Here is a 230,686-nt window from a genome sequence, read left to right as displayed (position 1 = left end):
CCATTTAGACAAATGGTGCTTTTTCATAAGAGGTCCTAGTATTGGGGCTAACAAAGATGAAGGAAGAACGGTTACTGCTAGGAGAAGTCCTGTACCGAGTGCTCCATCCCCTCTCAAAATCAATAGCCAAAGGACGGATGTAAAAGCAAAACTTTCTCCTGTGTTTTTAATCAGTCTTGATATGAATAATGAGGTGAAGCGTTTATTCCAAACACTTTCACTGAGATTCGTCTTTTCCATCACACAAATCCTTTCAACAATATATTCCAATTACATATTTTACCTTAAATTCTCTTTTTTTCATACTATTTTTTGAAAATTGGAACTTAATTGATTTTTATTATAAAGAAAAAAGAGGCATGACACATGCCTCTAAAGACTTATTCCTTCTGACTCTTAGTCAATTGCTTATGGCTTTCTTTGGTAGGTCCAAACACGATTATGGTTCGAGTTATCCGGAAAGACGTCGCCTGCTTGAAGCTTAATCTTTAAAGGATCTTTCACCATACTGCCGGTTTCACCGATCTCGATATACACACCATTATTCGGTGCTTTATTCCCTGATTTAAATTGATGCTTCTGACCCATTCCCATCCTCCTTTCTCGATGATGTTATTATGTCCCGTCACTTGCCTCTCCAATCCTTTATGCAAAAAGTCCCTGCTCCTACGAGTCAGGGACACTTTTCATTTAATTGGTTTGTTGATACATGAGCTCTTTGATTAACGCTTTTTGTACATGCAAACGGTTTTCTGCCTGCTGAAAAACTTTTGAGTGCGGCCCGTCAATAATGTCTGCTGTCACTTCTTCTCCGCGGTGTGCCGGGAGACAATGAAGGAAAATATAATCCTTTGCTGCATAACTCATTAGTTCGTCATTGACTTGATATTCTTTAAATTCAGCAAGGCGTTTCTCTGTTTCTGCTTCCTGCCCCATGCTTGTAAACACATCGGAATAAATGGCATCTGCATCTTGGACAGCAGCGACAGGGTCTGTCGTAACGATGACTTCTGCGCCTGATTGTTTTGCAAACTCACGTGCCGTGTCTGTTACTTCTTGGAGCGGTTCATAGCCTTCTGGTGATGCAACAGCAATGTCACAGCCTAGCTGCGCACAGCCGACCATCAAGGAGTGAGCCACGTTATTTCCGTCACCAATATAGGCTACTTTGATTCCTTTTAATGTTCCTTTTACTTCTTTGATTGTCAATAAATCAGCAAGTGCCTGACATGGATGGGAGTAGTCAGTCAGTCCATTGATGACAGGAATAGACGCGTATTGTGCTAGCTCCTCGACCTTCTCATGTTCAAAGGTCCGAATCATAATGCCATCTACATAGCCAGACAGCACTTGTGCCGTATCACTGATCGTTTCTCCTCTGCCAATTTGCAAATCATTTGAGCTGAGGAAGAGCGCATGTCCTCCTAGCTGCGTCATTCCCGCTTCAAACGATACACGGGTTCTAGTTGACGATTTTTCAAAGATCATCGCTAACGTTTTCCCTTTGAATAAATCCTGATAGGGATTTTGTTTCATTTCTTCCGCTTTTTCAATTAAATAAGCAATGTCATTGATTGAGAAATCTTTTAACGATAAAAAGTCTTTTCCGTATAATGCCGGTTGCACGTCGACTTGACTCATGCCGTCACTTCCTTTTTATATAATTCTTTGAGCGATACTGGTGATACATCTCCATTTTTCCCTTGCAGGAATGCTTGAGCTGTTTCATCTTCGGTTAGAACTTGGACGCCATGTGTGAGTGCTTTTACACGCTGCTCTTTTGCCTCTTCATCTTCCCCTAAATGGATATGAAGCGACTTATCTTCGTTTTGCAGCCAAGTTTCAAAGCTGTCCGTCCAGACGTCAAAGCCTGCATGTTTCGCTTTATCTACCAATTGTTCACTGCCTTTTATAAAGAGGCTGCCTTTCTGATGCCAGATTGACGCAAACACTTTTTTCAAGGCGCTTTCGGCGTTCTTGCCTACACACATTCCTTCTCCTGTCGCTTTCATTTCAGGTGTCAGCTTTAAGTCAATATCTTGAATGGCATGTGATGAGAAGACTGGGAATTTGACCGCTGTTCCCCCTTTGTTTTTCGTTGCAGGGTTCAGTTCTTCAAGCGTCGCACCCGCTAATAATTGAGTCGCAAGCGGAATCATGTCAATGCCCATTACTTTGCTGACGACTGGAACCGTCCGGCTTGCCCGCGGATTTACCTCTAGTACAAGCGCCTGATCCCCTTTGATCACAAATTGGATATTCATAATGCCCTTAAACGCTAATTTCTTCGCTATTTGTTCGGACGCAGTATGCACCTGCTGTTTGATATCTTCGCTGATGGAGACACTTGGTAAAATGGCAAAGCTGTCACCTGAGTGGACGCCCGCTTTCTCTATATGCTCCACGATCGTTGGAATGAAGGTCGTTTTTCCGTCAGAAATCAGATCCACTTCAACTTCTTTTCCAGTGACATACTCATCAATTAAGATCGGGTACGGCAAATGATCTGGCTGATCAAGCAATGATGTCAAATGTGCTTCTGACTGGACAACGATCATCCCCATTCCGCCAATGACATACGATGGGCGAATTAACACAGGGTAACCAATGATTCTGGCATGTGCGAGTGCTTCTTCTTTTGAGTCAGCCGTATTTCCTTCTGCATGAGGAAGATTCAGTTCATCAAGAAGCTGATAGAACAAATCACGATCTTCGAGCGCATCTAGCGTGTCAAAGGATGTACCTAACAACGTGACGCCGGCTTTTTCTAAGCCTTCTGCTACATTGATGGCAGTCTGTCCGCCAAATTGGACGATGACGAAATCAATTTTTTCTGCTTCGACAACGTTTAAGATGTGCTCTAATGTAATGGGTTCAAAATATAAACGATCTGCGATCTCATAATCCGTACTGACCGTCTCTGGATTGTTGTTCATCATGATGGTTTCAAAGCCAAGCTTTTGCAGGGTAAGAACGCCATGAACTGCACTATAGTCAAACTCGACTCCCTGCCCAATTCGAATCGGACCAGAGCCAATGATGAGTGCACGCTGCTTTGTTTTCTCCTGATGCTCTCCATCACTTTTGCCAAAGTATGTGGAATAGAAGTAGTTCGTTTTTGCATCAAATTCTGCCGCACATGTGTCGACAATTTTAAATGAAGCCGTAATGTCATATTCTTGACGAAGCTGCCTAATAGCCTCTTCACTGTGGCCTGTAAGAAAAGCAATCGTTTCATCAAGGAAGCCCTTTTCCTTTACCTTTTTCAAGGTGTCTTTTGAGAGCGTTCCCTCATGGTTCTTCAATTCCTGTTCGAGAATGATCATATTCTTGAACACATGTAAGAAGAATAGATCAATTTTCGTCGCTTGATGAATCGTTTCGACCGTTTCTTGTCTTGAAAGAAGCTCCATGACAGCGAAGAAACGTCGATCGTCTGGTGTTTTGATCAGTTCAAATAGTTGTTCAGTCGATTGGTCTTTCAATTCTGGCAGATGGAAGCCCTTTGTTTTGATTTCAAGGGAGGCGACGGCTTTTTGAATGGCTGACTCTAAATTACGGTCAATCGCCATGACTTCGCCAGTCGCCTTCATTTTTGTTCCTAATTGACGATCTGCCTGTTTAAATTTATCAAACGGCCAGCGTGGGAATTTCACGACGACATAATCGAGTGCCGGCTCGAAACTAGCATAAGTTGTGCCTGTGAGCGGGTTTTTGAGTTCGTCTAGTGTATAGCCTACCGCAAGCTTTGCCGCCATTTTAGCAATTGGATAGCCTGTTGCTTTTGAGGCAAGAGCAGATGAACGGCTGACCCGTGGATTCACCTCAATGACAAAGTATTCTTTACTGAGTGGATCAAGGGCGAATTGGATGTTGCATCCGCCGACTACATCCAGTGCTGAAATGATTTTCAAGCTCGCTGAACGAAGCATTTGATAATCCTGGTCTGTTAATGTTTGGGAAGGTGCAACGACAATCGAGTCTCCTGTATGCACACCAACTGGATCGATATTTTCCATATTACAAACCGTAATACACGTATTTTGACGGTCTCTCATGACCTCATATTCGACTTCTTTAAAGCCAGCGATGCTTTTTTCAACTAAACACTGATGAATCGGGCTCGCTAAAAGGGCTCCTTCAATGAGCGGTTTAAACGCTTCTTCTGTTAAAGCAATTCCGCCGCCCTTTCCGCCAAGTGTGTATGCTGGTCTTAGGATGACTGGGAAGCCTACTTCTTTTGCAAATTGAAGGGCATCTTTCGCATTATCCACAATTTCACTATCTGGCACAGGTTCGTTCAACTGCTTCATGAGAGCACGGAATTTCTCTCGATCTTCACCGTTTTCAATTGTTTCAACTGACGTTCCGAGCAGGGTTACCCCATGCTTCTTCAGCACACCGGCTTTTTCTAGCTCGACAGCAAGGTTTAAAGCGGTCTGTCCGCCAAGGTTGGCTAAAAGACCATCTGGTTTTTCCTTTTCGATGATTCTTGTCACTGAATCAACTGAAAGCGGTTCAAAATAGATTTCATCAGCAAATGATTCGTCTGTCATAATGGTTGCTGGGTTGTTATTCACTAAAATGACTTTGTAGCCCTCTTCTTTTAAGGCCATACATCCTTGTGTTCCTGAGTAATCAAATTCTGCTGCCTGACCAATGATGATTGGACCAGACCCGATGACTAGAATGGTTTGTATGTTTTGATCTTTAGGCATGTGCAACTTCTCTCCTTGCTTGTTTCACTTTCTCAATAAAATCATCGAATACCCATTCACTTTCAGCAGGACCTGGGTGTGCTTCTGGATGAAATTGAACTGACATAATTAGCTTCTCTTTATGAATGAAACCTTCTACAGATCCATCATTGACATGAAGGAATTTCACGTCCACTTCTTTGTCATTCATGCTTTTTTCATTCACCACATAGCTGTGATTCTGACTTGTCATGAAAACACGTTTGGATTCTGTATCTTGTACAGGGTGATTCGCCCCGCGGTGGCCAAATGGAAGCTTATACGTATCCCCGCCAAGTGCGAGAGCGATTAATTGATGACCTAAGCAGATTCCAAGTGTCGGGAAGGTCATCATGATGTCATGAATGGTTTTTAAATATGGCTTCATTGTTTTGGGATCACCAGGTCCATTTGACAGCAGAATCGCATCTGGCTTGATCTCAAACACCTTTTCCAGCTGTTTGTACGGAATGACGGTTACTTTACAGCCGCGCGCTTCAAGCGAATCTGCAATTGATTTTTTAAAGCCAAAATCAATGAGCGCTACATGTTCCTCGCCGCTGCCTTGTGTGTAGATCTCGTCCTCTGTCACCTGTGCGACCACATTGTCTTGTTTCATGGCCGGCGGTGTTTCGTTTTCGTCTACACTGATCACAGCGTTCATCGTCCCATTTGCCCGGATGTTTTGCACGACTGCACGTGTATCTGTATGCGTCAGAAGCGGAATGTTCCACTTCTGTAAATAATCTTTTAAGCTAACCGCTGCAAGATGATGAGAGAAATGATCAGCTGCTTCATACACAACGACAGCTTTCACTTGTGGTTTTTTGCTCTCAAAGTCTTCATGATTAATACCGTAATTTCCGATGAGTGGATATGTGAAAACAATGATTTGTCCCTTATAAGAAGGATCTGTGAGCACCTCTTGGTAACCTGTCATCCCTGTAAAGAAAACCACTTCACCTTTCATGCCAGCTTCTCCTGTCAGATCTCCTTCAAAAGAGGCTCCATCTTCTAAATTTAAATAACCTTTCATGCTTGTGTCACCCCAAATTGAATAATTAGTAATATAAATGCATTTTTATGCGTTTTGGTGTAAAAAAATTTATACCGTCACTGCTTCATTTGCTAAAACCTGAGTAATCGCTTCTATTGCATGATCTATTTCTGCTTTTTCTACATTCAGCGGAGGTAATAACCGAATCACATTTGGACCAGCTGGAAGTACCAGCAACCCTTGTTCTCTAAGAGCTGTGATATAATCACCGACTGGCTGATGACATTCAATCCCTGCCATCAATCCTTTTCCGCGTACTTCTTTTACAATATTCAGTTGTTTCAGATCTTGCAGCTTTTCTAACAGATAAGCGCCTTTTTCTTTGACTTCTGAAAGAAACTCTTCTTTGAAAATGACATCGAGTGTTGCATTCACTGCGGCCATGGCAAGCATGTTGCCACCAAAGGTTGTTCCGTGTGAACCTGGTGAGAATGCATCTCCTAAAGCCTTTTTCCCTATGACCGCACCGACTGGGAAGCCGTTTCCTAAGCCTTTAGCAGAAGAGATAATATCAGGATCAAGTCCCGTTTGTTCGTATGCAAACGCTGTTCCTGTACGTCCAATACCCGTTTGAATTTCGTCTACGATCAGCAGTGCTTCATGCTTTTGGCAAAACGCTTGAACGGCTTCTAGAAATTCTGCTGTCGCTGGATTTACTCCACCTTCTCCTTGCACAACCTCAAGCATCACCGCTGCCACATCATCGACTTCACACGCCGCAATAGCGTCTGGGTCATTAAACGGTACATAATGAAAGCCTTCCAGCATAGGGCCAAAGCCAGTTTTAATTTTATCTTGACCTGTAGCAGCCATACCAGCATACGTGCGCCCATGAAAAGAGTGCAAAAATGTCACGATATTTGTTTTCCCTGTTGCTTTACGCGCTAATTTGATCGCGCCTTCATTTGCCTCAGCTCCGCTATTGCAGAAAAACACGAGGTCTCCTGAACTGTTTGCCGCAAGCTTTTCTGCTGCTTTTTCCTGCAGTCCATTTTCAAATAGATTCGATACATGCCAGACGTGATCAAGCTGCTTCTTGATGGCTTGATTGACCTTTGGGTGATTGTGGCCTAGATTTGTAACCGCAATGCCTTGTATAAAGTCTAAGTATTTTTTTCCATTTGTATCGACTGCCCAAGAACCTGCTGCCTCTTTAATTTCAACATTCCACCGTCCATACGTTTGAAAGAGATGACTCACAGGACCGCCTCCTTTTGTTTCACAATTCTTGTTCCTTTAAAGGTTTCCCCTGTAAAGATACTGCCTTTGCCATTCACGATCATGACTTCATCCACATCTCCTGATAAAGCACTTAAAGCGGATTGCACTTTTGGAATCATTCCCCCGGAAATAATGCCTTCATCAATGAGTGAAAGAGCTTCTTGTTCGGTGACGACATCTAATAATTCACCATTTTTTAAAATGCCTTCCACATCTGTAACAAACATGAGCTTATCAGCTTTCATCGCTCCTGCGACAGCTGATGCTGCTAAATCAGCATTTACGTTTAACGTTTGGCATTCTTCTGTCATAGACAGCGGTGCAATAACAGGAATAAATTGTTTTTCCATTAATGCTTCTGCCATCTCTGGATGGACTTCTTTGATTTCGCCAACGTATCCGTACACGTCTTGATCGAGGAAATCGGCGACAAGCATCTGCCCATCTTTTCCAGATACGCCGACAGATGAAATATCATGCTTTGCGAGCTCTGACACAAAGTATTTATTCACCGTTCCCGAGAGGACCATTTCAGCTACTTCTAATACAGGCTTCGTTGTTTTACGCTGCCCGTCAACAAATTCTGTTTTCACTTCTAATTTTTGCAGCATGCTAGTGATTTCAGGACCTCCACCATGGACGATAGCCAGCTTAAATCCAGCAGCTTGAAGTGAGCGGACATTTTCATAAAAGGTATCTGAAAGTTCTCGAATGACACTGCCTCCACACTTAAATACGATCGTTTTATCCATGTCTATCTCCTTCATTATGTGCGATAGCTCGCGTTAATTTTCACATAATCATAGGTAAGGTCACAGCCCCATGCTGCTGCTTTACCATTTCCCTCATTCATTTGAATCAAAATCGTGATCTCATCCTGCTCTAGATACGCTTTTGCTTCCTCTTCTGAGAATGGCTGCGGTTCATTATGTTTAAACAGACATTGTCCGCCTAAATAAACTTCTACCTCTTCCGGTGTGACGGAAGCTGCGCTATGGCCAATGGCTCCGACGATACGCCCCCAGTTGGCGTCAGTGCCGTATACGGCTGTTTTCACTAGACTTGAACCGACGATTTTCTTCGCTATGATGCCGGCTTCTAAATTATTTTTGGCGCCAGCAACTTGCGCTTCAATTAATTTCGTTGCACCTTCTCCGTCTCTTGCAATCTCTTTGGCAAGATCCTCACAAGCTAGCTTTAATCCTTCTTTGAACAATGGCCATTCTGGATGCTTTTCATTGAGTGCTTCATTTTCTGCCATGCCATTTGCCATTACGAGTACCATATCGTTTGTCGATGTTTCCCCATCGACGGTAATTTGATTAAAGGTCACATCGGTAATGTCACGAAGTGCGTTTTTCAGTGCTTCCTGCTCGACATTTGCATCCGTTGTCAAGAAGCCAAGCATCGTTGCCATGTTCGGATGGATCATGCCAGAGCCCTTTGCTGCACCTGAAATCAGAATCTCTTTGCCGTCTATCGTCAGGGTGTATGTTGTATTTTTAATGACTGTATCTGTCGTTAAGATCGCCTCTTCAAAATGACCATTTCCTGCTTTTGCTTCTTTCAGCTGAGTGATGCCTTTTTTGATTTTATCCATATCGAGACACTCTCCAATGACACCCGTAGAAGAAACAGCAATGTAATCAGGTTCTACCCCTAACATATCTGCGCAGGCTGCCTGCATTTCGAATGCGTCCTTCAAACCTTGTTCACCGGTACATGCATTGGCGATGGCACTATTGACAATGACACCTTTTAATTGCCCTGTTTTTTTTAAGCTTTTCTGAGTGACTTGTAGAGGCGCAGCTTGAAAGTGACTTTGTGTATATACCGCTGCACTCGCTGCCGGCACCTCACTGATGATTAGTCCAAGGTCTTTTTTTGAATAGCGTAATCCAATATGAATCCCCTTCGCTTCAAAGCCTTTTGGTGATGATACGTCACCGTCTATTTTAACAATGCTTTTTTCATTCAATTCGATCATGTTTGTTGTCTCCCCTGTTCTTATGGATAGAGAGGTGTCATTGTGAGGCCCGCCTCTTCATCTAAGCCTTTGATGATATTGAAGTTTTGAACCGCTTGGCCGGCTGCGCCTTTCATGAGATTGTCGATCACAGACACAATCGTGAGTCTGCCTGTACGTTCATCTAAATGAAAGCCAATGTCACAGAAATTACTGCCGTATACTTCTCTTGTTTGCGGATACACCCCGTGATCTCTCACTCTGACAAAATAGGAATCTTCGTAAAAGCCCTTCATCTGCTTCATCAATTCCTCTTTTGTGACATCTGATTTCAGCTGTGTATACATCGTCGCCATAATCCCTCTTGTCATCGGGACAAGGTGCGTTGAAAATGTGATGTTCGCCGTTTGCGGATTCCATTCTCTTAATATTTGCTCTATTTCAGGTGTATGTTGATGTTCATTTACCTTATAAATTTTAAAATTGTCGTTTAGCTCTGAAAAATGCGTTCCAAGTGAGGCAGATCGTCCTGCACCGGACACGCCTGTTTTTGCATCTATTATGATCATAGATTCATCGATTAGATTCTGTTTCATCAGCGGTGCTAAACCGAGAAGAACTGCGGTAGGAAAGCACCCTGGGTTTGCAATAACTTCAGCCTGCTCAATTGTTTCACGATTTAATTCAGATAATCCGTACACAGCTTGTTGAACAGATGCTTGATCAGCTGCCCTTCGTTTATACCAAGCTTCATAGGTTTCGCCATCTTGAATGCGCAAATCACCTGATAAATCAATAATGGGCACTCCTTGATTCATGAGCTTCGGCGAAAGTTCACTTGATACGCCTGCTGGTGTCGCTAAAAACACAGCATCTGTTTCTCGCACAATGGAAGCTGGATCAATGGCTTTTAATGTTTGATCAGTAATAGTTGTTAGATGCGGATAAGATTGACTGTATAATTGCCCATCACCACTTGATGAATACAATATACATTCCTCCACATGTGGATGATGCTTGAAGATACGAACCAATTCCGCACCACCGTACCCTGTAGCACCTATAATACCTATTTTCAACGTCAATACACCCTCTTGATCTTTGTGAAATTATTTAACATTATAACATGTATAAAAATTAATTCAATTGTATATTTAATATTTGTTTTCATTTTTTTTCAACAAAAAATCCGCATATCTTCATGAGACATGCGGATTTATCTTTCGTTTTTGATATAGATGACCATGAGCGCACTGCATAAATATAATATGGAGCTTGCATAAAAAATGAAATGAACGGTAAAGAAATCAGCAAACAGGCCGCCAAGCATAATCGCGATGGATGAAAAAAGAGCTGTCCAAAAATGATAGTGGCCAACCTCCTTCATTCTTTTATTACCTGTTGTCAGTTCCGTGACGAGCAGTTTCTCCCCGTGTTTTTGAAAGCCGCCTAACGCACCAAGTGCAAGCTGAATCATATACACTTGCTCCACTTCTGTTATATGCGGAAATAGCAGTAAAAGAAACGCCATACCGAACGAATGAATGATTAAAAAGAGACGCCTGTCAGTAGTTTCGGGTAGTTTCCCTAAGAGTAAATGAATAAACGCTCCGCTTAAACCAAACAAGCCATAGGCAAGACCAAACTGTGAATAGCTTGAACCAACATTTTTAATAAAAAGAATGTAAAAAGGGAAAATCAAACTGCTGGCGAAAAACAGCAGGCTTTGTGAGTAGACGAACCATTTCATTGCTTTTGCATTCATTGTGTATTGTACCTTTCATAAAAGTAATTGATAAACCTGCCATCTGGATCTGCTTTCTTTTTCTTTTGGAAGAATACATCGGTTTTAGGATACGCCCGCTTCATTTGTGCCTTCGTTTGATAAGGCATGTACGGTAAGTAATAGCTTCCATGGTGCCGCAGCGTGATATCTGTCATTTGCCGGATGATCCGCTCTGCTTCTGCCTTCTCTTCTTTCTCAAAACCATAATTCACTAAAAGAACAAGAGCAAACATATCTTCTTTCGCATATGAGAGATCCGCTTTTTCATTTTTTTGTACGTAGCGTATCGTGATGTTCATTAAATTCAATTCTTCCTGTTGTAAAAAGTCTCTCATTTCATCGATATACGCACGAAAGCGGTCAACTGGGACGAAATATTCCTGAAGCACATCTGTGTCTGACTCATTTTCATATTCTAAAAAAGCAGAATCTGAACGCATCACATTGTTTCTTGTGATCAGCTGATCATTTTGACTTTGGAAATACTTTTTTTGCAAATTCCAGAGCAGATCTTTCCCCATATCAAATCTTCTTGAAAGGCCGAGCATAAATTTCAATGGCATGACGAGCTGATCTTCCTTTAGCTCTCGGTATGGTTCGAGCTCTTGATGAGTTGAGAGGGAATAGTTCGTTACATACATCTCCTTCAAAAAGTTTGTTTTTGCTGTTGAGATTCTTGCGAGATGCATGCGTACTTCTTTATTGTGTTTGACATGCTTTTGAAAATAATCGGTGTATTCACGATAATCAAGAGAGGTTGTCTCCATTTTGTATAATTCATCTCTCGTTAGCGAAAGCTCAACATCTAAAATCACACCGAACAAACCATATCCTCCAATAACGGCTGTAAACAAATCATCGCCTGGCTTCACTGTAACGATCTCCCCATCTGCCTTTAGCAGCCTAAAGGAACGAACCGTGTCAATGAGTGATCCGTAGCGAATGTCACGTCCATGTGCGTTTGCACTGAGAGAACCGCCAATCGTGAAGATATTCTGTGATTGCATGACCTTCACGGCAAGACCGTAGGGGTTCACATATGTTTGTATATCATCCCATGTAGCGCCGCTTTGGACACGGATGGTTTTCTTTTTTTCATCAAATGCTAAAATCTGACGGAATTCTGTCATATCGAGCACGATGCCATTTTCATAATACGTGTGGCCTCCCATGCTATGCTGTTTGCCGGCAATTGATATCGGCAGGTTTTTTGCTTTCGCTTCTTCTAATACTTCTTTTAAAGTGTCTATTTCTTTTCCTTGAACGACTTTTTTTATTTTGACAGGCATGAGATGACTGACATCTGTAAAGGCCTCAAGATCTTGTCTTTTGTGTGCTTGCTCCTCGCGAATGGTGATTGATGCAAAAAATGCAGCAGCATATCCCATCAAAAGTACGATCCATAACCATTTTCGTTTCATTATTAGGTACTCCGTTCTATAAAATTACATTCATTATATCAATCCATTCTCTCCTCCCACCTTAATTTTTCATAAAAAAACCTGGCATGAGTTCAACTCATACCAGGCATTTTTCATATGTGCTTATTGAATACCGAGCGCAATTTTTGCGTATCTTGACATTTTGTCTCGTGTCCAAGGCGGATTCCATACGATGTGAACTTCTGTTTCTTTCACTTCTGGAAGATCACTTAATGCTTTTTTGACTTCATCCACGATAATTGGTGCAAGAGGACAACCCATTGATGTTAAGGTCATGGTGACATCCGCTTTTCCATTCTCATCAAGATCGACATCATAGACAAGTCCAAGGTTGACGATGTCGACATTTAGCTCAGGGTCAATCACCTGTTCTAGGGCGCCTAAAATATTTTCTTTCAATGCTTCATCCATGATATCCACTCCTTTTCCATTAGTATAACGTACTTTTTCCTTTGACTAAACGTTTGTGCTTTTCAGATGTGTCACAAACCAGTCAATCGTTTCAAACATTGCTTGTCTTGAAACCTTATGGCCAGCTTGTCCGTCTGTGATAAAACGAATCAGGTGCGGGTCTTCGTTATATTGGGTTGCGGCTAACTCGTCATAAAGAGCCTTTGCATGCCGGTAAGGGACAACAGGATCGTTTTCTGCATGCCAGAATAACAGCGGTCTTTTGTTTAATCGATCTGTTTGCAGCGTTAAATCATAAGGGCGCAGGGCGTCTAACTGCTGATGAACCTCTTCGTCTGTAATCTCTTTCATCAACCCTTTGTGCCGCATGTCCATGATTTGTGCTTGTAGGAATGTCGTATATTTCGGACTGCCCATCAAGCTGACTGCTGCTTTAACCCAATCATGCTTGGCGAGTGCACCAAAGGTCGTGATGCCGCCCATGGAAGTACCTGCAACACCAATCAGATCGGCTTCAATCAATTGTTTTTCTTGAAAGTATGTTTTGAGTATATCGATTTCACGTATTTCGTTCAGGACAATTTCCCAGAACTTTGATGCCAGTTCCTCTAAGCTGAGGTTTTCTGATCTTACACCATGATAAGCACAGTCAGGCAAAATCACTCTCATGCCTTTTTCCGCCAAATGAAAGGCGAAGTGTAAGTTGTGCTCACGTGCACTTGTAAATCCGTGTATGAAAAATACAAGCGGCAGCGGTTTGTCTTTATTTTCAGCTTTTACGATATGTAAAAATGGAATATCGTGTTCAGTTTGCTCATCAATGGTGATCACAGCCTATGAATCCTCCTTTATCATTCCCGTCTTTGTTTATTTTAACATGTAGACAACAAAGATGTGATAAAGATACACTATAGGTAGAGGCGCCGCACGAACTGCCTCCTATCACTTACAGATCAAAGGAGATTTTATGGAGACTAAACCTTACCTAATCGCACTTGACCTGGATGGCACGTTATTAAAAGATGATAAAACCATCTCTACACACACGCTTGACGTCATTCAAAAAGTGAAAGACAGCGGGCATCATGTCTGTATTTCAACCGGCCGGCCATTTCGTTCCAGCTCTCCTTATTATCAGCAATTACAGCTTGATTCACCCATTGTGAATTTTAATGGCGCGTTTGTCCATCATCCTCTTGATGAAAAATGGGGCAGATTTCATACGTCACTTGATCTCCAAGTCGTTAAACAGCTTGTAGACATTAGTGAGGAGTACAAAGTGCACAATGTGCTAGCTGAAGTGTTAGACGATTTGTATTTCCATTACCATGATGAGAAGCTCATTGATATATTTAATATGAATGCAAATAAAGTCACCGTGGGAGACCTTCGGGACAACCTTGGAGAAAATGTGACGAGCGTGTTAATCCATGCAAAAGAAGAGGACGTTGGAGCCATTCGAAGCTATTTATCAGATGTTCATGCAGAAGTGATTGATCACCGGCGATGGGCTGCACCGTGGCACGTGATTGAAATCATTAAAACAGGCATGAACAAGGCCGTTGGACTGCAAAAGATCAGTGATTATTACGGCGTTCCACAGGAGCGGATTGTGGCATTCGGAGATGAAGACAATGATTTAGAAATGCTTGAATTTGCTGGATGCGGCGTGGCAATGGGCAATGGAATCGATGCGGTGAAACGTGTTTCAAATGAAGTCACTGATACGAACGAACAAGATGGGATTGCAAAGTTTCTAACGAATTACTTCTCGCTTTAATTTTTCCATTCATACATAACCGAAGGAAGCGGGCATACTACCGTTAGACAGGTTGTCCTGTCAGCTTGTGTAAAGGGGCGGATTCCGAATGGGTAAAAGAAGCAAATCGAAACGCTTTATACAACAAGGTAAAGATTCAGTCAGTCTGCATGACGCACGTTTTCCTTATCGTTCGACACTTGAAGAAGCGGCGGCGGACAGGGGAAATATGAAGACTGATGCTTCTGGAGGTTCATTGTGAGAAACGAACTTTTTGATCAAGCCAAATCATTTACTGAAGAAGCCCTTACTTCTTCATTTTCATCTGGGTTAGAGCGTCAACAGGCGGTCAAACGAGCCAAAAATGCCGTATCTTCTGCATTTGCCAATTCGACAGATGCAGAAAGAAACCAACTGCATACCTTCCAAGACTTGCTCGATGATCTCTAACATAAAAAAAGCTGTCCACCATTGGACAGCTTTTTCTGATTCTCATGAAGCAGGAAGCACTTATTTCACTTGGAACGTTTTCTTTTCCGTGATTTGCTTCAGCCCTTCTGCTTTTCCTTTAAATGTGACGACCGCTTCATACGTTCCCGGCTTGACACCGTTTGACCACGTATCTTGAAAATCATAGGCTTCGCCTTTCTTCAGCACAAATGATTGGATGGCCTGTGTGAACATACGGTCTTTCGAATAGCGGTATTGTTCATTTCCGTTTTCGTCATACACACTGAGCTCGAATTTCTGGCTTGTGTTAAAAGTAAATTCAATATCTCGATCTGATTCATTTTTCAGCGACATGTTAAATTGAACCGAAGAACCTTTCTGGACGGGGTCTACTGTGAGTACAACCGTTTTTTCTCCCATTTGACCGGATACCTCCTTGTCTGGTTCATCCTTTTTTTGTTGTCCACAAGCGGCTAAAATCAATAAAACGAGAAGAAGCACCAACCCTTTTTTCATTTACTACCCACCTTTTAATCTCGTCTGAAAAATCCAAGAATATTGGTTGTTTGCACAATATTTGTAAAGGCTTTTGGATCGACTTCTTTAATAATTTGTTCAAGTTCATACAGCTCATACCTTGTAATGACGATCACCATCATTTCTTTTTGCTCGTTGGTAAAAGCTCCTTTTGCAGGTACAGTCGTAATGCCCCTAACCATTTTTCCATAAATGGCTTCTTTGATTTCATCAGCTTTCTTCGTCACAATCATCGCGGTCAGCTTCTCATGTCTTGTATGGATGGCATCAATGACCCTTGTGGTCACATATAATGTGACAAGGGTATATAATGCTTTCTCCCAACCTTGTAATAATCCTGCTGTAAAGATGATGATTCCATTTAAAATGAAGAAATATGTGCCGACTGGTTTATCCTTCCACTTCGCTAAGATCATGGCAAGGATGTCGAGCCCGCCTGTTGATGCCCCGTATTTGAGGGTGATCCCAATCCCGAGTGCAGATATGACGCCGCCAAACACAGCATTTAGTAATATATCCTGTGAAACACTCGTTTCCGGTAAGATGCCGAGGAAAATGGTCGTCAGTGCAACACTGATGATGCTGTATAACGTAAAGGAACGGCCAACTTTCATCCAGCCTAAAATGCCGACTGGAATATTTAAAATAAATAATAGGATCCCTGTTGATATATAAAATGGCGCATATTGATCCATTAAGCTGGATAACAGCTGGGCCACCCCTGTAAACCCGCTCGCGTATACATCAGCTGGGATTAAGAATAAGTTCAGTCCAATCGCATTGAGCAGTGCACCAATGACGACGACAATGAGTTTTTTTGCTTCTCCAATGAACATATTGTCATTCCTCCACTTACCATTCTCTCTCTATGGTTTTCCCTAAAATTTAGAATTTGAACACGAAAAGATGATTTCTGTGATATAGTTAGGCTAAAAAGATGTAAAATATGGCTGATATTTTTAGAAAGAAGGGATTTTGATGACTGTTCATATCATAGCAGACAGTGCTGCTGATCTGCCTCTTTCTTATTATGATGAACATAACATGACGCTCATTCCGCTGCGTGTGTTACTTGGCGAGCAGGAATTTGAAGATTTGATCACCATTGAACCAAAACAAGTATTTGATGCGATGAGACAAGGTGCCAGCCCAAAGACGTCACAAGCTTCCCCAAACCGAATCAAAGAAGCCTTTGTTTCTGTCGCACAAACCCATACATCTGCAATCTATGTTGCCTTTTCATCAGAGCTTTCCGGTACATACCAAACAGCTGTGATGATGGCAAACGAAGTGAAGGAAGAATACCCTGATTTTGATTTGCGAATCATTGATTCTAAATGTGCTTCACTCGGCTATGGGCTTGCTGTCAAACACGCTCAATCACTTGCGATTGACGGAAATACAATACAAGAAATTGAAACGTCTGTAAAGCATTTTTGCGAATCTTTACAACATATTTTTACTGTAGACGATTTATCGTATTTAGCAAGAGGCGGAAGAATCAGTAAAGCGTCCGCATTTGTTGGCGGTTTATTAAGCATTAAGCCCATTTTACACGTCGAGGATGGAAAGCTCATACCACTTGAGAAAATCCGCGGACGTAAAAAGCTGTTGAAACGCATTATTGAACTGATGAAAGAACGTGGAACGGATTGGCCAAATCAAACTGTGGGCATTAGTCATGGTGATGATCCTCCACTTGCTGAAGACATGAGACAATTGATTGAAGCCGAATTTCATCCAAAAGAAATTGATATTCAGATTGTCGGCGCGGCTGTTGGGTCCCATTCAGGCCCAGGCACGCTTGCCATCTTCTTTACAGGCAAACCATCATAAAAAGCACCCTTCCCTGACACATCACGGGAAGGGTGCTTTTCTTATGACTTATGATAGTTTAAAACGGTGGACGGTTTCATTTAACCTTGCCGTCATACTCATCAGTTCTTCTACTTGTTTGTTCATTTGATGGAATGATTGCAGCTGTTCATTGGCAGAGGCAGAAATTTCTTCACTGCCAGCTGCTGTTTCTTCTACAACCGCACTAATATTTTCAATCGAGTTGAGCACTTGTCCGCCAAGCTCTGTTGATTGAACAATTTTGTCATTTAAGACAGCCATTTCTTGTTTAATGTGCTGCGCTTTTGTTTCTATATCTTCAAAGGAGTGTGAGGTTTTGTCCATCGCATCCTGCTGTTGAAGTGAAAGCTTGACTCCTTCTTTGACAGTCTGACTAATGGATTGAATGCCTCTTTCAATATGACTGACCATATCAAAGATTTGTCTTGTAGCGTTAGATGATTCATCGGCAAGCTTGCGAATTTCATCTGCTACAACGGCAAAGCCTTTTCCAGCTTCACCTGCTCTTGCTGCTTCAATCGCCGCGTTTAAGGAAAGCAGGTTTGTTTGGTCCGCAATGTCAGAAACCGTTTTGGCCATCGCCGAGATTCCGCTGGCGTATTGCGTGAACTCTCCTGCTGACTCTTCGATTTGTCTCGTTGCATGTGTGTTTTTTTCAATCGCCGTTTTGGTTTCTGTTAACGTGTGCTTTCCACTTTCCACTGCTTCTATCGCATCCTCTGTACTTTGGATGACTGTTTGTGAGCGTTCGGAATTTTTACGTCCATGCTGATCCATCTTTTCAATCAAGCTGACGCCATGCTGAAGATCCTCTGAAATGGCTTGTGACCCATTTGCCATTTCGTCTGTCGAGACAGATACTTGATTTGCAGATTCCATCAGCTTTTTGTTTTCATCATCTAACTGGATCGAGAATGTCTCTACTTGACTTGAGACATTACTGATTTCTTTAATCAAACTAATCAGCTGATCTGTCATTTGATTAAAGGATTCATTCAAGCCGCCGATTTCATCCTTGCGCTGAATGTCCATCCGCTCGACAGCAAGGTTGCCTTCTGCGATCTGCTTCGCTCGGTAGGAAAGTGATTTAATCGGTGTCACGATGGATCTTGTTAATCCAATATTTAAAAAGACAGCAATGACAATCAGTGTGAGAGCTGCGACGAGTGCACTTGTGATGATCCATTGCACATTATCAGCTGTATTCTCTAGATTTTGTTTATACGCTTCTTCAGCTCTTTTATTCATTGTATGCACGTCGTTTAAGACGCCATCAATTCTTGCAGCGACCCGTCTTGCATCTGATGCATTTTTTTCACCAATGGCACCATTCGCTTCCTTGGTCCACGTGTCATATTTTGCACCTAACCTTGTTAATGCATCTTTGTTGATATTTCCTGCATGTTTGTTTAACGTTTGCAGCTGTTTTTTTGCTGTAGAAATATCGGTTTGAACAACTTCTAGCTGTTCATCAGAAAGTGTCATGGAGTAATTGGTCATGGCTTGTTCAACACTTTCAAAGCTTGCTTTTGTTTTTTGAACGTTTAATAAGGTTTGAACTTCTGTTTCATTTGATGATTGGATCTTTGTCATACTGACAATGATAAAGGCAATGACGCCAACTGCTAAAAGAAGTGAGACGAGTGAGTTGAGTAAAATTTTGATGCGCAAGCTCATGATGCGTCCCCCTCTTCTTTTAGAAGTTTCTGCTTCAGTTCATTTACTTTTTTGGTCAATGTTTCAGCATTCTTCAGCACCCGAATTCTTGCCATATCGATTCCGTCATTGCTTAAGTCGTAAATAACATGCCCATTTTTGATTTGATTGCTCTTGACGAGCTGTTCGCTGAATTGATAGACCACTACATCGACTTTTTTCACCATAGAGGAAATCACCGCTTTTTCAGCGGTATAGTACTGATCACTATCTACACCAATGGCATATTTGCCCTGGGCTTGCGCTTCTTTTAAAACACCGACACCTGTATAGCCAGCTGCGGCATATAAAACGTCTGCTTTCTTTTTGATCATGCCTTTGGCTATTTTACTGCCTTTGCCCGCATCACTAAACGTATTAGCATAGGTCGATAAAATCTTGATGTTCGGATTCACTGATTTGGCGCCTTTTTGGAACCCTTTTTCAAAACGATGGATCAAATCCGCATCGACACCGCCAACAAATCCAATGACATCACTTTTCGTTGTCATGGCAGCAAGTGCGCCCGCTAAATAGCTGCCTTGCTCTTCTTTAAACGTCACGGAGGTCACATTTTTCAGCTCAGATACGGCATCGATGAGAAGGAAGTGCTTCTTCGGATATTTCTTTGCGACTTTTTCTAAATCTTCTTGCATACTAAAGCCTACCCCGATAATAAGGTCATTGCCAGCTTTTACGAGCTCTATCAGTCCTTTTTCATATGTATCGGTTTCTGCAATTTCTCTATAATCAAATTCAATCCCTAGGTCATCACGTGCTTTTTCTAATCCTTTAAATGATGAATCATTAAATGATTGATCACCAAGACCATCATCTGTGAGCATAACGCCAATATGCTTCGCATTTGATGCCGGTGGTTTCACTTGTTGATTGCTGCATGCGGCGAGCATCATAAGCAGGGCTGCCACCAGAAGCAATGAAATTTTCACTTTCATCCAAACACACACTCCTTTTATCATCCTTACTCCTTTCTTATCGGATTTGAGAGGCGTTGTTTCAATGATTAAGTGAAGGTTTTTCAGCTTTTTCATGACTTTTTTCACTGAAAAAACCCATTATTTATAACAAATATAAAAAAAGGGATAAAATCATGATGATTTTATCCCTTTTTCTTCTTTTCAGTGAGATATGAAAACCCTTGAAGTCAGGGTTTGTATTCACGCTGCTCATTTTTTCTCGTATGTCCAGCCCTCTTTTTGGTAGATTAAGTCATTTTTCATCAAATGACCTAATGCTCGTTTAAAGGCTGCCTTGCTCATTTGGAATCGTTCGCGGATGTCTTCTGGATCACTTTTGTCCCCATAAGGCATGGCGCCATTTCTCGTTCTCATATAGGTTAAGATTTCTTCTGCATCGACAGATAACGCTTCCTGTTTTCTAGGAAGCAGAGAAACGTTCACGGTTCCATCCTCTTTCACGGCAATGACGCGTCCTGTCACGGTCGATCCTAATCTTGGTTCTTCCTTTCGTTCCGTGCGGTGGATAAACCCTCGCACGCCTGTATCTGTCAGCATAAAAGAGCCTGTCGCAATTAAGCGATAAATGGTTCCAGTGATTTCTTTGTTCATTAAGGTTTCAGGTGCCTCAGTAAACAATTCACTGATCACATCTTCAGTGGCTGGCTTTGCGAACATTCTGCCGTAGCTTGTGACTTTCAGCATACAGTAGAGTTTGTCTCCTTTATTTGGCCATGCTTCCTCAAAAGGCGGGAGGTGTTCTGTTGCAACAAGTGCATCCTTTGACAGCCCGACATCGACAAATGCGCCCATGTCTTCTACCACGTCTACGACTTCTACCCAGCCATATGTATGCGCATTGATTGTAGGTATTTTCATCGTGGCAGCCAGTCTTTCTTCATGATCTACATATAAGTAGACCTCTACTTCATCTCGGTCACCAATATCCTCTGTCATCTCACTGCGGTGCAAGAGGACCGAATCTTCACCATCTGTCAAAAAGTAGCCGTATTCCATCTCGTTCTCTATTTGCAAGGTCAGTTGCTCACCTGGTCTCATGTTCTCTTCCTTCCTATCTGCCCATAAAAGAGCGTTCGTTCATCTTTTGATTCACTTTATTCTACTATACTTCTCCTCACATGAACATCTCTAGTTCTGTTAGCTAAAGTGGACAAACTGGACACGATTTATACCGCTGCCGGCTGAACTCTTTGACTCGTCTCTTCGATAAAGTTTCTTCTTCTCCTATTTGCATGATAAAATAGACGCAATATCTATACATGGAGGTCATGTGTTATGGCAAAAGAAAGCTCATTTGACATTGTATCGAAGGTTGAACTGCCAGAGGTGCAAAACGCTGTTCAAGCAGCGCTGAAAGAAATTAAAAACCGTTATGATTTTAAAGGAAGTAAAAGTGATATTTCTCTTGAAAAAGAAGAGCTCGTTCTCATCTCTGATGATGACTTCAAGCTGGAGCAGCTAAAAGATGTGCTTGTGACAAAGCTGATCAAACGAGATGTTCCAACTAAAAACATCGACTACGGAAAAACCGAGCATGCCCTTGGCGGAACAGTACGCCAGCGCGCGAAGCTGATCAGCGGGATTGATCAAGACAACGCCAAAAAGATCAATGCACTCATTAAGCAATCCGGCATCAAAGTGAAGTCACAGTTTCAAGATGACCAAGTGCGTGTAACAGGGAAAAATAAAGATGATTTACAAGAGGTTATTTCTCTTATGCGCAAGGCAGATTTGCCAATTGATGTTCAATTTATAAATTTTCGATAAATTTCAAATTTTCCATTGATTATTTCCGATTTTTTCGATACAGTGGATGGAAGTTCAATTCATTGACATGTTCATATCGCTTTCTTATCAAGAGAGGCAGAGGGACTGGCCCTGTGAAGCCTCAGCAACCGGTGTAGTAGAAATATATTTTCTATGACCAAGGTGCTAAATCCAGCAAGCAACTGCTTGGAAGATAAGGAGAAGAATTACGATACAGCCAAAAAGTCTTCTTCTTATCAGAAGGCTTTTTTTGTTACATAGAAATAAGGAGGAAACCAATGGGCCTATTACAAGACTTACAAAACCGCGTACTGATTGCTGACGGTGCAATGGGAACACTTTTATACTCTTACGGCATTGACCGCTGCTTTGAAGAATTAAATTTATCGAAAGAAGAGGAAGTAAAGCGCGTGCATGAGGCATATGTGCAGGCTGGTGCTGACATCATCCAAACAAATACGTACGGTGCGAATTATATTAAACTATCCCGCTACGGCTTAGAGGAAGAAACGAAGCGCATCAATACAAAGGCCGTACAAATCGCAAAAGCAGCCGCAGGCTCCGCTTATGTACTCGGAACGATCGGCGGCATTCGAACATTTAACAAAAATGCCTACTCTATTGAAGAAATTAAACGAAGCTTTAGAGAGCAGTTGTACATTCTACTAAATGAACAGCCTGACGGATTATTGCTAGAAACGTACTATGACATGGAAGAAGCGAAGGCCGTTCTCCAAATTGCACGCAAAGAAACGACTCTCCCGATTGTCATGAACGTCTCCATGCATGAACAAGGTGTTTTGCAGGATGGAACTCCGCTCAAGGATGGTTTATCTGAATTGTCCTCTCTTGGCGCAGATGTCGTCGGCATCAACTGCAGGCTGGGCCCTTATCATATGATTCAGGCACTCGAAGGCGTACCGATTTTAGAAAATTCCCATTTGTCAGTCTATCCTAACAGCAGTCTTCCCTCTCTTGAAGAAGGCAGACTCGTCTATGATACAGATAACGATTATTTTCGAAAAAGTGCACTTGAGTTTAGAAATCAAGGCGCACGGATTATCGGCGGCTGCTGCGGAACAACACCTCAGCATATTCACGCAATGGCTGAAGCGGTCAAGGATTTAGCGCCGATCACTGAAAAAGAAGTGAAAGTATTAAAAGAAGAAATCATTTCGATCCAAGATCAGCGCACTGAACCAGGTCTTGATGAGCTGGCTGCGGAAAAACGGACGATTATTGTAGAACTTGATCCGCCGAAGAAGCTGAACTTCGAAAAATTTCTTGTCGCTGCAAATGAATTAAAGAATGCAGGCATTGATGCCTTGACATTAGCTGATAATTCTCTTGCGACCCCGCGCATTAGCAATGTGGCTTGCGGCGCCTTATTGAAACAGCAGCTTGATATGCGTTCACTTGTCCATATTACGTGCCGTGATCGTAATTTGATTGGGCTTCAATCCCATTTGATGGGTCTCGACACCCTTGGTTTAACTGATATTTTAGCCATTACAGGCGATCCTTCTAAGATTGGAGATTTCCCAGGTGCAACGTCGGTTTATGATTTAACCTCCTTTGATTTGATCCGGCTGATCAAGCAGTTTAACGAAGGCCTTTCTTTCTCAGGGAAGCCGCTTGGCAAAAAGACCAATTTTTCAGTAGCTGGCGCGTTTAATCCGAATGTTCGTCACATTGATAAAGCGGTCAAACGTCTTGAGAAAAAAATCGAATACGGCGCTGATTATTTTATTTCACAGCCTGTTTATTCTGAGGAACAGCTTGTGAAAATTCATGAGGAGAGCCGTCATTTGGATAAACCGATTTATATTGGCATTATGCCGTTAACAAGCAGCCGAAATGCAGAGTTTATTCATCATGAAATTCCAGGCATTAAATTATCTGATTCCATTCGTGACATTATGGCCAAGGCTGGCGAGGATAAGGAAAAGCAGCGAGCAGAAGGCTTAGCGATTGCCCGCTCTTTATTAGATACAGCCTGTGAATTGTTTAATGGCATTTATTTAATTACCCCTTTCCTTCGATCAGATTTAACAGCAGAACTGACCACCTACATTCATCAGAAAGAAAAGGAGTCAAACATCCATGTCAACTATCACTGAACAGCTAAAGAAACGCATCCTCGTCCTTGATGGTGCAATGGGGACCATGATTCAAAATGCCAATCTCACAGCAGAAGACTTTGGCGGAGAAGAGTATGAGGGCTGTAACGAGTATTTGAATGTAACAGCCCCTCACATCATCTCTACGATTCATAGGGAATACCTTGAAGCAAGTGCCGATCTCATTGAAACAAATACATTCGGGGCTACAAAGCTCGTCCTTGATGAATACGGGCTTGGCCACCTTGCCTATGAACTCAATGTACGGGCTGCCCAGCTGGCAAAGGACGAAGCTGACCGTTACTCCACGCCGGAGCAGCCTCGATTTGTTGTAGGCGCAATGGGACCCACAACAAAAACATTATCTGTGACAGGCGGCTCAACCTTCGATGAACTCGTCGCAAACTACAAAGAGCAGGCCCGCGCCCTGATTGATGGCAAATGTGATGCCCTTCTTTTAGAAACAAGCCAAGACATGCTGAATGTAAAAGCTGGATTCAAAGGCATTCAGGAAGCCTTTCAGCAGGCAGGCATTCAATTACCACTCATGGTATCAGGTACAATTGAACCAATGGGCACTACCCTAGCTGGTCAAGACATTGAAGCCTTTTATATCTCTCTTGAGCATATGAAACCAATTAGTGTCGGCCTTAACTGTGCAACTGGTCCTGAATTTATGACAGACCATATCCGCACGCTCTCCTCCATCGCCAAGTCAGCGGTTAGCTGCTATCCAAATGCTGGTCTTCCAGATGAAGAAGGTCAATATCACGAATCCCCTGTTTCTCTTGCTAAAAAAATCGCCGCTTTTGCGAAGGAGGGCTGGTTAAATATTGTTGGCGGCTGCTGCGGAACAACACCTGCACATATTCAAGCTTTGTCAGATGAAGTACGCACGATTCAGCCGCGTCACATCGCGCATGAATCGTCTCAGCATACCGTATCAGGAATTGAGTCCCTTATGTATGAGGAATCAATGCGTCCTCTTTTTGTAGGAGAACGGACCAATGTTATTGGTTCACGCAAGTTCAAACGACTCATTGCGGAACAAAAATTTGAAGAAGCGTCAGAAATTGCTCGCGCACAGGTAAAAAACGGCGCTCACGTGATTGATGTGTGTCTCGCTGATCCAGACCGTGACGAGGCAGCTGACATGGAAGGCTTTTTACAAGAGGCCATGAAAATAGTCAAAGCCCCTTTTGTCATTGATTCAACAGATAAACACGTGATTGAAAAGGCGCTCACGTATTCCCAAGGGAAAGCCATCATCAATTCCATTAACCTTGAGGATGGCGAAGAACGGTTTGAAGAAATTCTCCCTCTTGTGAAGCTGTACGGCGGTGCACTTGTTGTCGGCACGATCGATGAAACAGGGATGGCCGTAACAGCAGAACGAAAGCTCGAGATTGCCGTACGCTCTCATGATCTATTAACGAAGAAATATGGAATTCCCGCAAGTGACATCATTTTTGATCCACTTGTCTTTCCAGTAGGCACTGGAGATGAGCAGTATATTGGGGCTGCCGAAGAAACGATCAAAGGCATCAAAATGATCAAGGAAAATCTGCCTGAGTGCCTGACGATTTTAGGCATCAGCAACGTGTCTTTCGGACTCCCGCCTCTTGGCAGAGAAATCTTGAATGCCGTCTACTTGTACCACTGCGTCCAAGCAGGACTTGACTACGCCATTGTGAATACGGAAAAGCTTGAACGCTTCGCTTCCATTCCAAAGGAAGAAATCAAGCTGGCTGAAACGCTGCTCTATGAAACAAATGATCAAACACTTGCTGAATTCACCCAATTTTACCGAGGCAAAAAGAAAACGGAGAAAAAACCAAAGGTCTCCTTATCACTTGATGAAAGACTGGCACTCTACGTCGTCGAAGGAACAAAAGAAGGACTTATCGATGATTTATCTCTTGCTCTAGAGCAATTTGAATCACCACTTCATATCATCAATGGTCCGTTAATGCAGGGAATGGCTGAGGTTGGACGTCTTTTTAATCAAAACGAGCTGATTGTGGCGGAAGTGCTTCAATCGGCAGAGGTCATGAAGGCATCTGTATCGTATCTCGAGCAATATATGGAAAAGCAGCATGCAAGCGGGAAAGGTAAGATTCTACTTGCAACTGTAAAAGGAGATGTCCATGATATCGGGAAAAACCTTGTCGACATCATTTTGAGCAATAATGGCTTTCAAGTGGTCGATCTCGGCATCAAGGTGACACCTCAAACATTGATCGAAGCTGTGCAAAAGGAAAAACCAGATATGATTGGATTATCAGGATTGCTTGTGAAATCAGCTCAGCAAATGGTACTCACCGCTCAGGATTTACAAAAAGCGAATATTTCCGTTCCCATTTTGGTCGGCGGAGCTGCACTTTCTCGGAAATTTACGAGAATGAAGATTTCGCCTCATTATGACGGACCGGTTCTTTATGCAAAAGATGCCATGGACGGCTTATCTTTAGCCAATGAGTTAAAAGCGAATCCTCTTCAGTTTCAAACAAAGTCCGGAGAAGAGCCAGCGGCACCTTTTAAAGAGAAAGAAGCAAAGCAGCCACAAGCTGTCATTGAATTACTAGAAAAACGTGCGGCACTCCCGCAGGCACCTATTCTTACACCAGAGAATACGGCACGTCATTATGTGCGGGACATCGATTTGCATCACATTATGCCTTATGTGAATGAACAAATGCTCATTGGTCACCACCTTGGATTAAAAGGAAAGGTCAAAACATTGTTAGCTAACCAGCATCCAAAAGCATTGGAATTAAAGCAGCTTGTCACAGACCTTCTAAACGAAGGCAGAGAGAAAAACTGGTTTGCGCCTGCATTTGTTTATCAATTTTTCCCTGCCAGTTCAAACGGAAATGATCTGCGTATTTATGATCCCGCAGCGCCTGACCGCATCCTTGAAACGTTCCAATTCCCAAGACAGGAGAAGCTTCCGTACCGCTCTATTTCTGATTATGTGCGGAAAAGCGGCGAAAACGAGAAGGATTATATTGCCTTATTTGCCGTCACAGCTGGTGCGCGTATACGTGAAGTTGCGCAGCAATTTAAGCAAGAAGGAGATTATTTAAAAATGCATGCGGTCCAAGCTCTGGCGCTTGAGCTTGCAGAAGGATTAGCCGAAAGAACCCACCAAGTGATTCGTGACAAATGGGGCTTCCCTGACCCAGTCGATTTCACAATGGAAAAACGATTTCAGGCAAAATATCAAGGGCAACGCTATTCCTTTGGTTATCCCGCTTGTCCAAATCTTGAAGACCAAGAAAAGCTGTTCAAGCTGCTTCAGCCTGAAAAAATTGGCATCCATCTGACAGAAGGGTTCATGATGGAACCTGAAGCATCTGTTTCAGCGATCGTCGTTTCTCATCCTGAAGCTCGATATTTTAATGTTCATTAATGCAGGACCTCCGGAATTGGAGGTTCTTTTTTGATTGAAAACACCAATTTTTACACTATGCTTCTTATGGTACGATACATATAAATGAATTCAGCTAAGAAGGAGTTGCGTGTCATGACAAACGTTGTTCAACGAGCATTAACAATTGATGACATACCAGATCTCATCGCATTGTCCCAAGAGGTAGAATGGCCTGATTACAATGCGGAAGAACTCACATCTCTTTTAACAAATGGATATTTTACAGGTTTTTCAACAATTGATGGACGAGTCATCTCATGTGCGGGACTTTTCCAATATGATCAAGCGGCGTCAATTGGGGCAGTCATTGTATCTGAGACACATCGCGGATTAGGTCTTGCACGGAAAATGATTGACACCCTGCTAGATCAAAGCCAAAGCATTCCTGTCGTTTTAACCGCTACTGTCCAAGGGCGGCCTGTTTACGAAAAAATCGGGTTTCACACGGCTGGTTACATTCATACTTACAAAGCGCAAAAACCGAACCCAGAGGCTCTTCGTGTGTCAGATGACATTCACCTGTCTCCTGCCGATGAAACGCACCTTCCGTCCATTGAAGCACTTGATGAAAAAGGCGCAGGTACAAATCGATCAAGCTTTTTAAAAAACCGGATGAACCGGGCAGCACGGCGTATCATTGCAAAGAATGAACATCACGAAACAACTGGCTTTGCATTTGGCGTTGAAACGCCTGTCAATTTAATGATTGGACCGCTTACAGCAAATGATGAACTTACAGCTCTCTCTATGATCCGTTCGCTCATCTCGTCTTATTCTGGTGCGATTCGTTTAGATATGCAGAAGGAAACAGCTGAGCGCCTCCATGAATCACTTGTTGAAGCAGGTTTTACGAAAACAAACAAAGCGCATTTTATGATGATTCGCGGAAAAGAAAAGCAGAATGATCCCGCACTTCTTTATTTCCTTGCCTCTCAAGCATTTTCGTAAAAAAATAAAAAGCTGTAGACAGTTGATGTCTACAGCTTTTCTATTACTTCTCACAGGCGGACGAAAGAACATGAGCGAGTGCATTTTTGACCTTCCCATGCTCTGACGCATGCGGGCGGTCATCTCCATCTCCGTACCCATAATCAATCATTCGATTACGATTTAAGCACAGCTTTGTCAGCTTCGGCTGGAATAAATCAAATAGTTCAAAACGGTCCTTCAGCTGCGGGAATTGTTTTTGATAATGCTGAATTTCTTCTGCAAGCAAGCGCCAAAGAGTCGTTTCATCTAACAATTGATGATTGTCTAACACGTTTGATACGTAACGCAGGTTGCAAATAAACAGTCCTGTAAAGATAAACTGCACTAACCCTTCCGGCGGCTCACTCCGCAGCACTTCTTTTAAATCTTCTCCTAGTGAAGCCAATTCAGGCAGCGGCTGATCACTAATATTCACATCATCAACGAAATCTTTGATCGCCAAACGATGCGGCTGATGATCTTTTAACACAAGAATCGTATTTTGCCCGTGCGGTGAAAAGACGGTGCCATATTGATACATAAAGTGCAGCAGCGGCGGCATCACCACATGGAAAAATTTCGCCATCCATTCCTTTGCTGAGAGACCAGATTTTTCAATCAGCTGTTTCACATATGGCTCACCTTCATGATCCTCATAAGTGAGTGCTGCAAGTGTAACAGGGCTCTCTCCTTCATCTAAATACGTGTAAATGCTTTCTCTAAAAATCACACCGAGCATCTCAAGATATTGATACGGCGCACCAGGCAGTTTGCTGTAGTAAGGATGATCGACATTGATACTTGCGTTCTCACCAGGTAAAATCACGCGGCAGACATCCGATAAAAATGAGTCTTGATCCGCAATCCCTTTAATATGCGCTGTAATACGAGGGGCAATGACTGTCCGTTCTGACGGAAGTCCCCGGTACACGAGTGTATTTAAAATACTCATTGGCAGTTTAATATGATGCTTGCCTTTATTTGAGATGTTTGTAAAGGTTCTGATGGACTGCTGCGGGATATATTGATCCAGTCCCTTCCCTACATACACAATCCGGCGCAAGGCCAAATCTTCCGGGAAATGCTGAATAATCATATGCGTCCACTGCCACTTATGAACAGGCATCAAATAATAATCAGCTGCATTCAACCCTTCATCCTTTAACACGCGGTGAAATTGACGGATCGTGACTTCATCTAATTCTTTGGCGATCACCTGCTCATAATTTTCATGATCGACCGCATGGAATGTCGCAAGGTCCCTGTGAACAGCAATCCAAGACAGCTGCACACTTTCTTGCCTTTCAGGTGCATAGGCTAGGTAGTCATCGTAACTGAACCCAATGCGTCCTTTGTTGTACACAATCCAAGGATGGCCTGTCATTTCTCCTTCAATCCACGCGTAATCTGTATCTGTCAGTTCATCCGCACGAAGTGCTTTTTTCGACAGCAAATGTACATCTGCTAACAGGGTATGATGAAGCTCTTTGATAAGATGGCCTGTTGTATCAGAAGACATTGGAATGAGCGGCTGAATGTCTAGTAAAAACACAATCGCACTGACATCCTTTGACCATTTTCCGTCTTGACAGCACTCGATTGATTCAGCGATTGTATCAAAACTATCAAACAAACGAGGTTTTGCGAGATAGCGATATTTCTTATGTTCGTGAATGATTAATTCATACTGAGCGATGCCATCCTTACGATCTAGCTGCACGGGATGAAGCATGTCCTCATACATGTATTCAGACAGCATTTTTGCCACCATTCGCTGATTTGCCTTTTTCCAAGCAGCAGGATTCACCGCTTTTTTCAATTCATCTTGTACACTCATCGCTTCATCCTCCTTAACCTTTGATTTCTTCAAATGTGTTGACGTTCTTGTGTGTACCAAATGTCTGGAAGACGTGCTTTTGATAAAGTGGATACACGGTTTGACGAGCAAGTTCATTGATAATTACACTGTTTCGGTAAGCGCCAAGCCCTAAATCCGGAGCGCCAACCCCATGTGTATGAAGCTCAGCATTTTGCACAAAAATATCATTTTCACCCATTGTATTTGTTTTTAAACGATATTCACGTTCGACCTGGAATCGTCCTTGATCGTCCCATTGAATATGATGAGAAATTGGGTTGATAAACGGCGGCAGTACCGATTGATAGCCAGTCGCCAGTACGACGATATCTGTCTCATGGGTAAAGGTGTCCTCTTTGACCCATTGCGTGCATGAAAGGGACAAGCCGCCCGCTGTTTCCTCAATCAAGTTGACCTCTGTCATCGCTTGAAGCACTGTGTTCAACTGCTCTCCGCAGGCAGAACGTTCATAAAGCAAATGGTAAATATCACGGATCATTGCAGAGCTAATGCCTTTATACAGCAAGTCTTGCTGCTTTAACAAAGCATCCTTTTTTGTTTGGGGAAGCTCATAAAAGAAATCAATATAATCTGGAGAGAAATATTCAAGACCAAGGTTTGAATATTCCATTGGGAAAAATCCTTTAGAGCGTGTGAACCAGTGAATATCCTTTGCCTCATCATCTGATAAAATATCATAAAACACTTCTGCCGCACTTTGGCCAGAGCCGATAACTGTCACAGATTTCCCTTTAAAACAGCCTTCTTTCTTTCGTTTTAAATAGTCAGCAGAGTGAAAAACTTTCTCTCCTAAAGCTGGCTGGAGCGATGCTGGTATCGCCGGCTGTGTACCAATTCCTAAGACGAGATGCTTACTTTCAAATACCTCTACGGTTTGATCATTCACATGACGGACATGCACTTCATATCGCTTTTCTCCTGCTTTCTCAATCAATGAGACAGATTCGACGTTCATGCCAAATCGGCAAGAGTCTAACTGATCTGCGACCCAGCGGCAATAATGACTATATTCCTTGCGCGGGATATGAAAATCCTCTAGAAAGTAAAATGAATACAAACGGTTTTGCTCCTGCAAATAGTTAAGAAAGCTATATTTGCTTTTCACATCTGCCATGCTGACAAGGTCCGCTAAAAAGGGGACTTGCAGTGTCGTCCCTTCAATGAGCATACCTGGGTGCCAATGAAAGGCTTCACTTCTTTCAAAAAACAAAGCGTCGATTTCATTTACCTCTTCAGATAATGCGGCAAGTCCCAGGTTAAACGGACCAATGCCGATTCCAATTACATCCACTACATTATTTTGCTTGTTGAACCGCGTCATGGTTATACTTCCTTTCGAATCGTTCTCGATCACAAAACATCAAAAGACCTGTTTTATCGGGTAAATTGACTGGTTTTACACGTTCAAATCCGCATTTTTCAAATACATGGATCATTTTTTCATTGCGAATATCCGGCTCAGCGACGATTTTTTCTGTTCGTTTGTTCTGCTCAAATTGAAAGGCTGTCATTGCCTGAAGCAGCGGGGCCGCAAATCCTTTTCCCACATAATCCGGCTCCCCTATTAATAGATGGATTCCTTGATCATGCGGAGAAGGCTGATAGTAGGATTCAATGACGTCACCTTTGACGTTGTATGCCTCAAAATAACTCATTGGCGTCCCATCAATTGTTCCTAAATAAAGGGTTTGATGTGGATCATGAATCGCCTGATAAAAATGCTTTTCAAAAGCAGGAAACGGAATATTCAAATGCCAAAATGGGTGAACATACTCTTCTTGCATCCACTTGTGGACAAGCCGGACATCCCTTTCATATTCAGCGCGAATAAACCTAATACGATGCCTCATCCAATCAGCGCCTCCTTATGTAAAAAGAGCGGATTCAAGACAGCTGTGTAACGAGACTGTGTTTCCAGAGATCCAGTCAGCTCATCCATATCTTCAAACCGTGTCAGCAAATTCGCTTTTGAAGGCAGTTCCTTTGAGCGGAGAAGGCTGTTTGTCAGTTCAGATGCCCCGTATGTTTCCTCATGAGCGAGCAATGTGTCTCTCACGAGTGCCAGCAAGTCTTCTTCCTTTGCCAGTCCTTCTGTGCCAAAGCCGTTAATGAGACCAAATAAATGATTAAAGAAGAAATAATAACGCAGTCTCTCAACGGCTACATCATCTGCACAAATGGTTTCACTTCTCACGCTCAAGTTTTGGACAAGGTTTGCGAGTTTATCCTTTTTCGATTCACTATAATAGTAGCCTTGGTTGTCACGATAATAGAAGGTGTCCGGGTAACCAGCCTTCATTTGCACAACAGCATTTTGCTGATGGGCTTCCAGTGCAAGACCATATGTTTCAAACAGCCAGAGCATCGGTTCTAACGAAATGGTTAAATATTGTTTAAACCAATCTTGGCTCACAGCATCTGTTGATCGGCCTTCTGCGTCTGCAAGGTCATGAATGATCCCTGCTAATCGCGATTTTCCACCATACGCATGATCCTGACATAATCCAGCAATTAAGCTTGCCCCTTTTTCACGATGCAAAAATGGATTTTGACGAATGACTACTTCAAAGCCAGATTCCGCCTCTTCTCCTTGAATGGATAAATAGGCAGGATCTTCAATGACCCGGAATCCAGAGAATTTATCGTATAAAGAAATGCCTAATTCTGTTTTTAAAATGCGAGACATCTCAACTCCGCGATCCAGTTCCTTTTGTTTATTGACACGTAAGGAGTTTGTAATTTTCACAGGAACAGAGAATTTGAGCATGTAAGCAGAATCTTTTTGATAGACAGTTCTAAAGGATGAGGTCGCTGTGTATTCAGACCCCAGCGGTCCTAAATAAGTCAGTTTCCCTTCCTCTATATAACGCTGGACGAACGCTTTCTCCATGACCACTTTGACTTGCAGCGGGTGAATCGGAATGAGCACATATTCTCCGTTTTCTGTTAACGTATTCAGTCTCTCTGTTTCTTCTGGTACCTGGCGCAAGAGCTCTTCTAACATGAGGCTTGCCGCAGACTGTGCAATAGACGAATCCTGAAGCACAATCGAATGGTGCGCTTTAAAGTAATGAAGCTGGAAAGCCCCTTTCAGCTCAGGAGAATAGACCGCTTCTTCCTCCTCCGTCATCCCTTGTCTGCTTTTTGGAGTGGGATGCGTTAAATGTCCAAGAAGAAGTGACTGCTCAGCCTCGATATACTCAAAATCGGCTTCAGAAAGAGCTGCTCGATCACTTTCTCGCTCCTTTAAGAATCGTTCAATATTTCGGCAGCTTAAAATGATGCGAAGCATGAATTCATCCTCTGCATCTGTGCGGCCATATTCAATGAGAAGCTCCTTTGAACATAGAGCAACAAGTGTCGTGTAATCGGCGATTGCGCCCTCTTGTTCACTGCCTTGCGGACGGAAGCGAATCGGAAAATCAAAGAGATGGCGGCCAACAGATGAAACATATCGGATCGGAATCACAAGCTCTAGATCTTGCTTTGCTAGTTTTGCGATGAATACAAGCGAGCCATCTGCTCTCGTCTCTTTTTTTGCAGATCGATCGATTCCTGTTTCACGTAAAAAACAGTTTAAAAAGCTTTGCATAGTTGCATTTTCAGCCATTTGTTTATATTGACTCAACGTAGTACCCTCCCGGATTGAATATGAGCGATCCCGATATCAACGATGTCAGAAAGGATTTCCTCAATATGTGTGATTGTCGTTCTCGGATTTAACAAAGTGAATTTTAAGCATGTTCGGCCATCAACCACTGTTTTCGCAATGACAGCAGTTCCCGTTTTGAACAATGTCCGATGAATGATTTTATTGATGTCATCTGTTCGGTGCTCATCCTTAAATCGGAACACAATCGCATTGATTTCTGGCTCAGGATTGATTACTTCAAGGTGATCATTTCTCTCAATAAGCGCGGCCACATCCTTCGCAAAATGAATGGTATGGTCAATGATGTCACCAAATCCTTCTTCTCCAATTAGACGAAGAGAGAGAAGTAACTTCAGAGCATCAAACCGGCGCGTCGTTTGGATAGATTTATTGACGAGATGTAGAATACCATCTAGTTCATCTTCCTTTGGATTAAGATAATCTGCATGATAATCGATCAAACCAAAATGTCTTTTATCCTTCAGCAAAAATGCCCCGCAGGAAATCGGCTGATAAAATTGCTTATGAAAGTCGATCGTGATTGAATCAGCAAGCTCCATACCGGCTAATTTACTTCGGTAGGTTTTGCTTAATACAAGTGCTCCGCCGTAGGCAGCATCTGCGTGAATCCACAGACCGTCTGGTTTGACAATGTCATACACATCTCGAACCGGGTCAATACTTCCAAAATCAGTTGTCCCGCAAGTCGCTACTACCGCAAAAGGAAGCAGGTTCTGATCCTTTAATTCAACCATCTTCTTCTTCAAATCATTGAGGTCCATTCGATGATGCTCATCCGTCTCGACCAGTACAACAGCCTGCTCCCCTAAACCGAGCTGGGATGCAGATTTTTTCACCGTAAAATGAGCATTTTTAGAGCAAAGAATTCTCATGCGGTGAGCTTCACTTGGTAAGCCTTTCTGCTGAACATTCCACTGCCATGTGTTTTCACAAAAGGCATCTCTCGCCAGAAGCAGCCCCATATAGTTAGATTGGGTTCCACCGCTTGTAAATGTCCCATCTGCTAAGCCGCCATAAGAAAACTTTGCACATAGCCACTTGAGGATTTTCTCCTCAACCAAAGAAGCAATACCGCTTTGATCAAAGGAATCCATTGATTGGTTAAAGGAACTCACCATCACCTCTGCGGCAAGTGCAGGAATGAGCGGAGGACAATGCAGATGTGCCAAGCATTTAGGATGCGATACATCAATCAAATGCGGCAAAAGATGTTCTTTTATATCTTGAAAGACAGATTCAATGGATTCTCCAGACGGTTGAAATCGGAATAACGATTCGACACTAGCCGCTAATTTCCCAGGCAATATTCCGCTGTATGGTCCTGTGTCTTTTTGCCACTGCTCCAGTAAGCTGTCGATAGATGTATGAAGAGCCGCTTGGAAGGACTCTCTTCCAAGCTGGCTTTGACTCATAAATAATGAATCCACAGAAGCTTTAGTTGATTGCATCGTACACGGCCTCTTTAAAAATAGCGATGACTTTTTCAAGCTGTTCTTCTGTCATAATGAGTGGCGGCAGGAATCGAATCACACTTCCGAAACGGCCTCCTGTCTCCACAATTAAGCCTTTATCGAAGCAATTCTTTTGAATAAGACTGGCCAGCTCTGGATTCGCTGGATAGCTTCCGTCCACATCCTGTTTCTCATTTGGATTGACTACTTCAACGCCAATCATTAAACCTCTTCCTCGAACATCACCGAGAGCAGGTACTTGTTTTTGGATGTCTTTTAGGTGAGCCTGCATACGATTTCCTAACTGTTCTACATGATCAAGCAGGTTGGTTTCTTTTATAAATTTAAGCGTAGCGGTTCCTGCAGCCATCGCCATTTGATTCCCTCTAAATGTCCCGATGTGTGCACCTGGATTCCATTGATCTAAATCTTTATCATAAATCACAACTGAAAGCGGCAGGCTTCCACCAATGGCTTTTGACAGCACAATGACGTCAGGTACAATTCCTGCATGTTCAAAGGCAAACATCTTACCTGTTCGGCCGATGCCTGATTGAACCTCATCAATAATGAGCGGAATCCCTTTTTCTTTTGTGATTCTTCTCATTTCCTTCATCCATTCAATAGATGCTGGAATGGAGCCTCCCTCGCCCTGCACTGCTTCAAAGATCATACCTGCTGGCGGAAGAATACCACTTTCAGGATCATTTAATACGCGCTCAATATACGAACTTGAAATGCGGTGCGAATCCTTCCCTCCAATTCCAAATGGGCAGCGATATTCATATGGGTAAGGCATAAAATGAACATCAGGTATTAACCCTTGCACTCTTTCCTTTGGAGATAAATTCCCGCTTAATGACATCGTGCCATGTGTCGCACCGTGATACGCACCGTGGAATGAAAGAATGGAACGATTACCTGTCGCTGTCTTGACTAATTTAATAGCTGCTTCTATGGCGTCACCACCAGTTGGCCCACAAAATTGAATTTTGGCTCTTTTTGCAAACTCTTCTGGCAAGTGAGAAAAAATTTCATTCACAAATTCTTCTTTAATTTCTGAGGTTATGTCCAGCGTATGCAACGGTCTTTTTTCATGAAGCATACGTTCAATAGCTTCTATAACAACTGGATGATTGTGACCAAGTGCAAGTGTTCCTGCGCCTGCCAGGCAGTCATAAAACTCTCTGCCATCCGCATCTGTCACGATCATACCCTCGGCTTTTTGCATGGCTAATGGGAACCGTCTCGGGTAAGACCTTGCATTAGATTCTCTTTGACTTTGCTGCTCTAAAAATTGCTGATTTTTAGAAACGGTTTTGATGGACATAATAAAACACTCCTCCAATTGATAAAGATTATCATTTTCATTTACTAGCCTAGAGGATGTGAGATATGAAAGTCAATTGTATTCAAAAAGATGATTCGAAAAGCATATGAATGCTATATTCTCTTTTTAGCGAGTATTTTCGTGTAATTTTTACAAACCTCTACTGCCATAAGGAGATCAAACGGATGAGACGGAATGATGTAGAAAAAAATTACAAATCATTCTTCCTGGTTCTTTTGTTCTACTCATGACGAAGCTCTTATTTTATACAGGAAACTGGATGAAAGTGATGTAGAAAAAGAAAGAAATAAACGCCTTTCTATATTGATATAAATGGTTATAATGGTATAATTTCTCTGAAACAAAAGGGAATGGAGAGGGATCTGATGATTTTAACGAAGCACGATCTTCACCACTACTTGGCACAGGATAAGAAAGCATTAGCCATTAAGCGCAAAAGACCTAAGTGGTTTGGGGATGATATATGGAAATATCAAAGGATTTTACGAAAATATGAATACTATTCTAATAGCGGCGCTACACTTCGCAAATGGTTTTATCGCTATTTACATAAAAAGAAAGGCATGCAGCTTGGCTTTGATATTCCGATTGGTGTCTTCGGCCCTGGCCTTAGAATCAATCATACGGGTCTCTTAATTGTGAACAAGCATGCAAAAATTGGGGCATTTTGTGATATTCATCAAGGGGTGAATATTGGTCAGAACCATCATGAAAAGGATGTGCCAACCATTGGGGATCATGTATGGATTGGCCCTGGTGCTAAGCTGTTTGGGGACATCTATATTGCAAATCATATTTCAATCGGAGCAAATGCTGTGGTAAACCGTTCTTTTCACGAGGAGAAGATTGTTATTGCAGGTGTGCCTGCGCAAAAGGTAAAAGAAAAAAGCCCTTCTTCATGAAGGACTCACCTGATAAAAAAGAATGATACCGATCAAAACAGAGATGAGCAGCATGAGATAAAACAAGATCGTTAAAATGAGAATTGTCCAGCCAAGTCCCTTCCTCTCTGTCTTGATCAAATAAATACCGAGAACGATGGTACTAAATAGGACACCTAAAATGGCCCACAGCCATTTGTCTTTATCATGCTTTGGCGCATCAAACCATAAATAAATGGCAACAGCAAGTGAAACGAATAACCCCGTAATTCTCACGTTCAAACTCCTCCTTATGTAAATTACATGTTCTCTATTATGCTTTTTAGCCCCCCTTCTTCTTCAGTTTATTCAAACATTCGATCCTTTTGTCCTAAAATGATTCATCATTGTTAAGTAGCATGTCGCGGGAGGCTTTTCCATTCCTCTCTCAGCATCCCATAGCGCATCGAATCATAATATTCTCCTTGATAGTAACGAACCTTTCTCAGTCTCCCCTCAAGGACAAATCCGCATTTCTCTGCGCACCGCATCATCCGTGCATTTCCCGACCATGTGGTAAGACCAATTCGAGGGATATCAATATGGGCAAATAACTCATCAGTCCATAGACTTAACGCCTTTGTCCCAACGCCACCGCTCCAAAAGCGCGAGTCATAAATGAGAATGCCGCATTCAAGCCACCGTGTACGTTCATTCTCCCAATAATATGACACGGTGCCTTTGATTTCGCCGTCTATTTCAATGCCATATAGCTTTGGCGGAATGGATGTATCCTGTAAGTATCGTTTTTTAAATGCAGCAAGCGGGATTTCGTGTTCATAAAAATATGGGGCATTCCACTTTCGATAGGACTGATCTGGTGCTTTGAATTTTAAATGCCATACCATCTCTAAATCGGCTTCGTTTAATGCTTGTATGCTCACATGCTCTTCCTTTTCCCTTTTCATCTGTTCACGTTCCTTTACTTTGTCGTTCTTTTTGCTAGATGACGGTACTCGATAGGCGTCATACCTTCGTTTTGCCGAAACAGTTTAGAAAAATAAGTAGGGTCGTCAATGCCTACGTGATCAGCAATAGCTGCGATTTTATCATTCGTTGAGGCAAGCATGCTTTTGGCTTTTTCGACCTTGAGACGATTGATGTATTGGTTTGGCGTCAGTCCATATACAGTCTGCATGCACCTTGTCATGTAATCAGGATGATAATGCAGCTTCTCTGCAAGCTCCTCCATTTGCAGTTTCTTCATAAAGTGACGCTCAAGATAATGAACCACTTCTGAGGCGACATTCTCCTTTGCACTTGGAATATGAAATGCTTCTTTTTGTAAATGAATGAGCATTTCCTCAAACTGAAGCTGTTTTTTCAGCGGCAGTTCAGACGCGTCATCATTTAGTGCCCGCATTGCTGAAAGATGTTTTTCGAACACATTTCTTCCTTTCACTTTTCCTATACGAGGCAGGCTAAATTCATATGTTGCCGGCTTTTCAAAGGTGGCTTGATTTTGTTTCATATCAAACCAGTGTTCTCTCAGCCGACTCGTCAACTCAAATGGATCAATTGAAAAATGCAGCCACTCATAGTGAGTTTCTTCTTCGCATGGCAGGTGTCCCCCATGAGACAAGCCAGGTGAGAGAATGATATATTCTCCTTCTTTTACGTGATGAGCCTCTCTGTCTTCTGTGATCCATAGTTCCCCCTTTGTGACATAAAGAAGATCAAACACAGTGAAGGTTCTAGAGATATGTCTTTCTCCTTGATGAAATACACCTTTGCCTGAAGCAATATAAACCGGGAACGGCGGTACAGTAAATGTAATAAATCGATTCATATTCATCCCCTTATGAAGTCGGATTTCTCCAATAAGTTTCGGTTTCATCTCTTCTTATTATAGTCGATGCAAGGTACACTATAAATCGGATTTATACGAAAGGAGGTTGATTGATGAAACCTCAATCACTGCCAATTCAAAAGATTCAAGCTAGGGGGAAGAAAACCCATCCTTCATTATTTGCATTAACTTGGCCTATTTTTATTGAAATCTCTTTATATATGCTCATGGGAAGCGCGGATACCCTCATGCTCAGCCAATATTCCGATAATAGTGTTGCCGCAGTTGGTGTAAGCAACCAGCTCCTGAATTTATTGATTGTCATGTTCAGTTTCATTACAACTGGAACGACGATTGTGATTGCGCAGCTTTTAGGAGCAAGCCGCAGACAGGAAGCGACTCAAGTCGCCTATGTCTCACTAGGAACCAACTTCTTGATTAGCTTTGTCATTAGTCTTCTCATGTTTGTATTAGCTGTTCCCATTTTACATCTGATGGGCCTATCAAGTGAGCTCATGCCGGATGCGGCGGTATTTTTACAAATTGTCGGACTGCTTTCTTTTATTCAAGCGCTCATTATGACGTATAGTGCTATTTTAAAAAGCTACGGATATACAAGAGATACGATGTATGTCACCATCGGAATGAACTTGCTAAATGTTGCCGGTAACTATCTGGTCATTTTCGGTCCGTTTGGCTTCCCCGTATTAGGTGTGATGGGGGTCGCTTTTTCTACCTCACTTGCTCGTTTGATCGGATTAATGGCAATGATCCTCATTGTACGCCGCCGAATTGGATTACGCTTTTCACTGAAGAAGATGTTTCACATCCAGCGGACACATTTAAAAAAGCTTCTGAAAATCGGGATTCCTTCTGCTGGAGAGCAGCTTTCTTATAACGGCTCTCAAATGATCATTACACTGTTTATTACGTTTATGGGGACGCAGGCATTAGCAGCAAAGGTCTATACTCAAAATTTAATGATGTTCATTATGCTATTTGGTGCAGCCATTAGCCAAGGGACACAAATTTTAATCGGGCGCCATATTGGGGCGAAAGAATTCGATGCTGCCTATCACAGATGCATGAAAAGCTTATACTGGGCCATTGGCATCTCCCTTCTTTCTTCCACTGCTTTATCTTTATCATCGACGCATTTGCTTGCTTTCTTTACTAGCAACAGCGAGATTATCCAAATTGCCGCCACACTCCTCCTATTGACAATTATTTTGGAACCTGGCCGTTCTTTTAATATGGTCATTATTAATTCCTTGCGGGCTGCTGGTGACGCGAAGTTTCCAGTGTATATGGCGATGATTTCAATGTGGGGCATCGGGCTTCCGATCGCCTACTTGTTAGGCATTCAGCTTGAGATGGGTCTCATTGGGGTTTGGATTTCTTTTATCGTGGATGAATGGGTAAGAGGCATCTTTATGTATAGGCGGTGGCGTTCAAGGGTATGGACAGAGTATCGCTTTTCTTCCACATAAAAAGGACTGCGGGTGCAGTCCTTTTTTACGTAATATCTTCTAAAATAAGTGCTTTTTCCTGATTTGAAATAAATAATCGCTGTGTAAACACGCGGTATTCATTTTCTCTTGTTTTATCTAAAATGGCTTTATAAAAGTGAGCAGCTGCTTTCACCGATATACGTGAATAAAGCGGGAATTCATGAAGATGGTCAAAAAACTCCTCGTAGTATGCCTCTGCCTCAAAGGCAATGTACTCCCATACGTGCTGAAATGCTTGATTGACAATGCCTTCTTGCAATTCTTGCTCTGTATATCCGAATTGATCCATGACTTGCTTTGGCAAATAAATGCGGTCTCTTTCAGCCTTATCCTCGCCGATGTCACGAAGGATGTTGGTCAGCTGCAAGCCAATACCTAATGAAATGGCTGCTTCTTTCAGCTGTTCTTTTTTACGCGGTGCAATAATGGGAAGCAGCATAAGCCCAACGGTACTAGCCACATGGTAGGAATAGATGAGCAGTTCATCTAACGTTTCATACCGGTGCTGCTCTAAATCCATCTCCTGACCTTGGAGCAAGTCACGGAACGGGGCTTCATCCATACGAAACTCTTGAAATGTATGTTCTAGCGCTACCCACATCGGATCATTCCGATCTACCTCACCATGTAAAAATCGATCAAACGTCTCTCGAAAGGAGGCAAGCTCCTCTTTTGGTGAGGGGGACTCATCTACAATATCATCTGCTCTCCGGCAAAAGGAATACACAGCCCAGACGGCCTGTCTTTTCTTTTTAGGCAGCATGGAAAAGGCACGGTAAAATGTTTTGGAATGGGTTTGAATGGTCTCCTCACACAATTTCAATGCTGTTTGTACATCAACCACTTAGTTTCACTTCCTTTCTGTCATTCAAATCTTTTAACAGCACAGAAGCCATCAGCTTTGCACTTTGCATGACGATCGGCACCCCGCCGCCAGGATGGATGGAAGCACCTACCGCATAAAGATTGCCCGTCTCAGCAACCTTCACTTGCGGGCGGGACACACCTGATTGAAACAAGTTAGGCGCAAGTCCAAAGCTGCCGCCTTCAAACAATCCTTCTCGCAAGGAATCATTTGGTGTTCTGATTTTTTCCCAGACAATCGACTCTCGCAATCTTGGAAAGCCTCTTTTCTCAAGACGATCGACCATTTTCTCTACAAAATCCGTCTCCTCTTCCCAGTTGATATGATCTCCTGAGGGAACGGGAATCAGCATATATAAAACACTACAGCCTGCCGGGGCAAGAGATGGATCAATGATCGATGGATTAAATGTATAAAACGACGGATCTTGAGGGATTGTCTTCGTTTGAAAAACCTCTTTCATATGCTGATCAAAGTGTTCGCCCATAAAAAATTGGTGAACAGGCGCATCATGGTACATCTTGTTTAACCCTAGATACCATCACACAGCCAGAAGACGGCACGTATTTACGCCGATCTTGTTCGTCTAAACCAAGCTGTTTTAACGCAGCTGGATAATCTCCGTTGATCACAAATGCATCAGCTGCTATACGGTCGTCACTGACTTTTGCTCTAACCACGCATTTCCCCTCAAACTCTAGCTCCGTGACTTCTTCATTTTTTCTTACATGCACACCCATTTTTATGAGCTGCCTCTCCAGTATATCTACTAAGCTCGCATAGCCGCCTTTTAAATAGTAGATTCCATGTGCGTGCTTATATGAAACGAGCGGATAAATAGCAGATGCTTCATACGGGTTCCCTCCGACATAGAGGGTTTGCAGTGCGTATGCATCTCGCAGGCGTTCGTCTGAGAAATACTTTTTCAGAGCACTTTGAACCGTTCGATACGCCTTTAATTTCATTAAAATCTTCATGTTTGCTTTTGTAAAAAATGTACGTTTTTCATGAAATGATTTCTCTAGAAAGGCTTGCTGCCCTTCTTGAAAACGGTCTGTCATTTCTTCCATAAACCTTAGAAATCCTTGATCTTCCTTTGGAAATACACGTCTGTTTTCCTCTAGCTGACGAAATGCATCAGAGTACTTCGTGTAGGAGATTCCATCTTGATATTGAATCGTATACAGCGGATCAAGCTGCAAAAGATCAAGAGATGCTTCGTCCATTCCAACCTCATGTAAAATACCTTTTAACATATCAGGAAATAGGACAATGGTCGGACCTTCATCTCCTTTATATCCTTTCTCACGTACAAAAGCAAGTCTTCCGCCAAGTCGCTCATTTTTTTCGACAAGCGTGACATCATGTCCAGCTTTTTTTTAAATAAAGTGCTGAGATTATCCCGCCAATCCCGCCACCTGCAATCAATATATGTTTTTTCATGAGGCGCTCCCCTTTTCTTGGTGCGGCAATGTTTTGTGCGTATGTTTCTCTTTTGAAAGAATCGCATTTGTCGTGATACGTGCTGATTCTAAAATGGTCGGCAGCCCGCTTCCTGGGTGCGTCCCTCCTCCTACGAGCCAGCAATGGTCCAATTCATCAAATTCATTGTGCGGCCTTAGGGCTGTTTTTCGTATACCTGAACATCATGTCCTTTGCTTTGAAGCATCATAGCTACCGCAAGTCCCCCTGGTCCTGCTCCGATCACAATGATTTTCATTATCCTTTTTCCTCCAAATTAATTCACTTTAAGTTAATTATACAAATTAGAAAGATTAGATCAACTTTTGATGTGCTCTATTCGTCTCATGTTATGTATTAAAAAAGCCGGCTTCCCTTCAACAAATGTAAGAAAGCCGACCCTTTATTACGCTTCTATATCAATTCGATACGTTTCAAACCAATGATGAATCTGCGCCAGATGAGCGATTAACTGCGGGCCCTTCATGAGCTGGCCATACCAAGGCACTTGAAAGGAGGCTCCTTCCGTTTCAATCAGCTGGTTTAATTGATGTGCATCTAGAAATTCGTGAAGGACAGAATCTTTTTGCGCAAGGCAATCTGTTAACATCTCTTTCACAGCCTGAGTATAGGCTGGATGATGTGTTTTCGGATAAGGACTCTTCTTGCGATAAAGCACTTCATTCGGTAAAATTCCCTCTAATGCTTTTCGTAAAACCCCTTTTTCACGATTTCCATGCATTTTCATTTCCCAAGGAATATTCCACACATATTCGACAAGGCGATGGTCTGCAAATGGCACACGTACCTCAAGACTCGCCCCCATACTCATTCGGTCTTTTCGATCTAGCAGCGTTGTCATAAACCAGACCATATTTAAGTAAAAAAGTTCTCTCCGGGCTTTATCCACTCCAGTTTCTCCATCTAAAAGAGGCGTTTCAGCCACGGTTTCTTCATATTTGCTTTGTGCATATTCTCTTAGTGACAGCTTCTTTTGCCACGAATCTTGTAAGAGCTGCGTTCTGGCTTCCGTCGATCTCATCCAAGGAAAACCATTCGTTTCATTTGCCGCATGGAACCAAGGATAACCTCCAAAAATTTCATCCGCACATTCACCTGACAAACCGACAACAAAGTCCTTTTTAATTTCTCGGCAGAACCAAAGCAAAGAAGAATCAATATCTGCCATACCCGGTAAGTCTCGGACCTCAACCGCTTCCTTCAAATAAGCAGCCAGCTCCTTTTGTCCAATGACGCAGCTGTGATGATTCGTTTGAAACGCCTTGGTCATGCGGTCAATCCATGGACCGTCAGCATTCGGCTGGAATTGACTTGCTTCAAAGAATTGATCATTTCCTTCGTAGTCAACCGAATACGTATGAAGCGGTGCTTTCCCTATTTTCTCAAAGTGCTTAGCGGCAATGGCGGTAATGGCACTCGAATCGACGCCACCCGATAAAAATGTACAAACAGGCACATCAGAAACGAGCTGTCTTGTGACGGCATCTGTAAAGAGATGCTTGACGTGCTGGGCGGTGTCATCAAGTGAGTCCGTATGCGCCTTGCTTTTGACATTCCAGTATCTCCACACACGCAGTCCGTCTTTTGAAAAAGTCAAAGCATGAGCAGGTCTCAGCTCTTTTACCCCTTTAAACACTCCTTGCCCTGGTGTTCTAGACGGTCCTAAACCAAAGATCTCCGATAATCCTTCATGATCGACTTTTGCTTTCATATCAGGGTGAGCAAGTAGCGCTTTGATTTCCGAACCAAATAAAAAGGAATGATGACGTTCTGTATAGAAAAATGGCTTGACGCCGAGCCGGTCTCTCCCTGCAAATAATAATTCACGCTCACTATCCCAGATCACAAATGCAAAAATACCATTAAAATGGGTCACACACTCTTCCTTCCATTCTGTGTAGGCGTGAAGAAGAACCTCTGTATCAGAATGTCCAAGAAAGCGATGGCCCCTTTTTAACAATTCTTTTCTTATATCTTCTGTGTTATAGAGCTCTCCATTGTATACAACGGTATAAGCATGGTTTTGATGTGTATATGTCATCGGCTGTTTTCCGCCTTCTACATCTACAACCGCTAACCTTTTATGCCCAAATAGAACGTGCTCACTTTTCCACGTATTTGTATCGTCTGGCCCTCTTTTAGATAATGTATCTGTCATTTGATTGATTACATGATCCTGTTGGATGAGCTGCTTTTTAAAGTCTGCCCAGCCTGTTATTCCACACATCATCATCAGCTCCCATCCGTTTTTCCTCAAGTGTTCTCATTCAGCCTTTCTTAGTTTATGCATCGTCTCCTTGATAGTTGATTTGTCCTTTTTTTCTCGGGCGTATAGGACAAGCATGATTTGGTAAGAAAAGAAAGAGGAAAGGAGCTTTTGCAAATGGAAAAACGAATGAAGCAGCTTGAACGCTGCACCCGAAGATGGTGTAACGGGTATTTACTAATTGAAAACGGGCATTGCCTGATTGAAGATGAAGAAGGAGACATCATGCTGCCAGAAAGTCTTCAAAGCACGATGATCTGTTTGAAGGAAAATGGCAGGTGGACCAAAGGGGAACTGCTCGGGTCCATGATACTTCATGAAAGTGGGCAGCTAGTAGAAGTACAAGGCGGTGAAGTGATTCAATATACTGCATCACTTGCCAAAGGATGGCTTGACCTACTGATGTTCGTTCCTGAAAACGTTTTTTATGAAATCATTGCACAGGTAGAGCAGCTTGGTTTTTCCGTCTACGATTGTGTTTTCTCCTCCTTTCATTCTTTTCAACGAGTTTCTTTCTTTCAGTTTTCGACAGATTCACAATCACTTGCCCTTCAATGTCACCATGACTCCGCCGCAGGTCAAATTCGTTTTGAATGGACCACTTCTGACGGTCACCGGTCGGTTTCACAGTTTGATGGCATATAAAAAGGACACTGCTTCGTATAAGCAATGCCCTTTTTATGTTAAAAGATATGGAAACCGATCGGCAGACGTAAACCGAGAAGAATGGTCACAATCGCGAGTACGATAAAACCAATCAATACACCAGTCACCGATTTTCCTTTTTTCTTGCGTACAAGAACCATTTCCATGAAGCCGATCACAAGGATACCGAGAATCATTTTACCGATATACTCGCCACCGAAACCTGGAATTTTCATTCCTGTGCGAACATACAGCTCTACGCCTGTTGCGATAATGATCAAGTACAATAGTCTGACAATCATGTGCACAATTTTAGCACCTTTGTCATTTTTACCTGCTAGAGCAAAGGCAACGAAGAATAAAATAATCCCTAGCACCCATGCTGTAATATGTAAATGCGTTCCCATCTGTTATTTCCCCCTTTATCAGAACAATTACCTTCTCATCGTACCACGAAATAAGTCGAACACAAAGCGACAATCCTGTGTCATCGCACTCTTTATTTGACGCGATTCGATAGCGTTCCAATCGGCTCAATCGTGATGTCAATTCGATCCCCTGAAGCTAAGAACTTAGGCGGTTCAAAGCCTTTGCCAACCCCAGAAGGTGTTCCCGTTGCAATGATGTCACCAGCTTCTAGTGTCATCCCTTTTGAAAGAGTAGAAACAATATTCTCGATGGAGAAAATCATTAATTCTGTACTGGCAGACTGGCGAACCTCTCCGTTTACCTTTGTTTCCACATGGAGCGCACCATGATCCTCGACCACTGACTTATGCACAATATAAGGTCCTATCGGGCAGGTTGTATCTAAGCTTTTACCTATGAAAAATTGTTTGTGTTTTTTCTGCAAATCTCTTGCCGTTACGTCATTTAAAATGGTGTAACCGAATAGATAATCACGGACCTCTTCAGGTGCAATATTCTTCCCTGATTTGCCCATCACGATCGCAAGCTCCCCTTCATAGTCCAGCTCACTGGTCACATCTTCATGAAGGAGAATATCCGCTTCATGTCCAACGACTGAAGTAGGTGCCTTTGTAAAGATCATCACATCTTTAGGAATATCCGCTGCACTTCCCATCTCCATGACATGATCTTGATAATTCTTTCCAACACACATGATGTTTTTAGCTGGCTTTGGAATCGGCGCATGGAGTTTCACTTCCGAAAGCGGATATACATAAGAACCGCGGTCTTCTTCTTTTTTCTCAGCCCAGTCAAGGAGCTGTTTGACATGCTCAACAAACTTGTCCCCCATATGAATACATTCAGCTAAAGAGTTTGGCAGTGTCTCAAGCTCAAATAATTTGGCTTCTGCCTTTTTGACGTCCATGACCCATTCATCATCAATCACTACCCCAATAAACATTCTGCTATGTATCTCACCTGTAAAAAACTTCATGTCTTCCCCTCACAATCTTCATTTCGCTAAGTGATGATGTCTCATTTTATTTCTCTATGAAATAAAAAAAACCCTTTTTTATCATACTCTCTTTTAAAAAGGGTTTCAAAAAAGATGATCTGATGTTTAGCGGTAGCGGCGATACTCCCACATGTTCCCTTGGTCCCATTTGCGATCAACATTTCCTCTGCTGTGGGAATGATGCTTTTTCTTTCCACATCTTTTGCAAGAGCGGCTGCGTCTATGGTGATGAGAACGTTTAGATCGATGGCAGCTTCTGTGGTGATGAGATCTTTTAGAACGATGGCTGCGATGTGACTTGCGGCAGCTTTTCTTATGATGGGATCTGTGTTTGCTGCGGCATGATTTTTTCGGCTCACTCTTTTTGCTTCTGCAAGATTTCTTGCTTTTACACGACTTTTTGCTTTTGCATGGTTTCTCACTTTTCACGCTTTTCTTTGAACAGCGACTTTTTTTCGAACGATAGCTCTTACAGCTTTTTTTACTGCGATGTGATTTACGGCATCCGCCTCCACCAAAGAACCAATGACGGCGATTTGAATGGCGAGAACGAGCTGACTTGTGCGAGCGTCTCGATTCTGGTTCACGATCTAAGTGATGATCACGTCCTTCACTTCGAAGTGAATCCACTGCATGTTCAATATGTGAATGATCAAATGTGCTCACGAACGATTCCCCTCCCAGTCTATACTTTGACAAAACAAACAGATCAAACTGTTTATCTTCTCTGCTTTATGTTACGAGACTTGGTAGACAAGTGTTCTTGGCGGATGCCCCTTTCTTTTAAAACTCCATAAATACCTAACAAGCGGGTACAGGACATTCCTCCATTTTCATATCGTAAAGAAGAGCATAGGAGGCTGATGAACGCATGACCACAGAACCTTTAAAGCAAATGGATGTTTGGATTCATCCAAAGGACCTGATTGAATTAAGAAAAGACATATGGAACGACGAACCTGTTGAGGCCATTTTGAAAACCGGCCAGATCAAATCACACATTTATGTTTCATACCGGGGGTCTCACATTAGAAAGCTGAAAAAAAAGTCCTATCAAATTGAATATCGAAAGCCAAAGCAAAGACAAGGCGAATCTATCTTTCATTTAAATGCAGAATACAATGACCCCTCGTTTATCCGAAACAGACTGTCCTTTTATTTCTTCGAGCAGATAGGGGTGCTAAGCCCGGCTGCGTCTCATGTGTTTCTCACTATAAACGGAAGAAAAGAAGGCATTTATTTAAAAATAGAATCTGTTGATGAGCACTTTTTTCAGAAAAGGCAGCTTTCAGGAGGCGGCATTTATTATGCAGTCGATGACGATGCCAACTTCTCCCTTTTGAGTTCGTTTGATAAAAAGCCCAAAAAACACCTCCTCCTCGGGTACGAGAAAAAAACGGGGACTTCACAACACGATCAGCAGCTGAGTGAATTTATTTATTTTCTCAACACAGCGAAAGATGACATATTTGCAGAAAAAATTGAGCAATACCTAGATGTAACACAGTATTTCCGCTGGCTCATTGGTGTCGTGTGCACACAAAACTTTGACGGCTTTGTCCATAACTACGCTCTTTATGTGAATGAACAAGGAAAATTTCAAGTACTTCCTTGGGATTATGATGCGACATGGGGCCGTGACATTCATGGAGAAGAAATGGCATTTGATTATATTCCAGTAAACGGCTTTAATACTTTAACTGCTAGGTTACTAGATATCCCTTCTTTTAAGAGATCCTATTACACGCTTTTTCAGCATGTACTCGATACACATTTTTTAGAAGACCAGCTTTGTCCAATCATCGAGAAATGGCATGCCTCTATCGAGAACCGAATTGGAGATGATCCTTATACGAGAGATCGAAAAGACATCCTACAATCAGAACGAGGGGTCATCCGGCAGTATATCAACAAAAGACGACGTTATTTACAGGCTGAATTAAGAAAAGAGATATATGGCACGTAAGGACGCTTTCGAATTTTGTCACTTTATTACTCATATTGACGAAACAGCTTTTTTTATAGAAAAATAGGGTATACTAACCATATCCTTCTATTATATAAAAAATGTGAGAGTTGGCGTCCGTTATGATCAATTATGAAATTGAACAAAAAAGATTACATTTAATTGAGACAGCAAAAAAATTCGGGATGAATGCCGAAGAAACCATCAGGTGCAGTCAAGAGCTTGATACACTCTTAAATAAAGGCATCAAATACACCTCGAATGAATGCTCTAAAAAAGGGTAAACCATACACCTAATTCCTCTCATCAAAAGCTTTCAAAAAGACAATCACACATTAAAAGACCCATCATAAGCTATGGTGAAACGCCCAAAAACAAAGTGCCTTATTTTTATAAAGGATGTGCACCGCTATGCCGGCTATTGTTGGAGCCTTTAAAGTAAATGCCGTCGGAACGAGCGGAGTCGTTCATGTTGGAGACTGCATCACCATTTCTCCAAATAGTCAGGTTAAAACGTTTGCTGGCGCAGGCAGTTTTAACACTGGTGATCAATTGCGCATTAGCAACTATAAAAGTGTGACAAATACGTACGACAGTGATGTCATTGATCAACCGCTTGTTGGTAACTTGTAAGGAGTGAGAATCCGTTGAACTTCTATATTAATCAAGCGATACAAATTAATTATTTGCGTGTAGAGTCTGTCAGTAACTCCTCTGTGCTGCAAATTGGGAGCGCTGGTTCAATTAAAGCTCTTTCTAATCTGTATAACACGGGCAGCTACGTAGAAGCAGCACCTGCCGCAGCAGGTACACAAGGAATTGAAGAATCCCAAGGCGCAATCACAACACCTTTTGTACCGCTTCAGTCACCAACAACTTAAGTTCATCTGCTATCCCCGGAGGTGTATGTCAATGTATGATTATCAAAGCAACGCTTCACAGGTGCATGGCATCATTCAAAAGCAAACACAACAAATTATGATGCTTGAAAAAAGGCTTAACGAACTTCAGCAGGAAATGCAAATGATCAAAGATAAACCGACAACGACGATTGAACGGATTGATTATCAATTTGATCAACTGAAAATCGAGCGGCTTGAAGGCACACTGAACATCGGCCTCAATCCATCTGATCCAAACAGTGTTCAAAACTTTGAAGTGGGCCAAACAACAACCCCGGGCATTGGAATGATGCAGCAAGAAATGGCTGATCAATTTTTCAATCAAACACGCCAGCTTGTCGACGCATTCTTAAACGAAGAAGCGCCAGAACTTCTTGAAGAGCTAGAGCAGCGATATGAAGGGTCTCTTGATGAGAGCAACAAACACCACATCATTGAGGACATTCGCAAGCAAATTGACAGCAGAATCAAATACTATGCAGGACAGCTCCCGCACCGGGAAGATATGACCCCGCTGCAGCGTTCAGAGCAAATTGCTGAATATGTAAAGCATGATGTCAAACGGGCGATTGAGCACTTCTTAGCCCATATTCCAAATGAAACGAAAGGAGAGGAAAACGGATGAATTTCACAGTCGTCAACCGCAACATCGAGACCGGAAGCATTAAAGTAGTTGGGGTTTCGTCCTCTTCCCTATTTATCATCGGGGACACAGATCATGTACAATTATCTTCCATTTTTGATACACCGCCAGAATCTCTTATCATTGGCCCGTTTGTTCCTCTGGCACCTCGATAATGATAAAGCGCACATCTCAAGTGAAGTTCACGAAGGTGAATTCTGTCGGGATTTCAAGTGTTGTTCAAATCGGTGATACACAGGAGCTATGCCCGAAGGTCAAGGTGTTAGCTGTTCAACGAACCATTAGTTTGTTTTATGGCAATGAAGCAGAAAACTTAGATGCGAAAGAATTTGAAGTGTATTATGAGCCTATTCCATTGATGCTGCCGGAACGATTCGTCAGAACAGCTTTTTACCATGAAAAGCCTGTGATTAAAGTGTCTTCCGTCATTGTCGAAGGGGTTTCGTCCTCTTCTATTTATCAAATTGGCTCTACGTGTGGAGTGAATGGCGTTGCAAGAGTGAAGCATATTCGAGAGTTATTTAGCAACGACGAAAGTCCGCCAAACTCACAAATGGACCTACCTACGCATATGATGGTGATATGACTTCGAATAAAGGATGTCGATTATGCCAGCAATTGTCGGACCCATTTACATTAACTCTATTTCTGGAGGCGTCGTAAACGTCGGTGACTCATTCTACCTGTCACCTAAAAGTTCGTCAAAATCTGCTTTAGGCTCTGGAGCGGGAAATACCGGAGATTTCTTGATATTAAATAATGGCATTAGCGCCACCAACTATGTGGATCCTGACTTAAATGATCAGAATATGGTAGGCAATGCATAAAGCAGCTCCTCTACAGTCATTTCATTTAGAGGAGCGCTTTTTATGCTTATTTTTTTCTGCGTTGTCTCGATTTTTTTGTTTTAACCAGCTTGCTTGCCGGCTGTTTTCGAATCCATTTGATGTACGAAGCAAGCTTTTCATCCTGCCTTAGTGCATCAAGTGTGTTCAAGCGTGCGGCAAGCTCCTGGTTTGTAAAGAGTGCATGCACTTGTTTATGGCAGGGGATACACAGGAAGGCAGTCGGTAAAAAAGCCCCACCTTCTTCTCTTGGTGTTAAGTGGTGTTCTGTGAGCAGGACATTTTGTCTTCCGCACAGCTCACATAATCCAATGGTTTGCTTTGCCACCCTGTCATCACCTCAACATTTACATTAATTCCATTGAGACCGTTGTCCCTTTCCCGCTTGGATCTGCTGGATGGACAATCAGTTTCTTCGGCAGTCTCATTTTCAATTCTTCCACGTGGCTAATCACACCAACTGCTAAATTGTGAGACTGCAGTTTCTCTAATGCGGTAATGACCGTATCAAGCAAGTCTTGATCGAGCGTACCGAATCCTTCATCAAGGAAAAAGAATTGCAGCGGGAATTCACCTCTCAGCTGAATTTGTGCAGAAAGAGCAAGGGCAAGCGCCAGCGATGTCAGGAAGGTTTCCCCGCCGGACAAGCTGGACACAGGACGCCTGACACCACCATTTGCATCATCACGCATAACAAAGCCGCCTTCTGAGTCGACCTCAATCGCATATCTTTGTCTCGTCAACATACCCAAGCGGGCGGATGCATCACGACTGACACTTTCCAGCTGTTCTTCTGCTAAAAATTCAACAAACGTATTCCCTTTAAAAACGGTTTGCAGTTTATCGAGGCGATCAATTTCTCGCTGCAGTGCTTCCAAGCGTTCGTGAATACTTGCAAAGCGCTGATGATTTTCTTCAATCACACGAAGGTGTTCATGTGCGGACCCACTCATTGCTGTCGCTTCTTCCAATGCTTTTTCAGCTGCCTCTTTTCTGTGCTGAATGTCAGTCCACTGCTTTTCATCCAGTGACTCTTCTTTCAGTAATTCAGAAATTCGCTTTAAGTTTGCGGCACATTCCTTTCTTTTATCCTCAAATTTCTCCATTTCCTGTTTGACCGATTGACGTACTGCCTGTTCCATTGAAGCAGACTCAATTTCCTGCGGCATATGAAAAGGAGAGGATTCTGTTTCTTTTTCCCATGCTGCTTCTGCTTCTTGTTTTCGCCGGTTCGCCTCTTGAAGCTGACGCTCACTGCTTGAAAAATGGCTTTGCGCCTCACTAAACAACTGCTGCGCGTGCTGCAATTGCTTGTACGATTGCTGTTCTTTTTCATTAAGAAGAGCAAGAGAATGTTCAACCTCAATAAGTTCATCAGAAATAGAGGCAGCTTTTAATGGATATCGGCCTAAATCTGTTTCATATTGATGGATAAGCTGATGCTGACTTTCTAGCTGATGCGTTAGTTTATCAAGTTCTTTCTCGACATTGTATATCGCTGTCTGCAGCTGCTCTTTTGCTAGCTGTTTTTCTTCCAAAAACGAAATGCTTTTCTCAATACGTTCTTTATAGCCTTCCGCTTGTTGGTCCTTTTCATCGATTTGCTTTTGCAGCTCTTGTACTTGATTCAATGTAAAATGAGGGAAGGCCTGTTCAAATTGAGTCGTTTGCACTGAAAGCTCAGATTGAAGCTCTTTGATCAGTACCTCTAATTCTTCGATGCGCTGCTGTTCAAAAGTCATTTGCTCTTTCATCTTGCTCATCTCTGCTGCTTGATTATGCGTTTCATCCATTAAACGAGCTCGTTTACGTTCAACTTCTTGAATATCCTGCTTTATGCCTTTCCATTCTTGCATCAGATCCTGCAAAGACTGCGGATTTTGTACGGTTTCTACTGCTGCAGCTACTTCCGCTCCCGGGGCTTTCTGAGATAAGAAAGCAAATTGTTTCACTAATTGATTGGCATTCGTTTCGAGGAGCTGCTTTGCGGCATACATGTCTCTCGCATACTCCTCTGCCTGCTTGAGCTCTTTGTCCATCCGTTGAATGACTTCATCGACTTGTGCCACGGTTTCTTCATGGTCATTGTATTCCAAAGCCTTTGGATCATGATGAATTGATCCACAAACCGGACATGGTTCACCATCTACTAGCTCTGCCGCTAATTCTTTTCTTAATTCAGCCGCCCTTACAACATCACGCTGTTTTAATTTTTCGAGCTTCTGATGTTGTTCTTTTTTACTCCATTCTGTTAGAGCTCGTTCGAATTCACATACATAAAAATAGAGGTGTTCAATTGCTTGAAACGATTGGTCTATTTTTTCATGATGGTCGTTTTGCTGTGTTTGAAGCTTTTCATATGCTTCTGAAGTCTGTGAGGCTCGCTTTTTGACCTCCTCCAGCTTTTGCTTTTCTTTTTGAATGCTGCGGTTTATTCTTTCAATATTTTCACTTAAACGTAAAGCATCCTGTACACTTTTCCGTTCTTTTACTGAAACTTGTAACTGCTCCAGCTCATGCTTCAGCTGTGTTTGTTTCGTCAGTGCACGCTCTAATAGAGATTGAAGAATGTCCGCTTCTTTTTTCTTTTGTATGAATTGCTGCATTTTTTCATTTTTTTGCTGTTCTATTCCTGTCTTTTCCTGAAGAGCTGTCTCTTTTTTTCGTTCAATTTCCTTTAGATGAATCAGCTGCTCTTTCTTTTGGAGAAGTTCTGGCTCAGTCTCTATTTTCTTTTGCCGGGCTTGCTCATACTCCTGCGTCATTTGATCATAGCTCGTTCGTTGATTCAGCAGCTGCTTTTCTGCTTCCTGCTTCTCCTTTGATGCTTGTGAAAGCTGTTTTTCAGCCTTTGTTAATGCATCCGCATAGGGCTTTAGCGCCTCTGCCTGCTCTGCGATATTGAGCTTGGCCTTTTTCTCTTCCATTGATGGTGCCAGTAGATTCAGTTTGTTTTGTTCAGTCTCATAAGCTTCTTGTTCCTTTTGATACTGCCAGATCGCTTGCGCCTTTGTAAAAGCAGTGAACGCTTCGTCCCGCGCTTGTTTTTTCTCATGAAAAATGGCTTTTGCCTGCTCTGCTGCTTCCTTTGCTTTTGCCAGCGCCTCTGGGCCAGCTTCCCCTAAACCATTCAGTTCAGCCAGCAGTTCATTTTTTTGCCCATATTGATTCTGAGCTTTTGCACGCAAACGCTTGACGAGCTGATCCCCATACTTTTCCAAGTTAAACAACCGCTGAAGCATTTGACGTCTGTCTGCCCCTTTTAGGGAGAGAAATTCTGCAAATTTCCCTTGAGGTAAGACAACCGCTCGCGTAAAATCATCAATGGTTAATCCGAGTAATTCTTCTACTTTACGATTGACCTCACTCGCTTTATCTGCGAGAACGGTTTGCGTATCACCGATTTCAATCAGGCGGCATAATGTCGTTCTGACTTTCATTTCATCCGCTCGTTTGAAAGCACGTTCAACTTTATAAGAAATATGGTGTTCCTTTTGCAAAGCAAATGTAAAGGAAACCGACAGCTTTTCTTCCGCTTGGTTCAAAATACCATGTGTATTATTTAACGCACGTTCCACTTTGCCATAGAGTGCCAGGGTCATGGCGTCTAATATGGACGACTTTCCACTTCCTGTCGGTCCAAATATGCCAAACACACCTGCATCACATAATGAGCTAAAGTCAATTGTTTGTTCTTCTCTGAAGCTATGAAGTCCTTTAATGGTCAGCGTAATCGGCTTCAAGTCGCTTCCTCCTCTTGCATTTCATTGGCTAGCTCTAAAAACAGTTTGACTGTTTTTTCATCGGGTAGACCGCCACCTGTCTGGCGCTCATAAAATTTCACGAACCGCTCTTCGATCGAGAGCTTTTCCACTTGCTTTTGCTCTTCTATTTGCTGTAGTTCTTTGAACTTTGGTCGAATGTGAACAAACCCACTATGCTGCTTACGGAGCTGATGAATCTCTTCAATAGAGAGCTGGTCTGTTAAATGAATCTCTAAATCAATCCACGCCTGAAGATCACGTTTTTCATCCAGCCACTCGTGCACTTGACTCAGTCCCTCAGTCGCCTTCCATTTCACAAGTGGTTTTCCGCTTGATAAAAACACTTCTTTCCAGCTTGCCTTTTCATTAGGTTTTGCCTCTACAATTGTGACTGATTTGGCATAGCCTGATTCAGAAAAGCTATAAGCAAGAGGTGATCCAGAATACCGGGCAATCGTTTTGGCACGTTTGATCGTTTGCGGGCGGTGCAAATGACCAAGTGCAACATAGCAAGCTGCTTCTGGCAGGCTTTCAGCCGCAACGGTATATGCGCCGCCTACTTCAATCGGTCTTTCTGAATCTGTTTGACTTCCTCCTGCCACATAAATGTGGCTTGTTGCAATATTAACTGTATCCGGCTGGAATTGAGTACTTAAATGTTGAAACGCTTGTTGAATTTTTAAATTGTAATGATCACGAAGCACTTTCTCTTCAAATGTTTCAGCCAGCACCTCATTTAGTCTCGCCTCAGACGGATAAGCGAGTGCTGCAATGGATAAACGTTCACTCGAAGAAGGAACATCGACACGGATGATGTCATTTGTCGGATATCCAATTAAATGAATCCCCTGATCATTTGTTAAAGGAGATGCGGCTGATAAGCGATCCGGATTATCGTGGTTGCCTGAGATGACCACTACCTGCCGTTTTCCTTTATCAGATAAGGCAGATAGACTTTCATAAAAAAGCTGCTCTGCTCTAGCAGGCGGATTCACTGTATCAAAGGCATCACCGGCCATCACAATGACATCAATGTGTTCGTCTTTCACGATTTGATACAGTTCATCTAAAAACTGTGCTTGCTCATCAAGCCGGCTTCGACCTTCAAGGGTTTTCCCTAAATGCCAATCCGCTGTATGCAGAATCCTCATGTGATTCACCTCTCATTCCGATACATTTATAAAGAGATTTCTAAATTCCCATCGAAGAAATAGAGAATTTTCTCCTCTAATGTTCTGTTTGTCAAACGCTCTACTGCTTTTGCATATAACGCTATTTGGGTTTCATAGCGCTTTTTCAAGATAGGTTCAGCAGCGTCAAGTCCACCTGTATATCTGCCTTGCACTCTATCCGTTTTATAATCTAGTAAATATAGCTTTCCATCTGTTTCAAATAAACAGTCAATCATTCCTTGAATCAGAACAGGCTCTCCCTCAGTATCAATATGACTGTATACCTCTTTAACAGGTAACACCATACTAAATGATACCTCTCGTTTTACCCAGTCCGCTTTCAGCAGTTTTTGACCAATTGAAGTAGAGAAGAAAGCAGCAATTCCTTCTTGATCAATTGACTGGACTTGCTCATCTGTTAGCAAGTCTCGCTGCTGTAAGGATTCGAGCAGGTGCCTTATACGTGATTCATCATAGGGCTCCTCAGAAGGAAGCGTGATATGCTGCATGACTGTATGCATTGCGGTGCCTTGTTCTGCGGCAGTGAGTGTTTTTTTCTTCATGAAAGCCGGCCGGTCATACAATGTTGCACGAGCTTTTCGAATAGAAGAAGGAACACTGTACTCATCCTGTATTTCTTTCATCCTTTTTATCTCGGAAACAGACTGCTTTGTGCCGACTTGCGAGGCCGCTAAATATGGATATTTCCATGAAAGTCTCTCTGCCACCTTCTCATCAGCATCACCATATCCTTCAACAGGCAGACCATCCATCAATGCTTGTACTACCTCGTCTTGCTGCTTCTTTTCAAGTGACATATCTTCCTTTAGAAGATCAGAAGCTTGCGTAAACGAGATAGTGAATGTAGACGGATGCGAAAGAACAACATCGCCTGTTTCTTCTAAAACAGATGACATCGCTTGATGACGGATGAGGGCAGGGCCAATAAAATCTAAGTATGTTTTCGATTGATAACGTTCAAAATCAGGGAGCAGCCACTCTTCTCCAGTCGCGGCATTTTGCCATTTGCTTAATGCTTTCACCTGATTTTTGACAGAGCCGACCAGAAATAATTTTTCCTTAGCCCTTGTGAGCGCCACATATAGGACCCTCAGTTCTTCAGATAATAACTCTTTTCTCATCTTTTTTTTCATCGCCACAAGCGGTAATGTCGCATAACTAATTCTCAGCTCAGGATGGATATACTTACTTCCAAAGCCTAGCTCTTTATCAAGTAAGTAGGACTGGTTTAAGTCCATCATATTAAAGTTCCTGCCGAGTCCTGCAGTAAAGACGACTGGAAATTCTAATCCTTTACTGCTGTGGATCGTCATCATGCGCACAACGTCCTCTGTTTCACTGAACGTTTTTGCCGCACCAAGATCATCTCCACGCTCCTGCATTCTTTCAATAAAACGAAGGAATCGAAATAGCCCTCTAAAGGCAGCTTTTTCATATTGCTTGGCTCGATCATAAAGGGCACGAAGATTCGCCTGCCGCTGCTTACCTCCAGGCATCCCGCCAACATAATCAAGATACTGCGTATCTCGGTAGACTTCCCAAATTAATTCTGCCACCGAATGATTGATGGAGAAATCACGCCACTTACGCAGCAATTGGAAAAATCGCTCTAATTTTTTGCATGTAGGGTGATCAGAATGCGTCACACTCATGAATGCCTTTACAGCATCATAATAAGTGCCTTTTTTATCATTCGTTCGAATAAGTGCCATTTCATTTTCATCTAAATGAACAATAGGTGATCTTAAAACAGCTGCAAGCGGAATATCCTGATACGGATTATCGATGACTTTTAACAAAGAAAGAATGACAGACACCTCTGTTGCTTCAAAATAACCAGAGGAAAGATTCGCATATACAGGGATTCCCTGCTTCTTTAATTCTTCCATCATTTGCGGGGCCCACGGCATAGACCGAAGCAAAATGACAATGTCACGATACTGCAAGTTACGGGTCATTTGCTGTTTTGCATCGTACACTTGAAATGGCTGCTCCACCAATTCTCTTATTTTTTTAGCAATGATTCTCGCTTCAAATTGGACGGTCTCAAGTTCTTCTCGCTCTTCGTCGCTTTCCGCTTCCTGCTGATCTAAGTGGACAAGGAGCATTTCTGTCGTTGTATCTTTGCTTTCTGGATAACTCGCTCCAAGCTTTAATTCAGCTTGTTCATCATATTCAATTTCTCCAACTGTTTCCCCCATCAGCTGCTTGAACAAAAAGTTCGTACTATCTAAAACATCTGAACGGCTTCGGAAGTTTTTATTTAAATCAATTCTCTTCCCTGTTTCTTTGCCGTCTGGTTGAAAGTGTTTATATTTGTTTAAAAAGAGCATGGGCTCAGCCAGTCTAAAACGATAAATGGACTGCTTTACATCACCAACCATAAACAGATTGCCCTCTGCAGAATGTTCCCCTTTAGACACAAGCTTTAAAATCGTTTCTTGTACGAGGTTTGTATCCTGGTATTCATCAACGAGCACTTCTTCAAACTGCTGTTGATAGTACTTAGCAGCTTCTGTTTCGATCAAATGTCCTTCTGCATCCTGCTCCGCTAAAATGCGTAAGCAATAGTGCTCTAAATCCGAAAAGTCGACGATTGACTTTTCCTGCTTCGCTCTTTCGAAACGCTCACCAAATTGGATCACAAGCTCTACAAGCGTCTCCACAACTGGCTTCATTTCAGCTAAGCTTTTTAAATGCTGGGCAGGACTGCGCATAAAGTATTCATCTTTTAGCTTTTCTAGTTGTTTTTTTGCTTGATTACGTGCATCTGTGGCCTTTTCTAACAAAACAGGGTCATATTCATCCCCTTTGCACGTTTTGAGCCTTTTAAAATTGACGTTCGGCAAAAGCTCGTAAAGCTCCTCAAAATCATCTTGATGACAGATTAATTCATTGACTTGCTCTAAATCATCTATAAAATTCTCTGCTCTCGGTGCTGGGCCGCCCGGCTCTTTTGATAGCGAAAGAGCTCGTTCAAGCAGCTCCTGGCAGCTCCGGAGAACGAGAGAAAGATCTTCTTTGATATATGGATAAAACGGTAATTCTTCTACTTTTGTTTGAGCATCTACATCATAAAGTGAAAGGAATGCCCTCATCCATTGCTCAGGTGAAGGATGAGACCTAGAAAACTCATAAATTCTCTTCACAAGCCATTGCAAATCTAAGTCATGGCGGTCAGAAGTGTAACGATCAACCAGTTCAAAGAATGATGGCTTTCCAGCCTTATATTCATCCTCGAACAGTTCATCTAACACTTCATCTCCTAATAATTCTCCTTCTGTTTGATCGGCCAAACGAAATCCTGGATCAAGATCAATTTCATAGTAAAAGGTGCGCAAAACCTGCAAGCAAAAGGAGTGCAAGGTAGAAATATTGGCACGATTCATGAGGGACAGCTGCCTTCTCATATGAAGGGACCCAGGGTTTTTGGCTAATTCTTTTTCAAGTGCTTCTGTAATCCGATGCTTCATCTCTGCCGCAGATGCATTTGTGAAAGTCACAACGAGCAGACGGTCCACATCAACTGGATGTTCAGGCCGGGTCATTTTTCGAATCAGCCGTTCAACCAAAACAGCTGTTTTTCCTGACCCTGCCGCCGCCGCAACCAAGATATCTTGTCCTTCTGAAACGATGGCTTCCCATTGGTCATCCGTCCACGTACTGTTATTCGGTTTTGGTATTTGCATACTGATCCCCTTCTTTTTTGATCCGGTCTATCACAACATCATCTTTCTCAGAGGTGAGCACCCTAAAATCATTATCCTCTATTGATTCATCGAATTGGCAAATAGACTTGAATGAACAAAAGCGGCAAGGTGTTTGATCCTTCAATTTATATGGATTAATTGCGACCTCTCCATTTGTAATTCTTTCGCCTGCTTCTTCAAATGTGCGCCGAACGTGTTGTGTGAGTATATGGAAATGATCTTCACTTAAAACTGCAGAGTCAGAACGGAAAGACCCATCCTTTTTCAAGCCGGCTTGAATGACTTGTGATCTACCTGAATCAAGCGTTTGATCCATGAGCTTTACAGCTTCTACATCTTCAAGCAATAAACCCTTCATTTTAAATTTCTTGAATATTTCCTGCTCAATGTCATCCTCTGCAAGCGGAATAGGAGCTTGAATGAGCGGATCATGGATATGGAAATATAAAATGCCAGCAGGCGTCGCTTCAACCCCGAGCCACTCTTTCGAATACGTAATGGTCAGGTCTAAGTAAGTGAGCATTTGCAAGGCCAGCCCATAGTATACTTCTGCTAAGTCAAGACCTTTCTCACTGGATTTGTAGTCGACTATTCTCAAGAGCAGCCCTTTTGAACCTTCTGCTTTATCTACCCGGTCAATTCTTCCGACAAGCTCCATCGTACAGCCATTCTTTAATTGAAAAGTAAACGGCGGCAATGGCCCTTGCCCCCCAAAACCTAACTCTAGCCCTACTGGAGAAAATCCACTCACTTTGGCATGTTCACTTAATATAGAAGAGACTCGAATCAAGATTTTCTGGAGCTTTTCTTTAATATAAGCATGCCGATTAGAGCTTAATAGAATTTCCTTTTGAAGACGCGGAGCAAGCTGTTCGATTGCATGTCTTGAATAGGTGACACAATCTTCCTTCGTTAGGTTTTTCCAATCCTTTTTTTGTTCAACAAGCGTATCTGAAATATGTTTTAAAGCCGAGTGAAACAACTGGCCGATATCAGGTGCTTCCAATTTGTAAAATTGTCGATCCTTTAGTTTTAACCCATGGGAAGCAAAGTGAGAAAATGCACACGCATTGAATTTCTCCATTCTTGAAACACTGCCCTGAATATGATCACCATAAAGCTCTTTTGTGACATTAGGCTTTAATGGCTTCGCTCGATTTGTAAAAAACAAACTTGACATGATGTTTTTTGATACATCCCGATTAGGAGATGTCATTAAGTAGTTATAGACACTCCACCATACACCACTAATGGGATATTGATTGAGCCATTGCTGCAGCTGTGAGACGGTATACGATAACGAAACATGCTCATTCGCTACAAATTTTAATTGCTCCTCGTCATCCAGTTGTTCTGGATCTAACACATAAAGAGCCTGCTGATGATTTGGCATAAGCTCTTGACAATACTTGATGAGTGTCGAAGGCAAAAGAGAACGTCCTTCTGCATCAGCAGCCGAATAGGATAGATACAAATGACGTGATGGACTCGATAACGCTTGGTAAATTAAAAATTGCTCATCTAGCAGCCGTTCCTTTCCTGTCTCTGCCAGCTCTGCTCCTGCTCGTTTTAACCATTCACGGTCATCCTCAGACAATACACTCTCATCAGAGGGGCGTGCGGGAATAACGCCATCATTTACACCAACGATAAACGTACACTTCACTTGATACATTCTCGATAAATCCATACTTCCAATAAATACTTGGTCGAGTGAAGGCGGAATCAAAGCGAATTTTAGAGAAGCTAATCCTGTATCCATCATTTGTTGGAATAAAGGAAATGAGAGCTCTTCTTCACCTAGCATTTCAACAAATTCATCCATTAATTGAATAACCGCATCCCATACTTGTCCGTGCTGCATTGCTTCAGCTAATCTACCTGCTTCTTCAGCCTCAAGCCTCGCTTTTTCAAGCTTATCTGGTACTTGTATCTCTTCTAAAAAGACATAGACAGCCTCTACCATGTCTCTTACCTTTTGCGCTTTTTTGAGCCTAATCTGCAACTGGTAAAGCGGGGGCACGATCCATTCTTTGACGTCATTTAGCATTTGTTCCATTTCAATTTCTTGATCTGTTTGTCCAAAATCCTCATCTAATGATTGGAAGCGCCTGTAATGAAACCGGGAACCGTTTGTCCAGCGTTCTCCTTTTACACCATAAGCAATACAATAGTTTTCGAGCTGATCTGCCTGCTCTCTCGCTTTGTTCTTAGCGAGTTCAAGCGGAAATAAGAACTCTGTTTTCACGCAGCGAAATACCGCTTCATACCGCCAGTTTCCCTTTATGACATCCAAGCTCGAACGAATCAATTCAATGAGCGGATGATACTGCATCGATTCATTTCCATCAATAAAAAAAGGAATATCGTAATCTCGAAAAACCTCTTTTAACGTATCTTTATAGTCGTCTACATGCCGTGCAACAATCGAGATATCTCTCAATCTAAGTCCTTTTTCTCTCACTAAATCAAGTATATCTCTCGCTACCCCCTCAATTTCAGCTCGTTTATTTGCACTTTTAGACACTGTGAGATGAGGGGTGTTTTCCTGATATGGCTGCACTGGTCTCTGCTCATATTGGTGTTCTAAATAAGCAAGATCTGGTGTATAAATGTGCCGTTTATTTCTTTCCAAAACGTTTTCAGAAATGTCAGCTCCGCACTCTCTAGCAAGCTGATAGAGCTGGAAATACGTTTTCCCTGTCATGCGAAATAAATCAAGTTCATTTGGCTGCCTATCATGATAGGAGCGATCCACTGTGAAAGCAGCAGTTATTTTTGCTGCATGCAGCAGGAGCTGTTCAATGACAAGAAGCTGCTGCGGTGTAAATTGATAAAAACCATCTATATAAATGTGTGCTCCTTTTATTTCTTCAGATGAAGGAATTTGCTGCGAGAGAAGTGTCAAATAGTCTTCTGAGTGCACATATTCATCTTGTAAATGCTGCTCCATCTGCTGATAAAGAACATGCAGATCATGCAATTTTTCGGCTGCCCGTCTTTCTTCTGTATACTCTGAATACATGCTCGACATTGAAATTTTTTCAATATCCTCCGGCAACATACAATACCTTTTGAATTCAGCCATCGTCTTTTCAATTTGCTCCACAAATCCCGGCTTATCACTCGCTTTTTTGAATACTTTAAACTTTTCTTTCTGCTCTTCAATCACTTTTCTTAAAAGCATTTGAATTCCTGTGCTTGTCACAAATTGCCGGTTCGCTCCGCCAGTCTGCTGTAAAATAGACCAAGCAAGACGTGTGAAACTAAATACTTTGGCCCTGATCATTCCGCCAGCTTCAGACGTTTTTGCAAGCTCATATTCCATTAAAAATGTCATTTGATCCGGGACTAAAAAAATGATTGGCGGACCCAACGGATCAAGCCGAAGCTGTTCTTTGATTTCCTTTAAGATTGCAGTCGTTTTTCCACTCCCCGATCTGCCTGCTAAAAACTGAATCTCCACGTTCCACAACACCTTTCTTATGTACTCATATTCTAGCGAAAATAAAGGGAAATAGCTATTTTCCTATCACGTTCCCGTTCTCCTATCTGATTGAAATAACATAGGCACCTTTCCTCACTCTTTTCATATCATAAACCATCATGAACAAAAAGGAGGCTGGCAATATCATGTATTACGATTACTATGACTACTCGCCATATGACATGCGCCAAAACACAAGGATCATTTCAGACCTTGAGAAGGCGATCAATGGTGAATATTCTGCGATCCAATGCTACGAAAAACTTGCCCAAAAAGCAAAAAACCCTGAGGCGAAAAAGGTCATTCAAGAAATACGTCAGGATGAAGTCAGACACTATCAACTATTTTCAAAGCTATATTATTCTTTAACAGGTAGAAACCACAAACCAAGCGTAACAGAACCTTGTCCAGAACAATTCAGAGAAGGACTTATGTTTGCCTTTAAAGATGAACAAAAAACGGTCGATTTTTACTTAAGCGTATCAGACTATGTCCGTGACCAAGGAACAAAAGAGCTAATGAAACGTATCGCTCAAGATGAACAGCAGCATGCTGTATGGTTTTTATACCTTTTAACGCACCATGTGTCTTAGATAGTCCTATTTTAATAGGAGATCGTATGTTCCGTCAAAAAATGAAATCGATTTTTCGTTCCTTCAATATGTCAAAGTTAGCGCTAAATGCAGCAAAGTCTCACATCCCTTCCTCATTTTCAAACGAGAAAATGAGAATTTGACCATTAAAAAAACTCCTCTGCCACAAATGCAGAAGGAGTTTTTTCATGATCTTTTAATGAAATTTTGCTTCATTGCTTTGCTGCTGATGCTTGAGAACCCCATCAATTGACAGCAGCTTACTGCCGCTAAGTGTTAAATAAAGCGCCATGACGAGCAGCGAAAGTTCAAATTCATAACCGCCAACAAATCCTTTAGAAAAACCAACAGTAATAATCGCTACAGCCATAATTGGTACAAATAATGCTGCGAAAATACGTGTTCCTAGACCTAAAATCAAAGCGATACCCCCGACTAGCTCAATTGTCTTGACAATATAGGCCATAAATTCGGGTAAACCGATTTGCCCAAAGAATGCTGCTGTTCCTCCCAGTCCTCCTTGATATGCCTGAAGTCCATGTAAAAAGAAAATAATACCTAAAATAACGCGTACAAAAAGTGTTCCTATTTCTTGATTCGTTTTCATATAGTGAATTCCTCCTGTTTTTACACTACATAATGTAATGTTAATAAGTAAAAAAAATTAGTAATTTAAGTTGAGCATAATCATTAAGACCACCATCAGAATGGCTGATGTGACAATTGGAATAATTGGTACATTAAAAGGAATATTGTAAGTTGGATTTAAGATTTTTTGTATTCTTAAATTCAATGCCCGATCTCCAAAGGACACCGCAAACTTTGTTTGTTTTTGAAACTGGGTTTTCTTTTTAATCAGTTTCAAAAGGGCCTGCCCTACTCCAAGCTCTGTACCTGTCTGCTGAATGGCATAGTCATCTGCAATCACTTCGCGAAAAACAGAGTAGCTTTGTCTCATATGCTTTAACACTGGAATGTACCAAATGACTTTTGTGAGCATTGAGAACATGAAAGCTTTTAAGGGATCATAGCTGTATTTGTGATGCAATTCATGATGAACAACAGCGTCAATCTCCTCTTTATCCAGCATGTCCATGAGAGCTGTTGATAAATAAACCTTTGGGTGAAGCATCCCCATTGCAAAGGCAAGCGGTTCTTGACAGTGAAACACAATGATATCGTTTTGATATTTCTCTGACAGAAATTCGGTTGACTGTTGTTCGACTGCCAACATCATATGTCGTTTGAATTGAATGTACTTGCTGATTTGCTTTGCCATATAGAAAATTGCAAATCCCAATGTGTAGAGGACTAAGGCATCTAGAAAATACTTTAAAGGAGTGAATCCATAAAATTCGAGCACGGACTGGCATACATGGATCAGGTTATATGCTTGGTTCCAGCCAAAAAAGCTTGAAAGCACGTAATACCCCATCTGATAAAAAATGGCTAAACCAATCAATATACCGCCTAAAAACAGCAGACTCGACTTCATTTTATTCATTTTGCTGCTCCTCTTTTTTAGATGCTAGCCTTGCTTCTAGAACTTTGAGTAATTCAGGATCAGCACTTTCAATCGCATCCACCATATGATTCACTGCCAATGGACCAAAATCGTCCATCAATCCTTGCGTAATCCATTTTGTTTGCTCATTTAGAAATTCTTCTTTTGTTAAAATGGGATTATAAATAGATGAGCGCCCTTTTGTTTTCTTCTCCACAATTCCTTTTTCGGTTAAGCGGTTCAGCACAGTCATCACCGTGTTGAAATTAATCGGCTTTTCATCTGACAGCTTCTGCTGCACCTCTTTAATCGGCATATCCTCACCTTGATAAAGGATCTCCATAATTCTTCCCTCTAAAGGACCAAAAAAACGATTCAATCCCTTTTCATTATATTTAAAAGAAGGAATTTTCATGTTATCACCCCACACTAAGCATTGTAGTGTAATTGAAAATGATAGTCAACTGATAAGATAAATAGGGGAAAATCGTTGTATATTGACTTTGCTTTTGGTAAAAATTATTTCTTTCTTTATAAGAATTTGCTAACCATTTATTGATAAGATAATCTTATGAAAATGGTAAAAAAAATCGTATTTTATTTATAGAGACTTTTGTATTATAGTGAAGATAACAACATTTCACTTACTGAACAAACATAGAGGAAGAAGGTTTACATGTGATGAAACAAGGAAACAGCCTTCGAACCGATCTCATTCTGATTGCGATAAGCGGTTTAGGTGGATTTCTTTTGTCTTTAACAGGAATGTCTATTGGCTGGATGGTTGGTACATTAATCACAGCAGCTTTTATTGCCATGCGCCGCCCCACCCTATTTCAGCGTAAAGGATCCAGCACCTTACGTATTCACAGCAGATGGCTGCTCCTTGGTCAATTCATTCTCGGAATCGAACTCGGACAGAAAATGAATATGAAGGTCCTTCACATTTTCGCTGAAAATTGGCTCCCTGTGAGTTTCATGCTCGTCTTTTCTATTCTACTGGCGATGCTCTCAGGCTTTGTCTTATGGAAGCTGAGCAAAACAGATATGCTGACAAGCTTTGTCGGAACTGCCCCCGGCGGTTTATCCGCTATGCCGGGGATTGCCCAAGAGGTGGGAGCAAATACAGCTGTTGTGAGTCTCGTGCAAACGATACGTGTATTAATGGTTGTACTCACTATCCCTTTTACAGTGTTTTATTTAAATACAAAAAACGAAGCGGATGCGGCTGTAGCTACGCAAGGAAGTGCCTTCTCTTCGGGCGTTTTCACCCTGTCAAACATCTCTTGGACCGCTGCACTTATTTTAGGTGCCTGGCTCATGTCACGCCTGGCAGTTCGTCTTCATTTCCCTGCCCCTTGGCTGATCGGCAGCATGCTAGGCGTCGCAGCTCTTCAAGTTGGTGCGGGCGCACTCATAGGTTATGATTTGATTCCTTATTGGCCGGCACAAGCGAACATTGCGTCTCAAGTATTTCTAGGTGCAACCATCGGATCAAAAATGAATAAACAGATGTTTGTTGGACTAAAAAACACTCTCATTGTGGCTGTCGTCAGCTCAGCCGGGCTCATTGCTGCGACTGTCCTCAGCTCTATTGCCATTGCTGAGATCACAGGCATTTCTGTCATTACAGCCATTCTTGCCTTTTCGCCTGGCGGTATTGCAGAGATGGCAACAACAGCGGTCACACTTCACGAGGATTCTACCTTTGTTGTGGCTGTACAAGTCGTCAGAATTATTCTCGTCATTGCAATGCTGCCACCGTTTTTCCGGTTCTTACATCATGTCTGGGCAAAAAGGCAGCCTGATTATAAAGCCGCAAAATAAAAAAGAGACGCTTTGCATATGCAGAGCGCCTTTTTTATTCGCTGGTATTCCTTTTGACACCGACGACTTGATCCTTTGAAATGGTGCCAAAATGCCGGCTGTCAAAGCTATGTATTCGGTTATCTCCAACCACAAAGTAATGATTGTTTTTGATTTTATCGTCTCCTGTGATGGCTTTCAGCTGAAAATCTCCTGTCAGGACGTTCCCCATTTTATGTTTTTTCTGCTCTTTTAAATAAGGTTCCTTCTTTTTTTCACCATCGACAAATAACTGATCATCTTCATACTTGATCGTTTCTCCTGGGAGTCCAATGACCCGTTTGATCAAGATTTGATTTTTAGGTCCGTGAAATAACACATAATCAAACCGGCTAATTTTCGTGAGTTTTGGCGAGAACTTATTGATTAATAATTCTGTTCCATCTGTAAAAGTTGGGTCCATACTAACCCCTTCTACTTTGTACGTGACAAACATGAAATTCTTTACTTGGAACAATAAGACGATGCCTGTAATAATCATCAACCATAGCAATGGCTTCTTTTTCATTAAGAGCCTCCTTTGTCCTCACGCTTGCTCATTCGAATGTTCAACCTATTTTCTACTCTCTTTCCAACATACCATAATAACGCGATAACTAGAACCGCAAAAACACTTCTTAACGGATTCTTAACTAAAGCAGAAAGATCATAGCCAATAAAACTAATGATAAAGAGCATGACACACTTGCCAGATAAAGCAGCTAATGAGAATTGCCAAAAGCTAATTCTTGATAAACCCGCTACAACATTGACGGCAGCAGAGGGCGTGAAAGGAAAGCAAAGTAAAATAAATAACGGACCAAACCCTCGCTTCTCCACCCAAAGCATCAATTTTTTAATGGAAGGATGCCTACTGATAAAGTTGAGCATTCTCATCTGTCCAAATTTTCTGATCAGCAAAAAGACAAGAATAGACCCTGCACTTGCGCCAATCCAGGTCAATAAAAAGCCTTCCCAAAGGCCAAATGCATTTGCATTCGCTACAGCAAACGCAACGAGTGGTAAAAACGGAAGAAATGCTTCTATTAAGGGTAGCAATATCGCCACAATCGGTCCAAAGGCCTTGTAGCTTTCAAAAAATGATGTGATATTTTCATGAGTAAATAGGGAAAGAAATGATGTCAACTTCTTTGACTCCTTCAAGGTTTGTCTACTTTTCATTTTACATGGAAAACATAAAAATATACAAATGAATCCCCCCTGCCCCCTTGAGATTGGTTGACTCATCCGATATAATAAATAAGAACAGGTGTTCCATAAATAAAGAAAGCAGGCTTGGACATGACGAGACTATCAAGAATACAGCTTCAGATGATGGAACAGGCCATCTTTCTTCCAATGGTCATCTCCATCCTCAATCGTGATTTGACTCACTTAAAACAACATCAAACATTTAAACTAAATGAACCATACATTCAGCTTGTGACCTCTGCCTTAAAGGAAGCACAGAAAGCACTTTATGAACTGAAGCAGCATTTACGTAAAGAAAAAATGAAGGTACAGCAAATTGAACACGATGAAGGATTTACAACTTATCTATTTATCATGGATGGCTATGAAGAAAAGCATAAATACTTTAATCCACGTATACGCCACCGGGTAGAGGAACTGCTGACTCAGTATTTTCTTCATCAAGCGAACTGAATTTGCTTCATTGTCGCGCTTACCCATTCAAAGCAAAAAGCCTGCCACAGCGGCAGGCTCCTACTTATTTATGATAATTCAAGCTGTTCTCTCAGCTCTGTTCTCACTTCTTCTAATCCAGCGCCATCTAACTCAAAGTAATACACATTCCCAGGCTGATAATCATGGCCCTTCAGCTGAATGGTATCCACTGATTTCAATGAGCTCAATAACGGGAAAAGACCGATAAACTGCTTCATGGACAGATTGGTTGAAACATTATCACCAAGTGTATCAATGATGTTGTCATATGACGGGATCGAAGAAATGGATTTAGATTTTTCAAAGATGGCTTGAAGTGCTTCCATTTGGCGCTTTCCGCGCATGAGGTCACTGTCTGCCTTTCTCGTTCTCACAAAGGCTAATGCTTCTTCACCATTTAATGTATGAGCGCCTGTCTGCACATGAACTTTTCCCTTTGAATCCTTTTCCATTTGTTTTGCGATACCTTCATCTTCAATCGTGACGTCAATTCCATTTAACTCATCCACAATGTCTTGAAACGCCTTAAAGTTCCCTGAAATCACATAATCTACAGGAATGTTCAGCAAGTTTTCGACCGTTTTGACTGACAAATCTGCACTCCCAAACGCATGGGCGTGGGCGATTTTATCATATCCTCTTCCCGGTATATCAACATAAGAATCACGAGGAATACTGAGGAGCTTGATGGTTTTCTCTGTTCGGTTCACCGCCGCCAGTAAGACCGCATCACTTCTTGCTTCGTCTACCGTTTCACCTGGACGGCTGTCAATTCCAAGCAAGAGCACCGAGAAGCTGTCTTTTCCTGGATCAAAAGCTTTCACACGCTTTTGCGAGGTGTCTCCTCTTTCTAATGACACTTGCGCCTTATCCGACGCTTTTGAAATTTTATAGTAAGCATATCCTGTCACGGACACTGCCATCACCATGACAAAAGCCATGATAAACAGCACGGCTTTCACCCAAGGTCTCAGCCTTCTTTTTGATCTTGTTTTTTCCTTCATCCTTTCCGAACCCTCACTCTATCTTAGTCTATCAATGTAGGTTCCACTATAACATATTTTGATGAAAGTTTCCTGCACGCAACATATTTTTATGAATACAATAAAAAAGCCGCTCAGTATGAGCAGCTTTTCTTCCATTATTTTTGGTCAATTCCTTGTTTTACTTCATCAATCATGGCAGTCAATGATTCAAGGCCGCCGCCAGATAAATACCACATGTCAGAGTTCAAATACACCACATGGTTGTTTTTGACCGCTTTGACTGATTTCACATAATCATTTTCAACAAGCTGTTTCGCAGAAGTTTCTTCTCCGATCGCTGCGCCTCGATCAATGACAAATAAGTAATCCGGATTCGTTTTGACCATGTACTCATATGAAATGCTTTGTCCGTGTTTGTCAGATGGCTCAAGCTTTTGATCTGCCGGCGTGATACCAAACACATCATGGATGAGTCCGTATCTTGACTTAGCACCAAAGGCTGTCATTTTACTGTCGTTGGCCATGATCATTAAACCATTCTGTTTCAACTCTTTTGCCTGTTTCTTTAATGCATCTACTTTTTGATCAATGGCTGCTAGTTCTTTTTTGACTTCGTCTTCCTTATCAAAAATTTCCCCTAACGTCGTGGCATTCTTTTTAAATGATTCCATATAGTTGGCAGTGTCTACATCCATCAAAATCGTAGGAGCAATTTCAGAAAATTCATCGAATGCATCTGATTGACGAGACTGAATAATAATCAAATCGGGCTTAATCTCTGCAATTTTTTCGAAGTTCGGCTCTTTTAAACCGCCGACATTCTCATATTTGTCACCTTCATATTTGGATAAATATTTAGGCACGACTTGTTTTGGTAAAGCTGTCACATCCACACCTAGTTTGTCCAGCGTATCAAGACTTCCCATATCAAACACGACGACTTTTTTCGGGTTTTTCTTGATCTTCACACCATCTTTATTCAGCATGTCTTTTACCGTGACGGTTTCCTCTTTTGTTCCTTCTGTTTTTCCTTGGTTCCCGCAGGCAGCGAGTACAACAATCGCTGTTAATACAGTCATCATCCAAATCCATTTTTTCATACTTGATCACCTCTTCATTTTTTTAAGAAAAATATAAGCAAATACGCTCACCGTGAATGACTTCAATCGGTATGCGCATGTCATAAATTTGTTCAAGTGCATCTGTTTGAATCACTTCTTCTACTCCGCCTTCTTTGATCACCTGTCCATCTTTTAAAGCGACGATATGATCGGAATACACAGATGCAAAGTTAATATCATGGAGAACCACAACAATTGTTTTCCCAAGATCTTTGACGAGCTGCTGAAAGAGCTTCATCATCTCAACAGAATGATTCATATCCAAATTGTTTAAAGGCTCATCTAAGAAAATATAATCCGTATCCTGAGCCAGCACCATCGCAATAAAGGCTCTTTGCCTTTGTCCGCCGCTCAGTTCATCTACATATTGATGCTGGATATCGGCAAGCCTCATGTATTGAAGAGACACATCGATCATCTTCTCATCTTCTTTTGTCAGATGACCCTGTGAGTAAGGAAAACGGCCAAAGCTGACAAGCTCCCGTACGGTCAGGCGCACACTCATGTGATTGGCCTGCTTTAAAATGCTCATCTTTTTCGCTAGCTCCTGCGGAGGATACGCGCTATATGGTTTGTCCTGTAAATAAGCTGCACCTGTGTCTGGCTGAATCAGGCGGCTCATGATGGACAAAAGCGTGCTCTTCCCCGCACCATTTGGACCAATGAGAGAGGTCAGCTGTCCTTTTTTCACACTGACAGTTGTTTCGTGAAGCACTGTTTTTCCGTTATATGTCTTACTGACTCCCTTCATCACGACCATGAACGACTCTCCTTTAAAAGTAAGTAAATAAAATACAATCCGCCTACTAAATCAATCAGGACACTCAGCGGCGTTTGAAAAGTAAATACCTTTTCGACAAGAAACTCCCCGCCTACAAGGGCAATCACACTGATGAAAAAAGAGCCTAGCAGCAAGTACGTATGCCGGTATGTACGAAATAGCTCTCTTGCCACGTTCACGACGAGTAAGCCAAGGAACGTAATCGGTCCGACAAGTGCTGTTGCGATGGACACAAGAACGGCTATCACGATCAGCATCTTTTTTGTGATGCTGTCATAGTCAATTCCCAGATTCACCGCATGCTCCTTCCCAAGTGACATGACATCTAATTTGGAGCGGAATGTCCAAATGTAAAGGCACAGCGCCGCAAATAAAACAGAAGCAATGAGTAAGATATCTGTGTTCATGTGATTAAAGCTTGCATAGGATTTATCTTGTACGACCTGGAATTCATTTGGATCAATCAGCATTTCCATAAAAGAAGAAAGGCTTTTGAACAATGTCCCAAAGACAATACCAACAAGCAGAAGCAAGAAAATGTGTTTATTTTTGCGTTTGAACATCACCGTATATAACAGCACAGAAAATAGAATCATCAGCCCAACGCAAAGGAAAAAATTCAGGTTTTTATTGACGATCATAAAATTGGCCGAGCCAAACAGATAAATAATCGCTGTCTGCAAAAACAAGTACAGTGCGTCTAAACCCAGTATGCTCGGCGTTAAGATTCGATTGTTGGTCAAGGTTTGGAAGACAACAGCTGAAAAGGCAATCGCGCCTCCCGTCAATGTCATCGCCAGCACTTTCTTTAAACGACTTGGCACTGTGTACGGCCAGTACCCCATTTGAAAGGTAATGAAAATCACGATCAGCACGGCTGCAATGGCTGCAATCAGGCATAATGTACGTTTCTTATGCATAGCGTTTCCTCCTTAATAACATGTACAGGAAGATCGCACTTCCGACGATGCCTACCATGAGCCCAACTGAAATTTCATATGGATAAATGATCACCCTTCCGAGCACATCACAAATCAGAACAAAAATGGCTCCTAGTAAGGCTGTATGCGGAAGGCTCTTTTTCAAGTGATCGCCGCGGTAGATCGATACAATATTCGGAATGATTAAGCCTAGGAATGGCAACATTCCGACAGTTAATATGGTGACAGATGTAATCATCGAAACGATCACCAAACCAACCGCCATCACACGTTTATACGTTAAACCTAAGTTGATGGCAAAGCTCTCACCCATACCCGCCACTGTAAAGCGGTCAGCATATAAATACGCGATGATCAATAGTGGAACACTCACATAGAGCAGTTCATAACGCCCCTGAACAATAAGAGAAAAATCCCCTTGAAGCCATGCAGATACGTTTTGGATCAGATCATATTTATAGGCTATAAACGTAGATATTGAACTGACAATCCCGCCAAACATTAAGCCGACTAACGGTACATAGATCGTATCGTTCACCTTAATATGCCGCAGGATTTTTAAGAAAAGAAGATTCCCAGCTAAAGTAAATAGAAACGCGATTCCCATTTTCATGAGCGGGCTCGCATGTGTAAAAACAAGCATTGCTGCTAAAATACCAAGCTTCGCCCAATCCATCGTTCCTGCAGTGGTTGGTGAAACAAATTTATTCCTCGTCATGCTTTGCATAATAAAGCCGCATAAACTAAGGCTCATGCCAGCAAGCACAATACTCATGAGACGCGGGATGCGACTTGAAACTAACGTATGTAATTGTTCATCTGTTAAATGAAACATCTGTAAAATGGACAGATCCTGTACACCGACAAACAGTGATACACATGCCAAACATACAAATAATAAACTTAATTGATACAACTTCATACTGGTTTCTCTCTTTCTATCAAGCTCTTTCCGCTAAAAATGATTATCATTATCAATTAAGCGACAGTTCATATATTATCACATCTAGTAAAATATTCAATAGCAGATTGAGAAAGACGGAAACTCATAAAAAAACAGCCTGCGGCAGCGGCTGCTTTTTCACCATTATTGAATGCTCACTTGAAATTGTCCTTTCAATTCCTCTTCTGCTTCTTGAAATAACTGCCTTACGCTTTCTGCATACTCGCCAAGAGCGTCTTTGCTCGTTTCAAAATTTACCCATGTCAGCTCTATTGGAAGATTTACTTCTCCTGTCAAACAGTCCCATAGGGCATCAAGATTTTCCCCGTAATAGTCAGGAAGGTGTAAAACTGTTTTTAGTTGGTCATGAAGTTCTTCTTGCGACCTGCACGATGCGCCGTCCAGCTGCACTTTTTTCATGTCATCTTCCCCTCTCATGCCTTTATTTTAAACGAACAGAAGGAAAAAGAGAAAGCGGGACTCCTCACTTTTGTTTCTGTCTGACACTTGAGATCAAAAGGATGAGACAAGCAGCCAAAACGACCAAGAAAAAGACGGTTAACACCATCTGGGTCCCGTACAGATCAGCAAAAAGACCGATAAAAACACTCGGAATACCCAGACCTAAATAGGCAAACAAGTAAAACCCTGCAACGGCTCTAGCTGACTCCTTTTTCCCCCGTTCGACAATAAGCTGAAGACCACCTAAATAAGTAAATCCATAGCAGGCAGTACCCGCAAGCATCGTTCCGGCAAGCACAAGAAGGATGGACCCGCTATTTGCTCCAAATAGCAAAAGGCCGTATCCGCATGGAAGACAGATAAACCCGGCAAAGAGCGCTACTGTGCTATTCATCTTGCGAACAAAAGGCTGCATCAGGACACCTGCCATATTAATCAAAAAGAGTGCCGGCCCTACCCATAATTCATATCCATTCAATTTAAGCTGTGCTGGCAAAACCGAAATGACGAGGCCGCACACCGACCACGCGATGGCAATCGCTGCATTCGCCGGCATTGTTCCTTTTGGAAATGTTGGCATGTTCATCATCGGTTTACCTGAATCTCCTTGTACAGGCGGAACGAAAAAGAAGACACCCACGATGGTTAGGATTAAAAGGCCCAGCACAATCCAATAGCTAAGAGGCGCAAGCGACATACGCTGAAAAGAAAGCAGTGCCGTAAAAAGAGCACCGCCCCCAAAGCCAACCGAACTGCATAACGCAATAAAAGTTGGAATCCAGCTTGATTTTTCTGGATATAAAGCAATCAAATAAGCGGTGCATGTGCCAACACTCAGACCAAGCCCCACCCCTTGCAGCAGCCGGGCTGCAAAGAGCATTTGTATGGTAGGGTGCACGATCATCAATAGGGTAGCACATAACGAAAAGCTTAGCGCGACCAATAAAACCGGTTTGCGTCCAGCCCGATCAGATATGCCGCCAAGAAAAAGCAAGACTGGAATGAGTCCGAAGACATATGCAGCAAATACAAGTGCTGTAGCCGCCTTTCCGTACCCTGCTTGTTCGGCATACAACGTATAAAGGGGCACTTGCAGATTCACTGCGGTCGTAATCATAAAAAGACCAAATAAAACGAATATAAATGGAATGATGGATAGGTGTGCTGTTTCTTCTTTAGATGCAGGGATCATTTGACTCTCTCCTCTATGTCATAAGCATATGAGAACAGTGTACACACCTTTTGGCTTACTTCCTATATCCAAAAATGATGCTATTGACCACTCCATAATTCCGTGTCATCATCAAGTTATATGTGACAATGAGAGAAGGTGTCCAATGTATATTTATTTAGACCGCTCAAGTACAACCCCGCTCTGGCAGCAAATCGTGACTGGGGTCATTCAACAAATTCATTCACAAAAACTGAATCCTGACGATCAGTTAACACCAACACGGGTATTAGCACAGGAGCTCAATGTATCAAGATCAACTATACAGCTTGCCTATGATGAACTGCTGGCAAGAGGATATGTCAGCACATCTAGAAGAGGCGGTACAAAGGTCATTTCGAGTGACCACTATGCAGCCTCCACTCCCCATCAAAGTGAGCCGCCTTTCCCTCTTCCGGTAAGACCACACTTTCAAGAGGCGGAGAAACAAATGGACCACTGGCTGTCGGCCAATCAATTTCATGAGAAACTCGATATTGATTTTCGACATCAGGAGCCAGCCATCGATGAACATTTTCAAAATATATGGAAACGGTCGCTCACGAAAGCATTACAGCGATTAGATATGAAAGATTGGGGCTATTCCTCCCCGCACGGATTATGGGAAGTACGTTCAGAAATACGCCAATACTTATCTGTAGAACGCGGAATCGATGTAGAAGAAGATCAAATGGTGTTAACAGGTGGCACGCAGCAAGCCATTGATTTGATTTCACAGGTATTGCTTAAAAAAGGCGATACAGTAGCTGTTGAAGATCCAGGCTTTCCTGGGGCAAGGCTTTCATTTATGTATCGTGAAATGAACATTTATCCCGCACCCGTCGATGAAGAAGGAATCATGGTGAATACAGTGCCACGGCAAACAAAGCTGATTGCGGTGACGCCCTCCCATCAGCGTCCAACCGGTGTATGTATGAGTGTCAACAGAAGGCAGCAGCTGCTGAAATTTGCTGTCAGCCATCAGTCTTATATACTAGAGGATGATTTTGATGGAGATTATCGTTATCATGGCGGACCGCTTCCTTCATTATTTTCAGAAGCACCCGACCATGTGATTTACATCTTAAGCTTCTCCAAGGTGCTGACACCCGGCATCCGCCTTGCTGCCATTATCGGCTCCAAAGCGGTCATAAAAGAAATCGCTTCCCTGCAATCACTCATTCAAAGACAGCTGCCCATTATGGAACAGATCACGCTCGCTTCTTTTTTCAGAGAAGGAGAATTCACGCGATATGTCAGGCGAATGAGACAGCTGTATAAAAAAAGACAGGCTGCCATGATGGATGCCCTTTTGACACAACACTTTGACAAGCACTTTCATATCTATGGAACCGATACGGGTCTTCATGTCTTTTTAGAAGGAGCGCCAGACTTTGACGAAAAAGGCAGTATTGAAGCAGCCAAAGCAGCGGGCGTTGGCATTTATCCATTAAGTCCTTATTGTTTTGAGAGCAATCGAAAGGGATTACTGCTAGGCTTCGCCTGTACGGACGAAAACATGATTCAAGAGGGTGTCCGCCGCTTAAAGCAAATACTTTATATGTAAAAAAAGCCTGGAAGTCCGCCTTCCAAGCTTTTTTACGTTGATTGCTGAATGCGGCCTACTTCTTCAATAAATGCAGCTGTCTGCTGCAATCCATCTTGCAGATGATGGGTAGCGGAAATAAACAGCTTTTCTTGACCTGGGTGCTTTAATAGCTGCTCCACCTGACCGATTCCTTTTTCAAATGAATGAAGACCTGTCTTTAATTGTTGATCCGCCTTTTGATAAGCGGCTGGAACTTCTTGATGAGCAAGCCCCTTTTGAATCACACGATCAAAGGCTTTCGTCGCTTTTTTCAATTTTTTATTTACTTGGATCTTTCCATGTCCATCTGAAATAAATTGGTCGGTCATGTTTTCATAAGCTTCATTTAACTCATCCATATAACGCTGAACCCATTGTTCATACGCAGCTTCTTTTGTGTCTTGTTTTGAAGGCGATTGACCTGCTTGCTGACAGGCTGCTAGTAATGTCACTGTCAATGTGAATAGCAACATCAATTGCGATTGTTTTTTCATACAGAGCCTCCATTTCTTATTCCCATTCGTTCATATCGGTCAAAATAGGAGTATCCTTTACCACATACGAACACTTTGCAAGAAATGATTTCTTTTAATTGTAACAGACGGCTCGTGTCACTTCTGCGATTTATGAGTAAATGGATGAAAATACGTCTAAGGATCCACATTTTCCTGTCATTTGGTTGACAGTCTACCGATACACTTAATAGACGACTGGATATATGGATTTGGTTTCAATAAGTTCATGGTGGATATTTTCTAATGAAAAGAAATACTTCGTTCGTGTCATCATGATGATGCCAAACGAAGTCGCCTTGTATTTTCCAAGTCTTAAATTATACATCCTGTTGATTTATTGAAGTTTACCTTTACAAGCAATCTCAAGCTCTTCGACTACTTCACCATCCTGAATGAGATATGCTTTTTCATGGAGATTGACAGCGGGACAAATATGATTTGGAATGATTTGCACCTTCTCACCGATCTGGACAGTCTGACGGAAGCCTTCGTGATAGATGATGGCATGCTCATCAAATACACTTGAAACAAATACATCATCATAGTCTTTTACTTTGCCTAGTCCTTTTGTTTTCGTCAGCCCTTTTGTACGGGTTTGAGCCGTGAGCCCTTTGGCTCCAACATCTGTAATGACACGAGCCTTTGTTGGCTTACTGATCACCGTCGTCAGCACAGCTGCCGCACAATGTGAAAAAGTGCCGATCACATTGGATTGAGAGGCATCCATGAAGATGTAAGTGCCTGGTCTGATTTCGGTGACTCCCTTTGGAATATCAAATTGAAATAAGAACGGCGGTGTTGATCCAATGCTCACCACCTCTAGCAGCATGCCTGCTTCTTTCGCAATCTGTGCAAACTGAAGCGTGCGATTCACAGCGTCTTCGTATAATGTCTGACAATGCGCTTTACTTTCCGCCTTATATGTATGTCCATCATGAGAAAAAATCCCCTTTAAATGAACGAAGTCACATGTTTGAATCGCCTGCAAGATTTGACGGAAATCACTCTCTTCAATGACACCAGATCTTTCTTCTCCAACTTCTATCTCAATTAGAACTTCCGCTTTTTTCTCTGCTCCACGAAAGACATGTTCAATTTGATGCACATGCTCTACACAATCTATTCCAAATGAAATTTGTATCGACTCTGCCAGCTTTCGAATTCGCTTGAGCTTTGTCTCGCCTACAATTTGATTGGCGATAAAGATATCTGTCAGCCCATGCGCCGCCATTACTTCCGCTTCTCCTACTTTCGCTACAGTTAAGCCAGATGCGCCCATCTCCTCCTGCACCTTCGCAAGACTAGGTGTTTTATGTGTTTTCGTATGAGGACGCAGTTTGACTTGCTGACGATCCGCATATTGCTGCATAGCAGCTAGATTCTCCATCATTACCCGTTTATCAATTAATAGCGCCGGTGTATCTAGTTCATCATAAGTCATCATCATATCCCCTTTCACTGCTGCTCGTTATATAAAATTTTATACGTTATAGTTAAATTATATAATTTTTTATATAATTATCAATGTTTTTTTCTTCGAGAAAGAAAGACGATATGCTAAACCCTCGCTTCATAAGGAGTCCAGCGGCTGTCCTGCCGCTGGTTTTAGTTAATATCTGTTCCGAAGCTCCCTTAATATAAAATCGTATACAAGGTTGAGCTGTTGTTCCTTTGGATACAGCATAAATTCTTGTTTTTTAGGAAGACCTCCATCAAGGCGATCTTGAAATTTCGTTCGGAGATACGCTGTTCTGTGCACCTGACTCTCAAATGATTTATATGAGACATCGAGTTTGACGGTTTGCTCATTTGTAAAGATGACCACCGTGTCTCCGAGGGATGATTCCTGGAAGGTATGAATGTATTTGTGGGAGATCCAGCCGCACTGAGGACGGTTGGATGAATAGGTTGGGAAGAAATACAGATGATTGGATGAGTCAATCACAATTGGAGGCTTGTGAGAAATTCCTATTACTTCATATGTTCCCGCTTTTCTGCCCGCATAGCTTGAGCCGAAGAATCTGCAGCTCCGTTCAATAATTTGCAGGGGCTTTAATTCAACGTAAAAGCTTGTCTCTCTTTCTATGACTTTTGAATATACTCTTTTTCCTTCTTCAACCGGAAGGACCGCCATTGTTGTTTGATTAATGACGTATGAATCTAAAGGTGTTTCACTAATTCCTGACACTTCATTTCCTCCTGTGTTAATTTTTGGTTATTTTAGATACTATTAATCTATCACCAACATATAAGAAACGACAGGATTTTTTAAAAATTTATTAAAAATCATCTTTTTATCGTATTTTTTAGTCCATTCGATCTATCGAAAAGCCTTTTTTAATGATATATCACATCCTGTCGATCGGACAAGAGATGTCGATTTCGCTCAAAAATAAATTGTCTAAAAATTATAAATTCTTGTTGATTTTTTCTCCGCCAATCCATATACTATAAAAAAGGCATCGGGGGGATTCTTTATGAAAGAGAAAAAAACGTATGCTGAGCTCATGAAGTCCCGCAACACCCAAAAAACCGAAGAAAACGGCGTCACTATTTTAGACATCTATATTCAAATGGTTTTAGATGAGGCGCTTTATAAACAGCGCTTAACCTTCCTTAGAGAAGAGATTGATAAGGCACTGGATCAGCGTGATGAAAAGCGATTCAACGACCTGTCAGCTCAATATGCAGAACACTGCTTACATCAATCATGATGATTTTACTTGCGGCAAAGAGACAGCAACTCGTCTCTTTACCGCAAGTTTTTTGTTTATCCATTTAAAATGGTTCCGCCATTTACATGCAGGATTTGTCCATTCATATAAGAGGAGTCTTCGCTCGCTAAAAATAAATAGCTCGGCGCAAGCTCTACTGGCTCACCAGGACGTTCCATTGGAACATCTCCGCCAAATTCTGAGACTTCCTTTTCCGTAAAGGTCGATGGAATGAGCGGTGTCCAAATAGGCCCTGGGGCTACCCCATTCACTCTAATCCCCTGTTTAATGAGCGATAAAGATAATGATCTCGTAAATGTCACGACTGCCCCTTTTGTAGATGAATAGTCGATCAAGGTTTCATGCCCTTTATAGGCTGTAACAGATGTGGTATTAATGATACTGCTTCCTTTCTTTAAATGAGGAAGAACCGCTTTTGTTAAATAAAACATGGCAAAAATATTCGTTTGAAATGTTCGAAGAAGCTGATGCGAGGTAATCTGTTCAATGCTTTTTTGCGGATGCTGTTCCCCGGCGTTGTTCACCAAAATATCGATGGAACCGAAAGCATCCTTCGTTTTTTTGACGACCTCGTTTGAAAACGCCTCATCTCCTAAATCACCTGCAATTAAAATGGCGCGGCCTCCCGCCTTTTCAATATAGTCCTTCGTTTCCTCTGCATCGCGGTGTTCACTCAAGTAAACAATGGCGACATTGGCTCCTTCCTTCGCAAATAAGACCGAGACTGCTCTTCCGATCCCGCTGTCTCCACCTGTCACAATGGCTGTTTTCCCTGCTAACTTTTTATCCGGCACCTCTCGATCAAAAACAGGTCTAGGGTTCATTTTATATTCCAGACCTGGACGTTCATTTTGATGCTGAGGCGGCAATGTTTTCTTCGGCTGCTTTGTTGACACGTCTGTCCACTCCTTCCTTTTATCTTGTTTATTTTTATGTGTTGGTTATTTTTTTATGTATGTCGAACTTGTTTCCTTTCAAATGTATGATTTTCATTATTGTGGAAAAATTATACACAACAAGTCACTAACTGGAGGCGACAACATGAAACAAGAACATAAAGGATCGGAACAGGCAAAATCGTTATGGATAGCAGAAAGTCAGAAGCATTCTTTTCCTGCTGTACATGAGGATCTCACAGCAGATGTCATCATTGTTGGCGGCGGTATTACCGGTATCGCTACTGCGTTTGAAATGACAGAGCGCGGGCTGGATGTCATCCTCATTGATGCCGATCAACTGCTGCAAGGTACGACCGGACATACGACAGCTAAGATTACCTCACAGCACGATGTGTACTACCATGAGCTGATTCAGCAAATTGGCATGCCCAAAGCTCGATTGTATGTAGAAGCAAACGAGAAAGCAAAAGAGTTGATTCAAACTCGTGTCAAAGAGTACGACATCGATTGTCAGCTAGAGATAAAAGATGCTTATCTTTATACAAAGGAAGAAAGCGGTGTAAAAAAGTTAAAGAAGGAATTAGATGCCTACAAACAGCTTGGAATTGACCGAGAATGGAAAACAGCGCTTCCTTTTGATGCTGACATCAAAGCTGCCCTAGCAATGACGCAGCAGGCACAGTTTCATCCCCTTCATTATCTAAATGCACTAATCGACAAGCTCCTAGAGCGAGGTGTACGTATTTTTGAACAGACTACCGCTGTTGACGTGAAAGAAGGAAACCGCCCTGCTGTCGTCACAAAAGACGGCCATCACCTGACAGGACGCTATATCATTTCCTGTTCGCACTTTCCTTTTTATGATGGGAAAGGACTTTATTTCACGCGAATTCACCCAGAGCAATCTTATGTGGTAGCAGCCAAAACAACGAAGCCGCTTCCAGACGGGATGTATTTAGGAATCGACCAGCCTGCTCATTCTTTAAGAACCGCAGAATGGCATGGTGAGGAAGTAGTTCTCATCGGGGGAGAAGGCCATAAAACTGGACAAGGCGGGGATGAATCTGCTCACTATGAAGGATTAGAAAGGTTTGGAGACGCCACCCTTGGAATTGAAGAGGTGCTGTATCGCTGGTCGACACACGATATGGTCACAATGGATCAAATCCCTTACATTGGCCGCCTGACCAAACACCACCAAAATATCTTCGTTGCGACCGGTTTTAGAAAATGGGGCATGACGACAAGCCATGTCGCAGCCACTCTTATCGGTGATTTAATTGAGGGAAAATCGAATCCATACGAATCGATTTTTACGCCATCAAGACCTGTTTCTGACTCTTTCGTCAAAGATTTTATTAAAGAAAACAGCAATGTCGCTGCCAAGCTGATCAGTGGTAAATTAAAACGAACCGATCAAACAATTGATGATTTAAAGCCAGGTGAAGGCGGCATTGTATCTTACGAACATAAAAAATGCGGCGCCTTTAAATCAGAGGACGGGAATATCTTTCTTGTGGATACAACGTGTACTCACCTAGGCTGTGAAGTCGCTTGGAATAATAGCGACCGCACTTGGGATTGCCCGTGTCACGGCTCACGTTTTTCCATTACTGGAGAGGTAGTAGAAGGCCCAGCAAAGAAACCACTAAAAAGGTCTTATAAAGAACAGTAAAATTTTACTGATTCCCTTTAAAAAATCCAATATTATCCGATAAATAATATAAAGTCTGATAATTTGTGATGATTATGGGGGGACCAAAACATTGTTATTTAAAAAAGAGACAAAAAGAAAAAACACTGCTTTTTTCACACAGCAGGATGATGGGATAAAACGAATCAACTTTTTAAACAATACGGATATCGCGAAACAAATCAAAATGATAGACCTGACGCAGCATGACCTCTTTATTCTAAAACAGCTCAATCCAATTGTTCAGGAGGATATTGCACATATCGTTGATAAATTTTATAAAAATTTAGAAGTCGAATCTTCCTTGATGCATATCATTCAAGATAATAGTTCTGTCGAACGTTTGAAAAAAACACTCCGCATTCATATTAGTGAAATGTTTGCAGGTGTGGTTGATGAAGCCTATGTGGCAAAACGAATTAAAATTGCGCAAGTTCATTTACGGATTGGCCTCCAGCCTAAATGGTATATGGCAGCATTCCAGGATCTTCTGCTATCGATTATGGATTTATTTGCTCAGCATATCCAAGATTTCAAAGAATATCAGACAGCAGTCAAAGCGACGACGAAAATCTTAAATTTAGAGCAGCAGCTTGTCCTGGATACATTCCAAAATGAATATTCTAAAATTCGTGATGAAGCAGAACAGCAGCAGCAGGAGCTTCATACAAAAATCACAGAAACATCAAATTCGCTTGCTTCTCTCTTCTCAAACACAACAAATGCAGTGGACAAGCTTGTATCAAAATCTGATGAGATGGCGGACATGTCGCAAGCTGGAACGCAAATTTCAGCACAGGTCGAGGAAAAATCGATCGGCGGTAAAAAAGAATTAGAAATTCAACAAACACAAATGAACCAAATTGATGGCAGCATGACAAAGATTGAAACAGAAATTAAGCGTTTAGAAGAAATCGCCAAACAGATTGAACAAATCTTTGGGATTGTCACAGGCATTGCAGAGCAGACGAATTTGTTATCTTTAAATGCCTCAATCGAATCTGCACGAGCTGGTGAACATGGTAAAGGCTTTGCTGTCGTCGCAAACGAGGTTCGTAAATTGTCAGAGGACACAAAGAAAACGGTTTCAACCGTGTCTGAACTCGTCAACAATACCAATTCACAAATCTCCATTGTGTCTCAGCACATTGGCGACGTGAATTTACTCGTGACAGACAGTAAAGAAAAAATGACTCAAATCAATTCGCTCTTCGATGATATCGTCAGCAGCATGAACTTAAGTAAAAACCAAAATGGAAAAATTGAAATCGACCTTCAAACCTTCCTTAACGAATTGAAGGAAGTCAAACAAACGGTGTCCCAAGTTGCCAGCTCAGTCGAATCCTTAACAAGTCTCACAAATCGCTGATCCAGTCTTTTTTCTTCTGCTTTAGTATAATAGAAGAAAAGATAGAAAAGGCGGGATTTGCTTGACAACAATTTGCCTAGTCAGACACGGGGAAACAGATTGGAATGCAGCGAAACGAATTCAAGGACGAACAGATATCCCTTTAAACGACACTGGTAAATGGCAGGCTGAACAAACGGGACTTTACTTAAAGAATGTCCATTGGGATGTTGTCATTTCCAGTCCACTCACAAGGGCAAAAGAAACGGCTCACTTGATTTTAAAACATGTAGATGCGCCTCTTGTCATCATGGATGATTTCATTGAACGTGATTATGGTGACGCTGAAGGCATGTCGTTTGAGGAGCGCCAAAAGCTGTTTCCAGATAAACAGTATCCAAACATGGAGCCGCTTGAGGCGATTCAAGATCGAATGGTAGAAGGCATTGAGAAAGTCAGAGCAGCCTATCCAAATCAACAAGTCCTGATCGTGGCACACGGCGCTGCTATCCATGCTTTACTTACCACCTTAGCGGATGAACATCTGGGTCTAGAGAACACGAGACTTGTCAATGCTTGCTTAAATTATGTGGAATGGAAAGATGGTGAATGGAAGGTCCTTGATTACAACGTGGTCAGCCATTTAACTCAATCCTCCCCTTCTTAAAGAACCTGTTATTGTAACAGGTTCTTTTTAAACGACAAAAACAAAATAAAATAATATTTTTTTATATCGAAATTCGAAATAGATGTTAGACGTTTCTACCTATTTTAAGGCTTTTCGGGTATCGAATATTTGTCCGAAAATGGATCATAAGAAAAAAAGCACACTTCCTTTTTAATAGATAACCGCTGAAACAGTAGAACAAACATATTTTCCCAACGTTTCCAAGTGACTTAATTCCCCAATTTTCGCTAGGACTTTCACAAAAATTCGGGTCTACTCTTATTTGCCTACTTCCCTTAAACTGAATATACAGAATAATCAAACGAATCATTCTTATAGACTACGAATGATTATTCTGAAATAAGAAAAAAGGGATGTGGATTGTGCGTGAAAAAGAAAAATGTAATGACAAGTGTTTTATTGGCTGTCCCTCTTCTGTTTTCAGCAGGGTTTGGAGGCTCCATGGCAAATGCCGAGACGGTCTCAAAGTCAGATAGTGAAAAGAGCTATATTGTTGGCTTTAAAGCCTCTGCCACCACAAACAGCTCTAAGAAACAAGCCGTCACTCAAAATGGCGGAAAACTAGAAAAGCAATATCGTCTTATTAATGCCGCACAAGTAAAGATGTCCGAACAAGCCGCAAAAAAACTTGAACATGACCCTAGCATTGCTTACGTAGAAGAAGACCACAAAGCAGAAGCATATGCACAAACCGTCCCTTATGGAATCCCTCAAATCAAAGCTCCAGCTGTACACGCTCAAGGTTATAAAGGTGCTAATGTCAAAGTAGCTGTCCTTGATACTGGAATCCACGCTGCACATCCTGACTTAAATGTTGCAGGCGGTGCCAGCTTCGTCCCTTCAGAGCCAAATGCCACCCAAGACTTTCAATCACATGGAACTCACGTAGCCGGAACCATTGCTGCCCTTGATAACACAATTGGTGTTCTTGGGGTCGCTCCAAGTGCTTCCCTATATGCTGTTAAAGTATTAGACCGCAATGGCGACGGACAATACAGCTGGATCATTAGCGGTATTGAATGGGCTGTAGCCAATAACATGGATGTCATCAATATGAGCTTAGGTGGACCAAACGGTTCAACAGCGCTTAAAAATGCCGTTGATACAGCAAATAACCGCGGAGTCGTTGTTGTGGCGGCCGCAGGTAATTCAGGTTCCACTGGCTCTACAAGTACAGTTGGCTATCCAGCAAAATATGATTCTACAATTGCCGTTGCCAATGTAAACAGCAGCAATGTCAGAAACTCGTCTTCCAGCGCAGGTCCTGAATTAGATGTTTCTGCACCTGGTACTTCTATTTTAAGTACAGTACCAAGCAGTGGATACACATCTTATACCGGAACTTCTATGGCGTCTCCTCATGTAGCAGGAGCAGCAACGCTTATTCTTTCTAAAAATCCGAACCTATCAAATTCACAGGTTCGCCAGCGCTTAGAAAACACGGCAACACCGCTTGGTAACTCCTTCTATTACGGAAAAGGGTTAATCAACGCTCAAGCGGCTTCTAACTAAACAAGCGCGAAAAAAATCCGGCTGATCCAGCCGGGTTTTTTTATTTATTGCTTCCTCGACGCTTCCTCTTTTTCCGCTGCATTTTCCATCTCCATGATTCTCTCCATCATGGTTGGGTGTCCATAGCGGAAGACCTTCACTAAAAGCGGTGGATTCACCTGAGACAGCCCTGATTTTGCAAGCTTTTGAAAAGATGTCACCCCTGCCTCTCCGTCTTTTGTCAGGTTTACCGCATATTCGTCAGCTGCTCGTTCTTGATGTCTTGAAACTGCATTTGTAAAAGGTGAAATTGCAAATGACAGCATCGATACGATAATGAGAAGAAGCGGAAGAGCAGCGATGTCGTTTGACACCCTCAGCCGAAATGGAACTGCTCCCTTTTGATAAAAATAAAAATAGAGACGGTCAATCGCAAAAAATCCGGCAAGTGACAGCACTAGATATCCTGCTAATCCTATATAGACATGCTTCATGACGTAATGTCCCATTTCATGTGCCATAATAAATAAAATTTCGCGATCTTTCAGCTTTTGCAGTGTCGTATCCCATAACACAATACGCTTATTTTCACCAATCCCTGTGACATAAGCATTCATTGTATTCGTTTTCTCAGACATATTGACCTCATATACATGATCTGCCGGGATATGTGCTTTGTCTGCAAGCGTTAAGATCTTGTTCTCAAGAGCTTGATCCTTTAGTGGATAAAAATTGTTATATAACGGATCAATGACGACCGGCTGTATAAAGAAGAGAAATAGCGTGAAGGGGACTGTCAAACACCAAGCATACAGCCACCAACGCTTTCTTCTTTTTTGAATGAGCCAAAAGAATACAATAGCACATAGAGCAAGAAGTGGATATTGAATCCAGAAATCCAGTATTTGATCTTTAAACCAGCTTGCCGTACTTTGAGCAGATACTCCGTAGTGCAAAGACAGCTGATAGCCAATCCACTTAATGGGCAATGAAATCAGCATTGTCAAAAGCGACAGCACAAACACATATACAAGTTTGCTTAAAAATGTGAAACGGGCTGCTGCCAGGCTCCAGTCTGCTATTTTTCGTGAAAACCCTGAAATGAGCAGAAGAAAAAAAACATACCAATCTAATGGAATTGTCATGAAATACAGCAGATTACGTATGTTCGAGAAATTCTCGCTGATGACAAGTTCATGGCTTGTCATAAAGGTATGCGGATCTGCACTTGTTCCTTTTACACTTTCAGGAACCGATGAATCCCCAAATAGAAACAAATAAGAATAAATAAAAAGACCGTACAATATGTAAGCTACCGTTGCAAGAGCTACCCATTTACGTACTCGCACTGGTCAGCCTCCTTTCCATCCCTCTCTCTATTCTAATCAACCATTTTTTTGTTTAGAACCTGTCTCATGTGGCTCCATCATAGCATGCCCCATCTGAAAAAGCTTTCGCGAAAAAAATGATTATGCTACTCGAAAATCGGAGATGCTACATATAAAACAGAGAGTTGGAGGATTAAAATGAAGAAAATCCTTGCAGGAGTTGTGATCTTTGGACTTTTACTCATTACCTTCTTTTATGTGTTCAGCCGGACGAGCGAAATCTTTGATGAGAATCGAGCAGAAAAATTGCTGCTTTCACCTGCAAACGAGTCCATATCTTATGAAATAGATGATAAGGACACAGCAGAAGATTTAATAGAAGAATTAAACAAAGGCAAACAAACAAGCAATCATCTTAAGAAAAATTTAAAGGAACCAGATTATATCGCCAAGGTGATGTACGGCCGAACAAACGGCACCACCTTTCAGCTCTGGACGAGCCGTTCACAGGTCGTTTTTTTAGTAGATGGCACGTATTATGAACTGAATCAAAAACAGTCTAATTCTTTTCAGAAACAGTTAAAAGAAGCGATTCAAAAGGGCTAAAATGATCTTTATTTTAGCCCTTTGTCTTCTTTTCAGCGCGATAGAAAACCTTTTCAGACCTGAATGCGAGGGTTTGTCTACATGCTGAGGGAGCCTCCTCATAAGAGACTCCCTTTTTTTATTTACTTTCCTCTGCTTGATACTTTTCCTTTAGTGCTCTTCTTAAAATTTTACCTGTTGTGTTCTTTGGAATATCATCTATGAAATGGATCGTTTGGGGCTGCTTATATTTCGCTAAAAAGCGTGAACAATGTGTGATGATGTCTTCTTGATCGATGTGAGCATGTTTCTTAGGGGAAATGTAACAGACGACAGCTTCTCCGGTGTTCGGATCTGGCACACCGATGACGACGGCTTCTGCTACAGCTTCATGTTGATAAAGCACTTCTTCTACTTCTCTTGGATAAACATTATACCCGCCAACGAGAATCATATCCTTTTTCCGGTCGACAATATAAATGTATCCTTCTTCATCTCTTCTCGCTAAATCACCGGTATACAGCCAGCCGCCTCTTAGTGCAGCTTCAGTATCTTCTGGCATTTGATAATAGCCTTTCATAATGTTTGGACCTTTTGCTATCAGCTCTCCGACTTCATTTGGACCGACTTCTTCTCCCAGTTCATTCACGATCTTATTCTTCACATTCATAATGTCGGTCCCAACTGAACCGGGTTTTCTTTTTCCATCAAGAGGATTGAATGCAGTTACTGGGGAAGCCTCTGATAATCCATAGCCCTCCAGCACCGTGACACCAAATTTTTTCTCAAAACCGTGAAGTAAGGCAACAGGCATTGAGGCACCGCCAGATATACAAATCCTCACTGAGGACATCGCTTCCTCGTGCCCTTCCTGGCGGTACAAATAGTTATACATAGTCGGAACACCAACAAATAACGTTGGCTTCTCTTTTTCCATCATACGCAAAAGCTCCGATGGGCTGAAATGCGGCATGACATAAATGGTCGCGCCATGAATCAATGGTGCATTCATACAAACCGTTAAACAAAATACGTGGAACATCGGCAAAGCGGCGATGACCTTGTCCTTTTCATCAATGGATAGGTACTCAGCGACGTCTCTGGCATTTGAATAAAGGTTGAAATGAGTCAGCATCGCACCCTTTGGTTTTCCTGTCGTGCCAGATGTAAATAGAATAACTGCCGTATCGTCCTGATGAATAGAAGGATGCACGTTCTCTTTCGCATGACCAGACACAAGCTTTCCAAAGAAGACAAGACGATCAGATACTTCCTTAAAACTTGATCTGCATGCAGATTCATTTTCTGCACAAATAATCACTCGTTCAATAGACGGAAGCTGTTCGTACACCTGCTCGTACACTGGCAGTAGCTGTTCAGGGGCAACAATGCCTTTTACATCACCTGTAATCAGCATATAGCCAATTTCACTAGGCGTGTATGTTGGATTGACTGGTACTACGACAAGTCCTGCCTTTAAGGCACCAAAAAAAGAAATGACAAAATGCGGTGAATTTCCTAAAATAAGCGCGATATGATCCCCAGCTTGAAACCCTTCGTTGACTATTCCATCTGCAAATCGCTCGATACTTGTCATCAGCTCTCGATAGGTCCACTTATTTCCTTCAAAGATCAGTGCGATATTTTCTCCTTTCGTCATCGCCGTCTGCTCTAGATTTTTGATCAAATCCATTCTCCCACCCCTTACATGTCATCAATGAATGAATAGCCATTCATTTTATGGCCAAACATTCCTCCTTTCTATTATAATAGACAATCGAAAAAATCCACAAGATCAAATGTGAATCGCTTTCATTTCTTTCAATCAAAAAAGCACCGCTATCTCTAGCCGTGCTTGTCCCTTTTAATAAATCAAATCAAGAAAATCCTCTTTTGATACGTTGCCGAAGTAGTGGCGCATATCCATATCTTCTAATACGTCGCTGATCGTTTTGCGATCATATTGCTGCCCAATGAGTCTTTTTTCAATATCAGCAATATCCCCTACACCAAAGAAATCACCAAAGATTTTGCAGTCTTGGATGATGCCTTTTTTCACTTCTAATCGAAGATCAATGGAGCCTGCTGGGAATCTTTTAGAATGCTGTAAATTAAATTTCGGTGAACGGCCGTAGTTCCATTCCCATTTTTGATATCGATCCCGAGAAATCTCGTGAATCTTTTCCCAATCCTTCTCAGTCAACTGATATTGAGGGACATCCCCATTCGTATCGAAAATGTAGCTTAAAAGAATTTTTCTAAATTCTTCTGTTGTCATCTTTTGATCCATCAATTCACTAATATTGGCAACCCTGCTTCTAATGGATTTAATGCCTTTTGATTCAATCTTTTCTTTTTTCACATTTAAAGCCGAAACGACATGTTCGATTTCTGAATCAAATAGCAGTGTGCCATGGCTGAAAATACGTCCTCTTGTAGCGAACTGGGCATTTCCAGAAATTTTTCGCCCATCTGCCATAATGTCATTTCTCCCGCTTAATTCCGCTTTGACACCAAGCTTTTCAAGCGCTTTGATGACTGGCTCGGTGAACTTTTTGAAGTTATGGAAGCTGTCCCCATCGTCTTTTGTGATAAAGCTGAAGTTTAAGTTTCCTTTGTCATGATAAACTGCGCCACCACCAGACAGGCGGCGGACAACTTTGATGCCGTTGTCTTCCACATACTTCGTATTGATTTCTTCTATTGTATTTTGGTTCTTTCCAATGATAATCGACGGCTGGTTAATATAGAACAGCAAATACGTTTCTTCTGGGTCTAAATATTTTAAGCAATACTCTTCTATTGCCAAATTAATCATTGGATCATAATGTTGTTCGTTATCGATAAACAGCATTTCTATCTTCCTTCCTTGTTCCATCTAAGCCCTGAATGGGCAAGCTGTATATTGCCAGTATATAACGCCTGTGCTTCATTGACTAGGTCTTTATGACGGCCAAAATGGGGCAAATGCGTGATGATGAGTTCCCCAACATTTGCTTCCTTTGCAAGCTTGCCCGCCTCTGTACTGTTCATATGTCCTGCACTCGATCCGTCCTGTCCAGCATAAAAATTGCTTTCAGCAATCAGTAGATCTGCATCCTTGCTAAATGGGATAAATGCGTCCTGATAACTTGAGTCTGCTGTATACACCACCACAGCATCCCCTGCCTGAATTCTCATAGCATAGCATTCTGCCGGATGAACCGTTTTCAAAAAATCAATTTGAAATGGACCAATTTGAATACCCTCTTCTGACTGATAAGCCTCTGCCTTAGTATGTACATCATCCGCAAGCCGCCCAAATGCTTTTTGATCACCCGTATGTCCATAGATCGGAAGCGGACCGCTGCTTTTTCCTAAATGATATCCCACTAGCTTCGCATATTGGAGTGGTCCGATATCCGCAATATGATCGTGGTGATAATGAGAAAGGAGAACAGCATCTAGTTCTTCTATATCAATGTATTGCTGCAGTTTGGAAAGAACACCGCTCCCGCAGTCTACAAGCAGACGAAAGCCATCTGATTCAAAAAGGTACCCTGACGTCGCTTCACCAGCGGCCGGAAACCCTCCGCAGCATCCAATGACAGTTAATTTCATCGTCATTTTTCCCTCCTTTTCTAAAAATCCCCTTCTTACAATATACCCATTTTTCATGAAAAAAGCATTCTTCTTGCTTATTGTTACAAAACAGATTGACAATTATCAATCTGTTATAATACAATAATAGCAACAAAACGTATTGGAGGATGACAAATGCTAGGAAAAATCACTGAGTTTTTTAGAAATTTGCCCTCAAAGAAATGCACAAAATGTGGAAATGATTTAATGGAACAACACGAGTGTTACGGTAATGAATGTGAGGAATGCTCACAAGTAAGTTATCTTAAATAAGGTAAAAAATTGAATTAAAAAGCACTTTTTTCCTCCATCGTCAGTTGGAGTCAAAAGTGCTTTTTATTTTTTCTGAAAAATAGGTAAAAAGGTAAAACCCTTGTCCTAAAAGGGTTTTTTAGTAATTTCATATGATGAGTTTTAGTTCTGAAGACACTTTTTATTGACTTGAATCAATAAAGGAGGTTCTAAATGTTCATTTTTTCAAACAATTTTGTATTTTCTTAATATAATTTAATCGTGGACGAGCCTCTTTAATTTTAGTTATACTTTAATTCATATATTAAAACTTAATATGATGGGAATATTCCTTTAATGAATATGTTAGGGAGGAAATCTATGAAAAAATTAAAATTTGGATTAGCTACACAAATCCTAATCGGTCTTATTCTCGGTGTCGTTGTTGGGGCAATCTTTTTCGGTAACCCAGGCGTTGAGACTTATTTAAAACCAATTGGAGACTTCTTCTTAAGACTCATTAAGATGATTGTTATACCAATTGTCGTATCTAGCTTAATTTTAGGTGTTGCAGGTGCCGGTGATGGTAAAAAAGTAGGGAAACTTGGTTTTAGAACTATTCTTTATTTTGAAATTATCACAACATTTGCGATTATTCTTGGTCTTGCGCTTGCAAACTTTGTTCAACCTGGTGCAGGCGTTGACTTTGGAAATACGGAAAAACAAGATATTAGCCAGTATGTTGAAACGGAAAAAGAGCAAAGCAGCAAATCAGTTGCTGATACGTTCCTTCATATCGTTCCAACGAACTTCTTCCAATCATTGGCGGAAGGTGATTTGCTTGCGATTATTTTCTTCACTGTGTTATTTGCTCTTGGCGTTTCAGCCATTGGTGAACGCGGCAAACCAGTGCTCGCCTTCTTCGAAGGTGTATCACACGCCATGTTCCATGTCGTCAATGTTGTGATGAAAGCTGCACCATTTGGTGTCTTCGCACTCATTGGTGTGACTGTATCAAAATTTGGTCTTGAATCTCTTATTTCATTAGGTAAGCTTGTAGGTCTTGTTTATTTTGCGCTCGCTCTCTTCCTTATCGTTGTATTCGGAATTATTGGAAAGATGATTGGCGTCAATATTTTCAGATTTCTTGCTTACATGAAAGACGAAATGCTTCTTGCCTTTAGTACATCCAGCTCTGAAACAGTTTTACCAAGAGTCATGGATAAAATGGAGCGCATTGGATGTCCGAAGGGAATTGTTTCTTTCGTTATCCCAATCGGTTATACGTTTAACCTAGACGGCTCCGTACTGTATCAAGCTATTGCTGCGCTTTTCCTTGCACAGGTATATGGCATTGACCTCACGATCGTCCAGCAGCTCACACTTGTTCTTGTACTGATGGTGACATCTAAAGGAATGGCTGCCGTTCCTGGCACTTCCTTTGTTGTATTACTCGCAACATTAGGAACGATCGGTGTACCTGCTGAAGGTCTTGCATTTATTGCAGGTGTGGATCGTATCATGGATATGGCGCGAACAGTTGTTAACTTAACAGGAAATGCACTTGCAGCTGTTGTGATGTCTAAATGGGAAGGACAATATGACCCTGAAAAAGGACATCGCGTGATGACTGGACAAGAAGTACCTGAACCGACACAGCTTTCAAGCTAACGAAAAAGAACCCCATCTATCGGGGTTCTTTTTTTATGCCGTGATTAATTCTGATTGAACATAGTGATAAAGGAGATTCGCTGTATGGACGAGAGAATCTTCATGTGTTCGTTCAAATGCATGCGAGGAATCTATGCCAGGACCAATCAGTCCATGAATGATATCATACCCTGCTCTAATGGCTGCTGATGCATCAGAGCCGTAATAAGGGTAAATATCTAGACGGTAATCAATATTGTTCTCCTCTGCTAATGCGGCTAAATGCTTGCGTAATCCATAATGATAAGGACCGCTTGAGTCCTTCACACAAATAGACACACTGTATTCATCTGTTGATTGACCATCGCCGATAGCTCCCATATCGACAGCGAGGTATTCCACCGTTTCTTCTGGAATATTGGAATTTCCACCGTAGCCAATCTCTTCATTATTGGAAATTAAGAAGTGCGTCGTATGCGGCAATGTGATGTTTTCCTTTTGAATGCGGTGGATGAGTCGCAGCAAGAGCGCCACACTTGCCTTGTCATCAAGGTGTCTTGATTTAATAAAACCTGAAGACGTCACTTCCACTCTAGGATCAAATGAGATAAAGTCCCCTACTTGAATGCCAAGTGCTTTGACATCGTCTGCATTTTGCACCTTTTCATCGAGTCGGATCTCCATATTCTCTTGGTTTCGTTTTGCTTTTCCCGCATCCGCATAGACATGAACTGACGTTTGATGCATGAGAATGGTTCCTGTGTATGTATGGCCTGAAGCGGTTTCAATTTCACAATATTCACCTTCGATTGAGTTATACTGAAAGCCTCCAATGAGTGCAAGACGAAGCCGTCCATTTGATTTAATCTCCTTTACCATCGCACCAAGCGTATCGACATGTGCTGTCAGCATGCGGTGTTCCTTATCATCGGTTCCTTTAATAGTGGCAATTAAGCCACCCTTTCGATTTCGTTTTGTCTCAATATTTACATCCTGTAAAAAGCGTTCAACAAAGCCAATCACCTTTTCTGTATTCCCTGACGGACTTGGGATCGATACGAGCTTTTGAATCAGCTGAACGGTTTCGTTTACTTCAGTTGTCATTCGGCATTTCCTCCTTTGTCTGAAAGCAATTCCTTCCATGTATGCCTTTTATAGCATCTCTTCTTAAAATATATCGCTTCGGGTTCAAGATGTCTAATTTCAAATCAAAAATCCTTCCTCTATCAAGAGAAAGGATTCATTGATTAAGCTTCGTCTTGTTTCATTTTTCTTACGTTCCAAGCAAAGTATGCGGTTGTTGCCGCCATCATGATGATCGCAACTGTTCCAAGAATCGCTGCTTGGTGCCATAAATAGCTGTCATCACCGCTTGCAATGATCGTTCTAAATCCATTGATTGTATACGTCATTGGAAGCAGACTATGAATGACTTGGAAGAATTTAGGAACAAGCTCAAGCGGGAATGTACCAGCACTTGCTGCGAGCTGAAGAACTAAGATAATGACGGCAATGAAGCGTCCTGGGTTCCCCATTGTTGTCGCTAGCAGCTGAATGATCGCTAAGAATGTCAGACTGACGATGATCGCAAAGAGATAGAAGCGCCAGAGGCTTTCCACCTCAAGACCAAGCCCAAAGATGAGCATAGTACTAGCAATGACTGCTTGCAGGATACCGACAAGCAGAAGCACGCTATATTTGCTGACAAACCATTCAAACGCATTTCTAGGGCGTCCAGCAGGGTCTTTCATTGGGAATACAACGGTGAGCATCAGAGCCCCAACAAAGAGTCCCATGGATAAAATATAAGGCGTGAGCCCTGTTCCATAATTATCAATCTTTTTCGCTGTATCATTCTCTGTTTTAACAGGGCTTGCAATCATATTGTAATTGTCTTGATTTGCATCAATTTCACCTGTTTCATCAGCGGCGCTTTTCAATTTATTGGACAGCTTACCTGTACCGCTCTTTAAATCTCCCAATCCTTTATCAAGCGATTTTGAGCCTTCGGCAAGCTTAGATGTATTGCTTTGGATATTTGTTGAACCACTTTCCAGCTTATTTAACGCTGCGCTAAGCTGGCTTGATCCATTTGCAAGCTTATCCGCTCCGCTTTTCGCCGTATCAAGCTTTCCATTTGCTGTTTGCAGGCCATCTTGTAATTGGCCTTGACCTGTTTGAAGCTTCAATGCACCTTGATACAATTTATTCGTACCAGATGTCATTTGGTCGATCGCATTTTGTATCGCGACGGTAGACGTGTACAGCTGTTCTGTTTTCTTTGGCAGCTGTTTGACTTGCTGCAGCTGCGCTTTTGCAGATGCAACTGCTGATTGAACCTCACTTGCATCAGGCAGTTCCTGCAAGGCCGCTAAGCTTTGTTCGAGTCCAGACAGATCAGGCAGTTCGATTTTAGGCAGACTGTTCAGCTGATCCATTGCCGCCTTTTTCTCTTCATCTGTCATAGAGCTGTTTTGGATAATGCTTTTTACTTTAGCATCTCGATTTGATAGTGCTTCTTTTAATGAAGCAAGTTTTGTACTGAACGTTTTTGCGTCTTTTTTCACCTGATCGAGTTTAGGCGCCATCTTTTCAAGATTCGCTAATTCTGGTGACGATAAGACTTTTTCTACTGCTGCAATTTTTTCTGAAAAGGATTGTGCTTTATTGTTTAGCTGCTCAATGCCCGCTGTGAATTGCGGCATTTTAGAAGCGAGCTGCTGATGTCCTTCACGGCTTGTGTTTAATCCTTCGGTTAATGTATCAATTCCTGTACCAAGATCTCCAAATTTCTGATCAATGGTTTGATAGCCTGTTAAGAGCTGACCGAGCCCACTGTCTAGAGACTGTATGCCTGTGTTTAGTTCACCCATTTTCCCTGCGAACTGATGAACACCTTCGCTATAGGTTAACGTACCTTCAGCCAATTTGGCTAAGTTGTCTTTTAACTTTGTACTGCCATCTTTTGCGCTTTTTGTTCCGTCATCAATTTTCTTCGCGCCATCGCTTGCTTGATCTAATCCTTTTGCAATCGTTTTGAAGTTATCAAAGATGACCTCGGCGTAATTTTTTGTGACTTCCTTTGAAACCGAATCTTTTAATTTGATAATGGCATTATTCGCAATTTGTGACGCCGCATAGTTTGCGCCTGGATTCGTATAATATTTCAGATTCGATTTTTTCGGATGTTTATCTAACACTGTACTTGCATTTTTCGAGAAGTCTTTTGGTATTTCCACAACGAGATAATAATCCTCGTTATTTAATCCCTTTACGGCCTTTTCTTCACTATCGACAAAATTCCATTTGAAATTATCGTTTTTCTTTAATTCCTTCACTAAATCATCGCCGACATGAAGGGTTTTCCCGTCATAATGACTGCCTTCATCCAAGTTGACAACCGCTACAGGCAGTTGATCAACTGTACCATATGGATCCCAATATGCTTTTAAAAATACACCACTGTAAATCAGCGGAATAAATAAGACAGCTAAAATCGGGATCAGTAGTTTTTTGCTCGTTACAATGTCTTTCCATTGATTCCGAATTAAATTCATTGCTGTTTTCCTCCCATAGATGAATGACTAAATATAAAATTTGGTCATATGAACTCAAAAAAAATTATGTTGTTGCAGATAGTCCTTTTAAGACATAAAGCTCCAGCGATTCGGCTACCTCTTCTTTTGTTAAAGGCTCGTATCGCTTTTCCCAATCAAAAATCAGTGCAATATATAGTTTCACCATCACAAATGCAGTCAATTCAGGATCACAAGGCTTAATGTCGCCTTTATCCATCGCTTCTTGTACTTTCATTTTGATATAGCGAATGATCATCTGCTCCATCTTTTCGATCATTTCCTTGACCGCTGACGTGCCAAGCTCCGCATTTTCCTGAAAAATCTTAATTGTGAGCTGGTGGTTTTTTCGAAATTCTAAAATTGCAAAGAGTGCTAAGTGAAGGTTTTCAGAGAAACTATTCTTCTCATCAATCGCCTCATCCGCAATTTTCCTCATCTCTAGTAAAAGGGATGTGAAAATTTCATCGAACAACTCTTCTTTGTTTTTGAAAAATGTATAAATGGTACCTTTCCCGACGTTGGCAAGCTTCGCCACGAGGTCCATTGTGGTCGCTTTATACCCGAATTGAGTAAATGCCTTCGTCGCACCATCTAAAATCATTTGTCTCCTATCAACACTCATGATCTCACTCCCGAAATGACTATTTGAACGTTTTGGTCATTAAGTACAGAAAGTAATATACCATATCCTTTTCCCCGGATGCAACAACTTTGTTCACATTTATGATTCCCAACTCTTTTCGAATGATTCGAACATGAAAAACTCCCTTTCCATGACAGAAAAGGGAGTTGTTTTTTATGAAAATAGATACGATACAGCTTCTGAGATGGCGGCTTTTCCTTGATCAATACAATCAGGGATTCCAACACCTTCAAAAGCAGCACCTGTGATATAAACACCAGGATATGATTGCTTAAACGTTTCTCGCATGTTCGAAATAGCTTTTTGATGACCGACGTGATATTGCGGCATACTGGTCTTCCAGCGAGTCACTGTCGTCAATTCTGGATCTGCTTTAATATCCATGATTCTCTTTAAATCTTCAAGCACGATGCTGACGATTTGACTGTCTGACTGCTCGACAATCGATTCGTCGCCAGCTTTTCCGACGTACGCACGCAATAGCGTTTTTCCTTTCGGAGCTGTATGCGGCCATTTTTTGTTTGTCCATGTACAGGCCGTAATAGAGAAATCACTGTTTCTTGAGATGACAAAACCAGTGCCGTCATATTCATTATGAATATCCTCTTCTTTAAAACCGAGTGCTACCGTTGCAACAGAAGTAGAGGTCATGTCATGCAAATACTCAAGCCCTGCTTCTTTAGGAAACATGGAATAGATCGATTGATGCGGAGTCGTGACAATGGCTGAATCGGCAAAAAGCGTTTGACCGCTGTCTAATTGCACACCATAGCCTCCCTCTGTTTTTTCAATCTGCTTCACTTTTGTCCCTTTATACACCGTTGTCAGCTTGAGCTTACTTTCTACTGCTTCCACAAGCGACTGCAGTCCTTGATTGATCGTTTGGAACTGTCCTTGTTTTTTCGCAGTCACTTGCTGTGCTTTCGCATGCTGCTGTGATTTTTTCATCCCAAGAATCAAACTGCGATGCTGCTGTTCTGTTTGATAAAATTGCGGGAAGGTGGACATTAAGCTCAGGCGGTCAATATCGCCTGCGTAAATGCCTGATAGAAGCGGCTCGATTAAATTCTCAACGACCTCATCACCCACACGTCTTCTAAAAAATTCACCAAGCGACTGATCTTCGGTCTGCTTGCTTTTTGGCAACACGAAATCCATCGCCGCTCTCGCTTTTCCCGCAACTGAAAAAAGACCAGTTGTAATAAATGGGCTGATTTGAGTTGGAATACCCATCACAGCACCCTTTGGCATCGGATGAAGGGTTTCGTTGACTAGTACATACGCTTGCCCAGTTTCATTATTGACGAGCTGATCGGACAGACCGACATCCTTAGCCAGCTGCGGTCCACTGACTTTTCTTTCTAAAAATGAATCAGGTCCACGTTCGATGATGTAGCCGTCTTTATATAATGTTTGTATTTTTCCACCTAGCCTAGGGCTCGCTTCAATAAGAGATATTTGAATCGGAAGACCTTTTTCTTCGACTTCCTTTTCCAAATAGAAGGCGGCGGCTAAACCAGTGATGCCACCGCCAATGATGACAAGGTGTTTTTGATTGTCATACATAGGATCGCCTTCTTTTATATGATTACTTGCTTTCGTCAAGCTTCTTTAATACGACTGTTGCCAGAGCATCAATAAATGCTGGTTTCGCATTTGGCATTTCTGGACGATAGTAGGCTGCACCAATTTCATCTGTCACGACTTTACATTCATAATCGTTGTCGTATAACACTTCAAGATGATCAGCGACAAAACCAACAGGCACATACACGAATGTTTGATAGCGTTTTTGTTCAAATAAATCCCGCGTTAAGTCTTGCACGTCTGGTCCAAGCCATGGATCCGGCGTGTTGCCTTCACTTTGCCAGCCAATTTCATAGTGTTCAATTCCCGCACCTTCCGCAATCATTTTGGCCGATTGTGCGAGCTGATCAGGATATGGATCTCCTGCTGCAATAATTTTTTCAGGCAGACTGTGTGCAGACACAATAAGTACCGCGGAATCTCGTTCCTCTTGACTCATTGATGCATACGTATCCTTCACTTGTTTCACCCAATAGTCCACAAACTTCGGCTCATCGTACCAGCTTTCAACAGACGTAATCTGTAAATTGCCCAGCTTGTCTGCCTCATCTTGTGCACGTTTGTTATACGATTTCACACTAAAGGTTGAGAAATGCGGCGCAAGAACGATACTCACAGCTTCTGTAATGCCGTCCTTGTGCATTTCAGCAACTGCATCCTCAATGAAAGGCTCGATATGTTTTAAGCCAATGTAGACATGAAATTCAATGTCGTCTTGAATGTCATTCAAGTGCTCACACAAACCATTTGCCTGCTGCTCTGTAATTTTTGATAAAGGAGAAATACCGCCGATTGCCTTGTAGCGATCCTTTAAATCTTGCAGCATTTCTGGCTCCGGCTTTCTGCCTCTACGAATATGTGTATAATAACGCTCAATGTCTTCTTCTTTATATGGGGTGCCATATGCCATGACAAGAAGCCCCATTTTCTTTTTCTCCACAACCAACACTCCTTCAGATCATTTGAAATAGTTTAGATGGATGTTTTTTTATGTTTAGCTGAATAGTCGTGAATAAAATCGGTCAGCTTCTTTAACGTATCTGGTGAAACATCTGGAAATACCCCATGACCTAAGTTAAAGATGAAGTGATCTGATTTCATCCCTTGATCTAAAATATCTTTTGCTCTCTCTTCAATGACTTCCCAAGGAGAAAGTAAGATCGTTGGATCAAGATTCCCTTGTAACGTTTTTGTGAGCCCTTCTTTTCGAGCCTCGTCTACACTCATACGCCAATCCAGTCCAACGACATCTAGCGGCAGGTCATGCCAATCTTTCACCAGATGGCTTGCCCCAACTCCGTACATGATCATTGGTACATTTTCACTCTTCAACTCTGTGAAAATTCGCTGCATGACAGGTTTAATGAATGTCCGGTAATCTGCTGCATTTAAAGCACCAACCCATGAGTCAAAGATTTGAAACGCACTGATCCCTGCTTTTACCTGCGCACGTATGTACGTGATCGTCATATCAGCTAATTTGTTCATGAGCAGCATCCATGTCTCAGGCTCACTGTACATCAGCGCTTTTGTTTTATGATAGTTTTTAGATGGGCCGCCTTCAATCATATAGCTTGCCATCGTAAATGGTGCACCGGCAAAACCAATGAGCGGTACATTCAGCTGCTCCTTCGTTAAAAGCTGAATGGTATCAAGCACATATGGCAGGTCTTCTTCAGGATGAAGCTCCCCAAGACGTTCAATATCTGCTTTTGTCCGAATCGGTGAATCAATCACAGGTCCAATTCCATTTTTAATTTCAACGTCCACTCCAATAGCCGGAAGCGGGGTCATAATATCTTTATATAAAATAGCGGCATCTACACCATATTGTTCTACAGGAAGTCTTGTTACATAAGCACATAACTCTGGCTGATGCGTAATTTCAAATAGCCCGTATTTTTCTTTAAGGGCACGATATTCAGGCTGTGAGCGTCCTGCCTGTCTCATATACCAAACTGGTACATGGTCTGTTTTTTCCCCTTTGCACGCCTTTAAGAACGTGTCATTAAAAGCCTTCGTTTTTCCCATTACCTTTCATTCCACCTTTCGCCTTACACGCTCTTTGTATAAGGCTCAAACACTGCTTTTACTATACCGCTTTTTCAAGGCACGGTATACTAAAGCGGCTCAATGTTCAAAAATTCGCCGAATATTAACGTCCAAAAGCCTCTGGCTTGACATACGGACTGCCTTCTCCTTCTTCTTGCGTTTGGGTATTATATGGAACAACCTTATACTCCGCATCTGAAAACACGTTGGCATACGGCATTGTGTAGCTGCCCACGCCTGTCACTGAATCGATCAGCGTCTCGTTTCCATTTCTCTTCTCATAAATACGGTATTCAACCCGTTTATCCTCCTGCTTGTCCCAAGAAAGCTCTAATGTAAACAATCCTTTGATTTTAAACGCATAGCGGGCTTCAAATCCTGAAAGTCCCTCTAAATGGATTGGCGATTGAAGTTCTTTAATTCCCTCTGGTTTTTCAAACGTTTCATTGGTGATTTGGGCTGTCGTTAAAATATCTTTAAACAGCTGCACTGGGTATTGACTGCCGCCAGTTAAATAGTGACTGTTATCGGTTGTGTCATACCCCATCCAGATCGCACCCGTTGTACTAGGCGTATAGCCGGCAAACCAAGCATCTTTTGTTGCACCTTTCACACCTGAATATGTGGTCGTGCCTGTTTTACCTGCTAAATCTCCAGCATATGAACCGCTCTGGGCTGTTCCGCCTTTGACGACTTGCTGCAGCATTCTTGTCATATTCCAAGCATTCTGCACGCTAAACACTCGTTCTGGCTTACTGCGATTCTTCTCTACCGTTTCTCCTTCATCATTGGTGATTTTTTGAATGAAGAAAGGCTTTTTATATACGCCTTCATTTGCAAATGTGTGGAAAGCTCCAGCGATTTGAAGTGGAGAAACCCCTTTTTCTAAGCCGCCAAGTGCCATGGCAAGTCCTTTATCCGAAATCTCCATTCCCATTTTCTCGAGATATGATTTCGAGGTATCAATACCAAGCTCGCTTAATGTCCACACCGCAGCTGTATTCTTACTTTTCATGAGCGCATCCACCATTGTGACCTTGCCTTCATACTGCCCATCGTAATTCTTTGGTGAATAGCCGTCATAGCTTTTTTCTTTGTCTTCAAGCAGGGAATAAGGTCGGAATTTTTTCTCCTGCATTGCCGGACCATATACCGCGATCGGCTTGAAAACAGATCCAGGCTGTCTAACAGCGGTAACCCTGTTATAGCCCCTTGCTTGATATTCTCGTCCTCCAATCGCTGCTTTTACTCCGCCAGACTCATTATCAATAAAGATGGCACTGCTTTCAGGAGAACCGCTTTTTCCCGGGAAATAACGGTTGTTTTTCATCGCATCGTAAGCGACCTTTTGCAGATTCATATCGATCGGAACTGTAATGGTATAACCACCTTGAAGCAATTGCTCATGTGAAATGGCATACTCTGATTCTGCCTCCTTAATGATGAGATCGACATAGCTGTCGACCCAAGGCGTTTCTGATTTCTTTTTCAAATGAATGCCTAGTGTTCTCCCTTTTGCTTCTACTGTTTCTGTTGATGATAAATATCCTTGCTCATTCATTAAATTAAGGATGGTGTCCCGCCTTTGTTTATTTTTATCAGGGTGTAAAACAGGCGAGTAAGTAGACGGCGCTTTTGGCATCGCAGCGAGTGTAGCCCCTTCGCTGACAGTTAAATCTTTCACATCTTTACTAAAGTAATAATTGGCTGCTGCCTGAATACCGTAGACGCCATGACCGAAGTAAAGCTGATTCAGATACATCTCGAGCAGTTTATCCTTTGAATAATCTCTTTCTAAATTAATGGCAATAATGACTTCTTTTGTTTTTCGAAGAAAGGTTTTGTCATTTGTGAGAAAAATATTTTTTGCGAGCTGCTGAGTGATTGTACTGCCGCCCTCTACCTTTCCTCCTGCTAATATATCTCGATAAACCGCCCTTGAAATTGACTGTGCATCAATACCATGATGCTCATAAAATCGTTTGTCCTCGACAGCCACAAAAGCTTTCGCTACTTTATCAGGTACCTCCTTTAATGAGACAGGGTCCCGATTTTCTGAATACATACTTGTAAGTTCTTTTCCATTCTGATCAATGATTTGGGATGAAGCGTGAAAAACAAGCTTCTTTTCATCTATGACATAATGTCCTAAAAATAAAATGGTCAGATAGCCAATAAATGAAAGTACGATGGTACTTCCTGCAATGACTAATGGAATGATTATCTTCTTTTTCTTCAAATTAGGTCACCTCATTCCTTTATACGGATAGTATGGGATGTATTGCTTCATAATATGTTTTATGGATTGACTACCAAAGAATTATATATCATTCTTTTGTTATACTATCAAGCAGGAGGCGGTTTAGATGAATGTCTATATCACATATGGAACAGCAGATTTCTTGCATAAAATCACAAAGAAACACGATCAGGAAAATCTGCTTTATATGGTCGGAAAAGAACAAGCAGCTCTTTTCCATGAGACGGAGGGCGAGACTGTTTTTAAAGCCCCTCATGCCTATGATGTGATTTATGCGAAAGGTGAGCTAGTCCAATCTGGCTTCGTCACCTTGAATCATATCCCTGTGAAGCTTGAAAGCAGAGCACTTTTTGAATCTACTTTTCAGAAGAAGACGAACATCTCAGAACATCAGCGGGGCTTCCAGGCTCTTCGAGTGTTAAGACCGAAAAAAGATGAAGAAGTGTATCTGATTATGACACTTTGGGAATCAGAGGACTTATTTGAAGACTTTCAAGAATCAGAAGCGTTCTTTCAGCCAAACGAGGATACTGGCTCCATCTTCTCTCGTCCTGCTTTTCTCACATCCTATCATGCCGTTACAGACAATTAAGGAAGTGCTGAAAGCAGCACTTCTTTTTTTCATGAAAAAAAGCCCAATAGCTGGGCTTTTCATTTTATCGTCGTGATGTCAGCTCGTACCGATGAATGATCGGCTGAAGCACATAGAAATTCAATAGTATCCATCCTAATAAGATCGGCCACTTCAACATAGGTGAAGCACCTTTCAATTGAATGAGCATCACCAATAGCGGAATCAAGCAGATCATGAAAAAACTCATCTTGGAGACAAAGGTTTCTTTGACTTGATGACGACAGCTTGGACACATCATCATTTTCGTATGTGATAATTGAAACTTTTCAACGAAAGAAAATGCTTTTGAACAATTTGGACAGCTTCCCAACACGATTCCTCCCTTTCCCCGCTTCATATCAACTTCGACTTTTATGTAAAATGACCTTTTGATGCAGCATGCGAAATCCTCTTCTGTTGAAAGATTCTAACAATTACCATACAATCAGTAAAAGAGCATGAAGGAGGTTTTCGACTCAATGACAATATCCACTTTACAAAAAAGCATTAATGAACGTCTTGATGAACATTATGAGGAAATGGTTGAAATTAGACGCCATCTCCACATGAATCCTGAACTTTCTTTCCAGGAAGAAGAAACAGCCGCTTTCATCGCCAACTACTATGACACATTACATATACCAACACGTACACAGGTGGGCGGCCATGGTGTACTCGCCTTTATCGAAGGAGCTTCTCCCGGGCCGACGATTGCCCTCAGGGCTGATTTTGATGCACTTCCCATCCATGATGAAAAGGAAGTGCCTTACAAATCAACAAAGCCAGGTGTGATGCATGCATGCGGGCACGATGGGCACACAGCGACACTACTTGTCTTAGCGAAAATCTTGAATGAGCACCGCGATCAATTAAAAGGGAAAATCGTCCTCATTCATCAGCACGCAGAAGAATATGCGCCAGGCGGTGCAAAACCAATGATTGAAGACGGCTGCTTAGACGGTGTCGATGTCATATTCGGTACGCACCTTTGGTCTCCAGAGCCTTGTGGCACCGTTCTTTATAAAAGCGGGAACTTTATGGCAGCCGCCGACCGCTTCTCTATTCGAGTTCAGGGGAAAGGCGGACACGGCGCCCAGCCTCACTTAACGAAAGATGCTGTACTCATCGGTTCACAAATCGTCGCAAACCTGCAGCAAGTCGTTGCCCGTAAAGTCAATCCAGTTGATTCTGCTGTTGTATCTGTTGGAGGTTTTGTGGCAGAGAATGCTTTTAACGTCATTGCAGATTCAGCTGTTTTAACTGGTACTGCACGATCCTTTGAAGAAAGTGCACGACACACCATCGAACGAGAAATTGAACAGGTCGTGAAAGGGGTGTGCAACATGCATGATGCCGACTACACATATGAATATGTGAGAGGATATCCTGCTGTCAAAAATCATCCAAAGCCGACTGAATATATTGCTGACATCGCAAAACAGACAGAAGGTGTCACAGAAGTAAAAGAAGCGGAAACCCAAATGGGTGGAGAAGATTTTGCTTACTACCTTCAGCATGTCCCTGGTACCTTCTTTTACACAGGCGCCATGCCTGAAAACAGCCAAGACGTGTATCCCCATCATCACCCAAAATTTGATATCAACGAAAAAGCAATGCCTGTCGCAGCAAAGGTACTCGCCCGTGCCGTCCTTTCCTACGATGAATGAAAAAAAGCCGCTGTCGCCAGCGGCTTTAGATTATTGACAAAGGGCTAAAATGATTTTTATTTTAGCCCTTTGTCTTCTTTTCAGTGTGATAGAAAACCTTTGAAGTCTAGGAAGGACGAGTACCGGAGCGGAGCGAATTGAACATTCGTGAGCACCGGAACGCAGACCTGACAACGAATGCGAGGGTTTGTCTACACGCTGATGCCGCTGTCGCCAGCGGCTTTTCTATTTCATTTCTTTCAACACTCGTAAGTGAAACACATGACGAGCGACATCTCCAAGCTGTCCTGTCAGCTGATGATTTGCCACACCGCCAACAGCGGCTCCGACGATCGGCATTAATTGAAATAGCTTCACTAGGTCAATGTAATCTCGATACTCCTGCTGAAAGCTGTACCAATCCATTTCCTCGCGGCTCGTTTCCCAATCATCTATGATGTTCATCATTTTTTGACGATGTGCACTGCCGGAAAAGGCGAGTTGAAATATACAGAGCAAAAAGAGTCTTTCTTCTTTTTTAGACAAATCAAAGCCATAAATACATGCCAGCTCATAAAGACATTTCATCTTAATGCTAAGCAGCAGCGGAAAGTCTGCCATACCAAGCAATATACCACCAGCGCCTGTTCCAATTCCTTCGATCGCAGCTGCCTTTTGATAGTACTTCACTTTCTCCTTTGCCAGTTCATTTCGCTCGATGATAGATAATTGCTCATCAATCACCGAAAATGAAGTGAAGTGCGATCCTGATACGGTGGATGCAACCATTGTTTTGACCGCACTTGTGATGACTTGATGAAATCGAGCAGGGATTTTGCAGTTCACCTGCTGCTGAACTCCTTTTGAAAACCGTTCGATCTTCGAAGGTTTTCTTAAAAAACGCGTTTGAAAAAGAATGGCTTCTTCATATAACTCCCGTTCAGCTGCATTCATCCGGTCCCCTCCTTGATGTCATCATACGCTCGCTGTCAGAAACATATCTCCGCTTATCTCATCTTTTTTAATCGACTGAGTACGTAAGGCTTGAAGAGGACAAGCACAAATGCCAGCGAAATCAGAAGGGCAAGTCCACTTCCCTGCCATCCTCCTGCCGGGAGTACTGCACAGCTCAGCAATATCGATTGAATAATGAGCACGTTACGAACGAGAACAAAAAAGCTCCGATCCTTTTCTTGATGAGCAACTGGATAAAGTGCCTGTAATGAAAGATGGGCAAAGTGCTTCGTTAACGGCACAAGCTGGACACCTGTGATAAACACGGTGAACAAGACAAGCAGCGCACCCACCCAGCCTGCTGCACCTGTATACAAAATAATCAGCACAAACACGGCGGTTAGCCTAAACACGAGACCAAAATAGTCATTTGAACGTAAAAACGCCCTCACATACATGTAAGAAAAAGTTTTACGCTGGTCATACGGAACAAACTGCAAAAGCCAGTCCATGTATGCTCTTCTTTTCACCTGTTTCTTTAAATGAGGCACATCTGTAAATAAATTGGCCAAACGATAAAAGCGCTGTTTTCGTTTTAATTCGTCAGAAATATGCAATTCCCATTGAAAAGGCTGTTTTTTTACTGCATTGGTTAAGTAAACGAGATAGACACCATAGATCAGATAAAAAACGATTGCGATTGCATAGGATGCCTGTAAAACGGTATAGACCAAAATCATATTCAATAGAAAACGAAGGACTGCATCAAGCCATCTGATCTGTTTTCCTTGAAAATAAGTGATCCTCCATTGAATTGCTGTATTCAAACCCTTGATCAAAATCATTTGCGCCAATATCAGCACATACATCTTGAGGCCGCCTGAAGACACCGCAGAATAAAGCGGAAGTGCAACAATGGATACGGCAATAAGAGGAAACAGCTGAGAAATGAAGCTAAAATTAAAAGCTTGTTTTAAATAAGGCTCCATCTTCCCTTCCAAGGGAAGCAAAAACACGAGATCTGCTTCTTTGATCAACGTACGCACGTAAGAGCTTGTCAGCACCAATGAAAAAACAACTGCCATGACCCAGTAGGATGGGAAGTGAGCCGGAATCTGTTTGAGCCAGTTACTATACCAGCTCGCTCCGCCTGCAAGGAAAAAAATGAGCACAATGACAAGATGATCATTGAACATGTATTTTAAATATTTTCTTGTATCTTGCATGTGTTCCTCTAATCGGGATTTCCAAATGGTTTGCGTCATTTTACTCATAGCTTTCTTCCTTTGTTAATTCCAAATAAAGATCATCGAGTGTCGCATCTCTCATATTGAACTGTTCTCTCAGCTCTGTCAGTGTTCCTTTCGCTCTGATTTCCCCTTCGTGCAAAATAATAAAGGAATCACAATAGCGCTCAGCTGTCGCCAAAATATGCGTCGACATCAGGACACTTGCGCCGTTTTTCTTCGCAGCATTCATCCGTTCAAGAAGTGCATTAATCGCAAGAGGATCAAGCCCTAAAAACGGTTCATCGATGATATACAGTTCTGGTTCAACAAGGAATGCACACATAATCATGACCTTCTGCTTCATTCCTTTTGAAAAATGAGCAGGGAACCATTTCAAACGTTTCTCCATTCGAAATTCTTTCAGCAATGACGGCAGACGTTCATCTAATTGTTCCTTTGACAGACCGTAAGCCATCGCTGTCAGCTCTAAATGCTCTTTTAAGGTTAATTCTTCATATAATACAGGTGTTTCTGGAATAAACGTAAATTGCGAACGATACGCCTCTTGATCGTCTTGAAGAGTTCGTCCATTCAATTCAATGACACCTTTATGCGGTTTCATGAGCCCGATGATATGGCGAATGGTTGTGCTTTTCCCCGCCCCGTTTAAGCCGATGAGACCGACGATTTGATTTCTTTCTAATTCAAATGAGATATTTTTTAGAACGGGATTCTTCGTATATCCACCCGTTACATCTTTTACAGTGAGAAGGGACATGAATTCGTTCCTTTCTTTCTTTTTTCCTTTATAGTAACAAAAACGAAAGGTAATTTGAAATGTTTACCTATAACCGGGCATGAATAAAAAATAGGCGCTTTGGTCATCATAATGTATGTAGAAGAAATGAACTTGATGACCAATAAGTAAATGAGGTGTTTGTTAAAGGCAAAGAACCGCATGACAAGTTGGTTTTTCATCTAAAAACCTTAGCTTCTGTTTTGCTTCACTGATTCTTGATTTTTGTGTCCTATACAATATGTATACGACAAACCAAAACGTCAAATGAGGTGTTTACAGCAGAAATAGCAGGCATATGAATTCTTTATTTCAGTAAATAGAGAATTCAAAAGGCATATCGAATGAAAGCATCAGCATTTCTTCTGCAGGAGCAGGATGAGCGACCAAAGGAGTTCGCTTGTCCTGTTTTCTTTTTTGCTTCTTTTTGTGATACGATGAAGGAAAATGAATAAGGAGTGACATGATGTGAGCAATTGTATTTTTTGCAAGATCATTGATGGAGACATTCCATGTGCAAAAGTATATGAAGACGAGCATGTATTGGCTTTTCTAGATATTAGCCAAGTAACAAAAGGACATACCCTTGTAATCCCGAAAATACATAAAGAAAATATCTACGAGATGACACCAGAAGTGTCTAATCACTACTTCCAAGCGATTCCGAAAATTGCAAGAGCAATCAAACAGGAATTTGAACCAATTGGGTTAAACCTTCTGAACAACAACGGCGAAAAAGCCGGACAATCTGTGTTCCATTACCATATGCATATCATTCCGCGCTACGGAAAAGGCGATGGCTTTGGTGCCGTATGGAAATCACATCAAGAGCAATACACGTCAGAGGATTTAAAAGATATTTCTTCTGCCATCCACACGCGGCTTACCTCATCTTAATAGATGAGGTTTTTCTTATTTCTACCCCCTTTTTATCCCCTCCATCTCTTAATAGTAAGATATTTAGAACGATTCAAATTTTTTGTCCAATTGCTTCAAATTTGTGATAGGATGGTTTTATCTTTTGATCCATTAACGCGAGAAATAGGGAGAGATTGTGATGAAGCGAACGACGAATTTTAATGCTGGTCCGGCGGCACTGCCGCTAGAAGTGCTTCAAAAAGCACAGGAAGAACTTGTTGATTTTAAACAAACTGGGATGTCTGTGATGGAGCTGTCTCATCGCAGCGGTGAATATGAAGAAGTCCACAATAAGGCAAAAGCACTGTTGGTGGAACTGATGGACATTCCTGAAGATTACGAAGTCCTCTTTTTACAGGGCGGAGCTAGTCTTCAATTTGCGATGATTCCTATGAACTTCTTACATGAAGGCGAAACGGCTCATTTCATTCAAACAGGCGCTTGGTCAGAAAAAGCATTATCAGAAGCAAAAGGGTTTGGTGAAACATCTGTGTTTGCTTCAAGTGAAGACGACAACTACTCGTATATTCCAGAAGTAGATGCCTCCGGTTTAACAGATGGCGCTTACTTACACATCACATCAAACAATACGATCTTCGGCACTCAGTGGAAAACGTTCCCAGACACGTCATTGCCGCTCATTGCAGATATGTCCAGTGATATTCTCAGCAAAAAAATCGATGTTTCTCAATTTGATTTCATTTATGCTGGGGCACAAAAAAACTTAGGGCCTTCTGGTATCACGATTGTGATCGCGCGCAAACGTTTATTAGAGAAAGAGAAAAGCAGCACACCGAAAATATTAAAATATTCAACACACGCAAAAGCCAACTCTCTTTATCACACACCACCGACTTTTGCGATTTATATGCTGTCTCTTGTCCTTGAGCATGTCAAACAGGCTGGCGGCGTAGAAGCAGCGGAAAAACGCAATGAACAAAAAGCAGGCATTCTCTACGACACAATTGATCAAAGCGGCGGTTTTTACAAAGGACACGCACGCACTGACAGCCGTTCGCATATGAATGTCACGCTTACCCTTCGTGATGATTCGCTCACTGCTTCCTTTGTAGAGAAAGCAAAGCAGGAACAAATGGTTGGACTTGCCGGCCACCGTTCTGTCGGTGGATGCAGAGCATCTATTTACAATGCGGTATCGATTGAAGACTGCCAAAAGCTTGCGGACTTTATGAAAAAGTTCCAGCAAGAAAATGAGTAAAAAAGCTTTTCTATAGAGAAATAAATTTGTTATAATAACGAGAAATATAAAGTGATGACTCTTGCAATAAATGATGAGCCATATTATTGGAGAGTCCTAAGAGCTTAGCAGAGGAGAGCATAGAAATGAAAACAAAAGAATTAGTGATTATGTCATTGCTTGCAGCAATGGGAGCTGTTTTGCATACGATTTTCCCGCCCATCTTTTTCGGAATGAAACCTGATATGATGCTGGTCATGATGTTTTTAAGCATCATCCTTTTCCCAAAGGTACAGCATGTAGTGGTTATTGCCCTAGTAACTGGCGTCATTTCTGCATTAACAACGGGTTTCCCAGGCGGACAAATTCCAAATATGATTGATAAACCAGTGACAGCCTTTATCTTCCTAGCCCTTTTCTTATCTTGCTTGAAGATAAAGAACAAAGTGGTGCTGACCGCTGTGTTAACTGCGATTGGAACCATCGTATCCGGCGTGATTTTCCTATCTGCCGCTTTACTGATTACTGGACTGCCAGCTGCATTACCGGCACTTCTTGTGGGGGTTGTCCTTCCAGCAGCCGTGATTAATACCATTGCCATGGTATTTGTCTTCCCAATTGCTCAGTCCATTCTAAGGCGTGCAAGAATGATAGAAGTTGCTTAACGAATAATCGAACCTCTTCATAATAGATGAAGAGGTTTTTTTCATGCTTTTATAAAAGAAAAAGGGTCAGCAGCAAAATGAGGAGCGAAATTCCTGCACCTGCCGCACACACAAGTGCTTTTTGCTTTAATACATGTTTTGGCGGATAAGACCCTGCATACCCCAGCTGTCTTGCATAATGAATAGAACCACCTGTAAAAACGACACCGATACACGTAAAAACGAACAGAAAGACAGACAACCTTCTCCCCTCCCTTTTCTTCAAAAGTATGCTAAAATAAAGCAAGCTATGTATGGAAGTTCAATGAAGCTGATCGTCAGCTCAGAGAGAACATGCGAATGTGTAAAATTTGACTAGAGGTGATTTGAATGGCTAGTGGACGTTCTTTATTAACAGGATTATTTGTAGGCGGTCTCCTCGGAGGTGCGGCAGTGCTCCTGACGACTCCCTCTTCTGGCAGAGATGTGCGCGGAAAGATGAAAGACGGCTATGACAAATTCGAAGATACGCTGACAAGATTAAAAAGAGATGGACAAGCTTTAAAAGAGCAGATTGTTGAAACAGCAAAAGAAAGCGCAGAGGTCATTAAAGAAGTCGGAACTGAATTACAAGCATCGATTCAGCAATGGCGCGAAGAAATCAAACCTCACCAGCAGGACTTGCAAAAGGAAATTCAGGAAATTGAAGAAAAGCTTAAACAACTGGAGAAAACCTTACAAAACTAATATACTCACGAAAAAATATTCGTTTACAAAAGTGTGCGGGGTGCGTATCCCGCACTTTTTTTGTTGAAAAAAGGTTATTTTGTCAATGTTTTTCATGAGTTTTAAAAATTCTTGAATTTTCAGCTTTATTAATCTTTATTTTATTGGCATAATAGAATTACAAGAAAAAGAGAAGTAGGTGAAATGGATGAATCATTCGGAACAGCCTTTCGATGTAAAAGAAGCACTTTTATTCAGTCAAAGAATGGCCCAATTGAGCAAAGCTCTTTGGAAATCCATTGAAAAGGACTGGCAGCAGTGGATCAAACCGTATAACCTAAATATCAATGAACATCATATTTTGTGGATTGCGTATCAATTAAAAGGAGCTTCAATATCAGAAATTGCAAAGTTTGGCGTCATGCATGTATCAACGGCGTTTAACTTCTCCAAGAAACTGGAGGAACGAGGATTTTTAAAATTTTCTAAAAAGTTAAACGATAAACGCAATACGTATATTGAGCTAACGCCAAAAGGCGAAGAGACATTCCATAAACTACTTGAAGATTATGACCCGGCACGAACTGGTATTGTCAAAGGCGCACAGCCGCTTCATGACATTTACGGAAAGTTCCCTGAGATTTTAGAAATGATGTGTATTATCCGAAACATCTATGGTGAGGATTTCATGGAGATTTTTGAGAAATCGTTTTCAAACATTGAGAAGGACTTTTTGAATGAGCGAGGAAAAGTCACGAAAAAGCCTGAGGAACTTGAAGACTCAGCTGATGCAGCAGAAAAAGCGGCTAAAGCAAATCAAATTGTTTAATGATCTTTATAAATTCATTCATTAACGGCTGAAACAGCCCTTGATCATGCAATGCAAATATCGTCTCATGCACATCCAGCTTTTCAATTAACTGTCCTGCAAAAAGCGCAAGCATATCGTCAAACATGACGTAGCCTTGTGCTTTTTGCTTGTCCATTTCCTCTGAAAGCTCAGCACAAATACGCTCAATTTCCTTCGCCTCTTCTTTCGATACCCGCTGCCTGATCAATAATGCATAATATGGATAACGGCTCATATCGGTCGCCGTCAGCAAAAGTTCCATATAATATTCGAGCTGGCTCATTCGTTCCTCAATACTCATGTACGTTCCCTCTTTCTCTTAGTCTTTCTATTTTAGCCGAAATTACTCATTGACGAAAGAGACGAACCTCCCTCTTCTGTCTTTTTTTCTTGAAAAACCCAAAGTTTCCTCTCTTTATTCCATATGAAGGCAACATTTTATTTTTTTTCAACAAAACCATTGATTTTTATCCTCAGGAAGAGTAAATTATCTTGAGATATTCAATTAGTTTTTTAAGATTGGAAGGATGAAAAATGAATTGTTGGAAAACCATTAATCTTGAAAAGGATTATGGTTATACGAGACTGCTGATTTCAGCCATAAGTCTTGCTATACTTTTTTTCATTATGGCTTTTTTATGTTTTCAACTGACTCATCCTGAAACGAGACTAAGCAGCCACAACGCACCGCTTTTTGCTGTACTTTTACTTGTGACATTGCTTGTCCACCGTGTGGTTCACTTGATCCCAGTGATGAAAAACAAGAAAAAAATGACGCTATTTAAACGAAATTGCTGGAAGCGTGTGCCAAAGAAAGTAATGCTTTATTCACTTCTCAGTCCATTTTGTGTGATTTCACCGCTTTACTTTGTGTTAGGCGTGGCGTTTCCAATGTATGCACACTATTTTATCATCATCGCAAGTATTCATGCAGGCTATTGTTTGCCTGACTTTTTATTTGCATGGAAACTGCTCAAAGCACCTAAATCCTGCATCATCGATCAAGCCCAAGACGAGTTTGATATTTTAGTTGACCAAACTTCCTCATCATGAGGTTTTTAAAGCCAACTTCTATCTTTTTCATAAAAAATTTGGTAATGTAGTATGGGAATAGCATAGAGAGGGGGGATCTCCGATAGTTTTATTTTACTTCATCGTCTTTGCCGCGTTTATTGTGTATTCAATAAACAGGCTTACTAATACATTATGCCTTGTCAGAGAGATTCCTGAAGAACGGCAAGATAAGGTGTTTCGCTTTATCAATGTATCGATACTGATCTTACTGATCTCATCATTTGTTGAAATTACCATTTCTATTTAAGATCAAAGCAAAAGCTGCCAGTTTGAGGGCAGCTTTTTGTGTATATTGATTGATTAGCAAATCCAAGATGCACCGATAATGATCAATAAGATGAATAACACGACGACTAGTGCAAAACCGCCAGCAAAGACTTCTCCTCCCATGTAAAAACACCTCCTGCCAGTTCTTGCTCTGTTCTAAGCTCAGTGTATGCAAAAGAAATGAAAACGTTTAGGCACCTGTCATCGTTTGAAAAAAGAACCGCCCGCACGCATGGCAGGACGGCTCCTTTCTGTCACAGCGATTTAATTAGTAAAGATATGCTGCACCAACGATGATCAGCAAAATGAATAGCACGACCAATAAAGCAAACCCATTAGAATATCCTGCTCCCATATAATTCAGCCTCCTTTTTGTGATCACTATATGTGTATGTCGCGCGCAAATTTTTGACTAGACGAATGCCCTCCCATTTGCATTTCTTTTTACAGCGTGTCACAATATGTTATGATACAAGCAATGATAAATAAATTGGAAAGATTAGGAGTGTTTTTTGAATGAAAAAAATGGCTTTAGCAGCTGTAACAGCAGTTAGTGTTTTAACTCTTGGCGCATGCAGTAGCGGTGATAAAGATGTCATCGCAACAACAAAATCAGGAGATGTCACAAAAGAAGAGCTTTATACAACTCTTAAGAAACAAGCAGGTGGAGATGCTTTAAATCTACTTGTTCAACAAAAGGTTCTTGCTGACAAATACAAAGTATCTGATAAAGAAATTGATAAGAAAATGGAAGAATATAAAAAGACACTTGGTGAAGATCGTTTAAAACAACTTCAAGATGAATTCGGAAAAGATTACATCAAAGATCAAGTGAAATATGAGCTGCTGACTCAAAAGGCTGCCAAAGCTAACATCAAAATCACTGATAAAGAAGTAAAAGCGTATTACGATGACCTAAAAGGGAAAATCCGCGCAAGCCACATTTTAGTAGCTGATAAGAAAACAGCTGACGAAGTGGAAAAGAAATTAGATAAAGGTGAAAAATGGGATGCCGTTGTGTCTGAATATTCAACTGATACCGCTTCAGCAGCACAAGGCGGCGATGTAGGCTGGTTCGCAAAAGAAGGCCAAATGGACGAGAACTTCAGTAAAGCTGCTTTCAAACTAAAAGTGAATGAAATCAGCAAACCAGTGAAATCACAATTCGGCTACCATATCATTAAAAAGACCGAAGAACGCGGTAAATACGATGACATGAAAGCAGACTTGAAAAAAGAACTGCTTAATCAAAAACAAGCAGACACAAATGAAATCCAAACGATCTTAAACAAATTGGTGAAAGATGCCGATGTGAAAGTAAAAGATAAAGAACTTGAAAACACATTCAAAGAAAAGTCTCAACAACCCGCACAAAATCAACAACCTCAACAAAACCAGTAATCACAAAAAACCCCTCTGCCGTGATCGTGCAGAGGGGTTTTTATATGACCTGATTAAGCAATCGAGTCTTCATGTGCCGCCGTATCATGTGATCTTTTCACTTGCTGATCCTGACGTCTACGCTCTCTTTCTTGTTCCATTCGCTCAATAAAAATTTCTCCTTCCTTTTCAATAAAGGATTGATCAATCTCTTGCTCCTCTTTGGCCGTTGTCATTAATTTATACGCACAGAAAATAATGCCAATGATACATGCATACACCCACCATGGAAAAAACAACATTTTTTCATCGCCTCCTTTTTTCAGAACAGCTCTCTCTTCCTTTGTGTTACATGCTTATGCGAAAAGAAGACAAGTTATGAAAAAAACGCCCGCAATAAACGGACGTTTTGACATGGTTATTCGTGATGAAAGGTTGGTTTATAAAATGAACGATTCTCTAGCGCAAAAATACGTTCTGTATATTCTCCTGGCTTCACATGCTCAAGTGCACGATCCATCATATTCATCTTCGCATCTAAATTATCAATATAGTGGAGTATTTCGGCTTCCTTCACCATTGGTGGTTTCGGGCTGCCCCACTCTCCTTTCCCGTGATGACTCAGTACTAAGTGCTGTAAAATCAGAATTTCTTCTGTATCAATGCCAAGCTCTTCTGCAGCTTTCGCAATTTCTGTCACCATAATCGAAATATGACCAATTAAATTCCCTTCCACCGTATAGGTGGTTGAGACTGGGCCCGAAAGCTCTTTGACTTTTCCTAAATCATGAAGAATGATGCCTGAATATAAAAGATCTCGATCTAATGATGGATATAGGTCAACAATTGATTTAGCCAAATGCAGCATGGACACCACGTGATAAGCAAGACCAGAGACAAATTCGTGATGGTTTTTTGTCGCTGCTGGATAGTCAGCGAATTCCTGTCCATATTTTTTCAGCAAATGCCTTGTAACACGCTGTATATTAGGGTTTTTCATATCAAAGATATATTGCATAATCGTATCCATCATATCATGTTTTGGAATAGGAGCTGTTTCGAGAAAATCATCAATTCGAATTTGCTCATTTTCAGCAACAGGGCGTATATTCCTAAGTTTCAGCTGATTCCTCCCGCGATAATGATGAATATCGCCTACTACCTTCACAATGGTTTGCGCGGCATAGGTTTGTTCATCATTCTGCTTTGCATCCCATAGTTTCGCCTCAATATCTCCACTTTGATCTTGAAGAATTAACGTTAAAAATGGTTTGCCATTACTCGCAATCCCTTTAGTAGATGATTTAATTAATAAATGCAGGTCAACTTGTTCGCCGACATCATAGGTCATGATCCCTTTAGCCATTCAATAAAAGCTCCTTCCATGTTTCTGCTCATATAAGTATAACATAAGTCATTATTTGTCAATCATTCAACTGCTAAACTCGTAATCTGTCCATCTTCTGCTGCTTGCTTCATATGCTCATGACAGGTGAAATAAAACAGCTGTGTTTCAAAACGTGTGAGCTCGTTCATCATCTCCAGCACTCTTCCTAGACGAACGTGATCGAAATGAACGAAGCTGTCATCCATCATAAACGGAAGCTGACAATCTTGCTGATGAGACAAAGCGAGCGCAAAACGAATCGCCAGATAGATCTGTTCACACGTTGCCTGTGAAAGCTCCTCTGGACGGAATATTATTCCATCCATTCTTTTCACCATCAGTAAGTCATCTTCAGGTGAAAATAAAATCGCTTCATAACGATCATTTGTTAACGGCTGAATAAAACTTGAGGCTGTTTGAAGCAATGCAGGCAGCCTTGTTTCTTTATGCTCATTCAATTTTTCTCGTATGACGGAGCGGACAAGCTGAATTGCCGCCCATTTTTTTGCGAGGTGCTTCGCATGCTCCTGCTCTGCGGCAAGCTGATGAGTCAAATCAGACACCGTTCCAGAAGCTTCTATTTGCCGGATTTCCACCGCTAGTTCTGCTAAACGTTTTTCCATATTCTCCGCATTCAATTGAACGTCATGAAGGTGCTGCTTTGCTTCTGCACACTCCTCTTCAAGGAGAGGTAATCCTTTGCGAACAATCCATTCCTCCTCATCAAAACAACCGCTTCTATGAAGCTCTTGATTTAGCTGCTGCAAATGGGAAAGCCGTTCCCGGTATTCTTTAGATAGATGAGAAAGCACTTGGTAATCTTCTTTGGACTCTGCTTCTACTTGACGAAAAAGCTCGTCAGTTTGTTTTTCGTAATATTGAATTTCCCCTTCTAGTGTCGTGAGCTGCTGGATCGCATGTTGAATAGATACGTGCAATGTCTGGCGTTCTTTTTCTCTTCTCGCCTCATCTTTCAATATCTCTTGAAAAGCTGAGATATTCTCCTGAATGGTTCCTTCCTTTTTTTGAAGGATACTGCTTAACGCTGAAACCCTGCGCTCATAAATCGATTGCTGATCGGAAAGCATGCCTATTTCACGATGAAGCTCCTCATATGCCGCTGTATTCATTTTTAATTGTTTTAGGATATGGAAGGCCTCTACTAGGAAAGAAAGCTCAGACGACAAGCCAAGCTGTCTCTTCTTTTCCTCTACTTGCTGCTGGACAGGTTCCAGCTCTAGCTCCCAGTCTTCATATTGCCGAATGATTCTTTCGTACAGAAGCTCCTTCTGCCTCATAAGTGTTTCAGCTGAAGCTGCCTGCACTTGAAATGAATCAAAGGCCCCTTCGCCGCTTCTTTGTTTCATAGGGCTCATTTGACTTATTGGGTAAATGAGAAAGAAGAGAAAAACAGAAAATCCCGCAAACAAGAGCGTGATCCACCACTCTGTTAAAAAGAATAGAACAAGCAGAAGCACCACATCAAATGCGATCAAGCCTCGGAATAACGACGCCCGGGAATGAATCGGTTTCTTTTTCGATCTTGTCCCCTTCGCATCATCTTCTGCTCCGTGCTGTCTGACTTGCTGTTCCTTTAATCCTTTTAGAGCGGCTTCTGCTTCGTCCAGCTCATGTCTTGCGTGATCAAATCGTTCATCTAACTGCGCTTTTCTATCCATGAGACGAACGTATTGAGTGACAGTCTCTTTTAATTCCCACTCAAATTCAAGCGAATCGTCGATTTGTTCGAACTTTATCGGGTACTCCCACTTTAGCTTTGCTACCGCTTCGTCTATTTTTTGTTTCAATGAATCACGGTTTGCTCGACACTCTGCTATGTGCTTTTTCACAAGCTCAGCATTAGATGCTTCATCTACGACTCGTTTCATCTCCATTATGGTATCCTTGTCATAGAGCGGTTGAACTTGTACGAGTGAGGTTTGCAAATGGTCTAACTTCTGCTTCAGTGCAGTCAATTGAGCCTTTTTCGGGTGAAGGTGTGATTCTAGTTTATCCAGCTCATGCTCTGTTTCTGCTCTAAAACGTTTGACTCGGTCTGGATAGCGGGCTAATTCCTTTTTTAATTCCACTTTTTTCTCGATCATGGGATAAACTTGAATGGATTCAGCCAGTTTCTGAATGTGTTCCTCAGCTTGCTTCATTTCATTTTGAAGCTTTTCGATCGTCTCTGTTAATTCAGATTGCTCCCGTTTCTTTTCGGTATAGCTGCCTTCTACCAATCTCGCTTGTTTCAGCTGACCTGTCAGCTCTTTTAAACGATCAAGCTGCTGGTTTAATTCAGGCTTGCGTCCATTTGGTTTAAACAGCTGCTCCTGCTGCTTTAGCAGCCTGCTATCCATCTTGGTGGCTGCATCCGAGCCAAATAAACTTGAGAAAAGTAGAAATTCGCCTATTTGGTCCTGGTTTAAGGCTTGGACATTTTGCAGTCCAAACACATCAAATGAATAGATTGATTGATATAATCTGCGATCCGTTCCCTTTAAAAGTGTCTGTAGAAAAGCTTCGTCTTTCACTTCACCATTCGGTAAAAATACCTGTGCTTGCCCACCGCGATCGGACGTTCTCTCAATATGAATAACGCCTAACTCATCATCTTGGCAAGTAAGGGAACCACCATAAAAAGAACCCTGTTTCGTCTTGTACATCTTGTTTTTCGGAAAACCAAATAACATCGATTCAATAAACGTTTTCAATGTCGTTTTCCCCGATTCATTCAGGCCGTAAACTAGCTGAAAACCGTCATCAGAAAAGTGAAAGGTCCGATTTGAAAATTTCCCGAAATGGGCGATATGGAGTGAACGTATTTTCATTGTGCCTCTCCTTTTCTCATAATTGCTTTAGCTGTTCTGTCAGCAGCCTTTGTGCTTCTTCTTTTATATCCACTTCATCCTCTTTTGTGAGAGTTTTTCCTGACTTTCTATAGGTTGGGTGACGCTTGATCGGTGATAGAAGCTCTTCATATGCCTCAAACTGTGAAATTTCAGCAGTGAGTTCCTTCAAAAAAGAATCTTCTGGATAGACGACATCCTCGTTTGTTCGGCAGTCAATCGATATCACCCAAACGAACACCTCTTCATCTTCTTCCTGTTCATGAAGCACAGTCAACAGCTCCTCAAGTACCTCAAGCTGAGTACGCTCAAAGTAAGGAGGAGCATCACCCGTCAATTCAATTTTCACAAAATGAGGGACGCCCTCCTCTTTCAGCTCACTGATTTTGCTATCCAAAAGTGTCACAAGATCCGTCATATGAACCGTTTCTGTCATGTCTATTGCAAGTGTCTCAAACATCACATCCGCACAGCTAATAAATTCCGCTGTCTCAGAATCCTCGGAGAGTTGAATAACGTAACAGCCTTTCTCTCCTGTTTCTTTTATATGTCTGCCCTGCATGTTACCAGGGTAAATAATCAACGGGTCTTCATGCAGAAGGGCTCTCTTATGTATATGTCCAAGCGCCCAATAATCGAAATCCCGTGAAAGAAGCTGCTCAAGCTGAAATGGTGCATACGCATCATGCCCTTCTTGTCCGGCTAATGTACCGTGAAGCATCGCAATGTGATAGGCAGCATCTGTCGTTTTGACATAATGAGATGTCATATTTTCATAGACAGCCCGCTCTTTGTAGCTAAACCCATAAATACTTGCAACAAGCTGCCCCCCTCTATAGTAGGATTGCTCACTTGGTGTACTGCTTGAAAAAACGTGCACATTCTCAGGCCACTCAATCGGTGTCCATTCACCGCCTAAATGATCATGATTACCATAAATAATAAAGACGTCAATCCCTTGAGTTTGCAGTCTTAGAAACTGATTTCTTAAAAACAGCTGTGCTTTCAGACTGCGATTTGATTCGTCAAATAAATCTCCGCTCAGCAGCACAAAGTCTACTGCCCGTGCAATGGCGAGATCAAACATATTCTTCGCACTTTGAAATGTACTTTCTTTGAGCCGCTTAAATGGTAAGCTAGGGATATTCGACATTCCTGCAAATGGACTGTCTAAATGTAAATCTGCGGCATGAATAAAGGTGAGCTTAGTCAAACGTCTATCTCCTTGTCCGATACTGTCATTGTCCATATTTTATCATGCCATTTTTACGAATGCACGTTCTATCGCTCTCATTCTAAAAAACACATTTTTAAGAGCTAAAAAAGAGGTTTTGCCTTATTCATTGTTTAATTACATAGAAAAGCAGAGGAAAGGGAGATGAGGAATGGAGAAGACATACTTTTTAACTGTATTTGACCGGTCGGGTGAGACCTTATTAAATGAAAAAATCACAACGGATAGTGATGAAAAGGCAATGGAATTAGGGCGCCATCGCTTAATCGAACAGCAATACACGAAGCATTCCCACCGGCTCGTTGATGATGCAGGCAAGCTTCTTTTATTTGAACGTTAAAAAAACCGGCATTCGCCGGCCTCACATTCGTTTATACGTTCTGAAACACAGGTCGTCTTTTTTCTAAAAAGGCCTGAATGCCTTCCTTATGATCATGACTTTGCCTCAGTCTTGCCTGTGCTGCCCTCTCCTTTTGAAGAACGGCTAGCAGCTCAGGTTCTGACTGCTGAAAATAGATCAGCTTTGTTTCAATAAATGCTTGAAGCGGCATGTTCATAAACGGCTTCACACATACTTTTTGATACGCATCGACTTCTTCCTGAAACACCCCGTCTGCAAGGCGCAGTTTTAACGCTTCTTCAGCCGGCAGCTTTTGTCCGCTCCAAATCAATTGTTTCGCGGTTTGTTCACTGACTCTTTTTGTGAGAAAAAGATGCCCTCCGCCATCTGGAATTAACCCTACTCCATTAAAATTCATGGCGAGCTGTGCATCCTGATGCATAAACAAGTAGTCACAGCTTAAAGCAAAGCTAAAAGCAAGGCCTGCCGCTGACCCGTGGACAAGGGCAATCGTCACTTTTTTCATACCGGCTAGAGAAAGTGTAATTCCCTCGATCAAATCCATCACACGATGGAAATCTTCTTCACTTTCCTGCTTAAGCATCATGCCAATATCTCCGCCTGCTGAAAACCCTTTCCCCGCTCCCTTGATCACAACGACTTTTGCACTGCTTTCTTCCGCTGCATCACATGCCTCTTTGAATTCAGCAAACATGTCCACATGAAATGAATTATAAGCATCAGGCCTGTTGAAAACGATTTCAAAAATATCCCCGTCTAACTGACAATTGATATATGTCATCATCCATCCCCCTTTTCTTTTAAACTCATGACTTAATTCCATTTCAACCCGAATAATTCCTTTTCCTCTGCATGAAAAATTTCAAGATCAATTGATACTAAAATAAGCATAATTGTTGAAACAAGAAATATATTTTTATATAGTAAATGAAGAATGAAATGATTTTGAAAGGGGGAGGATGATTGATAAGGTGTTCCATATTCATATTGATTAGTTTCATCGTCATGTTTTCTCCTTTTTCAAATGTCGTTTTTGCTCCACAGGCAGAAGCGAGTGCACCTAGTCTTATTTCTCCATCCATCTACGATGAAGAAATTCACGCGGTGAAGACACCTCCATTTTCAAAAAAACATGCCTCCTCTATTCTGTTAAAGAACAGATTATCACTGGCTGATTCAAAGGTTTTTCTTCTCAAGCCTGCTCCATCAGCTGCGTTATCCATTGATCTATGTTTTTTGGAAATGAAGTGTGCGATCCCCATTATGTGTCAATCAAATTACCTCTACTGATTCATTTTATTTCATCCGTATTACTATATGAAAAACACAACCTATCATATTCGGAGGGATAAAATGAATATTAAAGAAAATGATCTTCCTGGGATCGGAAAGAAATTTGAAATTGAAACGAGAAATAGAGAAAAGATGACGATAGTGATTCATGATGATGGCAGACGGGAGATTTATCGTTTTGACGATGATGATCCAGATGAAGTGCTGTCCACCATTTCTCTCGATGATGCTGAATCAAGGCAAATCGCTGCGATTATCGGCGGCATGGTGTATAAACCGCAGGCACTTGAAACCATTGAAATGGCCTTCAATGACTTGATGATTGAATGGTTTAAGGTGGAAAAAGGCGCAAAAGCGGTTGGACATACACTCGGTGATTTAGATGTGCGGCAAAACTATGAAGTCACCGTCATTGCGATCATTAAACATACAAATGAAAAATTACTGAACCCTGGTGCCGGTTCGATTATTGAAGCAAATGATACGATGGTCATTTCAGGCGAAAGAAAACACTTAAAGCGATTGATACGTGATTTTCTTTCTAGAGGGGGAGAGTGATGAATGGATCATTTAGTCTTTGAAGTTGGGACGGCGCTGATTCTCATCGCCATCGCCAGCTTAATCGCCAATAAAATAAAATTCTCTATCATCCCTTTTCTCATTGTCCTCGGTATGATCGTTGGGCCGCATGCTCCAACCATCGGGATCATTGATCTAAAATTTATCGAAAGCACCGAAATTATTTCGTTTTTTGGCAGAATGGGCGTCTTGTTCCTTCTTTTCTATCTTGGACTTGAGTTCTCTGTCGGAAAGCTTATTAAATCGGGCAAATCCATTGCTGTCGGCGGATCTATTTATATTTTGATTAACTTCAGCTTAGGACTGCTTTACGGTTTTATCACAGGGTTTGGGTTCCTTGAGGTTCTCATTATGGCAGGGGTTATCACGATTTCATCCAGTGCCATTGTGGCCAAAGTCCTTGTTGATTTGAAACGGACTGCGAACCCTGAAACTGAGTTAATTCTTGGGATCATTATGTTTGAGGATATTTTCCTCGCTGTTTATTTATCCGTCGTATCTGGTCTTGTCCTTGGAGATGCCACAACGGTTAGCGGTGCCTTATTATCCATTTTCATTGCTTTTGGTTATATGATGCTTTTCTTTATCATCGCACGTAAGCTGCCAAAACGATTAAACAAGTTGTTCGATATCCGTTCGAACGAAGTGTTCATCATTGTGATTTTTGCGGCTTTATTCTTTGTCGCTGGTTTTTCAGAGACAATCCATGTAGCAGAGGCCATTGGGGCACTCTTACTTGGTCTTGTTTTCTCAGAAACAGAGCACTCTGACCGCATCGAACATCTTGTGGTTCCATTTAGAGATTTCTTCGGGGCCATGTTCTTCTTCAGCTTCGGTCTCAGCATTGATCCATTTACATTAGGTGATGCCTTCTGGCTTGCGATCGGCGCTGTGATTCTCACCTTCATTGGGAACTTCACTGCTGGAATGTTCGCTGGAAGAAGAGCTGGATTTTCTCATAAAGCCTCTTCTAATATTGGATTAACCATCGTATCACGCGGAGAGTTTTCGATCATTGTAGCCGAGCTCGGTATTGCGGGCGGACTTGCCGCTACCTTGAAGCCATTTGCTGCATTGTACGTCTTAATCCTTGCGATTTTAGGACCGCTTGTGACGAAGGAATCTAAGCGAATTTATCAAATTCTAAACAAAATCTTCAAATGGAAAACAGAAAAGCCAAAAGTGAAAAAGGAAACAACGATCTAATGAAAAAGGGCCCTATACTTGGGGCCCTTTTTCATATCTTATTCAAAATGCTGAAATGCTGTTTCTTGCTTGACTGGCGCTTCCTTGACCCCGCGAATGGTTTGAATCACTTTCTGGTTGCGGTAGATGGATAGTTTTAAATTGGTCGCCGCTGTTCCATGAGAGTGATCAAGATGCGTGAATGTAAAGAAATGATGCGGGCGCTTGTCTTTGAACACAAGCCTGAAGTCTTCTGTCACTTTAAAATGCTCTTCACTTTCCCATTCAATCAAAGGTTCATACGCACTAAACCACGCCGGGATATTCGGAGTGTACCCTGTAGCCAATACGGCACGATCAGCTGTTATGCTCTTTTCTTTCTTTAGCTGCCACTGCTTTAGGTGCAGCTTCAGGGACTGATTCTCCTCCACCTGAATCGCTTCAAGCTCGGTCATTGGCTGAATCACCACAGATGGCTCTTCACCTGTAACAGACCGATGATACAATTCCTGATAAATACGCGAGAGCGTCGATGCATCTATACCATTTCTTAATCCAGTCAGCCTAGGCAATGTGTTCATTCGTTCTTCATAAGGAAGCGAATGGAAATATTCGACGTACTTCGGTGTAAATAGCTCCTGGCCAAGCTCTGCCGTCTCCAGCTCTCTAAATTCACTAGATCGCGTAAACCACGAAAGCTGCTGTCCTTTCTTTTGATGCTGAAGCAGGTCTAAGAAGATTTCGGCTGCACTCTGCCCAGAGCCAATCACCGTCACCGACTCAGCTTCATGAAGTTCTTCCTGCTGGTCTAAATAACGGCTGCTATGTGTCACATATGGCAGTGCAGCATCAGGCACATCGACAGGAATCATCGGTTTGCTCCCTGTTCCAAGCACGACATGCTTTGCACGATACTCAGAAAGCGATCCATCCTTCAATCGCCGGACTTTCACAAGATAACCACCTTGGCAGTCCGTCACTTCCTCTACCTTCATCCCAAATTGACAGCTATCTAATTCACCTGCGACCCATGATAAATACTCATTGAATTCTCTTCGCGGAATGTCAAACTGTTCAAATGTATAGAACCGGTGAAGTCTATTTGATTCATGTAAATAATTTAAAAATGTATACCTGCTCCTTGGATTCGCCATCGTCACAAGATCAGCTAAAAAGGAGACTTGTAAATCCGTTCCTTTGATCAGCATACCAGGATGCCAGGCAAACTCGGACTCCTGTTCAAAAAAACAGCATGAAACATCTTCATACTCCTCTAACAAAGCCGCCAAACCTAAATTGGCGGGCCCAATCCCAATTCCGATCACATCAATCATATGTACACCTGCTTTAACTTTTTATCACTTATATACCCTTTTACAAATGAAAAAAACACTGCGTCACCGCAGTGTTTAAACGTGAGGAACAAATAATGACTCAAGAAATTCAATTTTCTCTTCGGTATAGTGTTCATAGCGGTCATTATACGATTTTGGATCTTTTGGATTGGCATACTGCGTAATTTTTCCTGAACGCGGATCAATGAATTTACTAGCAGCACCGCATCCAATCCCAATGATTGTCTGCACTTCTTCCATAATAATGATATTATACAAACTTTCCTGCCCATCCAATGAATACCCGACATTTTCAAGGTTCCCTAAGATGTTTTTTTGTCTATATAAATAATAGGGATGATAGTCATGTGCTTTCGTCCAAGCGACCGCTTCATCCATCATACGTGTGATTTCTTCTCGGTCTGCTACTTGATATTTGTCCTTATTGCGCGTCATCTCAGAAGCTCTTTTAAAGGAGAGCGTATGCACGGTTAAAGATTCAGGCTTAAGTTCTTCAGTCTGCTGCAAGGAATGCTGGAATTCCTTTAGCCCTTCTCCCGGCAAACCAATAATTAAGTCCATATTAATGTTATTCATGCCATACTGTCTTGATAAGTGATACTTTTCAATCGTTTCTTCTACACTATGGTGCCGGCCAATGGCTTTCAGTGTTTCATTCTCATACGATTGTGGATTGATGCTAATCCGGTCAATATGATATCGGTTTAGCACCTCTAGCTTATCAGGTGAAATCGTATCAGGACGTCCTGCTTCGACAGTCACTTCCCGTATATGTTTCACATCAGGGAACGAGCGATACATTTCTTCATACAGCAAATCCATTTCTTCCGCAGTGATACTCGTCGGCGTACCTCCGCCAAAATAAACAGTCGTCACTTTGATACCATGTTCTTTTAGCCAAGTACCGATTTTTTGCATCTCATAATGCAGACCAAACAAAAACGTTCCCACTCTTCCAGCTTGTCCTTTAATCGCATAAGCAGGAAACGTGCAATAAGCGCATTTGGTTGGGCAGAAAGGAATACCAATATAAATACTTACTTCCTGCTGAAGGTCATACAGGTCAGGAATCGCTTGAAGCTGACGGTCGACAATCTCCTGCATCAAATCGATTTTTTCATCATGAATCAAATAATCACGCTTTAATGCGGCATGCGCGTCTTCCTTTGTCATGCCTTCTCTCAGCATCTTATGGAGTAATTTTGTAGGACGTATCCCTGTGAGAATACCCCACTTTTGCGTCATTCCTGTGTACTCCTGAAGCAGATGTAAATAAACAGACAGCACTGTGTTTTTGATTTGCTTCCAGCGCTCCTTATCGTTCAAGCCCTCTGGGACGTCTCGCGAAAAACGACTAGTGATGTCTGATCCAGCGATGTGACCAGATGCTTCCACCGTTCCATTTTCTTCTTTCCAGCTAAACACCATGGTTAAGCCATCTTCTAATTCTCCTGTATCAAACAGCACTTCACTATCTTCTTCAAATAAATTGGCTATATTAACAAGCGGGCGATGAAATCGTTCATCTGACAGCCCTTTAATTAAAATTCGCATCGTATCACCTTTATCTTCAAACTTGTTTCATTTTACAAAATCTATGTAGGAAAAGCAATGACTGGAACAGTTGAAGGCCCTGCCATTTCTTGATTGACAGGGCCTTCGTCTATATTATCGTTTAATATCGAATTGATGTAAAAATCCTTCTCTTTGCTGCATTCTAAAGTATTCTTTGATCATATAAGCGACTCCCTGTTCATCGTGCGAACGTGTCACCCAATCGGCTTTACGCTTAACAGAATGAGGGGCATTTCCCATCGCAACGCCTAAGCCAGCCAATTCGAGCATTGGGATGTCATCTGTCCCCTGCCCAATGACCACCGTATCTTCTAAAGTCAAACCTAATGCTGAAGTCAAAAGAGAAAGCCCCGCTTCTTTCGATACGCCTTTGCATACGATATTCATTTTCTCATCACTGATCTGAATAAGATCGACAGATGGAAAAGCTTGTTGAATGGTTCGGTGAATTTCAGGCTGAAGCTCTGCGGCCGAATATACTTCAATCACCGGTGTACTGACCGGTTCATCCATCAGCATATCACTTAGCGATTCAACAAATTGCACAGGATAGAAAATTGGATCAGACGGATGAATCAACGTCTTTCCCATCAGCTGTGACTGCGTTTTTTTCCGGTTGCCAATTGAGAATTTTTCATGCAGTAAGCGAACATTACAATCAAAGCTTTCAAGAATTTGCACAAGATTAAATGTTTTTTCTTCCGTTAGTTTCTTCACATGAAGCGGCTCATCGAGTTTATTCGCGATAAATGCACCACTATGCGTCACAAGGGTTGACGTTGGAATCTTCAACGCCTTGGCTATTTTTTGTGCGGAACGAAAATGCCGGTTGGTGACAAGCGTCACGTAAACCCCTTTTTTCTTCACGTATTCCACAGCTTCTTTTGTAGCGGAATGGATTTTTCCATTGGAACGAAGTAACGTTCCATCTATATTGAGTGCAAGTAGTTTTTTTGACACTGAGGCATCCCCCTTCTTGATGACTGTACTTACGATGAGGATATGCCCTAGCTTGGTGCTTTAGAACATGCAGTTGAAAGAGCCCTGTGTTATGAATCTTTTGCAAATAAAAAAAGCCTACCCCTAGGCTTTTTTTTATGTATGGTTTGGATGCGTCACAATGAGGTGATGAAGCTCCCCATGATCCCCTTATCTTTCACACACCAAAGCATTGCTTATATCAGATCCCCTTATGCTTTGCGTTTCTCCCAGAAGCGCTTCTCTCTCGTTTGGCTAATCGCCTTAAATCCCAAGTGAAACGCACCCAATTGTCCCATGAGAGCGCTCATTTGAAAGCACTTTCAATATAAGTATTATCGCAGAATTTATGAGCTTCGACAACCTTTTTTTGAAAAGTTGGACAGGGAACATGTGAAATAAAAAAAGGGCGAATATCATCGCCCTTTTCATTAATTATTTTCTTCTGGATTCCCATAAAGCTCTTCAAGAGGCTTCATGATCACTTTATTTAATTCTCCGATGAGAACACTCACACGTTGTTCTGCTTCCATCAACTGAGAGATTTTATCGTGCTGTTGAACAAGTGCCACTGTTTTTTGAGCTTGCTCCACTTCTTCTTGTGTGATCTCTTGACCAGTCATTTGTTTTTGTTGAAGGTTTACTTGAATGTCCCGGAAGTTCTCGAACATTCTTTTAGAGGACTCATCCGCGTTTACCTCATCATAAAGATTTTTTAAAGTTGAATATTCTTCGCTATGACGCAGAGCTTTTTCAAGGTCATATGCAACATCATAAACATTTACAGACATGTTATGTCTCCTTTCTATCCGTTATCACCGATATGATCGGCGGACACCACTCCACTATAACAAACTATGGCTTTCGTTTGCACATATATACAATGAATTCATCAAAATTTCTCTAGCTTGTCTTAAAATAGCGTGACAAAGATTGCTTGAATTGCGCCGATTAATCCGCCTAAAAAACCGCCTAAAAACGTGATCATTTTAAGTTCATTGTTGGAAATGCTAATCACAAGCTCCTCCATTTTTTTAAGCGGAAAATGTTCAATCTGCTCACGAATGATATCTTCAAATTTGAGCTTTGCGAGCAGTCCCTCTAAAGCATTCGATGCTGCTTTAATCCCCTTGTCGACAAGCACTGGTGCAAAGTGTGTTTTGAGATCAAGCGCTACTGCACTGACATAATATCCAACTGGCTTGTCTAATATCAGCTTTGTAGAGAAGTGTGAAAGCAATTGCTTTTTCACACTATAAGCAAGCTCCTTCACATTCCATTTTTCATCTAGCTCCTGAAGAGAAAACTGCTTCACCTTGTCCCATTCTTGAACAAGCAAATCTGATAAAAATCTTTTTGTTTCTGCGTTTCTTAAAAATTTGATGATTTCAGGATGTACCCGATCAATTAAGCTTGAATTCCCTAGAAACATTTGAACCATACTGCCAAGCATGCCTCGTTCCTTTAAGAAATCATCAATCATATTGCCAAGTCTTGCTTTACCTTCCTCGCTTTCAAAATAATGAATCCCTCTCTTTAAAATATAATCTGCTGCATCTGGAATTTTTGAAGATATTTTGTTTTCCACATCTAGCGGAAGCAATTCAGATAAAGTTTGCTCATTATATTTTTCAAGCAGTGAATTGAGCTTTTGATCAGACCACTGATGGATCCATTCATCTGCTTTGACGTCAGCCTGTGATACGCCGAATCTTTCAAGCAAAGATAGCACTGTTATCTCCATTTCAGCGCCTTTGTCAATATATCGATGGACTGTATGCAAGATCTCCTGCTTTGCCTCCGATGATTCAAATCGCTTTTGAATTCCTTCTGGCGTGAGCAAATGCTCCATAACCATGACACCAACCTGCTTGGCTACTTCGTCTCTTCTTTTAGGAATGAGCCCTGGTGTAAATGGAAGCTGTTTCCCAAATAAATAGTATGGCTTATAAGGCCGAAAAAGCATTTTAATTGCAAGATGGTTTGTCGCTGCTCCTATGACTGCGCCTATAACAATCATAAAGATAAACGTTGTGAATATATTCAAAGTCGTCATCTACCTTTCAAACAACACCCGATGTTTATTGGTTTAATCTATACGTATTATAGTTGTTGTCAAGTCCCCAAGCAAATGAAGCATGTTGCTAGACATATGATCAATCGATCTGTCGTAATGATAAAGGAGCGCAATCTTTATGTAAAATCATGAAAAAGTGTTTTTGTGCTGGTAAAAAAAGAAGTTGAAAAGAAGGTGTTTTTTAATGACATCAACATTAGGTATTGTGACCCTTTCTTCAAAGTATGAAGAGGCATTCACTCGTGGGTTAGCCAAAGCTGCCCCTTCTTATGGTTTAAAGGTTGTTCGTTTTACACCATTTGATTTAAAGCCGGCTTCAAATTTGATACAAGGTCAAACTTATACGAATGGTCAAGGATTTGCCGCAGTAGAATTTGAGATTCCTGACTTGATTTACGATCGATGCCTTTACAAGCATGACGCACAATCTAAAAAAGCAAAACCAATCATGGAATGGCTGAAAAAGTATCCGAAAACAGATTTTTTGAATACAGGTATTTCAAATAAAATGATGCTATTTGAGCAGCTCCGTCTCCTCCCTTCTTTACAGCCATATTTACCTGTCTGCTCATTATTAAAAGAGCCATCAGACCTTCTCAACATGGTAAGGAAAGACGGTTATTGTAAAATGCAGCCGCTCTCTCAACAGCATGCAGCATCTACTTACTTCATTTTCTTAAAAGACAACACTTTCACTGTTCAGCTAAGTCCCGAGCAAGTCATCACATTTTCGCGTTCATCAGATATAGAGCGCTGGTGCAAAAAGTACGTAGGCCGATATTTCCTTCAATTTTTTCAGACGAGTGATCAAAAAGACTTTTTATTCAATGAAATAAGGATTTTCCTTATGAAAGATTCACAAAATCAATGGAATCGCATAGGGATTCACACAAAATCACCTACAGAAAATAGTCATTTAAACATTATACAAAAATCAGCTCCCATGATAGGCTTTGATCACTATCTAAACACATTGCAGCCGCACATCAAAGAGCTTCTTTTAGATGATATTGCATCCATTCAAGCATCTCTCCCAGCATATATAGATAAAACCTTCTCCCCTTGCTTTGAATTCGCTGTAGACTTACTCCATACAAGTGAAGGCAGGCTTTTCATATCAAATATAAGATCAAAGCCAGGGCGATCCGTTTTTTTAAAAACTTATCCTGACAAGGAAGATCAATTGATTCGTACCATTCTTGCACATGCTCAATCGATGACGTCTCAACCGAAGGAGGTTTCTTATGAACAAAAATCGCTTCATCATCGCCCCTCATCTCACAAGTGAAAAAACAGTTCATCTTCCCGCCCATTTTAAACAGCAGGATGCGATCTATTCTCTTGCTTTAGGGTCCCGTTTAGTAGATGACTTCACCGTTTCCTATCATCAACATCCAAATAAAATTTTATTATCAGAAAATCTATATAGAAATTTACTAATTCCTTATCAATCAAAAGCTGATGTGATCGCCGTTGATCATACACTGTTTATAGGGCCGCTGCTTGGCATTTTCACCGCAGGTTTTGGGCAAAGCGCGCAGCCACTAGGAACGAGATCAGACTTTTTTATCAAACTGCTGCACTCTTTCAGGCAGCATGCTGGATTTGCCTACCTTTTTGGTACACATTCTATTGATTGGGATAAAGGAATAGTAGAAGGGTTGTTGTACCAACAGCAAACATGGGTTAAAAAACAGATGCCTCTGCCGTCAGTCATTTACGACCGTCTTCCAAATAGAAAGGCTGCTCAGTCGGCATTCATTCAAGAAACAAAGCGTAAACTCACACAAGACTATGATATTCCTTGGTTCAACCCTTATTTTTTTAATAAATGGGATATTCATGAACAACTGTTAACAGATGAAAAAACATGTCCTTTTCTTCCACATTCCATACAATTGGATCCGGTGGACGCTCTAAATAAAATAGAAACACTCCTCCATCTACATCAGGTCATATACTTAAAACCATCGAATGGAAGTCACGGCGACGGTATTTATCAATTAAAGAAGACGGCTCATGGAATCACTGTATGCTCAAATCACGGAAGCGCTGTTCCATATGACTCAATAGAGCATTTCGTGACCAAGCTCCGGAAAGATCACGCAATTCAAGACTTTATGGCTCAACAAGGCATTGCACTTCTTCAAATAGACAATCAACCAATGGATTTCAGAGTTCATACGAATAAAAATAAGTACGGCCATTGGACAGTCACGGCAGCAGCAGCAAAAGTCTCTGGCAATCACACAGTAACGACTCACCATTTACATGGTGGCTTAGTAAAAACACTTTATGATGTTTTTCCAGAAAAGAAGAAGCGTTTGAAAACTTTAGAGCAGCTTTCTTATACTGCCATCACGCTTAGTCAGGTGATAGATGAAAAAATGTCCGGTCATATTGGTGAAATCGGTTTTGATTTAGGCATTGATCAGACAGGAGCTATCTGGATGTTTGAAGCCAATTCTCGCCCTGGCCGCGAGATTTTCCAGCATGTTTCATTGCGAAACTCAGAAAGGCTGATTGGGAAAAGAATCATGGATTATGCATCTTATCTTTCACAAACGACCTCAACAACTACAGACCACACGAACGTCTACTAACTGTTTTTCGTTTTAAATTGATGGTGTTATGAAATCTATGCTTTTCCTATGCTCTTTTCATCAGATGAGATACAATAAAATCAAGTTCAAGGTTGTTTCCGTATTGTCGTGTTTATTTATTGTTTCATCAATAAAAGCAAGGAGGCAATGATGATATGATTTCTCATTTTCAATGGAAACCTCTCTTTAAGAAAGCACAGTTGCCAGGCTGGAAAATATCCTTTTTTCACAATGGTGCGCACTACGAAGGCATCTACCACAAAACAGGTGATATTGAATGGGGCTCCCAGCTTCCACCTCATGAAGTCGAACCAACCTTAAAAGAAGAAATCCACGAATTAATGCTATTCCATGTCTATGATTAAACTGTTTAAGGAGCTTCGCCATGTTAGAAAAATTAAAGCTTGTTTACAGAGAGCATATCATCAGCTCACCTACAAATGATCATCAAATTCTTTGGTATCAAACAGACGAAGGCGAATTATTTGGAGTAGACAAATCAGAGCTTACAGCGAGAGAAACACTTCTTCTCAATACTTTCCTTACACCAATTGATCTTTCTCATACAAAGCAGACTGAGGATGAACAAAAATGGTACAGCTATCTTTTTGATAACAAACCACTAACCGTTCAGCACCCCGTCCGTGTATATTATTTTAAAATGTCCCATCAAGCAGAACAAAGGCAGCAAATAAAAGAGGCTGTGGTTCACAGCCTCGAACATGCTCATTTCATTTGGACAGGCGCTGATACAGCGATGCTGATTCAAACAAACGCTACATCAGAAAATAGTCAATTAGATCTGCTAAATGATTTGTCTCTAGCCATTACAAGTGACTTTTTAACAGACTCAGTCTTTTTACAAGGACAGCTCCATTTGCCAAATGGACATTTACAAAAAAAATTGTTAAATGAACAGAAACTTTTCTTGGACCATGTGCAGCGAGGCAAGCTTAGATCAGGGATTTCCACATTTTATCAATGTCTGCCATCACTCATACGTTATGATGAATCCGCGCTCTCTCATGCTATTTCAGATGCTTTTAAAGAGGCGGTCCTTGATCGGGACGTTTACCGCACCCTCATGACCTATATGCAATGTAACTTAAATGCATCCAAGGCAGCAAAAGCTTTATATGTTCACAGAAACAGCCTTCAATATCGAATCGATAAATTTATTGAGCGCACAGGAATCGATATACGGCATTTTCCAGAAGCATCTGCTGTTTATTTTATGATGAATCTTCTCGACCTTTCATAACAATCAATGACATGAGCATCCTGCCCAAAAGTGAAAATGAGATGTTGTGCATGTTGTCCATTTACAGACGCTTCCCCATTTTATACACTTTATTTACAAGTAAAGCGCTTTCAATAAGAGGATGGGGAGGTTATCATCTATGGCTGAAATGATGCTCAATCAAATTTATAAAGTGTATGATAACAAGGTAACAGCAGTAGACAACTTTAATCTACATATAGAAGATAAAGAATTTATCGTGTTTGTTGGTCCATCTGGGTGCGGAAAATCAACAACCCTTCGCATGATTGCAGGACTTGAAGAGATTTCACAAGGGGATTTTCTGTTAGACGGAAAACGGATGAATGATGTAGCACCAAAAGACCGGGATATCGCAATGGTTTTCCAAAACTATGCTTTGTACCCTCACATGAATGTATACGATAATATGGCTTTTGGATTAAAGCTGCGGAAGTTCCCGAAAACAGAAATTGATGAGCGGGTTCGAAATGCTGCGAAAATATTGGGGCTTGAGCAATATTTAGACAGAAAACCAAAAGCTCTGTCTGGCGGTCAAAGACAACGTGTTGCACTTGGGAGAGCAATTGTGCGTGATGCAAAGGTCTTTCTTTTGGATGAGCCGCTTTCTAATTTAGATGCAAAACTTCGCGTTCAGATGCGTGCTGAAATATCTAAGCTTCATCAGCGTCTGCAAACGACATTTATCTATGTCACACATGATCAGACTGAAGCTATGACAATGGCTACTCGCCTTGTTGTGATGAAAGATGGCTTTATTCAGCAGGTTGGAGCGCCGAAGGATGTATATGAAAATCCAGAGAATGTATTTGTAGGTGGATTCATTGGCTCTCCTGCGATGAATTTTTTCACAGGAAAGCTCTCTGACGGTGCCATTGCAGTTGGAAAAACGCATATTCGTGTACCAGAAGGAAAGATGAAGGTATTACGCAGCCAAGGTTATATCGGAAAAGATATCATCCTTGGTATCAGACCAGAAGATTTTCATGATGAACCCGTGTTTATAGAGGCATCTGAGGGCACAAAGATCGATGCCAACGTAGAAGTTGCTGAATTAATGGGAGCAGAAACGATGCTTTACTCTTCTCTCGATGGTCAATCGTTTATTGCTCGTGTTGATTCTCGTACCGATGTTCAGGCTGGACAGTCTATACCTCTTGCCATCGATATGAACAAAGCCCACTTCTTTGACTCGGATACGGAGCTCCGCATTCGCTCCGCTGAATAAAGAGATACATGCAGCACCATCACTCATGATTGAGTGATGGTTTTTTTGCATGTTGAACAACATTTACCATGTTCTTTTCTCGTATGTTTTTTTCAGAAATCACCATAATACTTAGTACAAAGCAGTTACTGCATTGGGTTTTGCCAAGTGGCAAATGACTTGCTCATTTCGCTGGTGCGATTCCAGCAAACCCAACCAAAAACCAAATCATATACAAAAAGGAGATTCACATCATGGCAAATTCTAATAGTTCAAATCAATTACTAGTTCCTGGAGCAGAGCAAGCAATCGACCAAATGAAGTACGAAATCGCTTCTGAATTCGGTGTAAACCTTGGTGCAGAAACAACATCTCGCGCTAACGGATCAGTTGGTGGAGAAATCACTAAGCGTCTTGTATCTTACGCTCAACAACACATGGGTGGAACACAAGCTTAATTTCATATTTGGATCATAGAAGGCACCTCTTAAGGTGTCTTCTTTTTTTATTTTTATCCCTCACCAATCTCCTTTCCAGCTCATATCATGTAGTAGAAAGGAGCGGATCTTCATGGACATTATTTCCGGTATGAACTTTGAACTTCTACAATTTGTAGGGATCTCTCTATTATGTGAATATGCTCATAGTATTCGGTCCTTTCACTTTTATAAAAAAAGCATCACATAAAAGTTGTACCATTTTGGGTTCTTTTCACTTATAGTATGTAGTGGAGGGATCGAACAGATGAAAATAGCTCTTTTCGGTGCTCATGGACGTGTAGGACAAGCATTTCTTCGTTTCGTTCAAGTAGATGATCGTTACATAGTTCGTTCATTGATTCGGACAAACCGAGAAGAAATGCTTGCGGGTATGTTTCAAGTCACCGGCAATTCAAGAAATCGAGAAGATGTGCTTGAGACGATCAAAGGAGCAGATATTGTTGTGAGCTGTCTATCAACAGATGGTGATGATACATTATCTGTTTCAATGGAGCATATCGTACAAGCCATGAAGCAATCAAATACTTCAAGAATTATTACAATTGGTACGGCAGGTATTTTAAAGGCAAGGCAGCAGCCGGAACTTTACCGTTTTGAAACAAATGAATCAAGGCGGACTACTTCCCGAGCAGCTAAAGAGCATGCCAAAGCGTTTGAAATCCTTCAATCGACTGATCTAGATTGGACCATTATTTGTCCAACCTATTTACCAGATGGAGATGTGACACGGTCATATCGCTATGAAAAAGATTTTCTCCCTATAGATGGAAAGAAAATTTCAGTTGAAGATACCGCACACTTTTTATATCAGCAGTTAAATTCGAAGGAATTTGTACATCAACGCGTCGGCATTGCCTACTGATGATGCAGCTCGTGTAAACGATATAACTAGTAAAGGTCGAGGTCAAAAACGAATCCTCGACTTTTTATGCAAATAAAAAGAGCCTCATTCAAAGTGAATAGGCTCTTTTTTGTTATTCATTAGCTGTTTGCAACAGCACCCTTTTGCAGTTCGTACATTTGCGCATACAGCCCTTCTTGCTGCATGAGTTGATCATGACTGCCTCGCTCGACAATTTCACCTTTTTCTAATACCAAAATCATATCGGCTTTCTTAATGGTGGATAATCGGTGAGCAATGACAAAAGTCGTTCGTCCTTCTTTGACGACATCAAGCGCCCGCTGAATGATCGCTTCTGTTTCTGTATCAATGTTTGCGGTGGCTTCATCTAAAATTAAGATCGCTGGATCGTACGCTAATGCACGGGCAAATGAGATTAACTGACGTTCCCCTGAGGAAAGAGTACTTCCCTTTTCAACGACTGGTTCATCAAATCCTTTTGGCAGGTGCTTCAATAACTCTACTGCGCCTACTTGCTTTAATGATGATTCAATCGTTTCTCTTTTAATGTCTTCATTTCCTAAGCTGACATTGGATGCAATCGTTCCGGAAAATAAATACGGGTCTTGAAGCACAATGCCCATTTGTTTACGCAACGTTTGGCGTGACTGGTGATAAATGCTTTCCCCATCTATGAAAATGTCTCCTTGCTGAATGTCATAAAAACGCAGCAGCAAGTTCATGATCGAGCTTTTCCCAGAACCGGTATGCCCCACAAGTGCAACCGTCTGGCCTTTTTTGGCCTCGAACGTAATGTTCTTTAATACATTATTTCCTTCATTATAAGCAAAGGTGACATCTTGGAACTGAATGTGTCCCTCCATTTTCTTTTGAACAGGTTCTTCCACTGTTGTTCCTGGCTCATCTAATAATCGGAAAACCCTTTCCGATGAAACCCTTGCTAATTCCAATCTCGAGAATTGGTTCACAATGCCTGTAATCGGCTGAAATAATCGATTTAAATAATCGACAAACGCATAGAGCACACCAATTGACACAATGCCCGTCGCACTTAAGGACGCACCGCCAAAATACCAAATGAGTGCCACATATGCTAAATTCCGAAGCAGGTTAACCAAGTTATGCGACAGAAGTGAATTTAAATGCAGCATCTTTCGCTGATATCGAAAGTGATTGTTGTTCAGCTCATCAAATTCCTCTTTCGTCACTTTTTCATGACGAAACGCTTGAATAATGGTCATCCCTTGAATGGCTTCATTTAGCTTGGCATTGATGTCACTAATGATCGAACGAATGCGGTGGTTGTACACTGATGCAAACTTTCTGTAGGTCATTGACCATAGGAAAATAATCGGTACCGCCACCAAACAAATGAGTGCCAGCTTCACATTTAATAAAAACATGGCAATATAAATTCCAATCATGTAAATAGCACTCGTCACGAAATTAGCGAGGACTGTCACATATAAATCACGAATGGTTTCAGTGTCATTGGTAATCCTCGCTACGACCTTTCCAGCCGGTAAATTATCAAAATACCGGATAGGCAGCGTTTGAATATGCTCAAATACATCAACCCTCATTTTTTGAATAATTCGATTGGCTATCCGCTGTAGCAGATAATGCTGCGCATACTGAAAGAAAATCGCAATGACGAGAAGCCCTAGATAAAATAGAACAAGCTGCACCAAACCACTGATTTCCGGCTCATAAAAAGAGAAAATTTCCTCTTTGGATAAACGCTGTACTTGATAAGTCTCGCGCTCGTTCCCATTTTCAATGGTAAGCTGATCTCCGGATATCTTTCGGTTTCCATCAAAACGAATCGGCTCATTTACAAAATAGTAACCGAATCCGACTTGCACCACATTGATTTGTTTTCCGGATTTCATACCACTGTCTAATCGATCGCTTCGTATATAGTTATTTCCCTGGTAATAAACGGTTTTGTCTGTTTTTTCATTGACTTCGACATACGGTTTTTCTACACCTAAAATATGATCATCAATCATTTTCTTCCCAATAAATGGTCCTGTCAGTTCAGCACCTACTGCAATGATGAGAAAGATCAAGGCAACAGACAGTACTTTCTTATAAAGGAGTGCGTAGGCAAGGAGTCTTCTTCCTGTTGTCATGCCTCATCCCCTCCTTCCAGCTGGTTTGTCAGCTGCTGACGCAGAAATTGTTCTTTGTACCACCCATCTTGCTGAATGAGCTCTTCGTGGGTGCCCTTTTGGACAATGCGTCCTTCTTCCATGACAAGTATGAGATCCGCATGCTCAACAGCTGATAGACGATGAGTCGTAATAAACGTCGTTTTCCCATGACGATTATGCCTTAAATTTTCTAAAATAGCGGTTTCTGTTTTTGCATCTACCGCAGAAAGCGAGTCATCCAGTATTAAAATGTCGGGGTCTATTAATAAAGCGCGCGCAATGGAAATTCGCTGCTTTTGTCCACCTGACAGCGCCACACCTTTTTCCCCCACCATGGTTTCGAGACCCTCTGGCAAAAGACGTAAATCTTTTTCAAAGTAAGCATCTTTGATCGCTTGTGCTAATTCATTTTGTTTTGCGTCCCGATGACCAAAGCGCATATTCTCTTCTACACTTTTTGAAAAAAGGATATGATCCTGCGGTACGTATCCGATCCATTGAAATAGCTGATCCAATTCGATCTCTTGGATTGGGACTCCTGATAGCAGGATTTGACCATCACCTGTTGGATACTGGCGCAGAAGCTGTTTTACGATAGTCGTTTTACCGCTTCCTGTTTTGCCTGCAATTCCGATTGTCTGCCCTTTTCGAACCGTAAAGGACACATCAATTAAATTATCTTTAGGGGAAGTTGGATACCTGAATGTCACGTGATCAAACTGAATATCGCCAGGCTCTTGTAACGTTTTTGGCTGAGAAGCGTCTGTGACATCCGGCTTGTAGCTGAGTGTATGATTCAACCGGTCTAACGACGCATTTCCCCTTTGCATAATATTAATCAATTCGCCTATCGCAAACATTGGCCAGATCATCATTCCAAGATAGACGTTAAATGCTACAAGCTCACCAATGGTTAAATCACTTTGGAACACAAGATAGGCTCCGTAGCCGATTCCAATTAAGTAGCTGACACCGACAAGTAATTTCACTGTCGGCTCAAACAATGAATCAATGATCGCCACTCTCATATTTTTTTGAAATACATCATCTGTCATTTGGCGAAAGCGTTCGACATCTTGTTTCTCCTGTACAAAAGACCGAATAACCCGGACACCTGCGACTGATTCAAGGACGCGATCGTTCATATCACCAAATGCATCTTGAGCAACTGTAAAGCGATCATGAATCTTGCTGCCATAATACGCAATCAAGAGCGCCATCAGCGGCATAGGGATGATCGCCATTAAGGTTAATTTCCAGCTAATCGTCAGCCCCATCGTAAAGAAGATCATCAGCATATAAGCAGTGGAATCAACCAATGTCAGAACGCCAAAACCTGTCGTTAAAGCCACAGCATTTAAATCGTTTGTACCTAATGCCATTAAATTACCGGTTTTTTTCTTTTCATAAAAGGTGGGTGTCATCTTAAGTAAGTGACGCATGAGCTTCCCGCGCATCACACGCTCCATGACATTTGCGCCGCCAAATAACTGATACATCCAAAAATATGTCAGCGTATAGACGACGACACCTAGCAAGCAAAAAATGGTTACATAAAACACAATACTGGATGTTGTAAATTGACCAGAACGAATGTCATCAACTGCCTGCCCAAGATATCTTGGCGGCAGCATTTCAAGCACATTCACAATGAGCAGAAGCGTAATGGCGATCGTATAACGCCTCCACTCTTGTTTGAAGAACCAGCCTAATTTCGCAAATACTGAAAACATGTTTGTCTCTCCTTTTAAAGCTAGCCGCTTTCTAGATTTTCCTGGCTGTCACCTTGTTTCGTTTTTTTGGTTTTTGTCATTTGTCTTGCTTTTGGCATGTTCACATGCTTTCACTCCTCTTCATTTACTTGTTGATCTCCATCCCTTTATTTCGAAATGCGAAATGAATACAACAAAAAAAGAGGCAACCAGCTGTCTGGTACGCCTCTTTTAGTCATGTAAAAAGGCGCATGTTGACAAATACGCAACATACGCCTTGATTCATCCGATCAATTGGAACATACGAGTCCCTTTTCAATGACCAATGAAGGTGTAATTGTCACGTGAATCAACCCATTCATGCAGTTTGACTTCATTCTTCCAATGTTGCACATGACATTTCCTCCTTTTGGCTCTTGAATCTTTTTTTATCTTATAGTGGCTGTCATCATTTTGTCAATAAATATTTTTCAATAAATGAAATTTTCTAACAAAAAGTTCACCGCCTTTATGTGTATCTTTTTCAGATAACGGGTATACCATGAGTGTAAAGACTCCTTTTGAAAGGAATGAGGACATTGTTTCAAGCTGATCGGATGGTCGTTGCGTTTGATGGACATGAAGACAGTAAGAAAGCATTAAAAAAGGCAATCGCTCTAGCCAAAACCTTGAATGCCAAGCTGACTGTTGCCTATGCACATGATGGCAAATCAAGCAGACAGGTGTTTGATGCACCACGCCCAATGACTGGCGGAGCTTATATCGGCGGCGGCATGGCAGACCTTCAAACACCCCCTGTGTATGTACCTCATGATGAACAGCAAAGTCCCTTGATTTTTGAAGATCATACAGAAGAGGTCGTTGCAGAAGCAAGAATGCTTTTAAATGAGGAGCAGTTTGAAGCTGCCATTGAAATTGTTGAGGGGGAACCAGCGGAAGCGATTATCGAATATGCTGAAGACATATCAGCAGACCTCATCGTCATGGGAGCACGTGACCAAAGCAGATTGAAAAAAATGCTCTTTGGCAGTGTAAGTGAAAAGTTATCATCAAAATCAGATATACCTGTGCTTATTGTAAAATAAAAGAATCACAAAAGGCTGTAAACATTGGTTTACAGCCTCTCTTTATTTATGAAGAAATAGATGCTTCACTTTCATGTTTAATTTTTTGCTGGAAGCCTTCCTGTACACGCTTTGTCAACTCTCCTGGAACGCCTTCCCCTACTGGCTGGCCATCAATTTCAACAATCGGAATGACTTCAGCCGTCGTCGAGCTGATGAAGATTTCCTGCGCGCGCAGCAGCTCTTCTTTACTTATACAAGTTTCTTCAACACTGCATCCCTCTTCTTTACATACCTCAAGAAGCTTTCTACGGGTAATACCGTTTAGAATAAGATTGTTTGCTGGATGTGTGCGAATCACGCCATCAATGACGGCATATACATTCGAGGAGGTTCCCTCAGTCACAAAACCATCTCTAATGAGAATGGCTTCAAATGCACCAGCTTCAGATGCCTTCTGCTTTTCCATGACGTTATATAAGAGATTTAAGCTTTTAATATCACATCTTAACCAGCGAAGGTCCTCAGATAATATGGCCTTTGCACCAGCTGTCTGCTCATGAACAGGCTTTTTCACCTGGAACGTATATGCTGTGATTTGAGGAGTGAGAGAATCGCCATATTGATGTTTACGCGGTGCGACGCCCCGCGTGACTTGAATATACACACCTCCATCTGTTAATTGGTTGTGGGCGACGAGCTGTTTTAACTTTTCTTCCATATCTGATACTGCACCTTGAAGATGAATGCCGATTTCTTTTGCACTCTTGAACAGACGCTCTGTATGCTCTTTTAATGTAAACAAAGTCCCATTGTATACACGGATGACCTCATAGACGCCGTCACCAAATTGATAGCCTCTGTCTTCAATATCAACATGTGCATCCTTTTTTTCAATGAAATCGCCATTATACAATACTTTCATACGGAATCTCCCCTTCGCTTCGCATTAATGGTTGAGTCTGATGCTATCTTAGCGGATAAATGAGTACGTTTCAATGATTATTCAGAATTATTTCACATCATGATAAATGGTCAACTTTCTATTGTAACAAACATAGACTCATAACCAAAAAGATTCCAATTTTTTAGCATCTTCTATATTCATAGGCTCTTTTTTCCTGTATACTTAATCGATATGAGCACGACAAAAAACAGCGAAAAAAGACAGAATCTACTACATGATTCGACACAAATTTTTGATTTATTGGAGCGATTGTAATGCAACGGGTTACGAAAAAACAGACACCTTCAAACACGATGCTGCTCTCAAAGGCGATTGGTTTAGTGATTCTGTCACTGATCCTCTTTTTTATTTGGGATATATCTAAAACCAATATGCAGGCAGCAGATCAGCCGGCTAAAATGTCTGCGAGCAGTCAATTCCGAGACACAAGCACAAGTCTGAAAGCAAAAGATGATTCTACGAAAACATTAGATGCACATTTTAAGATCAACCCAAACAAACATGTAACGGATCAAACGATCTTTTTAACCTTTGATGATGGTCCGTCAGCGACATCAAATCAGCTTTTAGATGTGCTCAAAGCGCATCAAGTAAAGGCCACATTCTTTATGCTTGGGCCGCAGATTAAGGAACACCCGGCAGCTGTGAAAAGACTTCATCAAGAAGGTCATCAGTTAGGGCTTCATGGTATCACACATGATGTGAAACGCTTTTATCAAAAAAGTGATTCTCCCGTCAATGAGATGAAGGAAGATCAGCGCATTTTGGCTTCTGTCACAGGTGAGTATACACATCTTGTGAGAACACCTTATGGCAGCGCCCCAAATTTAACGGATCAGCAAAAGGCACGTTTAAAACAAAAAGGCTTTGTATACTGGGATTGGACAATTGACAGTCTTGACTGGAAATATAAAAGCTCAAAATATGTACCAGAGGTATTAAATCAGCTGCAAGTGCTTGAGACAAAACATCCAAATGAACCAAAAATCATCTTAATGCACGATCAGCCAGCGACAGCAAAATACTTAAACAGTTTAATCACACAGCTAAAAGCGAAGGGCTATACATTTGAAGTCCTTGATGAATCGATGAAGCCGCTGCAACAATAAAGAAAGACCCCGCACCTTTTTTGGATGCGGGGTCTTTGATGATTTATAAAGCTTTCACGAGATCGCCAATTCGCTCATGAAAGACAAGATCAAACAGTGGATCGTATTCTGTTTCACTCAAATTCATCATCACCTTGAAGATGGAAGGATTTTGAGCGGCATCTTCTGGAATATATCTTGCTGGCGCCACTTCTAGGGAAGTCCCCATGACGAGCAGAAGGTCCGCTCGCTGAAGTGATTTCTCTACTTGATCAAAATGTTTGACCCTGTCTCCAAAAAGGACAACATCTGTTTTCAGCACACGCCCACATGTCCGTCCGTCTGAGGAAACCTTTAGACATACAGGCACTTCTTCTTGTAATAAATAAGGCAGTTCATATGTCGCTTGGCACGATGGGCAAGTAGCTGTTTGAATGGAACCGTGGAGTTCATATACTTGCTGGCTTCCTGCTTTTTTATGCAGGCCATCAATATTTTGGGTGAAAATATCCACATGTTTTCCTTGTTTCTCAAGGCTGGCTAAAAAGGTATGCCCGCTATTCGGCTCGTACTTCCCGCTCATTTTCATCTGAAACAATTCCTTGAATTTCGGCCAGAATTGCTGAGGGTGTGATAAAAAGTAGGACCGGCTCATCGCCTCCATGCGGGCGGTGTCTTCAGTCCATAAGCCGCCCGTTGATCTAAAATCGGGGATACCTGATTCCGTGCTCATACCCGCACCTGAAAGTACCATAATATGTGAAGCCTGCGTTAATTTCTCGCTTAGCGCTGCCACCTTTGTTTGATCCACTCACCATTCCTCCTTTATTCACCCAGCTGTTTTTCGCCTTTTTGTTTCATATAAATGGTCTGTCCAGGGAAGGCAAATTCTACACCTTCTTGATGGAAGATATCCATGATACGGTAGTTAATGTCCTGTTTAATATCAAGGTTTTCAGCCCAGGCCGTCGTGTTTGTGTAAAAGTTGAAAAATAAATTCAAATAACTGTCCGCCAGTACATCGAGATTTACCATGATCGTCTCCTTGTGCACCCCATCATGTTCATAAAGCATTTGTTTGAGACGTTTGATGCATCGGTCAAGATTTTCCTTTGGTGTATTATAGGATACACGTACGGAAAACGTAATTTGGCGTTTATTCATTCTCGTCCAGTTCGTGATAGGTTCCTTTGAAAGCGTAGAATTCGGAACTGTCACAACAGCTTCAGCAGGTGTTCTAAACTTTGTGCTTCGAAATGTAATGTCCTCGACAGTTCCAAGAACACTTGGCGTCTCCACAAAGTCACCCATTGTAAAAGGCTTCTCTGTAATGATGACGATCCCTCCAAAAAAGTTCGCCACCGTATCCTGGGCAGCAAGCGCAAAGGCTAGACCACCTAGACCAAGACCTGCCACAAGTCCATTTACATCATAATTAAATTCTTGTGCAATGACACTAATACTTAGTGCAATGATAATGAAGCGAAGTACCTTTGATAAAAACGGTGCTAAAATATCATCCATTTCCAATTCAAATTTCGAATTTACTTTTTGAAATAAGAAAGAAGAAGCTGCGGTTAAATTACAAAGCCCCCATGTCAGCATCAATATAATGGAGGATCTATATAATTTGACGATGACATCCATATGATGCTCAAAGTATGGTGCTTGTCTTAACGCAAAATATAACCCAAGTGCGACAAAAAACAGTCTGGCTGGCTTTTCGAAAGCCACAACAATTTGGTTAATGACCTCCGTTTTAGACCGATTGGTCAGCCTAAAGAGAAGATGAAATAAGTACTTCGTAAATACTTTCCGAAGCAATAAAAAAAGCAATAAAATACAAAGGCTAATACCGATTTGGATCGCAACATCTACTGTAAAATATGTATCCATCCATTTTTGTGTAATCATGTTTGTCTCTCTCCTTTAAAACAATCCTCTCTAGTTTATAATATAACCTTCGTTTATGTCCTCTCATAAATGTCTGACCTCTATATAAAAAGCCTCGGGACCAGTCCCGAGGCATGATGTTCAATTATGAAATTTTGGCTAGAGACATATCGACGGGCAGCAAACTACTTTTTCTTCTGAGCCTGATCAAGGAGAGTCGCTTTAAACATTTCAGCATCCGTTTCGGCCTTAATACGTTCTTCCACTCTAATTCTCCCTTTACCCAATCATCTCGCCTCCTTTTCATCATTATAAAACATCAGAATTTTCAGTCAACATGACGAAAGCACTAATATTTTGGCGAACGCTGACGATTTGGACAAAATTGATCGAAGAAAAATTGATGTACTTCAGATTTACTCAATCAAAGCTTGGGATATTCCTGCAACTTTTCACATTTGAATCATCATACTTTCTTAGCAATGCGATTCACCATTACATACAGCTCTTCTTCCCTCCCTATAGTAAAGAAGGAAAAACGGTAAAGCATTTGATATGATAAGACCAGAACTTATGTCAGGGAGCTGGAGCATGTGTATATTATCGCGCATAGAGGGTCATCAAGTGCTGCCCCAGAAAATACAATTGCCGCGTTTGATTTAGCTGTTCAGCAGGGTGCAGATTATATTGAATTAGATGTACAGCTCACATTGGATCAGCACGTCGTCGTGATCCATGATGATACAGTTGACCGAACGACGAACGGAAACGGTTTAGTCAAAAGCTATACACTTGATCAGCTGAAAAAACTGGACGCAGGAAGCTGGTTTGACCAGCAGTACACGAATGAACGAATTCCAACATTACAAGAAGTTCTTGAGAGATACAGCCAGCGGATCGGGATATTGATCGAGATCAAACACCCAAAACGGCAGATAGGAATTGAAAAGGCAGTTGCCCGCATCATCAATCGGTTTGCCTATTCTCGTCATATCATGATTCAATCTTTTGATGATCATGCACTTCAAAGAATCAAAGCTTTCGCCCCTTCTCTTCGAACAGCTTTGATTATAAAGCCTACTGCATTTAAACTGGCGAAAAGAAACTTAACTGCATACAGCTCGTTTGCTGATTGTCTTAATATGAAGAAAACGATGATCAACAGATGGTGGATAGACCGCATCCACTCATTCGGGATGGATGTGTTTATATGGACTGTGAAAGACCAAAAAACAGCCGATCGGATCAAAAAATATCCCGTTGATGGAGTGGTGACGGATCACCCGCCATTTTTTCTAAAGGAGAAATGATGTAAATGAAAGCGTATCTTGCTGTATTTATAGGCGGACTGCTTGGGACACTTTGCAGATATGAACTAAGCCAATCGATTGTCAGCCAAACATTCCCTTATGCAACGCTAATCGAAAACGTAACAGGCAGTCTGCTTCTTGGTTTTTCAACAGGATATTTTATGTTCCAGAAGGGAAAAAAATATCTTGCCGCTTTGATCGGAACAGGATTTTGCGGAGGTTTTACGACAATGTCCACTTTTTCTAAAGAAACGGTTCTTTTATTACAGACTGGGCAATTCACCTCAAGTGTGATCTACATCCTGCTCTCAGTCATTGCCGGAGTAGCCGCTGCCTTATGTGGACTGATGCTTGCTCAGCGGCTCTTTCATCAAAATAAGCAGCAGAGAGGAGGCAGATAAATGATCGTTTTATATACAGCTGTTGCCGGCGGGATTGGCAGCGCCCTTCGTTTTTTCATTAGCCAATTAATACAGAAAACCAAGTCTCATGCTCGTTTCCCGTATAGTATTATTCTCATCAACTTATTAGGTGCTGCCGGTTTAGGTATACTGACAGGTGCCGTGACTGCCAATCATCCGCTGCTTATGATCATTGGAACAGGTTTTTTCGGTGGCTTTACAACATTCTCTACGTTTAGTGTAGAGTCTGCGACCATGCTAGAGCAGCGGCAAATCGGAAAACTTGCTGTCTACTTATTGATGACGATCATCGGGTCTTTCTGTCTCTTTGCTGCGTTCTATCAAATAGGACATCACCTTTTTTAAATATTGGTAATGGCGGCTAAGCTGATGAGCAGTTGATCCATGAGCTGGCGCTTCATTAAAAAGAGTGTTTTTTCACTGTAGCCGATTTCCATCGCACATTTGGCCATCCGCCAATCTCGAAAATATTTGTAATCGATGAGCTGCTGCTCTATTTCATCCAACTCTTTTAGTGCTGTTTCAATACATGCAACGATGAGTTCATACTGATTTTTTTGCTCTTCTAACTTCTTCCGTGTCATGTGATCCAGATGATGCGGGCTTCTGTTTTCAAGCTGTCTTTCGATATTTAAAATCGCTGCCTGGTAATTTTTGAAATTCTTCAAATGAAACTCAATACGTTTCATTGAGGTTTTTTTCTCTGTGATACTTGCTGTTTCATACCAAAGCATGTCCATCCCCCTCTATCGAACATTTGTTCTTATTATAACCCGAACAAACATTCGCAAAAAGAGACTAAATACCTAAAAAAACCTTGAGCTTATTTTTCGCTCAAGGTCATTTCATTTACTAACAGCGGCTCTTTTATATCAAGCCCAGTGCGTGCATTTCCTTTTTCTGATAATGTGACGCCTTTCTTCAGGTCGATCTTTTTAACATAGCGTCCATCCATCTCCAAGACCTTCATCCGAATATCATCAAGATAAATGGATTGTCCTTCTCGGATATCAATATTCTCTTTTAAGATTAACCCGCCTATTGTATCAATTTCTTCATCATGATATGACATTTCGATCAAATCTTGCACTTCATCTAATCTTACTTTGCCATCTAAAACATAATGATGATCGGCTCTTTTTTGAATAACCGGCTGCTCATCTTCATCGAATTCATCTCGAATATCTCCAACAATCTCTTCTAAAATATCTTCTGTTGTGACAAGTCCAGACGTTCCGCCATATTCGTCGGTTAAAATCGCCAAATGCATTCTATCGCGCTGCATCTTGACGAGAAGCTCCTGAATAGGAATCGTGTCAATGACCTCAATCACTGGATATATATAATCTTGAATCTTCAGTTGATCTTTTTCTCCTTGATACACAAGATCTGCAAAGAGCTGCTTTTTGTTCAGCATGCCGATGACATGGTCTTTATCCCCTGAAAACACGGGAAAGCGTGTATACTTTTCCTGCGTCATGATGGAGAGGATATCATCTAGCGGCATATCTTCTGGAATTGCACAAATTTCTCTCCGCGGTACCATGATCTCTCTGGCAATTCGATTATCAAAGTCGAAAATCTTGTTCATATAATTATATTCTGATGGGTTGATTTCCCCATTTTTTAAGCTCTCAGATAATAAAATCTTCAATTCCTCTTCAGAATGGGAATGTTCTTTTTCAGACCCCATATCGATGCCCATCATTTTGGTTAGAACACGGGCTGACCCGTTTAACACATAAATGAAAGGGAACATCAGGATATAAAATGCATGCAGCGGGCCTGACAGCCAGAGCGTCATTTTTTCCGCCTTTTGAATCGCAAGCGTTTTTGGTGCAAGCTCACCGACGACTACATGCAAAAAGGTAATAATAGAGAACGCAAGTGTTGCTGAGATCAGGCTGATTGCTGAATCAGGAATGTTTGTCAAACCGAAACCTCGAACCAAAAGTTCTTTTACAGCCGGCTTACCAATCCACCCTAAACCAAGGGATGTCACTGTAATACCGAGCTGACAAGCTGACAAATATTCATCTAGCCTTGATGTCACCTTTTTCGCCACGATGGCCTTTTTGGACCCTTCGGCAACAAGCTGATTAATTCTTGAACTTCTCACCTTTACTATGGCAAATTCAGATGCAACAAAGAAAGCTGTTAAAGCAATCAAAACACCGACTATACTCAGATTAACAATATCGTCCATTTAACCTTGCTCTTTCTTAGAAGAACAAGGAGTCACCTCCTGATTGATGATGTTATATTTTGCAAAACGGTTAACTGATTAAATAAGACTACATTGAGGGCCCCACTTAACCACCTCCGGTTCACGTATAAATCCGCTTCTCTACATATATATGAAACGGTATTCATTTTATCTTACCATAAATAATCTGAAAATTCCTGTATCACTATGTCAAATTTGACAGGACAATCTAGACTGAGAAATCCCTCTCTAATGTTCATATCGGCAGGAAATATGAACAATTAACTTGTATTTCAGACTCGAATTATATTAAACTATTTTCATAAACTATAACGTGACGGTTAGGAGGAGATGTTCAGATGGGGCTGAGAAAAAGTATCGTATTGGTGAACTAGCACAGATTGCACAGGTGACGAAACGAACTGTAGATTATTATACAAATCTAGGTTTGCTTGCGCCTGTTAGATCTTGCTCAAATTATCGTTATTACGATGAACATGCTTTAAAACGATTACAATTAATCGTTCTTTGCAAACAGCAGAGATTGGCTCTTTCTGACATCAAATCCAGATTAGATGAACAATTCCCTTCTCAAAAGGAAGATCCTGATGAACTTGTCCATTTAACCTCTGATATCGATCGGATGAACGAGCATATGGACCGCATTTTGGTACGTTGTAAGCAGCTTCAGCCAGAACAACGTGAAAAATTAAAAGAGCAGCTTACACCTGAAAAGATGACGGCTGTCCAATCATTTTTACTGCTGTTAAGTTAAAATTTTTACTAAACAGGAGGTGTTACCTTCGTTCTCAAAGTCAGAACGAAGGCCTTAATTGGACATAGTTAATTTACTTATAGTTGCTTTGCTTATAGCTTTAACCGCATTTTTCGTAGCATCAGAGTTTGCGATCATTCGCTTAAGAAGCTCAAGAATTGATCAGTTAATCGCAGAAGGTAATAAAACAGCAGTTGCTGTCAAGCATGTCACGACTCACCTTGATGAGTATCTGTCGGCCTGTCAGCTCGGTATTACCATTACCGCCCTTGGTATTGGTTGGTTAGGGGAAGAAACAATTGCGCACATGCTTGCTCCACTATTTGTAGAGCTGTCCATTCCTCAATCAGCTAGTTCTATTGTCACTTTTATTATTGCGTTTAGTATTATGACGTTTTTACACGTTGTGGTTGGAGAACTTGCACCAAAAACACTCGCCATTCAAAAGGCGGAGCAAGTATCTCTTCTTTTTGCTAGACCGCTCATGATTTTTTACAAAGTGATGTTCCCGTTTATCTGGGTATTAAATGGATCTGCTCGTTTGTTAACAAAAGCGTTCGGTCTTCAGCAAGTTTCTGAGCATGACATGGCGCACTCTGAAGAAGAATTGCGGATTATTTTATCAGAGAGCTATAAAAGCGGCGAAATTAACCAGTCTGAATTCAAATATGTAAATAAAATTTTTGAATTTGATGACCGTCTGGCGAAAGAAATTATGATTCCTCGTACCGAAGTTGTCAGCTTCCCTCATGATATTACCATTGAGGAAATGCTGAAGGTGACCAAGGTAGAGAAATATACACGTTATCCAATTGAAGATGGCGATAAAGATAACATGATTGGTGTTCTGAACATTAAAGAGGTTCTCACTGCCTGCATTAGCGGTGAGTGTTCTACAAGTGATACAATCGAAAAGTTTGTCAACCCGATTATTCATGTGATTGAAACAGTTCCTGTACATGATTTATTGCTCAAAATGCAGCGTGAACGTGTACACATGGCGATTTTATCAGATGAATACGGCGGTACAGCAGGTCTTGTGACTGTAGAAGACATTCTTGAAGAAATCGTCGGTGAAATTCGTGATGAATTCGATATTGATGAAATCAACGAAGTTCGTAAACTTGGAGAAGACCATTACATCTTTGATGGAAAGGTTCTAGTTGACCAAGTCAACCTGCTCTTAGGTACGCAGCTTGATAACGAAGAGGTCGATACGATCGGCGGATGGTTCCTTACACAGAAATATGAAGTTGAGAAAAATGACACCATTCGTGAACAAGGCTATGAATTTATCATTAATGAAGTCGATGGACACCATGTGGTATATATCGAAGTCAAAAAGTTAAATGAACAATTAGCAGAAGCCGCTGAAGAAGGCGCTTCTTAAGAAAAAAACGACCCTTGCCAAAGCAAGCGGTCGTTTTTCTTATGCCTTTTCCATTAATTGAGCTTCAAGTTCTTTAATTCTCGTGTTTAATACTTCCGTCATGGCACCTAACCGTTCTTTTGGCGGCAGATGCTCAAATTCTGACTGCTCAATCGGTTCACCGATAATTAAGCGCATTTTCCCCTTTTTGAAAAGACTTTTCGCATTGGACGGTCCTTTGTACGCTGCTGGAACGATTGGCGCTTTACCGAGCTGGGCAATGGTGACCGCACCTCTTTTTAAAGGTACATCCTCTGTTGTACGTGTTCCGCTTGGAAAAATCCCAACGATCTTTCCCTCTTTTAATAATTTAATGGGCGTTTTAATACTGCTTGGCCCAGGATTCTCTCGATCAACTGGAAAGGCATGAATCTTCTTTAAAAATCCACCGATCCATTTATTTGCAAACAATTCTTTTTTTGACATGTAGTGGATCTCAAACGGAAGAATCCCTGCGCCTAATGCAAGAACATCCACAAAACCCTCATGTGTACATGCAATGACAAACCCCCGATCCGTTGGCAGATTCTCTTTTTGATATACTTTGATTCCGCCTCGGAGAGAAAATAATACTTTGATGGTATAGCCTGAAAATTTATACATAGTGCACTTCCTTTGTTTGAAGAATGAAGGATTTGTTTCTATTATAACAAATTTTTTATTACCTGGTACTAAAAATTTCATGAAACAGACAAACCATCACATCATTTTTCGTTAAGAATCACCGTTCTTTCTGTATCCAGGTCCATGGTTTTAGGAGAGAATAGAAGAGGAATTGTGTCCAATTTTGTCGTTTTTTAAGGTTTTTTCCTGATTTGTTCTATTGAAAATGCTTTATAAATGGCGTAAATTTCGCTATGATAAGGAGAAATGATTTTGATTCGGCGAAAGAGATGAGTAATGTACGGTATTGAGAAGTTTCGTGCAACTTTATGCCTTTCTTATGCGTGTATAACATAGAGGGGAGAAAAATCAGTGACGATCGATGAAATTTATCAAATGTATATGAACGATGTTTACAGGTTTCTGCTCTCCATGACAAAAGACAAACATTTGGCAGAAGACTTATTGCAGGAAACCTTTATGCGTGCTTATATACATATTCATTCCTACGACCATAGCAAAGTGAAACCTTGGTTATTTCAGGTGGCACGAAATGCTTTTATTGATTATGTCAGGAAACATAAAAAAGAAGTGACCATATCGGATGATCTAATTGGCGGCCTTTTACAAACGTCTGTACAAAGCCCTGCTGAACAGGTTGAAATAAAAGAAGTCCTCAACATGTATTTAGAGCAGCTTCCAGATAACTACAAGGAAGCGTTGACATTGTATTATTTAAAAGAACTGAATTACAAGGAAGCATCCAAGGTCATGAATATTACTGAAGCAAATTTTAAAAGTGTTTTATTTCGTGCAAGGCAGCGCCTAAAAGCACTTTACAACAGAGGTGTTAATGATGAATGAAGAGTTTAACAAGCGATGGGAACAATATAATAATGGTGAGATGAACGAGGAAGAAATGATGGCGTTTGAAGAAGAACTTGAAGAAAACGAAAAACGCTTAAGTCAGGAACTGAACGACTCGGATTGGACAGATTTTTCCATCAGTCCTGAAAAGCAAAAAGCCATCTTACAATACGGAAAAAGAAAGTCTTATTTACGGATTTCCGTGCTTGCTGTCATATCGACACTCATTATTTTACCGCTTTGTACATTAGGAAGTTATCTATACTACGGTGTGGGCGGAGCAGAGAGCAAAGGGAATCACTTCATGGAAACAGCCGCTGTCACCGTCGCTTTGACGAAACCAAACGTGGCGATTGATATGAAGGATTTAAAAGGCCAAGTCAAGCTTTTTGGGATGAACACCGAATTGAAGCTGCAAAAACAAATTGGCAATAAAACAGAAGCCATTGGCAGTGAACAAATCGAGATGTTTTTCGATAAATTAAAGCAGCCTACCATCTCTTATTATGGTGACAGCGCACGCGATACGGAGGATTTCTTTACCCATCCTTCGGCGCAGCCAGATGCATCAAAAAAACAAACACTCACTACTTTAGACAAGCTTCCTGAAGGAACAGTCAGTGAAGTGTATGTATCCTATGACAAAGCTTATACACCAAAGGACGTTTATTCCTTTGCTAAAAAATATGATATGAAAGTGCTCTGGAATGCGATTAAAACAGAGGATTCATTAAGCGGGAATCAGCGGCCAATCGGCTTCCCTGGGAAAGACTCTGAATTCTTAAAAGAACTTCAGCACACATCAAAAACAGAGGTAGATCAATTTAAAGATGCCCTTGCTTATGTCGATCAGCACCCAACCTGGGCAAAAACGATCTCTGGCAGACCTGAACTGGATCTGTCAAACCGAATACGCTATATCAACCAAAATGGTGTCACGATTTATGGCTCTGTGATCACAGGTCCTTCGAAAGAAATCGAGAAATTTGTGAAGACAAAACGCATTAAAACGGCAAAAGTGAGCGAGGTGGAATTATGGAATTGGTAAGAATTTTTAAAGAGCATAATGTATTTGGCTGGATTTCCGTCGGTACAGCGATATTATCCCTGCTCATGCTGAACCTCGCCATTATCAGCAACGTGACATTTTATTCTTTTCAGATGCTTCCTTTTGCAATGGCCGCAGTTCCATTTGGCATTATTGAACTGTTCATTAAAAAAGGCCGTACGGGCCCAGGGTTCCTTGGTGTCGTACTGAATATCTTTGTTATTGTTTGTGTCTACACCATCGTATCGATCGATGTCGATCTTCAATTAGGTTTTTAAATCTCATTAGATGAATAGCCAGTGTTACTTGACTAACGCCAAGCAGCACTGGCTTTTTGGTATTTTCTTAAATATACCCAACGGTAAGTCTACAGCGCAAATAAAAAAAGACTGCTTCATAAGCAGTCTCTTAGAATAAATTAGTTCACAAATGTTTTCGCTCCAAGGTAAATCGGCTTCCAGTAGCTTGAATTCATATTACTGATCGTCACACCATCAGAAGCAGCATGAATAAACTTGTTGTTCCCAATGTAGACACCCATGTGAGATGGACCCGATTTATATGTTGTAAAGAACACAAAATCGCCAACCTTTGGTGTTGATACGCTTTTCATTGATCCCCAGAAACCTTCAGTTGTTTGTCTTGAAATCTTTTTTTGTTTGTTAATGATATACCACATAAACCCGCTGCAATCAAAGCCCTTTGGTGTCGTTCCACCCCATCTATATGGTGTGCCATTGTGCGCTTTAGCATCCGATACAAGCTTAGACGTGTTTAAAGAAGAAGCAGAAACTGTTTTTTCTTTAACAGGTGTTGTCTTCACTTTTTTAGATGTCTTTTTGACCTTTAGCTTTTGTCCAATTTTGATAAGGTTTGTTTTGAGTTTATTTAACGATTTCAGCTCTTTTACAGTCATGCCGTACTTTTTGCCGATTTTAGATAATGTATCACCTTTCACAACTTTATGAGTCGCTGTCGCTGAAGCCGCTTTTACTTTTGTTGTTGTTTTTGATGTTTTCGCTGTTTTTTTTGAGGAAGTACCATTTACTTTTAAAGTTTGTCCAACATAAATCGTGTTAGATTTCAGCTTATTGTCTGATTTAATCTTGCTCACGCTTGTTTTGTATTTTTTCGCTAGAACAGAAAGAGAGTCACCTTTTTGAACTTTTACTGATTGTGCTGAGGCAGCTCCGGCAAATAATGTCGTCCCAAGTAGAACTGCACTTGCAGCTGTGATCAATTGTTTTTTCATTTGTTCCTCCTGTATGTATCTATCGTGATCCGAATTTTATCTACTTACTATTATAAGGATCAAATACCAGAAGAAATAGTCTTGACTTCCTACGACATTATGCTTATTAATTCGGCAAAATTTATTTTTTTTTAGGGTTCTTTATATTTCATTTTCATTACACAATCATGACAAAATAAACGCATCTTGTCATGGATAAATGATACATTCATTTCTCTTTTTGGTCCATTCTATGTAAAGTAGACCTTTACAATTTTAAAGGGAACTTTACGATCCTGTAAATGGGAATCCACAATTCTGCTCTACCATTGTAAACGTAAGAGCGATACATAAACAATGAGGAGGCAAAATGAATGAGTGTGTTGAAAAGCTCGAAAACGAAAATCGCTGCAGTAGCGGCAGCATCTGTGCTATCGATTGGCATTTTTTCAGGGATTGAATTTGGACAGGCTGACAAAGCAGAGGCTAAAAAGAAGCCAAAAAATGACGTGCAAAATGTGATCGTGCTGATCGGGGATGGCATGGGAACTCCTTATCTTTCAACTTACCGTTCATTTAAACACAACGGAGACCTTTCAAAACAAACAGCGTTTGACCCTTACCTCACTGGCATGCACAAAACATACCCTAACGACTCTAAAAGCAATATCACCGATTCTGCCGCAGCTGGTACAGCTATGGCAACTGGTAAAAAGACTTACAACAATGCGATCGGTGTAAATAAAAACGGCAAAAAATTAAAAACAGTTCTAGAAGAAGCAAAACGGAAGGGAAAATCTACGGGACTTGTCGTGACATCTGAATTAACAAATGCCACCCCTGCTGCGTATGCGGCTCACGATGTATCGAGAAAAAACACAGCAGCCATCGCTGATGATTTCTTCGATGAAAAAATCGGAAAACAGCATACAGTCGATGTCATGCTTGGCGGAGGTCTTGTCGATTTTGTCCGGAAGGATCGTGATTTGACGAAAGAATTCAAGCAAGCCGGATATGATTATGTCACCAATAAAGATGCCTTACAAAAAAACAAAAATCAAAAGGTGCTAGGCATTTTTGCTGACGGTGGTCTTGATAAAGCGATTGATCGTGATAAAAAGACCCCTTCCCTGCAAGACATGACGTCCTCAGCCATTAAACAGCTGTCTAAAAACAAAAAAGGATTTTTCCTTATGGTTGAAGGCAGCCAAATTGACTGGGCTGGACATGATCATGATATTGTCAGTGCAATGAGTGAAATGAAGGATTTTGAAAAAGCATTTGAAGAAGCCATTCGTTTTGCAAAAAAGGATAAAAATACGTTAGTCATCACCACTGCCGATCATTCAACTGGCGGACTTTCCTTCGGAGCAGACGGCTCGGGCAGCTGGGATTACAAACCGGTAAAAGCAGCGAAAAAGACGCCTGACTTTATTGCAAACAAAATTGTCAGCGGCATGCCTGTTGAGTCAGCGTTGAAACAATATATCGATCTTGAATTTACAAAAGAAGAAATAGCCTCCATTCAAAAGGCTTCTGAAACAAAGGATGCTGTTAAAATTGATGATGCGATTGAAGAAGTGATCAACATGAGATCACATACAGGCTGGACAACATCAGGTCATACGGGTGATGAAGTTCCATTCTTTGCATACGGACCATCCAGTCAAAAACTAAAAGGGCTGATGGAAAATACAGATCAGGCCAAACATATCTTTAAATTACTTAATCATCAATAAGACAAAAATCTTTGTAAGAGCAGGTGCACTAAGTACCTGCTCTTTTTATTGTTCAATCTTCCAGGTAAAATTCTGAAAATAAAGATATTGACAAACTGTTTATTTGTCTTACAATAAAACAAAAGAGTTTTTGGTAGCGCTTACCTTTCTTTTTAACAATTCACTTCACAGGAGGTTTTTAACCATGATTCAAGGTAGAAAAGCACCAGAAGGCATATTAGGGTTTCCTATTGCCCCTTTTCAAGCAAATGGACAGCTCTCCGAGGAAGCACTATTTCAAAACATTCAATTCTTACTAGACGAAGGGCTTGATGCCATTTTTATTGCTTGTGGGTCGGGAGAATTCCAGTCTATTAGTCAAAAAGAATACGAGCAAATGATTGATGTGGCACTGGCAGCTGCCGGTGGTAAAGTCCCTGTTTATTCAGGAGTTGGCGGAAATTTAAATACTGCCCTGGAATGGGCGAGAATTTCCGAGGAAAAAGGCGTTGATGGTTTCTTATTACTCCCTCCCTATTTAATTCATGGAGAACAAGAAGGACTATATGAATACGCCAAAACCATTATGGAAAGTACAAACTTAAATGCCATCTTGTATCAACGAGATAATGCTGTTCTCTCAGTGCAGCAAATCAAACGGCTCACTACTTTTGAACAGCTTGTTGGTGTAAAAGATGGGGTCGGTGATATGGATTTAAACGTGAACCTTTCCTATACGATAGGCGACAGGCTCAGCTATCTAAATGGATTGCCTATGGCAGAGGTCACAATGCCGGCTTACTTACCGATTGGTTTTCATTCCTATTCCTCCGCCATTTCAAACTATATCCCTCACATCTCAAGAATGTTTTATCACGCACTGAAGACTGGTGATCAGGAAATGGTCAAGGACATATACACAAGTGTAATTTTACCGATTAACCGGATTCGTCAACAGAGAAAAGGCTATGCTGTCTCATTAATTAAAGCTGGCATGAACATCATGGGGCATGCTGTCCGCAATTCAGCAAGACCACCTGTTGTCCCTGTAGAGAAAGAACACTATCAAGAACTAGAGAGCATTTTGCAGCACGCAATGGAACGCTTCCCTAAAAAAGCGGCTGTGAATTAACAATAGAAAGGAGATCATATTATGTCCATTTCAGTGAAACAAAAAACGTACTTCAATTATGTCAATGGTGAATGGGTAAAGGCTTCGACAGGAGAAGTGATCCCCATCCAGAATCCTGCCGACAAAGAAGAGGTCGTTGGATATGTACAGCGCTCAAGCCTTGAAGATGTGAACGCAGCTATCACTGCAGCACATGAAGCAAAGACAGCGTGGCGAGATTTATCAGGTGCAGAACGAGGACAATATCTTTATAGAGCAGCTGATTTGCTAGAGGAACGTCTCGATGACATTGCAGTCACTGCTGTAAAAGAAATGGGTAAAACACTTCCGGAGGCAAAAGGAGAAGCGGCACGCGGTGTGGCCATCCTGCGTTACTATGCCGGCGAAGGGATGCGAAAAGAAGGAGATGTCATTCCTTCTACTGATCGAGAAGCACTCATGTTCACTAAAAGGGTTCCATTAGGTGTTGTAGGCGTCATCTCTCCTTGGAATTTCCCTATTGCCATCCCTATTTGGAAAATGGCACCTGCACTCATTTATGGCAACACGGTCGTCATTAAACCTGCGACAGAAACTGCGGCTACTTGCGCAAAAATCATGGCCTGCTTTGCAGATGCTCATCTCCCAAAGGGAGTAGTCAATATGGTAACAGGGTCGGGAGCTGTTGTAGGTCAAGGAATGATTGAACATCCAAATATCCAAGGGATTACATTTACTGGATCCAATGCAACTGGTAAAGCTATCGGTCAAAAAGCCTTTGAACGAGGCATCAAGTATCAGCTTGAAATGGGCGGGAAAAACCCCGTTATTGTAGCCAATGATGCGGATCTTAATCTTGCGGTGGAAGCCACCATTACAGGAGCTTTCCGGTCAACAGGACAAAAATGTACAGCAACGAGCCGAGTCATTGTCCAAGAAGACATCTATGATGCCTTTAAAGAAAAGCTGCTTCAAAAGACGCAGGAAATCACTATTGGGGACAGTTTAAAAAAAGACGTATGGATGGGTCCAATCGCAAGCAAACAACAGCTTGATCAATGCCTTTCCTATATTGAAACAGGAAAAAAAGAAGGAGCTAACCTTCTCTTTGGCGGGGAACCATTAACAGATGGTGATTATCAGAATGGCTATTATATAGAGCCTGCCATTTTTGAACATGTCACCTCAGACATGACCATCGCTCAAGAAGAAATATTTGGGCCAGTCATTGCTTTAATCAAAGTGGGAGATATAAATGAAGCATTTCACATTGCCAATGATGTGGTATTTGGCTTAAGCGCTTCTATTTTCACACAAAACATCGGCCGTATGCTGACCTTTATTCAGAATATCCAAGCAGGACTCATTAGAATTAATGCAGAAAGTGCAGGAGTAGAATTACAGGCTCCATTTGGTGGAATGAAACAATCAAGCTCTCATTCTCGTGAACAAGGAGAAGCGGCAAAGGAATTTTTCACAGCCATTCAAACGGTTTTCATTAAATCGTAAATTTGAAGCATTTGAGAGGGCACCTGCCCTCCTCAATTCTCTATTTAGAAAAGGAGAAGAAATTATGATAAATAAACTCTTCCATGCTTCACAAACTGATAAAAAAACCTCTGTCCGCTGGTTTATCGTCTTCATGCTGTTTCTTGTCACTTCTGTCAATTATGCGGATCGTGCTACCCTATCGATTGCTGGAGATTCTGTTCAGCATGATCTTGGTCTTAGCTCTATTTCAATGGGTTATGTCTTTTCTGCTTTTGGCTGGGCATATGTCATTGGCCAACTGCCTGGCGGTTATTTATTAGATAAATTTGGCTCTAAAATTGTCATTGCCTGCAGCATTTTCTTTTGGTCTTTGTTTACATTGCTTCAAGGTGCCATAGGTTTTTTTACAGCAGGTACTGCGATTATTCTTCTTTTTTCCCTGAGATTCTTAGTAGGGCTGGCTGAAGCTCCTTCTTTCCCAGGAAATAGTCGTGTAGTAGCTGCATGGTTTCCTAGTTCTGAACGTGGAACAGCTTCTGCTTTCTTTAACTCAGCTCAGTATTTTGCGCTTGTCATTTTCTCCCCTATAATGGGCTGGCTTACACATTCTTTAGGATGGCATTCTGTTTTTATTGTCATGGGCATTCTCGGTATCTTGTTGTCTATTCTTTGGTTAAAAACGGTCTATAACCCAAAACAGCACCCGAAAATTAATGCAGCAGAGCTTGACTACATTTCAAAAGGCGGGGCTTTGACCTCAATGGACGATGAAAAGAGCCAGCAAAACAAAGAACCAAAATGGCCATACGTGAAACAATTACTTTCAAATCGGATGTTAATCGGCGTTTACATTGCTCAATATTGTATTACCACCCTCACTTATTTTTTCTTAACGTGGTTTCCCGTGTATCTTGTTCAAGCAAAAGGAATGTCCATTCTCGAAGCAGGTTTTGTTGCTTCCCTGCCAGCTCTCTTCGGTTTTTTAGGCGGGATTCTTGGCGGCTTGTTATCCGATTTTTTATTAAAAAGAGGGAACTCGCTTACTTTCGCACGAAAGACACCGATTATTATAGGCATGTTTCTTTCATGCAGTATGATTATCTGCAACTATACAGAATCTTCTTGGATTGTTGTTGCGATTATGTCGCTTGCTTTCTTTGGAAAAGGATTTGGGGCACTTGGCTGGGCCGTTGTATCAGATACCTCTCCAAAGGAATGTGCGGGTTTAAGCGGCGGTTTATTTAATACCTTTGGCAACATTGCGTCTATTACAACCCCCATTATCATTGGATATATTGTAAATGCGACAGGCTCTTTCAGTGGTGCGCTCGTCTTTGTCGGAAGTAATGCCGTCATTGCGATCTTAAGTTATTTATTCCTTGTGGGTCCCATTAAACGTGTGAATCTAAAAGAACCCCCTTCCACTCCACCGGCTTCAGTTCCATCAAGTTCAATTTGAAAACGTTTTATATAAAGGAGGATGCATATGAATCAACACTTAAAAGAAGTGAAAAAAGAACGAACAACCAATCTCCCTTACATTACTGACATGAAGGTGATTCCTGTTGCAGGCCATGACAGTATGCTTTTGAATCTAAGCGGAGCGCATGGACCTTTTTTCACAAGAAATGTTGTGATCTTAACCGATAGCAGTGGTCGTCAAGGAATCGGCGAAGTTCCCGGCGGTGAAAACATTCGTCAAACACTTGAAAATGCCGCCAGACTTGTCCTCCAAAAACCAATTGGGCAACATCATGCCATCCTGCAATCGGTACAGCATACATTTCAAGACCTCGATACAGGCGGTAGAGGCAATCAAACTTTTGACTCTCGGACAACAATACATGCAGTTACAGCGATAGAAGCTGCTTTGCTGGATTTATTAGGTCAATTTTTAGAAGAACCGGTTTCTTCTTTATTAGGAACCGGTCAACATAGACAGGAAGTTGACATGCTTGGGTATTTATTTTACATAGGGGATCAGATGAAAACCCCTCTCCCCTATTTGAAAGAAGATCATTCATCTTGCAGCTGGTTCCGGCTTAGGCGTCAAAAAGCACTAACACCGATGGACATTGTCCGTTTGGCTGAAGCGGCTTATGAACGCTATGGATTTCAGGATTTTAAGTTAAAAGGCGGCGTCTTTTCTGGAGAAGAAGAGATGGAAGCTGTAGAATCTCTTTCAAAACGTTTTCCAAATGCCCGTATCACACTTGACCCTAATGGAGCTTGGTCTCTTGATGAGGCCATTCAGCTTTGGAAAGGAAAACAACATCTGCTTGCATATGCAGAAGATCCATGTGGAGCAGAAGACGGATTCTCATCCAGAGAAATTATGGCCGAATTCAAACGAGCTACAGGAATTCAAGTGGCTACGAATATGATCGCAACTGATTTCCGTCAGTTGTCACATGCGATCCAATTACATGCGGTTGATATTCCACTGGCGGACCCACATTTTTGGACAATGGAAGGTTCGGTCAGAGTAGCTCAAACGTGTCATGATACCGGCTTGACCTGGGGATCGCACTCTAACAATCATTTTGATATATCCCTGGCCATGTTTACACACGTTGCCGCTGCCGCACCAGGTCATATAACAGCCATTGATACCCACTGGATATGGCAAGACGGACAGCAATTAACCAAGAACCCACTTTCAATCAAAGAAGGTCGTATAAAAGTGCCTCAAGAACCTGGGCTGGGTATTCAAATTGATATAGAAAAGCTAGAGGAGGCCAACCGTTTATATGAACAAATGAAGCTTGGTGCAAGAAATGATGCCATTCAGATGCAATATCTCATCGATGGCTGGACATTCGATCCGAAAAAACCGTGTTTAATTCGGTAGTTTGACTGTAAATGATTGTGTTCCCCTTCATTTTGTCTTACAATTGAACAACTGAAGGGGGAGAATGACTCGTGAATGAAAGCATAGATGAACTAAAATTTGAAACTGTTAATCGAAAAACATTAGCAAAACAAGTCATTGAACGTATCGTTCATTTATTGTCTAGCGGGCAATTAAAAGCTGGTGACAAACTGCCGACAGAAATGGAACTAATGGAAATTCTATCAGTAAGCCGTCCTGTACTGCGCGAGGCTTTAAGTTCTCTTGAAACATTAGGTGTCATCACAAGGAAAACTCGAGGCGGCACATACTTTAATGATAAAATTAGCAACCAGCCTTTTTCTGTAATGCTCGCACTGGCTCAAGATAATTTACCAGCCATTATAGAGGCTCGAATGGTACTAGAACTAGGCCTTGTCACCATTGCTGCTGAGAAGATCAGTGAAGAAGAATTAAAAAAATTAGAAAAAACCATTGAAATGATTGAGAAAAGTACAGATAACAACTATGGTGAAGCGGATAAAGAATTCCATCGGATTATTGCCTTAAGTGCAAACAATCCCGTTGTTGAAGGTATGATTCAGGCGCTTTTAGTATCACATGCCAAGATTGACAGTCAAATTCCTTATCGAGAAAAAAAAGTGACCGTTAATTATCATCGGAAAATTTATGAAGCGCTTCGACTTAGAGACCCATATCAAGCACACTTCCATATGCATGAACATTTGAAGTTTGTACGTGATAAAATTTTAAAAGGGTTAAATCAAACGCCATGATGTGGAAGCGGATATGCTTCCTCTCCTCTAAAATGATAACGCTTTCGAAGGAGTGATCTCTTGAATCAAAAGGCACAGGAAGCACCCCTATATATTCAAGTAAGCCCAAAGGATAATGTGGCAATCATCGTTAATGATGGTGGATTACCAGCTGGCACTGTCTTTTCGAGTGGATTGTCGTTAACCGAACGAATCCCTCAAGGGCATAAAGTAGCACTTAAGACTATAGAACAGCATGCTCCAATTATCCGATATGGTGAAATCATTGGGTACGCTAACGAAACCATCCTGCAAGGAGGTTGGGTGAAAGAGCAGCTTGTTCAAATGCCAGCCCCTCCTCCTTTAGAAGAATTATCATGCAAAACATACAGCGGCTCTCCTCTTAAAAAGCTGGATGGCTATGAATTTGAGGGCTACCGAAATTCAGATGATTCTGTTGGTACTAAAAATATTCTCGGAATTACAACAAGCGTGCAATGTGTCGTGGGGGTTCTTGACTACGCCGTCAAAAAAATCAAGGAAGAGCTGCTGCCGAAATATCCAAATGTCGATGACGTTATTCCCCTCCACCATCAGTACGGCTGCGGTGTAGCCATTCATGCACCAGATGCGTTCATTCCCATCAGAACCATCCAAAACCTAGCCACACATCCAAACTTTGGAGGAGAGGTGCTGATCATTGGATTAGGCTGCGAAAAACTCGTACCTTCACGCATCGTCTCAGAAGATCAGCAACACGATATTTTAACCTTACAAGAAGAATCAGGCTTTTCTTCAATGATTACCTCCATTATGAAGGCTGCAGAGCGCAAACTAATGAAACTCAATGGACGGACGCGCGTCCCTTGTCCTGTATCGGATTTAGTGGTGGGCTTACAATGCGGAGGAAGCGATGCATTCTCAGGTGTAACGGCAAACCCTGCCGTTGGATATGCAGCAGATCTTCTTGTCAGAGCAGGCGCAACCGTTCTTTTTTCAGAAGTGACAGAAGTGCGGGATGCCATTCACCTATTAACACCAAGGGCTGTTAATGAAAAAACGAGGCAGGCACTTATACGGGAAATGAATTGGTACGACAATTATTTAAACAGAGGGCAGGCAGATAGAAGTGCAAATCCTTCCCCAGGAAATAAAAAAGGCGGTTTATCCAATGTCGTAGAAAAGGCGCTTGGCTCTATCGTCAAATCTGGCACAAGTCCAATATCTGGTGTGATTGGGCCTGGTGAGAAAGCAGCAACCAAGGGATTAATATTTGCTGCTACGCCGGCAAGCGATTTTGTCTGCGGGACACTGCAGCTCGCCTCTGGCATGAATTTGCAAATTTTCACAACAGGCAGAGGGACTCCATACAGTCTAGCAGCTGCACCCGTAGTAAAAGTGTCTACGAGAACCAGCTTACAGACACAGTGGCCAGATCTTATTGATTTTGATGCAGGCCGTATTGCAACTGGAGAAGCAACAATTGAGGAAGTGGGTACAGATATATTTCACTATATATTAGATGTCGCCAGCGGCAGGAAAGAAACATGGGCCGATCATTGGGGGATTTATAATGATCTGTGCCTATTTAACCCAGCCCCAGTCACATAAAAGAAGATGTCCGTTTTAGGACATCTTTTCTTTTGATCATTATGCGAGATATTTCCTATGAACCCCTTTTCCATCGTATGAAAACATCACTTCTTTTCCTTCAAGAACTGATTCGATATGCACACTTCTTCCCCATAGCTGAAATAAATACGGAAGGACTTTTTCTAAGTATTTCAGATCAAGTTCAATGCCTTCATACCAATGCTTGATATAAAGTTCATTATTTTTTAAATAGTCGCCATCCATCACGGTCAAATAAGGAAAGCCGCCATTGACCCTCATGCTGACTAGCTGATCACGAACAGCCTTCCATTCTTTATCGATGACTTTATAGTCTCTCCCCTGCTTTTGAAACAAGTACAAATCTTCTCTCATCACAAGGTCTTTTGTTAAGTAATTTCGAATAAAGGAAATATCTGATTCAATTTCCCTGACTTCAAACATTTTGCTGCGGCCCGATCCTTCTGTCACCCCTGCTTTTTTTAATTCTTCACATGGGTTGTCATAGCGCTCTTCGATATCTTCAAAAATCTTCAGACCTAAATAGTAAGGATTGATGCCTGTTTTAGATGGCTGCACCACGCCTGCATTTAATTTGGCAAACTCAATCGATTCACTTGAATCTAAATCAAGCTCACGCATAATCCGCTGATGCCAATACGATGCCCAGCCTTCATTCATAATCTTTGTTTCCAGCTGCGGCCAAAAATAGAGCATTTCCTCCCTCAGCATGGTGAGGACGTCCCGCTGCCACGGCTCTAGCTCCCGGGAGTGCGCCTCAATAAAGAGCAAAATATCTTTTTCCGGCTTTGGTGGAAATTGCTTGACGATTTTCTTTTTCTCATGCGTCTTCGGCTCATCCATTCCCCACAAATCATCATACGGCGTCTGACGTTTTGGTTTATCATCTTCACATTCTTCTTCATCATCCATATTCCAGCTTAGTTTTGAACGAACAAGAGACGGATCAATATGCTCCTGGAGAGCCAATACGGCGTCTAAAAAGGATTCAACTTCTTTTGTTCCATGAAGATGCTCATATTCTTTGATCCGCTCTGCCGCTGCTGACATGCTTTCTACCATGTCTCGTTTTGTGTTTTCGAAACGGCAATTGTTTTTGAAGAAATCACAGTGTGCCAGTACATGAGCCACAATTAATTTATTTTGAACAAGCGTGTTGTTATCAAGTAGAAAGGCGTAGCAAGGATTTGAATTGATGACCAGCTCATAAATTTTGCTTAATCCTAAATCATAATGAAGCTTCATTTTATGAAATTGCTTCCCAAAGCTCCAGTGGCTGAATCGTGTTGGCATTCCGTATGCACCGAACGTATAAATAATTTCCGCGGGACAGATTTCATACCTCATCGGATAAAAATCTAGACCAAATCCTTCTGCAATTTCTGTAATTTCATCAATGGCTCTTTGTAAAAGACGTTTTTCAGATACGCTCAAGGAAACCATCCCTCCTCATCGGACTTATCCCTACTATATGAGCGCACCTAAAAAAACATGATGTTCCGCCATTCGTTTAGACGACTTCCATTTCTTTCGTGGATTGCCCGCCGAATGACTCGAAATGAATATTCTGTTCTGGAATTCCCAGCTCTTTTAGTATATGAATCATCTCCTGTGTAAACACCGGGGAACCGCATAGATAAAATTGGCCTTTCCCTTCTCCAACCACTGATTGAAGGAATGGACGGTCAATGCGGGAAGCTGCCTTTTCAACAAGCTCACCCTTACCAGACTGCGCAAATTGTTCATTACATAAGATGATGCGGCCATGAGAAGCTGCAGCTAGAACGCGTTCAAATTCATTTTCAAAAGCAGTTACATCCTCTAATCGATCTGCATGAATCATTGTAAATGGCTGGCTGTTTTGCGCTGCTGTTTTCATTAAACCGATCATTGGTGTGACACCAGAACCAGCACTAATAAAATAAACAGGCTCTTTAGTGTCTTCTTGCAAACAGAACATTCCCTGCGGCATACTCACTTGAAGAACGTCCCCTTCTTCCATTTCATCCTGCAAAAATGTAGACACATGACCATCACGCTTTACTGTAAAGCGGTAATAAGAAGGATGATGCTGATCTGATAAGCTATATTGTCTGCTGCACATATAAGCTTCACCCGGCATATCTGCCTGTACCGTAACATATTGGCCTGCTTCATACATTGGCAGCTCTGATTCATCTTCTGGTACTAAGTAAAAGGAGATCAGCGATGGAGATTCCTGTATCTTTTTCTTAATCACAAATGGCTTCACATCTGCCCATCCGCCAGCTTGCTTTACATTCTCCTCCATCATTTCTGCTTCAATCGTGATAAAAATATTTGCAATAATGTCATATGCGGCCTTCCAAGCTAAAAGCGTGTCATCTTTTTCCGTTAAACCAAACACTTCTTTCATCGCTTCAATGAGGTGATATCCGACGATTGGATATTGCTCTTTTTTGACCATCACACTGACATGCTTATGGGCAATCTGTTTGACCGCAGGAAGTAATTCTTCTAATCGATCGATGTGCAGTGCTGCTTGATATAGTGTCGCAGCAAGCGCCTCTGGCTGACTTCCGTTCATGAGGTTTGTTTGATTAAATTGATTGAGTAGCTCTGGGTGCTGCCGAATCATATTTTGATAAAAAACAGTCACAAGTTTGGTTCCCTCAGCTTTTAATAGAGGGGCTGATTGTTTAATGGCATTCATTTGATCTTTAGATAACATCGTCATTCCTTCTTTCAAAAAGGTGTATTTTAAATACATCTTTATCGTAATGGATGGCAGCTTATAAAAGCAATATTTATAATACATGTTTTAAATGTTGTCACATTTAACACTTTCTCGAACAGTTTTTGTCTAAAATGTGTTACGATGATACAAAACTCTATCAGGTTTAGAGGTCGTCAAAATGAAACTAACGAATTATACAGATTTTTCATTAAGAGTACTCATTTATTTAGCATCAAGAGAAAACAATGAACTGTCAAATATTCAGCAGATCGCCGATGTTTATGGCATTTCTAAAAATCATCTGACAAAGGTGATTTATCATCTTGGAAAACGCGGGTATGTGGAAACGATCCGTGGAAGAAATGGCGGGATTAGGCTTGGGAAAAGCCCAGAAAGCATTAATATTGGAGAAGTTGTCCGTTATACTGAGGATGATTTAGTCATGGTTGAATGCTTTGATTCAAAGAAAAACAGCTGTATCATCTCTCCGATTTGTTCATTAAAGCATGTACTTCATGAAGCACTTACTGCTTACTTACGCGTTCTTGATCAATACACATTAAAAGATTTAACTCAAAACAAAGATGCTCTTAGAGAGCTCCTCCTTTAGGCGAAAGAATTCTATTCTTTCGTCTTTTTCTTTACCTTCTTGTAATAATAATTAATTTAAAATTATTATAAATAAATATTGACTATCAGGTTTGATTTAATATAATTAGGGTATATAGATTACTAGAAATCATTTTTTTGTTTACAGGAGGAGAAAAGAATGACAAATTCAAATCATAAAAATTTGACAACGAATCAAGGTGTGCCTGTTGGCGATAACCAAAACTCAAGAACAGCTGGTCACCGCGGACCTACATTTCTTGATGATTACCATTTGATTGAAAAACTTGCACACTTCGATCGTGAACGTATTCCAGAGCGTGTCGTTCATGCAAGAGGCGCCGGCGCTTATGGTGTGTTTGAAGTTGAAAATAGCATGGAGAAACATACAAAAGCTGCCTTCTTAAGTGAAGAAGGAAAACAGACAGACGTTTTTGTTCGCTTCTCAACAGTTATTCATCCTAAAGGTTCACCTGAAACATTGCGCGACCCGCGCGGCTTTGCTGTCAAATTTTACACAGAAGAAGGTAACTATGATCTAGTTGGTAACAACTTGCCGATCTTCTTTATACGTGATGCATTGAAATTCCCTGATATGGTTCACTCTCTCAAGCCAGATCCTGTAACCAATATCCAAGATCCTGACCGTTATTGGGATTTTATGACCTTAACACCTGAATCCACTCATATGCTCACATGGCTCTTCTCTGATGAAGGAATCCCTGCGAGTTACGCTGAAATGCGCGGTTCTGGTGTGCATACATTTAGATGGGTCAACAAATATGGAGAAACAAAATATGTGAAATATCACTGGAGACCTTCAGAAGGTATTCGCAATTTATCTATGGAAGAAGCAGCAGAAATCCAAGCGAATGATTTCCAGCATGCGACAAGAGACTTATATGACCGCATTGAAAATGACCATTACCCAGCATGGGACTTATATGTCCAGCTGATGCCGCTTAGCGATTATGATGACCTTGACTATGATCCATGTGATCCAACAAAGACATGGAGCGAGGAAGATTATCCGCTTCAAAAAGTAGGACGCATGACACTCAACCGCAATCCTGAGAACTTCTTTGCTGAAACAGAGCAATCTGCTTTCACGCCAAGTGCACTTGTTCCAGGAATCGAAGCATCTGAAGATAAACTGCTTCAAGGCCGTCTGTTCTCATATCCTGATACGCAGCGTCATCGTCTTGGTGCAAACTACATGCGCATTCCGGTGAACTGTCCTTATGCACCAGTACACAATAATCAGCAGGATGGCTTTATGACAACGACTCGTCCAAGCGGTCATATTAACTATGAACCAAACCGTTACGATGATCAGCCAAAAGAAAATCCTTACTACAAAGAAAGTGAGCAAGTTCTTCACGGTGACCGTATGGTGAGACAAAAAATTGAAAAACCGAACGATTTCAAACAAGCTGGGGAAAAATATCGAAGCTACTCTGAAGAAGAGAAGCAAGCATTGATCAAAAACCTAACAGCTGACCTGAAAGATGTAAATGACAAAACAAAATTACTTGCGATCTGCAACTTCTATCGTGCAGATGAAGACTACGGACAACGATTAGCCGATTCACTTGGTGTGGATATTCGCTCATACCTTCAAGGAAGCATGAAATAATTGATCCGTAATGAGCCCTCTTCATAAAGAGGGGCTGATATTGTTGACAAAGGGTTAAAATGATCTTTATTTTAACCCTTTGTCTTCTTTTCAGCGTGATAGAAAACCTTTGCAGTCTAGGAAGGACGAGTACTGGCGCGGAACGAATTTGACATTCGTGAGCACCGGCACGCAGGACTGACACCGAATGCGAGGGTTTGTCTACACGCTGGAGCACCTCTTTATTAGAGGTGCTTTTTTTTATAGCCGGAATACGTTAATACTAATCAAATGACCGGTCACCGGGTGAAAATAGATTTCTGCATGTGCGGCAAAAAGCGTTGAGCCTTCCTTCACGGTGACGCGAAACACATCTTTTGTCTGATCTTCATTTACTTGTGTACGCCCAATATATTGATAATCGTTTAAAGCGGCGCCTTCATATTCCTCTTGCAACGCTGTGTACGCAAGTCTTTCCCAATTTTCAACAGGCTGCATCGCTGCATTTGCTGCAGGATGGATCATGAAAATGCCATACAAAACCATTCCTGCTGCAAAAGGCATCCACCATTTCGGCTGCATAATATCATTGATCTCACTTTCATGTATATTTTGTTTATGTTTTGCTGGTCGATCCTTTTTCATACATGAAGCATTTATTCAGCCTAAAATTCCCGGTACATGATTGATGCGGACACCAACTTTTCCCCTGAAAATGTCGATATGTTCCGAGCAAACTAATGAGGACTTCTCAAGGGAAAGGAGAAGGTTTGATGAATGTGGCGGATTATGATAAAGCACTTTATTATACGCATCGCTCGCAATGGGATAATTTACTTATTCTTATGGTACGTACGCAAGATGACTTGCTCTCGAAACGTATTGAGCATTTCTTACACGCGTATCAATTTAACCGGAACGATGCTGATGTTGAAAAATGTTTATATGGGCTCCTGCAGTACATTGACCATGCTTCAGAGGCTGCTGCTTCTGAAGTTTATTCACAACCGATGTACACATAAAGAAAAAGGCTGATTATCAGCCTTTTTACATACACTTAGCAGTGCGCAGTGATTGGAAGCATAAAGTGGTCTTTTACCCATTCTTTTTTTGTATAAATAAACAGCGCATCCTCGTCATTTGGCGCCATAACCACATGTAAGCCGTCAATTGACGTATCAGGTGTAAAATAGAATATCACTTTTTCCGTCGTTTCATTCACAATATGTGCAACAACTTCCTCTATATTTTGCGGCTGGAGAGAAATGATATCAAAGACATGTATGGTTTCATTTTCTTCATTCATCAGGACAATGGTATCCAACGCTTCAATATAGAAAATGGCATCCGGCCAAACGAATGTAAAATAAAACATCAATAAGCTGCCATGGTCCTCAGCATCTAATTTCATTGATCCCGTTTGACGTTTTTCTGCGAACTGTTCAAGTAATGGCAGGTCATGTTCCAACGTCAGCTGCTTTTTGCGCATGTCCTTTTTCATTTGAATGGCGCTTTTGCCGATATTTAGACTAAATTCGCTTTCGTGGTAACGGGTAAAGCCGAATCTTGGATAAAAATCCAGTACAGTGTCATTGGCAAAAAGAAAAATCATATCATAGTCATTTTCGTACGTATCCATAATATGCTGCATTAACTTTGTCGCTAATCCTTTATGGCGGTAGGCTTGATCCGTCATCACCGTGCCAATTTGAACAGCTCGATACGTTTGGCCATCAATGATCAGTGACATGAGGTAGACGGAAGCGTTTGAGATCACTTTCCCGTGATGGATAAAGGAATAAGGAATATATTTTTCATCCCAGTACCCTCTTTTATACCAGTCACTAAAATCCAAATCAAATGTATTGATCGCTAACGCATTAAAGCTTTCTTTCAATTTGTCATCATGGCGATAACCATTCACTAATTCATATGTCTCCACTTTGTGCCCTCCTTTTTTAAATTCACCTTTCAGCCGGTTCATCACCTCCCTCAAAATAAAAAAAGACTTGATGAGCATATACTCATCAAGCCTTTTATCGTTTCATTCTTAGAAATTAGACTGGACATGCTTCTTTTCACGCAAAAGGGCACGTCAAATAAACCAACATCTGTGCCCTTTTTTATTCAATTCATTGAATTGAATGTGCGCTTAAAAGTTTTAGCATAACGACTAAATTCCCTTCTGTCATAGCAGTTCTTTCGGCTGATTTTTTTGATAATCCACTGCATACAGAGCCGCTTGTGTACGATCTGCCAGCTCTAGTTTTGATAATACATGAGATACGTGTGTTTTGACAGTCTTTTCAGAAATAAACAGTGATGAGGCAATTTCTTTATTGCTTTTCCCCTTTGCAATTTCGAATAAGACATCTCGCTCTCTATTGGTCAGCTCTTTCATTAATTTCCATTTTTGCCCTTTTGGCTCGGTCAAATGCTGCACAAGAAAGTTGGTGATATGAGCATCTAATTGATAGGTGCCCTTTTGTACGTCAATCATTGTCGTAAGGAGTTTTTCTGGCGCTACATCCTTGAGCTGATAGGCTTTTGCCCCTGCTTGAATAGCGGGAATAACATAATCTTTATCCGCATAGCTTGTCAGAATCACAATGCGGGTATCGGGCATTTCAAGCATCATTTGTTTCGTGGCTTCAATACCATTCATCACAGGCATCGATAGATCCATTAGAACAATGTCAGGCCGCATTTGTCTGACAACTTCTAATGCTTCTTCTCCATTAGAAGCCTCACCAACAATTTCGACGTCAGGCTGTGTCTGCAAGAAAAACACAAGCCCTTTTCTCACAATATGATGATCATCTGCAATCACGACTCTCATGACGACCCCTTCCTTTCTTGAGAAAATGGCACCTTCACTTGAATGGTGGTTCCTTTACCGAGCTCAGACTCTATACAAAATGTTCCACCAGCTCTTTTGATACGGTCAGACATGCCTTTCAGACCAAGTGAAGGGAGGCTCATTTGCTCGTCATACTGAAACCCTTTTCCGCGGTCAATGATTTTCATCTCAAACGTGTCTTTTGATTGTTCAAGCTGGACCTTGACTTCCTCTACTTCCGCATGTTTTTGACAATTATTCAGCGCTTCTTGGCATACCCGAAACAACGTTTCATGCTGCGAATGATCCATCTCCATACAGCCTGATAACGATAATGTACAGCGTAATCCTAAAAGCTTTGCATAGTCTTGAATCCCTGTTGTGAATCCTTTTTCAAGTCCTCTTGGTCTTAGCTGCCAAATGAGTGACCGCATTTCAACCAGTGCATCTTGTGACAAATGCTGAATAAAATCAATCATTTCCCCTAGATTCTGATCATTAGTCATTTGACGGGCAGCTTTAGCAGTCAGACTGACTGAAAATAGCATCTGGTTGACGGAATCATGTAAGTCCTGTGCAAGCCGGTTTCTTTCTTCCAAAAGAGCATGTTGATGTTCGTTTTGCACAAGCTTCATCCGTTGAATGGCGGTACCAATTTGAAGCGCAATGCTTTCAAGCAAGTTCAATTCTTCTTGCGTAAATGTGACTTTTCCTTTTGCCGCCACATTCAATAATCCGAACGTACGCTTACATGCTTTGAGGGGAACCGTCGCATGATGCGTAATTCCTTCAGTATCCCCAAGCTGCTTTTTCATCGCCGTTTCGATGCGTTTACAATTCATAATGTTTGTGGCAGATTGAAGTGAACCTTTTGTGTATCGATTGATGCAATAGCAATCGTTTTGGCACATGAGCTGTTTTTGATGCTTTGCCAGCGCTTCGGGTAAGGAGACCTCTGCCATCAATTCGTACGAACCGTCTTTTTCTATAAAATAAATCCATGCTGAATGAAAGCCTGTGATATCCATCAGCATATGGAGCACTTCATGAAGCGTATCTTTCATTTCCATGCCTTCATTTAGCTTTTCAGCAATTTCTTTTAACGTTTTTAATGTTTCAACCTTCTCTTGGTATTCTCCCATACTGTTTACCCCCGGCATTTGCTGCCTTCTCTTTTCATTACGCTCATTATACCATGAGCATTCTGCCGGCTCTTTCTCTAAAAGGATGATTTTTTCTCATCCGTTTGACTGAGAAAAAGCCATCATGCATTCACACGATGGCCTTGTTTGTTTATTTAGCTGTTTCTTCCACAATCTCATAAACGACTTTCATCACTTCTTCTGACAGATGCTTCAGCTTTTCTTCGCTATCTGTTAAAGATGTACCTTTGACTGCAATATAAAATTTCACTTTAGGCTCAGTGCCGGAAGGTCTTAAGCAGAACCACGAGCCATCCTCAAGGAAATATTTCAGCACGTTTGAAGCTGGCAGGTGAATGGTTTCTTCTTTCTTTTCGGCAACGAGGTGTCTTTGACTTGATTGGTAATCCTCGATGACAGTGATGCGCTGACCCGCGATAGCAGCTGGTGGATTTGTTCTAAAGGTATGAAGGATCGCTGAAATTTGCTCTGCTCCTTCTTTTCCTTTTAAGGTTAACGACTTTAACCCTTCCCGGTAAAATCCAAACTCCTTGAACATATCGACAAGCGCGTCGTACAAGGACTTGCCTTGTTTTTTATAGAAAGCAGCGACTTCGACAGCTAACAGCGCCGCTTGCACCGCATCTTTATCTCGGGCAAAGTCACCGATCAAATAGCCATAGCTTTCTTCGTACCCGAATTGAAACGTGTATTCTCCGTTCTCTTCGAATTGCTTGATTTTTTCTCCAATAAATTTAAAACCAGTAAGCGTGTCAATCGTATGGGCACCAAATGCTGAAGCAACAGCACGCCCAAGCTCACTTGTGACAATCGTTTTCATCACAACGGGACGAGGCGGCAGCTGACCAAGCTTTTGTTTTTCAGACAATAAATAATGGAGCAGCAGGGCTCCTGTTTGGTTGCCTGTTAAGACAGTAAACTCTCCATCATGATCTCTGACCGCAATGCCTAACCTATCCGCATCTGGGTCTGTTGCAATGAGGATATCAGCATTCTGCTTTTCGCCAAGCTTGATGGCATACTCAAATGCTGCATGCTCCTCTGGATTTGGCGATGTCACTGTTGAAAATTGCGGATCTGGTTTTTCCTGTTCAGGCACAACGGTCACATGCTGATAGCCTAAAGCCTGAAGCCCTTTTCGGACAGGCTGGTTGGCCGTACCATGAAGCGGGGTAAAAACGACTTTGACATCGACCTCACCTGCCAGCTCAGGGTGGACACTGATGGTTTTTAATTTTTCAATATACGCATGATCGATTTCTTCTCCGATCATCTTGATCAGCCCTTGTTGTTTTAACGTTTCTTCTGAATCAACTGAAATCGACAGTTCATTTTCTATTGCATCTACTTCTTGAATGACTTGATCTGCTTGAAGTGGAGGCAGCTGTCCGCCGTCTTCTCCATATACTTTATAGCCATTATATTCTGGTGGATTATGACTTGCTGTTACGACAATCCCAGCAAATGCATTCAGCTCTCGAACAGCAAAGGAGAGCTCCGGTGTTGGACGCAGTTCGTCAAATACGTATGTTTGAATGCCCTGTGAAGCAAGAGTTTTGGCTGCTTCCATCGCAAATTCAGGCGATTTATGGCGTGAATCATATGCAATGGCGACGCCTCTTCTTTTTGCATCCTCTCCATGTTTCGCAATATACGCAGCAAGGCCTGCAGATGCTTTACGAACTGTGTACACATTCATTCGGTTCGTGCCGGCACCAATCTCTCCGCGCATTCCTCCAGTGCCGAACTCAAGGTTTTTGTAGAAACAGTCTTCAAGTGCTAATTGATCATCTTGATGTGCCTCCAGCCATTCCCTTAGCTCAGTATCCAGGTGCTTCTCATTGATCCATCGCTCATAATTCGTCTTCCAACTCATGGTCGTCCTCCCAGCTCTTATCATCAATAAAATACTTCTACTGTTATTTTATATGGAATCATCCTTTATGTCATGCTATATCATTGGCAGATGAAGAAAATGCTGAACAAATAAAAAAGCCGATACATGATCGGCTTTTCTTTTATTCAGCATCAAGTGGTACAACTGCTTCATGGAATAGTTGATCTAATTCTGTTTGATGTTTCTGTTTTGCTGCTTCATCCCAGCCAAAACGCTCTGCCATATAGTCAACGACAGGCTGTGCATATTTTTTCGCCCAGTTGATATTAAATAATAGGCTTCCTGTTCTTCTTAAGAAGAAATCAACAGGGGTAACAGCTAATTCTTCTTCGATTGCATAGACAAGCTCTGCCAGTACATACGCTGGAATGTTTCGTTTGTCTGCTTCACCTTGAAGCTGCTCTACACGCTTGAAGAGACTGCTGACGTTTGAGCCATATTTTTCAGCGAGTTTTTGAGCAATCGGTTCTGTTAAACCAACAGATACTCCTTCTGCTGTTTTCGCTTGGACAAAGGATGCCATATTTTTAGACCCGCCTACATGACCGCCTGAAATTGGCATATGCTTTGTTTTACATGGCCCGAAGTCTTTGCCCGTTTCTTCTTTCAGTCCATCACGTACGAGATTCACAATGTGCTCAGCCATTTTGCGGTAGCCTGTTAATTTACCGCCAGCAATAGTGATTAAGCCTGAAGATGATGTCCATACTTCATCCTTACGAGAAATTTCTGAAGGGTCTTTGCCCTCTTCATGAATGAGTGGACGAAGACCAGCCCAGTTAGATTCAACATCTTTTTCTGTAATATTGAGATCAGGGAACATGTATTGAATCGCTTTGATGACATAATCACGATCTGCTTTTGTCATACGCGGATGCTCCAGCTGCTTTTTGTACACTGTATCTGTTGTTCCTACATACGTTTTGCCTTCTCTTGGAATCGCAAAGACCATACGTTTATCAGGTGTGTCAAAGTAGATCGCTTGTTTTAATGGGAAGACTGATTGGTCGAATACTAAGTGAATACCTTTTGTATGCTGTAAGTGCTTCCCTTCTTTTGAGTGATCCTTGTCTCTTAGCTGATCGACCCATGGACCTGTCGCATTGACGATTTTCTTCGCATATACATCGTAGGTTTTCTGCGTCATGACATCTTCAATGACAACACCGACAACTTTGCCTTTATCATAAATAAATTCTTTTACTTTCGCATAGTTGACCGCTTCTGCCCCGAATTTCACAGCTTCTTTCATGACTTCGATTGTCAGGCGTGCATCATCTGTACGGTATTCAACATAGTAGCCGCCGCCTTTTAAGCCGTCCTTTTTCACAAGCGGTTCTTTTGCAAGTGTTTCCTTCGCACTTAGCATGCTTCTACGCTCGCTATGCTTGACACCAGCTAAAAAGTCATACACTCTAAGCCCAATGGATGTTGAAAACTTACCGAATGTCCCGCCTTTATGCATCGGTAGAAGCATCCATTCTGGTGTTGTCACATGAGGACCGTTTTCGTATACAATGGCACGCTCTTTACCGACCTCTGCGACCATCTTCACTTCGAATTGTTTTAAATAACGAAGTCCACCGTGCACTAGTTTCGTTGAGCGGCTAGACGTACCTGCTGCGAAATCCTGCATTTCTGCAAGACCAACGCGCATCCCGCGTGAAGCCGCATCAAGTGCTGTACCAGCGCCTGTAATACCCCCGCCAATGATAAACACATCATATGGTTTTTTTGTCATTTCCTGCATCATTTGTTCCCTTTCTAAGCTAGAAAAAGTCATCTCTTGTTCCTCCCATGTTGTACGGTAAAGAAAAAGAGACCGCAAACACCCAAAGCGTATTTCTACACTTCGGTGCCTGCGGTCTCTCCAGTTCTCCAACCGTTCTATTAACTTACTTGAAGTATACCATACTTTTGGTTTATTTGAAAGCTTGAGCTGCTTTTACAGCCTTTTTCCACCCGCTGTATAACGAGTCACGGCTGTCCTCTTCCATCTTAGGGTCAAAGCGCTTGTCAAGGTTCCATTGTTTTGCAATGTCTGAACGGTCGTTCCAGAAGCCAACTGCTATTCCCGCAAGATAGGCCGCACCGAGTGCCGTCGTTTCATTAATTTCTGGACGCTCTACAGGCACATCCAACAGATCACTTTGGAAGCCCATTAAGAAATCATTCTTCACAGCTCCGCCATCAACACGCAATGTTTTTAATGAAATGTTTGAATCCTTTTCCATCGCATCTAACACATCTTTCGTTTGATAAGCAAGTGATTCTAACGTTGCTCGGACAAAGTGCTCTTTAGAAGTACCGCGTGTTAACCCGAAAACAGCGCCTCTGACATCACTATCCCAGTATGGTGTGCCTAGACCAACGAATGCCGGAACGACATATACGCCCTCTGTTGACTCAACGCGCTCTGCATATGCTTCGCTGTCTTTCGAGTCTTTAAACATTCTCAGTCCGTCACGCAGCCACTGAATCGCTGAGCCAGCAACGAAAATACTTCCTTCTAAAGCATATTCAACTTTGCCGTCAATGCCCCATGCAATCGTCGTTAATAAACCATGATCCGACTTAATGGCTTTTTCCCCTGTATTCATCAACATGAAACATCCTGTACCATATGTGTTCTTCGCCATTCCTTCTTCAAAGCAAGCCTGACCGAATAAAGCAGCCTGCTGATCTCCCGCCGCTCCTGCAATCGGAATATTTCTGCCGAAGAAGTGATAGTCTGTTGTTTCACCATAAATGTGTGAAGATGGTTTCACCTCCGGAAGCATAGATGCAGGTACGCCAAGGATATCAAGTAATTCTTCATCCCATTTCAGATCGTAAATGTTGAACATTAACGTTCTTGACGCATTGGAATAATCTGTGACGTGTGATTTACCGCCTGTCATCTTCCAAATAAGCCAAGTATCGATTGTGCCAAACAGTAAGTCGCCATTTTCTGCTTTCTCACGGGCACCTTCTACATTGTCTAAAATCCATTTTACCTTTGTACCTGAGAAATAAGCATCGATGAGAAGACCTGTTTTATTTCTAAACGTTTCATTGTGTCCTTGCGCTTTTAAATCTTCACAAATGCCAGACGTTTGTCTTGACTGCCAAACAATTGCATTGTAAATAGGTGCGCCTGTATGTTTATCCCAAACAACAGCTGTCTCACGCTGGTTCGTAATTCCGATACCAGCGATTTGGTCTGCTTCAATTCCTGATTCAATTAAAGCTGTTGAAATGACCGATAGAACAGAGCTCCAAATTTCATTTGCATTGTGTTCTACCCAGCCTGGGTTCGGAAAATATTGATTAAATTCCTTCTGAGCTGTATGTGCAATTTTGCCTTCTTGATCAAATAAGATTGCTCTTGAGCTTGTTGTCCCTTGATCTAATGCAAGAATATATTTTTCTTTTGTCATGATGTTTTCCTCCCCTTACATACTTTCATTTACAGCATTTGTTTGGTTTTTCGTAGAGACATAGAGTCCTAACAATACCACAACTAAAATAACGCTTACAATCCAAAAGGCTGGAGTGACGTTCGCTTTAAAGGCTGCATTGTAGAAAACACCGCCAAATGCGCCGCCTAAAATTGGACCAATAACTGGCACCCAAGCATATTTCCAATTCGATGGGCCTTTCCCTGGAATCGGCAGGATCGCATGTGCAATTCTCGGACCTAAATCACGTGCAGGGTTAATGGCATAACCAGTTGTTCCACCTAAAGAAAGACCAATTGCAACAATTAAGAAACCAACAATCAGCGGATTGACTCCGTCTGCAAATTTATTTGCACCAATCGCTAAGATTCCTAGAACCAATACAAATGTACCGATGACTTCACTAAGTACGTTTGCAAAAGTATGCGGAATCGCAGGACCAGTTGAGAATACACCTAGCTTTGCACCTGGATCATCTGTTGCTTTCCAGTGCGGTAAGTAATGTAAAAAGACAATAATAGCCCCTATTAATGCGCCAAGCATTTGACCAACAATATACATTGGAACATCAGCCCAAGGAAAACTTCCTTCTAGCGCAAGCCCAATTGTTAGTGCGGGATTTAAATGCGCTCCGCTGATTCCACCCGTTGCATAAGCTGCAATGGCCACTGCAAATCCCCATCCGAAAGCGATTACAATCCATCCGGATTGATATGCGAGCGATTTCTTTAAATTAACTGCCGCACACACACCGCCTCCAAAAATGATGAGCAGCATTGTACCTACGACTTCTCCCCAAAATGGTGTCATGAAAAATTCCTCCTCTGGTTCAGTTGCCATCCCCTATGAATGTGTAGAAAAGATAAAGAAAAAGATCCACAACAAACATACTTTACATCAGGGTCATTTGTCACCTAGTAAAGCGCTGTTGTGGATCTCCGTTTCTCCATCACATGATATTAACTTAGTGCAATAGTATCAGAGGATGAAAACGTTGTCAATAAATATTCACATTTTCTCTTCTTCACTTTTGGAACGCTTTCCAAAGGGTGGTATTCGAGGTCGTCACAGCTGTAGCCCCTGCTTCAAGCGCTCTTTCTACATCTTCTTTTGTACGAATAAATCCACCTGCAAATATTGGGATCCCAGCTCGCTCGCGCACTTCTGTAATTAAATCTGGTACGACTCCCGGCAACACTTCAATAAAATCTGGACGATGCTTCCCGACGAACTCCATGCTTTTTTCCATGGCACTCGTATCAAGTAAAAACATTCGCTGAATGGCATATACCTTTTTTTGCTTGGCTTTTACTATGACAGAAGACCTAGTAGAAATAATTCCTGCTGGCTTCATTTCCTGACAAATAAATTCCGTTCCATACTCATCATGTTTAATCCCGTGAATGAGATCGACATGGACAAACATTTTTTTGTGATGAGCATTTGCCTCATTCATGATGCCCTTTAGCCGGCCTAAGTGAACATCAAGTAAGACACCATATGTAAATGGACTTTTTAAAAATTCCTCAAATTGCTTCATATTGCGAACAGCAGGTAGAATAGGTTGATCATGAAAACTCATATGCCGTCTCCTTCAAAAGTGTATTGGATCAGTCTTCTCCTAACAGTAATAGAAACTCTTCTATTTTTCAATACACCTAGTGTGTCCAATACCGATTTCACCTCACATCATCTTCATAGACCTAGCTCAAAATGCTGGAAAGCATGCTTTTATTCCATAGAAAAAAGCAGAGAAGTCTCTCTGCTATAGCTGTGCCATGCTTTCTTTTAAGGTATTGATGATAAATGAGGCGTCATCATCTGTGATATTAAGCGGCGGTGCAAGCTGGGCAACGTTATTATAGCCGGCAACTGTATCACCATTTTTCCCGATGATCAGCCCGCGTTTTTTACATTCTGCGATCAGTTGACCGACAACATGTGGCTCAGCTGGTTTTTTGGACTGCTGATCCTGAACAAGCTCAATGCCAAACAGCAAGCCTTTTCCTCTGACATCTCCGACAAATGGGTGCTCTTTTAACTCTTGCAAACGTTCAAGCATATCTCGCCCCAGCGCATCTGACCGTTCCACTAATTGCTCGTTTTCCATAATCTCTAGGTTGGCAAGTGCCACCGCACAGGAAGCAGGGTGACCGCCAAATGTATTCACATGGCGCAGCCGGTCATACGTATCTTCCCCTGCATAAGCTTCATAGATTTCTCGTTTCACGCACGTTGCAGAAAGCGGTAAATAGCCGCTTGTAATCCCTTTTGCCATGGTGATAATATCCGGCTTTACTTCCTCATGCATAAAACCAAACCGCTTCCCTGTCCGGCCAAAGCCGCAGATGACTTCATCTACGATAAGAAGCGCCCCATGAGCTTCACAGATGTCTTTGACCTTCTTCAAATACCCTTTTGGCGGCATTAAGATACCTCCGCCCGTAATGATCGGCTCCATAATGACCCCAGCAATGGTCTCGCTTAGTTCCCACGTCATAGCCTGATCAATCGCCGCAGCACTCGCCAAATTCTCTTGGTCCTCAGGATGACGATACACATCAGGAGGTGCAACGTGGATAAAGCCCTGACCTAATGGTTCATATTTATATTTACGCTGCGCTTGACCGGTTGCGGCAAGAGCAGCTGCTGTATTGCCGTGATACGACCGGTACCGGGAGATGAACTTTGTCCTTGTACTCTCTCCTTTTTGCGTATGATATTGTTTGACAATTTTAAATGCGGCTTCATTGGCTTCAGAACCGCTGTTAGAAAAGAAGATGACATAGTCCCCGCCAAGCCACTCATTTAGCTTTTCAGCCAGCTGAATCGCCGGCACGTGGCTTTGTGTAAGCGGATAGTAAGGCATTGTCTTTAATTGCTTATACGCCGCTTCTGCAAGCTCTTTGCGGCCATATCCGGCATTTACACACCAAAGGCCTGACATCCCGTCTAAATAGCGATTTCCATGAATATCTGTCACCCATGCACCTTCTGCCTCGTGAATGACCATACTTTCATTTTCCTTGTTTGTCCCTTTCATATGATGCCAGATCAACTGATCATCTTTCGTCTGAAGATTTTGCGCCTGCTCATGTATTTTCATCTTCCCGCCCCCATGTATCCGTTTTCATCATTAAAGAAGCTTAGACCAGTTCAATAGCATATTGCCTCTCCATTCATTATATGGATGAAACGTGAGGCATATGAAACTGGAACTTGACAGTTTCTTTCATTATAAAAAAGGGGGCAGGCCGATTACATTAGACAGATCGTCAACTGATTGAACACCATCATAAGACACTTTTCTTGATGCCTTGGCAAATTGAACACACTCCGCTAACGTCGATTTCCTTGCAGGAATTCATAAGCAAGAATCGCAAATTCAAGTGCCTGGCGTTTCGGCGCCTGCATCATATCCTCACCAAGCAAGGCATGCAGTTTATCCAGTCTATGATAAAGGGTTTGCCTGACAATATAGAGCTGGCTTGCGGTTTCTTTTTTAGAACCGTTTGTCTGTAAAAAGATATTCAGCGTTTGATAGAGTCTCCCGCTATTTTGATTATCGTATAAAATCACGGGCTCTAAATACTCTTTCACCATGCATTCAAGCAGACCGCTTTCCTTCATCATAGGCATGAGACGAAGCATATGTAGATCTTGGTAAAATGGACTTTCCACCCGCTGAGGCATCACTTTTTTTAAATGCAGCACTTCTTTGGCTGCTTGAAAGCTTTTTCTCATGTGCTGAAACTGTTCACAATATTGACCGATACCAAAATTGATCTCGGCCCCTCGGGGCTGCTCCCGGTCATACAATTGTTTGATGTCGTTTGCAGCCTTTTCTGCACGCTCTTTCCAGTCCTCTTTCTTTCTCGTGTTTAATAAAATAAACAAGGTTTGTCCTTGATGCTCATATGCAATCAGATAGAAACCCGCACGCTGAAAAATGGAGCGGCAAGATACGAGAAAGTAAAGATTCCCTGCAATTTCTTCGATTTGATGATGCTTTTGAAAGAGCAAAACTACGCAGCCAGTTGGCTTTTTCAACCCTTCTGTTTCTTCAAGGTGCTCTATGATCTCTCGTTCTGTATGCTCTTCTTGGAACCATTTTTGCAGCCATTCATTCTCTTTTGTTTTCTTCAGCTCTTCTGTATAAAGCTCTCTTAATGTTTGCTGGGCTAGAGCATTCGCTCCTTTATCCATCACGAGCAGTTCAAATTCAGAGAGCGTGTCCGCTTGATGAATGAGCACAAGATCTGCAAATGTTTGTTTGAGTGCAAGCACTTGTTTTTGCGTCACTTCGTATCCTTTTGGCACGGAAGCAAACTGCAAATAATTCATGACCAGTTCTTCGGTTGGTTTGGAAGAATCACATAAAATAATCGGCTCGCCCTGAACAGGGAGGAGTAAAAGAATCCCCCTTACATGCTGATACACTTGATCCAAAATATCCATCTGCGGATGCGGGGTCAGTAAAAGCTCATTTAGCTTTGATGATAGTGCTTCTAAATCTGCCATCATTTGATACTGACGCTCGATCATCATTGTATGAAGATGCTGCGTGATGTTGACGAACTTCACTTCTTTTGTAAACAGAATAAGCGGAAAATCTCTTTCTTCTGCATAGGTCAGCAATTCTTCCGGCACATCGAATCTTAGCGGAACAAATTCAATACACAAGCCGGCTGCCCCTGAATCAATCAGCTGTCGTAAAAACGCTTGAAACACATCCAGTTGATCATGGAAGCCTGCGGCTGTCGTTAATATAAGCTCGCCTCCATTTAACAAATCCTCTACATCAGGCACTTCTAACACATGGATCCATTTGACCTGCCGAAACAATCCTTTTTCCCCTGCTAACACTTTTGCATGCGCAAAATGCTTCGTTTTCAACACGTCACTCACTTGGAAATGAACATCTACATTCATTCATATGTCCCCCTTTGTTTGCCGCCTATCCCCTATCCCAGAGGGTGCATGGATAAAATCCATAATAAAACTGGTAATGTCACGATACTTAAGATTGTACTGAGAAATGTCGTGCTTGAGACAAACTCAGGCTTCGTTCGAAATTGTACAGCCATCAGCGTGGTATTTGCTGCTGTCGGCATGGCTGCCACTAAGATCATAATTTGTTTCACCATATCATCTACCGGTAAAATAACCGTAAAGCCAAATGCGATGAGTGGGGAGATAAACAGCTTCAGCAATACAGCATAAGAAATATTTCGATAATCCACTTGCTTAAAAGAGATCACGGCAAGCTGCATACCTAAAATAAGCATAATCGTCGGTATGGCAGCATTCCCTACAAGCTGAATACCCGTCATCAGCTCTTTAGGTAATGAAAGGTCAATCAGCTGAAATAATAGACCGATGAGCGCCCCGTAAGCAACCGGCATACGAAGCACTTTTTTCAGCACGACCTTTCCATCTCCCGCATCCTCTCCGCCCTTTGCTGCATAATACATGCCGATTGTACTCATGACAAGCTGCTGCAGCACCATCAACACGATCGCAATATCCAAACCTGCTGCTCCGAAGACAAGCAGCACAACGGGCGTGCCGTAGTTTCCATTGTTCATAAAGGCTGACGACAGAATCATGGCACAATACGTTTCATTCGAATAACCATAAATACGAGATAATATAAAGACACATAAAATAAGTGCAAGACAAAGCCCGACAACAAAAATGGATAAATACACATAGTCCATCGACACTTTGTTTTGATAAAAGGTTTCAAACGCAAGAAATGGTGACATTAAATATAAAGACATTGATGAGAGCGTATGTATGTCAAAACCAATCGCCTTCTGCCCGATATACCCAATCAGAAATATGCCGAACACTGGCAGTAAGACAAGTAAAAACTCCATGCTGCACCTACTTTTCTCTAGTTGAATTCCAGATTCCTTCTGCTTCCTCATTATCATACCACTGATAAACAATAAAAAAGAAGCACCCTTATGAAAGGCCGCTTCTTTCCTCGTCCATATAAAACACTTCCCACAAATGACCATCAAGATCCTGAAAGCTCCATCCATACATGAACTCATGATCCTGCTTCTCCTTAAAGGGTGAACCGCCTGCTGCCATTGCCTGCTCGACAAGCTCATCGACCTCTTCTCGTGAATTGACACGAATAGAGATAATCATCTCTGATGCCTCTTTTGCGTCCACTAATTGTTTCTCTGAGATGGATTGAAAATGCCTAAGAGATAACAGCATGACGGTGATCGTGTCATCAATAACCAAACAGGCCGCCTGATCATTCGTGAACTGCTGCTCAAAGTCAAAACCCAGCTGCTCAAAAAAAGCGATAGATTCCTTCACGTGCTTTACCGGCAAATTGATATACAGATGTTTAGATTGTCGCCCCATATTCCTCTCCTTTTTGAACACATGATCTCCTTTCAGTATATTCTGCTTTTGCTCCAGCATCCCTTTGTCAATCGAAAAATCTTATCCCTTTTTTAGCAGTGGTTAGCGATCACTCATGGCGCCACATTGTCTCTTAAAAAAATGTCACAAAAAGAAGCGCCTCAACAATAGGCGCTTCCTTTCTTTATTTTTTATATTCAATATGGTACACGTCTCTTCTTCGGTCTTTCAGCTGACGTACGGTCCCGTCTTGCCTTTGTCTTCTTAAAATTTCTAAATCGACATCACCAACGACAACCATCTCAATGTTTGGATTACACTCTCCTACAATCCCATCTCTTGCAAATTCAAAGTCTGATGGGGCAAATATAGCCGATTGTGCATATTGAACATCCATATTTTCGGTTTGCGGAAGGTTGCCAACTGTTCCCGAGATGACGGTATAAATCTGGTTTTCGACCGCTCTTGCCTGTGCACAGTAACGTACTCTTAAATAGCCTTGGCGGTCTTCTGTACAGAACGGAGTGAAAATAATTTTCGCTCCTTTGTCAGCCGCGATCCGTGCAAGCTCAGGAAATTCAATATCGTAGCAAATTTGGATCGCAATTTTGCCGCAGTCTGTATCAAATACCCGGACCTGGTCACCAGCAGAAATCCCCCACCATTTTCTTTCATTCGGCGTGATGTGAAGTTTATATTGCTTTTCAATCGTTCCATCACGTCTAAATAAATAGGCGATATTGTAGATTTTCCCTTCCTCTTCTACAAAGTGGGACCCGCCGATGATATTAATGTTATATTTCACAGAGAGGTCTGTGAACAAATTAATGTAGTCCTCGGTATATTCCGTAATCCGCTGCACGGCAAGACTTGGTGAACGCTCTTCTAAATAAGACATGAGCTGCGTCGTAAAAATTTCTGGGAATACGGCAAAGTCAGCTGATGCATCTGATGCGACATCCACATAATACTCCACCTGATTCATAAATTCCTCAAAGGAATGAATTTGTTTCATTGCATATTGAATCACACAAATTCGAACGGGGAACGCCGATTTATAATATCTTTTCGATTGCGGGCGATAGTCGACATTGTTCCATTCCATTAACGTGGCATATGTGCTGGATGCTTTATCATCCGGCAGGTAATTCGGATTGATCCGCATGAGACTAAATTCATTTAACAGCTGAAAAGATAAAACGGGATCATAGATTTGGTGAAGCGTCACCTGCTCCACATACTGGCGAGGCGTCATTTCCTCTTGGTATTTATGATAATTCGGAATACGTCCGCCAATGATGATACTTTTTAAATTTAATCTTCTTGCTAAGTCTTTTCTTGCTTCATACAAACGATGTCCAATTTTCATGCGGCGGTACTCAGGACTCACCATGACTTCGATTCCGTACATATTCATCCCATCTGGATTATGGTTTGTGATGTACCCATCATCTGTAATGTCCTGCCAAGTGTGGCGATCATCGTATTCATCAAAGTTAATTAATAAACTTGAACAAGAGCCAATGATTTCTCCCTCGAATTCAGCGCAAAACTGTCCTTCTGGGAAATGCTCAAGGTGGCTTTCAAGATGCTCTCGTTTCCAAGGGTCCATGCCTGGAAAGCATACCTCTTGCAAGGCAATGATTCGGTCAATATCCTCTTCACGGATATTACGGATCACCATTCTTTTTTCAAACCGCGTTAAGTCTAGTTTTTCTGCCATGATGTTTTTGCCCCCTTACTGATCCTCTTTTTCAAGCTGATGGAATAGCTGGAGCAATTCGATTTCAGCCATGGATTCTAATCTGACATCATATTCTTCAAATTGCAGCGTGCTCGTCACTTTGTTTGGGACGATGACGCATTTCATGCCTGCTCGTTTGGCAGCAACCGACCCATTCACAGAATCCTCAAATGCCACGCAATCTTTTGGTTCTACCCCTAAGCAGCGTGCGGTTTGCAAATAAAGCTCTGGATTTGGTTTCACTTCTTCCACATCATCTGACGTGCGGATACATTCAAAGTAGTCGAAAAGACCAATCTGCTTTAGGTGATCTGACACCCATTTATAGTCTGAGCTGGAAGCAAGTCCAATCTTGATCCCGAGCTCCTTTGCTGCTTCTAAATAAGCTTCTACGCCAGGTCTTGCTGATTCGTCCTTCATTCTTTTTTGAAAACGAGAACGCCGATCTGCTGTGAGTGTCTCATGATCCAGCGTCTTCCCTAGCTGCTTTTCCAAATATTCAAATGGCTTAAAGCCTGCCTGCGTGCCAATGACCTTGCCCCATACGGAAAGAGGCAGATCTGACTCATGCTCCGCAAACATTTCTTGTAAAACCTCATATTCATGTGTTTCTGTATCTAAAATTAATCCGTCAAAATCAAATATAATCGCCTTTACCAACGAGGCCACTCCTTTTTTTTACAAAAGTCTTAAACATATACTCCATGCTATCATATCGTGAATAAAATTGACTTTCAAAGATGAATGTCTGCTAAAATGATTATGTATAAAAGGAGCCTGCACCATTTTGTCAGGCTCCTACCCGTGTTCGGTTTATTCTGCAAGAGATCCAAGCGCTCCGATTCGTGGAGAAATAGGCAATGTTGAAAAAGAGCGGGTTTGGTATTACAGATCTTAAAGGTTTCTCCGTTCCCTTAAAAATAGTATGTGCGAGGGCCTTGTAAGTTAACAAGGAAGTTCACACCATCTTTTACGCATTTTGAAGGTGACGGCTGGCAAAATCGTCTAGATCAAAAGGAAAAGAAAAGCCGCAGGCATTGACCTGCTCACGGTTTCGCTCGAATAACTCACGATCACGTTTGGTGATATGACGTTTCGGTTTTACAATAATGGTATGTAATAGCTGAAGTCCCGATAAAATACGAAAAGCATCATCCATCGTCCCGTTATATACGCCATCAATAAAGGTAAGGGAACGATCTTTTTGACGCATATCCTGCTGCTGTCCATTGACAGCACGAGAAAGAAGATCTTCAACATCCTTTGATATTTCTTCAATTGCCTGCTCTTGCAGGTCTGTAGCAGCTTTCATTAATCTCACGTGACATCTACCTCTCTGTCGTTATTTCTCCATTCAGAATAGCACAGAAAAAAAGGCGTTCGCCAAGGTAAGTGTTTCCTATATATACCCATAGAGAGGAACGGATATCATGATCATAAAAGGACATACGCTCTCACTCAAAGTAGACGAGCAGCATCATTACACTTCACTCAGTCATTTTTTAAAGACAGCCGTATCTGCATCAAAACCGATTATCCATTTTTGGATGGAGCATCAAAAAGTTCGTTTAAATCAAAAGCCTGCCCATCACGCGGCTAAAGTCAGTAAAGGCGATCAGATCATCATTGATTTATTTGAAACAGAAGAAAGTGATGTGACACCAGAATACGGTGAATTAGAGGTGCTCTTCGAGGACGAGCATTTATTAATTGTGCAAAAACCTGCCGGACGGCCAACTCATCCGAATGAACAAGGACAAACGGGCACACTGGCTAACCTTGTGGCCTTCCATTTTCAAGCAAATGGAGAAGAAAAGAGGGTGAGACATATCCACAGGCTTGATCAAGACACAAGCGGCACCGTCATTTTTGCAAAGCATAGATTAGCCCATGCGGCTCTTGATCAAATGCTTTCTAAAAAAACAATCAGCCGAACATACATCGCCATCGCAGAGGGGCTTTTCAAAAAAAAGAAAGGCACCATTGATGCAGCGATCGGCCGTGACAAACACCATGCAGTCAGACGAAGAATCTCCCCTACTGGACAAAAAGCTGTGACTCATTTTCAGGTCATGGACATGAATAAACGTCTGCAAATGACAGCCGTTAAACTGCAATTAGAGACGGGTAGAACGCATCAAATTCGTGTCCACCTTAGCAGTCTCGGGCATCCACTAGCTGGGGATACTTTATATGACGGAGTTCGTGATTACATCAACAGGTGTGCTCTTCACGCCAAGCAAGTAGACATGAAACACCCTTTTACAGGTGAGCATCTGATCATAGAAGCACCGCTTCCGCCTGATATGGCCCAGCTCATGAATAAAATCATCCATTAAAATAAAGAGCCTGCATTTGATTAGCAGGATCTCAGATTGTTGACAAAGGGCTAAAATAATCTTATTTTAGCCCTTTCTTCTTTTCAGCGTGATAGAAAACCTTTGCAGTTCTAGGAAGGACGAGCACCGGAACGCAGATCTGACAACGAATGCAAGGGTTTGTCTACACGCTGGGAGCCTGTGTATGATCAGCAGGCTCTTTTTCTTTAGACAGACGCTCTTTTTGCATAAATAATGTACCGCTCTGGTGCATTGCCGACAAAATGAAAAGGATAGCATGTGGTTAACACCAGCTCTTCCTTTTCATTCTGCAACGTAATAATGGATGTATCATGCTGATCGACAATTTTTGTATGTGTGATTTCATATATAAATTCACCATACGGCACAGTGATTTTCAGCTGATCTCCAATATCCAGTTCACCTGTCCGGCGAAACACCGTGTCACGGTGACCGGAAAGGACGATTTGTCCATTCTGATCAGGATAATAACTGCCTTTGTAGTGTCCTACTCCCTTTGCAAGGTCATCCGCATCCGTCCCTTCGACAATGGGAAGGTCTGCTTTTAATTTTGGAATCGTCAGGATGCCAGAAGCTTTCCCCACTTCTGGAGCAAACTGCTTCTTGGACATCCCTTGATCGTCCGCTACGGCCTTCTTCGCTTCGTCTAATGATTGGGCTGTTTGAAGATGAGTAGAGGCGATTTGCCAAATTCCCCAGCCGAGCAGAACAATCCCGGCTGTCATCACAGTCAATGCAAACCACTTTTTCATGCTTAAACTCCTTTGCCTGTTACATTTCTCTTAGATGATTCGCTCTTTAGCTTGCTGCTTTTTCTTCTTGTTTTGCTTTTTGAATTCGCCCCTCTTTTTGATACACAATGGAAGCTCCCTCAAAGCTTTTGACAAAATCGACAGTGGCTTCTAAGTCTTCTGGACCTGTTTCAGGGTTTTTACCAAGCCTGCCTATTGGTGCATATTTACTGCCAGTTGCAGTTGCCATGAAGTTATTCACAGTGAGTGTATACGTTTGATCGAAAGCTACGGCTGAACCATCTGGCAGCTTCAAGTCGACTACTTTATATGTTACCGGATCATAGGAATATGAAAAGCCTGAAATGCTATAATCTGGTCCAAATTGTGGAGAAATTTGAGCTTCTATGATTTCAACCAAGTCTTTCCCCTTGATCTCCAGTTTGACTAAAACGTTGCCGAATGGCTGAATATTAAACAGATCTCCCCACGTTATCGGCCCTTTTTCAAGGTTTTGCCTAATGCCCCCTCCATTCATCATGGCAAAGTCACTTTTCATTGAATATCTCATACCATCTGCAATCAAATTACCGAGCGGCGTGTCTCCATCATTTGAATAGCCGCCTTCCATTTTGACCCCAGCTTCTCCAACAACCTCACTAATAATCGGCTCCACTTCTTTCCCGTAATGAGCCAAGATGTCTGCTGCTTCCTTGTCCTTTTCTATACCAGCTTGATCTACATACTGGATATTTGCACTCTTTTTGACGATATCCTTCGTTTTGCGGTCAAGTGTCACATTGACTTCGCCAATCGCCTTCCCATATTCAAAGGCTTGCACAATTAATTTCCCATTGACCTCTCCATTGACCACTTCGTGATTATGCCCTGCAAAGATGACGTCAATTTCATCATCACCTTCTTTGGCAAGCTTTGCACTCTCTCCAGTGATCGTATCGCCATTTTGAGAGGCTGTCATATGAGCTAAAACCGCAATGGCTTTAACCCCTTTTTGTTTTAGTTCCTTCGTGGCTTCATTCACGGCTTTGACTTCATCTGTAAACTGAATGTCTTTAATCCCTTCTGGCATGACCATTCCTGCGGCTGACTTGGTCACAACACCGATAAATGCGACTGGGATTCCTTCGACATCGATGATTTCATAAGCCGGTAAAAGTGGCTTACCTGTATCCTTGTATTCACAGTTCGCACAAACGAGCGGGAAGTTCTGTCCGTCATACCCCTTTGTGCCTTTAGGATGTTCTCCGCCATTTAAGATACGCAATAGCTCGTCGACCCCTTCATCGAATTCATGGTTGCCGACCGTGCCCACATCAAAGCCAATGTTCTCCATGAGTTCAACGGTTGGTTCATCTTGCAGTAGAGAAGATATTGGAGAGCTCCCGCCAATCATATCTCCAGCATGGACCGTAATCGTATTTTTGTGTGCTGCTTGTTTTTGCTTCATATAGGCCGCGACATAATCCATTCGTCCGTACATGCCTTTACTGCCATCACCTTTGAGATCCAGCTCGTATTCTTGATCAATTTTACCGTGTAAATCATTCATACTTAAAATCGTTAACGGTACTTCACTCGCATCCTTTGCCGGCTGATAGCCAGCCTGCTCTGCTTCTTCTTTGGAAGCAAAAAAGATCCGTTTATCCACATTGATTTCTTTCCATTTGTCAGGGGACACGTAGGTTTTCACAGCTGAGTCACCAACATAGCGTGTCAGTCCTTTTTTCTGTTCTCGTGCTCTAAATTCAAACGGCTGTTCCATCAGAGGATCCGCTTCGTTCCATATGCCCAGTCCTTTTTCTTTTGCTTCTTTTACTGCTTTTTGAAACGTATGATAGTCCTTTTCATCTCCAACTGGCCAGATGAAATAAGTAGGGGCATATCCTTTTTTTACAAGCTCTAGATTTGTATTTAGCCCTTTTTTGGTCTTCACTTGAGCTAAAAGACGTCCATAGCTGTCCTTCGCTTCAGGACCAATCTTTAATGTGACTTGGTCACCGCTTGAAAGAAGTGTTTTTAAATAGTCAGTCGCCTGCTGTCCAAAACGCAATTGGTTTTGGTCTAATTCATTTTTTGGCTTATGATACGTTTCCGGCGTGTCCATATTCACAAAACGCACCTTTGTTGTACCAAGAACAGGCTTCTTTAGATGAATCGTATCTCCATCCACCACACGGTCAACTGTTGCTTTGTATTCCTTCTTAATCTTTGGCGGCTTTGGCTGGCGTTTCAGCAGTTTGATATCATCCTTATGTCTTGGAAGCACCTGCAGCGTATCATACCTGCTTAACACCCCTGTAAACTCGTACCATTTCCCTGTCTTTACTTTATCAATAGCATTTGTATCGACCATCACTCTCAGGATGGTGCTGTGGTATTTTTTATCAATGATCACCACATTGTATCCACCGCCAGCCGGCTGCGCTGGTTTTGCCTCAACATAGCCTTTAATCTTCACTAGTCTTCCTTCATGTTTACCGGCTTGATCCGTTTCTAGTTGTTTAACGGACACTCGCTTCGCCTTTGGCAAAGTTTGATTCACAGCATCTATCTTCAGGCGGCCTTGATCTGGCACAATTTCAATTATTCCTTTATAAGACGTGATCTTACCAGTCACTGTCACCTTCATGCCTGCTTTTAGTTCCGGGAAGTGATTGGGCTGCGCTGAATAAATATTGATTCCAGCTGATTTGTCTTGAATGTATGTGGACAATTTCCCATTGCCTACAGCGGATTGATCTGCTGTCACAATTCCGCTCACCGTCACGGTCTCTCCTATTAGCTGACGGGCTTTTTTGATCTGCACGATCTTTTTTTGCTTCCACACCATTTCCTTCTTTTCAGATGCACTGACCTCGCCTCCTGTGATCATGCCAGGCAGTAAGGATTGTAGACTAAAGATCATCAAAACCAAACAACAAATCATTCGAATAGATAGCATTCGTTTCATTAGACCTCTCCCCTTTGCGCTTCATCTCTCATAGTGTACAAAGTAAATATTGATGTTGAATGGATTTCATGTAAAACTTGTCTTTTTTAACTCATCGGAAAGGTAATAATCACACGTGTTCCCTCAAAGCTTTTACTTTCAAAACGAATGGTGCCGCCATGGCTTTCAATGATTTTAATGGTCATCATTAAACCAAGGCCTGTCCCCTTTTCTTTTGTAGTATAAAAAGGTTCACCGAGCTTCCCTATTTCGTCCTCTGGTATTCCCTTTCCTTGGTCTTCAAATATCAACATCATTTGATGATCTTTCATGAGAGAGGTCACCTTGATGACACCTGTCACACCATCCATCGCTTCAATTCCGTTTTTAAGGATGTTCAGGAAGACTTGTTTTAATTCATTCGGAATGCCTTGAATGTTAGGGAGCGACGGAGACAGATTTTTCTGAATGGACACGCCTTTTAAGACCGCCTGGGATTCAACAACCATGATCACTTCTTCGAGCAGAAGATTGACATGTACCGGTTCAAATTTCACCGATTTGCTTCTAGAAAGAACGAGGAATTCATTAATAATTGACTCGAGCCGATTAAACTCTGACATCATCACATCTGCATAATCTTTCTGATACTTCTTACTTTGAATCATCAGCTGTAAAAATCCTTTTAACGATGTCAGCGGGTTCCGTATCTCATGAGCGATACCTGCTGCAAGCTGCCCTACTGCCGATAGCATCTCTGATTTCATCAGCATCTTCTCTGACTGCTTTTGATTGGTGATATCCTCTGAAATCCGCATCACGGTAGACTGCATTTTGTCAGGATCATCGATTCGATGTAAAGAGACTCTCTCCCATCGTTCGCGCCCAGATAAATCTTGAAAGTACAGCTCACCTGTCCAGCTGCCCTCTTTTAAACAAACCTTCCATTGCTTCTCTAAATCATCACATTGACATAGCGAATGGTAGACAGAAAAAATATCTTTGCCGATCAGGTCATATTCATGCTGCTGGACAAACTGACAGAAACGCTGATTCACGCATTGGATGACCCCTTCCTCAGTTGCAACAACAATATGAATGTGGCTGTTATCAAGCGCCGTCACCGCTAGATGAAGCGACTGTTTGATTTTCGTTACTTCGGTCATTTTAATCCAAGTCATCACTGCTCCTTCATGCTCTTGATCGAAGATAGGTGTGATGTGAACGGTGAATTGCTCTCCTTCGTTCGTTTCAATTTCACGTTCGATCGCGCGCCTATCCGAAATGACGCATTGGATATCATGATAGAGCGTTTCCTTCGTAAGCTTTTTAGCCATCGACTGAAAGGATTGCTGATGCCTGATTTTCGCTGAAGTAAATAAAGAGGCAGCTGTAGGAGTGTAATAGCGAATATTCATGTCCCTGTCCACAAACAACGTCGCAAGCTCCGGCTTGACAGAGGGTCTGTACAGTTTTTCTCTTGTCACCCTTAAGTTGTTTATGATATTAATAAAATGCTCGTGTTTTTTCTCAAACTCCTCTAATTGCGTGTGTTTCGCTTTTAATTGAGCCCTTGTCTCCTGCTCCTTTTGTTTGACTTCATTGAGTTCATTTTCTAAATCGACAATACGCTGTTGATAGACTGAATTCTGATCTGACATTCCTTTGCCCCTGCCGTTATTTTGATTTTTTCCTCTCTCATTCATTCGAATGAGAATGACGTAAACTCCCTTAAAACGGCGGTCAAAACTTTTCACGGTAAAATCTGCATACTGCTTGCTGCCTTTTTCCGAAATGAGAACATGTTGAAACACAACCTCTGTCTCGTCTGTCCACACCTTTTGAAAGGTTTGACTCAACATCTCTTTCATATAATCAGGTGTTACATATTTACATGCTTGATCTGACACTTCTGTATGGTCTAAAAAAGAATACGCACCATTTGATAATGCCAGGATTTCGTCACTATCGTTGATAATCATACATGCATCATAATCCTCGCTTACTTCTTGCATATATTGTGCGGCTCGCGCTTTCAACTCGATATCACGAGCGTTTAGTGCCCAAGGGACATGTGGTTTAGAAACGTTGGAATGGGTGTAAATGTTCCATTTTTCATTGAACAAATGAAACAAACGAGGGATATTGGGTACAGTTTCATTTGGCCCTAATATCAACATCCCTTGATCTTTTAAAGCATATTGGAATCGGGACAATATTCGTTTTTGCACTTCAGGCTGGAAGTACATCAGAACATTTCGGCAACTGATAAAATCGAGGTGGATAAAAGGTGAATCGATCAATAAATTGTGAGGTGCAAAGACAATATGTTTTCTAAGCGACTGCTTCACAATAAAAGCGTCACCTTTCCTTTCGAAATATCGCGCCCGCCATTTTTCCGGCATCCTTGCCATAGACTCTACTGAGTAAAGACCTTTACTAGCTGTTTGAATGGCTTTCCGGTTGATATCTGTTGCAAATACTTGAAGTTCAATGGTCACTTGTCTTCGCTTCATTTCTTCTAAAAATAAGATCGTAAAAGAATAGGCCTCCTCTCCTGTCGAACATCCCGCAATCCAAATACGGCATCGAGATTTCCCGTTTTTCACCGCATTTTCAATGATCGACGGAATGATCTGATGTTCACATACACGAAAAGCCTCCATATCCCTAAAAAAAGACGTCATGCCGCTTAAAAGCTGTGCGTGCAGGCGATCAAGCTCATCTGGTTCTCTTTCTAATAAGCAGTCGTACTCTGATAATAATGAAATCCGTTTTTTTGCAATCCTCATTCGTTTTTGAATGACAGATAGCAGCCTTTTCTTTTGATAGGTTGAAAAGGCAATGCCTTTATACATTTCAAGACGTTCAATAATTCTCAGTAAAACAGGATCTGCCTCATCGACATACGGGACGTTGATGATATTGGCGATATATGCCGCAAGGGTTGAAGGGTCTTTGAATGTTTGTTGATACAAGGTGTCAAAACCGCTTTCTACCTCACTGCACGATAAAGCTGTACCGCCTTGCTCAACCAACTGAAGCAAGCCACTTCCCACACAATGACCTTTTTGAAAGAAAATCGCAAAAGCCTCTTCCTTTTGAACGCTGGCAAGAGACTGAAAAAGCAAGTCCACAGAGCAAGCCATGCACGCCGGCAGCTGCTCTGATAGGTGCAGCCGCTGATCTTCTGTTAACGTCACAACCGCATGCTGTGGACAAAAATAAATCGTCTTCTTCATGACTTTCTCACCATGTTTAATCGGTTTTGCCCGGTAGCCAATCGGTAAAACAAGTGCTTCCAAATCAGTTATACAATCGTCCGTCACATGATTTTGCACAACAATAAAAGAGGCATTTAATTCATGTGGAAATGATTGAAAAAAAGCCTCAAGATGATGCTGTTCAAACGGCGAAACACCGATGCCAATCACTGGTGCCTGCACATGTTCGTCTTCTATCAAACGATTAATGATTTTGTCCTGCATCTGGTACCCCCATGTTCATTCGTCTGATACTTTTTTTCGACAAAAAGGAAGAAAACCCTCTAATTGTAAATAATGTTTTTGCATGAAAGAAGGAAAACATCCTCACATTAAAACAGATTGTATAAACAGAAGGAGGAATCTCAATGCAAAACGATCAGCAACCAATGTTTCAAGGAAGCGCTCCCCAGCCCGAGCTCAATCATGGCGGACATGAGTTATTCGATTTACATGAAATTTTAGCCGGCACGATTAATATTTTGGATCAGTATATGATCCTGCGGCAGTTTATTCAGGATCCTGCATTATCCGACATCTTGGATCGACAATACCAATTCGTTTTATCTCAGTACAATGTCACTGTAGATTGTTTTTCTACCGGCCAAAAGCCTAGTGAAGAAACCGCTACTTATATGATGAAAGAGCACACACAAGTGACGTACGGGATCAAGCCTTCTCAGCCGAAGAAGCCGAATCAGTCATTACAGGATGTAAAAGACTTGGGCATCACAGGGCATATGCTCAGCCTGGTCAAATCACATGCTGGATTACTTTCCATGTCTGCATTAGAAGTAACAAATCCAGTTGTCAGACGTGTGCTTGCTGCGCAAATCCCGAACTTTATTGAAATGGCCTATGAAATTTTCTTGTATCAAAACAAGCATGGCTACTATCAAGTTCCCCAGCTTTCCAGACAAGACATGACGGCCATGACATCAGCTTTCGCACCGCTTCAAGGGCAGGTTCAAATGCCGCCAAGCAAAGCCAATCAGCAAAAACCCCTTCATTAAAAAAACGGCTGACCCTTTTCTCTGGTCAGCCGTTTTTTCTTTGATACATCTTGTTAAACTGATCTTCAAAATCTGCGAGCCGCTGCCCTGTCGCCTGTTCAAAGCCTTTAGCAAATTGACCTGTTTTCGCCGTTTCCTGCATGATCTCATGTATGATATCTCGTCCGTAAAGCTGCACCAGCTCATAGATCATATAATAGCTTTGCAAATAAACATCTGTCTCATACGTCATCCGGGAGTCCTGCCAATCTTGATCGGAATGAAGAGATTGAAAGGGAATGACGTCGAACCGTTCAGACGTGGCATTTAACACGTCATAGGCCGTCCATTCTGCTGTTCCTTCATGGAACCAAAGCGGAAAGATCACTGGAGACACTTCATAAGAATGAACTTTTTCATAGAAAACAAAGTGAGCATATTCATGAATAAATAACGTGTTGAAAAAGTATAAAGGCAGTGTCTCTTTCTTCAATAATGCTTCCCGTTTATCTGGATATAACCCAATCATTTGATCATGATCGGAGTAAAAACCCGTAATATGCTTGATTCCGGCAAATTGCTCGATCGTCTCTTTATCATCAAAATAAATAATGTCTAAAGGTTTGTCAGTTTCAAACTGAAACACTGACGCTGTCCTCTTCTTTGCCTGATCCATGGCCTCGATTGTCAGGTCAACAAAAGCGTCCTCTTCCTCTGCATAGTATATTCTAATATGTTCATAAACTTGCTTATTGAGTCCCTCCGTTAATATGGTTTTAGGAGAAGACTGCTGCTCTAAATATTGTCCTGTCAGCTGAAACGCAACATAAATCAAGTACGCGGTGAAAGCATAAAAAATGAGACCTGCTGCAATCATTCCGCCTACAAGCTTTTTATGAATCAATGACGGCTTGGCTTTCATTTGCTCCCCACCTGAATTCATCCTGCAGCCTCTTTCTCTTTCTATGAAGAAACAAAGATCAACAAGAGGTGATATATTTTTTACTTTATGCAGTCAGGTGCGCAAGGTGCGGTTCCAAACAAAAAAGCCGCATATGACATACGGCTTTTGTCGTAGCTATTTTGATTCAGGGAAGACACGCCGAACCGTTTCAGTAAATTCATCGAAAAATCCTGAAATTGGCTCTCCGCTTCTAATACGTTTTCCGTATCCTTCCATACGATCGATAAAGTCTGGATTCGCAGATACATACACGTTGTCGATTTGTTGATCCGTTGATTTGACTTTGTCTGAAATTTTCTTTTTCAGATCGTCCGTCACATTACCGCTTTTATCGCCTTCAAGCATAACGGCAACAAATGCATTTTTTCCTGTGACAAGCACGTTCGCTGTTTTCACTTCAGACATGTTGGCTACAAGCTCTGACGCTTTATCTGCCACTTTGACCTTCTGAGGTGTTTGAACATTTGGTTCGTCCTGTCTCATATTGTCATTCTTATATGTGACATTTTCATACTGTCGTTTCATTGTTCCTCTTCGCTCATCGCCCTGGTTGTTCATGCCACATCCAGTGGTGATCAATGTTGGAACGAGTAGTAAAGATAGCATCCATTTCTTATTCATCAATTATTCCCTCCTTTTGCTCATAGGTTTTTCATCCAGCCGGCTTTTTATGCACACATTTCTATTTCATAAAATGAATTCATAATTCAGCCTACTTTGGTCATCCTAAACATGATGAAGAAGTATCATCATGATCAAATGGAGGGATTCGTTTGTTTAAGAAAAGAAAAGGCATGAGCACTGGCGCAATGATTGCAGTATCAACAGCCATCATTGCATTATTTTCTCCGGTTTTACGAAGAAGGCTGAAAAGCATGACGCAAATGAATATGTCTTCAATGATGAAAGGAAAAAGCCATCAGCACCATGATTCATCTCGTCACGAGTCACACGCACAGAATGAATCAAAGGGAACTGCGGAAATCGGACAAATGATGAAGCAGGCATTCACTGCTGTACAGCCAAATCATACGAATCAGCACCAATCGACATCAAGAAACCATCAGCCAAGAGAGTCTTATGCACAGTCTCTCCATATTGATGAAAGTGTCATGAATGTGATGGATGATGAATCAATCCAGCAAGTAATCAATGACATCGAGCACAAATAAGAAAACAGGAGCCTTCATAAATAGAGGCTCCTGTTTATTCTCCTGAAAAATGTTCTTTCACCATCACAGAGAAGAAAGGTAAAAAGGTGATTTCAACTGTTGTGATAAAATCGTCATAAGCTTCTACTATGATTAAGAGCTCTTTCTCGTTTGGCCGGTCCTTTTTTATCTCTACATGCTGCACGGTTTTAAAATCATATATGCCTAAAACAGATGCCTCTTTTTTTCGAACAGCCTTTAACGTAAATTCTTGACTTCCAAGGTACATCGTGACAACGAAGCGCTCGTCTTGATTTTCAAATCGAAATGTCAGGTTTTGATATTCAATAGGCATACCTCTCTCGAACCTTTCATCAGGCTCCGTTTCAAAAAAAGAAAGCCAGTCCGTTTCATCTGGGAAGCGTTTTCCTCGCATGTGTTTCGATCCCCTCATAAGTGAAATTTTTATTAATTATCCTTTTTCCCCTTTTCTTTTGCAACAAATTTTAGTAATTTTAAAAAGGTGATTTTATTTTGCTAAGAGACCTCTTTATTAATTTAACAATTCTTGTCACTTTCCATTATTTATTTATGCTTGTGTTTAAAGAGAATTTTCTGAAGAAAGAAGATACCCTGCTCAGACAGCTATGCAAAGGCATTCTTTCTGGATTACTCGGTGTCCTTTTAATGTTCTTCTCTATCAAAGCAGGTCCAGCCATCATCGATTTAAGACATATCCCCCTTATTTTAACGGCCTTTTATGGAGGCATCGTCCAAACCATCATTGCAGCCTGTGTTGTGATCATTGGCCGATTATTAATTGATGCCAACGTCGGTTCTTTCATCAATATTTTTTCCATGATGATCATTGCAACAGCCTCTTTTTTAATTGCTGAGCGCCATATGAATCAAGTTGCGAAAATGCTTTTGTCCATTATGATCAGCAATGTGATTGCAACTTTTTTGTTTATTACGATTGCACATGAGACCTCTATTGAAGTCCATTCTGCCTATTGGATGTTCTCATATGTTGCAGGACTGTTTAACTTTTACGTCATTGAGCATCAAACAAAAGCATATCAGCTGTTAAATTTGTATAAATTCCAAGCTCATTATGACTTTTTAACAGGTGTTTTAAATAAACGGAAGTTCGATGAGGTCTTAAGTGATGCTTTTTCTATGAAATTTAAGCAGCCTATCCATCAAATGTCCCTTATTTACTTAGACATCGATTACTTCAAATCCATCAATGACCAATATGGACATCATGAGGGAGATATGGTTTTAAAAGAAATCGGAAAAAGGCTGATGAAAAACACAAGAAGCTCTGATTATATTGGCCGGATCGGCGGTGAGGAATTTGCTGTCCTTCTACCAAATTGTACAGTTGAAAAAACATGGCAGATTGCAGAACGCTTACGGAGAAAAATAGCAGATCAGCCGATTTATTTACAAAATGGCATGTCCATTCATATCACAGTATCACTTGGGTGTGCTTATTACCCCGGAACAAGTGCAGACATCAAACAATTACCGATTATGGCTGATCAGGAGCTCTATAAAGCGAAGCAGTCTGGCCGAAATCAAGTGAGCTTCTCAGAGAGAAAAAGAGGCCAATTAATATAGGCTTTTTCCTCAATTTGTTAGCGCTAATTATTTTTAAAAAAGTTTTCGGATAACAGTTGTTTTTTCCCGCAAACACTGGTAAAGTAAAGGTAATTATTTTTGTTCGTATCATCTTTAAGAAGAAAGTTTTGAAAGAGTTTTCGTCTTTGAAGTTTGTGTAAGAGCAAGAATAGTGAATTTAAGCGTTAAGATCGCTTTAGGAGGAAATTTCATGTTAGAAGGTAAAGTAAAATGGTTCAACTCTGAAAAAGGTTTCGGATTCATCGAAGTAGAAGGTCAAGACGATGTATTCGTTCACTTCTCTGCTATCCAAGGCGAAGGCTTCAAAACTTTAGAAGAAGGTCAAGCAGTTTCTTTCGAAATCGTTGAAGGTAACCGTGGACCACAAGCTGCTAACGTTAACAAAGCGTAATTTAAGAGCATCTGCTCTTTAGCACTTTATAGAGTGAAGGAAAACCGTCCGGCTTCTGCCGGCGGTTTTTTTGTGCCATAAAAAAAGAGAACCTGACGAGAGGTTCTCTTTTTTATTTGTCCTTCTGCTTTAGCTTCTGTAAAGCAGAACGATACATATCATCATTCATTTTTGTCTCTGGTTCTTCTTCTTTGACAGGTGGTTCTGGCTGCTTAAACTTTTGAAGCGCCTGTCTATAAAAATCATCGCCAGACACTCGTTCATCCGTTTGAGAAGGCTTTGACGCTTCCTCTTCTTCTTCTTCAGGCTCTACAGGTCTCGCCGCAACTTCTGACTCGCTGTGCGGCACGTCAGGCTGATTGGGCACATCTTCTTTGATCTCTTTCTTCTCGACCGAAGCGTGTCTGACATTGAACGCTACTAATCCGATAATGACTAGAACAGCAGCTACTAACGCTACAATAATCGTCGCCAAAAGAACCCTCTCCTTATCGCTTAAATGACGCAGTGACTGATGCTACACGTCTTCCTAATGCTTTGCCGAGTTCAATGCCTTCTGTAGAAATCACTTCATCAGAATCAATCGGACATGTCACACCTGCTCCATAGTAAGAGCCGTATAAAGCATTCTCTGGCACATTTCCAGGAAGGCCAACGACAAGCATCCCTTGATGGAACATTGGTGTAATCAAATTATGCATCGTCATTTCTAAACCGCCGTGCGTTGTAGCAGTTGTACAGAAAACGGCACCGACTTTATCGATCAGTTTTCCCTCTGCCCATAGGTAGCCAAGACGGTCAATCCATGTCTTTAACCCAGAACTAATGGTACCAAAGTGACCAGGGCAGCCCCAAATGATCGCATCCATTTGATCCAGCTTGCGAATATCCGCATCTTTCACGTGATCGACGAATACTTCAGCCTGCTCTGTTTCACCTGCGCCTGCTGCAATTGCTTCTGCCAGTGCTTTTGTATGGTCACCTTCACTATCGTATACGACATAAATTTTCATGTACGGTCCCTCCACACTTATCTTGCATCTTGGTTTGCTTCCTTAGGTGCTGGAAGCAGTGTCATTTCTTGTTTTTTATGCTGCTGATCTTTTCGCTTTTTATCCTTACGTACATCACGCAGGAACAAGCTGAGAATGACACCAGCGGCACAGAATAACGTTACCCACATGTAAGCATCATTGATGCCCATTACGTTTGAATCGACCTGTGCTTTCGTAAAGAGCTGGGTGGATACATATTTTTGAGCAGCTTCAGCTGTCATGCCCATATGATGCATCACATTCGACACAGCCGCCTGGAATGAATTCATAAAGAACGGGTCCGCTGTATTTGTTTGATCCGCCATATTGGAATAATGGAATGTTGTCCGATTCGTATAAATCGTTGTGATCAAACTCGTACCGATCGAACCGCTTATTTGTCTTAATGTATTAGACATCGCTGTACCATGGCTGTTTAAGTGCTGTGGTAATTGGTTCATCCCAGCTGTCATCACCGGCATCATCAAGAGTGACATACCGAATGCACGAACTGCATACATAAGCACAATGTGACTATACGATGTATCAATGGTCAGCCTTGTAAACTCGAATGTGGTGACAACGGTAATGAGCATCCCCACAATCGCAAGCGGACGAGGTCCAAATTTATCAAACAAAATCCCTGAAATCGGGGACATAATCAGCATCGCAAGTGCCCCTGGAAGCATTAATAGCCCGGATTGCAATGCCGTAAACCCAACGAGGTTCTGCAGATAAATCGGAAGTAAGAACATCCCAGTGTATAAGGCAACTGTAATAATAATATTAATGACACTTGATAATGAGAAGATGCTGTATTTAAACACGCGGAAATCAAGCATCGGATTATCAGCTTTCAGCTGTTGGAAAATAAAGAGAATGATCGCAATCGCACCAACAATAATCGTCGATAAGACGATCGGATCTGTCCAGCCATCACTTCCCGCTTCACTCACTCCGTATAGAAGCGAAGCAAAACCAACGATGGAAAGAATCGCACCAAGGCTGTCCAGCTTGATTTTTTTAGGCTCTACAATATTTCTAAACATAAAGAAAGCCGAGATAATGACAATCGCTCCGATTGGTACAAGTCCATAAAACATAATACGCCAAGAATAATGTTCAATAATATAACCAGATAATGTTGGTCCTACCGCAGGAGCAAACATCATCGCAAGACCGAAAATCCCCATTCCTTTCCCTCTGTTTTCCGGAGGGAAAATAAAAAGGATTGTTGTCATCACGAGCGGCTGCAGGATACCGCCGCCGATTGCCTGAATCAAACGACCGATGAGCATCGTTGAAAAGTTCGGCGCAATCCCGCAAATAAAGGTCCCTAGTGTAAACGAGATCATGGCGACTAGAAATAAGCTGCGCTGTCCAAAGCGTGTGATTAAAAACGCAGATAACGGAATCAGCACACCGTTGACAAGCATATAACCTGTTGTAAGCCACTGAATCGTCGTTGCACTCACATTAAATTCAGTCATTAAATGGGGCATGGCTACGTTCAGAAGCGTTTGGTTCAAAATCGCTACGAACAAGCCGGCCATTAAAATGATCAGTAAAGACAAGGAGCCTGCTCCCTGTTTTGTTGCTGCAGGTTGATTTGCCATCTCAGACAACCTCCTTTCATTTTTTGATATCAAACATCATTAAGATGAAATTTTGACAGAAGCATTCATACCAGGAAGTACTTTGTCTGATGGATTTTTAATTGAAATTTTCACTGCTACTTTTTGTGTGACTTTTGTATAGTTACCACTTGAATTTGTTGCTGGCAGCATATTGAATGTTGAGTTTGTCGCATAACCAATTTGTTCAACTGTTCCTTCAAATGTTGTATCAGGATCACCATCTACCACGATGTCGACTTTGTCGCCTTTTTCAATACTTTTAATATCTGTTTCTTTGATATTCGCTGTGATGTAAAGCTTGCTTAAATCAATGGTTTCACCAAGAACTGTACCAGGCTGCACTTGTTGATTGTTTTGTACTTCTTTTTTGACTAATGTGCCATCAGCCACTGATTTAATGTTTGTTTTTGTTTCTCCTTCAACTTTTGCAACTGTGCTGTCTTTTTGCACTTCGTCACCTTCATTGATATCCCAGCCTTTGATTTGTCCAGCTGCTGGTGCTGTGATTTGATACATGTCACCTGTCACTTTCGCCTCGTCAGTTTTGACAAAATTTGTGCTTTCGTAGTAGTAATAAGCACCTCCGGCAATAATGGCAAGAATCACAATAAGGCCAATAATGTTCGTTAGCAATAAACGCCCTCTGTTCATGTTTTGTTTCTCCTTTCATGTATAAAAATATAGTGTCATCTGCTTTAGCAAACTTAGAATGCCCATCATCTGACAGAATATGAAACAAGCTCATAAAGCTGTTATTTCTCCTTCATCTACTCCGCCTGAAAAATGGTGTGCAGCCCATTTATACTTATTGTTCACTCATGAGCAAAGAGTAGAAAAAGAAGAAAAGACGATCGGCATCTTTTTTGAAAAACTTATATTTAACAAGATTAAATATTAATAAATGAAAATTGAAATGTCAAAGAGAAAGTTTTACTTTTTTTCTGGTGATCCCTTCCTTCTCCATACAAAAAACCCTTCAGCCCTTATGCTGAAAGGTTTTTTCAAATGTGCTATTTACGAAAGAACTTCTTCCTGCTGAAAAAATTTTTTTAGTGCGAGAAAAACATCTGATTTTTGCTTCAAAATATAATGCTTAAATTTCTCATCCTGTATATGCTTATATGCTGACATTAATGTAGAATGCCGGTTGTATTGATTCACTTCACCATAACAGAATAAGTTGGCTTTTTTCATAATTTCAGAAACAAGCTTCACGCACCGTGCATTGTCTGAAGTCAAATTGTCTCCATCAGAAAAATGAAAAGGATAAATATTATATTGCGACGGCGGGTATCGTTCGTCTATGAGCTCTAGTGCCTTTCGATAGACAGAAGAGCAAATGGTCCCCCCGCTCTCGCCCCGCGAGAAGAAATGCTCTTCATCTACAACCTTCGCCTCCGTATGGTGGGCAATAAATTCAATATCGACCGTCTCATACTTTGTCCGTAAGAAACGTGTCATCCAAAAGAAAAAACTTCTCGCCATATATTTTTCCCAAAGCCCCATACTTCCGCTCGTATCCATCATCGCCAAAACGACGGCTTTCGACTCTGGTTTGGTCACTTCATTCCACGTCTTATATTTGATATCCTCTGGGTAGATTGGATAAAAGGAAGGACTGCCTGTCATCGCATTTCGTTTAAATGCCGACAGCATCGTTCGTTTTTTATGGATATTGCCTGTTAACCCGGTTTTGCGAATATCGTTAAACTCAATTTGCTCGACAATGATGTCGTCAAGCTCCTTTTGTTTAAGGTTTGGCAGCTCTAGCTCCCGAAACAGCGCTTCCTCAAGATCGATTAATGAGACCTCTGCTTCGTAATAATCCTCACCAGCCTGATCTCCAGCACCCTGCCCCTTTCCTTGCCCTTGCTTACTGTCTGATCCATCGCGCGCGACAATATCTCCAACCTCGCTGTCTCCATCGCCTTGACCCACATGCTTATTTTTGTCGTAATTATACCGAATTTTATATTCATCTAACGAACGAATCGGAATTTTGACAACATCTTTTCCATTAGACATGATGATGCTTTCTTCTGTGACAAGATCCGGCAAATTGTTTTTAATCGCTTCTTTGACTTTTTTCTGATGACGCTGCTGGTCGTCATAGCCTTTTCGATGGAGGGACCAGTCTTCCTGAGATACAATAAACTGACTTTTTTCTTGCCGGGACATCCATCCCCCTCCTCACCTGTTTGCACAATTCTTCTAACCACCGATTCCTTTATCCTATGCTGCTCGTCACCCAAGTTGACGATCATTTCTAAAAAAGACATTACCGGTGCAGGTGCGCCAATAATGCCTCCTTCATTTATTAACGATTCAGAAGACTGCCTACATATTTTAAAAGTTCATTTGCACTTGTTGAATTATAGCCATGTTCATCAATCAATCTAGCCACTACTTCATTGACCTTCTTCAGCTGCTGTTCATCCGGTGTCTTCGTTGACGTCGTAATTTTCACCACATCTTTTAGATCAGCAAACAGCTTCTTCTGAATCGCCTCTCGCAATCTCTCATGAGAATTATAATCAAAGCGTTTGCCCTTTCTCGCATAAGCCGAAATACGAATCAGAATTTCTTCTCTGAATGCCTTTTTGGCGTTTTCAGAAATACCGATCTGCTCCTCAATTGAACGCATAAGCTTTTCATCAGGATTCATTTCTTCACCAGTTAACGGATCACGCAGCTTGTTTTTATTACAGTACGCCTCGACATTATCTAAGTAATTATCCATCAGTGTTTTCGCAGACTCCTCATAGGAATACACAAATGCCTTTTGAACTTCCTTCTTCGCAATATCGTCGTACTCTTTTCGCGCAACAGAAATAAAATTCAAATAACGCTCCCGGTCCTCGCTGGAGATAGACGGATGCTGATCGAGTCCTTCTTTTAAGGATCGAAGGACATCCAGTGCATTGATCGATTCCATATTCTTTCGAATAATAGTGGAGGAAATTCGGTTAATCACATACCGCGGGTCAATTCCGCTCATCCCTTCATCATGAAATTCCTTTTTCATCTCATCAATATCAGCAGATTGGAAGCCTTCGACACTCTCTCCGTCATACAGACGCATTTTTTTCACCAAATCAATATCAGAACGCTTCGGCTCTTTGAGTCTTGTCAAAATGGAGAACATCGCTGCCACCTTCAGCGTATGCGGGGCAATATGGACATCTGCAACATCACTTTCTGAAATCATTTTATGATAAATGCGTTCCTCCTCTGTCACCTTCAAGTTATAAGGAATCGGCATCACAATAATTCTTGAATGCAAGGCCTCGTTCTTTTTATTTGAAATAAACGACCGGTACTCGGTTTCATTCGTATGAGCGACGATCAATTCATCTGCACTAATCAAGGCAAAACGGCCTGCTTTAAAATTTCCTTCCTGCGTTAATGACAGAAGGTGCCATAGAAATTTCTCATCACACTTTAACATCTCCTGAAACTCCATCATCCCTCGGTTTGCTTTATTGAGTTCTCCATCAAAGCGGTAGGCACGGGGATCTGACTCTGATCCAAATTCAGCAATGGTTGAAAAATCGATGCTTCCTGTTAAATCAGCAATGTCCTGAGATTTCGGATCAGATGGACTAAAGGTACCAATGCCAGTTCGTTTATCCTCTGAGAAAAAGATCCGTTCAACCCTTACATCCTCAATTCGCCCGCCATATTCCTCTTCGAGCCTCATCATATTCAGAGGGGACAAATTCCCCTGCACACGAATGCCATATTCTCTATAGAAATCCTCCCGCAGATTTTGCGGAATAAGATGAAGCGGGTCTTCATGCATCGGGCAGCCTTTGATCGCATAGACTGCGCCATGATCTGTCAGTGAATATTCTTCTAGTCCTCTTTTCAGCCTAGTAACAAGCGTAGATTTTCCCCCGCTTACTGGTCCCATCAATAACAAAATACGCTTCCTCACATCGAGACGCTTGGCAGCAGGATGAAAATATTCCTCCACTAATCTTTCCAATGATTCCTCTAACCCAAAAAGCTCCTGATCAAAAAATTTGTACGTTCTGACCCCATTCTCCTCTTCAATCCCGCTGTCTTTAATCATATGATAAACGCGAGAATGAGCAGATTGAGCGACAAGTGGATTTTCCTTTATAATGTCTAAATAATCGCTGAATGTGCCTTCCCATTTGAGACGCTGCTCTTCTTCTCTGTGCTGTTCAATTTTCTTTAAAATATCCATATGAACCTCCTCTTTCAAGATTGAAGCAAGTAATCAGATACTGTTTTACAATCTATGCGGAGGCGTCCTATTACATGCTTTCGTTCTTCAAAATGACGAATTGGCAAACTGAATTGACAACCATCCGCAAGACCCTTCATAATAAAGGAAAAACAGGAGAAAAATGATCTTCTTCTCTTGCTTTTCAAGGCGAACTTCACACCATATGAAACAGGCAGCGATAGAAACAAAGGGATAAGGGGGAAGCTTATATGAGAACGGTCATTATGATGGGCGTCATCATTACGTTTTTAGTATCCATTTTCACAGCTGGCTACGAAGGCAAGCCTGGTAAATGAAAAAAAGGATGTTCCATTAGCGGAACATCCTTTTTTCATTTAATTCGTTGTTTTTAGCACCTGCATATTCACTGTATTCCCTGATACCTGAATGGACGTAATGTCTTGCGTATCAATCACAGGTGTGACGGCACGACTGTCTAATGTGATGTCAGTAAAACGAGTAGAGAAGTTCGCCCGAATATCTTTCCGGTAGATATCGTCAGTCACTGCAACTGTCGACAGTAATTTCCACTTAGTCACAGAGCCAATGTTTGAGTTTTGAATTTCTGTGATGATACGCCCGGTATAACCAACATTATTTGTCCCCCAGAACGTCGCTCTTGTATGTCCATTCAAGTTTTTAAAAATGGACATTTGCACAGTACTTCCAGGCTTAAATCCTTTTGTATACGTAAAATCATTTTTTCCTTCGATATATGTCTCTTGATTATTTGTTTAGGTTGGACTGTATTGAAGACCGATGTCTGCTTCTTTTGAACCTGTGAATCCAGAATAAATATAAGCTGTCCCATTTGACACACTCATTGCGGGAGGGAGTTGAATCTTTGTGACCAATATTGATCCATTGCTATTGATATAAGTACGCCCGCCGATACCTTTCGATAATTGCGCTGCTTCTATTTCCTGCGTCTGAGAGAGACCTGGGATACTGACTGGAATCGTCCCCATTAAAATAGCAGAGCTAATGGCACTAGTGATCAGTAGCTTTTTCATCTCATTTAATGGATTCATTATTTTTTGAAAACGCGATTACAATCTATCATACTACCTATTTAGTATAAAAAAGTCGTATTTTCCTTCTTTATATTTCTTATCTCATATAAAAAAAGCCGAGATAGGTATCCCGGCTTTCATTATGACCTTAAATCAGATCTCGGTATTGCTGCTGGCGAAGTGCCTCATACACAAGAATTGCTGCCGTATTCGATAGATTCAGAGAACGAACATGCTCTGTCATCGGTAAACGAAGGCAGCGGTCCATATTTCGCTCGATCAAATCTTTCGGCAATCCACTTGTCTCTCTGCCAAAAACGAAGAAGTAGTCTTCATCTAACTGAGAGTAATCAAATGTCGTATGCGGCTTTTGGCCAAATTTTGTGATATAGAAGAATTGTCCCTTCGGATGAGCCTCAAACAATTCATCAAGCGAGTCATGATAGACCACATTGGCATATTTCCAATAATCGAGTCCTGCACGCTTCAGCATTTTGTCATCTGTCGAAAAACCAAGCGGACGAATCAGATGAAGAGTTGTATTTGTTGCTGCACATGTACGCGCAATATTTCCAGTATTAGCTGGAATCTCTGGTTGATATAAAACGACATGAAGTCCCAAAAAAGTTCACCTCTAATTTTCTTTTCCGCTCAACATTATACCATTAACTATCCTTCGCGGCATCGTCCAAAATGTGAAAAAACGTATAACGAATAGCAGGTGTATAGGCGGTCGAATCCTCATACGACCAATAACGCATACGGCTGTCATATGTCTGTGCATTCACAAGAGGCATTCCGCCTTTATCATGATCGACGACAATGGTTGTATGATTATACCTGCCATCTCCCTCAAAATCGTAGCAAATGACATCACCAATTTGAAGCTCCTGCGCTTCTTTGAGTTTCTTTGCTCTTAAACCCGCTTTCGAATTCGCTAAATAATTTTTCATCGAATGAGCCACCGTCCAGCTATAGCTCCACGTATGCGGCCGCACCCACCAGCCAGATCCGCGGTTCGGATACCCTCTCGTTGGTGCATTCCCTGCTTTCAAGCATTGTGAAATAAAATTTGTGCAGTTATCTTCAAAATTTTTATAGGCGGGATTTCGTTTATTCCAGTACGTCTCCGCATATTGCACGGCTGCCCGCCGGTCATAGTGAAAGGCTCTCCCAAACTGTTCTTCGGTCTGAAAGCGCTCATCCACCTGCTCTTCCATTTGCCGTTTTTCTAGCATCATCCGATCTTTGACAAGCATGTCGTTGTAAAGGAACGCTTCTCTTTTTTCTACCTGCTCCTCTAAATAAAAAGAGTCGTCTGCATCCTTGCATACATAAGTGAGATGAGCGAGATACTGCACATGCTGAGCCCCGTCATCCTGAATCGATGAATCAAGAAGTTTTGCTTTGGCTTTCGCCTTGACAATCTCCACCTGTCTTCTAGCAAAAAGCTCTTTTTTCCGTTCGACTGCTTCCACATCAGACATGAGCTGCGGCTGTTTAATTGCACTCCCATTTAATAAATAACCAAGCCTGTCTTCTAATGTTTGCTCTAATAATTGTTTCACACAGACACCACCAAACTTTTTTAAAAATCTCTGTTTGGTTCATTCTATGTTCATAGGGATGTTATTTAGTATTTAAAGGTGTCTGTAAAAACTCAATCCCTTTGACAATTTCTTGTTTCGCTTCCTCATCACTTTCCCGCTCAAGGGCTTTTTCCAACTCTGGGAGCAGCTGCTCGTCGCCAATTTTCCCTATTGCCCAAGCAGCCGTGCCTCGAATAACAGGCCGTGGATCCTTGTGCATCAAATCAATCAACACTGGTAAGGCAGATGTATCTTTAAAGTGAGCAAGTGCCAAAATCGCATTTCGCTGAATCGGCTTTTTCCCCCGCCATGAACCTGAAACATGACCGTATTTTTCCTTAAACTCACGATTACTGATCGTAAGAAGCGGCTTTAAGAGCGGCTTCGCAATTTCAGGGTCCGGCTCCATTTCAGGATGCAAATGAAAGTCTTTTCCTTTATTGATCGGGCAGACGATTTGGCACGTATCACACCCATACAATCGATTTCCTATTTTCGAACGAAATTCGTCAGGTAAAAATCCTTTTGTCTGCGTTAAAAATGAAATACATCGTTGAGAATTCAGCTGTCCTGGATTCACAAGTGCACCAGTTGGGCACGAATCTACACATTTATTGCACGTTCCGCACTGGTCTTCAATTTTTTCATCCGGTTCAAATGGGACATTTGTGATCATTTCAGCCAAATACACATAAGATCCAAACTCTGGCGTGATAATCATACAGTTCTTTGCACTAAAACCTATGCCAGCGCGTTCCGCTACTGCACGATCAGACAGTTCCCCTGTGTCCACCATTGATTTTGTTCGTATATCGACATGTTTGCTTCGCAAGAATTCTTCGAGCATATCGAGCTTTTTTTTCAGCACAACATGATAGTCCGTTCCCCAAGAAGCCCGGCAAAATATCCCTCTTCTTGCATCCTTTGTACTTCGAGGAGCATCTTTCATTTTGGAAGGATACGCGAGCGCTATCGCAACAATTGATTTGGCCTTCGGAAGCAGCAAAGAAGGGTTTGTTCGTTTTTCAATGTCAGGCTCTTCAAAACCTGACAAATACCCTAACGATTCATGTAAGATGAGGCGGTCCTTTAATGAATCAAATGTATCAGCACTTGCAAATCGGATTTTATCGACACCAATTTCTTTCGCATATTGAATCAATTCTTCTTTTAATTCTCCAACATGAATCACCTTGCAAACCTCCTTTCTTTGTTTCTTCTGTTGTTTTCAGTATAATACGAGTGTATCATGACCGATTGGAGTGAGTCACTGTGAAGATACATATGGAAATTTCTCATCCTGACAACCCGTCTATCCATGTTGGACAGATTGAATATTCGCATATTGAAGTTGGTACATCCCCTCAAATGTTAAAAGGCCGACTACGCCTGTTTCAAGAATCTTTATTCTTTGAATACGAAGATAAAGTCTTAGAAGAAGTACCAGCAATCAAAGAATGGACGGATCTTTTAAAAGACGTTCCTTTCCTGCCAATTCTTGCTGATATCCAAAAGGAACAATTTATTGACTCGACCAATTCCGTACAGGATTTGTCGATATTTTTCTCTTTAAAATATTTCTTGCCCATCCTGACATTCGATGCTGATCGCATAGAAGAGCCGTTTTCACTAGCAAAACATGAGACTGGCCACATTGAATGGCAGGACGACGCGGGACTTAAGGGATTATTTTCTCATGCAAGTAAAGCACAAATTTCTCAAGACACAAAAAACATTCTGCAAATCATCCTCTTTCCGCCATCTATTTCCCGGGAAAAGAGTGAAGCACTAATCCAATCCTTGACGAAGATGTTTGTACAAATACATGGTGGAGAAAGTAAATATGAACTTATTGAAAAAGCACTGTAGTTTGACAGTGCTTTTTCACATTATACTGACATAATAAAAAACGCAACACTTCGTTTATCTATGAAACGAAATACTGCGTTATAAACAAAATTATGTATTGGAGCGGGTGATGAGAATCGAACTCACGACATCAGCTTGGAAGGCTGAGGTTTTACCACTAAACTACACCCGCATCAATTTTTAAAAAGCAACGTCATCGCGTTGACTTTTATTATGTTACAACTTTCTTAACAATTCGTCAAGAGAATATGAAGATTTTTCGTCAAAAAACTTCATATTCTCCGTATATATTACGATAGTTATTTATCTAGCTGGATATAAAATAAGTATGCTTGTGACTTATTCTTCAGCGCTTGCTTTGGATTCTTCTCAATCACTTCAAGCATAGGTGAATTCCCGTCTTTCCCCATTGCTGCTGTATATGCAATCAATGCCTTTCCTCCAGAAGAGACTTTGACAGTTTCAGATTGTGCAGAAAAAACATAGTCACTTACTTTGAACGGGAAGCTTGATGTCGCTTTCGTCATTCCCTCATTCTTTTTGTCTGACCAAATACTAAATTGTGATTCATATGTATCTTTCTCATGCTTTAATTGCAAGAGCACATTCATCGTTTGGTCGGTTCCATTCTGATGTAAAGTAAAGGTGGCAGATGATGCTTCCTGATTAGCTAATCGACCATTTTTGTAATGACTCCCGATAAATGTAATACTCTTATCCTTCTTCGTTAATCCTTTTAGTGTCAAAGCCACCATTTCATTAGGGGTTGATGCTTCTAGTAAGTTTTTTTCTTTTTTTGTCAGTTTCATTTGTTCGATGGTTACTTGCTTCTTAGTAGCAGACTCCGTGTTTATTGTAGATACCGTCTTCTCGGTTGTCGTGGTTTCTTCGGCCTTCTCGCCGCATCCTGCTAATAGAAAAACAGTGAATATAAGAACACTCCATTTTTTTAACATTGAGATCCCCTTTGATGTTTTTTCTATTATACTAAAATTTGGTTGATTATACAAAAAAAGATTAGGAGGATTCTCCTAATCTTTTGCTTTTTTCTGCTTCATTGCTGATAAGAAAGCCACAATGAGAAAACTCGCGGCAAAAATCACAATCATATAAATAAAAAAGTTTGGCTTGATCTGAAAAGTAAATGCGGATGAACCTTCCATCTCAAAAGCGAGACTGTTAAATAATAAGGCATCATTCGTTTTTGATTGAAATAAATGATAGAACAATACACCAATTGTCAGCATCGGAAAGCCTAAAAATCCTAGAAAGCCACCAACAATAGCGCCTTGTTTCATCGCCTGTACGTTCATGATCGTTGTCCTCCCATTCCCCCAAGCAATAGCTGCTTCATAATGGATTTACCATCCCCCATAAATGGAAGAAGATAGAGTAATTGAATAAAATACGTGATTGAAAAAATAAAGAAACCTGTCGAAATTGGATTTTCTTTCAGAAATAATACGGTCACAATGATCCCTGCTGCCCCGATCACACCCGGGACAAGCGGCCCAAGCAGAGTAATCCATACTTGCTTTTTCTGAAACGGATCTAATACAGGTCTCACAAATTTCACAGACATCATATCACTCGCAAAAAAGCCTTGAGGACCATCCCGTCCCGCAAATTTCCGATGCACATAGCCGTGTGCTGCCTCATGTAAGGCGGTCCCGGTAATTAATCCAAAATAAATAATAGTAAAATAAATCGCAATGGCTGCAATCGACTGGTCAGGAATGAATAAAAAAGCGATCCCTGCCATGACCATAAAAAGCATCCAGAAAAAGATGATTTTACGCGTCACCATGAGCAAAGCCGTCCCCAAAATGTGCAGGAACGAGTGACCAGTGCAATCAAATCGTTCCTTCATTTTCACTTGATACTGTTTGAAAAATTGACAACAGGCTGTCACAATCCGATATGGTGATTGATAATGAATAGACAGCAAGTGATGCTGATTTAACCCCATTATCAGTTGATAAAAGTCACGAGAAATCACAGACTCATCGACCTGAAACAAATCGGCGAGCTCTGCGGTAATACTCGCTTCTGTCCTTTTGCCATCTACTTTCGTTAACATATGATAGGCACTTTCATTAATCGGGAGTGTGCTTCCATACTGCGTATCAGTGAGATGCCTCTTTTGTAAGGTCACATACGGCGCGAGTGCCGGTACCCGCTCAATCTTTAGCTTATTGTTAAGAAGTTGAATCATGTGAATACCTCCATGAAAAACCTTTGTATATGGCAAAGATGAGCAGACCTTCAAATGCAGCTACAAGCAGCCACTGAAGTGTTTGACTCGACTCCCCTATGACATAGTTTCCAATAAAAACAATCGGAATCATGAGTAAAATAAGTGCTCCAAATGAAAAAATACCTGTGTAGGGATTGTTTCGGTCAAGCGGAAGTAAAATACCTACCACATAAAAAAGCGCAGTGGCATTGCATAAAACAGCAGCCCCAATCAATACGTTCCAAATCTGATCAGGAAGCGTCAGCGTTGTCAGCATGAATAACGCAATTTGCAGTATACCAACAAGCAAAAGCCCGATAAACTTATACAGAGCCACTTCCCACGATCTTAGGCCAAATGTTTTGTACATCCCCAGCATTCGTTTATCATTGCCAAATGAATTGAAGGCGGTTAATCCAGCAAGAGCGCAGAGAACAAAAAACGCTTCTTCTTCAAAGCGGAATCCAAACTGATAACGGACGAATAAGATCACAATGAGGAGAATGAGAAAGTTTAAAATGTTTTCTTCATTTCGCACCTGTGATTTCATTTCCTTTACAATAAGTGACCATTTTTTTGAAGAAGAGAACGGCAGTTTGTTTAAAAAGGTTAACGCTTTTTTCTCTGCCATAATTGGCATCATCGCAAGAGAAAGAAATGCGCCGCCCGCCGATAAAAGGATGAACAGGATCAAGATTGCATAATTTACCCCTTCAGGAGACATTCCTTGAGCCGCTAAGAAAAACGGTGCTGTAAAATACATCAAATGATAATCAAACTGTATATATGATTGCTGAATTTGACTGATATCAAAATGCGTCATTCCATACGCCACAACCAGTGCTAATAAAACAAAGATCGCTGCAAATTTTTGCAACGGTAATTTTAATTTCAGAACGACCAAATAGGTAATATTATAAATGAGTTGCAGAAGCATTAAGACAAAAAGCGATTGCAAAATCACCATTAAAAAGAACGTAAATATAAAGAAAATACCTATTCCCTGAGCAATAAAGTTAGGTAAAAGCAGGATACCGATAAAAAATAACACAAGTCCTGCCACCACTGTCACCATCGGAATAAAGTATCCAAGGCTTTTCTGAAAGGTAGAAAGCGGGAACCAGCTGAGCTGCATAGAAAAACGGTCTTGCTCAGGCGTTCTGACCTTGATCAAAATGAATAACAAGCTTGTAAATATGGATGCATTGATCGCCATTGACACAACGAGTAATCCAAGTGAACGTTCATCTCCATTTAAGAAAGCCTTCATAAAGACACCCGTAAAACTGTATCCGATGATGGCGCCCATTGTGACGGCAAACAAAAAGAATAAGATCACAATGATCCGCTTCGTCTGAGTATCAAAGAGCTTATACATCTCCTGCTGCCACATTTTAAGCATCATTCTAGAAATGATTAATGATTTCATCAAAATGTGCACCCCTATCACTTAACATTGAAGCTTTCAGAAACACCTGTTCCAATGTGCTTGATTGATACTTCTCCTTTAAGGCTGAGACCGTTCCTTCATCCATTTTATTTCCCTTAGAAATAATGGCGATTTTGTGGCACAGCTCTTCCGCTGAAAGCATATCATGCGTTGAAAGCAAGATCGCACCATGGTGCTCGGCATAACGCTTCATCAGTTTCTTTGTGTTTATAACCGCTTCAATATCAAGTCCTCTAAAGGGCTCATCCATGATCACCAATTGACTATCAAGCATAAAGGCGGCAATTAGCTGTGTCTTTTTTTTCATACCATGTGAATAGGTTTCGATCGGTCTTGATAAAGCCGAGTCCATATCAAACAGTTCAATTAGTTGATTTCTTCTATGAATTGTTTTACATTCATACATAGAAGAAACAAAATCTAAATATTCAGCACCAGTCAATGCTTCAGGGAGTAGCAGATCATCTGGAACATAGGCTACTTGTTTTTTAAAGGATGGTTCGTCATTTGTGACGTCCTGCAAGAGAATCGTTCCTTCTGTATGCTTAATGATGCCGAGTATACAGTTAATCATCGTTGTTTTACCGGAACCATTCGGTCCAGCAACAGCAACGATTTGATGAGGGTCGATCTGTAGATGAAAATCATTGACAGCAGTCACGTTATTTTTATACGTCTTAGTTAAATTCTCGATCGTAAACATATAACCTCCAAGTGTCTGCATATTCTTTAAAAACAGATCAGGCTAAACCGCCCGCCACAGACGGTTTAGCCCTGGTGTCATTTCATAGAAGTAAAAAGATGAATCCTAAGTATAGCTACTTACATTCAATTTTGACTTTTAAGCCACTTTCCCACTGAACGGCTCCTGTAAAGCTACCCTTGCCGTTTGCTAAACACCAAACTGCTGCTCCTAGAACAACTGTTGCTCCCAATCCAAGAAGGACAGCAACAAATACTAAGAACCAAGCTTGGTCCATAATAGCAGGTTCCATAGTGGAATAGTCAACTTGCGGCGCTGCATAAGTCATACTTTTCACCTCCCAGCTTATGATGATCGTATCATAGGCGTCACTCTCCAAACATCAACAGAAGATCCCATTTTTGACCGAACATACTTTTGGGTAAAATGTGACTTTTTATTCAATTATTCACTTTTAAGTGTATAACCCCTCTCTTATTAACTAGGTTTTTTCACTCCATAAGAACCACAAAACCCAGATAATGGCAATTAAACCATCTTTTTTCTTCTTTTTTTGAAATAGGCCATTTTTATCATCTCCTTTATATATTCTTTCTTTTTTGTGAGATAGAAAGAATTCCCCCGATATATCAGATATAAAAGTCCCGATTATATGTCGTTATAACTCCATTTATGAAATATTTACTGATAATTCCGACAAAAAAGTGAGCATATTTTCCTTCTTCTCTTGTCACTTAAAATATGTATATACAAGAGAGATCATTGGGAAAAAAGCCCTTGCCTTCTTGAGTAACATCCAACATATGACACGCTCCTTTCTATGAAAAAGCAACCTACAGCATAGGCGTTCCCCATGATTCCACCAGCTGGCATTCTTTGTGCTTCAAATTAGATTAATCGCTTATAGAATTCATCTAAAACGATGGCGAGCATGATCTTTTCAAACAACACTTGAATGATTTGCTGCTTTCTAAAAAAACTGATCCGCACTCTAATGAAACAATCTCTCTTTTCACCAACATATACACCCTTCCAATTGAAATAAAAAAGTCCATCAACTTTATTGATTATTTTTTCAGATTTATCTAAAAAATGATTGACCAGGCATGAAACAAGATTTATAGTCTTATTAAATATTTCTTATCAAAGTAGTTGGTTTTATCTAACAAAAGGAGGATACACACATGCCAGAAGAACGTCCATTCCGTTTAGAAACAAAAGCCATTCACGCAGGTCAGGAGCTTGATTCAGCAACCTGTTCAAGAGCCGTGCCTATTTACCAAACAAGCTCTTTCGGTTTTAGAGATAGTGAGCATGCGGCGAATTTATTTGGACTGCAGGAACCCGGAAATATTTATTCTCGCATTATGAACCCTACAAATGACGTCTTTGAAAAACGGATCGCTGAGCTTGAGGGCGGCATTGGTGCACTTGCTGTCTCTTCTGGACAAGCAGCGACAACTTATTCTATTTTAAACATTGCAGGAGCTGGTGACGAAATTGTATCCTCCAGCAGCCTTTATGGAGGCACGTACAATTTATTTGCCCATACACTCAAAAAGCTCGGCATTACAGTGAAATTTGTTGATTCATCCAACTTGGAAGAACTCGAAGCAGCGATTACAGACAAAACGAAGGCAGTGTATGCAGAAAGCATTGGGAATCCTAAAGGCGACATTCTACACATTGAAGCCGTCTCAGCCATTGCACACAAGCACCATATTCCGCTTATTGTGGACAATACGCTCGCAAGCCCCTATTTATTAAGACCGATCGAGTTTGGTGCAGACATTGTCGTCCATTCCGCTACGAAATTCATTGGCGGTCATGGTACATCAATTGGCGGTGTCATTGTCGATAGCGGCCAGTTTCCTTGGGCTGACAGTGATAAGTTCAAAGGGCTGACTGAACCAGATCCAAGTTACCACGGCCTGACGTATACCGAAGCAATTGGAGAAGCCGCTTATATCACAAAAGCACGTGTACAGCTCTTGCGGGATTTAGGGGCTGCCCTGTCTCCATTTAACTCATTTTTACTTCTGCAAGGCCTAGAAACTTTGCATCTGCGTCTCGAGCGTCATAGTGAAAATGCATTAAAAACAGCGCAATTTTTACAAGATCACCCTCTTGTAGATTGGGTAAGCTACCCAGGTCTTGAAAGCCATGAATCTTATGAGCTTGCTCAAACCTATTTGCCAAAAGGACAAGGTGCCATTCTCACATTCGGTATTAAAGGTGGGCGAGCTGCTGGTAAAAAGCTCATTGATTCCGTTAAGCTTTTCTCACACCTCGCAAATGTGGGCGATTCTAAATCACTGATCATTCATCCTGCCAGCACAACACATCAACAATTAAGTGAAGCAGAACAAAAAGCGACAGGCGTCACACCAGAACTCATTCGTTTATCTGTTGGAACAGAAGCGATTGAAGACATCCTTGCAGATCTTGAACAGGCGATCACAAAAAGCCATGCTGAATGAAATAGAAAAAGCACACCTCTGTGTGCTTTTTTTTATGAGTCATTAATCATTGAGTAGTCGAATGTCTTGGAAAGGATAAAACACAAATGAAGTCGTTCCTTGAATATCACTCTTTGTAAAAAGACCTAAGCCATTGCGGCTGTCCATTGAGTTTTGACGATTGTCACCCATGACAAAATACTTTCCTTTTGGAACGGTAAGAGGACCAAAATCAGGTGTCAGCAAGGTCCCATCTGCGGCTGCTTTCTTTTTGTTTGACGCTAAGTAAGGCTCCGCCACTTTTTGTCCATTGACATATAGCTGGTCATTTTTCATTTCAATTTTATCACCGGGTAAACCAATTAATCGTTTTACATAATGAGTGCTGCGATCTTCCCCATCAAGAACAATGATCTGTCCCCGTTTGTAATCGCCGAAGTAATCAACCGTTTTATTCACAAAAACCCGCTCTGTATTATGCAGTGTTGGATCCATAGAGGTTCCTTTTACAATATACGGTGCGAATAAAAAGTTACGAATGATAAAAACAGCAATGAATGCGATTAAGATGGCTTTGATCCAGCCCCATAATTCTGATTTCTTTTTTTGTGTTTTTGTATTTGTTGTCATAAGCTCCTCCTGAAATCCCCTAGGACGAAATGAGTTCCGCCAGCTGCACGCCAGCATCACGCTTGTATCTTCCTAAATATAAACATATTTTGCCAACAAATCAAGCGATGAGAGAGAAAAAGGCAAGCACCCTTCTGTGCTTGCCCAAAACTCAATTACTTAGCAGAAGAATCCGCTTCTTTTTCTTTTGATTTACCATAGAAATAATCAGATGGATTCACTGGTTTAAAATCAGACAGCTTATGGAATCGAAGAAGATCCCTGTAAAGCACTTTATCTGAAAGGCTTAACTGATTATCGACACGGGCTTTAATCGCCTCTGTCTTTTTATTTTGTTTCACAACTTTACCTGTTTTTGTGTCATAGACAGTGTTATCTACAAGTGTATATTTTGGTGTCACATAGTTTCCGTTACGGAATGCAACAGTTTGATCATGCTTCTTAGAGAATAAATCTGTTCCAAAATTCACATACTCATTTGAATCAATACCTTGTAAGTGAAGAAGCGTAGGCATCACGTCTACTTCACCACCATACGTATGGTTCACGCCGCCTTGTTTGCCAGGAATACGAATCATGAGTGGTACACGCTGGTTTTGTGCATTTTGATAAGGTGTAATTTCTTTCCCTTGAATTTCACTCATTGCACGGTTATGGTTTTCAGAAATACCGTTGTGATCACCATATAATAAAATAACAGAGTCTTTATACATACCTGATTTTTTCAAGTCTTTAAAGAATTGCTCTAATGACTCATCTAGATATCTTGCTGTTTGGAAGTAGTTATCTACTGTTTTGTCACCAGTTGTTGCCTTAGCAATCGTCGCATCTTTTTCATCTAAATTAAATGGATAGTGATTAGTCAGTGTCATTAAATGTGCATAAAATGGCTTTTTCATTGATTCTAGCATCGGGATTGATTCTTTGAAGAATGGTTTATCCTTCAGACCCATATTCACAAGATTTTCTTCATCCATGTTGTAATATGAAGCATCAAAGAATTGATCATATCCCATATGCTTATAAATCGTGTCACGGTTCCAGAAAGATTTATAGTCCCCGTGAAGCACTGCGCTCGTATAGCCTGCTTTTTGATCTAGGATGGCAGGGAGTGATTGGTAAGTATTTTCACCTTTTGTCACAAACGCTGCTCCCTCTGGCAAGCCGAACATACTATTATCCATCATTAGCTCAGCATCAGCTGTCTTTCCTTGACCTGTCTGATGGAAGAAGTTGTCGAAATACGTAAAATCCTCTTTACCATGAGCTAGTTTGTTTAAAAACGGCGTCACTTCTTCTCCATTTAGTTTGTAGTCAATTAAGAAAGACTGGAAGCTTTCTAAATGGATTTTAATGATGTTTTTCCCTTTTGCTTTACCAAAATACTCTGCGTTTGGCTTCGCATAGTGAGAAGCCGTATAGTTTACAACATCCGTTAAATCTTCACTGCTCGCATTTGCTACCTGTGTTGCATTTTGTGCTGATTGTACTCCGTCATAAATCGTATAATTATAAACACCTAAGTATTTGACAACATACTTGTGATCAAATGTTCTTGTTAATAATTCTGGACGGTCCTTTTCAGCTAAATGAAGGTTTACAAAAAACAGTCCTACACCTGCAGCCACAATCAGCAGTGCAAATGTCTTTTTCATTTGGAATTTCTTCACTTCTGGTCTCCAAATCACAATCGCAATCAAGATAATGATATCAAGGAAATACAAAAGGTCATGCGGCTTAATACTAGATAATACACCGCCAGTCATGCCTCCTCCAAGATTGCCTGCTTGCTTCATTGTGGAGAAAGTCAAAAAGTCATCAAAGAAACGGTAGTACGCTACATTCGCATATAAAAGTGCGGTCATAATAAAATCAATAACAATTAAAACAATGGCAGATTTACGACCCTTCAAAAAGAGAGCCAGTCCCAAAAACACAATGGCTGAACTAAATGGATTTAATAAGAGAAGCCCCTCTTGAAAAGAACCTTTCACTCCTAAATTAAAGTCCATTTTGTAGGCAGCGTACGATTTCGCCCAGAATAAAAGGACAGCCAATACAAAAAAGCTATATTTGTTCGCAAATATTTTTTTCATAAAACCTCTTCTTTCTTAGTTATCGTTCTGATTTAAATGAAATCATAAAAAATTTACATTGATTTTGCAACTGTAAATCTTCTTCACCAAGCATTCCGATGCTCTGTTTCCGCCGGATATATGTGCTCCTTTAATATAACGTATGAGAAGCTTCAAAGGTTTCAAAAAAAAATACGAGTAAATAAAAGGAAAAATATCCATTTACACATACTTCATGTTTTAGTGGATGAAGAAGGGTTTGTAAATCACTCAGTACTACTTTACTTTTTTCATCTATTCGTGTCAAAGTAATTATAAAGAAAAGGAAGAATCACCTAGGCCTTTCGACTCTTTCACCTAAATTTATACAAAATTCGATACATAATCCATTTGTTTTTTATTGTGACTCACCCTCCAGCAATCCATGTATTTTCTCTCCCTCTGTCAATCTAAAAAAGTTTTAAGCAAAAAAAGCTTGATTTCTCCTTCTGATGTGCGGTGTGATAAAGATATAGATTTTCAAAAAGCAGGCTGGAGGACATCACATGAAGAATAACAAACAAATAAGCGCATTTAAAGAAAGATTTTCAGAAGAAATAGATCACATCATTGCTGTCACAGGACCTTCAGGAGTAGGCGCAGGAAAAACCGGACAGGAATCTCTTTGGACCGCTTCTATTCCACTGATTGCAAGGAAGGAAAAAGACCTCATCACAACCGAAAACATAAGACTCTGCTGGTTAACAGATGAAGAGGGCTTGCGGGAAAAGCAGGCACAATTACATAAAGAATCAATCGTGACACTTCAGGTCCGAAAAGGTGAAGGTGAGTTCATGCTTGTATCACTCATCGATACAGATACACAGGATCAAGAGCTTCAAGAGATACTAGAAGAAGCTCAAAAACCTGTCTTTTACCATGATGACATGCTGGGCACCTTTGAATTAGTGAAAGGACTAGACTTATTTGAAACAACGATCCAATGGAGCAATCAAGAGTGCCTGATCTACTTCAACCTCGAAGAAGATGAAAAAGTAAACGACTCTCTTCGAACCGCTAGGCAACTCATGGAAGAGCAGACCACATGGAACTCTTCCATTAAATCATTTGCAGCAAATCAACTGATTGAACTAGCTAAAAACTGGCAGGCACAAGATGACTCCGCTGAAAAACAAGAAGAGCTCACACTGGATCAATTTATGAGCCGCATCTCACTCGAAAGCCTGCATGCTTACCCAGATGGAGAGTTTGAAGTCTACTGTCATGACGGTGATTTGTTTTGGGGACATGTCATCATTGTCACAGGCAACATCAATGGCACGTTTCAAGATGCCCACATTGCAGGCTAAAGATTGAGGGATAAGTAATGGGATAAAGGCTTTTCACGAATTAGAACAACTAGGAAAAACACCCGTCGTGGCTAAGATTGGCGGTTTTCGTCCTGATCCAGCAGCATACAGCTGGTTTGCCGGTCATTTCTTCATCCACCCCGATCATGGCTGGCCAGCAGATCAAGATGGTGTCATGATTCCAATCTTACAAATTTATTTACCTGAAGTGCCAGGAGGAATGAACGGGTGCAATGAATGTAAGATGATTCAAATCTTTCTTAATCAGAAAGCACTTCCGATTGATATCACCAAAAACGGCGAAGGCTGGAAGCTCATTGAATACGCAACTATGGAAGGATTAGAAGTAGTTGAGACTCCTGAAGAAGTTCGGGGGCTCAAACCCTTTCAAATTCAATGGAATGAAAGTGAGCAAAAGGACTACCCTTGCTGGGAAAAAGCGTGGTCATATGTTGATTTATCAGAAGTAAATGAAAGTGAGGAAGCGACAGAACACTTCTTTAAGCAATACACAAATTATTCATTCACAAAAATCGATGGATATGGCGCATATATTCAATCCCCACCCCATCATCAACCAGGCGAATTCATGCTGCAAATCGCCTCAGAAGAAAAACCTCGGTTCATGATTGGTGATAACGGCACGATGTATTTCTATTACGACAAAGACACAAAAGAATGATTTATGCACTGAGATTGTTTTTAAAGTTTTATTGAATGAAACCTTGCCTCCTTCTAAGCGTAGGAAAAAATATGGAAGGAGGAAACCAACATGGGATTCATTTTCGAAATCTTTTCACTTGCTGTGTATATCCCTTTTCTACAGGTAGATGAAGAAGATATCTCTAGAAACGCAGCCCATCTCAAAAAATTCAGCTGGTTTCACACGTTATTAAATGATCCAGCTTACAGGCATCTCATCATTTATCATCCAGATGTCAGACAAGTCATTGGCAGATGTAACACGGATAAACTCCATCACAAGTGATACAACTTAAAATGCGAACGTAAAGTGCTGAAAGCATTACGTCGTGCTATGTAAATGTACAAAAAGAGCCGCACTTTCCTGTGGCTCTTTTCATCGTTCTCTAAGAAAACATTTGACGCCTGGACAACTCTCCCCGTATATTATGTATAAATCCATCTTTTTCATAGAAAAGGGGGCTTTACATGCGCTTGTTTAAGTACTGGAGAAAAAAGCAGCCTAAACAGCAGGTCACTTCAGAAAAGCAAGAAGACAGCATCCCAATCAACTTCTCCACACTTCCCTTTGGCACAGACACCGTAGACGATTTTTTGTTCAACTTAGACCTAACCTCGAAGCTAACAGATCCCTATAAAGAAACAGATTCGAACAAATGAACCTAGACCTTCATGAATCCTCATCCAATCCTGGATGATTTTTTTATACTCAATGAAAGGTGTGGCCCATGAAAACATATTATATCGTCAGACATTGCCAAGCAAATGGACAATCCGAGGATGCGTCTTTAACGCCACAAGGCATCGCACAATCTCACGCATTAGCACAGTTCTTTTCCGATATCCACCTCAATCAGATCATCTCAAGTCCTTATAAACGAGCGATCCAAACCACTGAGCCCCTTGCTCATGTGAAACAGCTCGAGGTACAAATTGATCAGCGTCTTTCTGAACGTGTGTTAAGCAGCAAACCAATGGACGATTGGTATGAGAAACTAAAGCTCAGTTTTTCGGACTTACATATGACCTGTGAAGGCGGAGAATCGAGCCAAGAAGCGATGAATCGTATTGTAGAGGCACTCTATGAACAAATAAAATTAGGAAAAGATCATACCTTATTCGCCACACATGGCAATATTATGAGCCTGCTTCTAAAACACGCCGATCCCACGATTGGATTCAAGGAGTGGGATCAGCTAAGCAATCCAGATGTCTATGTTCTGCAATATTTTAGACCAGATCATGTAGAAATAGAGCGAATATGGCATAAGTAAAAAAACGGCAGAATGAATTCTGCCGTTTCCTCATCTATTGATGATAATAAAATGCCTCTACCCACTCATAGGGCTTCTTACGCTCCGCACACCATTTCATAAAGCCTCTTGTCTCCGTCTGCTGAAATTCCTTCCAATCCGATAAAAGCTGGTTATAGTAGACCGAATGTTTTTCAACATTGGTACGAATCCTCTTATCTTCAATCAGTATCATGACATCTTCAATGCCCTGAATTCGCTCTTGATCTTTCTCATAGGTGCTTAAATAAAGATCTTCATGTATATGATGAAACGAATACCATAAGGCCGATAGATAGGTTTCACAAATTTGAACTATCACACGCTGCTCCTTGCTGCCTCCAAGCTCTAGTGCCTTCAATAAGTAAGGCAGCCCTTCTCCCTGATGCACAAACAAGCCTTGCCAGCGATACAATCTCACATCCATTGGATCAACATTCTCCCACTCTTGCAAAACAGGCTGAATCACCTCATTTACCAATGGAAACACAAGCAAATGATGACCATCCTCAAACCGTTCAATCCACTCAAACAGCCAAGCAACAAATACACGCTTTGCTTCAACCTCGTTCTCCTTCATCTCCGCAATAAAGGACTGAAGAACTTTAAGCGCATCTTTACGCAGACCCTGCTCTTTTCTCTCACAGTACTGTCTAAAAAGCGGATAATCTCGTGATCCCTCGTCTTCAATGATGGTCTGTAATATCGTCTTCGTTTGCAAGATAACAACTCCGCCCCTCTAAATTCATTCTATTTATCTCCTATAGCCAATTGTAACGTCCACATGAAACAGTACAAAGATGAGAAGCTCTTATTTATTGAAACAAAACTAGATTCCTTAACGTTGATTCACCCAATCTATATAACGCTTTTGAATCACTTCTTTGATTTTATCGTAGTTCTCCCAACGATCTTCAACATGATACACGCTTTCAGCTGCTGAGAATGTCTCCCCGTAGTCATCTAAACACAAGCCATGTTCAAAATCGAGATAATCCTAGGCGAATTCATTTCCTTCAGCATTTAGCATATTCTATTGGTCCTTCTTATTTCAAGGGAGGCAGCTACACGCTCTGCTTGATAAGAGTGGTATAACGCCTAACTGCTGTTGCAAAATTTTCTAATAAGTTTATATTTTCATCTAAATAACTCGTTTTAACCACAAAAAAACGTTTCACCACAATGGTGAAACGTTAGGTTGACGGTAAAAACCGATCATGAAACTTTTAATAGATACCGGTGGCCGGGGTCGAACCGGCACTCCGTGAGGAACACGATTTTGAGTCGTGCGCGTCTGCCAATTCCGCCACACCGGCATGATCATTAAAGAGCGCAACTTATTATAAAAAAACAATGGTGCCGAGGGCCGGACTTGAACCGGCACGGTAGTCACCTACCGCAGGATTTTAAGTCCTGTGTGTCTGCCAATTCCACCACCCCGGCAGTCTTTTCAAAAAAGGCGACACCCGGATTTGAACCGGGGATAAAGGTTTTGCAGACCTCTGCCTTACCACTTGGCTATGCCGCCATTATTGGAGCGGAAGACGGGATTCGAACCCGCGACCCCCACCTTGGCAAGGTGGTGTTCTACCACTGAACTACTTCCGCAAATTAACTGGGCTAGCTGGATTCGAACCAACGCATGACGGAGTCAAAGTCCGTTGCCTTACCGCTTGGCTATAGCCCAATAATAAAATGGGGCGATTGATGGGAATCGAACCCACGAGTGCCAGAGCCACAATCTGGTGCGTTAACCACTTCGCCACAACCGCCATAGATGTTATGAATCATATTAAGAAAATTGGCAGGGGCAGTAGGAATCGAACCCACACCGGAGGTTTTGGAGACCTCTGTTCTACCTTTAAACTATGCCCCTATGAAAACAAAAATGGTGGAGGGGGGCGGATTCGAACCGCCGAACCCGGAGGGAGCGGATTTACAGTCCGCCGCGTTTAGCCACTTCGCTACCCCTCCACATTTGAAAAACAGTGCCGGCAAGAGGACTTGAACCCCCAACCTACTGATTACAAGTCAGTTGCTCTACCAATTGAGCTACACCGGCAAATAGTGGTGGCTCGGGACGGAATCGAACCGCCGACACACGGATTTTCAGTCCGTTGCTCTACCAACTGAGCTACCGAGCCAAGTATTCTTTTTAAAAATGGCGGTCCGGACGGGACTCGAACCCGCGACCTCCTGCGTGACAGGCAGGCATTCTAACCAACTGAACTACCGGACCATTTTGGTTGCGGGGGCAGGATTTGAACCTGCGACCTTCGGGTTATGAGCCCGACGAGCTACCGAACTGCTCCACCCCGCGACGATATAAAAGATATGGTGGAGGATGACGGGCTCGAACCGCCGACCCTCTGCTTGTAAGGCAGATGCTCTCCCAGCTGAGCTAATCCTCCGAATAAAAATACTGGTGTATATTCTATAAAATGGTGACCCGTACGGGATTCGAACCCGTGTTACCGCCGTGAAAGGGCGGTGTCTTAACCGCTTGACCAACGGGCCCTTTATTATGTAAATTGTGGCGGAGAGCAAGGGATTCGAACCCTTGAGACGGGGTTACCGCCTACACGATTTCCAATCGTGCTCCTTCGGCCACTCGGACAGCTCTCCAAATTGGCTCCGCAGGTAGGATTCGAACCTACGACCGATCGGTTAACAGCCGATAGCTCTACCACTGAGCTACTGCGGAATGAAGAAAGCCTGGCGATGTCCTACTCTCACAGGGGGAGACCCCCAACTACCATCGGCGCTGAAGAGCTTAACTTCCGTGTTCGGTATGGGAACGGGTGTGACCTCTTCGCCATCATCACCAGACAATTTAGTGACAAAAGATATTATACTATGTATTGAAAATAAATCAAGAGATATTTTAAAAATGTTCTCTCAAAACTAGATAACAATGTTCAAACTTCACATTAGAATATAGGTTAAGTCCTCGATCTATTAGTATCTGTCAGCTCCACGTGTCACCACGCTTCCACCTCAGACCTATCAACCTGATCATCTTTCAGGGATCTTACTTCCTTGCGGAATGG

Annotated in this window: 219 protein-coding genes, 17 tRNA genes, 2 rRNA genes, 4 pseudogenes and 1 riboswitch (1 of these 243 cut by a window edge); of the genes and pseudogenes, 84 read left to right on the top strand and 158 right to left on the bottom strand. The window is 41.5% G+C overall.

The features are described 5' to 3' along the window. The 13 genes from C6348_RS01215 to C6348_RS01155 all read right to left on the bottom strand — a co-directional run. A protein-coding gene (locus C6348_RS01215; RefSeq protein ID WP_034663308.1) for an MFS transporter crosses the window boundary here: on the bottom strand, window positions 1-240 show its 5' portion. The gene continues 1,026 nt to the left of window position 1, outside the view; only the first 240 of its 1,266 coding nucleotides appear in the window; it begins with the start codon at window positions 238-240; its stop codon lies beyond the left edge, outside the window. Between the two features lie 168 nt (window positions 241-408). Continuing rightward, a complete protein-coding gene (locus C6348_RS01210; protein ID WP_034663316.1) occupies window positions 409-588 on the bottom strand; it encodes a YjzC family protein in 180 nt (59 codons plus the stop codon). A gap of 102 nt (window positions 589-690) precedes the next feature. Continuing rightward, the gene (gene argF / locus C6348_RS01205; RefSeq protein WP_106041566.1) at window positions 691-1,641 is read right to left on the bottom strand and encodes an ornithine carbamoyltransferase; all 951 of its coding nucleotides are present in this window, start codon (window positions 1,639-1,641) and stop codon (window positions 691-693) included. After that, window positions 1,638-4,718 (bottom strand): carbamoyl-phosphate synthase (glutamine-hydrolyzing) large subunit, encoded by a 3,081-nt coding sequence (gene carB / locus C6348_RS01200; protein ID WP_106041564.1) that lies wholly within the window; start codon window positions 4,716-4,718, stop codon window positions 1,638-1,640. Before carB ends, argF begins: the two co-directional genes overlap by 4 nt. Continuing rightward, window positions 4,711-5,772 carry a carbamoyl phosphate synthase small subunit gene (locus tag C6348_RS01195; RefSeq protein ID WP_106041562.1) on the bottom strand — a complete coding sequence of 354 codons (1,062 nt, stop codon included), beginning with the start codon at window positions 5,770-5,772 and terminating at the stop codon, window positions 4,711-4,713. Before C6348_RS01195 ends, carB begins: the two co-directional genes overlap by 8 nt. A gap of 69 nt (window positions 5,773-5,841) precedes the next feature. Continuing rightward, entirely contained in the window at window positions 5,842-6,993 is a 1,152-nt protein-coding gene (gene argD / locus C6348_RS01190) for an acetylornithine transaminase (protein WP_060595989.1), read from the bottom strand. After that, window positions 6,990-7,766, bottom strand: a complete 777-nt coding sequence (gene argB / locus C6348_RS01185; protein ID WP_034663330.1) for an acetylglutamate kinase — start codon at window positions 7,764-7,766, stop codon at window positions 6,990-6,992. Before argB ends, argD begins: the two co-directional genes overlap by 4 nt. 14 nt (window positions 7,767-7,780) lie before the next feature. Continuing rightward, window positions 7,781-9,001: a bifunctional ornithine acetyltransferase/N-acetylglutamate synthase gene (argJ, locus tag C6348_RS01180; protein WP_106041560.1), complete on the bottom strand. Its 1,221-nt coding sequence runs from the start codon at window positions 8,999-9,001 to the stop codon at window positions 7,781-7,783. A gap of 20 nt (window positions 9,002-9,021) precedes the next feature. Further along, window positions 9,022-10,059 carry an N-acetyl-gamma-glutamyl-phosphate reductase gene (gene argC / locus C6348_RS01175; RefSeq protein ID WP_189293897.1) on the bottom strand — a complete coding sequence of 346 codons (1,038 nt, stop codon included), beginning with the start codon at window positions 10,057-10,059 and terminating at the stop codon, window positions 9,022-9,024. A gap of 137 nt (window positions 10,060-10,196) precedes the next feature. Further along, complete coding sequence (locus C6348_RS01170) at window positions 10,197-10,745, bottom strand: MFS transporter (RefSeq protein ID WP_034663338.1); 549 nt, start codon at window positions 10,743-10,745, stop codon at window positions 10,197-10,199. Next, a complete protein-coding gene (locus tag C6348_RS01165) occupies window positions 10,742-12,187 on the bottom strand; it encodes an FAD-binding oxidoreductase (RefSeq protein ID WP_106041555.1) in 1,446 nt (481 codons plus the stop codon). The genes C6348_RS01170 and C6348_RS01165 overlap by 4 nt, the downstream gene beginning before the upstream one ends. Window positions 12,188-12,310: 123 nt before the next feature. Beyond that, entirely contained in the window at window positions 12,311-12,619 is a 309-nt protein-coding gene (locus tag C6348_RS01160; RefSeq protein ID WP_060595986.1) for a metal-sulfur cluster assembly factor, read from the bottom strand. A 45-nt stretch (window positions 12,620-12,664) separates the two neighbouring features. After that, window positions 12,665-13,450, bottom strand: a complete 786-nt coding sequence (locus tag C6348_RS01155) for an alpha/beta fold hydrolase (protein ID WP_106041553.1) — start codon at window positions 13,448-13,450, stop codon at window positions 12,665-12,667. Window positions 13,451-13,586: 136 nt separating this feature from the next. Between C6348_RS01155 and C6348_RS01150 the strand changes: the two genes are divergently transcribed. From C6348_RS01150 to C6348_RS01140, 3 genes are all read left to right on the top strand, one after another. Continuing rightward, entirely contained in the window at window positions 13,587-14,399 is an 813-nt protein-coding gene (locus tag C6348_RS01150; protein ID WP_012009535.1) for a Cof-type HAD-IIB family hydrolase, read from the top strand. A gap of 88 nt (window positions 14,400-14,487) precedes the next feature. Then, window positions 14,488-14,640: a hypothetical protein gene (locus tag C6348_RS01145; RefSeq protein ID WP_034663354.1), complete on the top strand. Its 153-nt coding sequence runs from the start codon at window positions 14,488-14,490 to the stop codon at window positions 14,638-14,640. Beyond that, complete coding sequence (locus C6348_RS01140; protein WP_024425070.1) at window positions 14,637-14,828, top strand: DUF3813 domain-containing protein; 192 nt, start codon at window positions 14,637-14,639, stop codon at window positions 14,826-14,828. Before C6348_RS01145 ends, C6348_RS01140 begins: the two co-directional genes overlap by 4 nt. A gap of 60 nt (window positions 14,829-14,888) precedes the next feature. Here C6348_RS01140 and C6348_RS01135 read toward each other — a convergent pair whose 3' ends face one another. Both C6348_RS01135 and C6348_RS01130 read right to left on the bottom strand, forming a co-directional pair. Then, on the bottom strand, window positions 14,889-15,344 hold the full coding sequence (locus C6348_RS01135) for a BsuPI-related putative proteinase inhibitor (protein ID WP_066031047.1): 456 nt from the start codon (window positions 15,342-15,344) through the stop codon (window positions 14,889-14,891). Between the two features lie 14 nt (window positions 15,345-15,358). Beyond that, on the bottom strand, window positions 15,359-16,201 hold the full coding sequence (locus tag C6348_RS01130) for a YitT family protein (RefSeq protein WP_034663360.1): 843 nt from the start codon (window positions 16,199-16,201) through the stop codon (window positions 15,359-15,361). A 142-nt stretch (window positions 16,202-16,343) separates the two neighbouring features. On the opposite strand from C6348_RS01130, the gene C6348_RS01125 reads away from it, so the two are divergent. Then, window positions 16,344-17,201 carry a DegV family protein gene (locus tag C6348_RS01125; protein ID WP_106041551.1) on the top strand — a complete coding sequence of 286 codons (858 nt, stop codon included), beginning with the start codon at window positions 16,344-16,346 and terminating at the stop codon, window positions 17,199-17,201. 48 nt (window positions 17,202-17,249) lie between these two features. Here the strand turns inward: C6348_RS01125 and C6348_RS01120 are convergent, their stop codons facing one another. From C6348_RS01120 to C6348_RS01110, 3 genes are all read right to left on the bottom strand, one after another. After that, a complete protein-coding gene (locus C6348_RS01120) occupies window positions 17,250-18,899 on the bottom strand; it encodes a methyl-accepting chemotaxis protein (RefSeq protein ID WP_106041549.1) in 1,650 nt (549 codons plus the stop codon). Next, window positions 18,896-19,873 carry a BMP family lipoprotein gene (locus tag C6348_RS01115; RefSeq protein WP_106042310.1) on the bottom strand — a complete coding sequence of 326 codons (978 nt, stop codon included), beginning with the start codon at window positions 19,871-19,873 and terminating at the stop codon, window positions 18,896-18,898. The genes C6348_RS01120 and C6348_RS01115 overlap by 4 nt, the downstream gene beginning before the upstream one ends. 231 nt (window positions 19,874-20,104) lie before the next feature. Next, on the bottom strand, window positions 20,105-20,953 hold the full coding sequence (locus C6348_RS01110; protein WP_106041547.1) for a CvfB family protein: 849 nt from the start codon (window positions 20,951-20,953) through the stop codon (window positions 20,105-20,107). Window positions 20,954-21,190: 237 nt separating this feature from the next. On the opposite strand from C6348_RS01110, the gene C6348_RS01105 reads away from it, so the two are divergent. The 4 genes from C6348_RS01105 (at window position 21,191) to C6348_RS01090 (ending at window position 28,183) form a co-directional block, all read left to right on the top strand. Further along, window positions 21,191-21,682, top strand: a complete 492-nt coding sequence (locus tag C6348_RS01105) for a YajQ family cyclic di-GMP-binding protein (protein ID WP_034663377.1) — start codon at window positions 21,191-21,193, stop codon at window positions 21,680-21,682. Window positions 21,683-21,763: 81 nt separating this feature from the next. Next, window positions 21,764-21,882, top strand: a riboswitch (SAM riboswitch). Between the two features lie 78 nt (window positions 21,883-21,960). Further along, the gene (locus C6348_RS01100; RefSeq protein ID WP_060595978.1) at window positions 21,961-23,802 is read left to right on the top strand and encodes a bifunctional homocysteine S-methyltransferase/methylenetetrahydrofolate reductase; all 1,842 of its coding nucleotides are present in this window, start codon (window positions 21,961-21,963) and stop codon (window positions 23,800-23,802) included. Then, window positions 23,786-27,214: a methionine synthase gene (gene metH, locus C6348_RS01095; protein WP_106041545.1), complete on the top strand. Its 3,429-nt coding sequence runs from the start codon at window positions 23,786-23,788 to the stop codon at window positions 27,212-27,214. The genes C6348_RS01100 and metH overlap by 17 nt, the downstream gene beginning before the upstream one ends. Window positions 27,215-27,328: 114 nt before the next feature. Further along, the gene (locus C6348_RS01090; protein WP_106041543.1) at window positions 27,329-28,183 is read left to right on the top strand and encodes a GNAT family N-acetyltransferase; all 855 of its coding nucleotides are present in this window, start codon (window positions 27,329-27,331) and stop codon (window positions 28,181-28,183) included. Between the two features lie 43 nt (window positions 28,184-28,226). Here the strand turns inward: C6348_RS01090 and C6348_RS01085 are convergent, their stop codons facing one another. Genes C6348_RS01085 through C6348_RS01060 form a run of 6 tightly spaced genes read right to left on the bottom strand, consistent with a single transcriptional unit; the run spans window position 28,227 to window position 36,537 of the window. After that, entirely contained in the window at window positions 28,227-30,041 is a 1,815-nt protein-coding gene (locus tag C6348_RS01085) for an IucA/IucC family protein (protein WP_106041541.1), read from the bottom strand. 13 nt (window positions 30,042-30,054) lie between these two features. Next, the gene (locus C6348_RS01080; RefSeq protein ID WP_106041539.1) at window positions 30,055-31,404 is read right to left on the bottom strand and encodes a lysine N(6)-hydroxylase/L-ornithine N(5)-oxygenase family protein; all 1,350 of its coding nucleotides are present in this window, start codon (window positions 31,402-31,404) and stop codon (window positions 30,055-30,057) included. Next, a complete protein-coding gene (locus C6348_RS01075; protein ID WP_060595973.1) occupies window positions 31,379-31,933 on the bottom strand; it encodes a GNAT family N-acetyltransferase in 555 nt (184 codons plus the stop codon). Before C6348_RS01075 ends, C6348_RS01080 begins: the two co-directional genes overlap by 26 nt. Continuing rightward, on the bottom strand, window positions 31,930-33,711 hold the full coding sequence (locus tag C6348_RS01070; RefSeq protein ID WP_106031487.1) for an IucA/IucC family protein: 1,782 nt from the start codon (window positions 33,709-33,711) through the stop codon (window positions 31,930-31,932). The genes C6348_RS01075 and C6348_RS01070 overlap by 4 nt, the downstream gene beginning before the upstream one ends. Then, window positions 33,708-35,204, bottom strand: a complete 1,497-nt coding sequence (locus tag C6348_RS01065) for a pyridoxal phosphate-dependent decarboxylase family protein (RefSeq protein ID WP_106041537.1) — start codon at window positions 35,202-35,204, stop codon at window positions 33,708-33,710. The genes C6348_RS01070 and C6348_RS01065 overlap by 4 nt, the downstream gene beginning before the upstream one ends. Further along, window positions 35,191-36,537, bottom strand: a complete 1,347-nt coding sequence (locus C6348_RS01060) for an aspartate aminotransferase family protein (RefSeq protein WP_034663402.1) — start codon at window positions 36,535-36,537, stop codon at window positions 35,191-35,193. Before C6348_RS01060 ends, C6348_RS01065 begins: the two co-directional genes overlap by 14 nt. Before the next feature lie 386 nt (window positions 36,538-36,923). Here C6348_RS01060 and C6348_RS01055 point away from each other — a divergent pair, with 386 nt between their 5' ends. Beyond that, window positions 36,924-37,460 (top strand): serine O-acetyltransferase, encoded by a 537-nt coding sequence (locus C6348_RS01055; RefSeq protein WP_034663405.1) that lies wholly within the window; start codon window positions 36,924-36,926, stop codon window positions 37,458-37,460. Here C6348_RS01055 and C6348_RS01050 read toward each other — a convergent pair. The 3 genes from C6348_RS01050 to C6348_RS01040 form a co-directional block, all read right to left on the bottom strand. Beyond that, entirely contained in the window at window positions 37,455-37,715 is a 261-nt protein-coding gene (locus C6348_RS01050; RefSeq protein WP_081311424.1) for a hypothetical protein, read from the bottom strand. The two genes, C6348_RS01055 and C6348_RS01050, sit on opposite strands and share 6 nt — an antisense overlap. A gap of 113 nt (window positions 37,716-37,828) precedes the next feature. Further along, window positions 37,829-38,386, bottom strand: coding sequence for a GNAT family N-acetyltransferase (locus C6348_RS01045; protein ID WP_106041535.1), 558 nt, complete (start codon window positions 38,384-38,386; stop codon window positions 37,829-37,831). A gap of 14 nt (window positions 38,387-38,400) precedes the next feature. Then, entirely contained in the window at window positions 38,401-39,267 is an 867-nt protein-coding gene (locus C6348_RS01040) for an AraC family transcriptional regulator (protein ID WP_106041533.1), read from the bottom strand. A gap of 113 nt (window positions 39,268-39,380) precedes the next feature. On the opposite strand from C6348_RS01040, the gene C6348_RS01035 reads away from it, so the two are divergent. Continuing rightward, window positions 39,381-40,757 (top strand): MATE family efflux transporter, encoded by a 1,377-nt coding sequence (locus tag C6348_RS01035; protein ID WP_106041531.1) that lies wholly within the window; start codon window positions 39,381-39,383, stop codon window positions 40,755-40,757. A gap of 25 nt (window positions 40,758-40,782) precedes the next feature. Here the strand turns inward: C6348_RS01035 and C6348_RS01030 are convergent, their stop codons facing one another. The 5 genes and pseudogenes from C6348_RS01030 to asnB form a co-directional block, all read right to left on the bottom strand. Beyond that, window positions 40,783-41,622 carry a phytoene/squalene synthase family protein gene (locus C6348_RS01030; RefSeq protein WP_106041529.1) on the bottom strand — a complete coding sequence of 280 codons (840 nt, stop codon included), beginning with the start codon at window positions 41,620-41,622 and terminating at the stop codon, window positions 40,783-40,785. Next, a pseudogene (locus C6348_RS01025) lies at window positions 41,615-43,086 on the bottom strand (phytoene desaturase family protein). The gene C6348_RS01030 and the pseudogene C6348_RS01025 overlap by 8 nt, the downstream one beginning before the upstream one ends. Then, window positions 43,083-43,265 (bottom strand): annotated as a pseudogene (locus C6348_RS01020) (phytoene desaturase); the annotation flags it as partial. The pseudogenes C6348_RS01025 and C6348_RS01020, both read right to left, overlap by 4 nt. After that, window positions 43,262-43,363 (bottom strand): NAD(P)-binding protein, encoded by a 102-nt coding sequence (locus C6348_RS01015; protein ID WP_106039540.1) that lies wholly within the window; start codon window positions 43,361-43,363, stop codon window positions 43,262-43,264. The pseudogene C6348_RS01020 and the gene C6348_RS01015, both read right to left, overlap by 4 nt. 147 nt (window positions 43,364-43,510) lie before the next feature. Further along, window positions 43,511-45,352 carry an asparagine synthase (glutamine-hydrolyzing) gene (asnB, locus tag C6348_RS01010; protein WP_034663432.1) on the bottom strand — a complete coding sequence of 614 codons (1,842 nt, stop codon included), beginning with the start codon at window positions 45,350-45,352 and terminating at the stop codon, window positions 43,511-43,513. A 156-nt stretch (window positions 45,353-45,508) separates the two neighbouring features. On the opposite strand from asnB, the gene C6348_RS01005 reads away from it, so the two are divergent. Then, window positions 45,509-46,036: a DUF2777 family protein gene (locus tag C6348_RS01005; RefSeq protein ID WP_106041527.1), complete on the top strand. Its 528-nt coding sequence runs from the start codon at window positions 45,509-45,511 to the stop codon at window positions 46,034-46,036. A 38-nt stretch (window positions 46,037-46,074) separates the two neighbouring features. Here C6348_RS01005 and C6348_RS01000 read toward each other — a convergent pair whose 3' ends face one another. The 4 genes from C6348_RS01000 to C6348_RS19340 all read right to left on the bottom strand — a co-directional run bounded on the left by C6348_RS01000 (window position 46,075) and on the right by C6348_RS19340 (window position 48,049). Then, window positions 46,075-46,443, bottom strand: a complete 369-nt coding sequence (locus C6348_RS01000; protein WP_106041525.1) for a YisL family protein — start codon at window positions 46,441-46,443, stop codon at window positions 46,075-46,077. A gap of 92 nt (window positions 46,444-46,535) precedes the next feature. Further along, the gene (locus tag C6348_RS00995; protein WP_106041523.1) at window positions 46,536-47,441 is read right to left on the bottom strand and encodes a fumarylacetoacetate hydrolase family protein; all 906 of its coding nucleotides are present in this window, start codon (window positions 47,439-47,441) and stop codon (window positions 46,536-46,538) included. 41 nt (window positions 47,442-47,482) lie between these two features. Continuing rightward, the gene (locus C6348_RS19345) at window positions 47,483-47,821 is read right to left on the bottom strand and encodes a hypothetical protein (RefSeq protein WP_189293896.1); all 339 of its coding nucleotides are present in this window, start codon (window positions 47,819-47,821) and stop codon (window positions 47,483-47,485) included. Window positions 47,822-47,887: 66 nt separating this feature from the next. Continuing rightward, complete coding sequence (locus tag C6348_RS19340; RefSeq protein ID WP_189288324.1) at window positions 47,888-48,049, bottom strand: hypothetical protein; 162 nt, start codon at window positions 48,047-48,049, stop codon at window positions 47,888-47,890. A 284-nt stretch (window positions 48,050-48,333) separates the two neighbouring features. Between C6348_RS19340 and C6348_RS00985 the strand changes: the two genes are divergently transcribed. From C6348_RS00985 to C6348_RS00950, 8 genes are all read left to right on the top strand, one after another. Next, window positions 48,334-49,428, top strand: coding sequence for a CotH kinase family protein (locus C6348_RS00985; RefSeq protein WP_106041521.1), 1,095 nt, complete (start codon window positions 48,334-48,336; stop codon window positions 49,426-49,428). Between the two features lie 122 nt (window positions 49,429-49,550). After that, window positions 49,551-49,712, top strand: a complete 162-nt coding sequence (locus C6348_RS00980; RefSeq protein ID WP_012009503.1) for an aspartyl-phosphate phosphatase Spo0E family protein — start codon at window positions 49,551-49,553, stop codon at window positions 49,710-49,712. Window positions 49,713-49,839: 127 nt separating this feature from the next. Further along, window positions 49,840-50,061 (top strand): spore germination protein, encoded by a 222-nt coding sequence (locus tag C6348_RS00975; protein WP_003211745.1) that lies wholly within the window; start codon window positions 49,840-49,842, stop codon window positions 50,059-50,061. Between the two features lie 14 nt (window positions 50,062-50,075). Further along, the gene (locus C6348_RS00970) at window positions 50,076-50,309 is read left to right on the top strand and encodes a spore germination protein GerPB (protein ID WP_060595958.1); all 234 of its coding nucleotides are present in this window, start codon (window positions 50,076-50,078) and stop codon (window positions 50,307-50,309) included. Between the two features lie 31 nt (window positions 50,310-50,340). Then, on the top strand, window positions 50,341-50,955 hold the full coding sequence (locus tag C6348_RS00965) for a spore germination protein GerPC (protein ID WP_066031066.1): 615 nt from the start codon (window positions 50,341-50,343) through the stop codon (window positions 50,953-50,955). Beyond that, on the top strand, window positions 50,952-51,128 hold the full coding sequence (locus tag C6348_RS00960) for a germination protein GerPD (protein WP_003210893.1): 177 nt from the start codon (window positions 50,952-50,954) through the stop codon (window positions 51,126-51,128). Before C6348_RS00965 ends, C6348_RS00960 begins: the two co-directional genes overlap by 4 nt. Next, window positions 51,128-51,559: a spore germination protein GerPE gene (locus C6348_RS00955; protein ID WP_106041519.1), complete on the top strand. Its 432-nt coding sequence runs from the start codon at window positions 51,128-51,130 to the stop codon at window positions 51,557-51,559. The genes C6348_RS00960 and C6348_RS00955 overlap by 1 nt, the downstream gene beginning before the upstream one ends. Before the next feature lie 22 nt (window positions 51,560-51,581). Then, window positions 51,582-51,800, top strand: coding sequence for a spore germination protein (locus C6348_RS00950; RefSeq protein ID WP_003211468.1), 219 nt, complete (start codon window positions 51,582-51,584; stop codon window positions 51,798-51,800). Between the two features lie 46 nt (window positions 51,801-51,846). Here C6348_RS00950 and C6348_RS00945 read toward each other — a convergent pair whose 3' ends face one another. The 5 genes from C6348_RS00945 to addB are packed head-to-tail and all read right to left on the bottom strand — an operon-like array spanning window position 51,847 to window position 63,951. After that, a complete protein-coding gene (locus tag C6348_RS00945; protein ID WP_034663464.1) occupies window positions 51,847-52,146 on the bottom strand; it encodes a hypothetical protein in 300 nt (99 codons plus the stop codon). 19 nt (window positions 52,147-52,165) lie between these two features. After that, complete coding sequence (locus tag C6348_RS00940) at window positions 52,166-55,561, bottom strand: AAA family ATPase (RefSeq protein ID WP_106041517.1); 3,396 nt, start codon at window positions 55,559-55,561, stop codon at window positions 52,166-52,168. Then, the gene (gene sbcD / locus C6348_RS00935) at window positions 55,558-56,733 is read right to left on the bottom strand and encodes an exonuclease subunit SbcD (RefSeq protein WP_060595952.1); all 1,176 of its coding nucleotides are present in this window, start codon (window positions 56,731-56,733) and stop codon (window positions 55,558-55,560) included. The genes C6348_RS00940 and sbcD overlap by 4 nt, the downstream gene beginning before the upstream one ends. Window positions 56,734-56,759: 26 nt before the next feature. After that, window positions 56,760-60,464, bottom strand: a complete 3,705-nt coding sequence (addA, locus tag C6348_RS00930; protein WP_106041515.1) for a helicase-exonuclease AddAB subunit AddA — start codon at window positions 60,462-60,464, stop codon at window positions 56,760-56,762. Further along, window positions 60,442-63,951 (bottom strand): helicase-exonuclease AddAB subunit AddB, encoded by a 3,510-nt coding sequence (addB, locus tag C6348_RS00925; RefSeq protein WP_106041513.1) that lies wholly within the window; start codon window positions 63,949-63,951, stop codon window positions 60,442-60,444. Before addB ends, addA begins: the two co-directional genes overlap by 23 nt. Window positions 63,952-64,118: 167 nt before the next feature. Here addB and C6348_RS00920 point away from each other — a divergent pair, with 167 nt between their 5' ends. Next, window positions 64,119-64,565, top strand: coding sequence for a ferritin-like domain-containing protein (locus tag C6348_RS00920; RefSeq protein WP_034663474.1), 447 nt, complete (start codon window positions 64,119-64,121; stop codon window positions 64,563-64,565). Between the two features lie 196 nt (window positions 64,566-64,761). On the opposite strand, the gene C6348_RS00915 is transcribed toward C6348_RS00920, so the two are convergent. Genes C6348_RS00915 through C6348_RS00905 form a run of 3 tightly spaced genes read right to left on the bottom strand, consistent with a single transcriptional unit; the run spans window position 64,762 to window position 66,484 of the window. After that, a complete protein-coding gene (locus tag C6348_RS00915) occupies window positions 64,762-65,172 on the bottom strand; it encodes a DoxX family protein (protein ID WP_034663477.1) in 411 nt (136 codons plus the stop codon). A 57-nt stretch (window positions 65,173-65,229) separates the two neighbouring features. Continuing rightward, window positions 65,230-66,069: a M56 family metallopeptidase gene (locus tag C6348_RS00910; RefSeq protein WP_106041511.1), complete on the bottom strand. Its 840-nt coding sequence runs from the start codon at window positions 66,067-66,069 to the stop codon at window positions 65,230-65,232. Further along, complete coding sequence (locus C6348_RS00905) at window positions 66,062-66,484, bottom strand: BlaI/MecI/CopY family transcriptional regulator (RefSeq protein WP_024425495.1); 423 nt, start codon at window positions 66,482-66,484, stop codon at window positions 66,062-66,064. The genes C6348_RS00910 and C6348_RS00905 overlap by 8 nt, the downstream gene beginning before the upstream one ends. 266 nt (window positions 66,485-66,750) lie before the next feature. On the opposite strand from C6348_RS00905, the gene C6348_RS00900 reads away from it, so the two are divergent. Beyond that, on the top strand, window positions 66,751-67,896 hold the full coding sequence (locus C6348_RS00900; protein ID WP_106041509.1) for an AbrB family transcriptional regulator: 1,146 nt from the start codon (window positions 66,751-66,753) through the stop codon (window positions 67,894-67,896). 34 nt (window positions 67,897-67,930) lie between these two features. Here C6348_RS00900 and lepB (C6348_RS00895) read toward each other — a convergent pair whose 3' ends face one another. After that, window positions 67,931-68,443 carry a signal peptidase I gene (lepB, locus tag C6348_RS00895; RefSeq protein WP_034663490.1) on the bottom strand — a complete coding sequence of 171 codons (513 nt, stop codon included), beginning with the start codon at window positions 68,441-68,443 and terminating at the stop codon, window positions 67,931-67,933. Further along, a complete protein-coding gene (locus C6348_RS00890) occupies window positions 68,443-69,060 on the bottom strand; it encodes a TVP38/TMEM64 family protein (RefSeq protein ID WP_034663493.1) in 618 nt (205 codons plus the stop codon). Before C6348_RS00890 ends, lepB (C6348_RS00895) begins: the two co-directional genes overlap by 1 nt. A gap of 156 nt (window positions 69,061-69,216) precedes the next feature. On the opposite strand from C6348_RS00890, the gene C6348_RS00885 reads away from it, so the two are divergent. After that, a complete protein-coding gene (locus C6348_RS00885) occupies window positions 69,217-69,579 on the top strand; it encodes a YhjD family protein (RefSeq protein WP_106041507.1) in 363 nt (120 codons plus the stop codon). Window positions 69,580-69,647: 68 nt separating this feature from the next. On the opposite strand, the gene C6348_RS00880 is transcribed toward C6348_RS00885, so the two are convergent. The 7 genes from C6348_RS00880 to C6348_RS00850 form a co-directional block, all read right to left on the bottom strand. Continuing rightward, window positions 69,648-70,604, bottom strand: coding sequence for an LCP family protein (locus C6348_RS00880; RefSeq protein WP_106031443.1), 957 nt, complete (start codon window positions 70,602-70,604; stop codon window positions 69,648-69,650). Between the two features lie 137 nt (window positions 70,605-70,741). Further along, window positions 70,742-71,686 carry a siderophore ABC transporter substrate-binding protein gene (locus tag C6348_RS00875; protein WP_034663500.1) on the bottom strand — a complete coding sequence of 315 codons (945 nt, stop codon included), beginning with the start codon at window positions 71,684-71,686 and terminating at the stop codon, window positions 70,742-70,744. A gap of 22 nt (window positions 71,687-71,708) precedes the next feature. After that, window positions 71,709-72,467: an iron ABC transporter ATP-binding protein gene (locus tag C6348_RS00870; RefSeq protein WP_034663504.1), complete on the bottom strand. Its 759-nt coding sequence runs from the start codon at window positions 72,465-72,467 to the stop codon at window positions 71,709-71,711. Further along, entirely contained in the window at window positions 72,458-73,408 is a 951-nt protein-coding gene (locus tag C6348_RS00865) for an iron chelate uptake ABC transporter family permease subunit (RefSeq protein WP_106041505.1), read from the bottom strand. Before C6348_RS00865 ends, C6348_RS00870 begins: the two co-directional genes overlap by 10 nt. Then, complete coding sequence (locus tag C6348_RS00860) at window positions 73,401-74,351, bottom strand: ABC transporter permease (protein WP_066031073.1); 951 nt, start codon at window positions 74,349-74,351, stop codon at window positions 73,401-73,403. Before C6348_RS00860 ends, C6348_RS00865 begins: the two co-directional genes overlap by 8 nt. A gap of 165 nt (window positions 74,352-74,516) precedes the next feature. Beyond that, window positions 74,517-74,792, bottom strand: coding sequence for a barstar family protein (locus C6348_RS00855; protein ID WP_034663513.1), 276 nt, complete (start codon window positions 74,790-74,792; stop codon window positions 74,517-74,519). A 64-nt stretch (window positions 74,793-74,856) separates the two neighbouring features. Continuing rightward, on the bottom strand, window positions 74,857-76,026 hold the full coding sequence (locus C6348_RS00850) for an MFS transporter (RefSeq protein ID WP_106041503.1): 1,170 nt from the start codon (window positions 76,024-76,026) through the stop codon (window positions 74,857-74,859). A 145-nt stretch (window positions 76,027-76,171) separates the two neighbouring features. Here C6348_RS00850 and pdxR point away from each other — a divergent pair, with 145 nt between their 5' ends. Continuing rightward, window positions 76,172-77,611: a MocR-like pyridoxine biosynthesis transcription factor PdxR gene (gene pdxR, locus C6348_RS00845; RefSeq protein WP_106041501.1), complete on the top strand. Its 1,440-nt coding sequence runs from the start codon at window positions 76,172-76,174 to the stop codon at window positions 77,609-77,611. Window positions 77,612-77,643: 32 nt separating this feature from the next. On the opposite strand, the gene C6348_RS00840 is transcribed toward pdxR, so the two are convergent. The 3 genes from C6348_RS00840 to C6348_RS00830 all read right to left on the bottom strand — a co-directional run bounded on the left by C6348_RS00840 (window position 77,644) and on the right by C6348_RS00830 (window position 80,335). Beyond that, the gene (locus C6348_RS00840; protein WP_060595940.1) at window positions 77,644-78,126 is read right to left on the bottom strand and encodes a hypothetical protein; all 483 of its coding nucleotides are present in this window, start codon (window positions 78,124-78,126) and stop codon (window positions 77,644-77,646) included. Between the two features lie 355 nt (window positions 78,127-78,481). After that, on the bottom strand, window positions 78,482-79,588 hold the full coding sequence (locus C6348_RS00835; protein WP_034663522.1) for a D-TA family PLP-dependent enzyme: 1,107 nt from the start codon (window positions 79,586-79,588) through the stop codon (window positions 78,482-78,484). Window positions 79,589-79,756: 168 nt separating this feature from the next. Continuing rightward, window positions 79,757-80,335 (bottom strand): competence protein ComK, encoded by a 579-nt coding sequence (locus C6348_RS00830; RefSeq protein WP_095284986.1) that lies wholly within the window; start codon window positions 80,333-80,335, stop codon window positions 79,757-79,759. A 289-nt stretch (window positions 80,336-80,624) separates the two neighbouring features. On the opposite strand from C6348_RS00830, the gene C6348_RS00825 reads away from it, so the two are divergent. Then, window positions 80,625-80,861, top strand: coding sequence for an IDEAL domain-containing protein (locus C6348_RS00825; RefSeq protein ID WP_008348804.1), 237 nt, complete (start codon window positions 80,625-80,627; stop codon window positions 80,859-80,861). A 56-nt stretch (window positions 80,862-80,917) separates the two neighbouring features. Here the strand turns inward: C6348_RS00825 and C6348_RS00820 are convergent, their stop codons facing one another. Further along, window positions 80,918-81,778 carry an SDR family oxidoreductase gene (locus C6348_RS00820; RefSeq protein WP_060595936.1) on the bottom strand — a complete coding sequence of 287 codons (861 nt, stop codon included), beginning with the start codon at window positions 81,776-81,778 and terminating at the stop codon, window positions 80,918-80,920. Window positions 81,779-81,923: 145 nt separating this feature from the next. Between C6348_RS00820 and C6348_RS00815 the strand changes: the two genes are divergently transcribed. The 5 genes and pseudogenes from C6348_RS00815 (at window position 81,924) to C6348_RS00800 (ending at window position 87,022) form a co-directional block, all read left to right on the top strand. Further along, complete coding sequence (locus C6348_RS00815; protein ID WP_106041499.1) at window positions 81,924-83,456, top strand: FAD-dependent oxidoreductase; 1,533 nt, start codon at window positions 81,924-81,926, stop codon at window positions 83,454-83,456. Window positions 83,457-83,547: 91 nt separating this feature from the next. After that, window positions 83,548-84,087: pseudogene (locus C6348_RS19245) on the top strand (protoglobin family protein); the annotation flags it as partial. A gap of 144 nt (window positions 84,088-84,231) precedes the next feature. After that, window positions 84,232-84,843: a methyl-accepting chemotaxis protein gene (locus tag C6348_RS19240; protein WP_404841025.1), complete on the top strand. Its 612-nt coding sequence runs from the start codon at window positions 84,232-84,234 to the stop codon at window positions 84,841-84,843. A 61-nt stretch (window positions 84,844-84,904) separates the two neighbouring features. Next, on the top strand, window positions 84,905-85,489 hold the full coding sequence (locus C6348_RS00805) for a histidine phosphatase family protein (protein WP_106036616.1): 585 nt from the start codon (window positions 84,905-84,907) through the stop codon (window positions 85,487-85,489). A gap of 387 nt (window positions 85,490-85,876) precedes the next feature. Then, window positions 85,877-87,022 carry a serine alkaline protease SapB gene (locus C6348_RS00800; RefSeq protein ID WP_106042309.1) on the top strand — a complete coding sequence of 382 codons (1,146 nt, stop codon included), beginning with the start codon at window positions 85,877-85,879 and terminating at the stop codon, window positions 87,020-87,022. 44 nt (window positions 87,023-87,066) lie between these two features. Here C6348_RS00800 and C6348_RS00795 read toward each other — a convergent pair whose 3' ends face one another. Continuing rightward, window positions 87,067-88,350: a M48 family metallopeptidase gene (locus C6348_RS00795; RefSeq protein WP_106041497.1), complete on the bottom strand. Its 1,284-nt coding sequence runs from the start codon at window positions 88,348-88,350 to the stop codon at window positions 87,067-87,069. Window positions 88,351-88,527: 177 nt separating this feature from the next. Between C6348_RS00795 and C6348_RS00790 the strand changes: the two genes are divergently transcribed. Continuing rightward, window positions 88,528-88,935 (top strand): YhfM domain-containing protein, encoded by a 408-nt coding sequence (locus C6348_RS00790; RefSeq protein ID WP_034663541.1) that lies wholly within the window; start codon window positions 88,528-88,530, stop codon window positions 88,933-88,935. A 118-nt stretch (window positions 88,936-89,053) separates the two neighbouring features. Here C6348_RS00790 and C6348_RS00785 read toward each other — a convergent pair whose 3' ends face one another. From C6348_RS00785 to C6348_RS00775, 3 genes are all read right to left on the bottom strand, one after another. Further along, on the bottom strand, window positions 89,054-90,607 hold the full coding sequence (locus C6348_RS00785) for a fatty acid--CoA ligase family protein (protein ID WP_106041495.1): 1,554 nt from the start codon (window positions 90,605-90,607) through the stop codon (window positions 89,054-89,056). Between the two features lie 171 nt (window positions 90,608-90,778). Beyond that, on the bottom strand, window positions 90,779-91,768 hold the full coding sequence (lplA, locus tag C6348_RS00780; protein ID WP_106041493.1) for a lipoate--protein ligase: 990 nt from the start codon (window positions 91,766-91,768) through the stop codon (window positions 90,779-90,781). 2 nt (window positions 91,769-91,770) lie between these two features. Next, window positions 91,771-92,514, bottom strand: a complete 744-nt coding sequence (locus tag C6348_RS00775; protein ID WP_189293905.1) for an MBL fold metallo-hydrolase — start codon at window positions 92,512-92,514, stop codon at window positions 91,771-91,773. Window positions 92,515-92,670: 156 nt separating this feature from the next. Between C6348_RS00775 and yhfH the strand changes: the two genes are divergently transcribed. Together yhfH and gltT are read left to right on the top strand one after the other, a co-directional pair. Continuing rightward, entirely contained in the window at window positions 92,671-92,808 is a 138-nt protein-coding gene (gene yhfH, locus C6348_RS00770; RefSeq protein ID WP_008359029.1) for a protein YhfH, read from the top strand. A 339-nt stretch (window positions 92,809-93,147) separates the two neighbouring features. After that, complete coding sequence (gene gltT, locus C6348_RS00765) at window positions 93,148-94,437, top strand: glutamate/proton symporter GltT (protein WP_034663550.1); 1,290 nt, start codon at window positions 93,148-93,150, stop codon at window positions 94,435-94,437. Between the two features lie 33 nt (window positions 94,438-94,470). Here gltT and C6348_RS00760 read toward each other — a convergent pair whose 3' ends face one another. From C6348_RS00760 to C6348_RS00730, 7 genes are all read right to left on the bottom strand, one after another. Beyond that, window positions 94,471-95,520 carry a M42 family metallopeptidase gene (locus C6348_RS00760; RefSeq protein ID WP_034663552.1) on the bottom strand — a complete coding sequence of 350 codons (1,050 nt, stop codon included), beginning with the start codon at window positions 95,518-95,520 and terminating at the stop codon, window positions 94,471-94,473. A gap of 143 nt (window positions 95,521-95,663) precedes the next feature. After that, the gene (locus C6348_RS00755) at window positions 95,664-97,973 is read right to left on the bottom strand and encodes a YhgE/Pip domain-containing protein (RefSeq protein WP_060595928.1); all 2,310 of its coding nucleotides are present in this window, start codon (window positions 97,971-97,973) and stop codon (window positions 95,664-95,666) included. A 64-nt stretch (window positions 97,974-98,037) separates the two neighbouring features. Then, on the bottom strand, window positions 98,038-98,616 hold the full coding sequence (locus C6348_RS00750) for a TetR/AcrR family transcriptional regulator (RefSeq protein ID WP_034620016.1): 579 nt from the start codon (window positions 98,614-98,616) through the stop codon (window positions 98,038-98,040). A 174-nt stretch (window positions 98,617-98,790) separates the two neighbouring features. Beyond that, window positions 98,791-100,203 carry a protoporphyrinogen oxidase gene (gene hemY, locus C6348_RS00745; protein ID WP_106041489.1) on the bottom strand — a complete coding sequence of 471 codons (1,413 nt, stop codon included), beginning with the start codon at window positions 100,201-100,203 and terminating at the stop codon, window positions 98,791-98,793. A 22-nt stretch (window positions 100,204-100,225) separates the two neighbouring features. Further along, window positions 100,226-101,164 carry a ferrochelatase gene (hemH, locus tag C6348_RS00740; RefSeq protein WP_106041487.1) on the bottom strand — a complete coding sequence of 313 codons (939 nt, stop codon included), beginning with the start codon at window positions 101,162-101,164 and terminating at the stop codon, window positions 100,226-100,228. Window positions 101,165-101,196: 32 nt separating this feature from the next. Then, window positions 101,197-102,255, bottom strand: coding sequence for a uroporphyrinogen decarboxylase (gene hemE, locus C6348_RS00735; RefSeq protein WP_060595926.1), 1,059 nt, complete (start codon window positions 102,253-102,255; stop codon window positions 101,197-101,199). Window positions 102,256-102,379: 124 nt separating this feature from the next. Next, a complete protein-coding gene (locus C6348_RS00730) occupies window positions 102,380-104,515 on the bottom strand; it encodes a transglycosylase domain-containing protein (protein WP_106041485.1) in 2,136 nt (711 codons plus the stop codon). Between the two features lie 127 nt (window positions 104,516-104,642). Between C6348_RS00730 and C6348_RS00725 the strand changes: the two genes are divergently transcribed. Beyond that, on the top strand, window positions 104,643-105,128 hold the full coding sequence (locus C6348_RS00725) for an antibiotic biosynthesis monooxygenase family protein (protein ID WP_060595924.1): 486 nt from the start codon (window positions 104,643-104,645) through the stop codon (window positions 105,126-105,128). A gap of 64 nt (window positions 105,129-105,192) precedes the next feature. Here the strand turns inward: C6348_RS00725 and C6348_RS18990 are convergent, their stop codons facing one another. Beyond that, window positions 105,193-105,345, bottom strand: a complete 153-nt coding sequence (locus C6348_RS18990; protein WP_223249501.1) for a hypothetical protein — start codon at window positions 105,343-105,345, stop codon at window positions 105,193-105,195. A gap of 283 nt (window positions 105,346-105,628) precedes the next feature. On the opposite strand from C6348_RS18990, the gene C6348_RS00715 reads away from it, so the two are divergent. Continuing rightward, window positions 105,629-106,816 carry a M20 family metallopeptidase gene (locus C6348_RS00715; RefSeq protein ID WP_106041483.1) on the top strand — a complete coding sequence of 396 codons (1,188 nt, stop codon included), beginning with the start codon at window positions 105,629-105,631 and terminating at the stop codon, window positions 106,814-106,816. 225 nt (window positions 106,817-107,041) lie between these two features. Here the strand turns inward: C6348_RS00715 and C6348_RS00710 are convergent, their stop codons facing one another. The 3 genes from C6348_RS00710 to C6348_RS00700 are packed head-to-tail and all read right to left on the bottom strand — an operon-like array spanning window position 107,042 to window position 109,756. Beyond that, window positions 107,042-107,749, bottom strand: coding sequence for an EcsC family protein (locus tag C6348_RS00710; protein WP_106041480.1), 708 nt, complete (start codon window positions 107,747-107,749; stop codon window positions 107,042-107,044). A 53-nt stretch (window positions 107,750-107,802) separates the two neighbouring features. Continuing rightward, window positions 107,803-109,023 (bottom strand): ABC transporter permease, encoded by a 1,221-nt coding sequence (locus C6348_RS00705; protein ID WP_106041478.1) that lies wholly within the window; start codon window positions 109,021-109,023, stop codon window positions 107,803-107,805. Next, window positions 109,016-109,756, bottom strand: coding sequence for an ABC transporter ATP-binding protein (locus tag C6348_RS00700; RefSeq protein ID WP_003212171.1), 741 nt, complete (start codon window positions 109,754-109,756; stop codon window positions 109,016-109,018). Before C6348_RS00700 ends, C6348_RS00705 begins: the two co-directional genes overlap by 8 nt. 486 nt (window positions 109,757-110,242) lie before the next feature. Between C6348_RS00700 and C6348_RS00695 the strand changes: the two genes are divergently transcribed. The 3 genes from C6348_RS00695 (at window position 110,243) to C6348_RS00685 (ending at window position 112,555) form a co-directional block, all read left to right on the top strand. Next, the gene (locus C6348_RS00695; protein ID WP_106041476.1) at window positions 110,243-110,671 is read left to right on the top strand and encodes an HIT family protein; all 429 of its coding nucleotides are present in this window, start codon (window positions 110,243-110,245) and stop codon (window positions 110,669-110,671) included. A 160-nt stretch (window positions 110,672-110,831) separates the two neighbouring features. Then, on the top strand, window positions 110,832-111,911 hold the full coding sequence (gene serC / locus C6348_RS00690; RefSeq protein WP_106041475.1) for a 3-phosphoserine/phosphohydroxythreonine transaminase: 1,080 nt from the start codon (window positions 110,832-110,834) through the stop codon (window positions 111,909-111,911). Window positions 111,912-112,036: 125 nt separating this feature from the next. Continuing rightward, window positions 112,037-112,555, top strand: a complete 519-nt coding sequence (locus C6348_RS00685; protein WP_024425455.1) for a tryptophan transporter — start codon at window positions 112,037-112,039, stop codon at window positions 112,553-112,555. A 49-nt stretch (window positions 112,556-112,604) separates the two neighbouring features. Here C6348_RS00685 and yhzF read toward each other — a convergent pair whose 3' ends face one another. Next, window positions 112,605-112,796 (bottom strand): membrane protein YhzF, encoded by a 192-nt coding sequence (yhzF, locus tag C6348_RS00680; protein ID WP_003211362.1) that lies wholly within the window; start codon window positions 112,794-112,796, stop codon window positions 112,605-112,607. Window positions 112,797-112,924: 128 nt separating this feature from the next. Between yhzF and C6348_RS00675 the strand changes: the two genes are divergently transcribed. Both C6348_RS00675 and C6348_RS00670 read left to right on the top strand, forming a co-directional pair. After that, on the top strand, window positions 112,925-113,281 hold the full coding sequence (locus tag C6348_RS00675; protein ID WP_034663584.1) for a YtxH domain-containing protein: 357 nt from the start codon (window positions 112,925-112,927) through the stop codon (window positions 113,279-113,281). Window positions 113,282-113,468: 187 nt separating this feature from the next. Further along, entirely contained in the window at window positions 113,469-114,089 is a 621-nt protein-coding gene (locus C6348_RS00670; protein WP_034663587.1) for an HTH-type transcriptional regulator Hpr, read from the top strand. Here C6348_RS00670 and C6348_RS00665 read toward each other — a convergent pair. Further along, entirely contained in the window at window positions 114,067-114,411 is a 345-nt protein-coding gene (locus tag C6348_RS00665; protein WP_034663590.1) for a YhaI family protein, read from the bottom strand. The two genes, C6348_RS00670 and C6348_RS00665, sit on opposite strands and share 23 nt — an antisense overlap. Before the next feature lie 233 nt (window positions 114,412-114,644). On the opposite strand from C6348_RS00665, the gene C6348_RS00660 reads away from it, so the two are divergent. Together C6348_RS00660 and C6348_RS18985 are read left to right on the top strand one after the other, a co-directional pair. Continuing rightward, a complete protein-coding gene (locus C6348_RS00660) occupies window positions 114,645-115,163 on the top strand; it encodes a DUF3267 domain-containing protein (protein WP_106041473.1) in 519 nt (172 codons plus the stop codon). 82 nt (window positions 115,164-115,245) lie between these two features. Continuing rightward, the gene (locus C6348_RS18985) at window positions 115,246-115,431 is read left to right on the top strand and encodes a hypothetical protein (protein ID WP_072368131.1); all 186 of its coding nucleotides are present in this window, start codon (window positions 115,246-115,248) and stop codon (window positions 115,429-115,431) included. A gap of 53 nt (window positions 115,432-115,484) precedes the next feature. On the opposite strand, the gene C6348_RS00650 is transcribed toward C6348_RS18985, so the two are convergent. Continuing rightward, a complete protein-coding gene (locus C6348_RS00650) occupies window positions 115,485-115,574 on the bottom strand; it encodes a YjcZ family sporulation protein (protein ID WP_017360317.1) in 90 nt (29 codons plus the stop codon). Window positions 115,575-115,719: 145 nt separating this feature from the next. After that, window positions 115,720-115,806, bottom strand: coding sequence for a YjcZ family sporulation protein (locus C6348_RS00645; protein ID WP_008361129.1), 87 nt, complete (start codon window positions 115,804-115,806; stop codon window positions 115,720-115,722). Between the two features lie 161 nt (window positions 115,807-115,967). Here C6348_RS00645 and C6348_RS00640 point away from each other — a divergent pair, with 161 nt between their 5' ends. Further along, window positions 115,968-116,852 (top strand): peptidylprolyl isomerase, encoded by an 885-nt coding sequence (locus C6348_RS00640; RefSeq protein ID WP_003211354.1) that lies wholly within the window; start codon window positions 115,968-115,970, stop codon window positions 116,850-116,852. Window positions 116,853-116,905: 53 nt separating this feature from the next. Here C6348_RS00640 and C6348_RS00635 read toward each other — a convergent pair whose 3' ends face one another. From C6348_RS00635 to C6348_RS00620, 4 genes are all read right to left on the bottom strand, one after another. Further along, a complete protein-coding gene (locus C6348_RS00635) occupies window positions 116,906-117,133 on the bottom strand; it encodes a sporulation YhaL family protein (RefSeq protein ID WP_034663596.1) in 228 nt (75 codons plus the stop codon). A gap of 116 nt (window positions 117,134-117,249) precedes the next feature. Then, a complete protein-coding gene (gene yhaM, locus C6348_RS00630; RefSeq protein WP_106041471.1) occupies window positions 117,250-118,197 on the bottom strand; it encodes a 3'-5' exoribonuclease YhaM in 948 nt (315 codons plus the stop codon). A gap of 62 nt (window positions 118,198-118,259) precedes the next feature. Further along, on the bottom strand, window positions 118,260-121,049 hold the full coding sequence (locus tag C6348_RS00625; protein ID WP_106041469.1) for an ATP-binding protein: 2,790 nt from the start codon (window positions 121,047-121,049) through the stop codon (window positions 118,260-118,262). Window positions 121,050-121,065: 16 nt separating this feature from the next. Beyond that, window positions 121,066-122,280 carry a metallophosphoesterase family protein gene (locus C6348_RS00620; RefSeq protein ID WP_106041467.1) on the bottom strand — a complete coding sequence of 405 codons (1,215 nt, stop codon included), beginning with the start codon at window positions 122,278-122,280 and terminating at the stop codon, window positions 121,066-121,068. A 172-nt stretch (window positions 122,281-122,452) separates the two neighbouring features. Here C6348_RS00620 and C6348_RS00615 point away from each other — a divergent pair, with 172 nt between their 5' ends. Then, window positions 122,453-122,641, top strand: coding sequence for a YhzD family protein (locus C6348_RS00615; protein WP_106041465.1), 189 nt, complete (start codon window positions 122,453-122,455; stop codon window positions 122,639-122,641). A 31-nt stretch (window positions 122,642-122,672) separates the two neighbouring features. Here C6348_RS00615 and C6348_RS00610 read toward each other — a convergent pair whose 3' ends face one another. Next, window positions 122,673-123,446 carry an enoyl-CoA hydratase gene (locus tag C6348_RS00610; protein WP_106041463.1) on the bottom strand — a complete coding sequence of 258 codons (774 nt, stop codon included), beginning with the start codon at window positions 123,444-123,446 and terminating at the stop codon, window positions 122,673-122,675. Window positions 123,447-124,015: 569 nt separating this feature from the next. On the opposite strand from C6348_RS00610, the gene C6348_RS00600 reads away from it, so the two are divergent. Both C6348_RS00600 and C6348_RS00595 read left to right on the top strand, forming a co-directional pair. Beyond that, entirely contained in the window at window positions 124,016-124,513 is a 498-nt protein-coding gene (locus tag C6348_RS00600; protein ID WP_106041459.1) for a cation:proton antiporter regulatory subunit, read from the top strand. Window positions 124,514-124,516: 3 nt separating this feature from the next. Further along, entirely contained in the window at window positions 124,517-125,740 is a 1,224-nt protein-coding gene (locus C6348_RS00595) for a cation:proton antiporter (RefSeq protein WP_106041457.1), read from the top strand. 38 nt (window positions 125,741-125,778) lie between these two features. Here C6348_RS00595 and C6348_RS00590 read toward each other — a convergent pair whose 3' ends face one another. The 5 genes from C6348_RS00590 to C6348_RS00570 form a co-directional block, all read right to left on the bottom strand. Continuing rightward, window positions 125,779-127,053, bottom strand: coding sequence for a lysine N(6)-hydroxylase/L-ornithine N(5)-oxygenase family protein (locus C6348_RS00590; RefSeq protein WP_106041455.1), 1,275 nt, complete (start codon window positions 127,051-127,053; stop codon window positions 125,779-125,781). Window positions 127,054-127,128: 75 nt separating this feature from the next. Then, complete coding sequence (locus C6348_RS00585; protein ID WP_034663621.1) at window positions 127,129-128,628, bottom strand: coproporphyrinogen III oxidase; 1,500 nt, start codon at window positions 128,626-128,628, stop codon at window positions 127,129-127,131. A gap of 114 nt (window positions 128,629-128,742) precedes the next feature. Next, entirely contained in the window at window positions 128,743-129,609 is an 867-nt protein-coding gene (locus C6348_RS00580; RefSeq protein WP_034663623.1) for a Cof-type HAD-IIB family hydrolase, read from the bottom strand. 449 nt (window positions 129,610-130,058) lie between these two features. Continuing rightward, window positions 130,059-130,418, bottom strand: coding sequence for a YlbF/YmcA family competence regulator (locus C6348_RS00575; RefSeq protein WP_106039568.1), 360 nt, complete (start codon window positions 130,416-130,418; stop codon window positions 130,059-130,061). Between the two features lie 122 nt (window positions 130,419-130,540). Continuing rightward, complete coding sequence (locus tag C6348_RS00570) at window positions 130,541-131,674, bottom strand: DUF445 domain-containing protein (RefSeq protein WP_106041453.1); 1,134 nt, start codon at window positions 131,672-131,674, stop codon at window positions 130,541-130,543. A gap of 214 nt (window positions 131,675-131,888) precedes the next feature. On the opposite strand from C6348_RS00570, the gene C6348_RS00565 reads away from it, so the two are divergent. The 7 genes from C6348_RS00565 (at window position 131,889) to C6348_RS00535 (ending at window position 138,155) form a co-directional block, all read left to right on the top strand. Continuing rightward, entirely contained in the window at window positions 131,889-132,992 is a 1,104-nt protein-coding gene (locus C6348_RS00565) for a YheC/YheD family protein (protein WP_106041451.1), read from the top strand. Continuing rightward, window positions 132,949-134,307, top strand: coding sequence for a YheC/YheD family endospore coat-associated protein (locus C6348_RS00560; RefSeq protein ID WP_106041449.1), 1,359 nt, complete (start codon window positions 132,949-132,951; stop codon window positions 134,305-134,307). Before C6348_RS00565 ends, C6348_RS00560 begins: the two co-directional genes overlap by 44 nt. A gap of 155 nt (window positions 134,308-134,462) precedes the next feature. Continuing rightward, the gene (locus tag C6348_RS00555) at window positions 134,463-134,672 is read left to right on the top strand and encodes a YheE family protein (RefSeq protein WP_003211787.1); all 210 of its coding nucleotides are present in this window, start codon (window positions 134,463-134,465) and stop codon (window positions 134,670-134,672) included. A 20-nt stretch (window positions 134,673-134,692) separates the two neighbouring features. Then, the gene (locus C6348_RS00550) at window positions 134,693-135,568 is read left to right on the top strand and encodes a helix-turn-helix domain-containing protein (RefSeq protein ID WP_106041447.1); all 876 of its coding nucleotides are present in this window, start codon (window positions 134,693-134,695) and stop codon (window positions 135,566-135,568) included. A 139-nt stretch (window positions 135,569-135,707) separates the two neighbouring features. After that, the gene (locus C6348_RS00545; protein ID WP_034663634.1) at window positions 135,708-136,814 is read left to right on the top strand and encodes an ABC transporter ATP-binding protein; all 1,107 of its coding nucleotides are present in this window, start codon (window positions 135,708-135,710) and stop codon (window positions 136,812-136,814) included. Window positions 136,815-137,047: 233 nt separating this feature from the next. Then, complete coding sequence (locus C6348_RS00540; RefSeq protein WP_034663637.1) at window positions 137,048-137,251, top strand: alpha/beta-type small acid-soluble spore protein; 204 nt, start codon at window positions 137,048-137,050, stop codon at window positions 137,249-137,251. A gap of 286 nt (window positions 137,252-137,537) precedes the next feature. After that, entirely contained in the window at window positions 137,538-138,155 is a 618-nt protein-coding gene (locus C6348_RS00535) for an NAD(P)-dependent oxidoreductase (RefSeq protein WP_034663640.1), read from the top strand. A 119-nt stretch (window positions 138,156-138,274) separates the two neighbouring features. On the opposite strand, the gene C6348_RS00530 is transcribed toward C6348_RS00535, so the two are convergent. Beyond that, on the bottom strand, window positions 138,275-140,290 hold the full coding sequence (locus tag C6348_RS00530) for an ABC transporter ATP-binding protein (RefSeq protein ID WP_106041445.1): 2,016 nt from the start codon (window positions 140,288-140,290) through the stop codon (window positions 138,275-138,277). Further along, window positions 140,287-142,044, bottom strand: a complete 1,758-nt coding sequence (gene bmrC / locus C6348_RS00525) for a multidrug ABC transporter ATP-binding protein BmrC (protein ID WP_106041443.1) — start codon at window positions 142,042-142,044, stop codon at window positions 140,287-140,289. The genes C6348_RS00530 and bmrC overlap by 4 nt, the downstream gene beginning before the upstream one ends. 557 nt (window positions 142,045-142,601) lie before the next feature. Between bmrC and C6348_RS00520 the strand changes: the two genes are divergently transcribed. After that, complete coding sequence (locus C6348_RS00520; RefSeq protein ID WP_003210990.1) at window positions 142,602-143,108, top strand: universal stress protein; 507 nt, start codon at window positions 142,602-142,604, stop codon at window positions 143,106-143,108. A gap of 46 nt (window positions 143,109-143,154) precedes the next feature. On the opposite strand, the gene dat is transcribed toward C6348_RS00520, so the two are convergent. Then, window positions 143,155-144,012, bottom strand: coding sequence for a D-amino-acid transaminase (dat, locus tag C6348_RS00515; protein WP_106031624.1), 858 nt, complete (start codon window positions 144,010-144,012; stop codon window positions 143,155-143,157). Window positions 144,013-144,308: 296 nt separating this feature from the next. Between dat and C6348_RS00510 the strand changes: the two genes are divergently transcribed. Continuing rightward, window positions 144,309-145,163: a polysaccharide deacetylase family protein gene (locus C6348_RS00510; protein WP_106041441.1), complete on the top strand. Its 855-nt coding sequence runs from the start codon at window positions 144,309-144,311 to the stop codon at window positions 145,161-145,163. 43 nt (window positions 145,164-145,206) lie between these two features. On the opposite strand, the gene C6348_RS00505 is transcribed toward C6348_RS00510, so the two are convergent. The 3 genes from C6348_RS00505 to C6348_RS00495 form a co-directional block, all read right to left on the bottom strand. After that, window positions 145,207-145,938, bottom strand: coding sequence for an NAD-dependent protein deacylase (locus C6348_RS00505; RefSeq protein WP_411266098.1), 732 nt, complete (start codon window positions 145,936-145,938; stop codon window positions 145,207-145,209). A 29-nt stretch (window positions 145,939-145,967) separates the two neighbouring features. Next, window positions 145,968-147,056, bottom strand: coding sequence for a mechanosensitive ion channel family protein (locus C6348_RS00500; RefSeq protein WP_060595874.1), 1,089 nt, complete (start codon window positions 147,054-147,056; stop codon window positions 145,968-145,970). Between the two features lie 164 nt (window positions 147,057-147,220). After that, window positions 147,221-147,322 carry a YhdX family protein gene (locus tag C6348_RS00495; protein WP_017360338.1) on the bottom strand — a complete coding sequence of 34 codons (102 nt, stop codon included), beginning with the start codon at window positions 147,320-147,322 and terminating at the stop codon, window positions 147,221-147,223. 306 nt (window positions 147,323-147,628) lie between these two features. Here C6348_RS00495 and C6348_RS00490 point away from each other — a divergent pair, with 306 nt between their 5' ends. Genes C6348_RS00490 through crcB (C6348_RS00480) form a run of 3 tightly spaced genes read left to right on the top strand, consistent with a single transcriptional unit; the run spans window position 147,629 to window position 149,112 of the window. After that, the gene (locus C6348_RS00490; RefSeq protein ID WP_106041436.1) at window positions 147,629-148,345 is read left to right on the top strand and encodes a glycerophosphodiester phosphodiesterase; all 717 of its coding nucleotides are present in this window, start codon (window positions 147,629-147,631) and stop codon (window positions 148,343-148,345) included. A gap of 5 nt (window positions 148,346-148,350) precedes the next feature. Then, complete coding sequence (crcB, locus tag C6348_RS00485; RefSeq protein WP_060595870.1) at window positions 148,351-148,746, top strand: fluoride efflux transporter CrcB; 396 nt, start codon at window positions 148,351-148,353, stop codon at window positions 148,744-148,746. Further along, window positions 148,747-149,112 (top strand): fluoride efflux transporter CrcB, encoded by a 366-nt coding sequence (gene crcB, locus C6348_RS00480; RefSeq protein ID WP_060595868.1) that lies wholly within the window; start codon window positions 148,747-148,749, stop codon window positions 149,110-149,112. Here crcB (C6348_RS00480) and C6348_RS00475 read toward each other — a convergent pair. Together C6348_RS00475 and C6348_RS00470 are read right to left on the bottom strand one after the other, a co-directional pair. Beyond that, window positions 149,109-149,501, bottom strand: a complete 393-nt coding sequence (locus C6348_RS00475) for a transcriptional regulator (protein WP_106041434.1) — start codon at window positions 149,499-149,501, stop codon at window positions 149,109-149,111. The genes crcB (C6348_RS00480) and C6348_RS00475 overlap by 4 nt on opposite strands. Window positions 149,502-149,590: 89 nt before the next feature. Next, window positions 149,591-150,973 (bottom strand): hemolysin family protein, encoded by a 1,383-nt coding sequence (locus C6348_RS00470; protein ID WP_106041433.1) that lies wholly within the window; start codon window positions 150,971-150,973, stop codon window positions 149,591-149,593. 334 nt (window positions 150,974-151,307) lie between these two features. On the opposite strand from C6348_RS00470, the gene C6348_RS00465 reads away from it, so the two are divergent. Both C6348_RS00465 and C6348_RS00460 read left to right on the top strand, forming a co-directional pair. Then, complete coding sequence (locus C6348_RS00465) at window positions 151,308-151,748, top strand: MerR family transcriptional regulator (protein WP_034620022.1); 441 nt, start codon at window positions 151,308-151,310, stop codon at window positions 151,746-151,748. Between the two features lie 58 nt (window positions 151,749-151,806). Beyond that, a complete protein-coding gene (locus C6348_RS00460) occupies window positions 151,807-153,138 on the top strand; it encodes a hemolysin family protein (protein ID WP_012009419.1) in 1,332 nt (443 codons plus the stop codon). Between the two features lie 39 nt (window positions 153,139-153,177). Here C6348_RS00460 and C6348_RS00455 read toward each other — a convergent pair whose 3' ends face one another. Then, window positions 153,178-153,780 (bottom strand): lysophospholipid acyltransferase family protein, encoded by a 603-nt coding sequence (locus C6348_RS00455; protein WP_034663683.1) that lies wholly within the window; start codon window positions 153,778-153,780, stop codon window positions 153,178-153,180. Between the two features lie 372 nt (window positions 153,781-154,152). Here C6348_RS00455 and C6348_RS00450 point away from each other — a divergent pair, with 372 nt between their 5' ends. From C6348_RS00450 to C6348_RS00440, 3 genes are read left to right on the top strand one after another with little or no spacing between them, the layout of a single operon-like run. Next, window positions 154,153-154,644: a sigma-70 family RNA polymerase sigma factor gene (locus C6348_RS00450; protein ID WP_003211938.1), complete on the top strand. Its 492-nt coding sequence runs from the start codon at window positions 154,153-154,155 to the stop codon at window positions 154,642-154,644. After that, the gene (locus C6348_RS00445; protein WP_034663685.1) at window positions 154,637-155,695 is read left to right on the top strand and encodes an anti-sigma factor; all 1,059 of its coding nucleotides are present in this window, start codon (window positions 154,637-154,639) and stop codon (window positions 155,693-155,695) included. The genes C6348_RS00450 and C6348_RS00445 overlap by 8 nt, the downstream gene beginning before the upstream one ends. Beyond that, a complete protein-coding gene (locus C6348_RS00440) occupies window positions 155,683-155,973 on the top strand; it encodes a hypothetical protein (protein WP_034663689.1) in 291 nt (96 codons plus the stop codon). Before C6348_RS00445 ends, C6348_RS00440 begins: the two co-directional genes overlap by 13 nt. Window positions 155,974-156,113: 140 nt before the next feature. On the opposite strand, the gene C6348_RS00435 is transcribed toward C6348_RS00440, so the two are convergent. Then, the gene (locus tag C6348_RS00435; RefSeq protein WP_106041431.1) at window positions 156,114-156,947 is read right to left on the bottom strand and encodes a C40 family peptidase; all 834 of its coding nucleotides are present in this window, start codon (window positions 156,945-156,947) and stop codon (window positions 156,114-156,116) included. A gap of 353 nt (window positions 156,948-157,300) precedes the next feature. Between C6348_RS00435 and C6348_RS00430 the strand changes: the two genes are divergently transcribed. From C6348_RS00430 to garD, 7 genes are all read left to right on the top strand, one after another. Further along, a complete protein-coding gene (locus C6348_RS00430) occupies window positions 157,301-158,665 on the top strand; it encodes an alkaline phosphatase (RefSeq protein ID WP_106041430.1) in 1,365 nt (454 codons plus the stop codon). Between the two features lie 184 nt (window positions 158,666-158,849). Next, a complete protein-coding gene (kdgD, locus tag C6348_RS00425; RefSeq protein ID WP_106041428.1) occupies window positions 158,850-159,776 on the top strand; it encodes a 5-dehydro-4-deoxyglucarate dehydratase in 927 nt (308 codons plus the stop codon). 21 nt (window positions 159,777-159,797) lie between these two features. Then, entirely contained in the window at window positions 159,798-161,264 is a 1,467-nt protein-coding gene (gucD, locus tag C6348_RS00420) for an alpha-ketoglutaric semialdehyde dehydrogenase GucD (protein WP_106041426.1), read from the top strand. A gap of 64 nt (window positions 161,265-161,328) precedes the next feature. Continuing rightward, the gene (locus tag C6348_RS00415; protein ID WP_106041424.1) at window positions 161,329-162,705 is read left to right on the top strand and encodes an MFS transporter; all 1,377 of its coding nucleotides are present in this window, start codon (window positions 161,329-161,331) and stop codon (window positions 162,703-162,705) included. Window positions 162,706-162,726: 21 nt separating this feature from the next. Further along, the gene (locus C6348_RS00410; RefSeq protein ID WP_411266096.1) at window positions 162,727-164,097 is read left to right on the top strand and encodes an enolase C-terminal domain-like protein; all 1,371 of its coding nucleotides are present in this window, start codon (window positions 162,727-162,729) and stop codon (window positions 164,095-164,097) included. Between the two features lie 71 nt (window positions 164,098-164,168). After that, window positions 164,169-164,873, top strand: a complete 705-nt coding sequence (locus C6348_RS00405) for a FadR/GntR family transcriptional regulator (protein WP_034663709.1) — start codon at window positions 164,169-164,171, stop codon at window positions 164,871-164,873. A gap of 60 nt (window positions 164,874-164,933) precedes the next feature. Then, window positions 164,934-166,463, top strand: a complete 1,530-nt coding sequence (gene garD, locus C6348_RS00400; RefSeq protein WP_106041420.1) for a galactarate dehydratase — start codon at window positions 164,934-164,936, stop codon at window positions 166,461-166,463. Window positions 166,464-166,502: 39 nt separating this feature from the next. Here garD and C6348_RS00395 read toward each other — a convergent pair whose 3' ends face one another. Both C6348_RS00395 and C6348_RS00390 read right to left on the bottom strand, forming a co-directional pair. Then, a complete protein-coding gene (locus C6348_RS00395; RefSeq protein ID WP_411266095.1) occupies window positions 166,503-167,927 on the bottom strand; it encodes a SpoVR family protein in 1,425 nt (474 codons plus the stop codon). Window positions 167,928-167,994: 67 nt separating this feature from the next. Beyond that, a complete protein-coding gene (locus C6348_RS00390; protein ID WP_106041416.1) occupies window positions 167,995-169,194 on the bottom strand; it encodes a globin domain-containing protein in 1,200 nt (399 codons plus the stop codon). Window positions 169,195-169,378: 184 nt separating this feature from the next. Between C6348_RS00390 and C6348_RS00385 the strand changes: the two genes are divergently transcribed. Further along, window positions 169,379-169,810, top strand: a complete 432-nt coding sequence (locus C6348_RS00385; RefSeq protein WP_034663719.1) for an Rrf2 family transcriptional regulator — start codon at window positions 169,379-169,381, stop codon at window positions 169,808-169,810. Window positions 169,811-169,969: 159 nt separating this feature from the next. Further along, a complete protein-coding gene (locus C6348_RS00380; protein ID WP_106041414.1) occupies window positions 169,970-171,445 on the top strand; it encodes a catalase in 1,476 nt (491 codons plus the stop codon). Window positions 171,446-171,685: 240 nt separating this feature from the next. Here the strand turns inward: C6348_RS00380 and C6348_RS00375 are convergent, their stop codons facing one another. After that, the gene (locus C6348_RS00375; protein ID WP_060595857.1) at window positions 171,686-172,069 is read right to left on the bottom strand and encodes a YqzG/YhdC family protein; all 384 of its coding nucleotides are present in this window, start codon (window positions 172,067-172,069) and stop codon (window positions 171,686-171,688) included. Between the two features lie 128 nt (window positions 172,070-172,197). Here C6348_RS00375 and C6348_RS00370 point away from each other — a divergent pair, with 128 nt between their 5' ends. Further along, window positions 172,198-172,446, top strand: coding sequence for a YhdB family protein (locus tag C6348_RS00370; protein WP_024426598.1), 249 nt, complete (start codon window positions 172,198-172,200; stop codon window positions 172,444-172,446). Window positions 172,447-172,481: 35 nt separating this feature from the next. Here the strand turns inward: C6348_RS00370 and C6348_RS00365 are convergent, their stop codons facing one another. From C6348_RS00365 to C6348_RS00290, 15 genes are all read right to left on the bottom strand, one after another. Continuing rightward, the gene (locus tag C6348_RS00365; protein ID WP_106041412.1) at window positions 172,482-173,366 is read right to left on the bottom strand and encodes a GNAT family N-acetyltransferase; all 885 of its coding nucleotides are present in this window, start codon (window positions 173,364-173,366) and stop codon (window positions 172,482-172,484) included. A gap of 246 nt (window positions 173,367-173,612) precedes the next feature. Further along, window positions 173,613-174,263, bottom strand: coding sequence for a response regulator (locus tag C6348_RS00355; RefSeq protein ID WP_034663727.1), 651 nt, complete (start codon window positions 174,261-174,263; stop codon window positions 173,613-173,615). Beyond that, on the bottom strand, window positions 174,260-175,405 hold the full coding sequence (locus C6348_RS00350) for a GAF domain-containing sensor histidine kinase (protein WP_106041410.1): 1,146 nt from the start codon (window positions 175,403-175,405) through the stop codon (window positions 174,260-174,262). Before C6348_RS00350 ends, C6348_RS00355 begins: the two co-directional genes overlap by 4 nt. 151 nt (window positions 175,406-175,556) lie before the next feature. After that, the gene (locus C6348_RS00345) at window positions 175,557-177,302 is read right to left on the bottom strand and encodes a phospho-sugar mutase (protein ID WP_106041408.1); all 1,746 of its coding nucleotides are present in this window, start codon (window positions 177,300-177,302) and stop codon (window positions 175,557-175,559) included. Between the two features lie 142 nt (window positions 177,303-177,444). Further along, window positions 177,445-179,106, bottom strand: coding sequence for a glycerol-3-phosphate dehydrogenase (gene glpD, locus C6348_RS00340; protein WP_106041406.1), 1,662 nt, complete (start codon window positions 179,104-179,106; stop codon window positions 177,445-177,447). 139 nt (window positions 179,107-179,245) lie between these two features. Continuing rightward, on the bottom strand, window positions 179,246-180,742 hold the full coding sequence (gene glpK / locus C6348_RS00335; RefSeq protein ID WP_060595850.1) for a glycerol kinase GlpK: 1,497 nt from the start codon (window positions 180,740-180,742) through the stop codon (window positions 179,246-179,248). Window positions 180,743-180,757: 15 nt separating this feature from the next. Continuing rightward, entirely contained in the window at window positions 180,758-181,573 is an 816-nt protein-coding gene (locus C6348_RS00330; RefSeq protein ID WP_095284949.1) for an MIP/aquaporin family protein, read from the bottom strand. Between the two features lie 214 nt (window positions 181,574-181,787). Continuing rightward, window positions 181,788-182,345 carry a glycerol-3-phosphate responsive antiterminator gene (locus C6348_RS00325; RefSeq protein ID WP_034663739.1) on the bottom strand — a complete coding sequence of 186 codons (558 nt, stop codon included), beginning with the start codon at window positions 182,343-182,345 and terminating at the stop codon, window positions 181,788-181,790. A gap of 183 nt (window positions 182,346-182,528) precedes the next feature. After that, window positions 182,529-183,869 (bottom strand): aspartate aminotransferase family protein, encoded by a 1,341-nt coding sequence (locus C6348_RS00320; RefSeq protein WP_106041404.1) that lies wholly within the window; start codon window positions 183,867-183,869, stop codon window positions 182,529-182,531. A 233-nt stretch (window positions 183,870-184,102) separates the two neighbouring features. Further along, the gene (locus C6348_RS00315; protein WP_106041402.1) at window positions 184,103-185,695 is read right to left on the bottom strand and encodes a PucR family transcriptional regulator; all 1,593 of its coding nucleotides are present in this window, start codon (window positions 185,693-185,695) and stop codon (window positions 184,103-184,105) included. A 32-nt stretch (window positions 185,696-185,727) separates the two neighbouring features. After that, window positions 185,728-186,645 carry an AEC family transporter gene (locus C6348_RS00310; RefSeq protein WP_034663910.1) on the bottom strand — a complete coding sequence of 306 codons (918 nt, stop codon included), beginning with the start codon at window positions 186,643-186,645 and terminating at the stop codon, window positions 185,728-185,730. An 88-nt stretch (window positions 186,646-186,733) separates the two neighbouring features. Beyond that, window positions 186,734-187,150: a VOC family protein gene (locus C6348_RS00305; RefSeq protein ID WP_034663748.1), complete on the bottom strand. Its 417-nt coding sequence runs from the start codon at window positions 187,148-187,150 to the stop codon at window positions 186,734-186,736. A 184-nt stretch (window positions 187,151-187,334) separates the two neighbouring features. Then, window positions 187,335-188,873 carry a bifunctional GNAT family N-acetyltransferase/carbon-nitrogen hydrolase family protein gene (locus tag C6348_RS00300; protein WP_095284946.1) on the bottom strand — a complete coding sequence of 513 codons (1,539 nt, stop codon included), beginning with the start codon at window positions 188,871-188,873 and terminating at the stop codon, window positions 187,335-187,337. Window positions 188,874-188,888: 15 nt separating this feature from the next. Further along, complete coding sequence (locus C6348_RS00295) at window positions 188,889-189,554, bottom strand: HAD family hydrolase (RefSeq protein ID WP_003211898.1); 666 nt, start codon at window positions 189,552-189,554, stop codon at window positions 188,889-188,891. Between the two features lie 310 nt (window positions 189,555-189,864). Beyond that, window positions 189,865-190,215, bottom strand: a complete 351-nt coding sequence (locus tag C6348_RS00290) for a DUF5365 family protein (protein WP_106041400.1) — start codon at window positions 190,213-190,215, stop codon at window positions 189,865-189,867. A gap of 109 nt (window positions 190,216-190,324) precedes the next feature. Between C6348_RS00290 and C6348_RS00285 the strand changes: the two genes are divergently transcribed. Then, a complete protein-coding gene (locus tag C6348_RS00285; protein ID WP_106041398.1) occupies window positions 190,325-191,233 on the top strand; it encodes an RluA family pseudouridine synthase in 909 nt (302 codons plus the stop codon). Window positions 191,234-191,439: 206 nt separating this feature from the next. Here the strand turns inward: C6348_RS00285 and C6348_RS00280 are convergent, their stop codons facing one another. The 3 genes from C6348_RS00280 to C6348_RS00270 all read right to left on the bottom strand — a co-directional run bounded on the left by C6348_RS00280 (window position 191,440) and on the right by C6348_RS00270 (window position 198,423). Further along, window positions 191,440-192,006, bottom strand: a complete 567-nt coding sequence (locus tag C6348_RS00280) for a class D sortase (protein WP_106041396.1) — start codon at window positions 192,004-192,006, stop codon at window positions 191,440-191,442. 46 nt (window positions 192,007-192,052) lie between these two features. Beyond that, complete coding sequence (locus tag C6348_RS00275) at window positions 192,053-194,956, bottom strand: 5'-nucleotidase C-terminal domain-containing protein (protein ID WP_106041394.1); 2,904 nt, start codon at window positions 194,954-194,956, stop codon at window positions 192,053-192,055. An 86-nt stretch (window positions 194,957-195,042) separates the two neighbouring features. Beyond that, complete coding sequence (locus C6348_RS00270) at window positions 195,043-198,423, bottom strand: CheR family methyltransferase (RefSeq protein ID WP_106041392.1); 3,381 nt, start codon at window positions 198,421-198,423, stop codon at window positions 195,043-195,045. Between the two features lie 143 nt (window positions 198,424-198,566). On the opposite strand from C6348_RS00270, the gene C6348_RS00265 reads away from it, so the two are divergent. After that, window positions 198,567-199,211 carry a spore coat protein gene (locus C6348_RS00265; RefSeq protein ID WP_012009386.1) on the top strand — a complete coding sequence of 215 codons (645 nt, stop codon included), beginning with the start codon at window positions 198,567-198,569 and terminating at the stop codon, window positions 199,209-199,211. 25 nt (window positions 199,212-199,236) lie between these two features. On the opposite strand, the gene C6348_RS00260 is transcribed toward C6348_RS00265, so the two are convergent. Continuing rightward, window positions 199,237-200,112: a hypothetical protein gene (locus tag C6348_RS00260; protein ID WP_066031772.1), complete on the bottom strand. Its 876-nt coding sequence runs from the start codon at window positions 200,110-200,112 to the stop codon at window positions 199,237-199,239. A 156-nt stretch (window positions 200,113-200,268) separates the two neighbouring features. Next, window positions 200,269-200,775 (bottom strand): YhcN/YlaJ family sporulation lipoprotein, encoded by a 507-nt coding sequence (locus tag C6348_RS00255; protein WP_034663773.1) that lies wholly within the window; start codon window positions 200,773-200,775, stop codon window positions 200,269-200,271. 152 nt (window positions 200,776-200,927) lie between these two features. On the opposite strand from C6348_RS00255, the gene C6348_RS00250 reads away from it, so the two are divergent. Continuing rightward, window positions 200,928-201,326: a hypothetical protein gene (locus tag C6348_RS00250; protein ID WP_034663775.1), complete on the top strand. Its 399-nt coding sequence runs from the start codon at window positions 200,928-200,930 to the stop codon at window positions 201,324-201,326. Window positions 201,327-201,360: 34 nt separating this feature from the next. On the opposite strand, the gene C6348_RS00245 is transcribed toward C6348_RS00250, so the two are convergent. Beyond that, window positions 201,361-201,741, bottom strand: a complete 381-nt coding sequence (locus C6348_RS00245) for a hypothetical protein (protein ID WP_060595841.1) — start codon at window positions 201,739-201,741, stop codon at window positions 201,361-201,363. A 98-nt stretch (window positions 201,742-201,839) separates the two neighbouring features. Between C6348_RS00245 and C6348_RS00240 the strand changes: the two genes are divergently transcribed. Together C6348_RS00240 and cspB are read left to right on the top strand one after the other, a co-directional pair. Next, window positions 201,840-202,931 carry a GGDEF domain-containing protein gene (locus tag C6348_RS00240; protein WP_106041390.1) on the top strand — a complete coding sequence of 364 codons (1,092 nt, stop codon included), beginning with the start codon at window positions 201,840-201,842 and terminating at the stop codon, window positions 202,929-202,931. A gap of 211 nt (window positions 202,932-203,142) precedes the next feature. Continuing rightward, entirely contained in the window at window positions 203,143-203,343 is a 201-nt protein-coding gene (gene cspB, locus C6348_RS00230; RefSeq protein ID WP_003212277.1) for a cold shock-like protein CspB, read from the top strand. A gap of 112 nt (window positions 203,344-203,455) precedes the next feature. Here the strand turns inward: cspB and C6348_RS00225 are convergent, their stop codons facing one another. The 10 genes and pseudogenes from C6348_RS00225 to queG form a co-directional block, all read right to left on the bottom strand. Further along, window positions 203,456-203,818, bottom strand: a complete 363-nt coding sequence (locus C6348_RS00225; RefSeq protein ID WP_106041388.1) for a hypothetical protein — start codon at window positions 203,816-203,818, stop codon at window positions 203,456-203,458. A gap of 13 nt (window positions 203,819-203,831) precedes the next feature. Beyond that, window positions 203,832-204,356 (bottom strand): flavodoxin family protein, encoded by a 525-nt coding sequence (locus C6348_RS00220; RefSeq protein ID WP_034663787.1) that lies wholly within the window; start codon window positions 204,354-204,356, stop codon window positions 203,832-203,834. Between the two features lie 17 nt (window positions 204,357-204,373). Continuing rightward, entirely contained in the window at window positions 204,374-205,993 is a 1,620-nt protein-coding gene (locus C6348_RS00215) for a DHA2 family efflux MFS transporter permease subunit (RefSeq protein ID WP_066031119.1), read from the bottom strand. Window positions 205,994-206,032: 39 nt separating this feature from the next. Then, complete coding sequence (locus tag C6348_RS00210) at window positions 206,033-206,665, bottom strand: biotin/lipoyl-containing protein (protein ID WP_034663794.1); 633 nt, start codon at window positions 206,663-206,665, stop codon at window positions 206,033-206,035. A 363-nt stretch (window positions 206,666-207,028) separates the two neighbouring features. Next, a complete protein-coding gene (yhbH, locus tag C6348_RS00205) occupies window positions 207,029-208,192 on the bottom strand; it encodes a sporulation protein YhbH (protein WP_106041386.1) in 1,164 nt (387 codons plus the stop codon). Between the two features lie 139 nt (window positions 208,193-208,331). Then, window positions 208,332-210,227 (bottom strand): PrkA family serine protein kinase, encoded by a 1,896-nt coding sequence (locus C6348_RS00200; protein ID WP_066031120.1) that lies wholly within the window; start codon window positions 210,225-210,227, stop codon window positions 208,332-208,334. Between the two features lie 377 nt (window positions 210,228-210,604). Next, window positions 210,605-211,282, bottom strand: a pseudogene (locus C6348_RS00195) (YrpD family protein). A gap of 148 nt (window positions 211,283-211,430) precedes the next feature. Beyond that, entirely contained in the window at window positions 211,431-211,904 is a 474-nt protein-coding gene (gene trmL, locus C6348_RS00190; protein ID WP_003211950.1) for a tRNA (uridine(34)/cytosine(34)/5-carboxymethylaminomethyluridine(34)-2'-O)-methyltransferase TrmL, read from the bottom strand. Window positions 211,905-211,947: 43 nt separating this feature from the next. After that, the gene (locus tag C6348_RS00185) at window positions 211,948-212,850 is read right to left on the bottom strand and encodes an amidase domain-containing protein (protein WP_060595838.1); all 903 of its coding nucleotides are present in this window, start codon (window positions 212,848-212,850) and stop codon (window positions 211,948-211,950) included. 61 nt (window positions 212,851-212,911) lie between these two features. Then, on the bottom strand, window positions 212,912-214,060 hold the full coding sequence (gene queG / locus C6348_RS00180; protein ID WP_106029965.1) for a tRNA epoxyqueuosine(34) reductase QueG: 1,149 nt from the start codon (window positions 214,058-214,060) through the stop codon (window positions 212,912-212,914). An 83-nt stretch (window positions 214,061-214,143) separates the two neighbouring features. Between queG and C6348_RS00175 the strand changes: the two genes are divergently transcribed. Beyond that, a complete protein-coding gene (locus tag C6348_RS00175; protein WP_223251499.1) occupies window positions 214,144-214,740 on the top strand; it encodes a hypothetical protein in 597 nt (198 codons plus the stop codon). Window positions 214,741-214,838: 98 nt separating this feature from the next. Here C6348_RS00175 and C6348_RS00170 read toward each other — a convergent pair. The 7 genes from C6348_RS00170 to C6348_RS00140 all read right to left on the bottom strand — a co-directional run bounded on the left by C6348_RS00170 (window position 214,839) and on the right by C6348_RS00140 (window position 219,457). Further along, window positions 214,839-214,912, bottom strand: a tRNA-Gly gene (locus C6348_RS00170). A gap of 127 nt (window positions 214,913-215,039) precedes the next feature. Continuing rightward, entirely contained in the window at window positions 215,040-215,696 is a 657-nt protein-coding gene (locus C6348_RS00165) for a hypothetical protein (RefSeq protein WP_106036591.1), read from the bottom strand. 75 nt (window positions 215,697-215,771) lie between these two features. Further along, window positions 215,772-216,053 carry a hypothetical protein gene (locus C6348_RS00160; protein WP_060595836.1) on the bottom strand — a complete coding sequence of 94 codons (282 nt, stop codon included), beginning with the start codon at window positions 216,051-216,053 and terminating at the stop codon, window positions 215,772-215,774. Next, the gene (locus C6348_RS00155; protein ID WP_106041382.1) at window positions 216,050-216,955 is read right to left on the bottom strand and encodes a PqqD family protein; all 906 of its coding nucleotides are present in this window, start codon (window positions 216,953-216,955) and stop codon (window positions 216,050-216,052) included. Before C6348_RS00155 ends, C6348_RS00160 begins: the two co-directional genes overlap by 4 nt. Continuing rightward, entirely contained in the window at window positions 216,939-218,405 is a 1,467-nt protein-coding gene (locus tag C6348_RS00150) for a hypothetical protein (protein ID WP_060595834.1), read from the bottom strand. The genes C6348_RS00155 and C6348_RS00150 overlap by 17 nt, the downstream gene beginning before the upstream one ends. After that, window positions 218,383-219,129: an ABC transporter ATP-binding protein gene (locus C6348_RS00145; protein ID WP_034663820.1), complete on the bottom strand. Its 747-nt coding sequence runs from the start codon at window positions 219,127-219,129 to the stop codon at window positions 218,383-218,385. Before C6348_RS00145 ends, C6348_RS00150 begins: the two co-directional genes overlap by 23 nt. A 115-nt stretch (window positions 219,130-219,244) precedes the next feature. Then, a complete protein-coding gene (locus C6348_RS00140; protein ID WP_034663822.1) occupies window positions 219,245-219,457 on the bottom strand; it encodes a hypothetical protein in 213 nt (70 codons plus the stop codon). Between the two features lie 856 nt (window positions 219,458-220,313). On the opposite strand from C6348_RS00140, the gene C6348_RS00135 reads away from it, so the two are divergent. Beyond that, window positions 220,314-221,609 (top strand): homocysteine synthase, encoded by a 1,296-nt coding sequence (locus tag C6348_RS00135; protein WP_106041380.1) that lies wholly within the window; start codon window positions 220,314-220,316, stop codon window positions 221,607-221,609. 42 nt (window positions 221,610-221,651) lie between these two features. On the opposite strand, the gene lepB (C6348_RS00130) is transcribed toward C6348_RS00135, so the two are convergent. Beyond that, complete coding sequence (gene lepB, locus C6348_RS00130) at window positions 221,652-222,218, bottom strand: signal peptidase I (RefSeq protein WP_106041378.1); 567 nt, start codon at window positions 222,216-222,218, stop codon at window positions 221,652-221,654. A gap of 155 nt (window positions 222,219-222,373) precedes the next feature. After that, a complete protein-coding gene (gene ltaS, locus C6348_RS00125) occupies window positions 222,374-224,314 on the bottom strand; it encodes a lipoteichoic acid synthase (protein WP_106041376.1) in 1,941 nt (646 codons plus the stop codon). 524 nt (window positions 224,315-224,838) lie between these two features. On the opposite strand from ltaS, the gene C6348_RS00120 reads away from it, so the two are divergent. The 5 genes from C6348_RS00120 to C6348_RS00100 all read left to right on the top strand — a co-directional run bounded on the left by C6348_RS00120 (window position 224,839) and on the right by C6348_RS00100 (window position 227,618). Further along, window positions 224,839-225,642, top strand: coding sequence for a DUF2262 domain-containing protein (locus C6348_RS00120; protein WP_106041374.1), 804 nt, complete (start codon window positions 224,839-224,841; stop codon window positions 225,640-225,642). Between the two features lie 22 nt (window positions 225,643-225,664). Further along, window positions 225,665-226,324, top strand: a complete 660-nt coding sequence (locus C6348_RS00115) for a DUF1963 domain-containing protein (RefSeq protein WP_106041372.1) — start codon at window positions 225,665-225,667, stop codon at window positions 226,322-226,324. Between the two features lie 90 nt (window positions 226,325-226,414). Continuing rightward, window positions 226,415-226,630, top strand: coding sequence for a hypothetical protein (locus C6348_RS00110; protein WP_106041370.1), 216 nt, complete (start codon window positions 226,415-226,417; stop codon window positions 226,628-226,630). 182 nt (window positions 226,631-226,812) lie between these two features. Beyond that, window positions 226,813-227,004, top strand: a complete 192-nt coding sequence (locus C6348_RS00105; protein WP_106041368.1) for a hypothetical protein — start codon at window positions 226,813-226,815, stop codon at window positions 227,002-227,004. 68 nt (window positions 227,005-227,072) lie between these two features. After that, on the top strand, window positions 227,073-227,618 hold the full coding sequence (locus tag C6348_RS00100) for a histidine phosphatase family protein (protein ID WP_106041366.1): 546 nt from the start codon (window positions 227,073-227,075) through the stop codon (window positions 227,616-227,618). 34 nt (window positions 227,619-227,652) lie between these two features. On the opposite strand, the gene C6348_RS00095 is transcribed toward C6348_RS00100, so the two are convergent. From C6348_RS00095 to C6348_RS00005, 19 genes are all read right to left on the bottom strand, one after another. Continuing rightward, complete coding sequence (locus C6348_RS00095) at window positions 227,653-228,357, bottom strand: hypothetical protein (protein ID WP_106041364.1); 705 nt, start codon at window positions 228,355-228,357, stop codon at window positions 227,653-227,655. 513 nt (window positions 228,358-228,870) lie between these two features. Then, window positions 228,871-228,952: transfer RNA gene (locus C6348_RS00090), tRNA-Leu, on the bottom strand. A gap of 38 nt (window positions 228,953-228,990) precedes the next feature. Continuing rightward, a tRNA-Leu gene (locus C6348_RS00085) sits at window positions 228,991-229,079 on the bottom strand. A gap of 14 nt (window positions 229,080-229,093) precedes the next feature. Then, window positions 229,094-229,164 (bottom strand) — tRNA-Cys (locus C6348_RS00080). A gap of 5 nt (window positions 229,165-229,169) precedes the next feature. After that, window positions 229,170-229,244, bottom strand: a tRNA-Gly gene (locus tag C6348_RS00075). 7 nt (window positions 229,245-229,251) lie between these two features. Further along, window positions 229,252-229,323 (bottom strand) — tRNA-Gln (locus C6348_RS00070). A 9-nt stretch (window positions 229,324-229,332) separates the two neighbouring features. Further along, window positions 229,333-229,408 (bottom strand) — tRNA-His (locus C6348_RS00065). Between the two features lie 30 nt (window positions 229,409-229,438). Beyond that, window positions 229,439-229,512 (bottom strand) — tRNA-Trp (locus C6348_RS00060). A gap of 13 nt (window positions 229,513-229,525) precedes the next feature. After that, window positions 229,526-229,610, bottom strand: a tRNA-Tyr gene (locus tag C6348_RS00055). 15 nt (window positions 229,611-229,625) lie between these two features. Further along, window positions 229,626-229,698: transfer RNA gene (locus C6348_RS00050), tRNA-Thr, on the bottom strand. Window positions 229,699-229,704: 6 nt separating this feature from the next. Next, window positions 229,705-229,780, bottom strand: a tRNA-Phe gene (locus tag C6348_RS00045). Window positions 229,781-229,798: 18 nt separating this feature from the next. Beyond that, window positions 229,799-229,875, bottom strand: a tRNA-Asp gene (locus C6348_RS00040). Window positions 229,876-229,879: 4 nt separating this feature from the next. Continuing rightward, a tRNA-Met gene (locus C6348_RS00035) sits at window positions 229,880-229,956 on the bottom strand. Window positions 229,957-229,971: 15 nt separating this feature from the next. Beyond that, window positions 229,972-230,047, bottom strand: a tRNA-Val gene (locus C6348_RS00030). 31 nt (window positions 230,048-230,078) lie between these two features. Beyond that, a tRNA-Glu gene (locus C6348_RS00025) sits at window positions 230,079-230,153 on the bottom strand. Window positions 230,154-230,170: 17 nt separating this feature from the next. Beyond that, window positions 230,171-230,261: transfer RNA gene (locus tag C6348_RS00020), tRNA-Ser, on the bottom strand. A gap of 4 nt (window positions 230,262-230,265) precedes the next feature. Continuing rightward, a tRNA-Asn gene (locus C6348_RS00015) sits at window positions 230,266-230,340 on the bottom strand. Window positions 230,341-230,349: 9 nt separating this feature from the next. Next, window positions 230,350-230,465 (bottom strand): 5S ribosomal RNA (gene rrf / locus C6348_RS00010). A 109-nt stretch (window positions 230,466-230,574) separates the two neighbouring features. Next, window positions 230,575-230,686 (bottom strand): 23S ribosomal RNA (locus C6348_RS00005); the annotation flags it as partial.

Origin of the sequence: Bacillus sp. YBWC18, from assembly GCF_002998775.1 — a bacterium.
GTDB lineage: Bacteria > Bacillota > Bacilli > Bacillales > Bacillaceae > Bacillus.
This window is presented reverse-complemented; position numbering and strand designations above follow the sequence as displayed.

Coding starts and splice junctions, on each gene's coding strand:
- C6348_RS00145 (WP_034663820.1), bottom strand. CDS start 219,129: ATGTTTACGATCGAGAATTTAACTAAGACGTATAAAAATAACGTGACT.
- C6348_RS00545 (WP_034663634.1), top strand. CDS start 135,708: ATGGCTGAAATGATGCTCAATCAAATTTATAAAGTGTATGATAACAAG.
- hemY (WP_106041489.1), bottom strand. CDS start 100,203: ATGTATGACAATCAAAAACACCTTGTCATCATTGGCGGTGGCATCACT.
- C6348_RS01040 (WP_106041533.1), bottom strand. CDS start 39,267: ATGAATCGATTTATTACATTTACTGTACCGCCGTTCCCGGTTTATATT.
- C6348_RS00850 (WP_106041503.1), bottom strand. CDS start 76,026: ATGATCCCTGCATCTAAAGAAGAAACAGCACACCTATCCATCATTCCA.
- C6348_RS00535 (WP_034663640.1), top strand. CDS start 137,538: ATGAAAATAGCTCTTTTCGGTGCTCATGGACGTGTAGGACAAGCATTT.
- gltT (WP_034663550.1), top strand. CDS start 93,148: ATGAAAAAATTAAAATTTGGATTAGCTACACAAATCCTAATCGGTCTT.
- C6348_RS00585 (WP_034663621.1), bottom strand. CDS start 128,628: ATGCGAATTTTAATTAAAGGGCTGTCAGATGAACGATTTCATCGCCCG.
- addA (WP_106041515.1), bottom strand. CDS start 60,464: ATGCAAATACCAAAACCGAATAACAGTACGTGGACGGATGACCAATGG.
- C6348_RS00165 (WP_106036591.1), bottom strand. CDS start 215,696: ATGTTAAAAAAATGGAGTGTTCTTATATTCACTGTTTTTCTATTAGCA.
- C6348_RS01115 (WP_106042310.1), bottom strand. CDS start 19,873: ATGAAAGTGAAAATTTCATTGCTTCTGGTGGCAGCCCTGCTTATGATG.
- C6348_RS00600 (WP_106041459.1), top strand. CDS start 124,016: ATGAATATTAAAGAAAATGATCTTCCTGGGATCGGAAAGAAATTTGAA.
- C6348_RS01150 (WP_012009535.1), top strand. CDS start 13,587: ATGGAGACTAAACCTTACCTAATCGCACTTGACCTGGATGGCACGTTA.
- C6348_RS00280 (WP_106041396.1), bottom strand. CDS start 192,006: ATGAAAAAGTGGTTTGCATTGACTGTGATGACAGCCGGGATTGTTCTG.
- C6348_RS00530 (WP_106041445.1), bottom strand. CDS start 140,290: ATGACAACAGGAAGAAGACTCCTTGCCTACGCACTCCTTTATAAGAAA.
- C6348_RS00665 (WP_034663590.1), bottom strand. CDS start 114,411: ATGAGTATTGAGGAACGAATGAGCCAGCTCGAATATTATATGGAACTT.
- C6348_RS18990 (WP_223249501.1), bottom strand. CDS start 105,345: ATGATCTGCTTGATTCCGCTATTGGTGATGCTCATTCAATTGAAAGGT.
- C6348_RS00120 (WP_106041374.1), top strand. CDS start 224,839: ATGAAGAATAACAAACAAATAAGCGCATTTAAAGAAAGATTTTCAGAA.
- C6348_RS00815 (WP_106041499.1), top strand. CDS start 81,924: ATGAAACAAGAACATAAAGGATCGGAACAGGCAAAATCGTTATGGATA.
- C6348_RS00220 (WP_034663787.1), bottom strand. CDS start 204,356: ATGAAAATTTATGTCGTATACGATAGTGAAGGTGACCATACAAAAGCA.
- C6348_RS00950 (WP_003211468.1), top strand. CDS start 51,582: ATGCCAGCAATTGTCGGACCCATTTACATTAACTCTATTTCTGGAGGC.
- C6348_RS01100 (WP_060595978.1), top strand. CDS start 21,961: ATGGGCCTATTACAAGACTTACAAAACCGCGTACTGATTGCTGACGGT.
- C6348_RS01110 (WP_106041547.1), bottom strand. CDS start 20,953: ATGAGACCAGGTGAGCAACTGACCTTGCAAATAGAGAACGAGATGGAA.
- C6348_RS00475 (WP_106041434.1), bottom strand. CDS start 149,501: ATGCTTTGGTATGAAACAGCAAGTATCACAGAGAAAAAAACCTCAATG.
- crcB (WP_060595870.1), top strand. CDS start 148,351: ATGAAAGCGTATCTTGCTGTATTTATAGGCGGACTGCTTGGGACACTT.
- C6348_RS00965 (WP_066031066.1), top strand. CDS start 50,341: ATGTATGATTATCAAAGCAACGCTTCACAGGTGCATGGCATCATTCAA.
- C6348_RS00880 (WP_106031443.1), bottom strand. CDS start 70,604: ATGAAGGAAAAAACAAGATCAAAAAGAAGGCTGAGACCTTGGGTGAAA.
- C6348_RS00565 (WP_106041451.1), top strand. CDS start 131,889: ATGACATCAACATTAGGTATTGTGACCCTTTCTTCAAAGTATGAAGAG.
- C6348_RS00265 (WP_012009386.1), top strand. CDS start 198,567: ATGCAAAACGATCAGCAACCAATGTTTCAAGGAAGCGCTCCCCAGCCC.
- C6348_RS00260 (WP_066031772.1), bottom strand. CDS start 200,112: ATGAAAGCCAAGCCGTCATTGATTCATAAAAAGCTTGTAGGCGGAATG.
- C6348_RS00995 (WP_106041523.1), bottom strand. CDS start 47,441: ATGAAGTTTTTTACAGGTGAGATACATAGCAGAATGTTTATTGGGGTA.
- C6348_RS00785 (WP_106041495.1), bottom strand. CDS start 90,607: ATGGATTTGATCAAAAATCTAGAGCAGACGGCGATGACGAAAGGAGAA.
- C6348_RS00540 (WP_034663637.1), top strand. CDS start 137,048: ATGGCAAATTCTAATAGTTCAAATCAATTACTAGTTCCTGGAGCAGAG.
- C6348_RS01045 (WP_106041535.1), bottom strand. CDS start 38,386: ATGAAAAGGGAAAAGGAAGAGCATGTGAGCATACAAGCATTAAACGAA.
- C6348_RS00775 (WP_189293905.1), bottom strand. CDS start 92,514: ATGAAATTAACTGTCATTGGATGCTGCGGAGGGTTTCCGGCCGCTGGT.
- C6348_RS00675 (WP_034663584.1), top strand. CDS start 112,925: ATGGCTAGTGGACGTTCTTTATTAACAGGATTATTTGTAGGCGGTCTC.
- C6348_RS00960 (WP_003210893.1), top strand. CDS start 50,952: ATGAATTTCACAGTCGTCAACCGCAACATCGAGACCGGAAGCATTAAA.
- C6348_RS00645 (WP_008361129.1), bottom strand. CDS start 115,806: ATGGGAGCAGGATATTCTAATGGGTTTGCTTTATTGGTCGTGCTATTC.
- C6348_RS01090 (WP_106041543.1), top strand. CDS start 27,329: ATGACAAACGTTGTTCAACGAGCATTAACAATTGATGACATACCAGAT.
- cspB (WP_003212277.1), top strand. CDS start 203,143: ATGTTAGAAGGTAAAGTAAAATGGTTCAACTCTGAAAAAGGTTTCGGA.
- C6348_RS01120 (WP_106041549.1), bottom strand. CDS start 18,899: ATGAGCTTGCGCATCAAAATTTTACTCAACTCACTCGTCTCACTTCTT.
- C6348_RS00315 (WP_106041402.1), bottom strand. CDS start 185,695: ATGAATGTAGATGTTCATTTCCAAGTGAGTGACGTGTTGAAAACGAAG.
- C6348_RS00390 (WP_106041416.1), bottom strand. CDS start 169,194: ATGTTATCTAAAGATCAAATGAATGCCATTAAACAATCAGCCCCTCTA.
- C6348_RS01105 (WP_034663377.1), top strand. CDS start 21,191: ATGGCAAAAGAAAGCTCATTTGACATTGTATCGAAGGTTGAACTGCCA.
- C6348_RS00705 (WP_106041478.1), bottom strand. CDS start 109,023: ATGAGTAAAATGACGCAAACCATTTGGAAATCCCGATTAGAGGAACAC.
- asnB (WP_034663432.1), bottom strand. CDS start 45,352: ATGTGTGGAATAACAGGCTGGGCAGACTTTAAAAAGCAGCTCATCCAA.
- lplA (WP_106041493.1), bottom strand. CDS start 91,768: ATGCTGTTTATCGATAACGAACAACATTATGATCCAATGATTAATTTG.
- C6348_RS00440 (WP_034663689.1), top strand. CDS start 155,683: ATGGAATTGGTAAGAATTTTTAAAGAGCATAATGTATTTGGCTGGATT.
- C6348_RS00595 (WP_106041457.1), top strand. CDS start 124,517: ATGGATCATTTAGTCTTTGAAGTTGGGACGGCGCTGATTCTCATCGCC.
- hemE (WP_060595926.1), bottom strand. CDS start 102,255: ATGGGAAAAACGAAGGCTTTTAATGACACGTTCTTAAAGGCGTGCAAA.
- C6348_RS00915 (WP_034663477.1), bottom strand. CDS start 65,172: ATGAAAACGAATCAAGAAATAGGAACACTTTTTGTACGCGTTATTTTA.
- argF (WP_106041566.1), bottom strand. CDS start 1,641: ATGAGTCAAGTCGACGTGCAACCGGCATTATACGGAAAAGACTTTTTA.
- C6348_RS00330 (WP_095284949.1), bottom strand. CDS start 181,573: ATGACACCATTTTGGGGAGAAGTCGTAGGTACAATGCTGCTCATCATT.
- C6348_RS00105 (WP_106041368.1), top strand. CDS start 226,813: ATGCGCTTGTTTAAGTACTGGAGAAAAAAGCAGCCTAAACAGCAGGTC.
- C6348_RS00560 (WP_106041449.1), top strand. CDS start 132,949: ATGAACAAAAATCGCTTCATCATCGCCCCTCATCTCACAAGTGAAAAA.
- C6348_RS00840 (WP_060595940.1), bottom strand. CDS start 78,126: ATGAAAAAACAATCGCAATTGATGTTGCTATTCACATTGACAGTGACA.
- carB (WP_106041564.1), bottom strand. CDS start 4,718: ATGCCTAAAGATCAAAACATACAAACCATTCTAGTCATCGGGTCTGGT.
- C6348_RS01005 (WP_106041527.1), top strand. CDS start 45,509: ATGGAAAAACGAATGAAGCAGCTTGAACGCTGCACCCGAAGATGGTGT.
- yhaM (WP_106041471.1), bottom strand. CDS start 118,197: ATGGCTAAAGGGATCATGACCTATGATGTCGGCGAACAAGTTGACCTG.
- C6348_RS01065 (WP_106041537.1), bottom strand. CDS start 35,204: ATGCAATCAACTAAAGCTTCTGTGGATTCATTATTTATGAGTCAAAGC.
- lepB (WP_034663490.1), bottom strand. CDS start 68,443: ATGAAAAAGAAGCCATTGCTATGGTTGATGATTATTACAGGCATCGTC.
- yhfH (WP_008359029.1), top strand. CDS start 92,671: ATGCTAGGAAAAATCACTGAGTTTTTTAGAAATTTGCCCTCAAAGAAA.
- C6348_RS00210 (WP_034663794.1), bottom strand. CDS start 206,665: ATGAACAGAGGGCGTTTATTGCTAACGAACATTATTGGCCTTATTGTG.
- C6348_RS00325 (WP_034663739.1), bottom strand. CDS start 182,345: ATGAGTTTTCATGATCAACCTATTCTACCTGCTGTTCGCAATATGAAG.
- C6348_RS00860 (WP_066031073.1), bottom strand. CDS start 74,351: ATGAAGTTGTATCAATTAAGTTTATTATTTGTATGTTTGGCATGTGTA.
- C6348_RS00255 (WP_034663773.1), bottom strand. CDS start 200,775: ATGAATAAGAAATGGATGCTATCTTTACTACTCGTTCCAACATTGATC.
- C6348_RS00445 (WP_034663685.1), top strand. CDS start 154,637: ATGAATGAAGAGTTTAACAAGCGATGGGAACAATATAATAATGGTGAG.
- C6348_RS00700 (WP_003212171.1), bottom strand. CDS start 109,756: ATGTCCCTTCTCACTGTAAAAGATGTAACGGGTGGATATACGAAGAAT.
- sbcD (WP_060595952.1), bottom strand. CDS start 56,733: ATGAGGATTCTGCATACAGCGGATTGGCATTTAGGGAAAACCCTTGAA.
- C6348_RS00270 (WP_106041392.1), bottom strand. CDS start 198,423: ATGCAGGACAAAATCATTAATCGTTTGATAGAAGACGAACATGTGCAG.
- C6348_RS19240 (WP_404841025.1), top strand. CDS start 84,232: ATGGCGGACATGTCGCAAGCTGGAACGCAAATTTCAGCACAGGTCGAG.
- lepB (WP_106041378.1), bottom strand. CDS start 222,218: ATGACAACAAATACAAAAACACAAAAAAAGAAATCAGAATTATGGGGC.
- C6348_RS00550 (WP_106041447.1), top strand. CDS start 134,693: ATGTTAGAAAAATTAAAGCTTGTTTACAGAGAGCATATCATCAGCTCA.
- C6348_RS00590 (WP_106041455.1), bottom strand. CDS start 127,053: ATGATTGATGTGATCGGAATTGGGATTGGGCCCGCCAATTTAGGTTTG.
- C6348_RS00200 (WP_066031120.1), bottom strand. CDS start 210,227: ATGGATATTTTAAAGAAAATTGAACAGCACAGAGAAGAAGAGCAGCGT.
- bmrC (WP_106041443.1), bottom strand. CDS start 142,044: ATGTTTTCAGTATTTGCGAAATTAGGCTGGTTCTTCAAACAAGAGTGG.
- C6348_RS00825 (WP_008348804.1), top strand. CDS start 80,625: ATGAAAGAGAAAAAAACGTATGCTGAGCTCATGAAGTCCCGCAACACC.
- C6348_RS00985 (WP_106041521.1), top strand. CDS start 48,334: ATGACCACAGAACCTTTAAAGCAAATGGATGTTTGGATTCATCCAAAG.
- C6348_RS00100 (WP_106041366.1), top strand. CDS start 227,073: ATGAAAACATATTATATCGTCAGACATTGCCAAGCAAATGGACAATCC.
- C6348_RS00625 (WP_106041469.1), bottom strand. CDS start 121,049: ATGAAAATACGTTCACTCCATATCGCCCATTTCGGGAAATTTTCAAAT.
- C6348_RS00140 (WP_034663822.1), bottom strand. CDS start 219,457: ATGACTTATGCAGCGCCGCAAGTTGACTATTCCACTATGGAACCTGCT.
- C6348_RS00150 (WP_060595834.1), bottom strand. CDS start 218,405: ATGAAATCATTAATCATTTCTAGAATGATGCTTAAAATGTGGCAGCAG.
- C6348_RS00790 (WP_034663541.1), top strand. CDS start 88,528: ATGAAGAAAATCCTTGCAGGAGTTGTGATCTTTGGACTTTTACTCATT.
- argJ (WP_106041560.1), bottom strand. CDS start 9,001: ATGATCGAATTGAATGAAAAAAGCATTGTTAAAATAGACGGTGACGTA.
- C6348_RS00670 (WP_034663587.1), top strand. CDS start 113,469: ATGAATCATTCGGAACAGCCTTTCGATGTAAAAGAAGCACTTTTATTC.
- C6348_RS00410 (WP_411266096.1), top strand. CDS start 162,727: ATGCATATGAATCAACACTTAAAAGAAGTGAAAAAAGAACGAACAACC.
- C6348_RS00900 (WP_106041509.1), top strand. CDS start 66,751: ATGAAACAAGGAAACAGCCTTCGAACCGATCTCATTCTGATTGCGATA.
- C6348_RS00345 (WP_106041408.1), bottom strand. CDS start 177,302: ATGAGTTGGAAGACGAATTATGAGCGATGGATCAATGAGAAGCACCTG.
- C6348_RS01135 (WP_066031047.1), bottom strand. CDS start 15,344: ATGAAAAAAGGGTTGGTGCTTCTTCTCGTTTTATTGATTTTAGCCGCT.
- C6348_RS00375 (WP_060595857.1), bottom strand. CDS start 172,069: ATGAAAAAGGATCGACCAGCAAAACATAAACAAAATATACATGAAAGT.
- C6348_RS00910 (WP_106041511.1), bottom strand. CDS start 66,069: ATGAATAAAATGAAGTCGAGTCTGCTGTTTTTAGGCGGTATATTGATT.
- C6348_RS01015 (WP_106039540.1), bottom strand. CDS start 43,363: ATGAAAATCATTGTGATCGGAGCAGGACCAGGGGGACTTGCGGTAGCT.
- C6348_RS00370 (WP_024426598.1), top strand. CDS start 172,198: ATGAATGTGGCGGATTATGATAAAGCACTTTATTATACGCATCGCTCG.
- C6348_RS00885 (WP_106041507.1), top strand. CDS start 69,217: ATGACGAGACTATCAAGAATACAGCTTCAGATGATGGAACAGGCCATC.
- C6348_RS00710 (WP_106041480.1), bottom strand. CDS start 107,749: ATGAATGCAGCTGAACGGGAGTTATATGAAGAAGCCATTCTTTTTCAA.
- C6348_RS01195 (WP_106041562.1), bottom strand. CDS start 5,772: ATGAAAGGTTATTTAAATTTAGAAGATGGAGCCTCTTTTGAAGGAGAT.
- C6348_RS00725 (WP_060595924.1), top strand. CDS start 104,643: ATGAATGTCTATATCACATATGGAACAGCAGATTTCTTGCATAAAATC.
- C6348_RS00555 (WP_003211787.1), top strand. CDS start 134,463: ATGATTTCTCATTTTCAATGGAAACCTCTCTTTAAGAAAGCACAGTTG.
- C6348_RS01210 (WP_034663316.1), bottom strand. CDS start 588: ATGGGTCAGAAGCATCAATTTAAATCAGGGAATAAAGCACCGAATAAT.
- C6348_RS00380 (WP_106041414.1), top strand. CDS start 169,970: ATGACAAATTCAAATCATAAAAATTTGACAACGAATCAAGGTGTGCCT.
- C6348_RS00980 (WP_012009503.1), top strand. CDS start 49,551: ATGATCAATTATGAAATTGAACAAAAAAGATTACATTTAATTGAGACA.
- C6348_RS00755 (WP_060595928.1), bottom strand. CDS start 97,973: ATGAATTTAATTCGGAATCAATGGAAAGACATTGTAACGAGCAAAAAA.
- C6348_RS01060 (WP_034663402.1), bottom strand. CDS start 36,537: ATGTCCATCAAAACCGTTTCTAAAAATCAGCAATTTTTAGAGCAGCAA.
- C6348_RS00640 (WP_003211354.1), top strand. CDS start 115,968: ATGAAAAAAATGGCTTTAGCAGCTGTAACAGCAGTTAGTGTTTTAACT.
- serC (WP_106041475.1), top strand. CDS start 110,832: ATGAAGCGAACGACGAATTTTAATGCTGGTCCGGCGGCACTGCCGCTA.
- glpD (WP_106041406.1), bottom strand. CDS start 179,106: ATGACTTTTTCTAGCTTAGAAAGGGAACAAATGATGCAGGAAATGACA.
- C6348_RS00395 (WP_411266095.1), bottom strand. CDS start 167,927: ATGGTTTCCTTGAGCGTATCTGAAAAACGTCTTTTACAAAGAGCCATT.
- C6348_RS00470 (WP_106041433.1), bottom strand. CDS start 150,973: ATGGACGATATTGTTAATCTGAGTATAGTCGGTGTTTTGATTGCTTTA.
- C6348_RS00510 (WP_106041441.1), top strand. CDS start 144,309: ATGCAACGGGTTACGAAAAAACAGACACCTTCAAACACGATGCTGCTC.
- C6348_RS01130 (WP_034663360.1), bottom strand. CDS start 16,201: ATGTTCATTGGAGAAGCAAAAAAACTCATTGTCGTCGTCATTGGTGCA.
- C6348_RS00310 (WP_034663910.1), bottom strand. CDS start 186,645: ATGGAGTTTTTACTTGTCTTACTGCCAGTGTTCGGCATATTTCTGATT.
- C6348_RS00305 (WP_034663748.1), bottom strand. CDS start 187,150: ATGGGGCGACAATCTAAACATCTGTATATCAATTTGCCGGTAAAGCAC.
- C6348_RS00610 (WP_106041463.1), bottom strand. CDS start 123,446: ATGATGACATATATCAATTGTCAGTTAGACGGGGATATTTTTGAAATC.
- C6348_RS00135 (WP_106041380.1), top strand. CDS start 220,314: ATGCCAGAAGAACGTCCATTCCGTTTAGAAACAAAAGCCATTCACGCA.
- pdxR (WP_106041501.1), top strand. CDS start 76,172: ATGTATATTTATTTAGACCGCTCAAGTACAACCCCGCTCTGGCAGCAA.
- C6348_RS00500 (WP_060595874.1), bottom strand. CDS start 147,056: ATGATTACACAAAAATGGATGGATACATATTTTACAGTAGATGTTGCG.
- ltaS (WP_106041376.1), bottom strand. CDS start 224,314: ATGAAAAAAATATTTGCGAACAAATATAGCTTTTTTGTATTGGCTGTC.
- C6348_RS00760 (WP_034663552.1), bottom strand. CDS start 95,520: ATGACAACTGAAGTAAACGAAACCGTTCAGCTGATTCAAAAGCTCGTA.
- C6348_RS00415 (WP_106041424.1), top strand. CDS start 161,329: ATGATAAATAAACTCTTCCATGCTTCACAAACTGATAAAAAAACCTCT.
- C6348_RS01125 (WP_106041551.1), top strand. CDS start 16,344: ATGACTGTTCATATCATAGCAGACAGTGCTGCTGATCTGCCTCTTTCT.
- C6348_RS00155 (WP_106041382.1), bottom strand. CDS start 216,955: ATGATTCAACTTCTTAACAATAAGCTAAAGATTGAGCGGGTACCGGCA.
- C6348_RS00905 (WP_024425495.1), bottom strand. CDS start 66,484: ATGAAAATTCCTTCTTTTAAATATAATGAAAAGGGATTGAATCGTTTT.
- C6348_RS00435 (WP_106041431.1), bottom strand. CDS start 156,947: ATGAAAAAACAATTGATCACAGCTGCAAGTGCAGTTCTACTTGGGACG.
- C6348_RS01165 (WP_106041555.1), bottom strand. CDS start 12,187: ATGAAACGAAAATGGTTATGGATCGTACTTTTGATGGGATATGCTGCT.
- C6348_RS00285 (WP_106041398.1), top strand. CDS start 190,325: ATGATCATAAAAGGACATACGCTCTCACTCAAAGTAGACGAGCAGCAT.
- C6348_RS00430 (WP_106041430.1), top strand. CDS start 157,301: ATGAGTGTGTTGAAAAGCTCGAAAACGAAAATCGCTGCAGTAGCGGCA.
- C6348_RS00635 (WP_034663596.1), bottom strand. CDS start 117,133: ATGTTGTTTTTTCCATGGTGGGTGTATGCATGTATCATTGGCATTATT.
- C6348_RS00685 (WP_024425455.1), top strand. CDS start 112,037: ATGAAAACAAAAGAATTAGTGATTATGTCATTGCTTGCAGCAATGGGA.
- C6348_RS00955 (WP_106041519.1), top strand. CDS start 51,128: ATGATAAAGCGCACATCTCAAGTGAAGTTCACGAAGGTGAATTCTGTC.
- C6348_RS00215 (WP_066031119.1), bottom strand. CDS start 205,993: ATGGCAAATCAACCTGCAGCAACAAAACAGGGAGCAGGCTCCTTGTCT.
- C6348_RS00385 (WP_034663719.1), top strand. CDS start 169,379: ATGAAACTAACGAATTATACAGATTTTTCATTAAGAGTACTCATTTAT.
- C6348_RS00160 (WP_060595836.1), bottom strand. CDS start 216,053: ATGAACGTACAGGCGATGAAACAAGGCGCTATTGTTGGTGGCTTTCTA.
- C6348_RS00300 (WP_095284946.1), bottom strand. CDS start 188,873: ATGGCAGAAAAACTAGACTTAACGCGGTTTGAAAAAAGAATGGTGATC.
- kdgD (WP_106041428.1), top strand. CDS start 158,850: ATGATTCAAGGTAGAAAAGCACCAGAAGGCATATTAGGGTTTCCTATT.
- C6348_RS00750 (WP_034620016.1), bottom strand. CDS start 98,616: ATGAGTGTTGATAGGAGACAAATGATTTTAGATGGTGCGACGAAGGCA.
- C6348_RS00715 (WP_106041483.1), top strand. CDS start 105,629: ATGACAATATCCACTTTACAAAAAAGCATTAATGAACGTCTTGATGAA.
- C6348_RS01080 (WP_106041539.1), bottom strand. CDS start 31,404: ATGACGCGGTTCAACAAGCAAAATAATGTAGTGGATGTAATTGGAATC.
- C6348_RS00615 (WP_106041465.1), top strand. CDS start 122,453: ATGGAGAAGACATACTTTTTAACTGTATTTGACCGGTCGGGTGAGACC.
- C6348_RS00350 (WP_106041410.1), bottom strand. CDS start 175,405: ATGGGAGAATACCAAGAGAAGGTTGAAACATTAAAAACGTTAAAAGAA.
- C6348_RS00275 (WP_106041394.1), bottom strand. CDS start 194,956: ATGAAACGAATGCTATCTATTCGAATGATTTGTTGTTTGGTTTTGATG.
- yhbH (WP_106041386.1), bottom strand. CDS start 208,192: ATGTCCCGGCAAGAAAAAAGTCAGTTTATTGTATCTCAGGAAGACTGG.
- C6348_RS01170 (WP_034663338.1), bottom strand. CDS start 10,745: ATGAATGCAAAAGCAATGAAATGGTTCGTCTACTCACAAAGCCTGCTG.
- C6348_RS01075 (WP_060595973.1), bottom strand. CDS start 31,933: ATGAGGCATCGTATTAGGTTTATTCGCGCTGAATATGAAAGGGATGTC.
- C6348_RS00835 (WP_034663522.1), bottom strand. CDS start 79,588: ATGACTTATGATGAACTAGATACACCGGCGCTATTAATTGATAAACGG.
- C6348_RS01085 (WP_106041541.1), bottom strand. CDS start 30,041: ATGAGTGTACAAGATGAATTGAAAAAAGCGGTGAATCCTGCTGCTTGG.
- C6348_RS00660 (WP_106041473.1), top strand. CDS start 114,645: ATGAATTGTTGGAAAACCATTAATCTTGAAAAGGATTATGGTTATACG.
- C6348_RS00865 (WP_106041505.1), bottom strand. CDS start 73,408: ATGCATAAGAAACGTACATTATGCCTGATTGCAGCCATTGCAGCCGTG.
- C6348_RS01055 (WP_034663405.1), top strand. CDS start 36,924: ATGATTTTAACGAAGCACGATCTTCACCACTACTTGGCACAGGATAAG.
- dat (WP_106031624.1), bottom strand. CDS start 144,012: ATGAAAGTATTGTATAATGGCGATTTCATTGAAAAAAAGGATGCACAT.
- C6348_RS00245 (WP_060595841.1), bottom strand. CDS start 201,741: ATGCGAGGAAAACGCTTCCCAGATGAAACGGACTGGCTTTCTTTTTTT.
- C6348_RS01160 (WP_060595986.1), bottom strand. CDS start 12,619: ATGGATGAAGCATTGAAAGAAAATATTTTAGGCGCCCTAGAACAGGTG.
- C6348_RS00650 (WP_017360317.1), bottom strand. CDS start 115,574: ATGGGAGGAGAAGTCTTTGCTGGCGGTTTTGCACTAGTCGTCGTGTTA.
- C6348_RS00355 (WP_034663727.1), bottom strand. CDS start 174,263: ATGAGAGTCGTGATTGCAGATGATCATCATATTGTGAGAAAAGGGCTT.
- C6348_RS00975 (WP_003211745.1), top strand. CDS start 49,840: ATGCCGGCTATTGTTGGAGCCTTTAAAGTAAATGCCGTCGGAACGAGC.
- gucD (WP_106041426.1), top strand. CDS start 159,798: ATGTCCATTTCAGTGAAACAAAAAACGTACTTCAATTATGTCAATGGT.
- C6348_RS01000 (WP_106041525.1), bottom strand. CDS start 46,443: ATGGGAACGCATTTACATATTACAGCATGGGTGCTAGGGATTATTTTA.
- C6348_RS00320 (WP_106041404.1), bottom strand. CDS start 183,869: ATGAAAATACATGAGCAGGCGCAAAATCTTCAGACGAAAGATGATCAG.
- argB (WP_034663330.1), bottom strand. CDS start 7,766: ATGGATAAAACGATCGTATTTAAGTGTGGAGGCAGTGTCATTCGAGAA.
- C6348_RS01035 (WP_106041531.1), top strand. CDS start 39,381: ATGAAACCTCAATCACTGCCAATTCAAAAGATTCAAGCTAGGGGGAAG.
- metH (WP_106041545.1), top strand. CDS start 23,786: ATGTCAACTATCACTGAACAGCTAAAGAAACGCATCCTCGTCCTTGAT.
- C6348_RS00575 (WP_106039568.1), bottom strand. CDS start 130,418: ATGTCTGTAAATGTTTATGATGTTGCATATGACCTTGAAAAAGCTCTG.
- C6348_RS00920 (WP_034663474.1), top strand. CDS start 64,119: ATGTATTACGATTACTATGACTACTCGCCATATGACATGCGCCAAAAC.
- C6348_RS00870 (WP_034663504.1), bottom strand. CDS start 72,467: ATGGTCGTGATGAAGGGAGTCAGTAAGACATATAACGGAAAAACAGTG.
- C6348_RS00855 (WP_034663513.1), bottom strand. CDS start 74,792: ATGAAAAAAGTGCAGCTGGACGGCGCATCGTGCAGGTCGCAAGAAGAA.
- C6348_RS00455 (WP_034663683.1), bottom strand. CDS start 153,780: ATGTATAAATTTTCAGGCTATACCATCAAAGTATTATTTTCTCTCCGA.
- C6348_RS00875 (WP_034663500.1), bottom strand. CDS start 71,686: ATGAAAAAATGGATTTGGATGATGACTGTATTAACAGCGATTGTTGTA.
- crcB (WP_060595868.1), top strand. CDS start 148,747: ATGATCGTTTTATATACAGCTGTTGCCGGCGGGATTGGCAGCGCCCTT.
- glpK (WP_060595850.1), bottom strand. CDS start 180,742: ATGACAAAAGAAAAATATATTCTTGCATTAGATCAAGGGACAACAAGC.
- C6348_RS01145 (WP_034663354.1), top strand. CDS start 14,488: ATGGGTAAAAGAAGCAAATCGAAACGCTTTATACAACAAGGTAAAGAT.
- C6348_RS00110 (WP_106041370.1), top strand. CDS start 226,415: ATGGGATTCATTTTCGAAATCTTTTCACTTGCTGTGTATATCCCTTTT.